This is a genomic window from Haliea sp. (assembly GCF_040221975.1).
Taxonomy (GTDB): Bacteria; Pseudomonadota; Gammaproteobacteria; order Pseudomonadales; family Halieaceae; genus Haliea.
In genome coordinates this window covers 1-191,939 of sequence record NZ_JAVJWR010000029.1, presented here as the reverse complement: position 1 = coordinate 191,939, position 191,939 = coordinate 1, and the positions used below count along the sequence as shown (strand labels likewise).

Annotated in this window: 166 protein-coding genes, 1 tRNA gene and 4 pseudogenes; 77 read left to right on the top strand and 94 right to left on the bottom strand. The window is 58.6% G+C overall.

Features of this window, described 5'->3' with window-relative positions; all coding sequences use genetic code 11:
- Positions 1 to 293: 293 nt before the first annotated feature.
- From rplS to ffh, 5 genes are all read right to left on the bottom strand, one after another.
- The gene (rplS, locus tag RLO07_RS12790; protein WP_462292516.1) at positions 294 to 653 is read right to left on the bottom strand and encodes a 50S ribosomal protein L19; all 360 of its coding nucleotides are present in this window, start codon (positions 651 to 653) and stop codon (positions 294 to 296) included.
- 45 nt (positions 654 to 698) lie between these two features.
- The gene (trmD, locus tag RLO07_RS12785; RefSeq protein ID WP_462292515.1) at positions 699 to 1,442 is read right to left on the bottom strand and encodes a tRNA (guanosine(37)-N1)-methyltransferase TrmD; all 744 of its coding nucleotides are present in this window, start codon (positions 1,440 to 1,442) and stop codon (positions 699 to 701) included.
- A gap of 5 nt (positions 1,443 to 1,447) precedes the next feature.
- Positions 1,448 to 1,990 carry a ribosome maturation factor RimM gene (gene rimM / locus RLO07_RS12780; protein WP_462292514.1) on the bottom strand — a complete coding sequence of 181 codons (543 nt, stop codon included), beginning with the start codon at positions 1,988 to 1,990 and terminating at the stop codon, positions 1,448 to 1,450.
- Between the two features lie 15 nt (positions 1,991 to 2,005).
- Positions 2,006 to 2,254, bottom strand: a complete 249-nt coding sequence (rpsP, locus tag RLO07_RS12775; protein WP_304705461.1) for a 30S ribosomal protein S16 — start codon at positions 2,252 to 2,254, stop codon at positions 2,006 to 2,008.
- 196 nt (positions 2,255 to 2,450) lie between these two features.
- Positions 2,451 to 3,830, bottom strand: a complete 1,380-nt coding sequence (ffh, locus tag RLO07_RS12770) for a signal recognition particle protein (RefSeq protein ID WP_462292513.1) — start codon at positions 3,828 to 3,830, stop codon at positions 2,451 to 2,453.
- Between the two features lie 98 nt (positions 3,831 to 3,928).
- Here ffh and RLO07_RS12765 point away from each other — a divergent pair, with 98 nt between their 5' ends.
- From RLO07_RS12765 to RLO07_RS12730, 8 genes are all read left to right on the top strand, one after another.
- The gene (locus RLO07_RS12765; RefSeq protein WP_462292512.1) at positions 3,929 to 4,732 is read left to right on the top strand and encodes a cytochrome C assembly family protein; all 804 of its coding nucleotides are present in this window, start codon (positions 3,929 to 3,931) and stop codon (positions 4,730 to 4,732) included.
- Between the two features lie 92 nt (positions 4,733 to 4,824).
- Positions 4,825 to 6,108: an HlyC/CorC family transporter gene (locus RLO07_RS12760; RefSeq protein WP_462292511.1), complete on the top strand. Its 1,284-nt coding sequence runs from the start codon at positions 4,825 to 4,827 to the stop codon at positions 6,106 to 6,108.
- Positions 6,109 to 6,403: 295 nt separating this feature from the next.
- Positions 6,404 to 8,740 carry a TonB-dependent receptor gene (locus RLO07_RS12755; protein ID WP_462292510.1) on the top strand — a complete coding sequence of 779 codons (2,337 nt, stop codon included), beginning with the start codon at positions 6,404 to 6,406 and terminating at the stop codon, positions 8,738 to 8,740.
- A gap of 117 nt (positions 8,741 to 8,857) precedes the next feature.
- Positions 8,858 to 10,390 (top strand): flavin-containing monooxygenase, encoded by a 1,533-nt coding sequence (locus RLO07_RS12750; protein ID WP_462292509.1) that lies wholly within the window; start codon positions 8,858 to 8,860, stop codon positions 10,388 to 10,390.
- The gene (locus RLO07_RS12745; RefSeq protein ID WP_462292508.1) at positions 10,284 to 11,987 is read left to right on the top strand and encodes a phytoene desaturase family protein; all 1,704 of its coding nucleotides are present in this window, start codon (positions 10,284 to 10,286) and stop codon (positions 11,985 to 11,987) included. Before RLO07_RS12750 ends, RLO07_RS12745 begins: the two co-directional genes overlap by 107 nt.
- Positions 11,988 to 11,996: 9 nt before the next feature.
- Complete coding sequence (locus RLO07_RS12740) at positions 11,997 to 12,557, top strand: carboxymuconolactone decarboxylase family protein (RefSeq protein ID WP_462292507.1); 561 nt, start codon at positions 11,997 to 11,999, stop codon at positions 12,555 to 12,557.
- Positions 12,558 to 12,605: 48 nt separating this feature from the next.
- Entirely contained in the window at positions 12,606 to 13,409 is an 804-nt protein-coding gene (locus RLO07_RS12735; RefSeq protein WP_462292506.1) for an SDR family oxidoreductase, read from the top strand.
- A 101-nt stretch (positions 13,410 to 13,510) separates the two neighbouring features.
- A complete protein-coding gene (locus RLO07_RS12730) occupies positions 13,511 to 14,515 on the top strand; it encodes an AraC family transcriptional regulator (protein WP_462292505.1) in 1,005 nt (334 codons plus the stop codon).
- Positions 14,516 to 14,556: 41 nt separating this feature from the next.
- Here RLO07_RS12730 and RLO07_RS12725 read toward each other — a convergent pair whose 3' ends face one another.
- The 8 genes from RLO07_RS12725 to RLO07_RS12690 form a co-directional block, all read right to left on the bottom strand.
- Positions 14,557 to 15,654, bottom strand: coding sequence for a histone deacetylase family protein (locus RLO07_RS12725; protein WP_462292504.1), 1,098 nt, complete (start codon positions 15,652 to 15,654; stop codon positions 14,557 to 14,559).
- A 14-nt stretch (positions 15,655 to 15,668) separates the two neighbouring features.
- Entirely contained in the window at positions 15,669 to 16,217 is a 549-nt protein-coding gene (locus tag RLO07_RS12720) for an N-acetyltransferase family protein (RefSeq protein WP_462292503.1), read from the bottom strand.
- Positions 16,218 to 16,287: 70 nt separating this feature from the next.
- On the bottom strand, positions 16,288 to 16,482 hold the full coding sequence (locus RLO07_RS12715; protein ID WP_462292502.1) for a DUF1289 domain-containing protein: 195 nt from the start codon (positions 16,480 to 16,482) through the stop codon (positions 16,288 to 16,290).
- On the bottom strand, positions 16,479 to 17,003 hold the full coding sequence (locus tag RLO07_RS12710; protein ID WP_462292501.1) for a gamma carbonic anhydrase family protein: 525 nt from the start codon (positions 17,001 to 17,003) through the stop codon (positions 16,479 to 16,481). The genes RLO07_RS12715 and RLO07_RS12710 overlap by 4 nt, the downstream gene beginning before the upstream one ends.
- The gene (locus RLO07_RS12705; RefSeq protein ID WP_462292500.1) at positions 17,003 to 17,608 is read right to left on the bottom strand and encodes an NUDIX hydrolase; all 606 of its coding nucleotides are present in this window, start codon (positions 17,606 to 17,608) and stop codon (positions 17,003 to 17,005) included. The genes RLO07_RS12710 and RLO07_RS12705 overlap by 1 nt, the downstream gene beginning before the upstream one ends.
- 2 nt (positions 17,609 to 17,610) lie before the next feature.
- A complete protein-coding gene (gene tgt, locus RLO07_RS12700; protein WP_462292499.1) occupies positions 17,611 to 18,732 on the bottom strand; it encodes a tRNA guanosine(34) transglycosylase Tgt in 1,122 nt (373 codons plus the stop codon).
- Positions 18,729 to 19,799 (bottom strand): tRNA preQ1(34) S-adenosylmethionine ribosyltransferase-isomerase QueA, encoded by a 1,071-nt coding sequence (gene queA, locus RLO07_RS12695; RefSeq protein WP_462292498.1) that lies wholly within the window; start codon positions 19,797 to 19,799, stop codon positions 18,729 to 18,731. The genes tgt and queA overlap by 4 nt, the downstream gene beginning before the upstream one ends.
- A 48-nt stretch (positions 19,800 to 19,847) precedes the next feature.
- Positions 19,848 to 20,111: a hypothetical protein gene (locus RLO07_RS12690; RefSeq protein ID WP_462292518.1), complete on the bottom strand. Its 264-nt coding sequence runs from the start codon at positions 20,109 to 20,111 to the stop codon at positions 19,848 to 19,850.
- Between the two features lie 196 nt (positions 20,112 to 20,307).
- Here RLO07_RS12690 and RLO07_RS12685 point away from each other — a divergent pair.
- A tRNA-Leu gene (locus RLO07_RS12685) sits at positions 20,308 to 20,394 on the top strand.
- A 165-nt stretch (positions 20,395 to 20,559) separates the two neighbouring features.
- On the opposite strand, the pseudogene RLO07_RS12680 reads toward RLO07_RS12685, so the two are convergent.
- Positions 20,560 to 20,676: pseudogene (locus tag RLO07_RS12680) on the bottom strand (transposase); the annotation flags it as partial.
- A gap of 111 nt (positions 20,677 to 20,787) precedes the next feature.
- Between RLO07_RS12680 and RLO07_RS12675 the strand changes: the two are divergent.
- Positions 20,788 to 20,970 (top strand): annotated as a pseudogene (locus RLO07_RS12675) (transposase domain-containing protein); the annotation flags it as partial.
- Here RLO07_RS12675 and RLO07_RS12670 read toward each other — a convergent pair.
- The 6 genes and pseudogenes from RLO07_RS12670 to RLO07_RS12645 form a co-directional block, all read right to left on the bottom strand.
- A complete protein-coding gene (locus RLO07_RS12670) occupies positions 20,906 to 21,346 on the bottom strand; it encodes a hypothetical protein (RefSeq protein WP_462292497.1) in 441 nt (146 codons plus the stop codon). The pseudogene RLO07_RS12675 and the gene RLO07_RS12670 overlap by 65 nt on opposite strands.
- A gap of 383 nt (positions 21,347 to 21,729) precedes the next feature.
- Positions 21,730 to 22,698, bottom strand: coding sequence for a tetratricopeptide repeat protein (locus RLO07_RS12665; RefSeq protein WP_462292496.1), 969 nt, complete (start codon positions 22,696 to 22,698; stop codon positions 21,730 to 21,732).
- 28 nt (positions 22,699 to 22,726) lie between these two features.
- The gene (locus RLO07_RS12660; protein WP_462292519.1) at positions 22,727 to 23,938 is read right to left on the bottom strand and encodes a glycosyltransferase; all 1,212 of its coding nucleotides are present in this window, start codon (positions 23,936 to 23,938) and stop codon (positions 22,727 to 22,729) included.
- 104 nt (positions 23,939 to 24,042) lie between these two features.
- Entirely contained in the window at positions 24,043 to 24,864 is an 822-nt protein-coding gene (locus RLO07_RS12655; protein WP_462292495.1) for a hypothetical protein, read from the bottom strand.
- Between the two features lie 334 nt (positions 24,865 to 25,198).
- A pseudogene (locus RLO07_RS12650) lies at positions 25,199 to 25,431 on the bottom strand (IS3 family transposase); the annotation flags it as partial.
- A gap of 5 nt (positions 25,432 to 25,436) precedes the next feature.
- Positions 25,437 to 26,409, bottom strand: a pseudogene (locus RLO07_RS12645) (IS3 family transposase); the annotation flags it as partial.
- A 154-nt stretch (positions 26,410 to 26,563) separates the two neighbouring features.
- Here RLO07_RS12645 and RLO07_RS12640 point away from each other — a divergent pair.
- From RLO07_RS12640 to RLO07_RS12630, 3 genes are all read left to right on the top strand, one after another.
- Positions 26,564 to 27,949 (top strand): NRAMP family divalent metal transporter, encoded by a 1,386-nt coding sequence (locus RLO07_RS12640; RefSeq protein WP_462292494.1) that lies wholly within the window; start codon positions 26,564 to 26,566, stop codon positions 27,947 to 27,949.
- 18 nt (positions 27,950 to 27,967) lie between these two features.
- A complete protein-coding gene (locus tag RLO07_RS12635) occupies positions 27,968 to 28,162 on the top strand; it encodes a hypothetical protein (RefSeq protein ID WP_462292493.1) in 195 nt (64 codons plus the stop codon).
- Between the two features lie 605 nt (positions 28,163 to 28,767).
- The gene (locus RLO07_RS12630; protein WP_462292492.1) at positions 28,768 to 30,759 is read left to right on the top strand and encodes a CocE/NonD family hydrolase; all 1,992 of its coding nucleotides are present in this window, start codon (positions 28,768 to 28,770) and stop codon (positions 30,757 to 30,759) included.
- 604 nt (positions 30,760 to 31,363) lie between these two features.
- Here RLO07_RS12630 and RLO07_RS12625 read toward each other — a convergent pair.
- The 6 genes from RLO07_RS12625 to RLO07_RS12600 form a co-directional block, all read right to left on the bottom strand.
- Positions 31,364 to 33,610, bottom strand: a complete 2,247-nt coding sequence (locus RLO07_RS12625) for a TonB-dependent receptor (RefSeq protein ID WP_462292491.1) — start codon at positions 33,608 to 33,610, stop codon at positions 31,364 to 31,366.
- A 616-nt stretch (positions 33,611 to 34,226) separates the two neighbouring features.
- The gene (locus tag RLO07_RS12620; protein WP_462292490.1) at positions 34,227 to 34,409 is read right to left on the bottom strand and encodes a hypothetical protein; all 183 of its coding nucleotides are present in this window, start codon (positions 34,407 to 34,409) and stop codon (positions 34,227 to 34,229) included.
- 960 nt (positions 34,410 to 35,369) lie between these two features.
- Positions 35,370 to 35,564, bottom strand: a complete 195-nt coding sequence (locus RLO07_RS12615; protein ID WP_462292489.1) for a hypothetical protein — start codon at positions 35,562 to 35,564, stop codon at positions 35,370 to 35,372.
- A gap of 138 nt (positions 35,565 to 35,702) precedes the next feature.
- Positions 35,703 to 36,974 (bottom strand): FAD-dependent oxidoreductase, encoded by a 1,272-nt coding sequence (locus tag RLO07_RS12610; RefSeq protein WP_462292488.1) that lies wholly within the window; start codon positions 36,972 to 36,974, stop codon positions 35,703 to 35,705.
- Between the two features lie 185 nt (positions 36,975 to 37,159).
- A complete protein-coding gene (locus tag RLO07_RS12605; RefSeq protein ID WP_462292487.1) occupies positions 37,160 to 38,278 on the bottom strand; it encodes a YkvI family membrane protein in 1,119 nt (372 codons plus the stop codon).
- 32 nt (positions 38,279 to 38,310) lie between these two features.
- Positions 38,311 to 40,458 carry a penicillin acylase family protein gene (locus RLO07_RS12600; RefSeq protein ID WP_350131708.1) on the bottom strand — a complete coding sequence of 716 codons (2,148 nt, stop codon included), beginning with the start codon at positions 40,456 to 40,458 and terminating at the stop codon, positions 38,311 to 38,313.
- A 595-nt stretch (positions 40,459 to 41,053) separates the two neighbouring features.
- Here RLO07_RS12600 and RLO07_RS12595 point away from each other — a divergent pair.
- A complete protein-coding gene (locus tag RLO07_RS12595; protein WP_462292486.1) occupies positions 41,054 to 41,881 on the top strand; it encodes a VOC family protein in 828 nt (275 codons plus the stop codon).
- Here the strand turns inward: RLO07_RS12595 and RLO07_RS12590 are convergent.
- A complete protein-coding gene (locus tag RLO07_RS12590) occupies positions 41,843 to 43,018 on the bottom strand; it encodes a helix-turn-helix domain-containing protein (protein WP_350131711.1) in 1,176 nt (391 codons plus the stop codon). The genes RLO07_RS12595 and RLO07_RS12590 overlap by 39 nt on opposite strands.
- Before the next feature lie 263 nt (positions 43,019 to 43,281).
- On the opposite strand from RLO07_RS12590, the gene RLO07_RS12585 reads away from it, so the two are divergent.
- On the top strand, positions 43,282 to 44,778 hold the full coding sequence (locus tag RLO07_RS12585; protein WP_462292485.1) for a class I adenylate-forming enzyme family protein: 1,497 nt from the start codon (positions 43,282 to 43,284) through the stop codon (positions 44,776 to 44,778).
- 214 nt (positions 44,779 to 44,992) lie between these two features.
- Here the strand turns inward: RLO07_RS12585 and RLO07_RS12580 are convergent, their stop codons facing one another.
- The 9 genes from RLO07_RS12580 to RLO07_RS12540 all read right to left on the bottom strand — a co-directional run bounded on the left by RLO07_RS12580 (position 44,993) and on the right by RLO07_RS12540 (position 56,062).
- Positions 44,993 to 45,463, bottom strand: a complete 471-nt coding sequence (locus tag RLO07_RS12580; RefSeq protein ID WP_350131717.1) for a PaaI family thioesterase — start codon at positions 45,461 to 45,463, stop codon at positions 44,993 to 44,995.
- Between the two features lie 11 nt (positions 45,464 to 45,474).
- Positions 45,475 to 46,485, bottom strand: coding sequence for a zinc-binding dehydrogenase (locus RLO07_RS12575; protein ID WP_350131720.1), 1,011 nt, complete (start codon positions 46,483 to 46,485; stop codon positions 45,475 to 45,477).
- Positions 46,486 to 46,822: 337 nt separating this feature from the next.
- The gene (locus RLO07_RS12570; RefSeq protein WP_462292484.1) at positions 46,823 to 48,355 is read right to left on the bottom strand and encodes an amidohydrolase family protein; all 1,533 of its coding nucleotides are present in this window, start codon (positions 48,353 to 48,355) and stop codon (positions 46,823 to 46,825) included.
- Positions 48,356 to 48,401: 46 nt separating this feature from the next.
- Complete coding sequence (locus tag RLO07_RS12565) at positions 48,402 to 50,357, bottom strand: serine hydrolase domain-containing protein (RefSeq protein WP_350131877.1); 1,956 nt, start codon at positions 50,355 to 50,357, stop codon at positions 48,402 to 48,404.
- 17 nt (positions 50,358 to 50,374) lie between these two features.
- The gene (locus RLO07_RS12560) at positions 50,375 to 52,039 is read right to left on the bottom strand and encodes an N-acyl-D-amino-acid deacylase family protein (protein ID WP_350131880.1); all 1,665 of its coding nucleotides are present in this window, start codon (positions 52,037 to 52,039) and stop codon (positions 50,375 to 50,377) included.
- Positions 52,040 to 52,202: 163 nt separating this feature from the next.
- Complete coding sequence (locus RLO07_RS12555) at positions 52,203 to 53,180, bottom strand: ABC transporter ATP-binding protein (RefSeq protein WP_350131883.1); 978 nt, start codon at positions 53,178 to 53,180, stop codon at positions 52,203 to 52,205.
- Positions 53,170 to 54,099: an ABC transporter ATP-binding protein gene (locus tag RLO07_RS12550; RefSeq protein ID WP_350131886.1), complete on the bottom strand. Its 930-nt coding sequence runs from the start codon at positions 54,097 to 54,099 to the stop codon at positions 53,170 to 53,172. The genes RLO07_RS12555 and RLO07_RS12550 overlap by 11 nt, the downstream gene beginning before the upstream one ends.
- Before the next feature lie 83 nt (positions 54,100 to 54,182).
- On the bottom strand, positions 54,183 to 55,061 hold the full coding sequence (locus RLO07_RS12545) for an ABC transporter permease (RefSeq protein ID WP_462292483.1): 879 nt from the start codon (positions 55,059 to 55,061) through the stop codon (positions 54,183 to 54,185).
- Positions 55,058 to 56,062 carry an ABC transporter permease gene (locus tag RLO07_RS12540; RefSeq protein WP_350131892.1) on the bottom strand — a complete coding sequence of 335 codons (1,005 nt, stop codon included), beginning with the start codon at positions 56,060 to 56,062 and terminating at the stop codon, positions 55,058 to 55,060. Before RLO07_RS12540 ends, RLO07_RS12545 begins: the two co-directional genes overlap by 4 nt.
- 188 nt (positions 56,063 to 56,250) lie before the next feature.
- On the opposite strand from RLO07_RS12540, the gene RLO07_RS12535 reads away from it, so the two are divergent.
- The 6 genes from RLO07_RS12535 to RLO07_RS12510 are packed head-to-tail and all read left to right on the top strand — an operon-like array spanning position 56,251 to position 62,305.
- Positions 56,251 to 57,867: an ABC transporter substrate-binding protein gene (locus RLO07_RS12535; protein WP_350131988.1), complete on the top strand. Its 1,617-nt coding sequence runs from the start codon at positions 56,251 to 56,253 to the stop codon at positions 57,865 to 57,867.
- Positions 57,868 to 59,343, top strand: coding sequence for a M81 family metallopeptidase (locus RLO07_RS12530; protein WP_350131985.1), 1,476 nt, complete (start codon positions 57,868 to 57,870; stop codon positions 59,341 to 59,343).
- Entirely contained in the window at positions 59,340 to 59,735 is a 396-nt protein-coding gene (locus tag RLO07_RS12525; protein WP_350131982.1) for a RidA family protein, read from the top strand. Before RLO07_RS12530 ends, RLO07_RS12525 begins: the two co-directional genes overlap by 4 nt.
- Complete coding sequence (locus RLO07_RS12520; protein WP_350131979.1) at positions 59,732 to 60,685, top strand: 3-hydroxyacyl-CoA dehydrogenase NAD-binding domain-containing protein; 954 nt, start codon at positions 59,732 to 59,734, stop codon at positions 60,683 to 60,685. The genes RLO07_RS12525 and RLO07_RS12520 overlap by 4 nt, the downstream gene beginning before the upstream one ends.
- A complete protein-coding gene (locus tag RLO07_RS12515; protein ID WP_462292482.1) occupies positions 60,682 to 61,458 on the top strand; it encodes an SDR family NAD(P)-dependent oxidoreductase in 777 nt (258 codons plus the stop codon). Before RLO07_RS12520 ends, RLO07_RS12515 begins: the two co-directional genes overlap by 4 nt.
- Before the next feature lie 19 nt (positions 61,459 to 61,477).
- A complete protein-coding gene (locus RLO07_RS12510; RefSeq protein ID WP_350131790.1) occupies positions 61,478 to 62,305 on the top strand; it encodes an acetoacetate decarboxylase family protein in 828 nt (275 codons plus the stop codon).
- Between the two features lie 73 nt (positions 62,306 to 62,378).
- Here RLO07_RS12510 and RLO07_RS12505 read toward each other — a convergent pair whose 3' ends face one another.
- The 8 genes from RLO07_RS12505 to RLO07_RS12470 form a co-directional block, all read right to left on the bottom strand.
- Positions 62,379 to 63,812 (bottom strand): aldehyde dehydrogenase family protein, encoded by a 1,434-nt coding sequence (locus RLO07_RS12505; protein ID WP_350131793.1) that lies wholly within the window; start codon positions 63,810 to 63,812, stop codon positions 62,379 to 62,381.
- Between the two features lie 98 nt (positions 63,813 to 63,910).
- The gene (locus RLO07_RS12500; RefSeq protein WP_350131795.1) at positions 63,911 to 66,724 is read right to left on the bottom strand and encodes a TonB-dependent receptor plug domain-containing protein; all 2,814 of its coding nucleotides are present in this window, start codon (positions 66,722 to 66,724) and stop codon (positions 63,911 to 63,913) included.
- Positions 66,725 to 66,853: 129 nt separating this feature from the next.
- Complete coding sequence (locus RLO07_RS12495) at positions 66,854 to 67,936, bottom strand: Gfo/Idh/MocA family protein (protein ID WP_350131798.1); 1,083 nt, start codon at positions 67,934 to 67,936, stop codon at positions 66,854 to 66,856.
- 12 nt (positions 67,937 to 67,948) lie between these two features.
- Entirely contained in the window at positions 67,949 to 68,836 is an 888-nt protein-coding gene (locus RLO07_RS12490) for a beta-keto acid cleavage family enzyme (protein ID WP_350131801.1), read from the bottom strand.
- 18 nt (positions 68,837 to 68,854) lie between these two features.
- The gene (locus RLO07_RS12485; protein WP_350131804.1) at positions 68,855 to 70,339 is read right to left on the bottom strand and encodes an APC family permease; all 1,485 of its coding nucleotides are present in this window, start codon (positions 70,337 to 70,339) and stop codon (positions 68,855 to 68,857) included.
- Positions 70,308 to 73,682, bottom strand: coding sequence for an amidohydrolase family protein (locus RLO07_RS12480; RefSeq protein WP_350131807.1), 3,375 nt, complete (start codon positions 73,680 to 73,682; stop codon positions 70,308 to 70,310). Before RLO07_RS12480 ends, RLO07_RS12485 begins: the two co-directional genes overlap by 32 nt.
- Positions 73,683 to 73,772: 90 nt before the next feature.
- Positions 73,773 to 75,995: a TonB-dependent receptor gene (locus RLO07_RS12475; RefSeq protein ID WP_350131810.1), complete on the bottom strand. Its 2,223-nt coding sequence runs from the start codon at positions 75,993 to 75,995 to the stop codon at positions 73,773 to 73,775.
- 72 nt (positions 75,996 to 76,067) lie between these two features.
- Complete coding sequence (locus tag RLO07_RS12470) at positions 76,068 to 77,462, bottom strand: spinster family MFS transporter (protein ID WP_462292481.1); 1,395 nt, start codon at positions 77,460 to 77,462, stop codon at positions 76,068 to 76,070.
- Positions 77,463 to 77,554: 92 nt separating this feature from the next.
- Here RLO07_RS12470 and RLO07_RS12465 point away from each other — a divergent pair, with 92 nt between their 5' ends.
- From RLO07_RS12465 to RLO07_RS12445, 5 genes are all read left to right on the top strand, one after another.
- Complete coding sequence (locus RLO07_RS12465) at positions 77,555 to 78,466, top strand: LysR family transcriptional regulator (RefSeq protein ID WP_350132499.1); 912 nt, start codon at positions 77,555 to 77,557, stop codon at positions 78,464 to 78,466.
- 85 nt (positions 78,467 to 78,551) lie between these two features.
- Positions 78,552 to 79,598 (top strand): succinylglutamate desuccinylase/aspartoacylase family protein, encoded by a 1,047-nt coding sequence (locus RLO07_RS12460; RefSeq protein WP_462292480.1) that lies wholly within the window; start codon positions 78,552 to 78,554, stop codon positions 79,596 to 79,598.
- A 54-nt stretch (positions 79,599 to 79,652) separates the two neighbouring features.
- On the top strand, positions 79,653 to 81,980 hold the full coding sequence (locus tag RLO07_RS12455) for a penicillin acylase family protein (RefSeq protein WP_350132493.1): 2,328 nt from the start codon (positions 79,653 to 79,655) through the stop codon (positions 81,978 to 81,980).
- A 51-nt stretch (positions 81,981 to 82,031) separates the two neighbouring features.
- A complete protein-coding gene (locus tag RLO07_RS12450; RefSeq protein ID WP_350132490.1) occupies positions 82,032 to 82,724 on the top strand; it encodes an aspartate/glutamate racemase family protein in 693 nt (230 codons plus the stop codon).
- Entirely contained in the window at positions 82,718 to 83,677 is a 960-nt protein-coding gene (locus RLO07_RS12445) for a threonine dehydratase (protein ID WP_350132487.1), read from the top strand. The genes RLO07_RS12450 and RLO07_RS12445 overlap by 7 nt, the downstream gene beginning before the upstream one ends.
- 71 nt (positions 83,678 to 83,748) lie before the next feature.
- On the opposite strand, the gene RLO07_RS12440 is transcribed toward RLO07_RS12445, so the two are convergent.
- Complete coding sequence (locus tag RLO07_RS12440) at positions 83,749 to 86,976, bottom strand: GH116 family glycosyl hydrolase (protein ID WP_462292479.1); 3,228 nt, start codon at positions 86,974 to 86,976, stop codon at positions 83,749 to 83,751.
- Positions 86,977 to 88,522: 1,546 nt separating this feature from the next.
- Here RLO07_RS12440 and RLO07_RS12435 point away from each other — a divergent pair.
- Complete coding sequence (locus RLO07_RS12435) at positions 88,523 to 88,828, top strand: MFS transporter (protein WP_462292478.1); 306 nt, start codon at positions 88,523 to 88,525, stop codon at positions 88,826 to 88,828.
- Positions 88,829 to 89,022: 194 nt separating this feature from the next.
- Here RLO07_RS12435 and RLO07_RS12430 read toward each other — a convergent pair whose 3' ends face one another.
- Genes RLO07_RS12430 through RLO07_RS12405 form a run of 6 tightly spaced genes read right to left on the bottom strand, consistent with a single transcriptional unit; the run spans position 89,023 to position 96,070 of the window.
- A complete protein-coding gene (locus RLO07_RS12430) occupies positions 89,023 to 90,171 on the bottom strand; it encodes an acyl-CoA dehydrogenase family protein (RefSeq protein ID WP_462292477.1) in 1,149 nt (382 codons plus the stop codon).
- Positions 90,172 to 90,174: 3 nt separating this feature from the next.
- Positions 90,175 to 91,092, bottom strand: a complete 918-nt coding sequence (locus RLO07_RS12425) for an aminotransferase class IV (RefSeq protein WP_462292476.1) — start codon at positions 91,090 to 91,092, stop codon at positions 90,175 to 90,177.
- Positions 91,093 to 91,103: 11 nt separating this feature from the next.
- Entirely contained in the window at positions 91,104 to 92,546 is a 1,443-nt protein-coding gene (gene lpdA / locus RLO07_RS12420; protein WP_462292475.1) for a dihydrolipoyl dehydrogenase, read from the bottom strand.
- Positions 92,512 to 93,819 carry a dihydrolipoamide acetyltransferase family protein gene (locus RLO07_RS12415; protein WP_462292474.1) on the bottom strand — a complete coding sequence of 436 codons (1,308 nt, stop codon included), beginning with the start codon at positions 93,817 to 93,819 and terminating at the stop codon, positions 92,512 to 92,514. Before RLO07_RS12415 ends, lpdA begins: the two co-directional genes overlap by 35 nt.
- A gap of 3 nt (positions 93,820 to 93,822) precedes the next feature.
- Positions 93,823 to 94,836: an alpha-ketoacid dehydrogenase subunit beta gene (locus RLO07_RS12410; RefSeq protein ID WP_462292473.1), complete on the bottom strand. Its 1,014-nt coding sequence runs from the start codon at positions 94,834 to 94,836 to the stop codon at positions 93,823 to 93,825.
- A gap of 1 nt (position 94,837) precedes the next feature.
- The gene (locus tag RLO07_RS12405) at positions 94,838 to 96,070 is read right to left on the bottom strand and encodes a thiamine pyrophosphate-dependent enzyme (RefSeq protein WP_462292472.1); all 1,233 of its coding nucleotides are present in this window, start codon (positions 96,068 to 96,070) and stop codon (positions 94,838 to 94,840) included.
- 204 nt (positions 96,071 to 96,274) lie between these two features.
- Here RLO07_RS12405 and RLO07_RS12400 point away from each other — a divergent pair, with 204 nt between their 5' ends.
- Complete coding sequence (locus tag RLO07_RS12400; protein WP_462292471.1) at positions 96,275 to 96,781, top strand: Lrp/AsnC family transcriptional regulator; 507 nt, start codon at positions 96,275 to 96,277, stop codon at positions 96,779 to 96,781.
- A 307-nt stretch (positions 96,782 to 97,088) separates the two neighbouring features.
- Here the strand turns inward: RLO07_RS12400 and RLO07_RS12395 are convergent, their stop codons facing one another.
- Positions 97,089 to 97,478, bottom strand: coding sequence for a tyrosine-type recombinase/integrase (locus RLO07_RS12395; RefSeq protein WP_462292470.1), 390 nt, complete (start codon positions 97,476 to 97,478; stop codon positions 97,089 to 97,091).
- Positions 97,360 to 97,809: a phage integrase central domain-containing protein gene (locus tag RLO07_RS12390; RefSeq protein ID WP_462292517.1), complete on the bottom strand. Its 450-nt coding sequence runs from the start codon at positions 97,807 to 97,809 to the stop codon at positions 97,360 to 97,362. The genes RLO07_RS12395 and RLO07_RS12390 overlap by 119 nt, the downstream gene beginning before the upstream one ends.
- Before the next feature lie 521 nt (positions 97,810 to 98,330).
- Here RLO07_RS12390 and RLO07_RS12385 point away from each other — a divergent pair.
- Together RLO07_RS12385 and RLO07_RS12380 are read left to right on the top strand one after the other, a co-directional pair.
- Positions 98,331 to 98,888, top strand: a complete 558-nt coding sequence (locus RLO07_RS12385; RefSeq protein ID WP_462292469.1) for a permease — start codon at positions 98,331 to 98,333, stop codon at positions 98,886 to 98,888.
- Between the two features lie 50 nt (positions 98,889 to 98,938).
- A complete protein-coding gene (locus RLO07_RS12380; RefSeq protein ID WP_462292468.1) occupies positions 98,939 to 100,459 on the top strand; it encodes an alanine/glycine:cation symporter family protein in 1,521 nt (506 codons plus the stop codon).
- Between the two features lie 6 nt (positions 100,460 to 100,465).
- Here the strand turns inward: RLO07_RS12380 and tauD are convergent, their stop codons facing one another.
- The 5 genes from tauD to RLO07_RS12355 form a co-directional block, all read right to left on the bottom strand.
- Entirely contained in the window at positions 100,466 to 101,290 is an 825-nt protein-coding gene (tauD, locus tag RLO07_RS12375) for a taurine dioxygenase (protein ID WP_462292467.1), read from the bottom strand.
- 140 nt (positions 101,291 to 101,430) lie between these two features.
- A complete protein-coding gene (locus tag RLO07_RS12370) occupies positions 101,431 to 102,348 on the bottom strand; it encodes an SDR family NAD(P)-dependent oxidoreductase (protein ID WP_462292466.1) in 918 nt (305 codons plus the stop codon).
- A gap of 119 nt (positions 102,349 to 102,467) precedes the next feature.
- Positions 102,468 to 102,734 (bottom strand): DksA/TraR family C4-type zinc finger protein, encoded by a 267-nt coding sequence (locus RLO07_RS12365; protein WP_462292465.1) that lies wholly within the window; start codon positions 102,732 to 102,734, stop codon positions 102,468 to 102,470.
- 2 nt (positions 102,735 to 102,736) lie between these two features.
- Positions 102,737 to 103,273 (bottom strand): methyltransferase, encoded by a 537-nt coding sequence (locus RLO07_RS12360; RefSeq protein ID WP_462292464.1) that lies wholly within the window; start codon positions 103,271 to 103,273, stop codon positions 102,737 to 102,739.
- Between the two features lie 70 nt (positions 103,274 to 103,343).
- Entirely contained in the window at positions 103,344 to 103,745 is a 402-nt protein-coding gene (locus RLO07_RS12355; protein ID WP_462292463.1) for an acyl-CoA thioesterase, read from the bottom strand.
- Between the two features lie 237 nt (positions 103,746 to 103,982).
- On the opposite strand from RLO07_RS12355, the gene RLO07_RS12350 reads away from it, so the two are divergent.
- On the top strand, positions 103,983 to 104,702 hold the full coding sequence (locus tag RLO07_RS12350; protein ID WP_462292462.1) for a glucosaminidase domain-containing protein: 720 nt from the start codon (positions 103,983 to 103,985) through the stop codon (positions 104,700 to 104,702).
- Positions 104,699 to 105,700, top strand: coding sequence for a polysaccharide deacetylase family protein (locus tag RLO07_RS12345; RefSeq protein ID WP_462292461.1), 1,002 nt, complete (start codon positions 104,699 to 104,701; stop codon positions 105,698 to 105,700). Before RLO07_RS12350 ends, RLO07_RS12345 begins: the two co-directional genes overlap by 4 nt.
- Before the next feature lie 2 nt (positions 105,701 to 105,702).
- On the opposite strand, the gene RLO07_RS12340 is transcribed toward RLO07_RS12345, so the two are convergent.
- Together RLO07_RS12340 and RLO07_RS12335 are read right to left on the bottom strand one after the other, a co-directional pair.
- Positions 105,703 to 106,179, bottom strand: a complete 477-nt coding sequence (locus RLO07_RS12340; protein ID WP_462292460.1) for a VOC family protein — start codon at positions 106,177 to 106,179, stop codon at positions 105,703 to 105,705.
- A 346-nt stretch (positions 106,180 to 106,525) separates the two neighbouring features.
- Positions 106,526 to 107,008, bottom strand: a complete 483-nt coding sequence (locus RLO07_RS12335; RefSeq protein ID WP_462292459.1) for a DUF4112 domain-containing protein — start codon at positions 107,006 to 107,008, stop codon at positions 106,526 to 106,528.
- A gap of 217 nt (positions 107,009 to 107,225) precedes the next feature.
- Here RLO07_RS12335 and RLO07_RS12330 point away from each other — a divergent pair, with 217 nt between their 5' ends.
- Entirely contained in the window at positions 107,226 to 107,459 is a 234-nt protein-coding gene (locus RLO07_RS12330; RefSeq protein ID WP_462292458.1) for a ChaB family protein, read from the top strand.
- Between the two features lie 104 nt (positions 107,460 to 107,563).
- Here RLO07_RS12330 and RLO07_RS12325 read toward each other — a convergent pair whose 3' ends face one another.
- Genes RLO07_RS12325 through RLO07_RS12315 form a run of 3 tightly spaced genes read right to left on the bottom strand, consistent with a single transcriptional unit; the run spans position 107,564 to position 111,019 of the window.
- Entirely contained in the window at positions 107,564 to 108,781 is a 1,218-nt protein-coding gene (locus RLO07_RS12325; protein WP_462292457.1) for a DegT/DnrJ/EryC1/StrS family aminotransferase, read from the bottom strand.
- A gap of 35 nt (positions 108,782 to 108,816) precedes the next feature.
- Entirely contained in the window at positions 108,817 to 109,587 is a 771-nt protein-coding gene (locus RLO07_RS12320; RefSeq protein WP_462292456.1) for an SDR family NAD(P)-dependent oxidoreductase, read from the bottom strand.
- Between the two features lie 37 nt (positions 109,588 to 109,624).
- Positions 109,625 to 111,019 carry a DUF1254 domain-containing protein gene (locus tag RLO07_RS12315; RefSeq protein WP_462292455.1) on the bottom strand — a complete coding sequence of 465 codons (1,395 nt, stop codon included), beginning with the start codon at positions 111,017 to 111,019 and terminating at the stop codon, positions 109,625 to 109,627.
- Between the two features lie 235 nt (positions 111,020 to 111,254).
- Here RLO07_RS12315 and RLO07_RS12310 point away from each other — a divergent pair, with 235 nt between their 5' ends.
- The 6 genes from RLO07_RS12310 (at position 111,255) to RLO07_RS12285 (ending at position 118,062) form a co-directional block, all read left to right on the top strand.
- Entirely contained in the window at positions 111,255 to 112,451 is a 1,197-nt protein-coding gene (locus tag RLO07_RS12310; RefSeq protein WP_462292454.1) for a DUF1214 domain-containing protein, read from the top strand.
- A 14-nt stretch (positions 112,452 to 112,465) separates the two neighbouring features.
- On the top strand, positions 112,466 to 113,299 hold the full coding sequence (locus RLO07_RS12305; RefSeq protein WP_462292453.1) for an SDR family NAD(P)-dependent oxidoreductase: 834 nt from the start codon (positions 112,466 to 112,468) through the stop codon (positions 113,297 to 113,299).
- Complete coding sequence (locus RLO07_RS12300) at positions 113,296 to 114,543, top strand: sulfotransferase family protein (protein WP_462292452.1); 1,248 nt, start codon at positions 113,296 to 113,298, stop codon at positions 114,541 to 114,543. The genes RLO07_RS12305 and RLO07_RS12300 overlap by 4 nt, the downstream gene beginning before the upstream one ends.
- 6 nt (positions 114,544 to 114,549) lie before the next feature.
- Positions 114,550 to 115,539 (top strand): LLM class flavin-dependent oxidoreductase, encoded by a 990-nt coding sequence (locus RLO07_RS12295; RefSeq protein ID WP_462292451.1) that lies wholly within the window; start codon positions 114,550 to 114,552, stop codon positions 115,537 to 115,539.
- Positions 115,540 to 115,554: 15 nt separating this feature from the next.
- Positions 115,555 to 116,316, top strand: a complete 762-nt coding sequence (locus RLO07_RS12290; protein ID WP_462292450.1) for an SDR family NAD(P)-dependent oxidoreductase — start codon at positions 115,555 to 115,557, stop codon at positions 116,314 to 116,316.
- A 156-nt stretch (positions 116,317 to 116,472) separates the two neighbouring features.
- Positions 116,473 to 118,062 (top strand): fatty acyl-CoA synthetase, encoded by a 1,590-nt coding sequence (locus tag RLO07_RS12285; protein WP_462292449.1) that lies wholly within the window; start codon positions 116,473 to 116,475, stop codon positions 118,060 to 118,062.
- 22 nt (positions 118,063 to 118,084) lie between these two features.
- Here RLO07_RS12285 and RLO07_RS12280 read toward each other — a convergent pair whose 3' ends face one another.
- On the bottom strand, positions 118,085 to 118,387 hold the full coding sequence (locus RLO07_RS12280) for a 4a-hydroxytetrahydrobiopterin dehydratase (protein ID WP_462292448.1): 303 nt from the start codon (positions 118,385 to 118,387) through the stop codon (positions 118,085 to 118,087).
- Between the two features lie 150 nt (positions 118,388 to 118,537).
- On the opposite strand from RLO07_RS12280, the gene RLO07_RS12275 reads away from it, so the two are divergent.
- Entirely contained in the window at positions 118,538 to 119,200 is a 663-nt protein-coding gene (locus tag RLO07_RS12275; RefSeq protein ID WP_462292447.1) for an EthD domain-containing protein, read from the top strand.
- 41 nt (positions 119,201 to 119,241) lie between these two features.
- On the opposite strand, the gene RLO07_RS12270 is transcribed toward RLO07_RS12275, so the two are convergent.
- A complete protein-coding gene (locus RLO07_RS12270; RefSeq protein WP_462292446.1) occupies positions 119,242 to 120,111 on the bottom strand; it encodes an LLM class F420-dependent oxidoreductase in 870 nt (289 codons plus the stop codon).
- Positions 120,112 to 120,284: 173 nt separating this feature from the next.
- Here RLO07_RS12270 and RLO07_RS12265 point away from each other — a divergent pair, with 173 nt between their 5' ends.
- The 5 genes from RLO07_RS12265 to RLO07_RS12245 all read left to right on the top strand — a co-directional run bounded on the left by RLO07_RS12265 (position 120,285) and on the right by RLO07_RS12245 (position 123,429).
- Positions 120,285 to 121,538, top strand: coding sequence for a sulfotransferase family protein (locus RLO07_RS12265; protein ID WP_462292445.1), 1,254 nt, complete (start codon positions 120,285 to 120,287; stop codon positions 121,536 to 121,538).
- 62 nt (positions 121,539 to 121,600) lie between these two features.
- A complete protein-coding gene (locus RLO07_RS12260; protein WP_462292444.1) occupies positions 121,601 to 121,957 on the top strand; it encodes an EthD domain-containing protein in 357 nt (118 codons plus the stop codon).
- Between the two features lie 60 nt (positions 121,958 to 122,017).
- A complete protein-coding gene (locus RLO07_RS12255) occupies positions 122,018 to 122,446 on the top strand; it encodes a lipocalin-like domain-containing protein (RefSeq protein ID WP_462292443.1) in 429 nt (142 codons plus the stop codon).
- 12 nt (positions 122,447 to 122,458) lie between these two features.
- Positions 122,459 to 122,803 (top strand): hypothetical protein, encoded by a 345-nt coding sequence (locus tag RLO07_RS12250; protein ID WP_462292442.1) that lies wholly within the window; start codon positions 122,459 to 122,461, stop codon positions 122,801 to 122,803.
- Positions 122,800 to 123,429 (top strand): Dabb family protein, encoded by a 630-nt coding sequence (locus RLO07_RS12245; protein ID WP_462292441.1) that lies wholly within the window; start codon positions 122,800 to 122,802, stop codon positions 123,427 to 123,429. Before RLO07_RS12250 ends, RLO07_RS12245 begins: the two co-directional genes overlap by 4 nt.
- A gap of 92 nt (positions 123,430 to 123,521) precedes the next feature.
- On the opposite strand, the gene RLO07_RS12240 is transcribed toward RLO07_RS12245, so the two are convergent.
- The gene (locus tag RLO07_RS12240; RefSeq protein WP_462292440.1) at positions 123,522 to 124,364 is read right to left on the bottom strand and encodes an SDR family NAD(P)-dependent oxidoreductase; all 843 of its coding nucleotides are present in this window, start codon (positions 124,362 to 124,364) and stop codon (positions 123,522 to 123,524) included.
- Positions 124,365 to 124,541: 177 nt separating this feature from the next.
- Here RLO07_RS12240 and RLO07_RS12235 point away from each other — a divergent pair, with 177 nt between their 5' ends.
- Positions 124,542 to 125,483: a zinc-dependent alcohol dehydrogenase gene (locus RLO07_RS12235; protein WP_462292439.1), complete on the top strand. Its 942-nt coding sequence runs from the start codon at positions 124,542 to 124,544 to the stop codon at positions 125,481 to 125,483.
- 18 nt (positions 125,484 to 125,501) lie between these two features.
- On the opposite strand, the gene RLO07_RS12230 is transcribed toward RLO07_RS12235, so the two are convergent.
- The gene (locus RLO07_RS12230) at positions 125,502 to 126,254 is read right to left on the bottom strand and encodes a glucose 1-dehydrogenase (RefSeq protein WP_462292438.1); all 753 of its coding nucleotides are present in this window, start codon (positions 126,252 to 126,254) and stop codon (positions 125,502 to 125,504) included.
- Positions 126,255 to 126,264: 10 nt separating this feature from the next.
- Complete coding sequence (locus tag RLO07_RS12225; RefSeq protein ID WP_462292437.1) at positions 126,265 to 127,029, bottom strand: SDR family NAD(P)-dependent oxidoreductase; 765 nt, start codon at positions 127,027 to 127,029, stop codon at positions 126,265 to 126,267.
- A gap of 145 nt (positions 127,030 to 127,174) precedes the next feature.
- Between RLO07_RS12225 and RLO07_RS12220 the strand changes: the two genes are divergently transcribed.
- From RLO07_RS12220 to RLO07_RS12195, 6 genes are all read left to right on the top strand, one after another.
- On the top strand, positions 127,175 to 128,428 hold the full coding sequence (locus RLO07_RS12220) for an HD-GYP domain-containing protein (protein ID WP_462292436.1): 1,254 nt from the start codon (positions 127,175 to 127,177) through the stop codon (positions 128,426 to 128,428).
- A gap of 106 nt (positions 128,429 to 128,534) precedes the next feature.
- The gene (locus tag RLO07_RS12215) at positions 128,535 to 128,792 is read left to right on the top strand and encodes a hypothetical protein (RefSeq protein WP_462292435.1); all 258 of its coding nucleotides are present in this window, start codon (positions 128,535 to 128,537) and stop codon (positions 128,790 to 128,792) included.
- Between the two features lie 129 nt (positions 128,793 to 128,921).
- Positions 128,922 to 130,175, top strand: a complete 1,254-nt coding sequence (locus tag RLO07_RS12210) for an HD-GYP domain-containing protein (RefSeq protein ID WP_462292434.1) — start codon at positions 128,922 to 128,924, stop codon at positions 130,173 to 130,175.
- On the top strand, positions 130,172 to 131,047 hold the full coding sequence (locus RLO07_RS12205; RefSeq protein ID WP_462292433.1) for a mitochondrial fission ELM1 family protein: 876 nt from the start codon (positions 130,172 to 130,174) through the stop codon (positions 131,045 to 131,047). The genes RLO07_RS12210 and RLO07_RS12205 overlap by 4 nt, the downstream gene beginning before the upstream one ends.
- Positions 131,016 to 131,699 carry a YrbL family protein gene (locus tag RLO07_RS12200; protein WP_462292432.1) on the top strand — a complete coding sequence of 228 codons (684 nt, stop codon included), beginning with the start codon at positions 131,016 to 131,018 and terminating at the stop codon, positions 131,697 to 131,699. The genes RLO07_RS12205 and RLO07_RS12200 overlap by 32 nt, the downstream gene beginning before the upstream one ends.
- A gap of 99 nt (positions 131,700 to 131,798) precedes the next feature.
- Complete coding sequence (locus RLO07_RS12195; protein WP_462292431.1) at positions 131,799 to 134,147, top strand: putative bifunctional diguanylate cyclase/phosphodiesterase; 2,349 nt, start codon at positions 131,799 to 131,801, stop codon at positions 134,145 to 134,147.
- Here the strand turns inward: RLO07_RS12195 and RLO07_RS12190 are convergent.
- From RLO07_RS12190 to RLO07_RS12175, 4 genes are read right to left on the bottom strand one after another with little or no spacing between them, the layout of a single operon-like run.
- Positions 134,132 to 134,410 carry a DUF3144 domain-containing protein gene (locus RLO07_RS12190; RefSeq protein ID WP_462292430.1) on the bottom strand — a complete coding sequence of 93 codons (279 nt, stop codon included), beginning with the start codon at positions 134,408 to 134,410 and terminating at the stop codon, positions 134,132 to 134,134. The genes RLO07_RS12195 and RLO07_RS12190 overlap by 16 nt on opposite strands.
- Positions 134,411 to 134,447: 37 nt before the next feature.
- Positions 134,448 to 135,134 (bottom strand): gamma-glutamyl-gamma-aminobutyrate hydrolase family protein, encoded by a 687-nt coding sequence (locus RLO07_RS12185; protein WP_462292429.1) that lies wholly within the window; start codon positions 135,132 to 135,134, stop codon positions 134,448 to 134,450.
- Complete coding sequence (locus RLO07_RS12180; RefSeq protein ID WP_462292428.1) at positions 135,131 to 136,150, bottom strand: amidoligase family protein; 1,020 nt, start codon at positions 136,148 to 136,150, stop codon at positions 135,131 to 135,133. Before RLO07_RS12180 ends, RLO07_RS12185 begins: the two co-directional genes overlap by 4 nt.
- A gap of 8 nt (positions 136,151 to 136,158) precedes the next feature.
- Complete coding sequence (locus RLO07_RS12175) at positions 136,159 to 136,506, bottom strand: efflux RND transporter permease subunit (protein WP_462292427.1); 348 nt, start codon at positions 136,504 to 136,506, stop codon at positions 136,159 to 136,161.
- Between the two features lie 191 nt (positions 136,507 to 136,697).
- On the opposite strand from RLO07_RS12175, the gene acnA reads away from it, so the two are divergent.
- Entirely contained in the window at positions 136,698 to 139,442 is a 2,745-nt protein-coding gene (acnA, locus tag RLO07_RS12170; RefSeq protein ID WP_462292426.1) for an aconitate hydratase AcnA, read from the top strand.
- A gap of 16 nt (positions 139,443 to 139,458) precedes the next feature.
- Here the strand turns inward: acnA and RLO07_RS12165 are convergent, their stop codons facing one another.
- On the bottom strand, positions 139,459 to 139,887 hold the full coding sequence (locus RLO07_RS12165) for a CBS domain-containing protein (RefSeq protein WP_462292425.1): 429 nt from the start codon (positions 139,885 to 139,887) through the stop codon (positions 139,459 to 139,461).
- Positions 139,888 to 140,068: 181 nt separating this feature from the next.
- On the opposite strand from RLO07_RS12165, the gene RLO07_RS12160 reads away from it, so the two are divergent.
- Positions 140,069 to 141,874, top strand: a complete 1,806-nt coding sequence (locus RLO07_RS12160; protein ID WP_462292424.1) for a DEAD/DEAH box helicase — start codon at positions 140,069 to 140,071, stop codon at positions 141,872 to 141,874.
- A gap of 2 nt (positions 141,875 to 141,876) precedes the next feature.
- Here RLO07_RS12160 and RLO07_RS12155 read toward each other — a convergent pair whose 3' ends face one another.
- Together RLO07_RS12155 and RLO07_RS12150 are read right to left on the bottom strand one after the other, a co-directional pair.
- Positions 141,877 to 142,674: a TSUP family transporter gene (locus tag RLO07_RS12155; protein ID WP_462292423.1), complete on the bottom strand. Its 798-nt coding sequence runs from the start codon at positions 142,672 to 142,674 to the stop codon at positions 141,877 to 141,879.
- Positions 142,671 to 143,549, bottom strand: coding sequence for a heme-dependent oxidative N-demethylase family protein (locus RLO07_RS12150; RefSeq protein WP_462292422.1), 879 nt, complete (start codon positions 143,547 to 143,549; stop codon positions 142,671 to 142,673). The genes RLO07_RS12155 and RLO07_RS12150 overlap by 4 nt, the downstream gene beginning before the upstream one ends.
- A gap of 166 nt (positions 143,550 to 143,715) precedes the next feature.
- Between RLO07_RS12150 and RLO07_RS12145 the strand changes: the two genes are divergently transcribed.
- On the top strand, positions 143,716 to 144,654 hold the full coding sequence (locus RLO07_RS12145; RefSeq protein ID WP_462292421.1) for a surface lipoprotein assembly modifier: 939 nt from the start codon (positions 143,716 to 143,718) through the stop codon (positions 144,652 to 144,654).
- Here RLO07_RS12145 and RLO07_RS12140 read toward each other — a convergent pair whose 3' ends face one another.
- The gene (locus RLO07_RS12140; RefSeq protein WP_462292420.1) at positions 144,655 to 146,289 is read right to left on the bottom strand and encodes a S8 family serine peptidase; all 1,635 of its coding nucleotides are present in this window, start codon (positions 146,287 to 146,289) and stop codon (positions 144,655 to 144,657) included.
- A gap of 119 nt (positions 146,290 to 146,408) precedes the next feature.
- On the opposite strand from RLO07_RS12140, the gene RLO07_RS12135 reads away from it, so the two are divergent.
- Together RLO07_RS12135 and RLO07_RS12130 are read left to right on the top strand one after the other, a co-directional pair.
- Positions 146,409 to 146,909, top strand: coding sequence for an RNA polymerase sigma factor (locus tag RLO07_RS12135; protein WP_462292419.1), 501 nt, complete (start codon positions 146,409 to 146,411; stop codon positions 146,907 to 146,909).
- 17 nt (positions 146,910 to 146,926) lie between these two features.
- Complete coding sequence (locus tag RLO07_RS12130; protein ID WP_462292418.1) at positions 146,927 to 147,661, top strand: anti-sigma factor family protein; 735 nt, start codon at positions 146,927 to 146,929, stop codon at positions 147,659 to 147,661.
- Positions 147,662 to 147,675: 14 nt separating this feature from the next.
- Here the strand turns inward: RLO07_RS12130 and RLO07_RS12125 are convergent, their stop codons facing one another.
- From RLO07_RS12125 to RLO07_RS12110, 4 genes are read right to left on the bottom strand one after another with little or no spacing between them, the layout of a single operon-like run.
- Positions 147,676 to 148,404, bottom strand: coding sequence for an SIMPL domain-containing protein (locus tag RLO07_RS12125; protein ID WP_462292417.1), 729 nt, complete (start codon positions 148,402 to 148,404; stop codon positions 147,676 to 147,678).
- Positions 148,405 to 148,457: 53 nt separating this feature from the next.
- The gene (locus tag RLO07_RS12120) at positions 148,458 to 149,792 is read right to left on the bottom strand and encodes an ATP-binding protein (protein WP_462292416.1); all 1,335 of its coding nucleotides are present in this window, start codon (positions 149,790 to 149,792) and stop codon (positions 148,458 to 148,460) included.
- On the bottom strand, positions 149,786 to 149,917 hold the full coding sequence (locus RLO07_RS12115; protein WP_462292415.1) for a response regulator: 132 nt from the start codon (positions 149,915 to 149,917) through the stop codon (positions 149,786 to 149,788). Before RLO07_RS12115 ends, RLO07_RS12120 begins: the two co-directional genes overlap by 7 nt.
- A 9-nt stretch (positions 149,918 to 149,926) precedes the next feature.
- Entirely contained in the window at positions 149,927 to 150,187 is a 261-nt protein-coding gene (locus RLO07_RS12110) for a PepSY domain-containing protein (protein ID WP_462292414.1), read from the bottom strand.
- A 273-nt stretch (positions 150,188 to 150,460) separates the two neighbouring features.
- Between RLO07_RS12110 and RLO07_RS12105 the strand changes: the two genes are divergently transcribed.
- Both RLO07_RS12105 and RLO07_RS12100 read left to right on the top strand, forming a co-directional pair.
- The gene (locus RLO07_RS12105) at positions 150,461 to 151,762 is read left to right on the top strand and encodes an amidohydrolase (protein WP_462292413.1); all 1,302 of its coding nucleotides are present in this window, start codon (positions 150,461 to 150,463) and stop codon (positions 151,760 to 151,762) included.
- Positions 151,763 to 151,780: 18 nt separating this feature from the next.
- Entirely contained in the window at positions 151,781 to 153,190 is a 1,410-nt protein-coding gene (locus RLO07_RS12100) for an FAD-binding oxidoreductase (RefSeq protein ID WP_462292412.1), read from the top strand.
- A 99-nt stretch (positions 153,191 to 153,289) separates the two neighbouring features.
- Here the strand turns inward: RLO07_RS12100 and RLO07_RS12095 are convergent, their stop codons facing one another.
- Complete coding sequence (locus tag RLO07_RS12095) at positions 153,290 to 154,153, bottom strand: LLM class F420-dependent oxidoreductase (protein ID WP_462292411.1); 864 nt, start codon at positions 154,151 to 154,153, stop codon at positions 153,290 to 153,292.
- A 76-nt stretch (positions 154,154 to 154,229) separates the two neighbouring features.
- Entirely contained in the window at positions 154,230 to 156,188 is a 1,959-nt protein-coding gene (locus RLO07_RS12090) for a flavin-containing monooxygenase (RefSeq protein WP_462292410.1), read from the bottom strand.
- Positions 156,189 to 156,375: 187 nt separating this feature from the next.
- On the opposite strand from RLO07_RS12090, the gene RLO07_RS12085 reads away from it, so the two are divergent.
- Entirely contained in the window at positions 156,376 to 158,373 is a 1,998-nt protein-coding gene (locus RLO07_RS12085) for a TonB-dependent receptor domain-containing protein (protein ID WP_462292409.1), read from the top strand.
- A gap of 17 nt (positions 158,374 to 158,390) precedes the next feature.
- On the opposite strand, the gene RLO07_RS12080 is transcribed toward RLO07_RS12085, so the two are convergent.
- Together RLO07_RS12080 and RLO07_RS12075 are read right to left on the bottom strand one after the other, a co-directional pair.
- Positions 158,391 to 159,266, bottom strand: coding sequence for a phytanoyl-CoA dioxygenase family protein (locus tag RLO07_RS12080; RefSeq protein ID WP_462292408.1), 876 nt, complete (start codon positions 159,264 to 159,266; stop codon positions 158,391 to 158,393).
- Positions 159,267 to 159,309: 43 nt separating this feature from the next.
- On the bottom strand, positions 159,310 to 161,208 hold the full coding sequence (locus tag RLO07_RS12075; RefSeq protein ID WP_462292407.1) for a DUF3604 domain-containing protein: 1,899 nt from the start codon (positions 161,206 to 161,208) through the stop codon (positions 159,310 to 159,312).
- Positions 161,209 to 161,403: 195 nt separating this feature from the next.
- On the opposite strand from RLO07_RS12075, the gene RLO07_RS12070 reads away from it, so the two are divergent.
- From RLO07_RS12070 to RLO07_RS12015, 12 genes are all read left to right on the top strand, one after another.
- Positions 161,404 to 162,414, top strand: a complete 1,011-nt coding sequence (locus tag RLO07_RS12070) for a zinc-dependent alcohol dehydrogenase (protein WP_462292406.1) — start codon at positions 161,404 to 161,406, stop codon at positions 162,412 to 162,414.
- Positions 162,415 to 162,600: 186 nt separating this feature from the next.
- A complete protein-coding gene (locus RLO07_RS12065; protein WP_462292405.1) occupies positions 162,601 to 164,907 on the top strand; it encodes a TonB-dependent receptor in 2,307 nt (768 codons plus the stop codon).
- A gap of 83 nt (positions 164,908 to 164,990) precedes the next feature.
- Positions 164,991 to 165,464 carry a Rid family detoxifying hydrolase gene (locus tag RLO07_RS12060; protein ID WP_462292404.1) on the top strand — a complete coding sequence of 158 codons (474 nt, stop codon included), beginning with the start codon at positions 164,991 to 164,993 and terminating at the stop codon, positions 165,462 to 165,464.
- Positions 165,461 to 166,510: a pectin acetylesterase-family hydrolase gene (locus tag RLO07_RS12055; RefSeq protein WP_462292403.1), complete on the top strand. Its 1,050-nt coding sequence runs from the start codon at positions 165,461 to 165,463 to the stop codon at positions 166,508 to 166,510. The genes RLO07_RS12060 and RLO07_RS12055 overlap by 4 nt, the downstream gene beginning before the upstream one ends.
- Before the next feature lie 99 nt (positions 166,511 to 166,609).
- Positions 166,610 to 169,015 (top strand): phosphoenolpyruvate synthase, encoded by a 2,406-nt coding sequence (gene ppsA / locus RLO07_RS12050; RefSeq protein WP_462292402.1) that lies wholly within the window; start codon positions 166,610 to 166,612, stop codon positions 169,013 to 169,015.
- Positions 169,016 to 169,078: 63 nt separating this feature from the next.
- Positions 169,079 to 170,242: an acyl-CoA dehydrogenase family protein gene (locus RLO07_RS12045; RefSeq protein ID WP_462292401.1), complete on the top strand. Its 1,164-nt coding sequence runs from the start codon at positions 169,079 to 169,081 to the stop codon at positions 170,240 to 170,242.
- 24 nt (positions 170,243 to 170,266) lie between these two features.
- Positions 170,267 to 170,689: a nuclear transport factor 2 family protein gene (locus RLO07_RS12040; protein ID WP_462292400.1), complete on the top strand. Its 423-nt coding sequence runs from the start codon at positions 170,267 to 170,269 to the stop codon at positions 170,687 to 170,689.
- A 66-nt stretch (positions 170,690 to 170,755) separates the two neighbouring features.
- Positions 170,756 to 171,043: a sll1863 family stress response protein gene (locus tag RLO07_RS12035; RefSeq protein ID WP_462292399.1), complete on the top strand. Its 288-nt coding sequence runs from the start codon at positions 170,756 to 170,758 to the stop codon at positions 171,041 to 171,043.
- Between the two features lie 96 nt (positions 171,044 to 171,139).
- Positions 171,140 to 171,424 carry a sll1863 family stress response protein gene (locus RLO07_RS12030; protein WP_462292398.1) on the top strand — a complete coding sequence of 95 codons (285 nt, stop codon included), beginning with the start codon at positions 171,140 to 171,142 and terminating at the stop codon, positions 171,422 to 171,424.
- 161 nt (positions 171,425 to 171,585) lie between these two features.
- Positions 171,586 to 172,608: an amidoligase family protein gene (locus RLO07_RS12025; protein WP_462292397.1), complete on the top strand. Its 1,023-nt coding sequence runs from the start codon at positions 171,586 to 171,588 to the stop codon at positions 172,606 to 172,608.
- A gap of 14 nt (positions 172,609 to 172,622) precedes the next feature.
- Entirely contained in the window at positions 172,623 to 174,035 is a 1,413-nt protein-coding gene (locus RLO07_RS12020) for a dihydrolipoyl dehydrogenase (RefSeq protein WP_462292396.1), read from the top strand.
- A 125-nt stretch (positions 174,036 to 174,160) separates the two neighbouring features.
- The gene (locus RLO07_RS12015) at positions 174,161 to 175,471 is read left to right on the top strand and encodes a malonyl-CoA decarboxylase (RefSeq protein ID WP_462292395.1); all 1,311 of its coding nucleotides are present in this window, start codon (positions 174,161 to 174,163) and stop codon (positions 175,469 to 175,471) included.
- A gap of 37 nt (positions 175,472 to 175,508) precedes the next feature.
- Here RLO07_RS12015 and ectB read toward each other — a convergent pair whose 3' ends face one another.
- Complete coding sequence (gene ectB / locus RLO07_RS12010) at positions 175,509 to 176,765, bottom strand: diaminobutyrate--2-oxoglutarate transaminase (RefSeq protein ID WP_462292394.1); 1,257 nt, start codon at positions 176,763 to 176,765, stop codon at positions 175,509 to 175,511.
- A 241-nt stretch (positions 176,766 to 177,006) separates the two neighbouring features.
- Between ectB and RLO07_RS12005 the strand changes: the two genes are divergently transcribed.
- Both RLO07_RS12005 and RLO07_RS12000 read left to right on the top strand, forming a co-directional pair.
- A complete protein-coding gene (locus RLO07_RS12005) occupies positions 177,007 to 177,486 on the top strand; it encodes a hypothetical protein (protein ID WP_462292393.1) in 480 nt (159 codons plus the stop codon).
- Positions 177,483 to 178,685: an esterase/lipase family protein gene (locus RLO07_RS12000; protein WP_462292392.1), complete on the top strand. Its 1,203-nt coding sequence runs from the start codon at positions 177,483 to 177,485 to the stop codon at positions 178,683 to 178,685. The genes RLO07_RS12005 and RLO07_RS12000 overlap by 4 nt, the downstream gene beginning before the upstream one ends.
- 14 nt (positions 178,686 to 178,699) lie before the next feature.
- Here RLO07_RS12000 and RLO07_RS11995 read toward each other — a convergent pair whose 3' ends face one another.
- Positions 178,700 to 180,007 carry an ATP-grasp domain-containing protein gene (locus tag RLO07_RS11995; protein WP_462292391.1) on the bottom strand — a complete coding sequence of 436 codons (1,308 nt, stop codon included), beginning with the start codon at positions 180,005 to 180,007 and terminating at the stop codon, positions 178,700 to 178,702.
- A gap of 261 nt (positions 180,008 to 180,268) precedes the next feature.
- Positions 180,269 to 181,234: a zinc-binding metallopeptidase family protein gene (locus RLO07_RS11990; RefSeq protein WP_462292390.1), complete on the bottom strand. Its 966-nt coding sequence runs from the start codon at positions 181,232 to 181,234 to the stop codon at positions 180,269 to 180,271.
- 227 nt (positions 181,235 to 181,461) lie between these two features.
- Here RLO07_RS11990 and RLO07_RS11985 point away from each other — a divergent pair, with 227 nt between their 5' ends.
- Positions 181,462 to 181,857, top strand: a complete 396-nt coding sequence (locus tag RLO07_RS11985) for an ectoine synthase (protein WP_462292389.1) — start codon at positions 181,462 to 181,464, stop codon at positions 181,855 to 181,857.
- Positions 181,858 to 181,883: 26 nt separating this feature from the next.
- Here the strand turns inward: RLO07_RS11985 and secF are convergent, their stop codons facing one another.
- Together secF and RLO07_RS11975 are read right to left on the bottom strand one after the other, a co-directional pair.
- Positions 181,884 to 182,798 carry a protein translocase subunit SecF gene (secF, locus tag RLO07_RS11980; protein WP_462292388.1) on the bottom strand — a complete coding sequence of 305 codons (915 nt, stop codon included), beginning with the start codon at positions 182,796 to 182,798 and terminating at the stop codon, positions 181,884 to 181,886.
- Between the two features lie 116 nt (positions 182,799 to 182,914).
- Positions 182,915 to 183,244, bottom strand: a complete 330-nt coding sequence (locus RLO07_RS11975) for a hypothetical protein (RefSeq protein WP_462292387.1) — start codon at positions 183,242 to 183,244, stop codon at positions 182,915 to 182,917.
- Positions 183,245 to 183,514: 270 nt separating this feature from the next.
- Between RLO07_RS11975 and RLO07_RS11970 the strand changes: the two genes are divergently transcribed.
- A complete protein-coding gene (locus RLO07_RS11970; protein ID WP_462292386.1) occupies positions 183,515 to 185,707 on the top strand; it encodes an APC family permease in 2,193 nt (730 codons plus the stop codon).
- Positions 185,708 to 186,167: 460 nt separating this feature from the next.
- Here RLO07_RS11970 and RLO07_RS11965 read toward each other — a convergent pair whose 3' ends face one another.
- From RLO07_RS11965 to RLO07_RS11945, 5 genes are all read right to left on the bottom strand, one after another.
- Entirely contained in the window at positions 186,168 to 186,452 is a 285-nt protein-coding gene (locus RLO07_RS11965; RefSeq protein ID WP_462292385.1) for a type II toxin-antitoxin system RelE/ParE family toxin, read from the bottom strand.
- Positions 186,449 to 186,706 carry a hypothetical protein gene (locus RLO07_RS11960; protein ID WP_462292384.1) on the bottom strand — a complete coding sequence of 86 codons (258 nt, stop codon included), beginning with the start codon at positions 186,704 to 186,706 and terminating at the stop codon, positions 186,449 to 186,451. Before RLO07_RS11960 ends, RLO07_RS11965 begins: the two co-directional genes overlap by 4 nt.
- Before the next feature lie 533 nt (positions 186,707 to 187,239).
- The gene (locus RLO07_RS11955; protein WP_462292383.1) at positions 187,240 to 187,530 is read right to left on the bottom strand and encodes a type II toxin-antitoxin system ParD family antitoxin; all 291 of its coding nucleotides are present in this window, start codon (positions 187,528 to 187,530) and stop codon (positions 187,240 to 187,242) included.
- A 751-nt stretch (positions 187,531 to 188,281) separates the two neighbouring features.
- Positions 188,282 to 189,388, bottom strand: a complete 1,107-nt coding sequence (locus tag RLO07_RS11950) for an IS110 family RNA-guided transposase (protein WP_462292382.1) — start codon at positions 189,386 to 189,388, stop codon at positions 188,282 to 188,284.
- A gap of 155 nt (positions 189,389 to 189,543) precedes the next feature.
- Positions 189,544 to 190,500, bottom strand: a complete 957-nt coding sequence (locus RLO07_RS11945) for a sensor domain-containing diguanylate cyclase (protein ID WP_462292381.1) — start codon at positions 190,498 to 190,500, stop codon at positions 189,544 to 189,546.
- A 272-nt stretch (positions 190,501 to 190,772) separates the two neighbouring features.
- Between RLO07_RS11945 and RLO07_RS11940 the strand changes: the two genes are divergently transcribed.
- Positions 190,773 to 191,852, top strand: coding sequence for an IS630 family transposase (locus tag RLO07_RS11940; RefSeq protein ID WP_462292380.1), 1,080 nt, complete (start codon positions 190,773 to 190,775; stop codon positions 191,850 to 191,852).
- Positions 191,853 to 191,939: the final 87 nt, after the last annotated feature.

Below are 191,939 nucleotides of genomic sequence, written 5' to 3'. Positions count from 1 at the left end.
GACCGCCCGTTGAGGCGCAGCATGTTCCTCAGAAAGCGGCTTCCGGGCCGCTTTTTTTGTGCCCGGGGTTCATTGATCCCGGTGCCAAGGTCCACGCCCGGAGGTCCAGGCAGGGGGCTGGCTGGACACGCCGTGAACCCGTCCTTGGGGGCTTGGTGACGGCATCCATGCCGTCAACAGTCCAGCCAGCCCCCTGCCTGGACCTCCGGGCGTGGACCTTGGCACCGGGATCAATGAACCCCGGGCACAAAAAAAGCGGCCCGGAAGCCGCTTTCTGAGGAACATGCTGCGCCTCAACGGGCGGTCAGCTTCTCCTTGATCCGCGCCGCCCTGCCGGACAGCTCGCGCAGGTAGTACAGCTTGGCCTGGCGCACGTCGCCACGACGCTTGACTGTGACGCTGTCGACCAGCGGGCTGTAGGCCTGGAAGGTACGCTCGACGCCAACACCGTGGGAGATCTTGCGCACGGTAAACGCAGAGTTGAGTCCGCGACTGCGCTTGGCGATACAGACGCCTTCGAAAGCCTGCAGACGCTCGCGGTTGCCTTCCTTGACCTTGACCTGAACGACCACGGTGTCACCGGGGCTGAACTCGGGCAGATCCTTTTGCATTTGTTCAGCATCTAGCTGAGAGATAATCTTGTTGGTGCTCATGGTGCGCTCCTGTCGTTTACCGTGCCTAGCTTCACAGCTAGCAAATTAAGCCAAATCCCGCTCCTGGCGATACAGTGCCAGCAACTCCTGTTCCTCGGGCGTCAACGCCCTGTCCCGCAGCAGATCCGGGCGCCGCTCCTGCGTGCGGCCCAGCGCCTGCTTCAGGCGCCAGCGGCGGATCTTGTCGTGATCGCCGCTGAGCAATACTTCCGGCACCGTCCTGCCCCGGTACTCTTCGGGGCGGGTGTAGTGCGGGCAATCCAGCAAGCCGTTGGCGAAGGAGTCCTCCTGCGCTGACAGCTCGTGCCCCAACACGCCCGGCAACTGGCGGATAACCGCATCCATCACTACCATCGCCGCCAGCTCGCCGCCGCTGAGGACGTAGTCGCCGAGGGAGAGCTCTTCGTCGATCTCGCTCTCGATCAGGCGCTCATCCACGCCCTCGTAGCGGCCCGCCACCAGCACCAGGGCCGGTTCCTGCGCCAGGCTCACCGCCCTGCGGTGATCAAACCGCTGCCCCTGCGGCGACAGGTAGATGACGCGGCTGCGCGCCCCGGCCTGCTCCCTGGCGGCCGCAATGGCCCGCTCCAGGGGAGCCACCTTCATCACCATGCCGGGGCCGCCACCGAAGGGGCGATCATCCACCGTGCGATGACGGTCCTGCGTAAACTCGCGGGGGTTGCTGAGGCTGAAGCCCAGCACTCCCTGCTGCACCGCGCGGCCGGTGATCCCGTGCTCGCTGACGGCGCTGAACATCTCCGGAAACAGGGTCACTACCGCTATATGCATGTGCCCTAGTCCTCCGGGAACCAATCCACCTCGATTCGCCCTGCCGTCTCGTCAACCTGCCTCACAGTGGTGCCGGGGAGCCAGGGAATCAGACGTTCCCGCTGGTCGATACTGCCCTCACAGGCCTTGATCACCAGCACATCGTTGGCTCCGGTTTCGAGCAGGTAGTCGACTTCGCCGAGCAGCACCTGGCCTTGTTCCGTGCCGCACCAGACCTGCATGCCCTGCAGCTGGTGCCAGTAATAATCGCCCTCTTCCAGCGCCGGCAGCATATCGCCTTCAACGCTGACCTCAAGCCCCTGGAAAGTTTCCGCCAGGTTGCGGTCGTCAATGCCGCGGATGTGGGCCACCAGGCCCTTGCCCTGTCGCCGGCCAGAGTCGAACTCAATGGCCTCCAGGCCGCCGCGGCGCTCTACCATCCAGCCACCGTAGTCGAGGAAGTTCTCCATCGGCTCGGTGTAGGAGTGAATCTTGACCCAGCCCTTGATCCCGTAGCAGCCGGTTATCCGGCCGATGACGAGACGGTCGCTGGCAACGGCTTCACTCATGCCACCCGTACCGGCTCAGGCGGCTGTGCCAGCTTCCCTGACCAGCTTGGCGACGCGCTCGGACAGCTGCGCGCCCTGGCCCTGCCAGAAAGCGACACGCTCGGCGTTAACTTGCAGACGCACTTCCTGGCCGCGGGCGACGGGATTGAAGAAACCCACGCGCTCGATGAAACGGCCATCACGCGACTTGCGGCTGTCAGTGACTGTCAGGTGATAGAACGGGCGCTTCTTGGCACCACCACGAGAAAGACGAATTGTTACCATATTCGGTTATTTCCTGAAAATGAGTCGGGATCTGCGGCCAAACTTCCGACATATCCACGCCAGTACCCGGCACTACGGCCGCAAAGGTGGCGTATCATACGGAACTTCACCGGGTTTTAAAAGCCCTCGCGGGCGGAAATTTTCAGCGCTGCCAGCGCCCCAATCACCTGATAATTCAGGTGGTTGAGGCACTGGCTTACCGAAACGGGAAGCCGCCGCCAGAGCCACCGCCGGGGGGCATCATGCCACCGAGGCCGCGCATCATCTTCTCCATGCCCCCGCCCTTCATCTTTTTCATCATTTTCTGCATCTGCTTGTGCTGCTTCAGCAGGCGATTCAGGTCCTGCACCTGGGTACCCGAACCCTGGGTGATACGGCGCTTGCGCGAGCCGACAATGAGGTCGGGGTTGCGGCGCTCCCGGGGCGTCATCGAGTTGATCATCGCCTCCATGCGCGCGAACATTTTCATGTCCACATTCTGCTGTGCCATCTGCGCCACGTTGCCCATGCCCGGCAGCTTGTCCAGCATGCCGGTGATGCCACCCATGTTGTTCATCTGCTGCAACTGGTCGCGGAAGTCCTCGAGGTCGAAGCGGCCGCCTTTCTTGACCTTGCGCGCCAGACGCTCGGCCTTGTCCTTGTCGACCTTCTGCTCCGCCTCCTCGATCAGCGAGAGCACATCGCCCATGCCCAGGATGCGCGAGGCCAGACGGTCCGGGTGGAACGGATCCAGGGCCTGGGTCTTTTCGCCTACCCCGAGGAACTTGATCGGCTTGCCGGTAATGGTGCGCACCGACAGGGCGGCGCCCCCGCGACTGTCTGCATCAACCTTGGTCAGGATAACCCCGGTCAGGGGCAGGGCTTCGCCAAAGGCCTTGGCTGTCGTCGCGGCATCCTGGCCGGTCATGGCGTCGACCACAAACAGGGTTTCCGCCGGCTTGCTGATCCGGTGCAGCTCCGCAATCTCGGCCATCATCGCCTCGTCGACCGCCAGGCGGCCGGCAGTGTCGATGATCAATACGTCGCTGAAGCGGATGCGGGCATGGTTCATCGCCGCGCGAACAATATCCACCGGCTTCTGCTCAGGCTCGCTGGGGAAGAAATCCGCCCCGACCTCGGCGGCGAGGGTCTCCAGCTGCTTGATGGCAGCGGGCCGGTAGACATCGGCGCTGACCACGGTGACCGACTTCTTGTCCCGCTCCTTCAACAGCCGCGCCAGCTTGGCCACCGATGTGGTCTTGCCCGCGCCCTGCAGGCCGGCCATGAGGATGACAGCCGGCGGCTGCACCGCGAGATTGAGACCCTCATTGGAGGACCCCATCACCGCTTCCAGCTCCGCCTGCACAATCCGCAGGAAGGCCTGGCCCGGGCTCAGGCTCTTCATGACCTCCTGACCCAGGGCACGCTGTTTTACCGCCTCGACGAAATCCTTGACCACGGGCAGTGCCACGTCCGCCTCCAGCAGCGCCATGCGCACTTCGCGCAGGGTGTCCTGGATATTGTCTTCGCTGAGGCGCGCCTTGCCGGTAATGGAGCGCAGACTCTGCGACAGGCGATCGGAAAGACTCTCAAACATCGGAATGACTCTCGGCAGCGGCCGGCGCTATTGATTCCGGCCGGACAAATCGGTACAAAGGAACGCAGTATACGCCACCCGGGTCCAACCCCCAAACCATGCCGCTGCCCCTGCTAGCCATTGTTGCCGCGCTGCTGTACTTCGCTGCCGCGGGCCTGCATCTGACGCATATCCTGCAGCGGCGACCGCGGCTCAGTGGCGCCGTGATCGGCATGGGTGCCGTGGCCCTCCTCTGCCACGCCCTGGTGGCGTGGTTCAGCATCTTCGACGAGCACGCTGTTCACCTCGGGTTCTACAAAATCGCGGCCCTGATCTTCCTGGTGATCAACGTCGCCTGCCTCGCCTGGCTGGTGCGGCGCCCGCTGCAGAATCTGCTGGTGGTCCTGATGCCACTGTCGGCGATCGCGACCCTGGTTTCTGCCTTTGCGCCGCACTCCGGTACCACCCCCGAAAGCCTGGGTCATGGCCTGCTGCTGCACATTGCGTCCTCTATCCTGGCGTACGCGGTACTGACCCTGGCAGCGGCTCAGGCGGCACTGCTGGCGGTACAGGACCGCCAGCTCAAGCACCACCACGCCGTGGGCATCGTCAGCTTCCTGCCACCGCTACAGCTGATGGAGACCATGCTGTTTGAACTGCTCTGGGCCGGCGTCGTGCTGCTGACCCTGGCCATCGTTTCCGGCTTCCTGTTCCTGGACGATATCTTCGCCCAGCACCTGGTGCACAAGACCGTGCTGACACTGATCGCCTGGGTGATCTACTCCACCCTGCTCTGGGGTCGATACCGCATGGGTTGGCGCAGCCAGACCGCGGTACGCTTTACCCTGGGTGGCTTTGCCCTGCTCATGCTGGCCTTCTTTGGCTCCAAACTGGTCCTGGAGCTGGTCCTGCAGCGCGGTTGAGCCGCCTGCAATTGATGATCCACGGCACTTGCTCCCGCCCTGCTTTTTCTTCAAGATAGCCGGTCCATTCATGTCATAGGTTCGCCCCCGCTTTGAACGAAGCACCGCTGGGTCTCTTATACTCAGTCCTGGTAATCCTCATTCTGCTGTCCGGCTTCTTCTCCAGCTCGGAAACCGGGATGATGTCCCTCAACCGCTACCGGCTGAAGCATCTCCGCAAGCAGAACCACAGGGGCGCCCGTCGCGCCAGCAAGCTGCTGGAGAGGCCGGACCGGCTGATCGGCCTGATCCTGATCGGCAACAATGCGGTCAACATCCTTGCCTCCGCCATCGCCACCGTGATCGCCATTCGCCTGTGGGGGGACGCCGGGATCGCGATCGCCACCATTGTCCTGACCCTGGTCATCCTGGTGTTCGCGGAAATCACCCCCAAGACCATTGCCGCGCTGCACCCGGAGCGCGTTGCCTTTCCGTTCAGTATCGTCCTGCTGCCGCTGATGAAACTGATGTACCCGGTGGTCTGGCTGGTCAACAGTGTCACCAACGGCCTGCTGCGCCTGCTGGGCGTGGACCCCGCCGCGGCCAAGGAGGAGCACGTCTCGTCCGAGGAGCTGCGCACCATCGTTACCGAGGCCGGCGCGCTGATTCCACCCCGCCATCGCGGCATGCTGCTGAACATCCTCGATCTCGAGGAAGTTTCAGTGGATGACGTGATGGTGCCGCGTAATGAGGTCTACGGCATCGACCTGGACGACAGTGACGAGGAGATCCTGCGCTGCGTCCAGGCCAGCAACCATACCCGCCTGCCGGTCTGGCGCGACGATATCAACAATATCGTCGGCGTCCTGCACATGCGCAATATCAGCCGCATCATCGACAAGCAGGGCCTGGACCGGGACGCGCTGGAACGGGAGATGGACAAACCCTACTTCATTCCCGAGAGCACGCCGCTGCACACCCAGCTGGTGCATTTCCAGAAGAACAAGCTGCGGCTGGCGATTGTGGTGGACGAGTACGGCGAGGTCATGGGGATTGTCGCTCTCGAGGATATTCTCGAGGAGATCGTGGGCGAGTTCACCTCGCGCATGGGGGACGACAACGAGACCATTTTTGCCCAGCGTGACGGCAGCTACATCATCGCCGGCAACGCCAACCTGCGGGAGGTCAACAAGTCCCTCGACTGGCAACTGCCGACAGACGGGCCGAAAACCCTCAGTGGGCTGATTCTGGAGTACCTGGAGTCGTTCCCGGACGGCAACGCCGGCCTGGCAATCGCCGGCTACCGCTTTGAAATTCTCGAGCTGCAGGGCAACGTGATCCAGGCGGTGCGGGCCTCCCCGGCCAAGGCCAAGGGCAAGCTGAAGGGCTGGCTGTAGCAACAGCCTGCAGCAACAGTTCAGCTTTACCTGGATCTCCGCGAGCCGCCGACCAAGGTGCCGCCGACGGCGGCGCGATAGATATCCTGCCTCAGCGACACCAAAAAAACTTCTCGCCTCGAAATTTCGCTCTCCCGAACACCGGGCAAGCAGAGACACGACCCACCGCACCGAAAAATCCGCAGCAACTGCACATTGCCTGCAGTAACTGAATAGTTATGTCGCTTTATTCCTGCCAATAATTGATCCAGGACAAAAACACGATGATAAAAACATAACTCATCCGGGAGCAATCATGGTCCACTGCAAAACACTGGCATTCGCGGCGCTGCCGCTATTTGTCTTCCCGCTCGCCTTGCCTGCCTATGCACAAAAGGACAGAACCTCAGCATTACTGGAAGAGGTGGTGGTCACCGCGCGCAAACGCGAAGAGGGCCTGCAGGACGCGCCCATCGCCATCTCGGCATTCTCGGGAGACACGCTCGAATATCGCGGCGTTACCAATATCGGGCAACTGGCCAGTTACACGCCCAACCTGACGTTTCAGAACAACCCCAGCTTCAGCGGCTCCAGTAATTCCGCGGCCGTCTACATCAGGGGCGTGGGCCAGAAAGAATTCCTGCCCACCACGGAGCCGGGGGTAGGCATCTATGTGGACGGGGTGTATATCGCCCGCTCCGTGGGTGCGATTCTGGACCTGATCGATGTCGAACAGGTAGAAGTCCTGCGCGGCCCGCAGGGGACCCTGTTCGGTCGAAACACGATAGGCGGCGCGATCAGCCTGACCACCCGCAAGCCGGGCCCCGAACTCGGCGGCAGCGCATCGGTGACCGTGGGAGATGACAACCGCGCTGATCTCTCGGCAAATGTCGATGTCCCTTTAGGCGATACACTGTTCTCCTCACTGAGCATGGCAAGTTTCAACCGCGACGGCTACGTGACCCGGGAAGACGGCATTGATCTGGGCGATGACGACACCCTGACAGGAAGAGTTGCTCTGCGTTGGTTGCCCACGACAAACCTGACGGTGGATCTGGCGCTGGACGCAACGCGGGATCGCGAGATCGGACCCGCCTTTACCCTGGCGGACATCAACCTGGGCAACCCGATAGACCCACAGACGCCGCCCATGGCCGTCATCCACAATGTCGGCGCCAACCTCGCTGCCGGTGGTCCGCCCGCGCCCTGCGCGGTACCCGGCATGGAGCTGAACCTGGCCGTCCCGGGTTGTTACGACAACCGTTATATTCAGGGCGATGACTTTAATGCCGGCACGGCCCCGGCATTTTCAGAACTGGATCTGTGGGGGGCGAGCGCGAACATAGGCTGGGCTGTCAGTGAAGGTCTTGAGTTGCGTTCCATCACGGCATTTCGTGACCTGGACAGCCAGTTTTCCCGCGACGGCGATCACTCTCCGCTGCTGATATCCCAGTTCTTCGACGATCTGCAACAGGAGCAGTTCAGCCAGGAGTTCCAGCTACTGGGTGAAGCGAATGCGCTGAGCTGGATTCTGGGTGCCTACTATTTCAAGGAAGAGGGCGACAACATCAATCTGCTCGATTTCGCCATCTCGAGCTTTCGCAGTGGTGGTGCCTTCGACAATGAAGCCCGGGCCGTTTACGGTCAGCTTACCTACGACTTTGCGCAAAAGTGGAGTCTCACCCTTGGCCTGCGCTATACCGAGGAAAACAAGAAGTTCCTGCCCGACCAGATAATCTTCAGCAACCCATTCTCTGGTACCGGAGACCCTCAACTCGATGCGCCTTTCATGCAGCCAGGCGAACGCGTCCTTCCCTTCGTGGAGAAGGAAATAGAGATCGAGGAGACGACACCGATGGTGACTCTCGCCTATCAGGTGAAAGACGCCCTGATGATCTACGGAAGTTACTCGGAGGGTTTCAAATCGGGTGGTTTTACCCAGCGGGTATTCCCTCCCATCGTCGCCGGTTTCACAGCGCCTGCCGGGACACCGGATATCGATCTTATTCCAACGTTTGACCCTGAGTTTGTCGAAGTCTACGAACTCGGTTTCAAGTACGCGTCCGCCGACAACCGCTTCACCGTGAACGGCGCGGTATTTCATACTGATTATGACGACCTGCAGATCCAGGTATTTACCAGTGTCGCTCCGGTTACCGAAAACGCCGGCAGCGCGAGTATCGATGGCTTTGAGCTTGAGGCCAAGCTGGTGCCCGGTGGAGGCTGGGTGTTCGACGCCGGGGTGGGTTATATCGACGCCTCCTATGATGAGCTGGATGAGGCCACCGCGCTGTTCCCCAAAAGCAATGATTTCGAACGGGTACCGGAGTGGACTCTCAATCTGGCCGCCTCCAAAGAGTTTGTCCTGGAGAGTGGCGCGGCCATTATCACCCGCGCCAACGCCGCTTATCAGTCACAGACCTTCAACGATACCTTCAACACAGCTGTGATCGCGCAAGACAGCTATACCGTGGTCGACGCCAGTATCAGTTGGCTGAGTCCCGCCGACACACACCGCCTGACACTCGGCGCAACCAACCTGACCGACAAGGATTACCTGGTCACAGGGGTTGCCGGCGATGCCTTCCAATCGCGAGAGGTTGTGATCGCCCGTCCGACGCAATGGTATCTGACGTACAAGTTTCAGTTCTGAGCAATAACGCCTGTGCAGCGCGCCAAATGACCGTGAATTCTGCTTGCGCGAGCAGACGTACCCTGAACGGGCCCGGTTGTCGCAACTTGAAATCATCGACTTGCGGAGAAGAACAAGATGTCGATTAAAACCATAGGTATCGTGGGCGCGGGATTCGGCGGGCTGAGTGCCGCCAGAGTCTTCGACGCCATGGGATACGATGTCACGGTCTACGAGAAGGAGGCCGAGGTCGGTGGTGTCTGGTCGGCGTCCCGACGCTACCCGGGTCTCACCACGCAGAATCCGCGTACGACCTACGCGTTGTCGGACTTTCCGATGCCATCGGATTATCCCGAATGGCCCAGCGGAGAACAGGTGCAGGCTTACATGCATGCCTACGCCGTACATTTCGGGTTTCTCGAGCGTATTCACCTGAACACCGAAGTTACTGATGCGAGGTTTGAAGAACAGGACATGCGCTGGGCAGTCACGGTGCGGTCAACGAAACCCGCAGGAGGCGAACAGTCGACAACCGCATATTTCGATTACCTGATCATCGCCAATGGCATCTTCTCCGTTCCGATGATTCCAGATTACCCCGGAACAAAAGATTTCGAGGCGCAGGGTGGACAGATTCTGCACACCAGTCAATTCAACGATAGAGCGGCGGCCAGGAGTAAACATGTTCTGGTCGTGGGCTACGGCAAGTCCTCCTGTGACGTTGCCAACGCGATCGCGGATTCGACGGCAAGTACAACTGTCGTCGCGCGCACCCTGATATGGAAGCTGCCAAAGCGCCTGGCCAACGTGCTCAACTTCAAGCACCTCTTCCTCACGCGCTTGAGCGAGGCACTTTTCCGCTATATTCGCCTGCGAGGATTCGAGCGCTTCCTGCACGGTATCGGGAACCCCTTGCGGCGCGCCATGCTGGGGTCCATGGAATGGGTTATCGAGCGGCAACTGCACCTCCGGCGCCTCGACCTGCATCCGAATAAACCCCTGGAAAGTATCGCGCGCTCAACCGTCAGCCTGGTCACCGATGGCTTCTACGAAAAGATAGAGTCAGGAGAGATCGGTATCAGGAAAAACGTGGAAATCAGCCGGCTGGAACCGGGCAAGGCCATCCTCGACAGCGGCGAGACGCTGCCTGCTGACATGGTGATCTGTGGCACCGGCTGGCGCCAGGTGTGCCCGTTTCTGGATAAGGCCGTCATGCAGAAAGTTACCGACGAAAAGGGCAATTTCCGACTCTATCGTTCCATTCTCCCCATCGGTGTTCCAAGATTGGCATTCAATGGTTACAACTCGTCCTTCTTCAGTCAGCTGAACTGCGAAATCGCTGCATTGTGGCTGGCGGACTATCTGGAGGGCGGCATCGAACTGCCCTCGCTGGAAGTACAGAACGACTATGCCGACCGCAAGCTCGCCTGGATGGAAGCGAGGACCGACGGCAAACATTCGAAAGGCACGAATATCATTCCATTCTCGATCCACCATATCGACGAACTCCTCGACGATATGAATATGAACCTGGCTGTATCAACGCGCATAAAACAGTGGCTCAGTGCGCTGGATCCCGGTGACTATGCACACCTCCTGCCAGCGCTTCAGCGAAAGTACGCCCGGCAGAATACCCCTACCGTCGAGTTCGGCCATGAAAAACGCGTATGACTATATCGTTGTCGGCAGCGGTATAAACTCCCTCTGCTGTGCTGCGCTTCTCGCAAAAGCCGGTCATTCCGTTTGCGTGCTCGAACGCAATGACTACCTTGGCGGGTGCATCAAGACAGCAGAGATCACCGAGAAAGGATTTCGCCACGATGTCCTGTCGGGCTGGCATCCCCTGTTCGTAACCTCGCCCGGCTATGCAGTCCTGGCTGCCGACCTGGAGCGTCATGGCCTTGTCTACCTCAACACCGACAAACCCACCGCGGTGGCCACCTCTCGCGGCGAGTCGCTGGTCCTGAGCACGTCGCGCGAAAAAAACATCTCCACCTTCAACTCTCTGTGCGATGGCGACGGCGACCGATATGCGGAAACCATGGCCGACATGGAACGGGATGCTGAACTTACCTTCAGTTTGCTGGGCAATGAAATCTTGAGTCTTGCAACGCTGCGATTGCTCTGGCGCGAGTGGCGCGCCCGGGGATCGGCCGGGCTCAGCCTGTTCGCCGGTGAGGCGATGGCTTCCAGCAGAGACTGGCTGGGCCAGCACTTCAGATCCGATCTGGCCAGGGCATTGCTGGCGCCCTGGATACTGCATACGGGACTTGGCCCCGAGGCGAATTTCTCCGGCGCCATGAGCCGGGTGATCGCGTTCAGCCTCGAATCTGCAGGCATGCCGGTGGTCAAGGGCGGCAGCGATAACCTGGTGAAGGCATTCCAGGGCCTGATCGAAGAACACGGCGGTGAATTGCATGTCAACTGTGAGGTTCAGCGGGTTGCGGTCGAGCGATCCCGGGCGCAGGGTGTCGACTGCCTGCAAGGACCGCGCAGTGCCATGGAGAGTCGCGAGAGCGTCAGGATAGAAGCCAGGAAGGCGGTTATATGTAACGTCACGCCGCAGCAGCTGTATCTTTCATTGCTGGAGCCTGACTGGGTACCGGAACCAGTGCGGAAACAGGCGGAGCATTTCCGCTTCGGCAATGCCTGCATGCAGATTCATCTGGCGCTTGATCGTCTCCCGCAATGGCGTGATTCGGAACTCGACGATGTGGCCATGGTACATTTGAGTGGCGGACTGGATGCGGTGTCTCTGGCCGTGAGCCAGGCCGAATGCGGCCTGCTACCGGCTGAGCCGACCATCGTGGTGGCGCAACCTACGGTTCTCGATCCCTCGCGTGCTCCCGAAGGCAAGGCCATTCTCTGGATACAGTTGCAGGAGCTCCCCTCGACCATCCGGGGAGATGCCGCCGGCCAGATTGAGGCGCCGGGGGACGGGCAATGGACACAGGAGATCGCGGAGCGTTATGCAGACAGAATCGTGGCGCGTATCAGCGAACATATCCCGGAGCTTGTGGGCAGCATACGCCACAGGGTTGTTCTGTCCCCGAAAGACCTCGAAAGCATCAATGTCAATCTGGTCGGCGGGGATCCCTACTCCGGGCACTGCGGCATGCAACAGTTTTTCCTCTGGCGTCCCCTGAAGGCACTGAAGAATCACGAGACGCCGGTGCGGAACCTGTATCACATCGGTGCTTCTACCCATCCCGGTCCAGGTCTGGCGGGAAATTCGGGTTATATGGTTGCCCGAGGATTGTTGTCCTGAGGAGTTTGTATGGCACTTTTGAAACTGCATGAACAGAGCTCGATTTCGGATCCCGAAATCCTCGGGATATTTGAATGGGTGACGGAAATGGAAGGGAAAGTACCCAACCATTTCCTGCTGGAATTGAATTTCCCGGAATTCATGAAGGCCAAGCTCGGAGCTACCAAAGTCCTGTGGGAGTCCGGTGAGTTATCGCAGGAGACCATTCAACACGTCGGTATTCTGGTCTCGCGCGCCAACGGCTGCGCTTACTGTACCGGGGCCTTCTGCACAATACTCGGCCACGGCCTCAAAGCATCGGACGCCTACGTGCAAGAGCTCGCGGCTGAAGGCATATCTGCGGTTGAGGAAGCGGAACTCAAGGTAGTGCTGGACTTCGCGCTAAAGGTCAATGATGAGCCGCGCGCCATCGACCAGAGTGATATTGATGCCTTGAAAGGGACCGGTCTGACCGACAAGGGCGTACTGCAGTTGGTGCATCTGGTCAGCGATTTTGCTTCTTACAACCGTCTCAATCTGGCACTGAAGACAGACTACGATTACGCGAATTTTGGGCCGGCAACTGACTGAATACTCAGGTGGCTGGCATTTGACTGAAGGAATATCGAGGGAGGCATTATGGCCAGGCTGGAAAACAAGGTAGCGATTATCACCGGTGGTGCTGCATCCATCGGCAAGGCGATAGCATGCAGGCTGCACGCGGATGGTGCCAGCGTCGTGATCGCGGCACGCAGTGTGGACAAGGGCGAAGCTCTGGCGGTACAGCTGGGAGAAAGAGCCCTGTACGTTCAAACAGACATCACCCAGGATGAAGACCTGCGCAATCTCGTGGCACGGACCATTGAGCACTTCGGCGCCCTGCATATTCTGGTGAACAATGCCTGCGTCTATGGCGATGATGGCGCGGCGACAACGCGTGAAACCTGGCTCTCCACACTTAACACCAATGCGGTGTCCGCTGCGATACTGGGAGAGACCGCAATTGAGCACCTCGCTGCCGTAGGTGGCAATATCGTGAATATCGGCTCCATCTCCGGGCAGTTCCCCCATATTGGTCGCTGGGCCTACCCCATATCGAAAGCGGCCCTGCGACATCTTTCCAAGACGCAAGCCGTGGAATACGCAGCACGCGGGGTAAGGGTCAACTCAGTGACGATCGGGCATTGTTGGTCGGACCCGTTTGAAGGTTTGACCGGCGACAACCGCAGCCACGCCGACAAGGTTTCCACCCCCTACAATCTGATGGGCCGGGTGTCGGACGCAGAAGAAATCGCCGCCGTGGTCTCCTTCGTTGCCTCAGATGAAGCTTCCTACATGACGGGAGGGGAAGTCCCGGTGGACGGTGGCTACGGCGCCATGGGGCCGGAGCAGCATTATCCCCTCATGCCACTGCTGATGGAGGGGAACAGCGGTCAGCAGTAGCAGAGAGAACGGCGACATTGAGGCACAAACACTTTAAACTTGAAATGATTATGCATCTGTGATAACACTGCCAACAGTTGATAAATAAGAAGGGTGCAGCGGTGGAAGAGCTTGCAGGCCAGACACAGTTGATCCAACGGCCAGAATACAGGCTCTTTCAGACCTCTGACCTGGATGAAGCCCGTTGCCGGGTCAGCCAGGTGTATTGCGACCATCGGCTTTCCTCGCGAACCGGGCGGGTGGATGCCTTTCACTACCACATGCCCTTTCGCGGTATCAGCTTCAACTACATGCAGTACGGCACCGAGAGCCATATCGAGCCAGGCTACCTGAAGGATTTCTATCTGATTCAGTTGCCGTTACAAGGACGGGCGCATGTCGAGAGTGGCGGTCAGGTCATAGAATCCGACCCCGCCCGGGCATCGGTCATCAACCCGTCGGCTTTCACCAAAATGGTTTGGAGTCACGACTGCCGACAGTTCACCGTGCAGATTACCAAGGACAGGGTTGAGAGAATCGCCGCCTCCTGTCTCGGTTTACCCGTGCAAGGTTCCCTTGTATTCGACACAGCGATGGAGAACGGCAACGCGCAACACGCCTCCTGGTGGCGGCACCTGTTCTCGTTTATCCGCGAATACAGTCAGGAATGCAGTTTCTATCGCAATTCCGAAATCCTGGAAGCCGAACTGGACAATATCATCAAGGCGCTGCTCTACTCCTTGAACCACAATTACACCTCCCCTCTGTTAAACGATACTCAGCTGGTGCGACCGCGGCATGTCAGACTGGCAATGGATTACATCCGTGACCACATTTCGGAAAACCTGTCCATGAATACGCTGGCGGAGCTCACGGGCGTCAGCGAGCGTCGCCTCTACGAGGGGTTCAGGCGATTCCAGAATATTTCCCCAATGCGCTATGTGCAGCAAACGCGGCTGAAAGCAGTGCGTAGTGCACTGCAGACCAGTCGCGATACCAGCGTCACACAAATTGCGACCGAATACGGTTTTACCCAACTGGGGCGTTTCGCCGCACTATACCGCCAGGTGTATGGCGAATTGCCGTCTGAGACGGTTGCGCGCAGGCCGGGTCTAAAGCGGGGCTAAATCGGCGCCCCAGTGTACACGCGGCGCGATTGCGGGCCTGCCTAGTCATCTTCCGCCTCTTCATCATCCGTGAAGGCATCCCGATGAAATTCCGCGGCCTGCACCACCTCAGGCAAACCACACTCCGCCAGTTCCGGCACATCCCCACCGGCCAATACTTCCAGCACCGTATGCACCCCCCGTGCCAGGGAGGTCAGGTTATAGCCACCTTCCAGCACCAGCGCCAGCCTGCCATCACAGTGCCTGTCGGCGATATCCTGGAGCATGCGGGTGAGCACGGCGAAACCATCATAGGTTAAGTTCAGTGCCATGTCGTTGCGGTGCGGATCGAAGCCCGCCGAGACCAGCACCAGGTCTGGCTCAAAACGCTCGGCGGCGGGGACAAGAATTTCCCGGAAGGCTTTTTCGAAAGCGATATCGCCGGCATCCTCCGGGACAGGCACATTGACAGTGTAGCCCTCGCCGAGCCCGGCCCCCACCTCCTCCAGGTGTCCGGACCCGGGATAGAACGGGGCGGCGCAGTGGATATCAAAGAAAAGTACATCGGGATCGGCCCAGAAAATATCCTGGGTACCGTTACCATGATGGGCATCCCAATCGACAATCAGGATACGCTCACAACCCAGCTTCGCCTGGGCATGGGCGGCCGCAACGGCGACGTTATTGAACAGACAAAAGCCCCGCGCCCTGACGGGCTCGGCATGATGACCCGGAGGCCGCACCAGGGCGAAAGCGCTCCGGGTTTCACCCCTCACCACCGCTTCCACCGCGGCAATGGCGTTGCCCGCCGCCGAGGTTGCCGCCTTGATACTGTCCGGGGACACGGCGGTGGTATCCCGGTCCAGCCAGGCCCGCTTTCCCTCCAGGGAAAAGATGTGATCGAGGTGAGTGGTGGTGTGCACGCGGCCGAGCTGCTCGTAGGTGGCGTGGGCACCGGCCTTGAACTGCACCCCTGCAATGGGCTCCTTCTCGAGCAGATCCATGATGGCGCTCAACCGTCCCGGGTGCTCAGGATAGCTCCACTTGAAATCCAGCCCCTTGAGCAGCGTTCTTACCCGTTTTTCCACCCGGCTGGGGAGATAGGGCACATCGACTTCGGGATGGTGTCCAAGCATGACTTCATCGTAAAAAACGGTCACACTGCGATCACCTATCACTTGTCACCCCCTCGAGACAGACGGCTCTTTACCAGATGGGTGAAGGCTGCCGCGCGGACCCCGGTGGGCTTGAACCCCAACCTGCTCCAGGTCACTTCGGCCTCCTTGTTGGCGACAGAGTATTCGAGGATCAGCTCGTGGGCACCCCGGGATTCGGCAAATGCCACCAGTTCCCTGAGCATGGCGCTGAAGATTCCCCGTTTTCGATACTCCGGTTCCACCCAGATGTCATCAATGATACCGGACTTGAATTCCAGATCCCCGGCCTGTTCCCAGATGCCCTGGCTGCGCCAGATATAGATGTAGCCCATTCCAACAAGCCCAGTGCCCGGGGCCTCGGCCACCACCACAAGCTTTTCAGTATTGGTCAAGGCAGAGGCAAGAATTTCCATGAGCCGCTGTTTTTCTTTCCGCTTCAGTGTTTGCGGCTCGCCTCCGGCGACATGCAGGGCAAGCTTGGCCATAAAACCGACCAGCATCGGAATATCTCCCTGCTCCGCCGGCCTTACGAGAATCTGATCTTTTTTGGAGCGTTTTTCAGCCATGGCCGGTTCCGCCGGAACCTTTCCCCCTGCAGCCCTTTCCCGGAAGATAACGCAGATGGCGAGTGCATTGCTAGCTCAACCAGACCTTGTCATCCGCAAGCCGCCGGTCTCGGGCGCGAGAGAGGATATCCTGCTTCTCGGCAGGATCTGCCATGAACCAGTCGGTGATCTCCGCCGCGCTGCGGTAGCAGCCCAGGCAAATATCATCTTCATTCAGCAGGCACACCGAGATACAGGGTGACGCCAGCTCTTGCTCCACACTCATTGCTGCACCTCCAGGCCGCGGTTGTAACGAGCGGCATTCTGCACATAGTGGTCGGCGTTCTGACCCAGCGCCGTCTGCTCTTCCCGCGTGAACTGGCGCCTGACCTTGGCTGGCGCACCCAGCACCAGGCTGCCATCGGCAATCTCCATACCCTCGGTCACCAGGGCACCGGCGCCAATCAGGCAGTTCCTGCCGACTTTGGCACCATTGAGGACGATCGCGCCAATACCGACCAGGGAGCCATCACCAATGCTGCAGCCGTGCAACATGGCCTTGTGGCCCACGGTCACGTTGCTGCCCACCACGGTGGGGAAACCCGGGTCCGCGTGCAGCACCGCGCCGTCCTGGATATTACTGCCGGCGCCAACCTCGATGTACTCCGCGTCACCGCGCAGTACGCAGCTGAACCAGACGCTGCTGCGCTCGTGCAGGGTGACATTGCCGATCACCGCGGCATTGGGCGCGATGAACTGGCCACTGCCGACCAGAGTGACTTCCTGCCCATCGAGGCTGTATTTCATCAGTCTTCCTCCGTAAACGTCAGCGGATCCAGCTCCGCCTGCAGGCCCAGGTTCGCCAACAACAGCAGCACCCGGGCGGTCGTGCCCCATACGGTATCACGGTGCAGGCGAAAATGGGGCACCCGCACCGGGCGGCCGTCCACCGGATCGGGCAGATTGCAGACATGCCAACCGGAAGCGTCGGCAAACTGCTGCAGTGGCAGCAGCAGCAACTCGGCCACTTCACCCGGATCCGCCCGCAGCGGCAGATTCGCGGGAATAACGGCCACACAGGGGTGGATGGTGAAACCGCTGCGGGTGCACAGCGGCGCAAGTTCACCCAGGGGGCGAACCCGGTCCGGCAGGCAGCACACTTCCTCTTCCGCCTCCCGCATTGCGGTATCCCAGGGGCCGCGGTCGCCCGGCTCGCGCTTGCCGCCGGGAAAGGCCACTTCACCAGGGTGCAGGGTCAGGTGCAGGGCACGGCGCGCCAGCAGTACATGTGGCTGTGGTTCATCCGTCAATGCCACCAGAACGCCGGCCTGACGCCCACTGCCGTGCCAGGCCGGACGCTCCAGGGGCAGCGCCGCCTGCAGGCGCTGCAGCAGTCGCGCCGGCATCGTCATCGTCAGCTGCCCTCGGCCTGCAGTGCATAAAAGCGCTCAGCGAAAGCATCGAGCTGACCCTGCTCAATCGCTGCGCGAATGCCCGCCATGTGGTTCTGGTAGAACCGCAGGTTATGGAGGGTGTTGAGCTGAGAGCCTAGGATTTCGTTGCATTTATCGAGGTGGTGCAGGTAGGCGCGACTGAAGTGCTCGCAGGTGTAGCAATCGCAGTCGGCGTCCAGTGGCAGGGTACTGGTCTTGTGACGGGCATTGCGCAGCTTGAGTATCCCACGGGAGGTAAAAATGAAGCCGTTGCGGGCATTGCGGGTGGGCATCACGCAGTCGAACATGTCGATGCCGCGGCGCACGCCCTCCAGCAGATCGGCGGGCGTACCCACACCCATCAGGTAACGGGGGCGCTCCGCGGGCAGTCGGGGCTGCAGATGGTCGAGCACCTTGAGCATCTCGTCCTTGGGCTCACCCACTGACAGGCCGCCAATGGCATAACCGTCGAAACCAATGGCTTCCAGTCCGGCCAGGGACTCAGTGCGCAAATCCTCATGCATGCCCCCCTGCACGATGCCGAACAGGGCCGCCGGGCTGTCGCCGTGGGCCGCACGGCTGCGGGCCGCCCAGCGCAGGGACAGTTCCATGGAGGCACGCGCCTCCGGCTCCGTGGCCGGGTATGGCGTGCATTCATCAAAAATCATCACGATATCTGACCCCAGCTTGTGCTGGATGGCGATCGACGTCTCCGGGTCCAGGAATACCCGGGCGCCGTCCACCGGTGACTGGAACTTCACCCCGGCTTCGGAAATCTTGCGCATGGCGCCCAGGCTGAATACCTGGAAGCCGCCGGAATCGGTGAGGATGGGGCCATCCCAGCCCATGAAATCGTGCAGGTCCCCGTGCATCCGGATGATGTCGGTACCGGGGCGCAGCCAGAGGTGAAAGGTATTGCCGAGGATGATCTCCGCGCCGATGCCACGGATATCCCGGGGCAACATGCCCTTCACCGTACCGTAGGTTCCCACGGGCATGAAAGCTGGCGTTTCCACGCTGCCGCGAGGGAACGTGAGCCGGCCGCGGCGGGCGTGACCGTCACTGGCGAAGCGTTCAAATTGCAGGTGGCACGTGCGGCTCATCGCGACTCCAGGGCAGCGGGCTCAGGGGTGATGAACATCGCGTCACCATAGCTGAAAAAGCGGTAGCGCCGGGCAATCGCCTCGCGATAGGCAGCGGCAATACTCTCGCGGCCGGCAAAGGCGCTGACCAGCATCAACAGCGTGGACTCCGGCAAGTGGAAGTTGGTGATCATCGCGTCAACCACCCGGAAACGGTAGCCCGGATAAATGAAGATATCGGTATCCCCGCGCAGCGGCGCCACCAGGCCCCGGCCACTGGCGGCGGACTCCAGCGAACGTACCGCGGTCGTTCCCACCGCCACCACCCGCCCGCCCCGGGCCCTCGTTGCGGCGACGGCGGCACAGAGAGCCTCGTCCACCTCCAGGTACTCAGCGTGCATGTGATGGTCTTCGACAGAGTCCACCCGTACCGGCTGGAAGGTGCCGGCGCCGACATGCAGGGTGACGGCGGCCCGTTCCACGCCGGCACCCGCAACCTGCTGCAGCAGGGCTTGCGTGAAGTGCAGGCCCGCCGTAGGCGCCGCCACGGCGCCGTCGCGCTCGGCAAAGACCGTCTGGTAGCGTTCCCTGTCCGCTGCTTCGTCCGCGCGCTCAATGTAGGGCGGCAGCGGCATGTGGCCAATGTCCAGCAGGATTTCGTGCAAGGCGACATCTTCTGGCGCCTGCAACTGGAACAGGGCGCCCTCGCGCCCGGTTACCGTGACCTGCCAGGGGCCTGGCTCCGCACCCTCTACAGACGAAAGGTGGATAACCATACCCGGCTTCGGTGACTTGCTGGCGCGAATATGGGCCAGTGCCGTCCCCGTGCCGGTCATCCGCTCAATCAGGATCTCCACCTGCCCACCGGTGGTCTTGCGGCCCCACAGGCGTGCCGGGATTACCCGGGTATTGTTGAACACCAGCAGGTCACCGGGACGCAGGCAGGCAGGCAGGTCGGTAAATTGCAGTTGCTGCAGCGCACCGCTGGCGCCATCCAGCGCCAGCAGACGACTGGCGCTGCGCTCGGACAGGGGCCGCTGGGCAATCAGTTCCGGCGGCAATTCATAGTGGAAATCGCTGACTTTCATCGCAAAAAAAGCCGGCCCGAAGCCGGCTTTGGCATCGATACGCCGGGCTCAGGCCTCGGGCGTGTCTTCAGCTGCGTCGGCATCGGGAGCGGCTTCTGCCTCGGCAGCAACTTCTTCAGCCGCGGACTCCTCGGCGGGGGCTTCTTCAACCGGGGCCGGCTTCGGCGCGGGAGCCTTCAACAGGCCTTCTGCGGCCAGAATACTGACTTTCTCGTCGCCATTCACAGGCTTGCGCTTGGCGTCCTGCACCGCATAGCGCTCATCGCCACGCTGGAATATGCTGTATTCGGGGGTTTTCTTGACCAGTTTCATCGGCACGATCTTTTCTCCTGCGATACTCAGAATTTGGCCCCGGAGGGCATCCAGCGCCCCGCACAGTCACTGGCGGGGCGGCGCGCATTCTACAACCAAATGGATGCCAGGTTAAGGAAAATCATTGCAGTCAGTGCCGCGATTGCTATAATCGCGCGCTCTCCACGGGCATGTCGTCAACGCCCGCCGCCCTTCTGCCGGAGTGGTGAAATTGGTAGACACAGGGGATTCAAAATCCCCCGCCGTAAAAAGCGTGCCGGTTCGAGTCCGGCCTCCGGTACCATTACACTCTTAAATTCAAACACTTCCGAGTACGTAACAACAAAAACAACAACTTTCAGAACAACATTGATAGAGTCAGACGAACTGCATGGGCTCTACCCCATAATCGGGAAACGGGCATCCATCTGTACTCGATTGATAAAGCCATCCCATCCGCATTGGTCAAGACTCTCAGTCGGTAATTCTCAAAATTCCTGAGCCCATAGGCCCTTCGGGTCATCATCTCCATCTTGTTGTGGAACCCCTCAGTGATACCATTACTTTTGCTGAAGCGCCACATCGCGCTGATGCGCTGTTAGCCCCAAGCAGTAATGTCCCCTTCGTCCAATTCTAAAATGTCCCCTTTGGATTTTCGGAGGGGTCATGACGAGAGAGCGTATTACTTTGAGTCGCAAAAAATTGGATGTTCTCGGATTCGGTGCACAGCGTCAAAGCCAGTGCCAACCTGTACTCTCTGGTGGAGTCGGCAAAAGCCAGCGGACTGGAGCCCTACGGATACCTCCACCAGGTCTTTACGGCACTGCCGCAAGCTGAATCCGTGGAGGACATTGAGGATCTTCTATCGTGGTCTTTGAAAAAAAATCCGCGGAGACGCGATAGGCAACTCCGCGGTTCTCGTACCGCTCACCCCGCAGGGGCGTATCGTCACCGGGTCCGTCGATCAGTATCCCGCCGAACATGTCGGACGGGAGTTCCCGCAGCCAGGGCAACAGATCGAGGTTTGACGGTTGCAGAAACCCGGGTGGTGTGCCGCCGCGTGAACGTGGGATATGGTAGGACCTGCCCAGCCTGTAATCGCCACTATCCGCCAGTCTGGCCACGACAGGCTTCAGGTGCAGGCCCTGGTCATCCAGATGCAGCTGGTAGAGCAGAACGTGCCGCGAGCGCCGTTCCCTCTCAACTCCCGCCCGCAGTGCGATGCCCGGGCCGGGCGCGCAGACGGAGTGATCCACCCCGGCCGCTTGCGGCGGGCCAGCTAGGAAAAGCGCATTATTCGAAGGATAAAGGTATCAATAGATCCAACGGTTGCGCGGCGTCACGGTCAGTCCAGATCGCGGTCGACCATAAGCCATGCGCCGTGCAGAATGGGAACAATGCCAGACTCGCTGTACCATCCGCGCCGGTCACCCTCGAAATGATCGTCGCGGCACAATTGTCTCCTCCCGGCCCGACTGCGCTTGTGTACCCCAGGTAGATCCGTATCGTCTCCATGCGTTCCGGCGTTTCCGAATTCGTCGGAAGTGTATGAAGTGCTACACCATCACCAGCGGTATACCACGGCGCGCGCCCGTGTCACGGCCCAGGAGTGGATCGCCTGGTATTGCCTTGCGGTGAGCTAGTTTTTCGGCGCAGCAAGGTAGCGCCGCGCGCGCAGACCGATCGCGGTGTCTGAGGCGGCGAGTGTATTCATGATCGTATTCGCCTCCGCGGCCTCGCCCGTTGCAAACAACGCTACAGCATATTCGTAGGCTATCTCGGGGTCACGAGGCCGCGCCTTCCGGGCGTCGGACAATACCGCCAGTGCGTCTTCTGCCTCGCCAAATGCCAGCAGCGCCCTACCCAGCGTTACCATAATCTCGGGGACTTTCGGTGCCAGTTCACAGGCAGTCCGTGCGTGGGAAACAGCACGTTTGTCACCCTGCTCAATCAGCATGTCTGCAAGATTTTTCCAGGGCACCGGGTTTTCAGGTTCCGCTCGCACAAGTGCATCGTAATCGGCGCGCGCATCTTCGAACTGGTGCTGACTCTGGTACAGCTTGGCTCTTACGAGGCGAACGTGGGACTCTTCAGGATATTTTTCAAGGTGCGCGGTGAGAAACGCGAACGTCGCGTCGGTGCCTTCAACATTAAGATAGGCGCGCGTTATGGTGTTTATGGAATACTTGTCATGCCCGTAGGGGTATGCCTGTTTGTAATAGACCAGTGCATTTTCCCAGTCATTCCTGCGGCTGTAGATGAGGCCCTGCATATACAGTGTTACCGCCGCGACCGGCTGGTCCTGCATCAGCGGGTCGATGATCGACTGTGCTTCATCAAGCTTGCCCGTGGTCGCCAGCAGCTTCACCTTCAGGTGCAGCGCACGCCGGTGGGTCGGATAGTCTTCAAGTACGTCATCAAGCATCCGCATGGCGTGCCGGCCATCGCGAGCATCCATCAGCGCTTCTGCCCTGTCCAGTGCGGGCGCGGCCGGGTCATGTATCGTCTGTTCCGCGCTGCCGATTGGCGTGGCCAAGACCATTACACCCTGGGATAAAAACAGTGCACAGAGAACCGGGAGCCCCCCCAGGAACAGCATGCGTTTCATGATCCCTCCCGGCACGGTCATTGTGAGTTTACGCGCGGTACAACAGTGCACGACAGCGTTCGACAATGTGATCGTTCGCCGCATCCTGCGAGTAATCCTTGTAACGCTCCGCGAATGCCTGCGCTTCTCTGGTGAAACCCGGCTCCTGCAAGAGATACTCGAGCAATTTTTTCGTCGGGTAGCGGTCCTTGTCATCGCGCAGTGCAAGACCGGCCTTCATCGTTTCCACGTTGCGGCAGGTGATCACCTGCTCAGGGTGTGTCGGTGCCAGCAGCAGCGGACGGCCCGCCGTCAGCATGGCAGACACGGTGGCCGCCCCACCGTGGCAAACCGCAAAATCACACTGTCGCCGCACCGTCTCAATCTGCTGCAGCTCCGAGGTAACTCGCACATTACCTGCACTATAGCTGGCCGCCTGTGCCGCTGTCAGCGCGGGAACATGCGCCAGAACACAGATTGGCAGGGATCTAAAGGTGTCGAGCATATCGGCGAGGCCGGGCCAGTCGGCGTTGAGGTAGGCAAATATCCTGGGCCCGGGTGCCTGCGGCCATTCGGGCACTTTGCCTTGATCCAGCATCATGGTCGGCCCGAGATAATCCGGCGCGCGTGCCTGCTGTAAAGCACGCTGCGGGTAATGGTCGAGTTCAGCGAAGGTGCGAAGGAATATTTCGTCCACGTCAAACAGGTCGCTGAGCCTGTGCAGCGGTTTGGCGCTGAACGATTCAAGCACATTATTGACGTTATCGAGTACATCGCGTTCGGTGGTTCGCAGCCGCTCCTCGTCTTCGTCCAGCCACCAGCAGGATGCCGGCAGGCTTGCGCTCAGCGGTGGAGAGACAAAACCGCTTCCCATTGTGACGCTGGGAAGTCCCCGTATGCGCGCAGCCAGAAGTGCCGTCGGTGAATGATCCGCAACCACCAGGGTACTGTGGTTAAGATCCAGGAGCGCGAGCCAGGCTGAAACGAGAGAGCGCAAACCCGACACATCGCCGTAGCCCACGGCGAGGAGAAGGTCTGCATAACTTTGTGGGGGCGGCAGATGCAGAAGTTTGGGAAGCCAGATGGGCGCCTGGAAGGAACGCGGAGGCGCCTCTCCAGCCACCCTATGCAGGCGTGACAAATCCTTGAGCACCAAGTGGGAGCCATGCCCTTTTTCTCGCAGGCGCCGCACCAGGGGCATGATACGCGACAGGTGTCCGTAGTTCTGACCCAGTTCCCATGCAAAGCAAATGTCGCTCATCGACGAACCTGACAACGGTGAAGCGGGGTTAGCAAAAAAGGATGGGAGTATATTCTCATCCGTCCGCTTGAGGCCCGACTATAGCGTCGTTCAGCAACGACCTCTCAGCGGCGCCGCCGCAGGCGTAGAAGCAGAGTACCCATCACGCCAAGGACCACCAGTGGTAGTGTGCCGGGGGTGGGAACCCTGGATACCGGTGGCTGAGTTGGCTCTCCCAACGCCAGGGGAGATGCAGGAACTCCACCGTCGCCCAGCGGGAACGCCGGGTCACCGGAACGCACCGGCAGCTCTGCCCATGAGGCCTGATAGGGCGCATCAGTCGCTGCAAACACCGAGTCGAAGGAAAACCCGGTCTGAACTTCTCCAGGCCCAATGCCTAGATCCAGGCAATCGCTCGTAACATCGTCCTGGGCCCAGCAAGTAAGATACCAGTGGGCTACCGTTGTAACCGTCGTAAAAGGCGAATCGTCGCCAAAGTAGAACGGGTCGCCCGGTGTCTGCCAATCTGCGAACCCCTCCCAGCCGGTGCTGGGGTTGGCTGTACCCACGGTTTCCAGCGCAAAGCTCCAGTTGGTGGGCGACTGAATATTCGAGATCTGCCCATCGGGAAACCACGGCAACTCCCAATCCACGATGATGGGCCCGTTATCCGCGCCGCCATAGGCGACACACTCGTCGGCAGCCGTGCCGAGGCCGAATACATCACAAGTGCTGGTATTCGTGACGGTATAATCGTAATTGTAGGGGTCAAGGGGGCTAGGACGCGTGACCTCACCGACGACCGTGGAAGCGCGCTCCCAGATTGGGCCAATAGCGACTTGCGCCTGAGCGCCAGGCGCTGCGGCGACTCCCGCCAGAATACCAAGGGCGGTCACCAGGTGTGCGCCGTGTGGCGGCATCAGCGCGTTGAATTTCTTTTTCTGCATATCGATCACCATTTTTTTCAATAGCTGACCACTGAATTTCGGGGTTACTACCCGCAACCTAACCGCGACTTCGTTAAATCGCTGTGACGCCGCGATGCATTAACGTTTGAAGCAAATTATATGCCATAAAAAAACTTGAATAAAATCAGTGGAATGGCAGATACTCCGTGATGAGCTGTAAAAAATCCTGACAAACTGTAGACCCAAGTCGCTAAAAATAGTGGCCGGTCGTTAGCGGAGGCGGGTCGTAAGCGGTGATTGAACCACCGTGTTGGTTGCCGTTTAAAACCAACCCAGGAGGGATGCGGGGATGCGGCTAATTTCTTGGACTGATTTACGTCACTAACCCCAAGCGTTCACGGTTCTCGGTTGGACTGAGATAACCATGGGATATCTTTATCCGCCTTTCGTTGTACCAGCGAATGTAGGCGTCAAGCTCTTCGATGAATAGCGCAGTGGTCGTCGAACGCCAGTCCCGCGGATAGAACATCTCGGTCTTTAGCCTTCCGAAGAACCGTTCACAGGCCGCATTGCTGGCGAGCATGCTTTGCGCGACATGGATCGGATGGGTTCTACCCCACTTCCACGGACGGTTCTAAAACGGCTGAATACTCAAGATCACGCTTGGCCACTCTCCGTCGCTTCCGCAGGTTATGAAAGCGCTCAATGTAATCGAACAGATCCGATTCGGCGATATCCCTTGTCCGGTACTTGCTCCGGTTTACACGCTCACGCTTGCGCACACCGAAGAAGCCTTCACAGGCGGCATTGTCACCGCAGTGACCGACGGCGCTCATCGAACAGATCAAGGCGTTCAGCTTCAGTAAGCGCTGGTAGTCTCCGCTGCGAGACTGGGTGGATTCAACCAGGCCATCGTCCTGGCGCTGCCACACAGCCATTTGAACAGCGCGTATCACCATATGTCGATCTTGCCGATGATGTATTGACCAGCCAACCACCAAGTTACTGAAGAGATCAACGACCACGCACAGGTAAAGCTTGTTTTTGCCCGTAGAGATCTCCGTGATATCGGTGACACATTTGGTCTCAGGCTCCAGCGCACTAAAGTCACGCTCTAACCGGTACTCAACACCTGGTGGTGAAAGTGTCGGTTGCGCTCGCTGACCTCGATTCTTTTTCCGTGGCCAGCCCTGAAGCCCTGCGGCAACCATCAAGCGAGCAATACGTTTCTTACTCGGCGTTTCACTCTCATGCGCCAGATCTTCGTGCATGCGTGGCACGCGGATCGTGCCGCGGCTATCCTCATGGATCTGGTGAATACGCGACAATAAACGCTCATTGTCCGCCTCCCGGTTGCTGGGGCGTCTTGCCTCCCAGTCGTAATACCCGCTCGGAGAGACCTTGAAGCAACGACACATCATGCGGATGGGAAACTCACTGCGACAACGTTGAATCGCCTGGTACCTCAGGACGATTCCTTTGCAAAGGAGGCGGCGGCCATCCGCTTGCCGCTTCGCGAAAAAAATCACGTTCCTTCTTCACACGCGCGAGTTCCCGCTTAAGCTGGGTAGAACCCTGCGACCGTATTCAGCAGTTGCGTACAGCCGGGTGCGTAAAATGGTGTTACGCAGCAGTAATTCAACTAATCGCAATACCCCTGAATATTGGCTGCGCTGCAAGTATCCGATACGCTGTAGTGCCACGCGTGACTATAAAATTGGCATGGAGCTGATCCTTGATGACTGACGTGGAATCAAGCCCGCTCGGCTCGGAACGAGAGCGCATAGCCGCCTACCCCCTGGCCGAAGCTATTCCGGAAGATCGCCTCAATGCCGAGCTAGCGGCCCTGGAGCGGATGGATGAGAAGCCACTGCCCCTGCGCATCCCCGGTTATTTCAGGTTGGGCGGACCCGGCTTTATGGGCGCTGCGGCGACCCTAGGCGCGGGGACCCTCACTGCTGCAATGCTCTCGGGTGCTCAATTCGGCTACAAGACCTTGTGGGTCTCCCTCGTGGCCATGGGCTCCGGGATATTCATGATGCTGGCCATGGCGCGCTTCACCGCAAAAGGGCAGACTCCGGTCATTCAACTGCAACAGCGGGAACACGGCTGGTTCATGGCCAAGGTGCTCACCGCGTTCCTGGGGCTGGTATGCGTCGCAACCGTGTTCAATTTCGGGCAGGTAGCGCTGGGGACCGAACTGGTGGAAAGTATCAGCGCGGGGCTGGGTGTTGACTGGCCCCGGGAATGGAACTGGCCGATTTATGGTCTTATAACCAGCTGGGTGGCGCTCAGTTACGGTCGCGGTGGGCGCGGCGTCTACTACGTAGAATGCTTCATGAAGCTATGTCTGCTGGCAATGCTGCTGTGCTTCGCCGCATGCCTTATCGTGGTAGGTATTGACTGGGGCGCGGCCCTGAAAGGTCTCTTTGTGCCCTGGCTTCCCCGGGGCGCTCAAGGTATCGACCTGTTCATCGCCTCCTCGGCGGCGGCAATCGGGGTGATGGACTGGGTGTTTTTCAACTACGCAGGTCTTTCCAAGGGCTGGGGTCCACGACACGAGCGCCTGGCTCGGGCAGATGTGTACATCGGCTTTGCCTTGCCGTTCCTGTTGATATCCTTCATGGTGATCTGCGTTTTTGCCGGCACGTTGCACAGCGCAGGCGATGTGCCCACCACCGCCATCGGTCTCTCCAAGGCATTGGTACCCCTGCTGGGTGAGACAGGCGCCAAGTATGCCTTCCTGTTTGGCTTCCTGATGGTACCACTGACCACAACGGTAGCGATGAGCATTGTCTGCGCCATCGGCCTGCACGAAATATTTGGCTGGCGCCCGGATGTGCGCTCCTGGCGCTGGAAGACCTGCATCCTTTTGCCTCAGATTGCCCTGCTAGGTGCCTGGCTGCCGAGCCCAGTCCTGATTATCATCGTGATCGCAGCGATGTTGTCATTGACTAACAATATCGTGGGCTGGTCCTTCTTCCTGTTGCTCAACGATAAAAAGGTCATGGGAGAAAATCGCAGCAAATCATGGGGATGGAACGTGGGTATTCTTGTACAGGTGACAATGTTGAACAGTGTAGCTCTGATGTGGGTGTTAAACCGCATGGGGCTTTGGGGCTAGGTTCAGAGGAGGTAGATAATGGAATTTCTCGATAGAGAACTCGGCCCAATGCGCTACCGCGCTTGGGGTCTCGTGTTAAATATGGGTTTCAATGCGTTGGCTCTGTATGGACTTTCCCGAGTCATGGGGTATGGCGACGGGCAGGGCATCCTCGCGGGTGGTGTTATCGGTACGGTGGCCTGCATCGCGGTGGTGGCGATCCCATACCGCTGAGGAGACTAAAGTCATACCGAGGCATATCTCACCCATGCCAGGAAAGCACGCCGTTTACTGTATTTCTTAGGTAAATTTCCCATAAAAGGCTGCGGACCAACAGAACTTCACCCAACTTCCTATGGGACAACGCCCTTACAGTAACATCTCCGCAGTCATATTTTCATCGTCTAATAGACGACACTCGAATTTTGTCACAAAGCAGATTACATAGATTGAATATTGCGTACCAGACAAGTTAGACATTAACAATTAAGATATCGTTTCGGAACTCGAAATAGAGCGAACAGCCCTCATAGCATGCAAAAAACACGATGCAAGGCAGCGTGTCACGTTCACAACAATCGAGGCTTTGTCCGCGCCAGACTATCGCCGCTTTCCGACCTGCCTGCTCGCGTCGGTCGAGACCACCGCCAGAAGTATCGCTTTCGGCGGGGCCAATGTGGAACGGAAACGGATGGATCAGACCATCCTAGTCAAGCGAAGCATGATCGTGTCCATGGGCGACAGCCTCACTAAGCCACCACCGAACCGGAGGCGGGTGAAGCGACCAGGGTTCTGCTTACAGAAAATAGTTTCAAGTATAACCAGGTACCGGGAGAAGCATGGTGAAAAATATATTTCTATTCGCAGTAGTGGTTTCTCTTTTGCTGATCGTTTTTGAACAGACGCTAGAGCAAGTCAAAGTGGTGACGACCACGGGAAAAGCAACTGCAGCTGTCGCGGTTAACTCCGAACACGACTTTAAGAACCCAATGGATCGCCAGTACGCCTCGATTAACAATACGTACTGGGCTACGGGGCGAATCGATCGAGATGGCGGCCCCGACTTCACCAAGGTTTTATCTAGGGAAGTCGCGCGCCTTCCCATGCGTGACGGCGTGGAATTACATACAGAAATCTACCGCCCGCACAATCAACAAGAAGACTTACCTATTATTCTCTATCGCACGCCCTACCTGCTGAACCACACTCCAGATGGGTACACCGCACATCTCCGTCAGTTCCCGGAACTGGTGGCAGAGGGCTACATTTTCGTGTTCCAGGATACACGGGGCAGGGGCCAGTCCGACGGGGAGTACGTAACCCTCGGTCCTGTGCGCGACAGGTCAATACCGAATTCTACAGATGAATCCACCGATGCCTACGACACCATCGAGTGGCTGATAAACAACCTAGAAAACCACAATGGCAGGGTCGGCACCTTAGGTATTTCCTACGGCGGATTTCTCACCACTCGCGCCCTGATCGATCCCCACCCCGCGCTCAGGGCAGCCTCTCCTCAAGCGACCTGTGCCGACATGTTTGTCGGCGATGACTGGCATCACAATGGCGCTTTTCGTCTCGAGTACGCATTCGGCTGGATTTCCGGCATGGAAGCGGGCTTGATGAAAGGGGGCGGCCTGCCTGAGTTCTACGATCACTACGAATCCTTCCTGGCGTTAGGTGCACTATCCAACGTCAACAAAACCATTTTCCAGGGCAAGGCGAAGACCTGGAATGCATTTTCCAGGTACCCGAACCAGCACGACTTCTGGCTGAAGAAAATGTGCGGAGTACTACCGTATATCCAGCCGGTGACCGTTCCGACTTTGAATGTACTGGGATGGTACGATGCAGAGGACTTTTATGGACCGATGCAGGTGTACCACAAATACGAGTCAATGGATGAGCACGGCCTTAACTACCTGGTGGTCGGACCGTGGTACCACGGAGGATGGACCTTCGATCCCACCGGGCGCGGGATCGGAGCGATCGATTTTGACAGTAATACCGCCCAGTACTTTCGTAACGAAATCCACGCGCCGTGGTTTGCATACTGGCTTAAAGAGAAGGGCACCATTGACCTACCGGAAGCAAAAATATTTCGTACCGGCGCAAATCAGTGGGAATCCTACGACCAGTGGCCGCCGGACACTATCATCAGGCGGAACCTCTATCTACAAGCGGATGGTCACCTGTCCTTCCAAGCTCCCACTGAGTCCGGCAACGAGGCCAAGGATGATTACATTTCCGACCCAGCAAATCCGGTACCCTACCGCAACCGCCCAATCAAGTACGCTGGTTGGGCAGAATGGCAATTAGAGGACCAACGCCTCGCCAATGGTCGACCCGATGTATTAACCTACATCAGTGAGGATCTGACGGGGGACATCACCATCACCGGTGACCCGGTAGCTCACTTGTTCGCCGCCACCACCGGTACCGCTGCAGATTGGGTGGTGAAACTGATCGACGTCTATCCGCAAGAGTATGAAGCGGAACCCTATATGGGAGGATTTCAGTTCATGGTTGCCGGCGAGGTCTTCCGGGCACGCTACCGGAACAGTTTCTGGGAACCCGAGCCCCTGATTGAGGGGGAGATCACGCCCTACGAAATCAGCTTGCGGGACCGTCATCACACCTTCCGCAAGGGACACCGCATCATGGTACAGGTGCAAAGCACCTGGTTCCCGTTGATCGACCGCAACCCTCAATCCTACGTGGACAACATTTATAAAGCCGAAGAGGGAGATTTCATTTCCACTACCCACAGCGTTTTTCGCAACGAAACATTTCCGTCCCACATTAGCCTACCGGTAGATACCAGCAAATAGCTGCCATGCCCAGGGGCTAGAAAAGCCCCGTATGCGCGATGAGTGAGAAACGGAGGCTCCTAGCCGTCTGCCCCACCGTCCCGGCCGGCCACAGAAAGACTTGGCTAACCGGTGCGATTGGCGGATCGACCTACCAGTGGATTTTTTGATCTGTTACCTGCGCCGGACGCGGCTATTCGAAGCGCTACGTATTGACCTCGACCCAAAGAACCTTTTTCATTTACTGAAGACAGAATGGCTGATTCTTTATGACTGGGGGGCATACAGAATACCAAAGCAGACCGGCGCAACGACTTGATGGAAAAGATCGTGAATCGCTTCGGTGAGTAGTCGATCCTGATCTCCAGCCGCATACTCTATCGGTGCTGGTAGGAGTACAACGGTGACGCGAAGATCACTGACACTGTACTTTACGAACTACTGTAGGATGCGAGCATTGGCATTGGTGTGCAATTCAGCCGCGATCGCGGAAGTGGATACTCCTGTTTGCCAACATACAAACGCGAAAAAATGGGGCTCCTTCACCCCGATTGACTCCAGATCACACAAGTGCCTGAGAAAGCGTATAAACCCACGAGATCAGGTAAAATCAGAACAGGAAATTCTAAAATCTGAGACTCGCTTTGATTCCATATGTGCGAGGGGCAGCAGTCCACAGAAAAGGTGGCCCGCCAGCCTCTAGAACCCCAAACGTATGGTATCCCTCGTCAAATACATTATCGGCGTAGAAACCAAGCTCCAATGATTCCCGTTCTACACCCATATAGAGATTAACCAAATTGTAACTGTCCTGGGGCAGCGCACCTGATGCATGGAAGTTGCGATCACCCGTATAGCGGGCATCCGCACGAGTTTTCATGTTCCAGCCATCAACCAGATCAAGGGTATACTGGCCCGACATCGCAAGTACTATATTCGGTGTCATTAAAATATCATTGCCTGAGTAATCTGGATCCAGACCAAAATAGTCAGGCACAGACGTCGAATCCAGATATTCGTCGAATTCGGCGTCAAGATATGCTGCTGACGCAGTAAATTCGAGACCATCCATCGGTTTCACAGAAATCGCCGCTTCAAAGCCACTAATTGTGCTCTTCGCTGCGTTATCTACATAATTCTCAAGCTGGGTCGTTCTATTGATCTGCTGATCTGACCACTGCATATAAAAAACCGCGGTCTCGAGCCGGGCCAGACCGCCCCACAGAAGCCCCTTAAATCCCAGCTCGTAGTTTTCCAAATATTCTGGACTATATTCATCTATCGGTGCCGAAGGCGTGTTGAATCCCCCCGCCTTGTATCCGCTACTCACCGTCAAGTACCAGTTGACGGCGTCCGAAGGTTTATATGACATTGTAAATTTTGGGAGCCATTCATCTACGGTCTTCGACTGTTGAATACCACCAATGACATCGTTTCTCTCTTTGGTTTCTCGATCATAGCGGAGACCGAATCCAATCGTCCATTTCTCATTTAAATCGTAGGACCCATCGAAGAACAAAGCGACATTTTCGGTATCCGAACTGGCGTTGGAGAAATTTGGTTGGCCGAGTTGTGCATCTTGTGGTGGCGTCAACAAGACATCCAGGGACCGTGTGCTTTCATCCTGGAAATAGTACCCACCCAGCAGCCACTCAAAGCGGGTATTGCCAGCTGAGGCTAAACGTAGCTCCTGACTGAACACTTTGAGGTCGATCACCAGATCGAAGGCTTCGACTGACAGAGGCCCGAAAATGGATGGGCCTGGTAACCGGTTGATGTCAGCAACCAAGTTAGAATCCATATAGCCGTAACCGCTGATGCTCGTGAGAATCGCATTTTCCATTTCGTATTCTGCTGTCACGACTGCCTGAGCTACGTCCCGCTTGAATAACCCGAGAGAATCCTGGTTGACCGTTTGGACGTACTCATTAGTATCCACAGTGCCGGCACCCAAACCCATTGGATTATCCGCGTCAAATGTGTTGGCAAAATTAGGACAATCACCACAATTATCATCACTTTCAGAATAATCGAGGCTGAGATCAACTGAAAAGCGTTCGTTAGGAGTATAAAACAGGTTGAGTCGGACATTCGCATCCTGCTCATCGTTTACATTTTTCTCGCCGGTAAGTCGATTGTCCCAGTACCCTTCGTGTTGCTGGTAACCAACAGTCAGGCGGTAGCCCAGTCGGTCCTCTACCAGTGGGCCAGTAAGGGATACGGCCAGATCGGTGTCATCGTAGTTGCCATAACTAGCCTCGAGGAATCCCTCGAATTCACTGCTGGGCTTCCTGGTTATGTAGTGGATAACGCCGCCAAGTGAATTTCGCCCATAGAGTGTAGCCTGAGGCCCTTTCAACACCTCGATACGCTCCAGATCGAACAAGGTACTATTGTTCTTGATCCGTGTATCTCCCATTGTGAAGCCATCCTGGTAGACAAGGACAGTGGGTGAGCCAAAAAGTCCGGGGTTTACACCCCGCATCGAGACGATGCTGGTCTGGCGCCCAATGGAGTTTCCGATTTCCAAATTGGGCGTTAGCATCGCGACGTCGCTGAGATCTTCTATCCGCGCATCCCTGATAAGGCGATCGCTCAACACACTTATTGCTATCGGCACGTCTAGAAGCCGTTGCTCTCGTTTCTGCGCTGTTACGATGACCTCCTCCAGGGTCATCTCCGATTTCTGTTCCTGCGCATGGCCATCACCTACCATCACAGACAACGTGAGTAGCAACATGGAAATTGAGCCGACTTTATCCAGACTCCTGTCGTGGCAATTACCTCTATTATCTATCATAAAGCTCCCCAAAAAATGCACACAAGCAGATGCAAAAACACGAATGCCCGCTCTACCCGCCATCAAAGGCATAGGTATCGTGCACATCGTAAGATCTAAACCCTGATTATTTTTGGTGGAAAAATATTGAGCGTCAGTAATATTCTCTGCGTCTCGGTCTCAATGATCAAGTGGACACAGAGCAGCATGATGCTGACTGGAGTCAAACGCGTCGGGTGTAAGGAATTTCACAGGATATCAAAAATCCTGCCGATCTGCGTGATTATGTCCGTCTTCCAGACGATGGAGTGTTGCTCGTGGTGGGTAAATCTACTCGTTTCGTTATTCTTTGGAAAATACTTCCGCAACAAACCGATAGTATTTTCCCTTGATCCTTCATCACCAAGAAATATGAGGCTCGTCAAAGTAAAGCCTGATGCCGGTGAAAGCGCTCAGCTACGCCCGCAGGTAGAGATTCAACGAAAGGGGAACACTGTAAGCCCAGCACATTGAAAATGTGCGCTTGAACGTAGGAGTGGAAATCCAGCCCAGAGACAGTGGCGACTATCAAGCCCGCCAGTGCAGTGGCCCAGTTAAAGTACGCAACGTGCTTGCCCGTCTGATTAGCCCGTTCCGGTTGGTAGCATTTCATTGAGTCCGCTAGCGGGATGATTCGCTCGACATCGTTAATGATGAGATACCCCAGGCCTCAGTCCTGAAAGCCCTTGGTCTGGGTGAGGATGTGACAAAGGGTAGCCGGCCGACCGGGCCAACTATCTTCAATATAAAAGTTCTCCAGATATTGGTAGACGTCCACATTCAGATCCAGCTGGCCCCACTCCAACTGCTGCATCACCGCCACCACTCCCGACGGATTGTGATGCCGGTCCATCTACAGTTTCACCGCTCCATCTACTAAGGCTTCCACCACCGCCGTGTTGTTAATATCCGATACCAATACCCCCAGAGGTGCGATGGCCAGTAACACAGTTTCCAGCACACACAGACCCTTCGGCTAGACTTTTCATTGCTCTTTCATTCACGCGATCCCGTCCTGCTTTTCTCGTTGTCAAGATACAGAGTTGCAGCATGCTAGCCTGCCAGATCTTTCCCAACAAATGATGGATATTGCCAACATGTAATAGTGCTTCATTCAGATAATATTAATACATGAAGCTGTTACGCACATATGAAACCGCCGGACAATGCGTTGATACATTTTTTCGATGGGAAATCCATAATTCACATACTCGATCGCATCCAGCCCAACCTCTCGCTTGCGGTGGCGCGCACAAGGGCGTCGCACATACGATTGAAGACGTAACGGACCAGCTGAGTTTTGTGCGGCCTTTATTACTCTGACGGATGAGATCTTTAGTCGACTGGTGCAGAGATGACGATCGAAGGCTTATCTGACCTCTCTAAAGCGCCTCAGCCAGCATAGGCCCAAGCACCAGAAGCTGCATTTTTTGTTTGACAATCTCAGTCCCTACCAGACCAAACAGATCTCCGCGTGAGTGGCTAGCCGGCCGTGCATCCACACTCACTTCAAGCCGACCAGCACCTCCTGGTTTAACGCTGTCCCAGTCTGGCTTACCGAACTCGAGCACCGGGCGCTATATCGAGATATATTCCGCTGTGTCGCGAGCTTATGAACGAACTACAACGGTCTGTTCGAGTTATCAACCGTGATATCGAAGTTGTCCGTTTTGCGCTTGTCTCAAGATGGCATGGCTGCCCCTACAGAAAACCTTGCGCTTGTCGTAGGCAGGCTTGTAGATGCTATAGTGGCAGTCCATTCCCATCTCAGAGCCAGTACCGATGAGGTTGCCTCTGTTGTCTGTGAGTTGACCTACCCACCACCCTCTTTCAGTATGTTCTGGCAATCCAAGGTGTCGATCCGGCGCAGCGGTTGTGAGCACTGCGCCTCAAGAGTATTGAACCAAGCGGTATTGTCCACCACCCCATCCACCTGCAGACCTATCGCCTCGTTGAGAAGATCGATAACGAAGGACAACACGGTCTGCAGATTGTCATCAATTATCACGAGGCTATCTTGCCGTTGGGAATGACCGAAGATTCCCACATCAGAGTCTGCCCGAAGTGTATCTGACTGGCCAGCATGTCGAATACTGAAGAAGAACCAAGAAAATCTAGTGCCTTTAAAAGAAAGCGGGGGAACTCACTACGAGATACGTCTGGGGCTAAAGGGCATGACGTCTACACGTGGCCTTTCACAGGACATAAGATCAACGAGAAGCGCTGCGGATCCGACGGCCATCGTCCATCCCAAATGACCGTGACCGGCATTAATCCAAAGTCCCTCTATCCGGCTTTCACCGATAAATGCCTTGCCGTCAGCACTGATCGGGCGCAAGCCTGCCCAGCCTTGCATTTGGTTGCGGTCGACCTTGACGGCAAGGTCCGGGTACAAGCGCTCAAACAGACCAAACAAATTGTCCACACGGTCCTGCCGAATCTGCGTGTCATAACCAGTAAATTCCGCCGTTCCTGCAAAACGCAAGCGGGTACCCAGAGGCACCACCGCTGCATGCATGGCATCGTCAATGATCGGAACTTTAGGAACTTCTTTGAAACCCGTCATATCCAATGTTGCGGAATATCCCTTCGCTGGCTTGATAGGTAATCTGACACCCACGGACAAAGCCAATTGTGGAGCGAAAACCCCGTTAGCAAGGATGACTCTACTACCCTGGATCGGCCCCTCAGCGGTCTCGACACCGGTGATTCTGGCTCCATCTGCAAGAAGACGGCGGACGCTGACTCCCGTCCGGATTTCCCCTCCGGCCGCCACTGCCTGTTGAGCAATGGCGAGCGCAAATAGGTGGGCGTCTCCGCTCCCATCATCAGGAAACCTTAACGCGCCCGCGATTTTTTCCTTTACATTTCCCAACTGCGGTTCCACCTTAATAGTCTCCTCCCGGTCCAGAATTTCGAATCGCAGCCCGAGTGACTTCAGCATCTCCGCAATAGCGATAGGCCTTCCCATAGCTTCCTCGGTCGGAAATACTTTCATGGTTCCCAGAGAGGACGAGTCATAGTCAAGATCGAGACGACCCCGCAATTCGTCCATCAGATACTTTGAATATGCCGACAACAGGTAGTTGGCCTGTGTCGCCGCCCGGTGTCTGTCCTTCGATGCATTCCGCAGGAACTGTAACCCCCAAATACTGAGTCCCGGGATAGCATGGAGTCGAAGCTTCATCGCCGAGTGGGGATCAAAAACCGAGGAGAGTAAATGACCGAGCACCCCGGGACCATTCCATGGATCTGGCATGGAGGGGGTAAGCATTCCACCATTGGCGAAGCTCGTTTCCTCTGCAAGACCATTTCGCCCCTCAAGTAGCACTGCGGGGATATTCCGACTTACCAATTCATAAAGTGTGGTGACGCCGATCAGGCCGCCCCCAACAACGATCACGGGTTTTTCATTCATAAAACCAGTTTCCGGTACTTGTTCTCGATCATCAGTACGATGCGTAGGTTGATATAGCGACTACAAGATTGCGAAATGTCCCACCAGGGTTTGACGTCAGTGACAGCTGTTGCTTCACCACGCCCAACATCTCTCCCAGGACGCGCATCAGAGTACAATAAACCGTCGCATCCCCTTACGCCCAATCAGGGTTTGCGGAGTTGCGGCGCGTGAATATCCTCGCCTGTAGAGCGATAGACGCGCGATAGCCCTAAGGTAAGAACGGGGAGGACGAAAACAGCGATAAATCCAAAAGTCAGCATGCCGTACCCTTTTGCGATCAGATGGATCAAGCCAAAGACATCAGCCGCGAGCAGGGCGGTCAAAAGTAGAAGTGAGGCTACCACGGGCCGTATAAGCGGAGGCATGTCCTTCCCGCTGTCCTTGAGTGTGGTTGCAATCCGTTCGTTGACGCCGTGAATCATACCCACTCCGGTCTGCACCAAAGTGCCCAACAGGACCAGCTGAAAAAGAACTTCGAACCAGCGGGCATCAAGGCGCTCAAGCAACAAAGCAGAGGGAATAAGCGCCTTCGCCATTTGATCAGGAATTGACATCATAGCGATATAGAGAAAAACAGCCGGCAACACGCCGATCACGCCCGCTATCAGCCCAGCGGTTATCGCGACCTGTCGTCTTTGAATGTGGTTTAGGCAAAAGAATACCATAGGGACCAGAGCCACATTGTAGCCAGCGTAGCGCACGCCATCCATGAACCAGTTGCCGTCCATTGGCGCCCGAGAAAAGGTTTCTTTGATCTCAGGTCCAAAGCTGATCAAGCTCCATATTACAAGCGTGATATAGCAGCCGTAGAGAAGAAGTGACCAGAAGCCCATGAAGCGTTCGATCAGGCTGCTTCCAAAAAAAACCAGAACACCTATAGCCAGGAGCAGGATCCCTGTCCCGACGTACGGCGAGAATCCAATAATATTGTTGGCTATCTCTCCGGAAGCCGCCGCTACAACGGAAAGAACCACGATCATCAAAAGAACGAGCAGAATCTCGTAGACGAACCAACCTCTTCCCAAGAGGCGCTGGAAGAAGTGACGATAATCATAGCTCCCACTCATGCGGCAGAGCTCGAAAGACACCGCCATCACCGCACCCCAGATAAGGGCGGTAACGCCCAACCCCAGGAGCCCGCCTATGGGCCCATTAGGGAGAAAGAACTCAGCGAGTTCACGGCCTGTCGCGTAACCTCCTCCGATGACAATCCCTTGAAACACAAATCCCGGCAATAAGTAGCGCCTGAAAAATGACCTCACTTTTTAACCCCTTCTTCTAGTTGTTTCCGACGTCAGCGCAACTCATAATCGAGAGAAATACGCCGTACTGTATGGGCATCCACGTCATCGCGGTAGAACCAGATGTCCCGAAAGTCTCCGACGGAAAAAAGCTCCAGCTGCTTGCCAACAGAAAGGTCTGCGGGATCGTCATTATTGCCAGGCGCCAGAAGCCCGCGCGCGCGCACTCTGTCACCAAACTCCACGGCAGCGACAAAGCTTTCGCCTCCAACAATGTTGAGCTTGCCACTATCGTCGCGCGCTGGAAAACCAACCCGAAAAGCCCCAAAAGGGCCAATGCCAGCATTGGTCGGCAAGTCTATGCCTGCATATCGGATCCTGACCACATCGCCCCACGGCACATCAATCTGCCCGAAAAGCTGTTTCAAGGTTTTTGCCGCCCGTCCAAGAGCGGCTACCGCGCCTTCGATATCCGCCAACCCCTTTGGCGTATCAAAAGGTCGCTGTGGGTCCCATTTCTCCCTGAATATCTCTTCTGCATAGACAGCCCGGACGCCACCGATCATGTTAATCCAATAGGAAAAAAGGGCTGCGCCACGGCTATCATGGTTCGCCGCGCCATCCCATTCGGCAAGAATTTCAACCGCATCGCGAATGTCTGGATCATCTGACTTCGCGCCTGCCGCGAATAAGTCAGGCCCAATAGCATCGATCATGATCATCCGATTGGACCGCCGGTACTCAACCATCTCTTCATAGCTAATGCTCTCGTCACTCATCAGCAATTTCGCCGAATGCTGCGGACGAAAAGGCATCGTCTGTGTCACGAAATCGGCCGGGAAGTCACTGTGATGGAGAACCTGAGGAAAGGTGCTGGTCCACGGCGGATCATTGGCATTCTGAATAAAATTCGAAGGAGGATTTCTATACTTGGGAAGCTCCCCATAGGTCCGATAGTCGGTCCAGATCAGGTCCGATTTTGTTCCGTCCACGATGCCTCGCCAGAACGCAACATCGCCCGTGTCCCGCTTTGGCTGCAACGCGTTAAAGGCGAAGAAAATATCACCATGCCGGTCTGCGTAGACGACGTTAAACATGGGCATCTGCAATTCGGAAAGAGCCACCTCGAACTCGTCAAGCGTCTGCGCACCACCCATTCTCCAGTACTGCCGGAAAATCTGAGCCGTGTCCCCCTCCTGAATACCCGCCACCCTTAATGCGAGTGCTTTCGACCCGTTCATACGTACTACAGGTCCATGGATAGACGTCAATATAGTAACGTCACGAGTTTCGAGAGTACCGTCTTGCTGGCGAATCTTGAGCGTGTCTACCCGTTGCTCAAACTCCCTGACGACGTTATCCAGGACGTAACCACCATCCCTCAGATCAAGCTCGTAGACATCGGCACCGTCATAAAGGTTGACCGTGTGAGCCCAGCCCAAGTACTCATTGAATCCGAGTGCCATGAAAGGCCAACCCAATAGCGCGGCCCCATACATGTTGTAGCCAGGAACGGTGATCTGCGCTTCGTAGAACAAGAACATATCCTGCCAATGGAGGTGCGGATTGATCAGAAGCATGGCATTTCCACTTTCAGAACGTCCCGGCCCGATTGCCCACGCATTGGACCCGGCCTCACCAGCATCCGCAGTCCAGCTTCGGGCTACAGCCTGGTTGTCACGAAGAACAAACGAAAGATGCAATGATCGCTGTAGATGAGCCAGCACATCCACAGCCGTCACCCGCAGCACTTGCCTCATCTCAGCATCGATGTCCTCTGGATGGACTTCAGCGTAAGCGTTCATGCCGGCAGCAAAGGCCTCTAGTCTCCTCGCATACACCGGCCCTTGCGCCGCCAGCATGCGTTGTGCCCGTTCGTACACACCCATGGTGCGGATAAAAACATCGCTCTCCACATGCTCAGGGCCCCAGTATTCCGCCGCGCGCCCTCGCGCCTCACCATAGAGTCGAAGAATTGTATTTGCGCGCCCCGCCATCTGTGACCACCCGAAGGCAAAATCGGCAGCTTCTACATTGTCCGTACTTATATGCGGCACACCCCACTGATCCCAGGCGACCTCTACTTCCGCGAAGTTACTGGAATTATCGTTGACGCCTGGAAGTAAACCGCATCCGGTCAAAGGGATGAGTATTGATACGACAACAAACATAACCTTGAGCGAGCAAAGACATTCTTTCATGTGTTTTTTCCACTGTTGTGCCATACGAGTCCAGCCGGGTCTGTTATGCCTGGCTTTTGCACTTACTGGCCAGACCAACTGATTCCCTTGTCGATCGAGACAACGGCGATTGATGTCTGAGTCACGAAACAACGAAGGGCTCCGCCCTACCGTTCAGATCTCTTATCGCTGTATCGTTATGTCCGTTACTCAAATTGGCACGAACTGGAACCGGAGTACCAGCTATTACCGGCCGATGACCAAGAATGGAGAGTTTGTGATGAGACCGGACGCGGCCACCACTGGCGGTCATGCGCTCCGTCATTAGTCCCGCACACGCAGAGCGTCTGTGATCCGAGAAACGCTAAAACCAAAACCGAATAACGCAATAACTAAAACATAGAGAGATGTATCTGTTTCACGTTTTACCCTAAACACTACCGGTCCTCTGTTTTTTCAATACCAAGCAATGACGCGATACTATAAGAGGTAAAGGACTTACAAATTAATCCAAAGTCACGAAACAGCGATGCCAGAGCGTGAAAAGCATTCTGCCTGATCGACAAATCGCCCCGAGCCGATATTCTCTTATAGAGCCCTTAAGCAATTTCAGAAGATGTCCAGAACTGCACCACTTGATCACATCATGTTTGTTGTAAACAATCTGCAGGCAACCCAGGCCTCCTATACCCGGCTAGGGTTCACGGTGATGCCTCGGATGACTCACAGCGAACTCGGCACATCGAATCAGATCATCGTACTACAGAGTACCTATATCGAGTTCATCGGTGACCTTGCCAACGCTCGAAAGAGAATAGCGGACAGACTTTCGCCGCGGCTGCGATTCGGTGACGGAATTACTATGATGTGTCTGGGAACAAACTCCATTCACGACGAGTTATCGCGCCTTACATGCGAAGGAATAAACCCGGATAAGGTGCAGAGCGCACGAAGGACCGTAAGCCTCCCGTCAGGTTCTATTGATCAAACTGATAGCCATTTCTTCTACACAAGAAACCCAGTTCACCCATTTTTATCTTTCTTTTTCTGTCAGCACAATCGTCCTGACCTGATTTGGATCCAGGACTTTCAGACACATCCCAACACTGCCGAGGAAATCACCGGCGTGGTCATTGTTTCAGATGATCTTGAGGCAGATCGCGCCTACTTCGAAGCCTGCCTTACAATATACTCCACTTCACAAAAACAGGTCAGCGACTTCGAGTTTTATGACTGGGCAGAATTTCCGTCGATATACACTTCGCTTCTAACTCTTACTGACCGGCCCGCGGGATTCACCTGTGGTGTCAAAGTCAGGGTCGCATCTATCCACGCTTGTCGGTCCAGACTGCTTAAAAATGCAGTCACATTCATCGATGGCAATGACCACATATTAGTCTCGGCTTCAGTGGCGCATGGAGCCTTCATTCTGTTCCACGAGTGAAGCATCCCTGGACAACATGTGCTGTTTACGGAGCACCTTGGGGGCGTACCCGAAATGGCGTTTGAAGGCCTGCGTAAAATTTGTTGGGTGTTCGTATCCGACCTCATAGGCGATGTCGGAAATGGAAATGTCCGACGAGGTGAGCATCTTCACAGCCTTGCTCATTCTGCAGTTTTGGATGAAGGCATGAACAGTGCAGCCGAACATTTCCTTGAAGCCGCCTCTCAACTTGGTTTCGTTAAGGCCTGCCATCCGTGCTAGACGACTAATCTTTGGCGGGTCAACAAAACTGGTCTGAAGGATATCCCTGACCTCTACCAGTCTCAACATATTGTCAGATGTGATACGGTTCCTTCCTACATAAGTCAGCGTGGGCGTGGTCAATTGGTGGATCACAGAGCAGACAATCTCAACGGACTTTGCCTCAAGGAAACATCGCCTGACTGGGGCGCTATATCGATGCCGTGAATCCAGGATGTCCGTGGCCGCACTTAGAATGCCTGGCCCAAGTGAGAGTTTCACATTGTTTGGTATTCTTCCAGGACCTTCCAGTGAGGTATTCCACTTTTCAAGAATTCTCGGGTCGAAGCCGAAAGAGCGCAAAAAATCTGTTTTGCAGTGAAGTATGACAAGCCTGCATCGCTCCCCCCGTGAGAAATAGAACCCGTCGTCGGTATTTTCCGGATACGTCGCAAGCATGGCATCGGGACCCTCCATAAACCGACCCTTATGAGGGGCCTGGAGCGTGCCTTCAACAAGGATTCGGATCTTGAACAATCCTTCAGCCTGTGCAGCGCACCATTTATCCGTCGTGTAGGTAGTATCACTGATCGATACGAAAAGATCTGAAGTGATCTTGCAAAAATCCCAATATCCTTCGCCCTCGGCTGGATTGAGATAAGCACGAACGCAATTACGACCAGCAGATGTCTCAGAGAGAAAATAGCGGCGATCAAGGTCGTCCATATGCCAGCGAGGCGATGAAAGATTATCGAACTGCTTTTCAGAGTGCTTGCCAGGCGAGAAACAATCGACAGACAACTGACCAAGCAATCTTGATATTTCTCGGACTGGAAGACATACATCAATGTCTTCCTGAGACACTTCGATATCCAGGCCAAGCTCATTATGGATCATTGCGACACCCACTTATCCAGACGAATAATTCAGCTTCTCTATAAGTATGCTCCAGAGTGCCATTTTCACTGAAATGAATTATTTTTCTTTGCCATATGAATATTTACGATAGCCGCCGATGGTCCGCCGCATCCTCAAGCTATACCTTCGTAAATATTCGGTCATGTGAATCAGTTTTTCACCGCCCGAGTCCACTTAATGTCTGTTGGTTGTGGTAGAGTTTGAAATCCACCCTCTCTCCTTGGCAACCTGTGGAAGGCATTGTGCTGGTACGAAACCTCGGCAACATCCTGGGTACTGACTGCATGTCCGACAGACCTGCCGTTATAGATTTATCCGACCTCGCATGCCCGGTTACCTATCGGTATCAGGACCTTCACCAGGCCGCCTCAGCATACGCGCGTCTTTTGCGAGCAAGACACTTTCCCCCAAAGACCACGATCGGTATCTTTGCCCTGAACTCATTCCACAACCTGGCGGCATACATGGGCATCATGCAAAGTGGTTTGGTAGCAGTCCCTGTCAATACCAAATTACCTGCGCATACGATCAAGTTCGTTTGCAAGGACGCACGGATTGAGCTGGCCTTCGCCGACAAGAAGTGCCGCAAAATTGTTCCACAGGGCATCGAACTGATCACTCTTCCACTGTCCGGTTACCAGGGTGATAGCCCGATATCTCTCGAAGACATCCATCGTCCGGAAACTGGGGAAACGGCTGTTATTCTCTACACATCCGGGTCGACAGGACGCCCCAAGGGCGTAGTACTCAGCCATAACAGTCAGTGGGCAATGATCAAGGGCACACAGCAGGCAAGTAATCAGTCACTCTTCTCCGGCCGCCGCGGAATTGTAGCCGCACCCATGTTCCATATGAATGCATTGATATTCATTACCTCTTTCCTGTCACAAGGCGGATCGATCGTCCTGCTGCCGAAATTCGACGCGGCTACATTTATCGAAGCCATTAGCCGCCACGAGGTCAACATGATCACCGGTGTGCCGACCATGATCGCTCTGATGGCTCGGGAGCGTAACCTACTGGCGCAGACGGACCTATCCACTGTCTCCCACATTTTTATCGGATCTTCTCCTGTCACGGACACGGTGATCTCACAAGCCCTTCAAATGATGCCCGATTCGGTCATTTTGAACAGCTATGGAACGACAGAAACGGGCGGGGGTCTGTTCGGCGCACATCCCGATGGTCTTCCTCGGCCAACACGCTCTGTTGGCTACCCTCTTCCACATATAGAGATTAGGCTGAGAGGTGAGTCTGAAAACACCGGTGTTCTAGAGATCAAGACCCCATCTGCGATGACAGAGTACCTGAACCTGCCTGAGCTTACTCAGGATAGAATACGAGATGGCTGGATTACAACCGGCGATGTGTTTGAAAGAGACTCGGACGGCTTTCTCTTTTTCATTGGCCGGGACGATGACATGTTCGTTTGCAATGGTGAGAATATCTATCCTAGTGAAATCGAGAAAGTGATTGAGCACCATACCGGGGTCGTTCAGACCTGTGTCGTACCCCTGGAACATGACATCCACGGAAGCATCCCTGTCGCATTTGTCGTTCTTAAAGATACTTCCAAACTCAATGAAAAAGATATCACGCAATATGTGCTTGAGAATGCTCCAGCATATATGCATCCACGCCATGTGTTCATCCTGGACACGCTCCCGCTCGCTGGCACGAACAAAATTGACCGGAACAGTCTTCTTCAGACGGCGCGAGACAGAGTCAAAAAATCATAGGCTTCGACCAGGGCTCTGACAAGGACTTCTTCCTCCTTCGCTATGTATCAATAACACCCTGTTATCTTCTACTACACTTGGTTCCGCAATATAGGAACCTTGTAGTCTGCATAAAATATGCGAAATTATAGAGGCCCGGCTCCGGGCAAAGCGAACAGTCGCGCATTGGCAACCCTGAAGACCATTGGACCTAATCTCATTCTCCATCTTCCATCTAACGCATGACTTTCTCCTTCTGCTCAACTGACCCTTGCCTTACAGACAAGGAGCTAGTGGAGCTATATGTCCCTCGCCCAATGGCGACCAGTTTTTCACATTCATTCACCACGTCCACATCGACAACACCCACTGATCGCCCGGCCTTGCGCACAGTCGCTACTGCACGGAGTGCGGTATTTTTTGCGGGCCGAAGATAGTCAGTGCGGAACGTTATTGTCGCCACAATGCTTCCCGTGACCGCCATCAACGCATAACAACCAGCGGTATCTATCAAGGAGGCGATTGGACCCCCGTGGATCTGTCCACTTCCAGGTAGGCGCTCGAATTCTGCACGTAGCGGCATAGTCAGAGTCAAAACCTGTTCTTCGTCGTTCCAACTCTCAATTTGAAAGCCCGAGAACGCGTTGAAAGGGCATTCATCTATGCTTGCCTGAAGAGTCTGTACCGTTCGTGATTCGTCTTTCATCAAAGTTTCCTTCAGAGCGTGACTACGATTTTTCCGAATACTTCACGGTCTTCCATTAAACGTTCCGCTTCCTGGATCTCTTCAAGTGGTAGAACTCTGTCGATTACCGGCACCAGCTTGCCCGCACTCGCATATTGAAGGAGATCCTCGAGATCCTTGCGCAGCCAGCCATCGCTTCCGATAATTTCATGTTCAAACGTCCAGATATAACGGACATCTACTTCTTCTTCATAACCTGCCGTGGCGCCGCAGGTAACCATGCGCCCTCCTTTGGTAATACAACGAATGGTTTCTTTCCAGGTCTTGCCTCCCGTGTAATTTACGGCAAGATCTACGCCACCACCGCCAAGGAATCCGGGTTTATCGACTATCGCCCAAACAGCCTTGCGCAAGTCTTCCGTCTTATAGTTGATCAAATGGTCCGCTCCGATTCCCTTCAGGCGGTCGAGCTTTTCGTTAGAACTGGCGCAGGCGATGACGTTGGCTCCCAGCATCTTTGCCAAGAGCACACAGCCGGTTCCTACGCCACCGCTGGCGCCAAGCACCAATACAGTCTCTCCTGCCGTGACTCGTCCCCTGGTAATCATCATACGATGTGCCGTTGCATAGGCAAGAGGCAGGGATGCGGCCACTTCGTAGCTAACCGTGTTCGGTAACCTGACCAACTGGGACGCATGAACGACACAATACTCCGCGCGTCCACCATCAAATTGCTCGCCGACAAACTTCCAATCCGTGCCCTCGCACGGATTGGGATCGACGAGAACACGGTCGCCTTGTTTCCATTGCTCGACACCCTCACCGACTTCGGCAATTTCACCCGCAATATCGGACCCGATGACTATGGGAAAGGGCAGCGAGATCCCGGGCATTCCGCGCCGACTGAATATATCGTGAAAATTAATAGACGTTGCCCGTACCCGAATTTTTACCCAGCCCGCTCTGGGCTGTGGTTCAGGATAGTTGGGTTCCAATTTGATCGCCTCGCGGCCACCATGGGAGTATACAACTGCAGCGCGCATTACATCATCCAGATTTTGTTGGAGGTCACGCAACAACAATATAGGAGTTGCGATTACTCGAATCTTCCAAGTCGATGAAAGATCTATGGGTAAATGAAAATCGTTTTTCGCCCTTTAGGCTAACCGGTAAAGCCGACCCGCCCAGTTCGCTAAAACTTCACATGACCGAGAGGCTCTTGTCTCTTCCAAGCCTTCGCTGGCAGACTGCACCCACGAGACACACTCAAAGGAGGCTCAGCTCAGCGCACCACCCCGCCTAAGGTCTCGGCACCCGAAACGGTGGCATCCCATCCGTCATATGAACCGGTTATCTCACGTCACTCGCAATTGGAAAGCCCTACTGGGCGAGGACGGCTAACCCCTTGCCTTTGATTGCCTTACCCGGAAAGACGCCTTCTTGAAGCGTTCCGTTCTCTACTACGACTACGCCGTTGACCAGTACATAGGGAAAGCCATCCGAGGGGACCATCGGATCTTTGTAAGTGGCGCGATCAATCACTCGCTTGGGGTCAATCAGGGTCAGATCCGCGTCTGCGCCCACTTTTACCCTACCCTTGTTTCTCATGGCGGGAGCATAGGACTCAAGGCGCTGCGCCGGGAGAATGGTCATCTTTCGCAAGGCAGCCATCATGGACATGGCCCCTTCCTCACGCACAAAGCGACCAAGCACGCGTGCATACGTGCCGGTTCCTCTGGGATGCTCATTGTTATTGCGGATGGTCATCCCGTCAGAGGCAATTATGACATCGGGATGATTAATCGCCATGCGCATCGCATCCTCCGGGACGAAATGAATAATGACGTTGGCAGGATCATCCGTCTCCATGGCGTGCTTGCGGTAGGCATGGAAGGTTTTTTCGGTGAGACGCTCACCCGTCGCCGTCCAGACTACATCACTGTAATCCACACCACCAAGGCGCTCCCTCCATCCTGCATCGAAAAGTGCGGAAATCAGAATCGTGCTACCAGCAGTATAGGGATAGGCTTCTGTGGTTACATCAACACCATGCGCCCGGGCTTCGTCAATCAGTTCCAGCGTAATGGCCGTATCTTGAATCGCGGAGCTTGGGAGATGGCAGATATGCAAACCCACTCCTGTCGCCGCTGCATTGGCAATCACTTCCTGCATCTGTTGAAGGTTCGATCCAGAAGCTGGATCACCCTCACGCCCGCGACGGGGGTGAACGAACACCGGAGCACCGTGCTTGGCCGCAAGCTGAAAGATTCTGTAGACCTCTTCCCTTCCGACAGCTGGCGTATACTCTATACCAAAACCAATGCCTATGGCGCCCTGCGCCAGCGAGGATTCCATGCTGGAAAGAATATTCTGACGATCGTCCTCCTCCGCCGAATGGTGGGCGGCCCTCACAAGAATGGGGCCAGGATTTTCCAGCATGTGCTCATCGGGATATAGAGCGTCCGCACGCCCCCAAATGTGAGAAACGGAATGGCCATAGTTGATCAAGGCCTTCCCTTCCCGTACATCATAGAAATGATCAACGGGATATTTTCCAATTTCAAGCTCAAGCGCCGTAGTGACCCCATCCTGGACCTGAAGGCTATTCTCCAGGTTGGTCTGGCCGTGGGCATGAAGGTCGATAAATCCAGGCGCTACAACAAGCCCTCTCGCATCGATCACCTTGCGACCCTTTAGGTCACTCTCTGTGATGGCGAGGATTGTCTGACCAGAAATGCCCACATTCGCAATCTTGTCAAAACCGGTTTCAGGATCCATCACCCGACCTCCACGGACCACGATGTCATAGGTCTGCGCGGTCGCGCCGTCTGTTCCAATAATCAAAATAACAAATGGCAGCAAGAAGGTACGAAGGAAGTAACCTGGTTTCATGGCATGGAATCGTGTAGTCATGTGAAGAACATCTCTCAAAGGTTTTCGTTTCGCGATGAGTTTCCGGTCAGCCGAATACGGGACCCATCAGGTTCCAGTAGTACAGCGACCAGGACACGGCAGCAACGGCGGCGACGGAAGCTGCGTATATCAGTTCTGCCAATGCTCCGGCGCTTCTGGCTCCTTGCGACCGCAGCCTCAACACAATCGAAAGTGCACCAAGCATGATCGCCAGGTAGGGCAGCCAGGCCACAAGTTTCAGTGAGGCTGGAATTCTTGAAGCAAGGAAGCCCACATCAAATCCTGAGAAGATCACAATGAAGCTAACCGCATAGAGAGCCTCCAATCCCAGGGCCGTCTGCAGAATCCCATAGGACCAGCGATGAGCAAGCGAGCTACTGCGATATCTCCCGGCAAGCCAGGGCGTTGCCAAAAGGCCCATGGCGATGACGAAACCGCCCACACTTAACATCAAACGATGGAAGGCCGTGGTCTCATACCACTTCAGTTTGTAGGCGGCGAAAATCGGCACTCCCTGATACATCCAGACAGTTCCCAGGTCTTCATCAGGCTCGAAAACCAGTGGGTCGCCATCGTCCACCCTTCTGAAATAGTCTGTGTCCTGTGCCTTATAGGCAGATATTTTCCCAGCACTTGAAACCGTTGCCTCTCCACTCTCAGCTACATTCACCTTTATGTCAGTACCGAACTTCAGAAACTTTTCAAACGTCGTCGCGTTATATTGGTTCAGGCGGTAAGTCCCACTATAGGTCTCCGCAAGTGCCAGGGGAACAGGTACCGCTTCTGCGGTGGGAACGTAGTCTTGAGCAAAGAACTCATTCACGACCGCCACAAGTAGTTGATCGCGCGGACCTGCCCCACCTGGCGTGTTGTAGGACACGAAAAGACCGAACTGCTCTTGTGGGATTAGTAGCATATCTGATTTGTAGAAGCTGGTAGTACCCTTGTGCTCAAGTGCCCTGACGCCCTTTATCCAGCGCTCGTAAATGCCGTGAGCCAACCCCGGCACACGAGGGTCATGACCAAAAATGCGAGACAGCATCTGATCGCCGGCATCTCCCGGCAGTATATCCACCTCTTCGAACTCGCCATCGTTCAAAAGTGCAATCATGAAGCGCGCCAGCTCATTAGCGGTGGTGGTCAACGCTCCTGCGGGTGCGACATTGTGAATGTATTCCATGGGAGCAATATGAAACTTTCCGCCAGCCTGATAGTAGGGCTTCATTAAGTGGTCACCAGCGCCAACCGGGACCGGTTCTTTGAAGGTTGCCTTGGGCATGCCCAGCGGATCGAGGATATTGCGACGGATATAAGTGTCGAAGGGCACTCCGGTAGCCCGTTCAACAATATATCCAGCAAGCGCAGAGCCATAGTTCGAGTACGCAGATACTTTGCCGGGTTTGTAAAGACGCTTGGGAATGTTGTTCTTCAGCGCTACCTCGAGACTGGTAAAGTCATCTGGCGAACCAACGACAATGAACTCGATAATTTCGTCTTCGAATCCCGGCGAATGAGTCATCAGGTGGCGTAGGGTTACAGGCTTGTCAAATGCTTTGGGTATTTTGAAAACCTCAAGATACCTGTTGACGTCAGCGTCGAGATCAACCATGCCCGCCTCAGCCAGCTGCAGCAGTGACACCCAGGTAAAAAGCTTCGAGATAGAACCCGGTCTAATCAGACTATGCTCCGGATCGGCAGAAATATTTTGCTCGAGGTCCGCGTGTCCGTATGCCCTTGCAAGAACGACGTTCCCCCTGTGAACGATCGAAATGACGGCGCCTACAAGAGGATTGCCCGCAAACTGTTGCGCCATCGCTCCATCGATAAAGTCGCCCAGCCTTTTCTCAATTGCGCTATCGGTCGGCGGCTCTATTCCTGGCGCTTGAACCTCCTCAGCCGATAAGGCTTCGAGAATCTTTAGCTCCGCGGCCACAGGAGGAAACGATGCCGTGGCGGCAACAATCAGGATAACCATGGCTGTAAGCGAAGCGAAGCGGTGCATACGTCATCCCCTTGGAGCTATTGATGTGATTGTTGTGCTGCCGCCGGCCCTTTGAGGATCTGCCCAGCAAGAACACCTGTATGGACACCACCCTCAGCCACGATCCGACCGTTGACGAGAACGTAATCGATACCTGTAGGATATGCCGTGGGGTGTTCCCAGCTAGCATTGTCCTTGATATCCTCATAGTCAAAGATGACCACATCGGCCCACAAGCCCTCTCGGATCACACCCCTATCGTGAAGGCCCATCCGCGACGCAGGCCAGGATGTCATCTTGCGGATCGCGTCTGGCAAGGTCAGCACACCGCGCTCCCTCACATACTCCGCAATAATGCGCGGAAATGTGCCATAGCTACGCGGGTGCGGGAGACCGAGCGCATCAACCCCGTTTGCATCAGCAGCCGCTGCGGCGTCGCTGCCGATGCTCACCCATGGAAATTGGAGACCGGTTTCGATATCCTCCTCACTCATCATGAAAAAGAGGGCGAGTGCTCGTTTGGGTAGTGCTTCAAGCGCGATATTCCAAGCGACATCGGCTGGATGTTCGCCAAGCTCCTCGGCGATATAAGCGATGGATTTGAAACGGAACCTGTCATACTTGGAATTGTAAGCGTTGGCCAGCATAACATTGTCCCAACCACCTGATGCGTGAACCAAATTTGACCAGTTGGCTTGCGGACCCGCCTCTATTTCCTTCTTGAGCTGCGTGCGAATCTCCGGATCCTTGAGACGCTCCAGTGCCTTTTCCAGGCCCTCGGCAAAGACCCAGGTTGGCGCAGTCACCTCGAGGCCGGTGCCCCCGGCCCTGTAGGGGTAAAGGTCAGCGGCGATATTGACACTTTGCCTCCGCGCCTCCTCGATCAGCTCTCCAGCCCGGGGCATTAGCTGGCCCCAGCCGGGCTTGTAGGCAGCTTTCAAGTGGAAGATCTCAACCGGAAGTTCGGCACGTTCACCAATCTCGATCGCCTCCTGGATGGCCTCCAGTAGGCTGCCACTTTCGTCCCTGATATGGCTCGCGTAGATCCCGCCATACTGAGCCGCAATTTTCGCAAGCTCAACGATTTCGTCCGTGCTCTGGAATGTCGCGGGCGGATAGATGAGAGCCGTGGTAATACCAAGCGCGCCCTGCTCCATAGCGGTGGCGACAAGGGCTTTCATCTGTTCCATCTGCTCCTCTGTAGGGGTCCCGGCAGCATCCCCCATCACGGCACGGCGCGCTTGTGTTGCGCTGTAATAGGTACCGAAATTCAGCGCAATGCCGTGGCTGGTCAGCTGATCGAAATATTGGTCAATCTCGCCTGCAGGAACGGGTGTCCCACCCTCCCCGGCAATAACGGTCGTGACCCCCATGAGGATCTTGTTTTCAGCGCGCCCGTTCTGACGAAGAACCCGGCCCGACTGATCCATCATGTCGATCCAGCCTGGGGAAACATACTTTCCCGTTGCATCGATTTCGTTGGTATTCGCCGCTTCAATCCTGCCAATTTTGGCGAATTTTCCATCCTTGATGCCAATGTCAGCCTCAACCCATGGGTTCCCGGCACCGTCGAGCACACGACCATTGCGAATGACCAGATCGTATTGGCTTTCCACCACCTTGGGCGTGTCTGCACGAGCCGAGTGAAGGACCACTACCGATAGTAACGCGGTAGTCATTGCAAAAAATCTGATGAGTTGCATGAACGAGGTGACTCCACTGTATTTGATGTTCTGGATAGCGCTCTTGTCTAGTGGTCGAAGGGGCAGCCGAGTGGGATCAGCGTATCCGGTAAAGTGTAAGGGAGGACAAGCAGTGTCGGATATTTTAGTTCAGTGAAAAACGTGCTTTATCTGAAGAATTCAGTCACGCCACTGGATGATAACAGGCAGAAAAGTGTCGCTCTTGAATCTCGGTCAGGGCGGGACGCATTACTCGGCATTCTTTTGTAACTCGACCGCAGCGGCCGGCGAAGGCACAACCGTGGGGAAGGTTCATGGGGCTCGGTAACTCTCCCGCTTCCTCCAGGGCTCTACGATGGCGTCCGGGTTCCATCTGCGGCACAGACCGAAGCAGTAATTCCGTGTACGGATGAGCGGGCGCGCTAAAGATACTCTTGACTGGACCCTTTTCCACAATCCGCCCAAGGTACATGACAGCCACTTCATCACTGATGTGCTCGACAACGCCCAGATCGTGCGCGATAAAGACATAAGTGAGACCGAGATCCTTTTGCAGATCGGAAAGTAGGTTCAGGACCTGCGCCTGTACCGATACGTCAAGGGCCGAGACCGCCTCATCGGCGACAATTATTTCAGGGTCGAGCGCCAAAGCGCGCGCAATACTGAGACGCTGGCGCTGCCCACCAGAGAACTCATGCGGGTAACGGGTAGCGGCTGACGATGGCAGCCCGACCCTGTCAAGAAGTTCCTTAATCCGGCGTTCAAGGACCGCACGTGTGGCAGGATTAAAGTTACGGATAGGTTCGGCCAGAATATTGCCAGCCTTCATCTTCGGGTTCAGCGACGCGTAAGGGTCCTGAAAAACCATCTGGAAATTCTTCCTCAAGGGCCGAAGGCTGGCTTCTGGCAGAGCGGAAATGTTCTTTCCACTAATCCATACTTCACCAACAGTAGGCTTCATGAGGCCGACCAACAAACGCCCGAGCGTACTTTTCCCACAGCCACTCTCGCCAACGATTCCCAAGGTCTCGCCCTTGCGAACCTCGAGGCTGACTTCGCTGACAGCATGTAGCCTCTGTGCTGCCCGGCCGAGAAAGCCAGGTTTCACAACGAAATTTTTGCTCAGGCCACGGGTTTTCAGAATAACCGGTTTAGGTGTCAAATCTGGCCTCCCAGCAAGCCACATGTCGTGTGGCTGACGAATCACTTGTAATCTCGGGCTCCTTGATCCTGCACCGATCAGTCATTAGGGGGCAGCGGTCTGCAAAGGCACAACCGGAGACGACCTGACCTATCGACGGTACCATACCCGGAATTTCCGTTAAACGCTGGCTACCTCGCTTGTCAAGCGCGCCCCGTAATCGCGGCGCCGCTTTGAGCAAAGCCGATGTATAGGGGTGGCGAGGCGAGTCGAATATCTCCTCAGCCGGCGCTTCTTCAACAATCCGGCCGGCATACATGACCGCCACCCGATCACACGTCTCCGCAACCACAGCCAGGTCATGGGTAATTATGATGATGGACATTCCCATGCGTTCCCTGAGCTCAACCAACAGATCAAGAATTTGGGCCTGGATGGTTACATCCAGCGCAGTCGTAGGTTCATCCGCAATCAGGAGATCCGGCGAACAGGATAGGGCCATGGCGATCATCACGCGCTGCCGCATACCGCCTGAGAGCTGATGCGGATATTCACGGAAGCGCCTTTGTGGATCCGGAATCCGTACCTGTGCCAACAGGTCCGTCGCCTCAGACCGCGCCGCCTTGCGTGAAATCCGTTTATGCTCCCTCAACACCTCAACAATCTGCGACCCAATTGTAAGCACGGGATTCAGCGAAGTCATAGGCTCTTGGAAGACAACAGCTATTCGGTTGCCCCGAACCTTGCGAAGCTGCTGCTCGCTGAGAGTCAGAAGGTCTGTGCCCTTGAAAATAGCCTGGCCACCGGTGACCCGGGCACCTCGCCCAAGCAGACCGAGCGTACTCATGGCCGTAATACTTTTGCCACAGCCGCTTTCCCCCACGACACCGAGAATTTCGCCCGGATGTACTTTGTAAGAAACGCCCCTTATGGCAGGCACAATCTCTCCATCTGTCGTTTCAAAACCGGCAACAAGGTCGCGGATATCAAGTATGGGGGTGGTGGATATATGCGCGTCGATCTCTACTTCCTCCCAGTCATTCTAGGGTCCAGCACATCTCGCAGGAAGTCACCCAGAACATTGATGGACAGTACCACCGCAGCCAGCAACAGGCTTGGATAAAGCACAAGGCCAAACGAGACTTGAACGAACGTCCGTCCCTGCGCAATCATGTTGCCCCAACTGGGGACTTCCGGCGGAATACCCGCCCCGAGGAAACCCAGGTAGGCCTCGAGAAGAATCGCCGATGCTGCAACGAAAGTCGCCTGAACGAGGAGCGGCGCCGCGATATTGGGCAATATATGCCGCCATAGCAAAGGAAAGAAGCGGGTGCCAACAGTCACCGCTGCCTCGATATATAGCATGTTCCGCACACCCAGGGTCGCGGCACGCGCAAGGCGCGTCATCCGGGGAATTTCGGTTATGGTGATGGCAAAGACGACTGTCAGCAGGCTCGCTTCCATCACCGTCATCAGCGCTATGGCAAGCAGGATGCCCGGTATCGCCATAAGACCATCCATGATCCGCATCAATACCCCATCCAGCCAGCGCACATAGCCGGCCATCACGCCAAGAAAGATTCCTAGCAGAGAGGTCGCGATGGCCACCAGAAACGCAACAGACAGTGAGACACGACCACCATGCAGGATCCGCGAAAACGTATCGCGACCGAAATTGTCGGTTCCGAGAAGATAGTGTTCGGAAGGGTGCATGAAACGGTCCAAAGGATGCATTTCAAGTGGGTCAAAGGGTGCAATACAGCCAGAAAGCAGGGTCAGGACCGCCGTAATTAGCAGAACCAGAGCCGCGCAACTGGGCACGGCCCACCGAAAATAGCGACGCAGTCTGGGGCGTTTCCGCTGCACGTCAAATAGATGCGTGTTTTGAACAGCACCGGTCATTTACGAATCCTCGGATCCAGCAGGACGTATCCGATGTCAATCGCGAGATTGATCATCAGATAAAGCACTGAAAAGAAAAGAATCGTGCCCTGAATTACTGGATAGTCGCGCTGCAACATGCTGTCCACAACAAGCCGACCCAGGCCCGGGATAGCAAACACGCTCTCTGTCACAACAACACCGCCAAGAAGAAGTGTCAGACCAACGCCAATCGTTGTAATGATAGGACCGCCGGCATTTCTCAAGGCATGCACGAAAAGTACCCGCGCACCGCTGAGCCCCTTTGCACGAGCAGTGCGAATATAATCCTGGTCAAGCACTTCCAGCATGGTTGACCGGGTCATACGTGCCAATAACGCCACATAAACAAGCCCCAGAGATACTGCAGGTAAAACAAGGTGATGCAGGAAGGGGCCAATACCTTCGGACAAAGCGCGATAGCCGTGAACCGGAAAGAGCTCTGTCTTCACAGAAAATTCATAAATCAGAAAGTACCCGATAAGGAATACAGGGACCGAGAACGCGAGAACCGCGAATACAGACAGGAGCCGATCAATGATCGATCCTGCATACCAGGCAGCGGCAACACCGAGTGGGACGGCGGTCATGACCGAAAACACGACCACTGTCAGCGCAAGGGCTATTGTCGGCTCAAGTCGCTGAGCTATTAGAGTAGTCACCTGTTCACCGGAAAACACCGAGCGCCCAAGGTCGCCTGCCATCACCCGCTCGGACCAGAGCAAGAATTGCGACCATATCGGCCGATCCAGACCAAGGCTTGCACGGATACGCTCCAAATCCTCTCCGGTCGCCATATCCCCGCCGATCAAGAGCGCGGGATCCCCCGGCGTCAACCTCAGCAGCAGAAACACAAATAACGCAACAAAGCCTATGACCGGAATGGTCGCGAGGATCCGATAAAAAACGGAAGATAAAATACCTCCAGTCATAATTATATAATCACTACTTGGATGAATTTCCCATGAATCGGCGATGAACATATTTCACATATTCATCGCTGTCAATTCAGTTTTCCCCTTTCTATAAACTTAAATCCAGCAATCATTATTTCAACGTTTTAAGTATTCTTAACGCCATACACTTCGATTAAGTTAACTGAATCTCTAGATGTATTTCAATCACACAAGAGGTTAGATATTCCAAATTATATTGATACGAAGTCGCCCAAATGATCCGAAGCATATTATTTCCTAAAGACACTCTAAAACCGTGTATTGCCTCCATTTGGTTCGTTGCCACTGCTATCGGTCTTGCTGTTGCATCAGGCACAGCCCAAGGACAAACACTGTACGCAGCGCTGTCCACAGAACTGAAGATTCTGGACCCGGTCTACACGACTGCAAGTATCACCCGTAACCACGGGTTCATGATCTACGACCAGTTGTTCGGTATCGACCTTGACGGACAACCGCGCCCCCAGATGGTCGAGACCCATACGGTGCGAGATGATGGGTTGGTCCACAGCTTTACTCTTCGTGATGGGTTGCGCTTCCATGACGGGCAACCAGTGCGCGCTACGGATGTCATAGCCTCCATTAGACGTTGGGGCGAGCGGGATTCGACGGGGAAGTTGCTTTTGCGTGTAACAGAAAAGTTAGAAGCGGTTGCGCCCAATGCCTTCCGGATCAAGCTGTCCGAGCCTTTCGGTATGCTTAGATTTGCTTTGGGCAAACCAAGTGGCAGCGCCCTCTTCATCATGCCTGAAAGAGTAGCAAATACGCCTGCATCTGAACCCATCACCGACATGACGGGTTCCGGACCGTTCATTTTCAAGCGTGATGAGTGGCGCCAGGGATACAAGGTCGTCTACGAGAAAAACAGGCACTATATCCCTCGCGATGAGCCAGCCGATGGCCTCGCCGGTGGCAAAGTAGTGAAAGTGGATCGCGTGGAATGGGTCACCATCCCGGATCCAAACATAACCGTTGCTGCCCTAGCCAATGGCGAAGTGGATTTTGTTGAATCTCCAAGCGTGGATCTTATCCCGGTTCTTGAACGCAGCCCCAATGTGGAGCTGTATGTGATAAACGTTAGAGGCCAGAGCGGTTGGCTGCGCCCCAATCACCTGGCAGAGCCATTTGATCACCCTGCCGCGCGCCAGGCCCTTCTATATATCATTGATCAGGAAGAAATTCTGCGCGCCCTTGGCATCCCAAAAGAAGATGCGTGGCCACATTGTGCAAGCTATTTCATATGCCCACTCCCCGTACGACACGAGCACGGAGCGCATCTGGGCTTCACACCGGACCTCAACAAAGCACGTGCCCTCCTTGAAGAGGCCGGTTACAACGGCGGGCCGGTCAACATCCTGCAGCCAACAGATATTCTGACCACCAGCCAGGCCAGTCTGGTAATTGTTCACCAGTTGCGAAAGGCAGGGATCAACGCACGAGCTGTTCCTATGGATTGGGGCACTCTGGTCGCGCGGCGAGCCAAGAAACCCTCCGAGGATAGTGAGCCCTGGCATCTTTTCCCGACGATCGCGACATCGCTTGATGCGGGTAACCCTCTTACCAATTTCTATATTTCAACGCCTTGTCCGAATTCCATACCCGGATGGCCCTGTGACGAGAAACTCGAATCCCTGCGCCAGGAATGGATACGGATTACAGACCCCGCCAGGAAACATCTGTTGGAAGAACACATCACATCCAGAGCAAGACTTGTCGTCCCTTATGTGAACTGGGGGCAGTGGCAGGCCAGAACCGCCTATAACAAGGTTCTCAAGGGCGTTCAGCCGTCGCTGGTGCCTGTATTCTGGAACATAGAAAAGAAGGAGTCATAATTGCGTATTTTCATAGCAGGATTATCGGTAGAGACGATAACGTTTTCCACATTTCCAACTAGCCTGCATAGCTTTGAGGTCAATGGACTGCATCGTGGAGATGGGACCATCGTATCAAATCACACAAGTCTCTCCGCGCCAAGGCAATGGCGGGACCTTGCTGAAGAAGCGGGGCATGAGGTGATCGAGAGTATCATGGCGTTCGCTCAGAGCGCGGGCACAGTTGTCCGACCAGCCTATGAAGACTTGCGTGAACGAATTCTTGAAGACCTCAAGAACGCAGGTCCGGTGGACGTAGTTCTCTATTATATGCACGGTGCCATGGCCGCTGATGGTTATCAGGATTGTGAAGGTGACCTTGCAACACGGACGAGAGACCTTGTGGGCAACGATGTAGTTATTGGTATGGAGCTGGATCTTCACGCCCATCTGACGCGGCAGATGATCGACAATCTCACAGCTATCGTCACCTACAAGGAATACCCGCATATCGATCAGGTACCGCGGGCGCTGGAGTTATACAAAATCTGCCTCGATGCCGCAGCCGGACTGATCCGCCCGATCAGTGCCGCCTATGACCTGCGCATGATAGGTCTATGGCGGACAAGCCAGCAGCCTATGCGCGACTTCGTCGATAACCTTCAGTCCCTTGAGGGCAAAGACGGCATCATTTCCCTGTCGCTTGTGCACGCCAATCCATGGCTTGACGTTGAGAATATCGGTGCGCGCATGCTTGTTATCGCTGACGGTGATCGGGACCTTGCTGAGAAGACAGCCCGCACGCTCGGCGAAAAATTCTGGGAGATGCGCAACGCCACCGGGACGAGCTATCTCGATATCGACCAGGCGTTTGATGCCGGTCTGTCGGAAGACCACGGGCCCGTGATTCTTGCCGATGTGGCGGATAACCCGGGAGGGGGAGCGCCCTGCGATTCAACCTTTGTCCTGGAGCGAGCACTGGAACGGGGAATCACCGGCATTGCGATTGGCTGCCTGTGGGATCCGGTCGCTGTTGAAATAGTAATGGATGCGGGTGTTGGCGCCACAGTCCCTATCAGAATAGGTGGGAAGTGCGGTCCCACCTCAGGCCGACCGGTGGACATGCGCGTCACGGTCAGGGCCATCATGAAAGATCATTGGCAGACCGGCCTGTCCGGTCCGGAGACTATGGCACCGCTCGGGAACGCTGTCTGGGTGACTGAAAACGGTATTGATCTGGTACTCATTTCACGACGCTCACAGACAGTCGACACGAATGCGTTCGAACGGCTCGGTCTCGAACTTTCCAAATGCCGTATGGTTGTCGTGAAATCAACGCAACATTTTCATGCATCATTCTCAAAAATAAGTGACAAAATTATCTACGTGACCACCCCAGGCACCATCCAGCCTGACTTTGAGAACATCCCTTACCAAAATAACAGAGCGCCATTTTGGCCCAAGGTCGATAAACCTGTTCGGAGTATTCTGCAATGAGTCATCCACAGCACCAAGTCTATGGACTCCACAAGAACTTCCCAATTTGTCGGGCCGCAAAGGCCGGAAACTTCCTTTTCTGCTCCGGCCAGGTTCCCATGTCTGACGATGGAGAGTTGCTCCAGGGCGACATCCAAAGCGAAACGCGCTTCGTACTCGATGCATTGGGGCAGACTCTACGCGAGGCTGGGATGTCCTATGGCAACGTGGTCAAGGCCAATATTTTTATAGCAAACGTAAGCGACTTCGCGGCGTTCAACGCGGTTTATTCTGAATATTTCCCACATAGTCCGCCGGCCCGGTCTGCGATTCGAAGCGATCTTTTGGTGGACGCTCGCATAGAAATCGAGCTTACCGCGTACTCGGAGGCTGGAGGTGAGTCAGATATATGAGGACTGTCGGAATCGTAGGCACAGGCGTTATTGGGAGCAGTTGGGCGTCCTGGTTTCTTGCCAGGGGACTCAACGTTCGAGCGACTGATCCGGCGCCGGGAGCCGAGGAAGCTTTTATCAATCGGGCCATGACTACGCTTCAGTGGCTGGAGGACGCGGGACTGGCCGAGCCTCGAACCGGAACTGCTACCTTTCACGACTCTCTTGAAGACTGCCTGGATGGAGTTGATTTCGTTCAGGAAAACGCACTCGAGGACGAGGCCTTCAAGATTGATCTCTTGAAGCGGATTGACGCTCTATTGGCTCCTGAGGTGATCATCGCCACCAGCACCTCGGCCTTGATGCCGTCGCGGCTTCAGTCGGGCTGCGAGCATCCGGGACGGGTCATAGTTGCTCACCCCTTTAACCCTCCACACCTGTTGCCGCTAGTGGAAATAGTCGGCGGTGCGCAGACCGACAAGATAACAATCGAAACAGCCATGGATTTCTACAAATCCATCGGCAAACGTCCTGTACACGTACGTAAGGAGGTCCCGGGACATATCGCAAATCGCCTCACGTCCGCGCTTTGGCGTGAAGCTCTCGATCTCGTCATAACTGGTGTTGCCATGCCCGAGGACATCGACGAAGCCGTCAGGAGCGGCCCGGGGCCGCGCATGGCCTGTATGGGGCCCTTCACTATTTATCATCTGGCAGGAGGTCCGGGCGGTTTCCGACACTACCTTGCGCATCTCGGCAAGGGCCAGGAGTACCGCTGGAGCAACTTGGCAGATCGCACCAGTCTTACGGAGAGAGACCGGCAAATGTTGATTCCCATGGTCGATTCCATGGTCGCTCAATATGGCGACGACCTGGAGGTAAATCGGGATAAGGTGTTGAAAGCGATATTGGATATCGCGGAGACGCTGAGACCCCAACCATCAATTACAGGGAGTTCAAACCAGTCATGAGTAGTTTAGATCAAGGTCTCCTGTCTGCAGATCTCAACGGTATGACCGCGATCATTACCGGCGGCGCTTCGGGAATCGGATTGGCAACCGTCGAACGATTTGCATCCCTTGGGGCTCGGGTGGCACTCAATCACCTGCCTGATGATCCAACAGCGGTTGAGGAAATCGAAAGGCTACGTACTGAAGGATTAGATGTGATCGGCGCTCCAGGCGATGTCAGCAAGGCCGGTCTTGCGGAGGAGATGGTCTGCACTGCCATCGCTGAACTCGGCCGACTGGATATACTGGTCAACAACGCCGGGACGCCGGCAACCCAGCGACCCATACCTTTTCATGATCTCGATAGTCTTGATGAAGATCGGTGGGAGAAAATTCTCCAGACCAATCTGATGGGCACCTTTCGCTGCGCCCATGCGGCCGCCAATGCGCTTAGAACAAGCAATGGAGCCATCGTCAATGTCGCGTCTATTGCAGGCATTGGTGGAAGTGCCAGCAGTATCGCCTATGCCGCCAGCAAGGCAGGGATCGTCAACATGACGCGAAATCTGGCAAAAGGTCTTGCACCCATGGTTCGCGTCAACGCAGTAGCACCAGGGTTCGTGCTTTCTCCATGGAGTGCCGACTGGTCTGATGAGCAACGTAGAAATACCATCGCAGCGACCTGGCTTGGGCGCGGGGCGGCGCCATCCGAAATCGCCGAAGCCATACTATTTCTCTCTGCAGGGCCGAAATTCGTGAATGCACACACCCTCGTCATAGACGGCGGGCGCTAACGTAAATACAGGAGTCAAAATGTCTATCAAGAAGACTGACAAATCGTTGTTCAGGATGCCAACCGCATTCGGTCCAATGCCAGGCCCCCGCCAAACGCCAGATGGGCAACGCCATGACTGGTCCAACTCGACGCGTACTGTTGTAACCCTTCCCATGCTAGTAGAGCCCGATCTACTTGTGAAGCTTCTGCCAGCGCCCTTCGAACTCGCGGGGAACCCGCTTCTAGTGGTCGAATGGCAGTTTCTGCGCAATCTTCCCTGGCTGGCGGGGCGCGGTTATAACATAGTCGCAGTGAAACTGCCTGCACGGCACAAAGGCAAGGAAAAAGTAACTTATGGTTACTTCATGGCCGTGCTTTGGGAAAACATGGCAGATCCCATAATCAGTGGGCGGGAGGAACTCGGTTTCGCCAAACTTTACGCCGACATTCCGGACACCGATCTGACCCTGCCCAATATCTCCCTCTATGCCGCCTGGGACGGTTTCAGCTTCGCACACATGCAACTGACTGGACTGAAGACGGAAAACGTACCCGCAATACCGGACGGACTTCCCCGAAACGAAGGAACAATGCATCTCAAATCGTTCCCGCGGACCGGCGAATGGGGGGAATTGGACGTGGCCTATCCCACTCTAACGCCGCCGGCACCGGATCCGGGCAGGGTTGAGGAGGCAAAGATCGGATCGGGAAAACTCAGTTTCCACTGTGCCTCATTTCAGGAACTACCGACGCTATTTCACATCGTAAATGGTTTAGCCGGTATTACGATCCGTGAATTTCTTCCTGCAACTCTTATTCGTAGCAAAGGTGGATATGACCTATATGGCCAGCGTCGGCTGGACTGACCTACTCGTATGAAACAACGCCTTGAGAGAGGGAGCAAACCCTCCCTCCAATTTTTTATCCGCTCCTCTGCTTCTATTCCGCAGGGGCGTAGCCTACAAGTCCCTTGACTTCCAGATACTCGGCCAGACCGAACTCGGCATATTCTCTACCGTTTCCAGATTGTTTGTAACCGCCAAAAGGAGACCCCGCGTCAAAAGGCGGATAGTTGATCTGCACACTGCCCGCACGCATCCGGCGGGCCACGTTGCGCGCGCGCTTCAGGTTGCTCGACTGCACATATGCTGCAAGACCATAGTTCGAGCTATTGGCCAGGCTGATGACCTCCTCCTCATTGTCGTAGCTCAGGATCGAGAGTACCGGGCCAAAGATTTCCTCTTGTGCTATGGTCATGTCCGACGTTACTCTGGCAAATATGGTGGGCTGTGCGAAATATCCTTGCTCAAGGCCCTCGGGCCGTCCTGGACCACCGCTAACCAACTCGGCCCCTTCATCGCAACCACGTTTAATCATGGCCTGAACCTTTTGGTAATGGACGTCGCTAACAAGCGGGCCCAACTCCACCATTTCATTTGTCGGATCGCCTACCGTGATCTGCTCCGCCGCCTTTTGGGCGATCTTTATGACATCCGATAGCTGCGAGCGGTGAACATACATACGGGTTGGAGCAGTACAGGTCTGGCCAGCATTCCGGTAGCAGCCATGCAGACCTCTTGTAACCGCAGTCTTGAGGTCTGCATCCGGCAAAATAATGTTGGCGGACTTGCCGCCAAGCTCCTGATGCACCCGTTTGACGGTATTGGCGGCGGACTTCGCAATGAGAACTCCCGCTCGAGTGGACCCGGTAAAGGACACCATGTCAATATCGGGATGCGATGAGATTGCCTCACCAACGATTGCGCCCTCGCCCTGCACCATATTGAAAACGCCTTCGGGAACTCCGGCCTGGTCGAATATTCGGGCAAGTATTATGGCATTCAAGGGAGCAACCTCGCTGGGCTTCAATACCATTGTGCATCCTGCTGCCAGGGCCGGAACCACCTTGCACATGATCTGGTTGATTGGCCAGTTCCACGGCGTGATCAACCCACATACGCCAATCGCCTCCTCAACGATCAGGCTCGAACCCTTGGCATACTCAAATTCATAACTGCGCAGAACCTCTATCATTTTACGAAGATGCGCCATGCCAAGAGGCACCTGGGCTTGTCGTGCAAAGGAAATCGGGGCCCCCATTTCACTTGTCAGTGTCTGTGCCAGCTCCTCGACATGTTCCTGGTATGCTTCCAGAATTCGCTCCAGAAGTCGCACTCTCTGCTCAGGAGACGTTGCAGAGTAATTACTGAATGCACGACGCGCGGCCTTGACTGCCCTATCGATATCTTCTTCTGCCCCCAGCGCAACATCCGCTATAGAATTCTCGGTTGCAGGGTTTACAACCTGTATCTGTGTCGTACCGACCGGATCAACCCACTTTCCGTCAATATAAAACAACTTAGTAAAGTCCACTTAGCTCTCCCTACAAAAAAATGATCCACCGAAGGGTTCTGAACCCCTACGGTGGATCAATCTCAGAGCACACCCCCTGAGAACAAGTTCTGTCCTGCCTAGAAATTGAACCTGATACCTGCTGTAAAGCGGCGACCGATTACGTCATAAAGTATGCCGTTGGTCGCGCGCGGCACGAAGAACGATGTCGGGACAAGGGGCGGATCTTCATCAAGCAGATTGTTGACGGTTGCGAAAACCTGTAGCCGTGATTCGCCATCGTCATTCTGAAGAATATCGTAGGCCAGGGTAGTATCGAGATAGACCACGCTTGGAACATCATTGTCGTCAATGTCTGTCTCATCGAAGGTACTGTCGTATTTCCCGCCGCCGATATACCTTCCCTGCAGGAAATAGGTAAGTGGACCGTTCGAGTACGTCACGCTCGCCGTTCCACGCCATTGAGGCAGTCCCCCGCCTATTTCCTGGGAAAGGCTCCCAACTCGATCCTCAACTACATTGCCATCGTCGAAAATCAGTTCGTCGACATAGGTAGTTACCAAACGAAACGAGATGCTACCATTGCCTGCACCACCAATCAGATCCGACATCTGGACCGTGTATCCCAATTCCAGATCAAAGCCCGACGTCTTCTGGCTCGCGAGATTGTAGTTCGTTTGGAGCAATGACACGAGTGAACCGCTCTCGTCACGGGTCAGGAACTGACAGAGGTCCGTCGCCCCCTCGAAACAACGGTTGATAGTCGACTGAATTCCGAGCTGGGCAATAGCTCCTCCGAGATCTATGTCATAGTAGTCGAATGATGCCTGGAAACCTTCGAGCCACCGAGGCTCGTATACCACGCCCAGGGTGTGGGTGTCGGCCTCCTCGGGATCAAGGTCGACGTTACCCTGGGTAAATCGGCGGATAGTGACGCTTTCCTGATTGAATGGATCAAACACCGTCGCAAACAGCATACCACCGGGACTGAAAAGCTCGTTCATATTGGGCGCACGGATATCCCGCGACACCGTGCCGCGGAAGCGCAGTTCGTCATTTAATTGGTAGTTCAGGCCTGCCTTCCAAGTCGTTGCGGTGCCGCTAAGACTATAGTCGGTCACCCGCCCTGCAAGGTTGAGGTCAATGCCTTTCGCAAAAGGCTTGTCTGCGAGAAGCGGCACTATCGTCTCAACAAAAACCTCCTTGACATCACGGGAGCCGGTAAGACCCTTGTAATTTCCGATCAAGAACGCATTCTCAAGGGACAACTCATCCGCGGTCGCCACGATATCCTCTTCCCGATACTCTATACCGGCTGCAACGCTGACCGCGCCAGCCCAGTTATCGAACGCTTCGCCTTGGACGCTCAAAGCTGCCACATGCTGCTCAAATCGCACAGCGCGGCTTGCCGTTCCGAGAATGTAATCACGCGCCGCGTCGGTTGCGGCGTTGGGACCGAAAACGTTCAGAGGCACACAGCCATTGCTGGGGTCGATCAGCGTCGACCGGCAGACGACCTGCCCATTGTTCGGATCTATCACAGAATCCTGCGCCAAGGACCATCTGGCCACGTTCGGGTTATTGAAGAGATCCGTGTTGTTCTTGGTCTTGCCATACTCATAATAGGCATCCCATGACCAATTGTCTCCGATCTTACCGCGTACCCCGCCAGCAATCCGGTAGGTTTCTGCCCAGGTGTCAGTGGCCATCGCCCCGAGATCGGTGTAAAGACGCCCCATCGTAAAGGACGGGATACCTTGATCCATCATCGTTTGCCGGATGCTGTCTGGCAGGTACGCATTGTCAGCGGTGATCACAAGAGATCCAAAGTTCCATGGCTCCAGGATGGCGTTCTCGCTACCACTCTTGCCCCAGGACCCTTCAACGAAACCCGTGACGTTTTGTGTAATATCATATTCGAATCGGGAGAAGGCCGCATGCTGTTCGACCGGCTGATAGGTCGAGGTATCAGCACCAAGATTGACGCCATCGCCACCAATCATGAACAAGCCAGACGGGGTACCAAGTTCACGCGACATGGGAACGCCGCCCTCACCAAACTGAGTGCCAGCCAACGGGCCACTGGTGATGAAACCACCGCGCGTCGAAGGCAGAATTTTGACATTTGATGCGGTAATGAACTGGGGTTCCCCCTCCATCCCGAAGTTCGGATTCTGAACCAACTGCCATTCATCTCGTGCCCAGGATCTTGATTTCTGATCAACCACCCCCTTGGTCTCAAAGAGTTCAGCCCCTACCATGATACGGGCGCGATCATTTGCAAACGAGCCACCCCACCCAAGAGAGGCCTTGTACTCTTCAGCATCTCCAACCTCTGATTGCCCGGTCTGAATCGATCCCTCGAACCCGTCCATGTCGGATTTAAGAATCACGTTTACGACACCTGTCACGGCATCAGAGCCCCATGCGGCAGAAGCACCGCCGGTTACCACTTCAACGCGTTCGACCAGGGCAGACGGAAAGAGATTCAAATCCACCAGGTTTCCGTCCGTGGTTGGCACCACGCGGCGACCATCAAGCAGAACCAGGGTGCGGTTCGGTCCAAAACCTCGCAGATCCATAAAATTCGCGCCAACGATGTTGGCGTTCAGTGTATTAGCTGCGGGCGAGCGTGAAGCAAAAAACTGAGGAGATTCGTTCAACACGTCTCCGAGTGAAGTCTCCGCGCGCGCATCGAGGAAATCTCGGTTAAACACCGTGGTGGGTGTCGGGGCCGAGAACCCGCTACGTTGAATACGGCTGGCGGTGATGGAGATTTCCTCAAGAACATTCTTTTCCGCCTGTTTCTCCGCTGCTATGGTCGGCAGAGAAGATGTTGCTGCAGCCACTGCGGCGGAGAGCGCGATTACGCTCGTAGACAACCCAGAGGTGTTTTCCAGTCGTGATTTTTTTACGTGACCGTATCGACGCATTGTGTGCCCCCATTTCTGTAGTAAGGATTATGGTGGAGGCAGTATTCTCTATTTATTTCTATGTTGTCTTATGCGTAGTATTGAATAAATAACCCTAGACTTTGAAACGCAGGCGACCCCCTTCATACCTCACCTTGGGGGATACGTGCAGGGACCGCTTTGATAGATTGCAAGGATGGCCCCGAGCGCGTTTAATCCAGCTTCGCCAGTCACTGGAGGATCCTGATCGTGAAGCAGTGCGGCGACACATGCCTCAATCTGTGTCGCAAAATGACCAAAAGCCGGCCGGCCTTCCAGGGAAATCTGCCGTGGCCCATTTTCATCATTCAGAAATAGGGCATTCGTGTACTGGAATATCCTGAGCGAGCCGGCGTCACCATATACGGAAATTGATCCAGGCTCGTTCTGCCAGTGTCCTGCTTCGCCAATACTTCCATCGGCAAGCCATCCCTGTCCGTTACTGAACATTCCCTCATTTGGAACTGCAGTACTGAACGTTGCAGCGCAATAGACAAGATGGCCGACGGCCCCACAAGGAAAGACCATGGTCATATACTCCGGTATCGGGGCTGCTCCAGAAATTTGCCCCTGACCCTCAACTTTCTCAATCTCCTCACCGACAAACCAGGAAAATATATCGACAAGATGGATTCCGTGATCCATCAATCCCATACCTGCGCCGCCTGGCCCACCCAACGGATAATGTGCAGGACTAAGTTGTCGATAACCCGGAAGACCGTTACCACCCGCCAGCTGTTCCGTTAGCAACTGAACGTTCCCGATTGCACCCGATCTTATAAGGTCATAGGCCTTGCGTATTGCCGGTAGATACCTATAGGAAGAACCGTAGAAAAACTTCACATCTTCCTTCCGGCAAGTCTCCAACATAGCCACGGCATCGTCCAGAGTCGTGGCAAGCGGTTTTTCGCACAACACGTTCACGCCCTGCCTTGCCGACTCCTCAACTATTTCGCGATGGGTAGCAGCCGGGGTTAAAACAAGCACGAGATCAATGCCACCTGCTTGTAGCAGGTCTTGATAACTGGCATAAGGTTTGGCTCGAAAACTCGTTGAGACCTCCTCGAGAACAGATTGGTCCCTATCGCAAACTGATACCAGCTTTACACACCCCAAAGAAGCGATCGCCTGCAGGTGGAGTTGCCCTACTCCCCCGAGTCCAATCACGCCAACAGTAATTCTGTGCCCCGTCACGATCAGTCCGGCCTATGGACCGATACCCAGCATCCGCCGCGCTTCCGCGGGGGTCGCAACCTCATGACCGAGGTACTCTATGATCGTTTTCGCACGCTCTACAAGTTGACCGTTGGTGGCAAACACGCCCCGACTCAGATACAGATTATCTTCCAGCCCGACACGCACATTACCACCCAGCAGCACAGATTGAGCGACCATCGGCATCTGCATGCGCGCAATACCAAATGCAGCCCAGATGGCATCCGGGGGCAGCAGGCCTTTCATATAGAGCAGAGTTTCCGGCGTCGCTGGCAGCCCCCAGAGGGTCCCCATTACAATCTGGTACATGGGGGGCGACTCGAACAGACCCTCCTTGAACATCTGATTGGCCAAGAGAACGTCACCTGGGGCAAAAACCTCGATCTCCGGCTTTACACCAAGCTCTTGGAAACGGCGGGCCATCTTGCGAAGCGTAAACTCGGTATTTAGATAAACATACTGCGTATCGCCGTCCTGCTGGTTCTGTGTTGTCACATCTAGTGAGCAGATGTCAGGTCGGATCAATTCAATGTGTCTTACCCGCTCATCCGCACTGGCTATATCCGACCCCGGACCCGCGCGACTCTCATCTTCCGGGTCAGGACGCAGGATCCCTCCCCCTCCGCATGTTACGTTCATGACCGCCTTTACGCCGTTTTCGCGAACGCGGGTGGCCATGTCGTAGAACAAATCCGGATCCCGACTACCATCACCTGTCACAGGATCTCGCACATGGAGGTGAACACAGGATGCCCCTGCCTCCTCTGCCTCCAGAGCAGCGTCTGCGATCTCCTGCGGTGTTACAGGAAAATTGGGATGCGCTCTGTTGTACTTGTTCTCGCCAACAACGGCACATGTAAGAATAACTTTACGACTCATGTTTCCTCACTTCTTGACTTACTTGTAGGCGCCAAGGATCAGGTAATTTTGTTCCCGGATGCTGAGATCTCGGTGGCGACGTCGGAGATAGTTGAAGAGCACGCCAGTGGAAGCCCAGATCACGATGACCGCAAATTCGGTAGGGCCAAGCTGGCCAGGGCTTCCGGGGACCACCATCAGAAGGACCAGAAAGACCCCAACCAAAAGCGCCAGCCACATCGTTGGGAGACCGATCCGGTAAGGACGTTTCATTTCCGGGCAGGTGCGGCGCAGGCGTAAAGCCGCCGCAACGGTTATAACTAGTGCCATTGTAAACACCGTGGCGCCGCTGCTTACAATGACGGAAAGACCAGTTTTGCCGATAAAAGGGCCGATAATCGCAATGCTGCCGACAAACAATATGGCGTTCATGGGTGTATGATGAACAGGGTGTACGGCCGCGAACCAGTGGGGCAATAATCCGCCGCGTCCCTGGGCAAACAACAGCCGCGTTGCAGCCATGAAAAGACCGTTGAGCGTAGTCAGGAGCCCAAAAAGTGCTGCCACAAGAACCAGCTTTGCCGCCCATTCGTAGCCGAAACTGACGCGGAACACCTCGGCCATGGGAAGCATGGCTTTCTGGGCAAGGATCTCGCTCAATTTCGTGCTATCTGTGCTAAGGCCAAGTGCCAGGATGATGATTACATAGAACGCAGTACCCACCAGAAGCACCGACACAATGGCTGTACCGAGTTTGCGTGGCTGCACTTTAAGCCCAGCCTCCTCCGCTGCTTGCGGGATGCAGTCAAACCCCGAGAGAAAAAAGGGAACCACCACGATGACCGAGGCAATAGAAGCCGGGACTGTGACCCATAAGCTGCCCGTACCGGCAAACAGGGGCTTCAGGTTTCCCACATCGCCTTTGAGGAAAGCCGCGGCACAAAATAACAGGGTGCAGATCAACAGGCCTGCCGTCACCAGTGTCTGAAACCGGGCCATGTCCTTGGCCCCCCGCCAGTTTATCCAGACCACCCAGCATCCGGCGGCAACACCTGGCAAGATTGTTGACCATGCAACGGGGTAGCCCCCCAAGGTGTAGAGAGCCTCCCTTGCCAGAGCGGGGAAAATCGCCTCAAACAGCGCACCTATGGCGATAGTCTCAAATGGCGCTACGGCGACATAATTCAACGATAAAAGCCAGGCTGTCATGAACGACACTGCAGGACCAAACGCCTTGTAGGTAAACGCCACCTCACCACCCGCCAGCGGCAGGGCGGATGTCAACTCCGCATAGCATTTTCCGATGGGAACGAGCAGCAGGCCTCCCAGCACGAAGGCGAGAGCGGCCCCCAGCACGCCGCCCTGTTCCAGCCATTTTCCGGCATACATCACCCAGCCGACGCCAATCATCGCTCCGAAGCCGATAGCGATATAGTCCTGGAAGGAGATGACGCGCTCCAGCTGCTCCCGTTTTATGCTTGTTCTGCCCGGATCAATTTTCACGGTCGAAGACATCGGCTTCATACCAGGGGGGTACTCCATATTTGCGCTCAGTCGGCCAGACCCTGTCCAGCGTGGGCGCGTCATAGAGCACGCCGGACTTCATCACATAAGCCAGGCGGATGGTATTACGGATATCGTCAAGCGGATTTCCCTCAAGCACCATAAGGTCGGCAACCTTGCCCTTTTCGAGGGAGCCGATCTCGTCTTCAAGACCGAGCATATAGGCCCCGTCATAGGTCGCCATGGTCAGGACTTCAATCGGTGCCGCGGCTGACGCATAGGTCCAGACGTCCCAATGGGAATCACGACCCCAGAGCTCTCCATGCCCACCGATGGCAGCAAGTCCGCCTTTGTCACGAATGGCTTTCACACCATCGGCAATAAAAGGGAAGCTGTACTCCTTCAAGGAGTGAACACCTGTCTCACGGTGCAGGGCCAGCTGTTGCCAGGGCAGGAAACGCCGCATGATCGGATCATTCCATAGGTCCGCCCGACTCTTATGATATTCCTCGGCCCAGCGCCCGGCGCCAGCAACGATCAGTGTGGGTGAATAGACAGCCTTTGCTCTACCAAAGAACTCCGTCGCATCTCTATAGAGCGTCAGATAATGCATGGGATGCTCAAAGCCAGTGTGGCCGTCAAGGATGGATCCCACGTTGTAATAAAGATCGGCGCCCTCATTGGTCGCGGATAAACCGTGCTTGCGGGCCCATTCTCCAAGCATCTGGCGTTGATCACGCCGCGGCGTCAGGAAAATCTTGATTGACCGCGCCCCATAGCCTGCCAGCCGATCCACCAAAGCCTGAGCCTCCCTGCTATTCGCGGGCCCCGTCCTGGGGGATTGCGGCATCAAGGCTTCCCCGGTGGCATAACTTCTGGGGCCCAGGATCCGCCCTGCCGCAATGAGTTCGGCGACGGGAAAGAATTGGTCACTTGGAACCGATGGATCCAGGGTCGTTGTCACCCCATGGGCGAGGTAGAGGGCCTGAGGGCTCAAGTGCTGGGGGAAAAGGTCCTTGTCCCGGAATCCGCCATGCCCGTGCACATCAACAAAGCCCGGAATGATGGTCTTTCCCTCTGCTTCGATAACGCGGACCACGCCATCAGTATTGCATGTTCCCACACAAGTAATTCGAGCACCTTCAACAACGACTGTGCCCCGGTTAATCACCTTCTCCCCGGTGATCGGAATGACGCGTGCATTGACAAAAGCGATAGAGGTATTCTCGTCAGGCACAGGTTTCGCAATTTCGGCTTTGATTTCCGTAGTTGTCAGCTTTCCACTCGCAACATTGAAGATCTGTACCCGATTGCCTGACGCATACACGATCCTGTTGCGATCGATCCACCTCGGGTGAATTCCGCCCCCAAAGCTGACGGGAGTTACGCCATGTTCTGCTTTTTCCTTGATCACGGGTTGAGGCAGTTCTTCGCCGACCCAATGCATGGCTTCGCCACGTTTATATGCTGCCTGACTGCGCAACAGCGGCCCCACATGAATTTCATAGTCCTCGGCAAACGCCACGTGCGTACCGTCCGGGGATGGATGGGCGACTGTTGCCGATGGGAAAGCGGCATGGCGACGCAAGTCGCCGATTTCAGGGTTCGTTGATGCGAGAATGCTGCGTCCCGCCGTGATCTTCTGACCCGTCGCCAGGCGTTTCTGGACTGGTACGTCCCCTTCGCGGATGGTAAGGAAAATACGACCGCTGGGGCCACGCGACAAGGGGGACGGACGGATACCGGGTGCGATGACCCTTTCTTTACCGTGCTTCATTTCCACCAGATCAAATATCGTGGCGTCGCCTGACGCCACACGAACCGGATCAGACAATCGCGACCGGAAGGCATAAAGTGTTGAGCCATCCTGGGCCCAGACGGGATAAAGATAGACCGCTTTTTCGCTACTCCTCACCTGCGGTGTGCACCGAGCAAGGTCACAGGTCAGAATGGTTGCCAGCTTCTGGTCATTCCAGCCGACGAAGGTAACCTTCCGCCCATCAGGCGAGAGATCGGGCATGAAATACGCCTGCTCTGGAGTCCAGCGAACAAGAGGCTCGGCCTCAACGGTGGAGCGATCTAGAGGAGCTGTCCAGATTTCTCCCACAGCCTCGAAGACGATTCGCTGTTCAGACTGACTGACGCCTGGCCACCGGATATTACGACTTGCGACTGTTTTCTCATCAAGTCCCCCATCGGCACGGATTTTTTCGCTGGCCACACGCAGTACCCGCGCTTCGAACGGGATGGTCTGACGCTCTCCGTCAATCGTGACACGCTGAATTTTGCCACCTGCCCAGAAAATCAGCGACCTCGAGTCTCCGGCCCAGGAATAGCCCGGGAGAATGCGCAAATTCTTCATACCATGGGCACCCTGCATATCAAGGGCTATGGGTGACGTCAGAATCCGCTCTTCACCGGTCTTCAGATCGCGCAACCAGAGCGCATTATGTTCATTCAGGGTATGACCGCGTAACGATATACTCGCCCCGGGAACCCGCTTCGCGTAGACCAGCCAACGGCCATCGGGCGAGACTTCGGGAGCAAGTTCATTGTTGGTGCCGAGCCGGTATTCACGCTCGGCGGTAGGCTGAGTGACGATTGAAACCGCCCCTGACTTCAGTTCCAGACGTCGAATGTGCTGGTTCCGCTGCAATCCGTGGAGCGGCTCTGCAAAGGTGCTCGACATAAAATAGACATGTTGGCCATCAGATGACGGCGAAGGCCAATAGGCCTGAGTCCCCGACGGCATGCCAACGAGCTCTTCGGGAGCATCGGCGCCGTCATCCACAGGAAAGCGCCATATACGTGCGGAACGGCGATGCATGGAATAAGTCGGGAACTCCCTCACCGCGACGACAGACGAGCCATCAGGCAACCAGGCTGGACTTGTGATTCGGCTAACCGGATCGATAAATAACGGCCGTTGATTGCCTCCATCGGCATCCATCAGCCAGAGATTGGCCTGACCAGCCCGGTCAGAGATGAAGGCGATGGTCTCTCCATCAGGCGAATACCGGGGATGATAATTGAGGGCGACACCGCTTGACTGTGTGAGGGCCTTTGCTTTCCCGCCATGCGAAGGCATCTGGTAGATGTGGCCCAACAAGTCAAAAACAATAGACTTCCCATCTGGCGAGATGTCCACCGACATCCAAGTGCCCTCGTCAGTGGTGAAGTCGATCGTGCGGGTTTTTCCGCGCGCCCTGGTAACGTCCCATTCAGGATCAGCTTTGTGTGCGAGGAACTCAGCGACACTTTCAAGATCCGATGCGTGAACCACGCCAAAGTAGGAAAGTGCAACACATGCAGTGAGAGCAAGAAGTGTCCGCGAAGCGATATTTCGAAAAAGGCACTTTACCATATCCACTCCCAGTCGCGTCCGCACAAAGCCTATGCCAAAAAAGAGGTGTGAGGGAGGCTCCCTCTCATACAGTTTGAAAACCTATGGAAATCAGAAATTATATCCAGCCGCAATACCGATGGTGCGGGGACGAATGGTTGTAATACGATCCTGCGTACGGGACACGGGGGTCCAGGCGGAACGCTGCACGACCGGATGGCTGTTGAACGCATTGTTCACAAACAGCGATAAGGTCCATTTTTCCTTTTCAAGACCCGTCCGCAGGTTCAGATACTCATAGGAGTCTGAATAGGGCGTAATCGTCGAGACAAACCCCGGTTGAACTGACCCAAGAGCGGCCTTGTCCCGGTACACGAGGTCAAAACGTGCGAACCCGGTCATGTCCGAGACTTCAAATTCATACTGGCCGCCCACCGCCGCCGTCCAGTCCGGAACGTTCGGCAGCGGATCTCCGTCAACGAATCCGGTAGATGCCTCCGTCGTCGCATACTCTGCATTCGAATGAGAAAGATTTGCTGTTAATGTCACGCTATTGGTGAGGGCAAATTGCGCTTCGATTTCAACGCCCTGAATCTTCGCCTTGCCCACATTGGCAAAAATCCTGAAGCCGCAAGTGAGTAACGAGATCGATTCGGGCTTGTCTGTCCAATCTGTGTAATAAGCGGAAGCATTTATCCGGGCCCGATTGTCGGCCACCGAGACCTTCGCACCCGCTTCGTAGGTCCAAAGCTTGTCGGGACCTATTCCCGCCTGAGGCCTCAGCCCGCGATCAGCAAGTTCGGCATCACAGGTATTTGGGGTGATTCCGGATGGCAGACCGGGTCGGAAACCGCGCGCCGCCTGGAGATAGACGAGGCTGTCATCATTGATCTCATAGGAAATATTGAACTTGGGAGCGACCGGCTTGTCGGTCCGCGAGATATCAAGGGGCGGTGGTGGCGGATTACCTGCCGCCACACCTGCAGAACTTCTCAGAAAGCGTGAGTCGATATCCGTTACGCGGATACCCGCAGTGAGTGTCAACTTATCGACTGGTCGAAAATAGATTTCACCGAAACCGGCGACCTGGTCTTCCTGGGATTCGTTATCGGCAGTAAAGAATTCCTGGCCTCCCAGACCAAAAGCTTCCACAGGCTGAACGCCACGGAGTTTGCTGTCCGAATAGTAAATACCGATCAACCAGTCGAACATGGAGTCTTCGTTCAGCGACTGAAGTCGGACTTCCTGTGTAAAAATCTCATAATCCTGAATAGCATTATTCCTGAACGGTCCAAGCGCTGCCGGAAAGCCGGAGTCAATCAGGGACCGGCTGGTATCCTGAACACGTCTGTAAGTACGGTCCGAATAGGATGTGATCGAGGTCAATTCAATGGAACCGAAGCTGATCGATGCATCAAGCGATGCAAGCACCATGCGATCACGCATGGTCTCGTCATAAATGGTGTCCGTATTCGGAAACCCCAGACTGCTGTTGAACAGGGACAAACCATCACCCTCCACCTTCTGATAGAAAATGGAGGGGGTGATATCGATATTCTCAGCTGGAGCAAAACGAAGGGCAGCACGGGCCGTCATGGTCTCAAAATCATCAATGTCCTTTTCGATGAGCTGGGGCGGGCTCTGTTGATCAAAAAGATCCACAAATCCGCCCTGCTGCCGGTAGGCAACACTCGCACGGGCAGCCAGCCTATTCTGAACAATCGGAATACTCACGGCGCCTGCAGCTTCGTAACTCTCTGACCCATTCTTTGTGGCTGAAAGTTCCGTACGCACTTTGCCTTCAATCTCGTTTAGATTGGGTTCGGCCATTATGTAGCGGATGGCACCGCCCATGGAGCTGCCACCATAAAGAGTGCCCTGAGGACCCCGGAGCACTTCAACCCGCTCTATATCTATGAGCCGGATGTCAAAGGTTCCCCCGGATCCGCCGAACATCTGGCGAATCTGGATTGGCGCCTCGTCCAGGTAGACGGCAACGGTCGGCGTGCCGAGAAAGGAGCTCACACCCCGGACCACCGGCCGGATCCCGTCACCACCGCCGTCAATATAGGAGAGACCGGGGATGGAATTGGCCATATCAACGAAGGTTTTGGCACCAATCTTTTCAAGATCATCTCCGGTGAGAGCGGAAATCGAAAGCGGCACCGATTGCAGTGACTCCGACCTCTTCTGGGCAGTTACCACAATCTCGTCCAGGACGGCGTCCTGTGCACTTGCAGCCGAGCCAAGGACTCCTTGTGCGAGTAGCGCCACCAAGAAGGTAGACGCCACCGATATCACTTGCTGCTTTTCCGACTTGTCATTTTTCTTCATAGATCGGTCCTCCCGAACAAGATGGGCTAGCTGCCCATGCATCTGCAATCTGCAGGCCCCAACAATCTGACTTCAGGTGCTGGACAGGCGCTCAGCCGCCACGGCGTTGCCCCGCTGTTCTAATTTAAGACGACGCGCCGTTGCCAGGAAAATGACGGCAAGCACGATCGAAACGCTGCCGACAATCGCCATCGCTTCACCAATGCGTGCCTCGTCCAGCAGAATTTTGTCCGAAACCAGTGCTATCGCCGTCCCTCCAAAACCGATCCCGGATATATTGACAACAAACAGGTAAAGCGCAGAAAGCTGAGCCCGCAACCGAACTGGCGTAGTCATCTGCAAGGCAACGATCGCCGGGCCAAAGCAAAAGCAGGAGAAAAAGACAATAGGGGCGATCAGCATGGCGCTCAACTCTGCACTATCAACAAGTGTCGCCATCGGCGGCCAGGGTAACAGGGCAACAGCACCCCACATTGCAACGTGGAGAGAAGCCGTTGTAGGGCGCTCACGCGCCAGCCAGTCCGTCGCCCAACCGCCAGCCGCCATGCCAAGCGGGCCGCAGACCAGCATGATGATGCCCAGCCAGAAACCGGTGTATGCCTTGCTCCAATCGTGCGTACGCAGAAAATACTCGGCCATCCAGGCTACATAGCCATTGAAGAGCAGAGAGACAAAAGCAAAGCCCGCGAACAGGCTGGCGATAAACTGCCAGTTGTCCCGGAGATATTGGGTCAGCCGGGGTGCATCGAGTGCTGGACCTTGCCCAGTGGTGGCTATCCCCTTCCTGGGCTCAGGCAACAAAAGGAAAATGGCAACTGCAAGGATCAGCCCGGGCAAGCCGACAAGTATCATGATCTGCTGCCAGGGTAACAATGATGCCAGCCACCACCAGGTTAAGCCGCCGGAGGCCACAAGCTTGTCTACCAGCCAACCCCCGAAAATAAAGGTGGCGCCGATTCCAATATAGACACCGGCGCCGTAGGCCCCGAGAGCTCGCCCGACCTGACGACGCGGAACAAGATCAGTAATGAGGGAATATGCGGCAGGAGAAAGCGCGGCCTCGCCGACACCAACGCCTACTCGAGCGGCAAAGAATTGCCAGAAATTTCTTGCCAGCCCACAAGCGACAGTCATGGCGCTCCAGGCAGCCAGACCGGCTGTAATGATAAGCCGTCGGTCGCCCCTGTCCGCGAGATATCCAATGGGAATTCCTGCAAGCGTATAAAAAATAGCGAAAGCGAAGCCGTGCAGGAGGCTGAACTGCGTATCACTGATTCCAAGGTCCTCGCGGATCGGGCCAACCAATAGCAGAATAATTGTGCGATCCAAGTAGGAGAGGATATAGGCCGCTGTAAGCAGCCCCACCGCTAAAAACGGGGCGCGACGCAAGACATCCGACATTCTGTTCTGAGCTTGGCCTTTCAACAACCCGGATATCCTCCAGCGGCTTGTCAACTGCGTTGTCATCCCGTTTCCCTGCAGCTTTGGATCAACGCCGATTACACTGAAGCATCTAGCTCAACTTGCCATATGTCAAATTTATATAGATAATACTAAATATGAAACTTTCTCATATTACTCTGGCGCAACTCAGAGCGCTCATAGCCGTAGATGACACCGGAAGCTTCACTCTTGCCTCGGAACGTTTGAGCCGGACACAGTCGGCCGTAAGCCATTCCATCATGCAGTTGGAGCAAGAATTTGGGACGCCGCTTTTCGAGCGTCAACGCGAAGGAGCGGTTCCCACTGCTGCAGGCAAGCTCGCCATAAAAGAGGCCAGGATCGCGTTAGTTCATCTGGAGCGTTTGGAGCATGCCGTGCGAGGTGAAGCTGCACTTATGTCTGGTCGCCTGCGATTGGCGTGCTTTTCCAGCGCGGTCAACTGGATCTTGGGTGATGCTCTCGCAGAATTCTCACGAAGATACCCCGCCATCGATCTTGAGATCCTCGAACTCGCCGATGAAACTTCGCTCTCTGCGCTGCGAGAACGCAAGGTGGATCTGGGGATGGTCAACCTTCCCTGTGCGTCTATTGCGACATTTCCGCTTTTCGAAGACGAGCTCTGTATCATTATCTCGGAGGAAATAGCGCCGGATACGGACAGTGAGACCAATCTCGCACAGTTTGCCAACATACCATTTATCTATCCCAGCGGAGCGTGCAGCCCACTCATTGAGGCCGCTTTTCAGTCCGCAGGTATCCAGCCCAGAATAGCGGCCCGTATGACTACCCACGGGGCTCATCTCGTACTGTCGCTTGTTCATCAAAAAGCCGGCTTCTCGATTATGCCGGCCTATGCCTTGGCCAGTGAAGCCACATCTGATCTAAGAGTACTGCCTATAAGGCCTGCGATCCTGCGCCGTGTAGCCTTTGCAATGGAATCCGAACAGTCACTTTCACCTGCCGCAAGAGCCTTTCTCGACCTGGTCGACGAAATCAGAAGGCAATCTCCCAAAGCCATGGGAATGTAACACCCCATCTGATCTGACATTAAATTTATTCATATAAGGAATAAGCTCTAATCATTTGACCAATATGCAAGTCGGAGTACGCTAGTTGAAATTGCTCGACGTGTGCGGTATCGCGATTGGCAATACTCAATGTCAGGTAATTTGGAGCTTGCTTGCAGTGATCACCGATTTCACCGCCAGTCCGCGCGAAGGACTTCGCTTTGGAACCATTGGTTTCGATCATCCTGTCCTCAGGGGCCACACTTGCCCGTTAATTGAAATCGGCAGCCTCCGGCCCGGCCCGCATTTGTGCATTATGGCCGGTGTCCACATCAATGAAGCCTCCAGTATTCAGGCGGCCACGGTCTTGGCAAACCTGATAGAGACTGATCATCTCAGGGGATCGATCTCTATAATCCCGGCCGTTAGTACCCACAACCTTTATAAATACACCCTGGTGACCCCGCCATCAGAAGGCCGTGATCTTCACTGGTCCTATCCTGGGGCGCCCAATGGAAGCTTCAACGATGCACTGGCCTATTCCCTTGTCTGCGAATGGGCGGAGAATGCGAATGTTCTTTTGGACCTGCATGGCGGGGACATGGATGAGCAAATGACCCGGTATGTAGTAGTGCAACACACCGGCGACGAGGCACTGGATAAACGGATCATGGATGTCGCGGCCTGTTTTGAGACTGAGCTTGTAGTGGCATTGGCGCACGAAAGCATGGGCAAGCCGGGCCGTTGTTGCACAGCTCTCGGGAGTATTGGAAAGGTGGGGCTGGTTGCGGAAGCCGGAGATTTCGGCATGACGGATCAGGCCTCTGTCAAATGGCACCAGAATGGAATTCTGGCAGTAGCCAGGCTCCTTGGCATGCTGGACGGCGAGAGTAAACGCCCTGCAAGACAGATTAGTCTGGACAGCTATGAATGGATTGAGGCACCCGCGTCTGGAATCATCGAAAAAGACTTTGCTCCCGGAGACTGGGTCGAGGCTGGAATGAATATTGGTACAGTCAGAGACTTCTATGGCCGCAAGAAGGCGGACATCAAGGCGCCACAGAGCGGCTATATCATGATGCGAAAATCTTCCCATGTTGCACGTGAGGGTTATTGGATTGGGTCAATTGCCTTCTCAAAGAGCAGGCCTTGAGACCGACCCAGGTTCGAAGTTTATTCCTGTGGCGCACAAAAGGAGAACGGGACCATGACAGTTTTGGATCGAGGTTGGATAAGAACAGCAATGGCTCGCACGCGGGCGTTTCTCTCCGCGCCATTCTTTATCGTCCTGTTGGGGGCCAATGGTTCTTCGATCAAGGCCGAGGATATGTTAACGGCGCAATCGGTATCTCCACCGGCCGGCTCTGTACGCCTGATGCGGGATGAATGGGGCTTGGCACACATCTATGCCAATACCGAGCGCGACGGATATTTCGGTCTGGGTTATGCGCTGGGGGAGGACCGACTTACACAGGTTCTTCTGACTTACGTGATAGTTCAGGGGCGATCCGCAGAAGTCTTCGGCCGCAGTCCATCCTCGACTGATGAATCAGACTTAAGCGACGAACTTCAGGCCGGGCTTCAGGACCCGGTCGCGTCCGACCTCAGAATGATGCAGGGGCGTTACCTCGAGGACGCCCGTAACAACTTGCCCAAACTATCTGGCGCCTATCGAACCAATGTGGAGGCTTTCACGGCGGGGATCTGGCAATATATGAAGGATAACCCGGAGACAGTACCGGCGTGGGCACCAAAGCTTGAGGCCGCCATGCCGTTGGCGGTTTATGCCGCGTTAACCAGTGGCGACCCCGCCGCAGCCTGCTCTGCCAAGCTATCTGTTGACGATAAGACCACTCTGGCAATGACGGCGGAGGAAAATGCCGATATGGCGTCAAACGCCTGGGCCGTGTCTCCAGAGCGATCCGCCACTGGCGATGTTATATTTTCTTCCGACTCCCACGGGGGCATCATGGCCAATGGTCCCATGTTCTATACATGGCGCATGAAGGCTGGAGATCTTGACGTCCTCGCCCATGATTTTACCGGCGCGATCTCCATGGTTCTTGGCCACTCCGATTCCTTTGGTTGGGGCTGGACAGAAGGCCCCCGCCATACCGGTGACTGTTACGCTGTAAAGACTGAAAGCGACAATCCGGCAACATACAGATTTGATGGCGAGAACAATGAGATTATCAGCACCCCTTATACCATTAACGTAAAAGATGACGAGCCGGTTACAGGTGCTTTCGAATACACCGGTCACAATGGTGTTCGCTCCCTGGTTGTCAAGCGCGATGGAACAGAGGCATATGTGGCCAGTTCCGCCTATAGCGGCCGTGCCGGATTTGCTGATCAACAGTATTATCAAATGGCAAAGGCGCGCACCGGTGACGAGTTCATGGATGCCCTGGCAGCAAGGGAAATCTATCCTGCCAACATGCTAGCGGGCGGGCGCGATGGCACGATCCTCTATATTCGACCTGGCAGGGTTCCCATTCGAAAAGACGATGCTTTCGTTCATCAACTGCTGGATGGCAACAGTTCTGCTACCGCATGGGCGGGAATTCATCCCGTCGAAGATCTGGTTAGGCTTCGTAACCCAGCGCCCGGCTATATTGCGAATACCAACGTCAGCCCCGACATGATGTACCCGGCACCCCTCCTTCATGCACGGGATTTCCCGGAATATTTCGCCTTTCGGGAGGGGCAGATCAATGGACGGCAACAGCGACTCATAGAGCTCCTGGACCAGGATCGTAAACTAACTTTCAACGACGCCATTGATATTGCGCTCGACACTAAGATCATCGGCACCGATCTTTGGGGCGCAACCCTCACCAATGCTCTCCATATGTATATGCCAGAGTTCCGACATCAGTCACCAGCGCATGGACAATTCGTGGCCGCGCTTGGTAACTTCAATGGCCGTTTTGATACAAACAGCCAGGGCGCGCTTTATCATGTCTATTTCCGTGAAGCACTGATCGAAACGGCACCTGACCAAGTGGACGAGATCGTATTGACTGTGGAGGGTGGGGAAAAACTGACACCGGAACGCTCGCTTGCCGTGGCCAACGCCATTGATTCTGCCTATCACGCTCTGATCACCGATTTCGGCACAACAGATCTCGTCTTTGGTGACGCTCACAGGGTCATACGTGGCAATCATAGCGAGAAATCGGGGGGCGCGGTGATTGCCGTCGGCAAAGATCTTATCAATCATCGCCCTCTGGTGCTGAATGGCCACACCGTCAGCGTCAGGGCCGCACTACATGCGAACATATATCAGAGACCTGAAGGATCTACGAAACGTGTCCTGAATGCAGGTGCGCGCGTACCCTTCGTTGTTGGTTTTTCGGAACCAGTTAAGTCTTATGGCTTGCTTGCCTTCGGCCACAGCAATGATCCGACGTCAACCCATTATGCCGATCAGCTACAATTGTTTACCAATACAAGAATGAAATCCAACAGGTTCGACTTCTCTGATTTAAAGGGCCACATTAAAGAGATGAAAGTTCTGCAAACTCTACCCTGACACAAGAGAGCCGGATCGTTATTTCTTCAGTCCGATAACGGAGTTAAACGAATGAAAACTATCGGTCTTCTCGGTGGCATGACCTGGGAATCGTCAGCTCTGTATTACCGCCTGATCAATGAAGCTGTCCGAGAAATTAAAGGCAGTCTGCATTCGGCTGAATTGCTTCTCTACTCCGTAGATTTCTCGGAGATCGAGGAAATGCAGCGCACAGGAGACTGGGCCGGCGCAGGCTACCGTCTTGCTGAACGAGCCGTCGCCCTTGAACGTGCAGGCGCTGATATGTTGCTACTGTGCACAAACACGATGCACAAGGTCGCCGATACTATCAGCTCTGCGATATCCATCCCGTTTTTGCACATTGCCGAGCCAACCGGAAACGCTATTGCTGAAGCGGGGCTAACCCGTATTGCCCTGCTTGGCACAGTTTTCACAATGGAGCAGGAATTCTACAAAGGTTATCTGCAAAAGCTGTATGGTCTTGATGTCATGGTTCCCGATCTGGAGGAACGGGAAACCATTCACCGGATCATCTATGAAGAGCTCTCTCAGGGCACCGTGAGTCCATCTTCTAGAGACGCCTACCTCTCCATTATCACGCACATGGCCGATAATGGGGCGCAGGGAGTAATTCTTGGATGCACGGAGATCGGCCTCCTCGTCACTCAAAAAGATACCGCTATCCCGCTTTTCGATACAACCCGGCTTCATGCACAATTCGCCGTAAAGATGGCCTTATGTTAACCCTGAAACAGATTGAAGACGCTTCAGAACTTGTTTATCAGCATCTGGGACCAACTCCCTTATACAGTTGGCCACTACTTGCCGAAGCTGTCGGAACCGATGTTTGGATCAAGCATGAAAACCATACACCCATCGGCTGTTTCAAGCTCCGCGGTGGTTTAACCTACATTGATCAGCTCAAGCGTGCACATCCCGGTATAAAGGGCGTGATCGCACCCACCCGCGGAAATCACGGGCAGAGCATAGCTTACGCGTCGCGCGTATTCGATATTCCTGCTTTTATTATCGTTCCACATAACAACAGTGCAGAAAAGAATGAAGCCATGCGCGCCCATGGCGGTACCATTATCGAACATGGAAATGATTATCAGGAGGCGCGTGAGTTCGCCATCGCCAAAGCTGAGAATGAGGGGTTGCACATGGTGCGCTCCTTCACCCCGCAGCTGTTGATGGGGGTTGCATCCTATCCACTTGAAATCCTGCGGCAGAAACCGGACCTTGACGCTATCTACGTACCCATAGGCATGGGGTCCGGGATCAGCGCCACTCTTCTTGTCCGGGACCTGCTGAACAGCCGGACAAAGGTTATTGGAGTCGTCGCTGCAACTGCAGCCAGTTATGCCTTGTCTTTCGACGCAGGCAAAGTGGTGCCAACTGAAACCGCAAACACAGTCGCGGATGGGCTAGCCTGCCGAACGCCAGATCCTGGAGTGCTTGACCTGATCTGCAGCCGAGCGGAACGGATCGTACGTGTCACTGACGACGAGATCCTTGATGCGACAGCCCTTTTCCTCAAGACAACCCATAACCTGGCCGAGTTTTCAGGTGCCGCAGCCCTTGCAGCACTATGGCAGGAACGAAACCGGATGCGCGGGAAAAAGATTGCTGTAGTCTTGAGCGGCGGAAACCTGGACAGCTCATTGCTATCACAGCTGGCTAACCGACTGTGCTGAAAAATCATTACAGCCGGCGCGAGCCAAACACACGCCAGCCGTCACCGACAGGACAGGTTTTTGCTGTACGGCTAGGACAGATACATGTCCAGAACTTGCCCTGCCGCTAGTTCAAACTCCTGTTCAAACTTGACAACAGCACCCCGCTCGTCAACGGAAAGCGCAACCGCCTGATCGCCCTGGCTCGAAGAAACTGATACTTGAACAGCAGTTTGACCGGGTAATAGCATCAGCCGCACAGTCCTTAGTTTGAGTCGCCCCCAATGAATCTCGAATCTGGCATGCTGAACACTACCTTCCTGCTTCTGGATGAAGTTCCCCCATCCTTCAGCTGCCGAGAAAAAGGTACTGAAGCTTTCCGGCTTCAACTTGGGAGCAAAGCCGATTTCGCGACGGGGACCATCATAGTTGAATCCAGAAAGACCCAGAAGGCAGCCCCAAGCCGCCATGGATCTTGCATAATGGTCCCCGCATTCAATTTCGTTCCATGGATTATGGTGGGTGCCTTCGTAGCGCTCATCAACAGCACGCACAATGGCCAGCCCTTTCTCGACCATCCCCTCATAGAACATGTGGGCAGCTACCTGATACTCGACACCGGTCCAGACTTCATTGCGATAACGAACCGCGTTTTCACCCAGATGCTTGCTCTGGGGCCACGTACAGTTTATCAAGCCACTTTCGTCATCTCTGGCAAAGACACGTGCGGGTTCGTGAACCCTGTTCTGGCTTATCACGTTCGGTGCCCAGTTATATCGCCAAATGGCCTCAAGTGTTTTGAGTACCTGTTTACGCGGTAACAAGTGCCCGAGCCCCACCTGATGCGCCCAGTTCTGACCAAAGAGCTGGTCAGCCAAGCAACCCAAGCCCTGCTGGTTCGGATGTTTGTTGACATCCACATCTTGAATAAAGAATTCGCCATTCCATAAACGATTCACAAGGGCCCTGGAGCCCTGCTCGAATAGCCTGCGCAGTTTAATGGCATACGCATCTTCGTCCATAACCAGGGCCATTTCCTCACCCGCACGCAGTGCAGAAAGATATAGCACTCCGACAAGCGCATTCGCTCCGAAATAACTGGTGTCGTAGGTATTCTCCTGCTCTCCCTCCAGTACACCGTCGGCGTTCACGTCTTCCAGCAGCAGCCATTGCAGTGCGCGCCTTACATTGGACCAGTTGCGAGACAGGAACGCACCATCATCTGATACCAGATGTTCTCGGTAGGCCTTTAAAATCGTCCCTGCCTGACCATCCATCGCGTTTTGATTTGGGAGCCCTGACGGTACACTGGCGCGGGAAAGGATTTTTCCCGTCTCAGGGTCCATCGTCTCGCCAAAGTCCTGAAACTCGCGGACTGACCGCTCAAGCTCAGGGAATAACCGCCCCATACTCTGGGCATAATTCCATACGTGATTGCATGTCCCAGGACAACAGCCGACGCCTTCCCAACCCCAGAAACGGCCATTCCGCCACCACTGAGTTGTCTCTGTCGCGAGAACGCTATTGGTCATCGAAATCCGCTGCAACAGCCAGTATGGTAACGAAGAGTTAAAATAGCTGTCCCGGAATTTGAAGGTATCATCGTTGAGGCGGTCAAAATTCTTCGCCACATAGGCGGCTACGTCCTCGGCGCTTTCAAACCAGTTCGCATACGCATTGCCAACACGCTTACCGCCGCCAATGGGATCACCCGGTTTAGAATACCCGCCCGCATCAAGTTCACGATTTGGAAAGTACCAGGTTACCAGGAAAACCAACTCCTTCGTCTCACCGGGTTCAATTCGGGCACGGGAATGCACCGCACCGAGAGGTGCCTCATGAAGCGGCGCTGCAGCCTCGGAAATACCGCTGACACACCCGTCTCGAGACAAATGATCCAGAAGCTGCTCCAAAGTCTGTCCTCCGGCGATCGACGTGCTGGACGGCTCAAGAGCGGTCAAGGCAACGGTACCAAAGTGCCTATGCTCGGAATCAAAAGCCACCTCTTCAAGCGGAGGCACATTGGTGAAGACAATCTCATCTATATTGATCTGTCCCTTGTAGGGAACTTCACTCTGGTCGACGATTTCAATATGCGCCTGATGACCTATGTATTCTTCTACATGCCAGTACCGGGTTAGCATCCCTAGTCCAAAGCTGACACCAGCCTCGCGGCGGACCACCTTGCCATCAACCACAAGACGGATCCCCAAATGGCGGGCATCCATGCCACCGCTGACGCGCATCGTGATAAATCGTTCAGAAACCGTGAAAGACCTGGAAATCAGCCGGCCTGTCGCCCCTGCGCCACCATGGTGTGAGTTGGCAAGGTACTCGCCCTCCCAATCCGACAGGGAGAAATCAAAATCGACGCCCTCAAACAGAAAATCGGACTCCGGGTTCTGGTTTGGAAGCTCCCCTGTTGCGGGCTTGCTCCCAAATGCAGTGCCTTCCACCTTCCAGTTGTCGAAAGATCCGCCTTCAAAATTCTCGAACACAGTCTCGCGCTTCAGGGGTATGACTCTGTCCGCAGTGGCAACCGCATCCATAAGAACTGAGGGACCCGCTTCGGTTTCTTGGGTCCGGTTGCGTGCCAGTGCATTCATGATCCGCCGGTGATCCATGAAAACCGGATTCTCAAGCCATCCGGTCAGGCTGGCCTCAACCGACTTGTTCGTCCGGTTAGTGAGCTTATAGCGCAGAACTGTAACAGGGAGGGCAGAATCTTTGGTATTGAGCGGTATGAATGGAGAAAATACTTCAGCCTCTACATCAACAGGGAAGTCGTCTACGTCTTTTCGCTGGTAATCGATGGTTGCAACGGGATATTCGCCGAGGAAGCGAATGTCGTCATACCCGGTCCGGTCCAGCCTTCGCACGTCAAAGTCCCCGTTCACACCAGCCACAGATAGCGCGAAGCCTTGCGAGACTGGAGAATACGGCTCATAGGTATGATAGTTCTGCGGATAGGAACCCATCGGCGTTGCAGTCATGGGTCGCCGACCATAACCAGTGTTGTAAGTGTTGTTGGCGATAAGCCAGCTAGCAAGCGTACCGTCACCCCTGACATAGAGCTGGCCTGCGCAGATACCGCCGCAAGGCATGCCTATTGTATTCAGCGCGTCCCCACGGAAAACGCGGCGGGTCCCCTTCTCAAAAAGCGATGACACCCAGGCGGGATCGAGGTTCTTTTCTGCGGGGACGAAATGATCCACTATCGAGGGGCCTTCAGCACCGAGAGCGGAGTTCGCCATGGTCCATCCCAGCCCGCCTGCCGACATCATCGCCGCGCTCGAAGCCGTCAGCGCGGCTGACTTCATAAATGTCCGGCGACTTGCTGACGGTGCGCAGCCACACTCTGTGTCAACAATCTCCTCATTTTTGTCTTTGGATGAATCTCGTGAGTCTGTCATTTTCTCTCCATAGATTTCTTCTGAGTTGATTCCTTGAACCTCATTAACTTCAAAATCAGACCCGCGCTCAATCTTCCAAACGGTTTGATTTTCACTGTCCCGCCCACAGTACTACGGACCTATAGAATACCCCGCGACCCGAAACACGCTTCTACGGGATCAACATTAAGGAACTCGTCGACAGTTGCACTCCACTGTGTCATGTAGTATTCGTGCATATACAATGTAAAAGTCGGATCTGCTGCACTCCTGACGATGGATCTCCCAACGCCACGAACCGCTATAGTCCCTGGCCCGTTCATTTCTTTAGTCGCAACGTAGGCTGCAAAGAACTGTGGATCGATAGTACTCGTGATGTTGGGGGCGGCCGTGGTAGCTGCTGTTACAGCGGAGATAGGAAGCGGTGCAGTCTACACGCCTACACTCCTGTGTCTCAGTGGTCACAGCAATCTACTCCAAACCACCAGCCGACAGTTCTATCACTTCGGCGCCCGATACAAGCGCAATAACCTGCAAGACGATCGACACCAGGAGCGTCGAAACCAATCCACTTTTCACTACTTCTTCTGCATTTTTATCTTAAGGCGTTTTCAGCTGCGATTGTTTCGCTAGGCATCCGAAGCAGCATAATATCCAGAGCTGCTCGACCATTCTCCAGCGAAAAAAACGTGTTTCGACATTTGGATCTCTCTGTAGGCACGTATTGTCGGCCTACACAGCTGCTTCCCTCCACAGCCCCATTTCGATCAAACGTTATCAAGTGTGAAGCATATTTCATTCATCTCGACCCCAACCTATCCCATCAGGTGAAAGAACATTTGCAGTCTGTGAATTTCCTGTATTGAGAATCACATGAGTCATCGCACTTTGCGTTTTATCCTCTGGACATCGTCCAGCCTTCAAGAAGTAGCGAGAATTATGCTAATAAAATATTATGGCAGTTTGCGCGATTACATGTGCCAATCCATATAAATGTTTCTGCAACTGCGTATTAGAGCCGCCAGGTTTCTTCCTAGGCAATAGCAGTAGCTTAAGCGCCAGGGAAATGCGAATCGGCGGTTCTGCTGTATCCGTCGGGCGGTGGAAATGAATGCTTCTCGACAGCCAGATTGTCGTATATTACTGCAAGTAGTCTGGTTCGAGCAGGGGCCGGCTGTGTCCTGCACAAGGCTAGAAATGCTGGACAGTTGACGCGCCTTCGGCAACTCATAGAGCATTGAGAACGTTACGGTTCAAACGCCCAGGATAGTCAGCGCGGCATCCCCTCGACGGACAGCCTCCAAAGGAGTCCTAGTCCTTGCGAACACCATGGAATCCTCATATTCAGGGTACCAGGTGACAGGCATGACCACTCCCTCATCATGCCGAGCTATACCCACTGCGGGCTACCGGGTGCGCATAGGAGACTGCTAGTGTGGCATAGCTTATTGGTGTGCCTGGCAAAGTAGGGAGGATGGCGGTAGGCGTGCTTACGGATCATGTGTTTGCGCCTCACGTGCTCATCTTCGTTGGTCTTATCGCAACAACTGGTTGTACAGCGCTAGTTCTTTACGATCCTCAATTCTCTGCTATTGCAGCTGTTGCAATTGGATTCTCTCCTGGTGCTGAGGCTGATTCGGCGGGACTCCTCGTCGCAAAGTACTTGGGCCCAGAGTCATATGGCCGTGTCTTTGGCTGGCAATACACGGCTTTTATTATAGGCGTGGGTATAGGGCCAATCTTTATGGGAGCGTTATACGATGTTAAATGGAAAATATAATTCGGCGATTGTCATTACTATAGGTCTACTAGTCTCCGCAACTCTTTTTTTTTCAAGACTACCAAGGTGCAAGGATTAACAGTGTTTCTTTATCCGGGTGGGGTCCGTTTTTGTCGACACTCGGTGTCCGGACTGAACTGACATAATCTGCCAAGCATATTAGTTCGCTCCCAGCTTGCACCGCTGGCCCGGTGTTAGTTCAGCAGGTGCCGAGCAATGATGATGCGCTGTATCTCGCTGGTTCCCTCATAGATTGCAGTGATCCGTGCGTCTCGCGCCATGCGTTCCAGCGGGTAATCCCGCGTGTAGCCAGCGCCGCCCATCAGCTGCAGAGCACGGTAGCAGGCGCTGTTGGCTTTCTCCGAAGCAAACAGCTTTGCCATCGATGCCGCATTGCCGAATTCCTGGCCCGCATCCTTCTGCCAGGCGGCGTGTAGCAGCAGCAAGCGCGCCGCTTCCAGTTCTGTGCAGGTCTCGGCTACCTGCCACTGGATCCCCTGGAAATCGGCTATCGCCTGGCCGAATTGCTGCCGCTCGCGGATGTAATTGCGCGCGATATCCATCGCCGCCTCTGCGACTCCGAGGGCAAGTGAGCCGATACCAATCCGCCCGCCAGCGAGCTCGCCTACCGCAATGCGAAATCCCTGGTTCTCCCTGCCGAGGAGGGCGCTGGTGGGAATACGGCAGCTGTCGAAGTGGACGCTGCAGGTTGCCGAGGCTATCTGGCCCATCTTGTCCTCCGCTGTGCCGATGGTCAGGCCCGGCGTGCCGGCGTCGACCAGAAAGCAGGAAATACCTTTGCCGCGCGGACGGCTTGGATCAGTTACTGCCCATACCACGAACACGCCTGCGTAGGGCGCGCTGGTGATCCAGGCCTTTGCGCCGTCAATGACCCAGTCGTCGCCATCGCGCACGGCGCGAGTGGTCATGGCCGCCGGGTCCGAGCCGGCGCCTGTTTCAGACAGGCAGAAAGCGCCGGCTCTGAATTCACCGCTGCACAGCGGCGGGAGGTAGCGGGCGCGCTGCTCTTCATTGCCAATTGCCTGGATCACCTCCGCGACCATGTTGGTTACCGACACTGTCACCGCGGTGGCAGCGCAGGCGCGCGCCAGCTCTGTGATTGCGAGGCTGAAGCTCACTGTGCCCGCGGCTGTGCCGCCGTACGCGCTGTCAATGTTGAGGCCCATAAAGCCGAGACTGGCGAGTTCGCGCAGGTTTTCGAGAAAGACATCCTGTTGTTCGCCGCGGTCTAGTGCCGCCGCGATCGGCGCGAGCCGCTCGCCGGCAAAACGGCTGGCGGTATCTTTGATCGCCTGTTGTTCTTCGGAAAATGTAAAATCCATGGACTACTCCACTTCGAGGGTCAGGGTCCAGGCCCGCTGATCGCGACGGGCGCCGTACTGAATGCCTGTCAGGGCATCCTGCAGGGCGCTGGCAACGGGGCCAGCGCGTTCGTCGTTGATGACATGTCTTCGCCAAGATAGCCAAGTCGGCCAACCGGCGCGATTACCGCAGCCGAGCCGCATTCGAACACCTCCGTGATGGCGCCGCTGTCGATATCTACCAGCACCTGCGTGATGTCGATCTCGGTTTCGGTTACATCGAAGCCGAGCTCCGGCGAGCTCCAGAACCGGGTCCCGAGTGATGCCCGCGAGAATGCTGCCGCTCAGCGCGGGTGTGATGCTGAGCTTGCCGTTATAGACGAAGCAGATGTTCGTGGCCCCGGCTTGCTCCACGTAGTGTCCGTGAATCGCATCTAGCCAGAGGATCTGGTTGTAGCCACTGTGCGAGGGGGTTTCAATCATGGACAAAATGGCGGCGTAAGTGCCGCCGGTTTCCGCCTCGCCCACACCGCCGCGCACGGCGCGACGCTTGCTTTCGGAAACGAGCACTGCGATTGGCTCGAAACCGGGATTAAAGTAAGAGCCCACCGGGCTCGTGATAATGAAATGCAGGCATTCGGCACTCGCCCCCAGCCCGAGCTTCGGACTGCTGGCAATCATCGCCGGTCGTATATACAGCGAGCTCCCCCGCGTCGCCGGTACCCAGCGTGCGTCCAGCGTCACCAGGCGGCGTAACACTTCCAGGTGCAGGTTCTCATCGGCGGTCGGCATGACCATGCGCCCATCCGACGCGTTGAAGCGGCGGTAGTTTTCAAGAGGGCGAAACATATGATCCGCGACAGCGGCACCAAATACCGGCACCTCTGGCAGCCTGCCCCGATCGGATTCAGGCAGTGGAATGGTAGTAACCTCGCCGTGCATGATCCTGCTTCCTAGGCGTGAAGCGCGCGGCCAAGACCGCCAAGTGCGGCCTCAGCGATGCCTTCGCCCAGAGACGGGTGGGTGTGGATTGTACCCGCGAGATCTTCGAGGCGGGTACCCATCTCGAGGGCGAGGCCGAACTCTCCTGCCAGCTCCGCGATATGGGTGCCGACGGCTTGTATGCCGAGCACCAGATGATTGTCCTTGCGGGCGACGATACGCACGAACCCTCCGTCGTCGCCGGCGCCCATGGCCAGCGCCCGGCCAATGGCGAGAAAGGGATGTTTTGCGACGATGATGTCGTGACCCGTTGCTTGAGCGGCCTCCGGCGAGAGTCCGACGCTGACGATCTCAGGTTCCGTGAAGCAGATGGCGGGAATGCAGGCGGGCTCGAAGCGACCACGCTGCCCCGCAATGATCTCGGCGACCAGGCTGCCCTGGGCTGAGGCCCGATGTGCCAGCTGCGGCTCCCCCGTGATGTCGCCGACAGCCCAGACGTTGTGCATGGAGGTGTGGCAGCGCGCATCGATGCGGACGAAATCTCCCTCGCGGTCCACGCAGAGGTTCTCGAACCCCCAGCCGTCGTAGCGCGGCTTGCGGCCTATGTTGACCAGTGTGTAGTCGGCTGTCAGATCGATGTCCTCGCCGCCCACAGCAGTGTGCAGGGTGACGCCATCGGTCGTCTCGGTGCAGCCGCGCAGCGTCGCGCCGACGTGTGATGTTACGCCGTGGCGGTCCAGCCATGCAGCCACCGGCCGTGTCAGCTCTTCATCATAGCCCGGCAGTATTCGCTCCTGGGCTTCTAGTAAGATGACTTCGCTGCCAAGTTTGCGAAAGGCGATACCGAGCTCAAGCCCGATGTAGCCCGCCCCCACGATCGCCAGACGGCGGGGCACCTCGGTCAACCCCAGAGCTGCGGTGGAGTCCAGTATACGGCTCGAAAAGGGCAGCTCCGGTAGCTCGCGCGGCTCGGCACCGGTGGCCAGGATCACATGTTCAGCATGCACCTGCAGTGGTTCTCCATCGCCTGTGACTTCGCAGGTCTTGCCATCGAGAAAGCGAGCCCAGCCATGCAGTCGGCGCACATGGCTCTTCTTCAGCAGCCCTTCGACCCCGCGGCCAAGCCGGTTAACGACCCCGTCTTTCCAGTCCTGGAAGGTGGACATGTCCATTTGGGGTGCGCTGGGCAGGCGAATCCCGAAGCGCACAGCCGCGTGCGCAGAGCTGGCGGCGGCGAACTCCCCGGCCGCGTGGATCAGCGCCTTGGAGGGGATACAGCCGCGTGTCAGGCAGGTTCCGCCGGCGCTGCCGGCGTCGACAATCACCGTGTCCAAACCCAGCTGTCCGGCGCGGATGGCCGCGACGTAGCCACCGGGCCCGGCACCGACGACAAGTACCTGGCAATTGATCGTGTGCATGTCAGTCCTCCAGGAATAGCTCGGCGGGGTTCTCAAGCAGGTCTTTCAGGAAGTGAATGAATTGCGTCGCCTCCCAGCCATCAATGATGCGGTGATCGAACGACGATGACAGGTTCATCATGTCCCTCGGCGTAAACTCGTGTCCGGACCAGACCGGACGTTTTTCGACTTTGTTGATGCCGACGATAGCGACCTCCGGTGCATTGATTACCGGTGTCGTGGCAATGCCGCCGTAGGGTCCCAGGCTCGACAGGGTCAAGGTGGAACCGGTCAGCTCCTCCCGCGTGGCGCGTCCGGCGCGCGCGGCATCCGAGAGGCGTCGGAGTTCGCCGGCGAGTTCGCGGAGAGAACGCATTTCGGCGTGCTGTACAACCGTGACCATGAGCCCACGGTCTGTCTGGGTTGCGATGCCAGCGTGCAGTGCGGCGTAGCGGCGCACCACGTTTGCCTCGTCGTCAAAACGCGCATTGATTGCCGGAAATGCCTCGATGGCCCTGACCAGCCCGCGAATGATGAAGGGGAGCAGAGTGAGTCGCGGTTCACCTTCGCGACAACGCTTGTTCAGGCGTTCGCGCAGGCGCTGCAGCTCGGTCACGTCCACGGCCTCGACATAGCTGTAATGTGGGATACGCTGCATCGTGCTCTGCATGCGTCGGGCGATTTCCGCGCGCAAACCGGTCACAGGAATTTCTTCGACGCGCGAATCCGGCTGGCGAGTTTGACCGACAACCGCCGTGCTGCTGCCGCCGGCGAAGTGCCGGTCGAGGTCTTCGTGGAGAATCCGGCCCGCGGCTCCAGAACCGGAGATGCGGCGCAGATCAATACCCGCCTCTCTGCCTCGCTGGCGTACGGCCGGGGATGCCAATGGCCGTTCGCCTTCCGGGCGCAGCTGTGGGTGCCGGCTTGCCGGCTCGGCCGCGATCGCTGGCGATGCAGTCAAAGAGAGCGACTCCGCTGGGCTCCCGTGGTTCACTGGTGCCACTGCGGGCTCGGTCTCTGGTTCTCCCGCGCTCGCCACTGCGCTTTCGGCTGTAGCGGTACGCTCGGTCACGGCAGTATTTCCGTCTCCGTCGACCTCAAGAATAATGAGATCGGCCCCGACCGCCATGATCGTCCCGGCACTTGCGCCCAGCCAGGTAATTGTGCCATCAACAGGGGACGGAATTTCCACGGCCGCTTTATCGGTCATGACGACGCAGAGCACGTCATCCTCGGCGACGCTGTCGCCCTCGCTGACCTGCCACTCGGTGATCTCGACTTCGGCGATACCTTCGCCGACATCAGGCATCTTGATCAGGTGCTGACCCACGACTTAATCCTCCATGGCCCGGCGGAGTCCGGCAGCTACGCGCTCCGCACCGGGGAAATAGGCCCATTCCTGGGCGTGGGGGTAGGGGGTGTCCCAGCCGGTAATGCGCAGTATCGGCGCCTCCAGGTGGAAGAAGCAGCGCTCCTGGACAATGGAGACCAGCTCAGCGCCAAAGCCGCAGGTGCGAGTGGCTTCGTGAAGCACCATACAGCGGCCTGTCTTGGCCACCGACTGGCTGATCGCCTCCTCGTCCAGGGGCAGCAGCGTGCGCAGGTCGACGACCTCTGCGTCGATGCCGGTAGCCTCGGCCGCGGCGATCGCGACATGGACCATGGTGCCATAGGTGAGCACTGTGATCTCGGCGCCAGCTCTAGCGATCGCGGCCTTGCCCAGTTCCACGCGGTAGTGTCCCTCCGGGACCTCGCTGGCGGGGTGTTTTGACCAGGGTGTTACCGGGCGGTCGTGATAGCCCTCAAACGGACCGTTGTAGAGGCGCTTGGGTTCCAGAAAGATAACCGGGTCATCGTCTTCGATGGCGGCGATGAGCAATCCCTTGGCATCCCGTGGCGTCGACGGCATGACCGTCTTCAGGCCAGCAACATGCGTGAACAGGGCTTCCGGGCTCTGGCTGTGCGTCTGACCGCCATAAATACCGCCGCCGCAGGGCGCGCGCACGGTGAGCGGCGCATTGAATTCTCCCGAAGAGCGGTAGCGCAGGCGCGCCGCTTCAGAGGCAATCTGGTCAAAGGCGGGCAGTATATAGTCGGCAAACTGAATCTCTGGTACCGGGCGCAGGCCATAGGCGCCCATACCCACAGCAGCACCGATGATGCCGAGCTCGCAAATGGGCGCGTCGAAGACACGATTGCTGCCGTACTTCTTCTGCAGGCCATCGGTGGCCCGAAAGACGCCGCCGAAGTAGCCGACGTCCTCACCGAAAACCACAACGTTGTCGTCGTCCCCGAGTTTGATGTCGAGAGCGTCGCGAATGGCTTCGATCATGTTCATGGTTGCCATATCAGATACCCAACTCCTGCCGCTGCCGTCGCAGGTGCTGCGGCATATCTTTATAGACGTGATTAAACATTTCGGCTGTGCTCGGTGCAGGCCCCTTGCCCAGGGTGCCCTTCACCTCGGCGGCTTTTGCCGCGGCCTTCACTTCTGCGGTCAGCTCAACACGGAGCGTCGCGTGTCGCTCGTCGTCCCAGCATCCCCGTCGGATCAGGTGTTGTTTCAGACGCTCAATCGGGTCGCCCAACGGCCAGGCGGCGAGCTCGTCCAATGGCCGGTAGCGACTGGGATCATCGGACGTGGAGTGGGCGGCGGCGCGGTAGGTAACCCATTCAATCAACGTCGGCCCCAAATTGGCCCGGGCGCGGTCAATGGCCCATCGAGAGGCGGCGTACACAGCCAGGAAGTCATTCCCGTCGACACGCAATGAGGGGATGTTGAAGCCGTGACCACGGCAGGCAAAGTTCGCCGCCTCGCCGCCCGCGAGACCCTGGAATGAGGAGATTGCCCATTGGTTATTGACCACGTTGAGCACCACCGGGGGCCGGTAGACCGAAGCGAAGACCAATCCCGCGTGAAAATCGCTTTCTGCCGTTGATCCATCACCAATCCAGCCCGAGGCGATGCGGTCGTTACCTTTGATAGCAGAAGCCATGGCCCAGCCAACGGCCTGGATAAACTGTGTGGCAAGGTTGCCGGAAATGGAAAAGAAGCCGTGTTCCCGCTCGGAGTAGAAAAAGGGGAGAGAACGTCCACCGAGCTTGTCGCCCGCGTTGCTGTAGATCTGGCAGATCATCTCCTCCATAGGGAAATCCTGTGCAATGAGCAGTCCCTGCTGACGATAGGTTGGGAAACACATATCACCCGCTTCCAGGGCCAGACGCTGGGCACAGGCGATCGCCTCTTCTCCTCGACACTGCACGTAGATGGAGGTTTTCCCCTGCCGCTGAGCCATGAGCATGCGTTCGTCGAAAATCCGGGTCTTTTCCATTGCCCGCAAGCCGCGGAGCAGGATGTCGTCGCTAAGCGAAGGCATCCAGTCGCCCTGCGGATCGCCGACATCATCCAGCACGCGGACCAGGCCGAAAGCGAGATCTCGCATATCCTCAGGCTGGCAGTCGATTGGTGGCCGACGCACCTCGCCGGGTTGAGAGACCGCCAGATAGTCGAAGTCCGGGGCCTGACCGGGGCGAGCTTTCGGCTCCGGCACATGCAGACTGAGGGGTGTGGGTTGGGACATACGTCGGCGGACCTTCTGATACTGATTCAGGCGCTAAAGTAGCACCGGTCACGCAGGCATGTCCTACCATATTATCGTGCCAATGTGGTTATTATTGGCACAATAGGTAACTATTTAGTGTTATATTGGTGATCTATGTTAATAATTAGCGATCGGGTGTTCTTGTGACCCGAATAAGGTTGGGCGCGACCGGGAGCCGAGGCGATGACCGTACACAAACTGGATAACATTGACCGGAAGATACTTGAGGCGCTGCAGCATGATGCAAGCCTCAGCAATGCAGAGCTTGCTGAACGGATTTGTCTGTCGCCCTCGCCCTGTTCCCGGCGCGTACGCATTCTGGAGGAGCAGGGTTTTTTTCGCGGCAGGGTGACTCTCGTCGACCCGGCGCGCGTTGGCCTTCCGGTAAGCGTATTCCTGCATGTCACGCTGGACCAGCCGGTGAAGAAAAACCTGAAACATTTTGAGACCAAAGTCAGCGCCTGGCCCGAGGTGATGGAGTGCTACCTGATGACCGGAGATTTCGATTACCTTTTGCGGGTTGCCGTGCCGGATCTGGCCGCCTACCAACGATTCCTCGAAGACAAACTAACGGGTGTAAAGGGCGTTAGCAGTATTCGCAGCAGCTTCTCCTTGAAGCAGGTTCAGTACCGTACGGCACTGCCCTTGGGTCATCTGGGGGAAGAAGCACTGGACACAGAACAGCTATGAACTCGGTTGCCAATCCGCACCAGATTGAGTCGCCAGACTTTTGCTCATCGACACACCCATGTGGGACACATCGTCCGCTGGATGCGGAACTGGGCAGATAGATCCAACAGAAGGTGAACTTTGGCTATGCCCATCACTTCCGTCCTCTGCCGCTGAAAGCCTTTTCACCCCGCTCATTATGGCCGTGCAGAATGAAGTATGCCCAGTCCTCCATCAGCCGACGCCTCTTGTCAATCAGCTCCCTTCGAGCGTAAGCGGCACGAGTACGGTTGCTGTGGACGTGAGCCAGGGCAAGCTCCAGCACTTCCTAGACGTAGCCAATGTGCTCCTGGGCCCTTGTCCGGAATGTAGCGCGGAACCCATGGGCCGTCACATAATGCCCCATCGCTTTGGGTACCTTGCTTACTGCAAAGTCAGAGACCGGCTTGCCGGTACGGGGACCGGGAAAGGCGTATTCATTTAAACGGGGTTGGGATTTCAGCAGCTTTATCGTCACCGAGGTCAATGGCACCGTGTGGGTTTTGCCGCCCTTCATCCGCTCGCCCGGAAAGATCCACAGCAGGGCTTTCAAGTCGATCTCATCCCAAGTTGCGCCCCTGGCCTCCCCGGGGCGGGCCGCTGTCAGGATAAGGAACTGTAGGACGCTGCCCCACTGTGAACTGCGAGGCCAATCTGCGCCAGAAGTCGGGCATGTCATCCACGGGGAGCGCGCTGTGGTGCTTCCGCTTGGCCACCTTGTGTCCGGCAGAGAAGATCAGGTCGAGATTGCCTTTCAATCGGGCCGGGTTATCGCCGGTCCTCAGCCCCTTGACCCCGGCGAGGTCTAACACGCGCTCTGTGTGCAAGCGGACCCGGCTAGCCGTTTCATGCTTGGTGGTCCAGATGGGTTCCAACCGCTTGACGATATGAGCCCGCTCATTATCCGTCACCACCATGCGACCGATGGTTGGGTAGGCATAGGTCTCAATTTGCTGAGTGAGTTTGTAGACTTGCTTTGCGCTTTTGAATTCGCCAGATTTCTTGGCTATGTACTACTTCGCCACGTCGCTGAAAGTGACGGCCTTGGCCTGTTCGGCAATCAGGGCAGATTTTAGGACCCTGCGCTCTGCCACGGACCTATCCATTTCCAGACCCAAACACCTGATTATTACTATAATAACAACATAAAAGGTGAGATACGGTGATAAAGCGTGAAACAGGCCATGACATCGGAATTCGTTTTTCTCCTGTTTTTATCAGGTTTTTGAGACAAATTGCGATTGCATGATATTGCGCCGGGGCTGTGGCCTCCGGTACCAAACACTCTCACGCGGCAGCCCAGCGCGTGCCGGCCCATATGCGCAAGATTGCGGAACGTCGGGTGGCCGGTTGCGAGTTGGTTCCAGCCTGTCTACCCTTGTACATTCTGTCACAGTCAGATCAATGGTCAGGAGGTACGCTCGCGCCTGACCGAGAATTGATCGTTTTCCGCTACAGTCATTAATAGAACCAACTGCCGCTCTCTACAGCCAGGATCGTCAACGACTACCGAACGCACAGGAGAAAGGATTTGCAAGAATTCGCAACTCTCTGGCATGAAGCAGCCATCACCAGCCTGGGCTTTTTCTGGATGGCCCTGTGGGCTTTCGTTCTCGGCTATATCATCAGCAGCCTTATTCAGGTCCTGATCACTCGCAGCCGAATGCAGCAGGCGATGGGCAAGGATGGAGTCCGCAGCATCGCCCTGGGCACCTTTTTTGGCTTCCTCTCCAGTTCCTGCAGTTTTTCCGCCCTGGCGACCACCCGCGCTATTTTCAACAAGGGTGCGGGCCTGGCGCCCTCCCTTGCATTCATGCTGGCCTCAACCAATCTGGTCATTGAACTGGGCATGGTGATAACCATCTTTCTTGGCTGGCAATTCGTGGTAGGGGAATACGTTGGCGGCATCCTGCTGATCCTGGTGACCTGGCTGCTGGTTCGAATAACGCGGCCTCGTCGACTGGAAGCCCATGCACGCAGAAAAATGGATGATGGTGACGCGGAAGCCGACGGCGGCGATAAAAGCTGGAAGGAGAAAATCACCAGCAGGGAGGGCTGGCAGGGGGGGCTAGCCATACCGCTGCTCTAGAGCAGTAGTTAAAACCTGCCGATGGAGAACCAACGGTACAAGGGGACCAAATGAAACTTTTCTGCCTGGGCTTGTCAGCTCTGCTCCTGTCGTCATGTGCCCGCTCTGCTCAGTCAGCTACATTCGATCAGCAGGTTGAAGCTCTTCTCAGGCCACTGGCCAATGGGCTGGCAGATGTTGTGTTCTACCCTGTTGAGCTGTTCGGTCAACCCTTCCCGCTGATCGTGCTGTGGCTTGCCACAGCAGCGATTTTCTTTACGTTCTATATGGGTTTCATCAACATTCGCGGGTTCGGTCTCGCATTGCGCCACGTGCGCGGGCACTTCCACAATCCGAAGGCGCGCGGTGAGATATCGCATTTCCAGGCGGTGGCCACTGCAGTATCGGGCACTGTCGGTATCGGCAACATCGGAGGTGTGGCGGTCGCGATTGTGATCGGCGGTCCGGGGGCGGCATTCTGGCTGATCGTGGCCGGTTTTCTATCGATGTCGACCAAACTGGTGGAGTGCACTCTGGGGGTCAAATACCGCCGGCACAATCCTGACGGCTCCGTATCCGGCGGACCGATGTATTACCTCGAGCGCTATCTTGCGGATCGCCAGCTCCCGCGCCTGGGGAAATGTCTGGGGAGCTTTTACGCGCTGTCCCTGGTAATCGGCTGCCTGGGGATTGGGAACATGTTTCAATCCAACCAGGCCTATGTACAGTTTGTTGTCATCACCGGTGGGGAGCAAAGTTTTTTTGCAGACAAGGGCTGGCTTTTTGGGCTCGCGATCGCCGCCGCTGTAGGGCTGGTGATTGTGGGTGGAATTCGCTCCATTGCCAGGGTGGCGGCACATATTGTGCCTTTTATGGGCGTTCTCTATGTAGTGTCTGCCGTCATTATTATTGCAATGAGCTACCAACAGGTGCCCGGGGCAATCCAATTGATCCTGAGTAGTGCCTTCAATATGGAAAGCGTAACGGGCGGCATGGTAGGTGCAATCATTGTAGGTTTTCAGCGCGCTCTGTTCTCGAATGAGGCAGGCATTGGTTCCGCCTCTATCGCCCACTCTGCAGTGCAGACGAACAACCCGGCTTCCGAAGGCCTGGTCTCCCTGTTGGAACCATTCATCGATACAGTCGTTATCTGCACCCTCAGCTCACTGGTCATTGTGACCACCGCCTATCCCTTCGGCATCATGGACAGCGGGCTGGAGGGCATCGCACTGACCTCCGCTGCCTTTGAACATCACGTCAGCTGGGCGCCCTACCCCCTCGCACTGGCGGCCCTGCTGTTCGCTTTCTCCACGAGTATTTCGTGGTCGTATTACGGACTGAAAGGCTGGACCTATCTGTTCGGTGAGGGGGCTCTTACACAGATGATCTTCAAGGGCGTGTTCTGCGCCTTCATCGCCCTGGGTTGCATGATCCAGCTGGCAGCCGTACTGGATTTCTCCGACGCTATGATATTCCTGATCGCCATTCCCAACATTCTTGGTCTCTATCTGTTCGCGCCTGAGGTCAAGCGGGACGTAAACGACTACATACGCCGCATTCGCGCAGGAGAAGTGCATCTCAACGGCAACTGAGCTGCCCTAGTAGGGCTTATCGCCATCAATCGTAATCCGCTGCATGCGTCGATGGTGGGGAAAGTAGTCATTGACCGGCTTGTGCTGAGTGCTGCGATTATCCCAGATTGCAATGCTGTGCGGTTCCCAGCTGAAGCGCACCGTGTACTCCGGTGTCTTGATGTGCTCGTACAGAAATTCGAGGATCGCGCGACTCTCTGCCGGGCGCATGCCCTCGATATGTGTCGTAAACAGGGAGTTCACAAAAATCACTTTCTTGCCGGTTTCCGGGTGAGTGCGAATCACGGGATGCCTTACTGGCGGATTGGCAGTCACCGCATCCGCCAGCCGCTCCCGACCGCCGGGCTCCGCCAGGCTTTCCTTGAAACCGTACGCGAAGTCGTGCACGGCACTCAGGCCCTCAAGAAACTTCTGCATGTGCAGTGACAGGCCTTCATAAGCTGCAGTCATGCTCGCCCACAGGGTGTCGCCACCCTTGGGTGGCACGATAACCGACCTCAGTACCGTACCCAGCGGCGGGTGCTGCCGGAACGTCATGTCAGAATGCCATGCCTCGATCCTGGTGGGCTTGTCCGGCGTGCTCTCGAGGATGGTGATTTCCGGAAATCCGTCAATGGTGGCGTAGGCCGGGTGTGTCTGCAGGGGACCAAAGGTGAGCGCCAGGGCTTTCTGGCGGGCCGGGCTGATATCCTGGTTACGGAAGAAAACGACCTCGTATTCGTTGAGTACATTGCGCAAGCGCAATATGTCCTCATTGCCCAGGTCCTGCGAAAGGTCCATTCCCCTGATCTCTGCGCCGAGCGAGCCGGCCATCGGCTTGATGTCTAGCATTGCCATATCCCCCAGAATTGCGCCGTCGATTCTAGCACCGGCGCGCGCGACTGGCGATTCACTTTGCGCGTTTCGGACCTACCTGCTGGAACCGAGGGGGCTGCTGGATACGTTCCCAGCGGCACCATCTTTAAAGGAGCTTATGCCGCTGTAAGGTAACTCGTCGCCATGCTTTCAGCTTCGGCCCACAGAAGTCGCGCCATGTCGCCATTGAACATGTGATGCTCGCCACTCACCCGCACCGGGTTGCAGTCTTCAAAATACGCTCCACTGACACCCTCCAGTGCCGGATGAGTGGCCACGTACACCTGCGTGGCAGCGCCCAGCTCCGGCGTCTTGGCGACAAAACCGCCCAGCAGATCAAAGCCGGTGCGGATCCAGCCCGGTGCCGTGCGCGCAATATTGGTTTGCACCAGACCCGGGTGAATGACATTGGAAGTGACGCCGGAACCCTCCAGGCGCCGCGCCAGTTCCAGGGAAAACAACGCATTGGCGAGCTTCGAGCGGCCGTAAGCCTCCTGCGGGTCAAAGCTGCCCTCGCCACGAAGGTTGTCGAAATCAATGCCCACTGTTGGTGCCTGGGTATAGCCTGAGCGGCTGCCCACATGCACGATGCGGCCGTCACCCGCGGTGCGCATCCCGGGCAAAAGATGGTTTGCCAGTACAAAATGCCCGAGAAAATTCACCGCGAACATCCTTTCGATACCGTTTACAAGTTCCAGCTCGCCAAAGGTGTTGATACCGGCGTTGAGAATCAGCATGTCTAGATTGATATTCATTTCACGCACGGCCCCGACGCAGGCCAGCACAGACTCAAACTCTGACAGCTCCAGCGCCACAGGCACAGTATCGCCAGTCACACTGGCGCAGGCGGCTTCAGCTTTCTCCAGTGTTCGCCCGGTACCAATCACGCGGGCACCGCGCAACGCCAACACACGCATGGTTTCATACCCCAGGCCGGAAGTGCAGCCTGTGACCAGTGCCGTCTGGCCACTCAGATCCAGCCCCTGAGTTACTGCCTCGGCGGTAGAATCCGGGCCGAAGAGCCCGTTCGGCAAAGAAGTGTCTATAGTGACTTCCGACCCGCCACCGCATCCGCTAGCGAGTGGTGCCGCCGCGGCGATTGCACCGAGCTGCAGAAGTTGCCTGCGTCGAAGATGCATAAGTGGCCCCTGAACTATCTAAGTTGACTACCCTTGCTGCCGCGTCGATTCATGCCTGCGCTCTGCACCTCGTCCCCTTCAAGCTCCGACTGACAATTGATGCACAGCTGCACTCCGGGGATGGCCTTGCGCCGAGCCTCTGGAATCGCCAGCCCACACTCTGCACAAACTTTGGCGCTGTCTCCGCTGACCAGTCGTTGCCGGGCGCGTTCGACAGCCTCCTGCAGGCTCGCATCAATCTGGTCCTGTACGGCACCGTCTCGTGACCAGCCGCCTGCCATGATCAGCGTTCCAGCCGCATGGCGAGCAGCAGGTAGAGCGTCTGGACCAGGGGCACGACAATCCAGTCAGGGTGGGGGTAGCGCATGATGAGGAAGATGCCCCAGATTGAGATCATGGTACCGACGTACTGGGGATGAGGCACCACTGAGAAAGGAAATCCGGTCACCCATGGCAGCTGATGGCCGAGCCGGTTGCCGTAGAAAACGCCTGTTTTACCCAGGCGCCAGAACACGCCGAAGTTGAGAATCTGCCCGATCACGAACAGCCCGGAACCGATGACAAACCAGTGCATCGGCGCGCTCGGCAAAGGTGGAAAGCGTCCGTCGAACAGCGACCACCAGGCAACGAATACGCCGATCTGAATGCACTTGAAAACGAGGAACAACCGGTACAACGCCTCTACCGGATCGCGCTTGCCGAAAATCCACCCCCGGCTGCACAGCTGGGTGAAGCCTGCCGGATTACGCCAGATCAGAACGTAGCCGACGCGTTCGATGGCCAATAGCGTTGCGGCAACCAGGGTGGCTATCCAGAGCATGCGAACCTGCCAGTCATGATGAACTATAGTCCGGTTGCAGCGATGAGTTCAAGGGCAAACCCATGCGCGTCTAACCGCCATCAGCCGCCAACCCCTCATCCTCCGGCCCGGGCCAGGCATAATCGTGAGGCGTCGGTCGCCCTTCCGCATCCAGATTGACGAAGACAATGCGATCGATGGAAATGATTGTCTGCAGGGTAATCTTGTTGCGTACCTCTGCGCGCAAGGTCACCGAAGTACGGCCGCAGGCAGTCACTTCGACACCCATCTCGATAATATCTCCCTGGTGCGCCGAACTGACGAAGTTGATCTCGGACATGAACTTGGTCACCAGGTGACGACTGCCGCCTAATTGGCACATGGCGAAGATCACCGCTTCCTCGTCGATCCAGCCAAGCAACTGGCCGCCGAACAGACTGCCATGGGGATTGAGATTTTCCGGTTTGATCCATTTGCGAGAATAAAACTTCATTGATTGGCCTCTCTGGCTTGGTGGTGGCAACCGTCATCTTCGAGCGACGCAGGCTGGTAGACTTGACCGAATCGCGCACCAGTTATGCTATGTTACCCAAAAATGTGCATGAATCAGATAAACTGGGCTACGCGGCAAACACCCGGCAGCGGCAAGGCAATGAAGCAAGCAGCGAGCACACAAGACAATCACTTCCGATGGCAACGCTGGACCCTCATTGCCGCTGGGGCTATTACCGTGCTGGCTTCCCTCTGGTACATCTTTCAGGAGGATCCCGCAAGCCTCCCTGATTTTTCCCGGTTTGACCAGACCAATGAGCTGAAAGAGGCATTTTTTTCCTATCTGGAACCCATTATCAAGAGCCAGAATGACGCTGTGCGCAAGCAGCGGGTCAAGCTTCTGGCAATCACCCGGGCTTTCGAGTCGCACGGTGACATCGGCTTCTACCGGCGTTGGCAGCTCAACCAACTCGCTGAGGCCTACGACGTGCCGGAGGACCTCGACACAGAGACGACGATCAAGACCCTGCTCCGGCGCATAGACATTGTGCCTTTGGAACTGGCAGCGGTGCAGGCCGCCAAGGAATCCGCCTGGGGGCGCTCCCGGTTTGCGACCAGGGCCAACAACCTGTTCGGTCACTGGTGCTTTGATCCCGGTTGCGGCCTGATACCCCGAAACCGGATTGCGGGGCGAAGCCATGAGCTGAAAGCCTATGATTCGGTGAGTGAGGCCATCGCCGGTTACATGCACAATCTCAATACTCACCCCAAATACCTGCAATTTCGCCAACTTCGGGCGCAACTGCGGGAAGCCGAGGAGCGGCTTTCCGGCATCGCCCTGGCCGATGGCCTGCTCTATTACTCGGAGCGCCGGGAGGCCTATGTCCGGGAAGTCAAGGCAATGATCAGACAGTATCGGGAATTTACCAGTGAATTGGAGGACAACGCACAGACATGATGCTTCGGCTTTTGGTTTTCCTGCTGGCCCTCTCCGCTTTCCCGGTCGCGCCTGGTGCCAGCGATCACGGCGTTATACTGCTCTACCACCACGTCAGCGAGTCCACGCCCCCCAGCACCAGCGTGACGCCCGACCGTTTCCGGCAGCACCTGGACTATCTTGCGGATAACGGCTTCAATGTCATCGCTCTCAATGAACTGTTGTCCAGGGGGTTGTCGGGCCAACCCCTGCCCGAGAATGCCGTCGCCATCACCTTCGACGACGCCTATCTGTCGGTGTATACCGAGGCGGCGCCGATGCTTGCCAGCCGCGGCTGGCCCTTCACCCTGTTTCTGGCCAGCCAGCCTCTTGATGACGAGGTGCAAGGCTACATGTCCTGGCGGCAAGCGCAGCAACTGCTGGAGATGGGGGGCGACATCGGCAGCCACTCCCACAGTCATGATTACCTGGCGCGACGACGGGATGGGGAGAACGACGGGCAGTGGCGCCACCGCGTGGAGACGGAAATCGACCAGAACCTGCAGCGGATAGCAGCGGAGCTGAAGGTGGAGGTTTCCGCCTTTGCCTACCCTTTCGGAGAGTATACTCAGGCGCTCAAAAGCATGGTGGAAAGGCGCGGGCTTTACGGCGTCGCCCAGCAGTCAGGTGCGGTCGGCCGCCACACGAATCCGCAACAGATTCCGCGCTTCCCCATGGCCACCGGTCATGGTGATGTTGATCGCCTCAAGCTGGCAGTCAACAGCCAGCCTCTGCCGGTCGTGGCTGAGCACCGCGACAAAACGTCGCTAATGCTCGAACTGGTGGATCCCGGCATCCCCTCTATCAGTTGCTTTTCCGCCGCTGGTGAGAGCATTGCCGTAACGAAGGACAACGAGACCCGCTACCGGGTCGAGTTGCCAGCAACCGAGGCCGGGCGCAACCGGGTCAACTGCACAGCACCTACCGGGACCAATGCGGGAGAATTCTACTGGCATTCCTACCTGTGGCTGGGTGATTGAGGTCAGGGACCTGGTTTGCCAGCGCCAGATTCCGGCATCTGCAACAGCTCCAGGTAAAGCGGAAACTCCGGATGTTCCAGGTAGGCAAACACAGTGTCGGCATTCCAGCGCTTGTACCAGTACGGGGTGTAACCGACGGTCGCAAGCTTTTCAATCCAGGCATCCGTGTCCGTTACCCGGTAACGCAGGTGATGCAGCCCTTCACGGCCGGACTGGATGAACTCGCTGTGAGGACTGGTGCCGTCAAGCCACTGGATCAACTCAATCTCGAGGTCGCCACTGCTGCCGAACGCAATCTTCAGCCTGACATCCTCGCTGTGGCCGCGAAAGTCGGCGGCCTGTACCGAACCGTCCATATAGGTGAACGGGCCGAACACCGGACCAAACTGGCGCGCCCACGTGTCCAGGTCCTTTACCACAAAGCCGATCTGGTCGATGGGCGGCAGGCCCAGGGCCTCAAGCGCGGGATCTTGCGTCATTGTCAGCTCCTTTTGCGACAGTTTCTTGCCGTAGTCTGATCGCATTATGCGCGATTTTCACGCCTATGCCGACCCGCTTTCGCCGCGAGCTGCGCAACCATGTCCTCTGCCGATTCCCGGGTCGCGGATTCAGCGCTGACCTTGTGACAATGCTGCGCTCGTACTGCGGGAATTTTTCAGCGCTTCCTGGTCGACTTCCATGTGAACTCCTTCACTGTGGCAATTGGTGTACGTAGTCGTTGCGATGGTTCCGAGCGGCAGCATTTGTTGCTCTGTGCGGCTTGGAGTTGATGACAGCCTCTACGTTAAATCAGTGGAATTCTTTGCGAGCGCAAACAATCAGCGGTTAGTGGCTTGCCAGCAGTTGCGCCAGGGCGACACCAAGAAAGGCGACCCCGGTGACCGAGATCGCCAGGAGCAGGATGATAACGATCCCGGTCACGGCAAGTACCCACCGACTCTGCTGCTGGACTGAGCGATTGTCACGTTCAAAGCGCTGCAACAACTGGACATTGCGCTGATTGGCCTTGAATACGAAATCAAATAGATCGCCAATAACGGGAACGGCTCCAATAACCGTTTCAATGGCAACATTGCCAGACATCCGCAACAGGATTGCGCCCGGTACGCCCATGCGCCAGGCGCTGAATATCACTACCGAAGACAGGATAGCGCCAAGGGCATCGCCGATTCCCGGAATCAGCCCAATGATGCCATCCAGTCCGATACTGCGGCCGAAGGGGAGACGTATACTACTGTCCAGCAGCCACGCGTAGCGGGCCAAAAGACGGCTCTTGTCACTCTTGCTGCCACTGTGGTTGGTCGTCATGATGTTATCCAAGAGAGCTTCGCAGACACTGGCGCCCACGTCATCGCCGCATGGTTGCCGGGCTCGCACAACTCCATTTCCGTACCCGCTCTGGGCCTTGCGCTGAAAGACCGCTGCGTTACCATCGGGACTGGAAATCCAATGTCAAAGCGTAACCGCGGGCCCACGCGGCAACCATGCGTCGCAGTGGCTGGCAGGCCTGACCGAGGAGACCCCCATGCCCTATGACAAGATCACTGAACTTCCAGATGCGGTCCGGGACCACGTTCCGAAACACGGCCAGAAGATCTATCAGAAGGCCTTCAACAGCGCCTGGGACGAATACAGGGATCCGGACGATCGACGTGGCAGCAGCAGTCGGGAGGAAGCGGCGCACAAAGTTGCCTGGGCTGCGGTGAAGGAGGTCTATACCAAGGGCGATGATGGAAACTGGCACCGCAAGTCGGAGTGACATCGCCCAATGTCGAGCCCGGACCAGGAAGGTCGCCGCCTGGTATTGAAAGGCACAAGCCCGGGCATGGATGGCAGCGCCCCTCCCCGATCCAACTCTCCCCTTCACCGAGACTGTAGCTCGATGAAGTCATCCAGCACCTGATACAGGTACTGGCAGTCCTCGGTGGTCATGGTCGGATGGCAGGGCAGCATGAGCCCATGGCGCATGACCCGCTCCGCGTTGGCATAACCGGCCGGGTCCAGGCGGTAGTTCACCTCCTTCATCATCGGCTGCAGGGCCACGTGGCCAGAGAAGATCACCCGGGTGAAAATGCCCGCTTCTTCGAGATGCACCTGCAGCTTGCGGCGGCTCCAGCCCAGTTCCGGGCGCAGCATCACCGGGTAGCAGATCCAGGTGGTGAAGACATCCCCGGACACGCGCGGCTTGATGAAGTACTCGCTGCGACTGTCCATGTACTCGTCGTGCCGGCGGAAGCGCTCCTGGCGCAGCCGGGTAAACTCGTCCAGCTTGTTCAGCTGCTCGTGGCCGAAAGCGGCGCCGGCCTCGTTCGGAATGAAGCCATAGCCCAGCTCCTCGAAGATGAACATGCCGTCGTACTCGATGTCGCCCAGGTCCTCCAGAAAGCGGCCATCGCTGTCCTGCTGCCGGGAGCCGTACAGGTATTTCTCCGAGGAGCGGCCCCATGCCCGCAGCATCAGGGCCCGGTCCCACAGCGCCGGGTCATTGACCGCCACCAGGCCGCCATTGCCGAGGCAGGTAATGATATGAAAGATCGAAAAGCTGGTGATGCTGATGTCACTGCGAGTGCCAGCGGGGGTACCGCGAAAGGTACCGCCCAGGGTATCGGCGCTGTCTTCGATGATTTTCAGGCCGTGCTTGTCGGCGATGGCCCGCAGCCGGTCCCAGTCGGGCATGCCGCCAACCAGATTCGGTACCAGCATGGCTTTGGTGTTTGCCGTGATCAGCGGCTCAATGCGGTCGATGTTGATCTGGTAGGTGTCGGGCTCCACGTCCACCAGCACCGGAATATGGCCGTTATGCACGATGCTGGAGATGTCGGTGCCAAAGGTCAGGGTCGGGGTCAGGATTTCGGAACCGGGCGGCAGGTCCAGCAGGCGTACTGCCAGCAGCAGCGCCGAGCTGCCCGAGTTGACCATCACCCCGTACTCCTTGCCCAGCAGCCTGGCGCAGCGACTCTCGAAAGTGGAGGTCTGGCCGGCGACCACCATGCTGGTCTCCATCACTTTTACCACCGCGTCGATTTCCTTCTGGTCGAGCATGGCGCCGCCGTAGCGGATCTCTCTCGGGGGTAGTCTCATGTTTTATCCTCTCGACAGTTTGGTGGCAACGCAGATCAGCGCATCAGCGCTCCGCCGTTGATGTTGTAGACCTGACCATTGATCCAGCGCCCCTGCTCCGACAGCAGCAAGGCAACGACCCCCGCAATATCCTCGACCTGCCCGAGACGGGTTCCGGGTATGCGCGCCAGCATGCCGTCCAGCAGAGCCTGCGGCACCTGGCCACTGGCCTGCAATTCCGGCGTGAATACAAACCCTGGCGCCACGCAGTTGGCGGTAATTCCCTCGCGGCCCCAGCGGGAGGCGACGTGACGCATCAGGGCATTGAGGCCACTTTTGGCAGCAGCGTAGGCGGGGCGGGTGTTCTCCCCCACATCCGCGGCACTGGAGCTGGTGTAGACAATCGCCCCCTGGCCACGCTGCAGGAGATGTGGCAATACAGCCCGGGTACACAGCAGATGGCCGCGCAGATTCACCTGCAGGGTACGGTCGAACACCGCCAGGTCTTCCGCCAGGGCATCACTGTCTTCGAAGATGACACGGAGATCCGCAGCGTTGACATGGGCGCCGTCCAGGCCACCCAGGCGGGCAACTGCGAGGCCGACAGCTTCATTGACCGAAGCTTCATCCGCAATATCAACGGGCAGGGCAAAGGCGCTCCCACCCGCCGCGGTGACTTCCTCCGCGACGCTGTTCGCAGCATTGATATTGATGTCCGCCGCGCAGACCTGGGCACCTTCGGCCGCGAGTTGCTTGACGGTCGCGGCACCAATGCCGGTGCCGGAACCGATGACGATGATGGCCTTGTTATTGAGTCGTTCACGCATGGGCCTGATTCTCCAGTGTGGCGGCAGGAATGGGCACTCAGGGCAAACGCCTGATCGCGGGAGGTGAATAATCGCCAGCGAGTACTTCCGGCGCCGGTTCGAAGAAACGCAGGGTCACAAACAACGGCCCGTCGTTCACCGGTAGCCAATTGACATCGCCGGCAACGGGTTGATCCTGCTGCAGCCGCACCACCACCGAGCCGTCAGGGCGTCGCTTCAGGTCGGGCATGCGATCCGTCACCGCATAGCGTCGTTGTGCATTGGGGATCAGGTCAACGGTTCGTGCATCATAGACATTGAGTGCCCAGAAAGCATTGGCTGGCGGCAACCCGGTGGCAGGGAACACGATTTCGTAGCGGTTGCTGCCTACCAACGGCGCACCCGCGGCGTCGGTGAGGGCCGACAAGTAGATCGTCTCCTCGGCTCGATTGCCGAGAAAACCGTGAAACTCGACCATGGCGCGGCGCAGGTAATCGTGACCATAGACGCCATAGGTCTCCTGACCCGGCGTACTCCAGCCAGTCACCGGCGGCGCCGCCAGTGGCGAATCTGCCAGGATGCGATGACCATCCTCGATTGCCCGTTCCAGTCCGCGTCGTATCCCTGCGGGAAGATTCCGCGCCGAAAACTCCGCACCGGGTCCGATGCCGATTTGGTCCAGCTGCGCCATCAGCAGCTCCTCGCCACCGATGCGGGGAGTCTCGCGCAGAAAACGGTTGAGCACCTCGAAAAAGGCCAGCGATGTCAGTGCCGCCCGGTCTGGCAGTGCGAAGTCCGCGGGAGAGCGCTCGGTACCCGTCATGCGGAAGCCGTACATCACCTGTCGCGCCGCTGCCAGGTCATCGGGGCCGTCCACCAGCACCCGTCCCAGCAGATAGGCGTAACGGGTGCGCATGGGCATGATCCTTACGCCCTCAGGCGCTTCGCCACGCCAGTCCGGCCCGACCACGAGAATTTTCTGTGCGCCGGTACCGGTAGTCCGGCGCCCACTGTGCTCTACCTCGGAGTACATGTCCGCGTAGGTCAGCACATAGTAGCGACCGGCCGTATCCGGCGTTTCAATCAATACCGGCTCATCGCTCAGGTCCAGCCAGGCGGTAAAATACAGGGTACTGGTATTCGGCCCCCGTCCCGCATAGAGCCCACCCGGCTCGGCGAGGTTGTCCTGGAAGGCTATCTGGTTGACCGGGGCATAGACACCACCCGGATCCCGATCCGGCGTGATCTGATCGCGCATCACGCGCAGGTAGTCGACCACAGGGTAGCCGTAGAAATAGGCCTGCAGGCCAGACACATAGGCCAGGGCCTGCTGCCGATGCTCGACAATGGCTGCGGGGTCCACCCTGGATGCAGAGGACTCCGCGGCTACCACTGCGCGGCCGCCAGCCCCGGCCAGAACGGCGCAGAGTGCGATGGCACAGAGGTAGCGCATTCGTTTGCCAAATCCAGACCCGGGGGCTGGCTTCAGTTGGCTCACAGGATATCCTCGTCAACGTATTGAGGCGAAACCGTAATCCAGCGGGCCGGTTTACAACAGTGCTGTAGCCGGCAAGTGGTGATCTGGACTAAAGATATAGACCAACACCGGGGCATTTGCAGGTGGCCTTCTTGCCAGCGGCGATCACACGGCCCACGATGGCCACTCAATAAAAAACAGGAGTGAGCGCATGAGCAATCCGGACCACCGCTCTCGGGACCAGCAGCTGGTTAAGGCCTGGGACCAGTTCTGCGACCAGCTCAAGGCCGCCGGGCGCATTCCCTTCCGCGACGGTGTGCCAGCGGGCGATCTCAGCCGCAGCGCCGGCTTCCGCTGCCTGGCCCAGAACATTGGCCTCGGCATGCAATTCTTCCTGGAGAATGATGACCCCCTGCACCCGGAGCTACTCCACTACTTCGACCCGATTCGCAAGCAGGGCGGCGACAATCCCGACGCCGTTTATGTCGGCGCCCCGATCAACGGCACCGACACCTATCGCATACACGGCAACCGGGGCAGCGCCCGCTATTTTGCCGTCACCGCCGTGGAAACCGGCAACACGCCCTGGGGCGGTGGTGTGGCCCACGCCCTGTTTGGCCAGGATCTGCAGGTGGAGCCGGATGGCCGTTTCGAGCTGATCTGCAGTCCCGACCCGCACCCCGGCAACTGGCTGCAGACCTCGCCGGACACCTTTCGCATCACCTTCCGCCAGTTCTTCGCCGACTGGGAAAACGAACGCCCCATGCACGCCAGCATCGACCGTATCAGCGGCGCACCGGCCCCGAAGCCGGTGATGGACCAGGAGCGCCTGGCGCGCGGCCTGGACGCCGTATCCCGCTGGGTCGGCGATTCCCTTACCTATTGGGCAGACATGATCGAGCGCTGGAAGGTGCGCCCGAACACCTTCCTCTCCTACCGCCAACTCGATGACAATGCCATCGACGCCACCCCCGGTGGCGAGCCCCTGATTGCCTACTGGCAGCTGCCCGCGGACGAGGCCATCATCGTCCGCGTGACGCCACCGCAAGCGCACTACTGGGCAGTGGAATTCGGCAACTACTGGTGGTGCTCGATGGACTACCGCAGCATCCTCAGCAATACCAATTGCCACTACGCCCGGATTGAGGACGACGGGGAGCTGATCCTGGTGATTGCCCACGTGGATACCGGCCACGCCAACTGGCTGGATCCCGCCGGATTCCACGAAGGCTATGTCACCGTGCGCTGGATGCAGGCCGACCACTACCCATTGCCCCAGGCTACCCAGGTCAAGCTGGCGGAGCTCGACCGGCACCTGCCCGCCAACGCAAAGAAAGTGACCCCCGCGGAGCGCTGTGAGCAAATCGCCGCCCGCCGCCGCGGCGTGATTCAGCGCTTCGGCGTCTAGCAGGAGGACACAACATGGATCTGCAACTGCAAGGCAAGACCGCCGTCATCACCGGCGGCAGCGGCGGCATCGGCCGCGGCCTGGTACTGGAATTTGCCCGCGAAGGGCTGAATGTGGTCAGCGCGTCACGGGACGTCGCCACCGGTGCAAAGCTCACCGCGGAAGCCGCGGCAATGGGCCTGCCCGGGGAGGTGCTGGCGGTACAGACCGACGTCACCGACCGCGCCAGCGTGGACGCCATGGTGGCACGCGCCAATGCCGAGTTCGGGCCGGTCGATGTGCTGGTCAACAATGCCGGCGGCGTCGCCCACCCCTCCGACTTCGAAAATCTCGACGCCGAAGCGCGGCGCTGGGAAATCGCCCTCAACGTGGACGGAGTGGTGAACTGCTGCCAGGCGGTGGCCGGGAACATGCTCTCGCGCCAGACCGGCAGCATCATCAACATCTCCTCCAACTCCTCCCTGCTCGGCGAGGCGGCGGCCAACGTCGTGCACTACGGTGGCGTCAAGGGTTTCGTCAACAGTTTCAGCAAGGGCCTGGCCTGGGAGTGGGCGGGCAAGGGTGTGCGAGTGAACAATATCTGCCCGGGCTGGATCGTGCCCCATGACGAGCAGGATGTGGGTGAGGGCAGTTTCTGGAACCGTTTTGGCTTCGACACCATGGGCAAGCCCGAGGATATGGAAAAGGCCCTGCGGGAAGGCACGCTCTACAACATGAGCGGCCTGCCCATCCCGCGCCTGGGGCGCCCGGAAGACATCGCCTGGCTGGCCCTGTTCCTGGCCTCGGAACGTTCCGGCTACATCACCGGCCAGCTGATCTCGGTCAGCGGCGGCGCCTGGATGCCATGAACAGCAGCTGGACACCACCACCGCGACCCGCCTGGGTGCAGCAGGTGATCGACGAGGGCCGGCACATGGACATCCGCAGCCTCGTGCCCCTGCAGGCCGGGGAACTGATGGCCACGGCGCGGCGCAACACCGGCTTCCACGACTTCGGCAGCGACGAGTGGCTGGAAGGTTTTCACATCTTCCTCAAGGCCCTGGACGAGGAAGCCAACCTGCACCTGCTGGGCCGCCTGATGACCCGCTCCGATATCCTGCGCTGGCTGGAGGCACGGCTGGGCATTGAGGCCGCCTACGCCGAACACCCGGAAATCGACGACGAGGTCATCCAGCAGCCGGTCATCGTCACCGGCCTGCCCCGCGCCGGCACCTCCATCCTGTTCGAGCTGCTGGCACAGGACCGCCAGTTCGGCTCGCCGCGCAACTGGGAAATGATGTTTCCCTGTCCGCCTCCGGAAACCGCGAGCTACCACAGTGACCCCCACATCGAACGCTGCCAGCACCTGGTGACCCAGTGGAGCCGGGTAGTGCCGACCTACGCCGCCATGCACGAGATGGGGGCCGAGATCCCCAACGAGTGCATCGTCGCCATGAGCTGCACCTTCCTGACCGAGAACCTGCCCGGCCAGTACCAGATTCCCAGCTACAATGCCTGGTACTACCAGCAGGACCTGGGCTATGCGTACCGCTACTACAAGCGCATGCTCAAGCTGCTGCAGTGGCGTAACCCGCGCCGGCACTGGCTGCTCAAGGCGCCCTCCCACCTGGGCAACCTGCCGGTGCTGTTCGATACCTTCCCCGATGCCCGGGTGGTCATCACCCACCGCGACCCCATCGTCGCCCAGGCTTCAGTCACCAACCTGCTGGGGACACTGTACTGGATGCGCAGCAGCCAGCCCTTCGACGCTGGCGCCTTTGAAAACCTGATGACGCCAGAAGCGGGGGCCGCGCGGCTCAACGGTGTCGTTGACCTGCTGCAGACAGGCGCAGTGCCAGGGACACAGATACACAATTTTCTCTACGCACAGCTTGTGGAGCAGCCGCTGGAGGCGCTGCAGGCGCTGTATCGGGAGATGGGGCTCACACTGGAGCCTGCCACTCTGAAGGCCATGCAGGACTACCTGCAGCAAAAGCCCCAGGGCAAGTTCGGTCGGCACCAGTACAGCATCGGTGAGCGGGAAGAGAACGCTCGCAAGCGCCTGCTGTTCCAGCGCTACCAGAATTACTTTCAGGTCCCCGACGAGGTGTAGAAAACCATGGCTTTTGTCTGCGTCAAGTACGAATGCCGCGCCCCCGCGGAAACCACGAAGCTGTCCATGGCCGACATGTACGACCTGGCCCTGGAGCAGATCGCCTGGATCGATGCCCAGGGTTATCCGGTCACCATCAACTTCTGCGAGCACCACGGCAGTGACGACGGCTATCTGCCCAGCCCCAGCGTGCTCGCCGCCGCCGCGGCCCGGATTACCCGCAATGTGCGCCTGCAGGTGAATGTGCTGGTGCCCTTCAGCGATCCCCTGCGGGTAGCAGAAGATGTGGCGGTACTGGATCACCTGAGTCGCGGCCGCGCCGAGGTGCTGCTGCTCGGCGGTTACGTCAGCTCGGAGATGGCGATGTTCGGCGTCGACCCGAAGCAGCGCGGCGCCCTGATGGACGAGGGGGTCCAGACCCTGAAGCAGGCCTGGAGCGGGCAGACCTTCGAATTCCGCGGGCGCAGCGCGCGCATAACCCCGCGGCCACTGCAAACTCCGCATCCGCCCATCTTTATGGGGGGCAGCGCGGCACCGGCGGCACGCCGCGCCGCCCGTGAAGGCGACGGCTTTATTGCCGGCATGCCGCATCTCAATGAAATCTATGTGGCCGAGTGCGGGAAGCTGGGCAAGACTCCGCGTTTCCAGGCGGAGATGGCGCACTCATTTCTCTACGTCTCCGAGACCCCGGAACAGGACTGGCGGCGCCTGGCGCCCTGCGCCCTGTATGAAACCAACTGCTATGCCCGCTGGCAGAGCAGCACCGACCTGGACATGCTGTTCAGCAGTGCGATGGATGCAGACGCACTCAAGGCCCTGGGCACCTACCAGGTGGTGCGCCCGGAAACTGTACTGGAAAAGGCGCCATCACTGGCACCGAACGACGCCTATGTCCTGCACCCATTGGTGGGCGGGCTGGACCCGGACACCAGCTGGCGCACCCTGCGCAATTTTTTCGACAAGGTGGCACCGAAGGTGGCGATCAACCCGCTATAACAAGGATAACTGGTCATGCACACAATTGATCTGACAGGAAAAGTGGCACTGGTCACTGGCGGCAGCCGCGGGCTGGGCAAGGCCATGAGCCTGGGGCTTGCGGACGCCGGCGCCGACGTCATTGTCGTCAGCCGCCGGCTGGAAAGTTGCGAGGCGGTGGCGCAGGAGATCCGCGGCAAGGGTCGCAAGGCACTGGCGCTCTCTGCCCATATGGGGCGCACCGATGATCTGGACGCAGTCATCAACAATGCTTACGACACTTTCGGCCATGTCGACATACTGATCAACAACGCCGGCATGAATCCAGTGATCGGGGAACTGTCCGAACTGGAGGTGGATCTGTTCCAGAAACTGTTCGACGTCAACACCAAGGGCCCCTGGTACCTGGCCTCACGGATGGCGCCACGAATGGCGGAACACGGCGGTGGCTCGGTCATCAATGTCATCTCCGTGGGCGGACTCAAGCCTTCGGCGCTGACGGGGTTCTACGCCGCCACCAAGGCCGCACTGGATGCCCTGACCAAAGTCATGGCAGCCGAATGGGCCGACAAGGGCATTCGCGTCAACAGCCTGGCACCTGGCAGTTACCACTCCGACCTGTTTGACAGCGCAGCCACTATTCCCGGCTACCTGGAGGGCGCCATCAACGCCAGTCTGCAGAAGCGGGTGGCGGAGACAGACGAGATCATCGGCCCGGTACTGTATCTGGCGAGTGACCTGTCGAGCTATACCACAGGCCATACACTGGTCAGCGACGGCGGCTATATGGTGCTCTGACAGCGGAGCTTGTCCTGTCCGGGTTCGACTGCCGCTACCGCTCTCTCCACTGCCTGCCGCAACAGGCTCCCGATTCAATCCGTCGCTATGGTGCATGCCGCCAGCTGCCTGCTAAACTCATGCGCTGGTTTCACAACGCCGCGGGGCACACCACGAATGAACACGCACACCCTGTCGCGTCAGACTCTTTTTGACACGCTCCACCGCAGCGCCCGCCGCCACCCCGAGAAACTCGCTCTGCGCCAGGGTGCACGCGACCTGAGCTATCGCGAATTCCGGGACCTGTGTCTGAGCGTTGCCGGCAGCCTTGCGCACATGGGAATACAACCCGGGGACCGGGTGGCCATTCTCTCCCGCAACTCCATCGACTTCGCCGCGGTGCGTTACGCTGTCGCCGCCGTCGGTGCCATTCTGGTGCCGGTCAACTTCATGCTCAATGTGCGCGAGACTGCCTACATTCTCGGACACTCCGGTGCTCGCCTGCTGTGCGTCGGTGCAACCGAAGGTGACAAGGCAGTGGCGGCCGCAGCAGAATGTCCGGACATCGAGCAACTGGTTTGGCTGGCAGGCGGAAATGCCAGCGACACCCCTGCGGGCATGATTCCGTTCGGCGATCTGTGCAGCGGCGGCCACTACACCGACAATCCCGGCATTGATGCCAATGCCCCCGCACAGATCATCTACACCAGCGGCACCGAATCGGCTCCCAAGGGTGCGGTTCTGAGCCACGCCGCCATCCTCTGGCAATACAGCGCCTGCCTGATCGACGCGGAGATCGCCGAAGAGGACACCACCCTGCACGCCCTGCCCCTGTTCCACTGCGCCCAGCTCGATTGTTTCCTCGGGCCTGCGATCAAGGCCGGCGGCCGCAACATCATCACCGATGACAACACACCGGCCAACCTGCTGCGCCTGCTGGCGGACGAGCAGGTGAGTTCATTCTTCGCCCCGCCCACGGTGTGGATCTCGCTGCTGCGCAGTGAACACTTTGACCAGTTCGACCTCAGCGCCCTGAGCAAGGGCTACTACGGCGCCTCCATCATGCCGGTCGAGGTCATGAAAGAGATTCACAGCCGTCTGCCCGATATCCGCCTCTGGAACCTGTACGGGCAGACCGAGATGGCGCCCATGGCCACCATCCTCAAGCCCGCCGATCAGCTGCGCAAGGCTGGATCCGCGGGCCGCCCGGCGCTGAATACGGAGACCCGGGTGGTCGACGACGAGGGCCGCGAGGTAGCCGTGGGCGAGATCGGTGAAGTCGTGCACCGCTCCCCCCAACTGCTCACCGAATATTATCGCGACCCGGAGCGCACAGCAGCCGCTTTTGAGGGCGGCTGGTTCCACAGCGGCGACCTCGGGGTCATGGATAGTGAAGGCTATCTGACCATCGTTGATCGCAAAAAGGACATGATCAAGACCGGCGGTGAAAACGTTTCCAGCCGCGAAGTGGAAGAAGTGATCTACCAGCTCCCGGAAGTGTCGGAGGTAGCGGTTATCGGCCTGCCCCACCCGCGCTGGATGGAGGCCATGACTGCGGTGATAGTCGCCAGGGACGGCTGTGAGGTAAATCCTGACTCCGTCATGGAATACTGTGCGGCGCAGCTGGGCGGCTTCAAGGTGCCCAAGGCCGTGCTGGTGGTCGACAACCTGCCACGCAATCCCTCAGGCAAGATCCTCAAGCGCAATCTGCGAGAAGCCTTCGCTGACACCTTCGCGACAGCGACGAGCCAGCGCGGCGACAACTGACGACAGCAGTATTCAGCAAAAGCTAACTGCCCGCACTGACAGCTGCGTAGTCCTGCATCGCCGCCGCGAGCATAAAGTCCCGGTCAGTGATGCCACCCGCGTCGTGAGTGGTCAGCTCCACCTTGACACGGTTGTAGACATTGCACCACTCGGGATGATGGTCCAGTTGCTCTGCCCGCAGGGCGCAGCGGGTCATGAAGGCAAAAGCGGCGTTGAAATCCGGAAAACGGAACTCGCGCGCCAGCTTGTCGGCCCGCAGTTCCCAGCCGGGCAGCTCTCCAAGGCGCTCGCGAACCTCCGCACTGGTCATGGCTGTCAGTGGCATACTTGTCTCTCCCATGAATGGTCACATTGACAAGCTGTTTCCGGTCCAGAAAAGCTGCGCCGGACTCCAGCCAATGGCACAATAAACGCTGCGCACCCGGAAGTAAAAAGTTGCCACTTCGCAAACCGCGCCAGAATATAAGGAATCGCCATGAAATCTGTCTGCCTGCTCTCTCGCCGCCCCGACTCGACCCGACAGGCTTTCCGCGACTACTATGAAACCGGCCATTCGCGACTGGGCAGTCGCTATTTTCCGTTCAGCAAATATGTGCGCAACCACGTGCTGGCATCCGCCCCCGAGGTGGATTTTGATGTCATCACCGAATTTTTCTTCGACGAAGGGGTGGATATCGCCGGCGTGCACAGTGGTCGCGTGCGCGAGATTCTGGACGAGGATGAGCGCCGGTTCATGGACCAGAGCCTGATTCGTCCCGCGGGCGCCGAGGAAATACTGCTCTCGGGCAGCCCGCGTGATATTGCCCCGACGGGAACACGGCGGCAAATGCTGATGCTGAGCGGCAGCGGAGATGCCACCGCATTTCGTGACGCCGTGAACAGCTGGGGCGAGGAACTGGCGGCTGCTCACGACCGTCTGCTCCGTGTCACTGTCGACTACGCCCAGTCCTTCGCGCCGGAGGGCGAGGGCCGGTTTCCCTGCGACGCGGTACTGAGCCTCTGGTTGCCGGAAAGCGGCAGTGCACTGAGCGGGCTGACGCCGCCGGCGGCGGTCGAGATGCGGGCCGACGTGCTGACCGAAGTCTGCGAAAGCACGCCGGAATTGCTGCAGGAACTGTACGACCCCGACACTTTCTAGCAAGGAACGCCGCTGCCGGATGCTTGGGCCAGCCTGACTTCTCAACCCAGCGGCTGCACAAACTTCGCGGCAAAGCTTTCCATGAACCGCTTCTTGGCATCCAGTGAGGAGCGAGTACCGAGGGCAAAGGAGAAAGGCAGATTGACGCCGGCGGTCATGCCCTGCTCGCGCAGCCGCTTGAAGGTATCCAGGTCGGGACTGGTGGTAAGACCAACGATGGTCTCGAAAGGCTCTGACTCACGCCCCGCCTCGCGGCGATACTGCTGCAGCCTGGCCATGATGGCGGGCACCTCGTCCGGCGCGTTGCCCGCACCCAGCCAGCCCTCACCGCGAAACGCGGCGCGCCTGAGCGCTGCGTCGTTGGCGCCACCCACATAGATCGGTAGCTGCCGCGATGGCGCCGGCTCGATGCACAGGCGGGGAAAGGTGTAGTGCGGCCCCTGGTGCTCAACCATGCCGCCTTGCCACAGTTTGCGCAGCACCGCGATCATCTCGTCCATGCGCTTGCCACGGCCGCTGAATTCCACGCCGTAAATATCGAACTCGTCCTTCATCCAGCCCGCGCCAATGCCCAGCGCAAAGCGGTTGTCACTGAAGATCGCCAGTGAACCGGCCGCCTTGGCGACCTCAAACGGATTACGCAGCGGCAGCACATACACCGATGTCGACAGGCGCAGCCGGGTCGTCGCGGCCGCCATGAAGGCGATGCTGACCCAGCAATCCGGGTAAGGTGAATCCGCGGTCATCGGCGGTTTGCCGTCCCCGGAATAGGGATAAGGTGCGTTGACGGTCTCGGGAAATACCGCATGGTCGGCATTCAGAACGCCTTCGAAACCCAGCTCCTCGGCGAATTGCGCTACCGCTACCAGTTGCTCTGGCTCGCACCAGGCCAGGGATTGCCAGAATTTCATCAGTTCAACTCCTTGAATCGTGCCGGGAACTTTCGCGGGCCGGGTGCTTTGCAATAGCCTGCCATCTGTTCAACGCTTGCATTACACTGCAAGCTGCAGCGCAATGCCAGTTGCACACTGTCCGCGGACAGGAACTGCAGGCTCGAAATCAATAACTTGAACTGAAGCAGCCCATGTCCAACGCCATCCGTATTGACGACCTCGCCCATCCCCGGCTGACAGATGTCCAGCGTGCCGCAATGGCCTACGGGGAACAGCAGCAGATCGATTTCAGCGAGGCGGCAGTGCTGGCCGCCGCCCGCCAGCGCACCGGGCTGACGGATTTCGGCCCGGAAGACTTTCGTGAACGTCTGCGACTGCTGTTGGGCGAGTGGGGGAATGACCCGGACATGACCGGCAGTCAGCGAGCGAACCTGTTTGGCTACCTGGTCCGCTATGCCAGCAACCGCCTGTTGATTCAGGACCAGTGGCAGCGGCATCCCGGCATTCTCGAGCAGGAAATCCGCCAACCCCTTATCGTCGCCGGCCTGCCGCGCTCCGGTACTACCCATCTGCTCAATCTGCTGGCCGCCGACACCCGGTTCCGGTCCCTGCCGCTGTGGGAATCCTACGAGCCGGTGCCCCTGCCCGGCGAAACGCTGGCGCCCGATGGCGTGGATCCGCGCTACCGGCGCTGCGAGGAAGCGTGGCAGGGCATGCAGCAGGTCACTCCGCTGCTGGCGGCGATGCACCCGATGCATCCGGATCACATCCACGAAGAGCTGGAACTGATGGGACCGGACTTTGCGTCCTACAACTTCGAGTGGCTCGCCCCCAGCCCGCGCTGGCGCGACCACTACTACCAGCACGACCAGACACCCCACTACCAGTACATGCGCGATGTTCTCAAACTGCTGCAGTGGAGTCGGGGGCCGGACCGCTGGGTGCTGAAGTGCCCGCAGCACCTGGAGCAGTTGCCGGTACTGCGGACCGTGTTCCCGGATGCCACCTGTGTCATCACCCACCGCGACCCGGTGGCGGTCATCCAGTCCGCGGTGACCATGCTCGCCTATGGCTACCGCATGAGCCGCAAGCGCATTGATACCCGGGCCATTGTCGAGTACTGGAGTGATCGCGTGGAGCACCTGCTGCGCGCCTGCGTACGCGACCGGCAGTGTTTTCCGGCACAACAGAGCATCGACATACTGTTCCACGAATTCATGGCGGACGACATGGCCACGGTGGAACTGATCTACGCGACTGCGGGCGTCGAACTGACGGCAACTACCCGGGCGCAGATGCAGGCTTTCGTCGACGCGCACCCCCGCGGCAAGGAGGGCAAGATGGTCTACGACCTGAAGGGCGACTTCGGGGTCGATCCGGCGGCGCTGCGGGAACGTTTCAGCTTCTATTTTGAACAGTTCCCGATACGCGCGGAGCACAGTTGAGTACGAGTATTCTCTGGCCCATCACACCAACCCAGATATCCTGCAAACAAGGAAACCCGCCTGTGTATAAGTCCATCGCCCTGCTGAAGTGCAAGCCGGGCCTCTCTCGCGAGGCCTTCATCGACTACTATGAAAGCCGTCACGTGCCGTTGATCCGCAGCCTGCTGCCGCAGGTCTGTGGCTATCGGCGCAACTTTATTCGTCCCGAGGGCGCCTTTATCAACGAGGCTGCTGCGGAACGGGACTTCGACGTCATCACTGAAATCTGGTTTGCCAACCGGGCCGCCTACGACGCCGCCATGGCACTGAGTGCGCAACCGGACATCGGTGGGCGCATTGCCGAGGACGAGGAAAACTTCCTGGATCGCTCGCACACCCGCATGTTCGTAGTCGATGAGCACATCTCGGACTGCAACTGAACACACGGACCGCGCCGTCCTGCGCAGGCCGTGGTTACATCCACAGGGAGGCAGGCAAACGTGACTGCAGAGGAACCGCTACAGGGCTGCTGGCTGTTGCACGCCTATGAGCTGCAGCAATCCGACGGCAGCGTCGTACACCCCATGGGCGAGCAACCCGACGGCCTGCTCTTCTATAGCCCGGGTGGCCACATGTCCGTGCATCTCATGCAACCCGGGGCGAAGCCACCGGCGCCGGAGCAACTGCCCCCCGGCTTGAGCGCCGATCTCGCCGTGTCCTATGCCTGCTACAGCAGCTATTTCGGCCGCTACACTGTAGACAGTAAACAGGCCATCATCACCCACCGCCTCCGCGGCGCCTCCATGCTGGCCTGGGCCGGCAGCGAGTTCCCCCGCCACTACCAGCTGGAGGGCGAGCGACTGACTCTGTCCGCGGCCGTGAATGAGCAGGGCAGCCGCGCGGTGTTGGTATGGCAGCGGGAAAAATGAGGTGAGGTACCTGTGAGCGAAGTCCACATCCTGGACGAGATCGTCCTGCAGCCCGATAACATCGCTACGGTGTTGCAGATGCTGGAGGACCAGTACCTCCCCGGACTCCCTTCCCGCCACACGCTGTCGCTGTCCCGGCGCTGGGTTTCCCCGCCGGTGCAGCTTGAGGGACAGGCCAATACCCTGTGGCTGCTCTGGGAGGTCGTCGATGTGATGGGCTACTACACGATGCGGGGCACCGCCGGACCCGAGGTGGCCGCCTTCTGGGAAGCGGTTGACAAACTCTGCCTGCAACGCCGGCGCCATGTCATGACTGATGCGGGAAAGCCGTTGGCCAGACCGCTGGAGGCCCCATGAGCACAGTTGCAACAGCACAGATAAGCGTGCGACCGGAAGCAGACATGGAAGCCACCGAACAGGCCCTGCGCCAGCAACTGGACAATACGCCCGGGCTTGCGGACTGGCATTGTGGCCGCAATCTTGAAGGATGCTGGGGCGCGGGAGAATTCACCGTGGATATGATCTGGCGGGAATCCGTTCCAGCTGTGGCACCCGGCTTCACCGAGCTGCCGGGTATTGCTGGTGCCGATGTTGCGCACTATGAACCTGTCGCCTGCGGCCTGAGGGAAGCGGGACTGCGCCGCGGCATCTGGCGCACTCTGATGCTGACCCTTCGTGAAGGCACGGCTGCGGCGGAGGTGGCGGCATTCGAGCAAGAGCTGCTGGGCATGCCCGGCTACATGGGTGGCATCCGCAATTGGCGCCTGGGGCGGGTAGTCAGCCCGGGATCACGCTGGACCCATGTCTGGCAGCAGGAATACACGGCCATCGATGACCTGATGGGCGAGTACCTGCTGCATCCCTACCACTGGGGCTGGGTTGATCGGCGCTTTGACCCGGAATTCCCCGAGGTGTGGGTCGTGGAAACCCACCTGTGCCACGCTTTCTGCCCGCTGCAGAGCAGCATCATCGGCCGCAGCTGAACAGGCGTGCAACATGGACGCAGCTGCCCCACCGGACACAACCTGATACTTGGCCCCGGCAGGCATCCCGCCGCAACAAACAACAAATTGCGTCAGCCCACGCCCAGTCCTGTCAGTACCTCGGGAGGCAGCGCCGGATCGGCGAGTGCCGCCAGGTGACGGGCCCGGTTACTGGCAAACTCCAGGGTCGTTTCCGGGTGGGTCGAGACCCAGAACTTGCCCGCTGCGATCTGCGGCAGGATCCGCTCTGCAGCTTCGTAGCCGGTAATGCCATCCGACTTCAGCATGTTGCGCATGATCTCGCGATGCCGGGCGTTGACCGGATCCTGGCCTGTTTTCGAGTCCTCGAAGATCCGTGTCGCCACCGGCCCGGGCAGGATGGCCGAGACATGGATGGGCGCCTGCTTCACCTGCATCTCCAGAAACAGACACTCGCTGAAAGAGAGAATGGCGTGTTTGCTGAGCACGTAGGAAGTCTGGATGGGCATGATGCCCAGGCCGCCGATAGAGGACGTGTTGGCAATCCAGGCGCGCTTGCCGGCCTCCAGCATGCGTGGCACAAACGCCCGCACCCCATGAATGGCACCGTGAATATTGATGTTGAGGGTCTTTTCCCACAGGGCCGCGGGCAGCTCCCAGACATAGCCCAGCGTTTCAATACCGGCATTGTTGACCAGCAGGGTGACATCGCCAAAAGATTCATGGGTCACAGCGGCGAGGCGATCCAGGGCTTCCGGGTCGGAAACGTCAGTGTGCACCGCCAGTGCCTCGGCGCCACCGGCGCGGATTTCCTCCGCCACCTGCTCGGCGCGATCCAGCGCCACATCCGCCAACACCACCCGCATACCCTGCCGGGCCGCGAGCCGGGCGAGCCCTTCCCCTATGCCGGAACCGGCACCGGTAATGACCGCGACACCACCCCTGAAAACCGCCATCTCCTGCCCCATACGGGATCCTCCCTGGTTAAAATTCACCACAGTATCCCATGGATAACGGGCGCGTGCGGCAACTCCACGGGCGCGGATCCAGCGCCTGCTGCGGCTCTTGTCCCCAACTGGCATTCAGGACACACTGCCAGCAACAGGCTCCCCACACCATGAGCGGAAACTACAATGAAAGCTGTTCGCTGCCACAATCACGAAATCCATGTACACGATGTACCCGCCCCCAGCGGGGAAGGCGTGCGGGTGAGGGTCGCCTCGGCCGGCATCTGTGGCAGTGACCTGCACTTCTGGCAGGACGGCTGGCCCATACCGTTCACCCTGGGCCACGAAATCGCCGGCGTGACCCTGGACGGCACCGCCGTCGCCATAGAACCCACGGACTACTGTGGCCACTGCGAGCGCTGTGTGCGCGGCGACTACAATCTCTGCGTTCGTGGCTCCGGGGCTGTTCTGGGGGTCGGTCGCGACGGCGGCATGACCGAGGAGATCATTGTGCCGGAGAAATGCCTGGTACGGCTGCCCGGCGGGACCCGCAAAGAGGATGCCTGCCTGGTGGAACCCCTCTCGGTAGCCGTGCGTGGCATCGCCCTGGCGGGCATCAGCGACAAGCACAAGGTGGCCATTATCGGTGGCGGCAGCATTGGCCTGTGCGCGGTAGCCATTGCCCGCCAGGCGACGTCGACAGTCCACCTGTTCGCGCGCCACGACGCCCAGAAGCGAGCCGGAGAGATCCTCGGGGCGACCCTGGGCGGCGAGACCGACGACTACGACCTGGTCATTGACTGCGCCGGCACGGATTCGGCCATGGAACAGGCTGCAAACCTGTGCCGCCCGGGCGCCACCATTCTCATGCTGGCCTCCTACTGGGGCGGCCTCACCATGCCGGCGATGCAGATGATGATGAAGGAGCTGCGTACCGTCACGTCGATGGCACAGGCCCGGCAGGGGCTGGTCCGGGATGTGGACATCGCCGCGGCCGCACTGGCCCGCAACCCGCTGATCGCCCCCACCCTGATTACCCACCGCCTGCCCCTGGAAGCGGCGGCGGAAGCCTTTGCCATCGCCGCGGACCGCAAGCAGGGCGCCATCAAGGTCGCGTTCAACCCCTGACGACACCGCAACGAGCAGCTATTGAACGGTCAGCCCGCCGTCCACAACCAAGGCGTGGCCAACCACATAGCCGGCATCTTCGGAGCACAGCCAGAGCACCGCCCTGGCAATCTCCTCGGGGGACGCGAGCCGGCCGATGGGGTGGTTGGCACCGACCAGCGCCTTGTCCACCCCGCTGCCCAGGTTCTCCTGCAGCATCCGGGTATCCACCGCACCGGGGCAAACCGCATTGATGCGGATACCGCGACTGGCGTACTGCAGGGCGGAGGCCTTGGTGAGGCCCACCACGGCGTGCTTGCTGGCAGTGTAGGCGGGTTTGTTGGCGACGCCGACCACGCCGGCCGCCGACGCCAGGTTGACGATGGCACCGCCACCCTGGGTCAGCATCTGGGCAATTTCATGCTTGAGGCAGAGAAATACCCCCTGCACGTTGACCCCCAGGATGCGCGCCATGGCGGCCTCGTCCCACTCGGCTTCCGGGGCCACCTCGGGATCAATGCCGGCATTGTTGATCGCGATGTCGAGGCGACCGTAGCGGGCTACCGCCTCCCGCACCATGGCCGCGGTGTCGGCGCTGCTCTGCACATCCGTGCGCACAAACACGGCGCTGCCGCCCGCCGCCTCAATGAGTGCCACGGTTTCACGGCCTGCCTCCACAATATCGGCGACCACCACACTCACACCCGCACCTGCCAGCGCGCAGGCGACCGCACGACCGATACCCGCACCCGCGCCCGTTACCAGCGCCACTTTTCCTTCGAAAGTCTGCATTGTCAGTTCCTCAACGCTGGGCTGAAATATTGCCGCCATCCACCACCAGTTCCGCGGCGGTAATATAGCTGGCCTGGTCCGAGAGCAGGAATGCTACCGCAGTCGCCACCTCCCGGGGCTCTCCCAGACGCCCCAGCAGGATGCGGCGCTCAAACGTCCCCTCGGGCAGGGCGTCCACCGCCGGCTGCAGCATCGGCGTACGGATCTGCCCGGGGGATACGACATTGATTCGCACACCCCGTGGCCCCAGGTCATCGGCCAGGGAGCGCACCAGGGAAATCATGCCGCCCTTGGAGGCACTGTAGGCGGGAATCAGGCCGTTGCCCAGAGTGGCATTGATGGAGCCGATACCCACCACCGCGCCATGGCCGCTCTGCTCCAGGTCCGGCAGCAGCGCCTGTACCGACAGCAGCAGCGCCCGGAGGTTGACGTTCAGGAGCCGGTCCCAGGCCTCCGCCACGGTGTCAGCAACCGGCATCTGCACGACCATGCCTGCGGCATGCACCAACCCCCCGATGTTGCCGATAGCTTCCCGGGTGGACTGGGCAGCCTCATGGATGGCAGCCGGATCCGCCACATCCACCTGCAGTCCAACAGCGGCGACGCCGTGTTCTGCGCCGAGCGCGTTGGCCAGCGTGCAAACCGCGTCATGATTCAGGTCCCACAATGCCAGCGGCCGCCCCGCCGCCGCCAGCACCTCGGCGCAGGCACGGCCGATACCCGAAGCTGCACCCGTGACCACCACGCCACTGGCGGGTACGCTACTCTGTTGCATGTGAAACCTCCCTGTCAGGTTCATTTCGATTCTATCAACGCCACCGCAAGGACTATACCAAAAACAGCGGATACCGATGTCGACACCTGCAATCTGAAAGACTTGCGCGTTACAATCCCACTTTTGCTCAATCGTGAACCTGTTCATGCTGGATACCCGAAAAGTCCCCACCGAAGACCTGCAGGTTGGCATGTTCGTCAGCCAGCTGGATCGGCCGTGGCTGGGCACGCCCTTTCCATTGCAGGGTTTTCGCATTGCCAGCAGGGACGAGATCCTGCAGCTCCAGAAATTCTGCAAGTACGTGCTGGTGGACACGGAGCAGGCGGCACCGGCCCCGGAGCTGGAGCTACCCAAAACCCGCGGCAGTCGCAAGCACTTGCCCATAGAGACGATTTTCTTCGACCGCAGCATCAAGTCCTACAGGGACAAGACCGACTTCATCGAGGAACACAGCAAGGCCAGTGCGGTGGTCACAGCGCTGACTGAGGATGTGGAGGACATGTACCTCAAGGTCACCCGCAGCAACAAGGTCAACGTGGTACGCCTGAAACAGTCCATTGACCCAATGGTTGGCAGCATCAGTCGCAACCCGGATGCCTGCGTCTGGGTTGCGCGATTGAAGCGCCACGACCAGTATACCTATGACCGGGCCCTGAGCTCCGGCATCTGGGCCGTTGCTCTCGGGCGGGAGCTGGGTCTGCCGAAGCAGGATCTCCGCGCCCTGGGTGTCGGCGGCATGCTGATGGATGTCGGCATGCTGCGGGTCAACCCGGACCTGCTGGGGGCGCAAAGATCGCTCTCGGCGGAGGAGATGGTGGCCGTCAGGAAGCACATCGACTATAGCCTGGACATCATCCAGACCAGCGGCATCATGAATCGCGACATACTGGACATGGCCGCACATCATCACGAGCGCTACAACGGCTCTGGCTACCCGAGGGGCCTGGCGGAGGATCGCATCCCCACCTTCGCCCGCATCGCCGGACTGGTGGACACCTATGGTGCGCTGACCACTGATCGCGGCCATGCGCCCGCTGTCTCCCCGGCGGAGGCGATGCGCATTCTTTACGATGAGCGGGATATCGGCTTCCAGGCGGAACTGGTCGAGGCTTTTATCCGCGCGGTCGGGATCTATCCCGCCGGCACACTGCTGGAGCTGTCTGACGGCTCCGTTGCCGTCGTGGTGGCGGAATACCGCGCCCACCGGCTGCGCCCCACGGTGCTGCTGATTCTGGACCAGAAGAAACGTCCGCTGGAAAAACCCCAGTTACTGAAGCTGCAGGCGTCCACATCAGGCTGGCTGCGCAAGCCCATGCCGACCGTCAAGCGCGCGCTGGAACCAGGGGCCTTTGGCGTTGATCTGAAGTCCCTTGATCTCCACCGCCAATTCGGTATCTGATTGCGGCCTTCGGGGCATTTTCGATCCAGTCAGGCCACAACGCTGCGCAACGGCGAATTGCGGCCTATCATTGGCGCACTATCACCGTATCAGGGAGGATCGACAGATGCTTGCGGGACAGAAAATGGCCGTCGCACTGGTGGCGACTGCTTTGGCAATGGTCAGCACCGGCGCAATTTCCCAGGAGGCAGACGCCAGCCTTGACACCTGTCGCCAGCTTCGGGACAGGATTGAACGGCTGGACGCCAGGCGCAAGGGTGGCGGCTCAGCGCAGAAAATGGATCAGTGGAAACGCCAGCGGCAGGTCTACAAGGACCAGTTTGATGCGCTGAGATGCCGCCACTGGGGCAGTCAGTTGCGCTGAGCAGGGAAAAACACCAATTTCTCCAGATTTCTCGGCTTTTCTACAGAAAATTCGCTACAAATAATGCTTCCGGGGCTAACCTACGCCTTAAAGAGGTAACGGGCTGCTGTCCGGGGGGCGTGTTGCGGCATGCTTGAGACAATCAAGATAGCCACTGCTGATCTGGAAGTAGGCATGTTTGTCAGTGCCCTGGACCGGCCGTGGCTGGAAACGCCATTCATGATCCAGGGGTTCAGGATCGAAAACCGGACCCAGATTGCCCGCTTGCAGGAGTTCTGCCACTACGTATTCGTGGATACCCGTCAGAGCAAGCAAGCCCCGGAGAAAGTAAAGCGCAAAGGCACAGTTTCGCACAAGCGCGCTCCTGTTACCCACATCTTCCACGACCGGCACCTGGAAACCTATGGCGACCAAACGGCCTTCAGCGAAGAGCGCCCCCGCGCCGAAGAGGCTCTGGACCTGCTGATCAGCGACCTCTGCGAGATTTTCGAGGATGTCGGCAGAGGGGGCAAGATCAACATCATCCACCTGCGGAAATCGGTGGAACCACTCATCGGAAGCATCAGTCGCAATCCCGACGCCTGTCTGTGGGTGGCGCGCCTGAAGCAACACGACCATTACAGCTACGAGCACGCCCTCAGTTCCGCCATCTGGGCGGTTGCGCTGGGCAGGGAGGTCGGTTTTGCGCGCCAGGACCTGCGCTCGCTGGCCATGGGCGGAATGCTGATGGACATCGGCAAGCTGCGCGTGGATCCGGAATTGCTGCGGGCTCAACGCCCCTTGACCGCCAAGGAGTCGGCACATGTGCAGGATCACGTTTCCCACGGCCTGAAGATCATTGAAGAAAGCGGCATCATAAATCCTGACATTATCAACATGGTCGCACATCACCATGAGCGCCACGACGGCTCCGGTTACCCGCTTGGGACCAAAGGTGACAGGATCCCCGCAGTCGCCCGCATCGCTGCCATCGTTGATACCTACGGCGCCCTCACCAGCAACAGGGAGTACGCGGCCGCCATATCCCCCTCCCATGCCATCAGGGTTCTCTACGATGCCCGCGACACAGATTTCCAGGCCGAACTGGTCGAAGCCTTCATCAGGGCTATCGGTGTCTATCCCGCGGGCTCTCTTGTCGAGCTGAGTTCCGGCGAAGTCGGGGTGGTGGTTGCCGAGTACCGTACCCGGCGCCTGCACCCGAAGATCCTGGTGCTTCTGGATTCGCACAAGCAGCAGCTGGCCACACCGATGCCCAGGGAGTTACAGGAGCAAAGCGACAGGGCTGCCCGACCGCCTGTCAACATTGTGCGCAGCCTTGAGCCGGGGGCTTACGGCATCGACCTTGCACGCATTGAGCGACCCGACGTCCACGTCACAGCGTGACCGACGGCGCGACCAAGCGGGTTATCTGGTGCCTGGAGGACGACCGACAGGGCCACCGGCGTCAACTGGCCGGCCTGGCGCAGGCCCTGTGGTCGCTCAGGCCAGCGCAAATTTGCCCGGTCGGCAGGGGCACTTCCGTCGCGGACCTGCCGCCCCCGGACCTGATCCTGACCGCCGGCCGTCGCAGCCACTGGCGGGGCCTGTACCTCCGCTGGCGCCACGGTGGCAAGCTGGTGGCGCTGATGAACCCCGGACTGCCCCGTCCACTGTTCGACCTGTGCATTGTTCCCGAACACGACCGGCTCAGCCCCTCCAGGAAAGTACTGCTCAGCCTTGGGCCCCTGAATCCGGTGGTCCCTGCCACCGCAGCAAGGGCGGATTGCGGCCTGATCCTGGTGGGGGGACCCTCCAGACACTACCGCTGGAACAACGCCCAGCTGGCAGAACAATTACGGCGGTTGCAGGTCGCTCTACCGCAGGTCACCTGGGTACTGACAACCTCACGCCGCACCCCCGCAAGCTTTCTCTCCATGATCCGCCAACAGCCAATTCCCGGGCTCCAGGTGGTCCCTGTGGAGGAGACCGAGCCGGACTGGTTGCTGCAACACTATGCCCGCAGCGGCGTGATCTGGGTGACCGAGGACAGTGCCTCAATGGTCTACGAGAGCTTGAGTTGCGGCGCTGCAGTGGGGATATTGACGGTGCCAGCGCGACGCGCCGGGCGTGTTGGCCTGGGCATCCGGAATCTTCTGCAACAGGGCCGGTTGCAGCGACTGGAGGACCTGGAAGCTCGGGGTAGAATGTCTGCCCCGCAGGCACCATTGCAAGAGGCGACACGCATTGCGCGAGAGATCGATCACTGGCTCAAGTAAAACGCCTCCCAACGCTGGTCCGACAGAACGTCAGCTGGGCGACGCTGGCAATGCGTTCGCGGGTGGCGACAGTCGCCTCTGCTTCGTCGACCCGATGGATCCGGCCTGGTGTATCAAGATACTGCGCCCTGATCGCACGCCGCCACACAAGCGCCGCGAGCAGTGGTGGCTGAAACGACTTAAACCGATGCAACATTTCGATGACAATCTGCAGGAAATTCGCGTCTATCGGCGGCTGGAACGCTGTATCGGAGAGGCCGCGTACCGACTGGTACCCAGGATTGATGGCATGGTGCCCACCAACCTCGGGCCTGGCCTGCGCAGCGAGCTGATCCGGGACGATGACGGCAATATCTCCCAGACGCTACAGGCATACCTGACCCGCAACGGGCTGGATGCCAGTCTGCAGACCACACTCGCCGATTTCAACCGTGAATGGCAGGCGCTGGGAATGCCGTCGCGGCGACTGTTGCTGCACAATATTGTCGTCCAGCAACGGGCCCAAAGACCCGTCCGGCTTGTCGTTGTGGACAGTATTGGCTGGGCCGATCTGATACCGGCCGGCTACTGGGTCGCTCCCTGGGCAAGATACCGTGCTCGCCGGAAATTGCGCTATCTTGCTGCGCTGATCGAGGCGCAAGCCCGAAAATAGGGCCCCTGGGCGTTTCCTTATTGCCGCAACCCCGCGAAATAACGTACCTTTGGGTACAGTATCAACCCGATTCGAACTTCCCCAGTGGAGACCAGGCACTTGACCGTTGCCGGCCGCATCAACCTGTTTGTATTCTCGACCACATTCGGCATTGCCGTGGCGGTACTGTTGGCCCTGGGAATGCGGGAATTCGATCTGCAGCGGGACGATCTGTTGCAGAAGGCGGCCACAGGGGTGGCCAGCGAAATACAGCTGCCCGCCAACATGTACCTGCGTGATTCCGCGGAATTGGACGCCGCCCTCGACCGTCTCGTCAGGATCTCGCCGGCCGTCAGTTTTGTCCGTCTCAATGATGCCGAAGGCACCCTGCTGGCGGCGCAGGAGCGGTTCCCTGGCGCCATGGACGGAGCGCCGGCGTTCAAGACGTTGCGTGGGATCGGGACCTCGAGCCTGGACACAAGCCAGACATCCCATGCCGGCGAGGTCAGTCCACCGGCCAGTGCAGCACTGGCAACCCTGCTCGGCGGTGAGCGGGTGATCGACCTGTCCCTGCCGGTGTTTTCCGCGGTCAACCCAACTCGCAAAAACCTGATCCGGCAGGATTTCGGGTCAGCCCTGGCCATGCCCCAGGGCAGCCGCTTCGTTGTGGGCTACCTCCACATCGGTATAAGCCGCAGCATGCTGTTGCTGCAGATACTGCCTGTGCTCGGGATCATGGCGATCATCGCACTGCTCATCGTTGTCACTGCCAGCTGGATGATCAGCCGCTATACCCGTCGTCTCACGGCACCGCTGGCGCAACTGGCGCAAATGGCCGACAAGATCGCCGGCGGCAATGTCGACCAGCCGCTCACTATTGACGGCGAAGGTGAAGTCAAGGAAATCGCTGCCGTACTCAATGCAATCATCGGTGGCCTCAACAGTTACAAGACCCGCATCGGGGTCGATCACCAGTTGCTCAGCATGAAAGTGGAGGAGCGCACAGCGCAACTCTCCCAGCGCAACGAAGAGCTCAACCAGGCAGTAAAGCAGGTCACGGAAACCAAGGACAGACTGCGCCAGATGGCGTACTTTGACAGCCTCACCTCCCTGCCCAACCGGCGCCTTTTCACCGAGCAGCTCGACCTGCTGCTGCGCCTGACCAAGCGCAACAATGAAATGCTCGCGCTACTGTTTCTCGATCTCGACAATTTCAAACGGGTCAACGACTCCCTGGGACACAGCGCTGGCGACACTTTGCTGCGGGAAGTCGCGGACCGGCTCGCCAGCTGTGTCCGCGAAAGTGACGTGGTGGCTCACTTTGTCGATTCGGAGTCGCGTATTGATGTCTCGCGACTCGGCGGTGACGAGTTCACCGTGGTGCTCAACCAGGTCGAGAATGCGGAGGCGGTCAGCAGGGTCGCACAGCGTTTGCTGACTGCATTACTGGAGCCGGTGGAGATCGATGGCCACGAACTGGTGATCACCCCCAGCATCGGTATTGCCCTGGCTCCGAATGATGCCGACGACCTTGAGGGGCTGCTGAAAGCGGCCGACACCGCCATGTTCCACGCCAAGGCGAGGGGCAAGAATACTTTCGTATTCTATACCAGCGACATGGACGCAGCAGGGGTGGAACGACTGCAGCTGGAAACGGATTTGCGCAAGGCCCTGGAGCGGAATGAACTGCTGTTCCATTATCAGCCCCAGGTGGACACACGCACCGGCACGGTAGTTGGCGTGGAAGCACTGCTGCGCTGGCAGCATCCGGAGCAGGGCATGATTCCACCGTTCCGGTTTATCCCGGTCGCCGAGGAAATCGGACTCATCGGCGAGATGGGTAACTGGGGCATTCGGGAGGCTTGTCGCGAGCTGGTCGAGCTGCGGAAGGAGGGGCTGGAGCTACCGAAAATTGCGGTGAATGTCTCGGCACTGCAGTTCAACAAGAACTTCTGCCCGACCGTAAAGGAGATTCTGGAGACCAGTGGCGTACCACCTTCAGCGCTGGAGCTGGAGCTCACCGAAAGCATTCTGATGGAAGACAGCCACAGCACGGTCAAGGCCCTGCAGGAACTGAAGGCAATGGGGCTGCGCCTCTCCATCGACGATTTCGGAACCGGCTATTCCTCGCTCAGTTATCTGAGCCGGTTCCCGCTCGACGAACTGAAGATAGATCGCAGCTTCGTGATCGACTTCGACAAAAGCGCCAATGACGCCAGCCTGGTGCGGGCCATCATCGCCATGGGCCAATCCATGCAACTGGAACTGGTCGCTGAGGGCGTGGAAACCAGCGAACAGTTTCACTTTCTTTCCCGCCATGGCGCCGACGTGATCCAGGGCTACCTGTTCAGCCGCCCGGTGACCGCGGCTGAGCTGCGACCAATGCTCGCGCCCGGATACTTCCTCGACCAGATCCGGGAGATCCGCGCCGAAGAGCGCCTCCCGGCCAGCACTCAGGTGTCGGACTGAGACCCTGCGGCGTTCGCCTGCTCGCGCTTGGCGCGCTGAACATTCTCGAGGTTTTGCTTGTACGCCGCTGTGACCTTGTCGACGCCGGAGGCATTCAAGCCGCCTTCATTGCCGGCAACGGAATAGGTTGCGTAAACCCCCGAGGCCGTCATCAGGGCCGCTGATACGACCCGGGTCGGCACACCGTCGTTTTTCATGGTATTGGCCAGCTCGATAAAACGCTCCATGCATTGCGAGTGCTTCTCGGCATCAGATTCGCTCATAAAAATACCCCTTTCCCTGACAAATAGGCCTAGTCTATCACTTGAGCGCAAAGCGTTCATCGCCTGCGGCGGCTTGCACCAGGGCCCGGAACAGCGCCCGCTGCGGTGCCCGCAAGGGCAGGTACTCCGGGTGCCACTGCACGCCATAGAGAAATGGCTCCGCCGGATGCTCGACAGCCTGTATGAAGCCGTCCAGATCCCGTCCGCTGACCACCAGCCCCTCACCGAGGTCCTTGACGGCCTGCTGGTGAAGACTGTTGATTCGTATCCGCCCCTCTCCCAGGATGGCTTCCAGTCCGGAGGCTGACTCCACCAGCAGGGTCTTGCGCGCCAGTGGTGTGCGGCGGTTGGAGGTTTTCCGACGCAGGTTGCGCAGGTCGGGGTAGAGGGTCCCACCGCGCACCACATTCATCAACTGGGCGCCACGACAGATCCCCAGCACCGGCAGGCGACTGCCCATAAGATGTTCGAGGACACGGATTTCAAAGCGGTCCCGCTCAGGATCGGCTGGCCCGGGTGCATCGTCTTCGTCAAGGTATAGAGCGCGGTCTATGTCGTCTCCACCGCTGATCACGATGCCATCGAGGGTCGCGAGGTCGCCCGGGCGGGAATGGGTCAGATAGACGGCTCTGGCACCGGATCGCCACAGCGCCCAGCGGATGAACCACCAGGCGAGTGGCAACCCCTGGTCGCTTCCAGTGACACCGATCAGCGGCCGCTTCATGCCAGTTCGGGCAACAGGTATTCGGCGCTGACTTCTGCCCAGTCGCCAAACAGCCCTCCGGCGAGACCGGACAGGTGCTTTTGATAATGGCGGGTAATGCGCTGCAGCCGCGGAGGATCACAGGCCAGCGCCTCCACCTGCAGCCAGGCGCGCCAGGGCTGCACCAGCGACCAGTTCGGATCATCAATCTCGCAATTCGGCAGCCGGTAGTGCAGGGTTGGGCGGGATTTGATGCGGTCGTCGGCGACCGCCTTGCGCACCCGCTTCTCATCAAGGTGTGCAAGCAGAGGCAGCATGTCCAGCGCCCGGTTGCGGGTGGGGTTGTGGCGCAGATAATCCTCTATCAGCTGGGTCTGCTCAGGGGCATAGTCCGCCTGCAACAGCAGCTTGATGTAGGGCCGCTCGAAAGGATCAATGTAGGGTGTAATCCTGCGACTGAGATTGACCTTGCTACGCTCCCGCAACCAGTCGAACAGGCAGACAAAGGCCCGCAGATAGGCGAGGATCGTGGCGACCTCCAGGTCGGGCATCTCCGGATTCAGGTGCAGGCCGTAGGCATAATGGGGGGCAACGCTGGTGCCCTCGGCACCAGCCTGCCGCAGGACCTGGAACAGGCCTCCCAGGCGCCACAGCTGCGCCATGGCAATCGGCGGACTGACAATCTCGAACGGTACCACCTGCTCCGCTGCCAGTTTCAGTACGCTTTCGCCAAACTGGCCCAATTCATCGGGGCTATCCTCCAGCGCGCGAGCGCGCCCGCGGCGCTTGAGCCAGGCGAAATCGAGCTCCACGGCGAAATCACCCAGGCTGCTGTCGCACAGGAACAATTCATAGGGCGACACCGTTTGCACCTCACCACCGAGATGCTTCCGCATCAGGTCGACCACGCGGTCCAGCGGGATGCCGGAGAATTCCAGCTCCACTCCAAGCCGACGTGGCTGCCCATCCTGGTTTTCGGTGCGTGGCGGCATGGGCCACTGACTCTCGCGGTAGTCATCGGACAATGCTGTGGTCACGGCATCCCTCATATAGCGGTATCCCGGCGGCGCGCCAGACGATACTGCTGCCACTGCAGGACGAAAACCGTCAGTGCCGGCAACAGGGTCAGAGTTACAATCGCCGCCCCAAGGATACCAAACATGACTATGACGCCCACCCCCCGGTAGAGTTCGGTACCGGCGCCCGGGATCAGCACCAGAGGCGCCAGACCGCAGAGGGTAGTAATGGTGGACATGGCGATGGGGCGGAGGCGCGCCTCTACCGCTTCCTGCACGGCATCGTCCGCGTATGCCGGGGACAGTGCTGTCAGCAGTGCCAGCAACGCCAGCCGGCACAGGGCCGTTCCAGGGAGCGCCAACGGGTGTGGTCGCACTTCACGCCTCCTTCGTGCCTGCCTGCGCCATAGTGCAGACTGCCCTGATCCGGGCGGAAAATGCTGCCTGTGGGGATCAATACGGCCGCCATCAGTATTCGTATCAACGCGGGGCCGCCCGGCTGCTATAGTAGGGTAACCGATTGGGGCCACTGCGTCCCGAAACACCTTTGTACCCGAGAGGACCAGGCATGAGCACACGCTACCGCAAGGAACAGTCCATAACCGTCGACGGCAAGGACTACACAATTTTTCCCTTCGACTCACTGGACGCTGCCGGCGACACCGCCACCCTGCCCTACTCGCTGAAACTGCTGCTGGAAAACCTGCTGCGCCACGGCGAGGAGGATTTTGTCAGCGACGGCGATATCGAGGCACTGGCCAACTGGGACCCCGCTGCAGCACCCAGCCAGGAGATCGCCTTCGTGCCCGCCCGGGTTCTGCTCCAGGACTTCACCGGCGTTCCCGCAATCGTCGACCTGGCCGTCATGCGCGACGCCATGGTCGAGCTGGGCGGCGAGCCGGGCAAGATCAATCCGCTGTCGCCGGTGGAGCTGGTCATCGACCACTCGGTCATGGTGGACCACTTCGGCAAGGAGGACTCTCTCGCCCGCAACACGCAGATTGAAATAGAACGCAACCTGGAGCGCTATCAGTTCCTGCGCTGGGGCCAGGAAGCCTTCGACAACTTCAAGGTAGTCCCCCCCGGCACCGGCATTGTGCACCAGGTAAACCTGGAGTTTCTCGCCCGCGGTGTCTTCACGCGCGAACAGGACGGCAAGCGCCTGGCCTATCCGGATACCCTGGTGGGTACCGACTCCCACACCACCATGATCAACGGCCTCGGCGTGCTGGGCTGGGGCGTGGGCGGCATTGAGGCCGAGGCGGCGATGCTGGGACAGCCCGTGACCATGCTGATTCCCGAGGTCGTGGGATTCCGGCTCGACGGCCGGTTACCCGAGGGTGCCACCGCCACCGATCTGGTGCTCACGGTCACCGAGCAGCTGCGCAGCTTCGGCGTGGTGGGCAAGTTCGTCGAGTTTTTCGGTCCGGGCCTGGCTCACCTGAGCCTCGCCGACCGCGCCACCATCGCCAACATGGCACCGGAATATGGTGCCACCTGCGGTATCTTCCCGGTAGATGCGGAGACTATCAACTACCTGCGTCTTACCGGGCGCAGCGAGGAACAGCTGGAGCTGGTCGAAGCCTACATGAAAACCATGGGTCTCTGGCACGACAAGGACAGCGCGGAAGCGCGCTACAGCGCCACTCTGAAGCTGGACCTGGCAGAAGTCGTACCCTGCCTCGCCGGCCCCAAGCGACCCCAGGACAGGGTACCACTCGCCGAAAGCAAGGCCAGCTTTACCAAGGTGTTGTCGGAGTTCCAGGAACTGATTCTGGTATCCGGTGAAGAGGGAGACTGGGAGGAAGAAGGCGGCACCGTCACCGAGTCGGAGGCGACCGCTCTCAACGGCGTCACCATCAAGCGTGGCAGCAACGAACCGTTCCAGCTGCAACACGGTGCCGTGGTGATAGCCGCGATTACCAGCTGCACCAATACCTCGAACCCCGCAGTACTGGTGGCCGCCGGACTGCTGGCGCGCAAGGCCCGGGAGCGCGGGCTGAAAACCAGACCCTGGGTCAAGACCAGCCTTGCTCCCGGCTCCAAGGTGGTCACCGAATACCTGGAGCAGACCGGGTTGATGGCGGACCTGGAGGCGCTGGGCTTTTACCTGGTGGGCTACGGCTGCACTACCTGCATCGGCAATTCCGGCCCGCTGCCCGAGGATATCACCACGGCCATCCACAAGGGCAATCTGCTGGTGACATCGGTCTTGTCCGGCAACCGCAATTTCGAGGGCCGGATCCACCAGGATGTACGCGCCAATTACCTGGCCTCGCCACCACTGGTGGTGGCTTATGCTCTCGCCGGCAACATGGGTATCGACCTCCACCGGGAACCATTGGGCACGGATGCAGACGGCAAGCCCGTAACCCTCGCTGACCTGTGGCCCAGCAACGAGGAGATCAGCGCCATCGTCGCCAGCGCCGTCAATGCAAACATGTTCCGCAGCAAGTATGCCGATGTCTACAGCGGCAACGACACCTGGAACAAGCTGCCGGTGGCGGACAGCGAGCGCTATCCCTGGCCGGAATCCACCTATGTGCGCAAACCGACCTTCTTCGAGGGCATGACCGCGCAGGCCCCTGCAATAGCCGACCTCGAGGGCGCACGCTGTCTGGTCAAGGTCGGCGACAGTGTGACCACCGACCACATCTCCCCCGCGGGTGCGATTGCCGCTGACAGTCCCGCCGGCGAGTACCTGCTGGAGCACGGTGTGGACGAAGAAGATTTCAACTCCTATGGCTCGCGCCGCGGCAACCACGAAGTCATGATGCGCGGCACCTTCGCCAATATCCGTCTGCGCAATCAACTGGCCCCGGGTACCGAGGGCAGCTGGACCACCTGTTTCCTGGACGGTTCAACAACCTCCATCTTTGCCGCCGCGGAGGCCTATCGCGAGCAGGGAGTGCCGCTGGTAGTGTTGGCAGGCAAGGAATACGGCACCGGCTCCTCGCGGGACTGGGCGGCCAAGGGACCCTCGCTGCTGGGGGTGCGTGCGGTGATAGCGGAAAGCTTCGAGCGTATCCATCGCTCCAACCTCGTCGGCATGGGCATCCTGCCACTGCAGTACAGCGAGGGCGACAGCGCAGACTCACTGGGCCTGACCGGCGCGGAAACCTTCGCCATTCCCGCCATCGGCCCCGACCAGAAAACGGTCACCGTAACCGTGTCCGACGCGGAGGGGGAAGCGCGCAGCTTTGAAGCGCGCATCCGCATTGATACACCCAACGAGTTCAGCTATTACCGCCACGGCGGCATCCTGCACTATGTGCTGCGCCGCCTCGCCGGCACCGCCGACAGCGGGGACTGAGGTGTCGCACCCGGGTCTACTTGCGCTGCTCCTGCAGTTTGCGCCGGGAGTGCTCCATCAGGGCCCAGAGGATGTTGCGACAGCTCACCTGCCCCACCAGCCTGCCGTCCTCGACGACCGGGCGGCGGCGCTGGCGGGTGTCCAGCATCGCCTGCGCCACCTCGACAATACTGTCACTGGCGCTGCAGTAATTGACCGCACGGGTCATGACCTCGCTGACCAGGGCATGCTCGGGGTCGCCGTCATTGTAAATCGACGCCAGTATGCCCCGCAGACAGTCGATTTCCGACAATACCCCCTGCACCTGCCCGGCTTCATCGGTGACGGAGAGGCCCGTAAGCCGGTGCTGCACGATCAACTCGACCGCCTCTACCAGGTTCGCTTCCGGTCGAATGGTCAGGGGCTGGCGGTACATGCAGTCGTTGACGGTTGTGGGCTGGGGCATGGTGCGGTCTCCGCTAGTCAGGTGTGTCACCGCAGTATAGCCCAAGGCCCTGGCAGCAGTGCGGGAGCGGAGTCATGAACCTCCACGCTGGCATATTTACCCTGGTTCGCCGTTGTTCTGACTCCGGGAGCCTGTATACTGTCGCTCCATTTATAGCACCACCCCTCAAGGTACTTTCCCCATGACCGCCGAGTCTCCCGACGCGACCAGTTTCGCGGACCTGAACCTGCCTGATTTTCTCCTCCGTGCCCTGACCGATGTTGGCTACGAAACCCCTTCCGCGATTCAGGCCCGTACCATTCCACCGCTGCTGGCAGGCTCCGACCTGGTAGGCCAGGCACAGACCGGAACCGGCAAGACCGCGGCGTTCGCCCTGCCGCTGCTGGCGCGCTTGAAAGCCGCCAGCAAGCTGCCCCAGGTCATGGTATTGACACCGACCCGGGAGCTGGCCATCCAGGTGTCGGAGGCGTTCCAGAAGTACGCCAGTCACCTGCCGGGCTTCCACGTTGTACCGATCTACGGCGGTTCCGACTACCGCGGCCAGCTGCGGCAGCTGCAGCGTGGCGTGCATGTCATCGTCGGCACTCCCGGCCGGGTCATGGACCACATGCGCCGGGGCTCGCTGGACCTGTCGCAGCTGCAGGCCCTGGTACTGGATGAGGCGGACGAAATGCTGCGCATGGGTTTCATTGATGATGTTGAATGGATTCTGGAACAGACCCCGAAACAGCGCCAGATCGCCCTGTTCTCCGCCACCATGCCCCAGGCGATCCGGCGCATCGCCCAGCACCACCTCAAGGATCCACAGGAAGTGACCATCCAGGTCAAATCCATGGCCAATGAATCCATCCATCAGCGTGTGTGGATGATCGCCGGCATGCAGAAACTGGATGCCCTGACCCGGATCCTGGAAATGGAGGATTTCGACGCCATCATCATGTTCGTGCGTACCCGCATTGCCACCACAGAGCTGGCGGAAAAGCTGTCGGCCCGCGGCTATTCGGCAGCGCCCCTGAACGGCGATATTCCCCAGCAGCAGCGGGAAAAAACTGTCGAGCGCCTGAAAAACGGCCAGCTGGACATCCTGGTTGCGACCGATGTGGCCGCCCGGGGCCTGGATGTGGAGCGGATCAGCCATGTCATCAACTACGACATTCCCACCGATGTCGAAGCCTACGTACACCGTATCGGCCGCACCGGCCGCGCCGGCCGCACCGGCCAGGCCATCCTGTTCGCCGCCAACCGTGAAAGGCGCCTGCTCAAGGCGATTGAACGTGCGACCGGCAACACCATTGTGCCGATGCAACTGCCCACCGCACAGGACGTGAGCAACCGCCGCAGTGATCGCTTCAAGCAGCAGATTACGGCCACCCTGGACACCCGGGATCTCGACGCCGCGCGGCAACGGGTCGACGACTATCAGCGCGAGTTCGGCATTCCCGTGGTAGACATCGCCGCGGCACTGATGCTGCTGGCGCAGGGGGATGGCAAAGGGCAGGGAAACACCGCCGCGGCGGCGGCAACGGACTCCAGCACCAGAGAGGCTCCCCGCGACCGCGAGGAGCGGCCACGCCGCGAGCGCGAGCGCAGCGAACGGCCAGCCCGTGCAGCAACAGCACAAAGGGACACCGCCCCCGGCAAGGGCATGGAACGCTTCCGGATCGAGGTAGGCCACAATCACGGGGTCAAGCCGGGCAATATAGTCGGCGCCATCGCCAACGAGGCCGACATCGACAGCGAACACATCGGTCGCATTGTGATTCACGACGACTACAGCACGGTGGACCTGCCCGAGGGCATGCCGCCGGAAATCTTCGACCACCTGCGTGGCGTGTGGGTAAGCGGACAGCGGCTGAATATCGGCCGCCTCGACGACAGGACCACCGGTGCCGACAGCATGGCACGCCTCGGCAAGGCCAGTGAAGGCAAACCGTCCGGGCCGAAAAAACCCGGCAAGCCCAAGCCTCGCTTCAAGCCCCGGACCTGAAGTCAGGACAGGGTCTGAGCCAACATCCGTGCCAGACCCGCCATGCTCACCGCCAGCAGGCCGACTCCAAGAATCCGAAAGAACAGGCCGGTATCCGCCCGCAGCGTGTAGTCGTGAAAGCGCAGGCCCAGCACATGCCCCACCGCGGCACAGGGCAACAGCCACAGGTGGTGCTGCCACTGCAGGTCAATGCCGGTCCAGGCAAATGCAATCAGCTTGATCGCGACCAGTACGAACCAGAGCACGAACAGGGTGTCGCGCAGTTCGTGTCGCGCCACGCGACTGGCAGCCACCGGCACGACCAGTGGCGCGGCGATCAGTGACGTACCGCTGACGTAACCGCCAAGGATCATGAAGAACGCATCCAGCCTGCGACTGCTGCTCTTGAAGGGGCGCTGCAGGATGTAGCTGACGGCGTACACCGCCACCACCACAAAGATAAAACTGCTGACCACCGTCGCTGGTAGCGTAATAACTCCCGCCACACCTATCAGCTTGGGAATCAGCATCAGTGGCAACGCGTAGCGCAGAAATGCCCAGTTGACGGTTGTCTGCACCGGGCCGGCAGCGGCGCTTCCCGCATGTCGGGCCCTGAGGTGTGCCTGGGCTATGGTCAGAAAAGAGAACAGCAGCAGATGTACCGAAATGATCGGCAGGTACACCAGCGGCGCATTGTGCACCATCAACAGGAACGGCAGGGTCAATACGGCACCGCCGAAGCCGAGGCCTGAACGCACGAAGCCTCCCCAGACAAACAACAGCGCGATGGTCAGGTACTGCCACAGAGCGAGATCAGTCATCTGCTGTCGCTGTCGCTGTCGCCACGCCAGGCTGCGAGAGCATCCTCCACAGCCGCAAATCCCTTGTATTCGTAGAGCGCCGGTGAACAGGCATCAATCGCGGCCAGCAGCTGGACAATTGCTCCCGGCACAGACGCCAGCGCTGCCAGGGGGTGCAGGTAGACCCGAATGGTAAAAACAATGGCGCCGGTCTTCGGCAGCCGTCGCAGGGACTGCCGTTCGCTGCGGTAATAGAGTTCGCCAGCGGCATCTCCGCTCTCCTCGCCGGGGCGTGCGCACAGTGCATTGCCTTTCTGTAGGCTCCAATTGTGGCGCACAACCGGGTGCTCAACCCGGAGATGCGCAAAGAACCGCTCAATTCTGGGCTGCAGGGCAGTATCGAATCCGGGAATAACCTCATGGATTGCGCTCATGCTGCGGTCAAACTTGTCTTCCAGCCGCCAGTGGCTGGGACTGCAGAGACTGGCTGCGGTGAGGACATATTCCCTGTCCCGCGGCTCCATGAGCACCAGATCGTCGGCGATCCACAGAGAGCTGTTCCAGAGTGGCTCGCTACTCTCAAGGGGAACTGTGAATTCGCCGTCAGCACATCGCAACATCTGGCCCCGGGTTGAATAGAGCGCAGGATAATCCCGTTGCAGATGCGCAGCCAGCAAGCGAGTGGTTTCCACCTGTGCGGGCATCGATTCCGGCAGTGCCTGCCAGACCCGCTGGCCCAGTCGCTGCCGCTGCTGCAGCTTGTGCCGATAAAACAGGAGGGCATCCGCATCCGGCTCTATCCACGCGGTTGTGGGCATCGGCGACAGCCCCATGTGCAACAGTTCGGGTGACTGCATGTGTGGCAGGTAGCGCAGCGGGGATTGCAGGTCGGTCACGGTGTCTCGCAGGCTTCGTCAAGCCGCATATTTTGCGCCGATTCGTCCTCTCCGGCAAATATCGCCCGGAGCAACCATAGCTCCAGGCACGGCACAAGCCCTTGTGGCAGCCGGCGCCATTGGTTAGTCTCCGGTTTCCGTTTCGACTGCCATCAGGAAGCTTGGCATGCCATGGCCCCGCTCCATCCTTTCCAGGCTAGCTGTCCTGCCGCTGGGCCTTGCGCCACTCTATGTGAACGCAGAAGAGGCGCCACCGCCAACCACCTACTCGGCAGAACTCGCCATTGGCGGAGAGTACGACACCAACGTCACCATTGACGAACTCGATACCAGTATTCGTCAGGGCGACCATGCACTGACGCTGGACGGCAAAGTGGGCCTGCGCAAGCACTTCACCGGGGACACCGACCTGCGGCTCAGCTACGACTTCAGCCAGGACATGTTCCAGGAGTTCTCGCGGCTGGACCGGCAGACTCACATCCTGGGTGCCAATCTGGGCGTGAAGATGCAACCGTTGGACACTGGACTGTCGCTGTTCTATGTCAACTCGCTGCTGGACGGCAAGGGCTTCCTGGAGTTGTATCGGGTATCACCTTCGCTATCAGGCTTCATCAACCGCAAAGTGTTCACCCGGGCCGCCTATATCTTCGCTGACAAACGCATCAATGATCGATCTGAACGAGATGCCCGGACCCACACCGGCGAGCTGGATCTATACTATTTTGCCCGCGGTCTGCGCAGCTATTTCAACATCGGTTACCGATTCAGGACCGAGCACGCAAATCTGGAACGCCTGGACTACCAGGCCCATGCCGCAAAACTGCGTTACATACGCCGTATTGATTTCAAGAACCGGGTTTTGAAACTGGAATTGGCCTATCGCTACGAGGAGCGGGACTACAGCGGCATCACTCCAGGTATCGGCACTGGCGCTGGTGAAGAGCGAGGTGATGAACGCCATCGCTGGCAGGCAGATCTCGAATATCCACTGTCCACTCACAGCGCACTGCAGGTATACGCCGGCTACAGCGACTACAAATCCAATTTCCCGGTCAGCGATTACGAACAGGGGGTCGTTGGAACCCGTTTTATCTACCGCTGGTAATCACCCCGCAAAGCGGAGTATGCCATAGCCGTAGGTATCGTCCCTGCCGGGAGAGCCTTCGTCCTGCACACTCCGGATCAAGGCCGCCCGGATATCTTCCAGCGGCGTCAACAGCCGCATGCGGGCGGCGGCAGTGGCCACGAAAGGCACAGCAAACGACGTGCCCGATGAAGTCGCATAACCCCCGCCGGAGCGCGCATGCAGCAGACCTACGCCGGGAGCAGCCAGATCAACATAGTCCCCGCGATTGGCCAGCCGGAAGATGCGGCCGTTGGCGTCAACGGCCGTGACGGCGATCACCGAGGGATAGGCCGCGGGGTACATCGGCTTGGCCATGGGGCCGCCATTGCCGGCCGCCGCCAGGGTGACCACCCCGCGCAGTGCCGCACGATCCAGCGCCTTCTCCAGTAACCGGTTGGGCGGCCCGGCCAGGGAAATGTTGACGACATTGACACCGGACGACATCAGCCAGTCCAGAGCCCGGACGAGACTGACCGTGCTGGCGATTTCCCCGCGACCGGGGTCCTGCTCAAACACGGCGGCGGCATACAACTCCGCCTTCGGTGCGAGACCCAGGTAACTCTGGTCCTGACCAACGAAGATGGAAGCGATCGCGGTGCCATGGGCGGATGGCAGGGTAGCACCGTCGCCGGCGAACGCTTCACTGTGGATATTGCCGCCACTGAGTGCCGGGTGTGCGGTATCCACCAGGCTGTCGATCATGCCCAGGCGCAGGGGCATGTCATCAGTGTCAGATGGAAAGCGCAGGACCGAGCGCGGAGTGCTGCCTTCTACCGAGTGTCGCACCGGGGCACCGGCAGTGTAGACATGATTGAGGTCCACCTCGGCGCGCCCGCGGCCGACAACATCGATCACACCCTCGCGGACATCGTAGATCTCGAAACTGGATGGGGCTTCCACCTCCGCCAGCACCAGCCCCATACCGGGCAGATCGGTGACGCGGTCGAACAGATAACCCTTGACCGCCAGTTCGTCGAACACCTCCGGTTCGGCCATGACCAGCCATTGCCGGGTATTGATACGCGCCTCATCGATCTCCAGCTGGCTTTCAAGCTCATCGACCACACTGTCTATCTCGGCTTCAAGCCGCTCTTCGATTGCATCGACGACGGTGAACTCGACCGATTCTTCCACGGTATCGGCAACCGACTCCTCGACCGACTCTTCCACGGTATCGGCAACCGACTCCTCGACCGATTCTTCCACGGTATCGGCAACCGACTCCTCCACCGACTCTTCCACGGTATCGGCAACCGACTCCTCGACCGACTCTTCCACGGTATCGGCAACCGACTCCTCGACCGTCGCTTCCACAGACTCGTCTATCGTGTCCTGGATCGATTCCTCGATCGAATCTTCGATGGTTTCACCAACAGCCTGGTCTACGCGACCCTCGACCTCCTCCGCCACATCCTCTTCTATGTCTTCTTCAATCTGCTCATCAATCTCGGAGTCGTCCAGACAGCATGGCACCTGGCCATGGGCGATTTGCACGGGCAGCGACAGGGTCAGGAGCAGGACGGCAGCAAGGCCTGCCGCCAACAGCGCAAGGCGCTGGCGCAGGGAGGACTTCCCAGGTATGAAGTGGAATGCAAATCCGGTTGACTGTGGCACGCTATTCACCCCCGGCGTCAGCAACGCCTTTTACAGTTAAGACGAATCATAGCGCGAATAATTCCAGCAAATGGAATAGAATCCCGCAGTTAACCGTCATCTCCAGTAACAGGATCATTATGCCATCGCTGAGCACCTTACAGCGAGAACTTCTACTGGCAGAACTTGGCAGCTTGCGCCGGTTCTGCAGGTCGCTGAGCGGGTCAGCTGCGGATGCCGATGACCTGCTGCAGGTCACGGTGGAGCGGGTCCTGGAGAAGGGCATGCCTGCTGATGCAGACGCGGTCAAGTGGGCCTACCGGGTCTGCAAAAATGCCTGGATCGACGAACTCCGGTCGCGGGATGTCCGCCAGCGTTACCCCCAGCAGATGGCCTGGGACAGCAACGAGGCACCGTCGGCCGAAGAGAGCGCAGGGCACGAACGCGCTCTGGAGATGGTAGCCGCGGCGCTGGAGGAATTGCCGCCGGAACAGCGCCTGGCACTGACCCTGGTGGCGGTGGAAGGCAAGAGCTACGCTGAAGCTGCGGACATCCTGGAGGTGCCTGTCGGCACGATCATGAGCCGCATCGCCCGTGCCCGGGCGCAGCTGCTGAAGAACAGGGAGGAGCCGGAATGGTAATGCACGTGGATGGGACTATGAACGATCGGGATCTGGCACTGTTGTCCGCCTACATTGACGGCGAGCTCGACGCTGCCGTGGCGACGGTTCTGGAGCAGCGGCTGGCACAGGAGCCCGATCTGCGGGCACGACTGGCGGCCCTGCAGGCCCTGCAGACACAGCTGCAGGAGGTCGCCCGGGCCGCGGCGGACGGCAAACCCGTACCGGCAAGAATCCGCGAACTGCTGCAGCCCCAGCCCTCCGGTATTCGCTCCGTACCGCACCGCCTGGCAAGGCTCCCGGGCACTGCTGCCCGCCAGGGCCTCGCCATAGCAGCCTCCCTGGCAGTGATCGCGGGCCTGCTACTGGCGCCCCAGTGGCAGCGCCAACTACCGCAACAGAGCGGGGATGCCCTGCTGACCGCGGCGCTCGAAGCCCATCCCTCCCGCGCCGAAGGCTGGGATAGCCTGGCCGATGGTCGCCAGCTGCGCGCGGTGCTCAGTTTCCCTGGCCGCGACGGTAGCTGGTGCCGGGAATACATCCTGACAGCCGAAAGCCGCACTGTGCGCGGGGTCGCCTGTCGCGACAACGGCGTCTGGGAGACCCGTGTCGCGGTCACCCAGACACTACTTCCGGGCGCCGAAGAGGTGGCCTACAGGCCGGCCAGCACCGACGACAGCAATCGCATCGCCAACTTCATAGAACAGCATGCAGCAGGCGATGCGGCAGGCGCCGGCGAGGAAGCAGGGCTTATCAGCAACAACTGGCAATAAGCCTGCCCTCATCGTTACTGCTCCAGTGCCAGGGTCACGGTGACCGTCACACTGTAGGTGTTCTCGCCACCGGCGACGGGCACGGCACCGGCATCCGCCGACATCATCATTTCTGCCCGCGCCATCGGCATCGGTCGCGGCTGGGAGGACTGTTCGGCAATTTCCAGGATACGCCCGCTCTTTACCCCCGCCGCCGCGGTCAGGGTGGCAGCCCGCTGCAGGGCATCCTTTACAGCCGCAACCCGCGCCTGCTCCAGGGCGGCCGCTGGGTCGTCGTTCAGAAACTGGATATTGCCGCCCTGATTCACGCCCAGGGATACCGACCGGTCCAGAATCGCGCCCACTTCCTCCAACTCGCGAACCCGCACCACCAGACTGTTGCTCACGGTATAGCCCACGATCTCCGGCGGCTCCTGCTGGCCCGAGGCGTCTGGCCGATGGTGGCGATAGCGGGGCTGGATGGAGAATTGGGCCGTTTGCAGATCGCGCTCGCCGATACCGGCATTGCGCATGGCGGCCAGCACTTCCTGCATGGCCGTAGAGTTGGCATCCAGCGCCTCGCGGGCAGTTGCACCCTCCCGGGTAACGGTCAGGTTCAGCATCGCCATGTCGGGCACCAGCATCGCCCGCCCCTCGCCGGTCACCCGGATCTGCGGCTGCGGGCTGCCGTCACTGGCATGCACGGCTGCGCCCAACAACAGCAGGACGCACAAGCCCAGGGTCTTCGGTATGGTTGTCTTCATTGCAGGTACTCCTTGGTGGGTCTGCGGGTCAGGGCCCGTGGTGGGATAAACCGTCAGGCAAAGCGCAGGCGAACCCTGGCGCCGGCGAGCCCGTCACTGTCGATACTCAGGCTGCCACAATAGCTGGCGGCGATGTCCACTGCCACCGACAGGCCAAGGCCCTGTCCTTCGCCCCGGCTGTCGGCGCGGAAGCCGCGCTGGAGGATAGCGGCGCGCAGGGCCGGGGCCACGCCTGGACCGTCGTCCTCGACAATGATATCCAGCGGGTGATCGCCCCCACCTGCGGCACTGATGCGAATGCGGTGAGCCGCGTACTTGCAGGCATTGTCCATGAGGTTGCCCATGATCTCCATGAGATCGCGCTCATCGCCGCGAAAGCGGCAGCCGGGCTCTACCAGTAGCTGGATGTCGAGGTTGCGCGTGGCATAGACCTTCAGCAGGCTGCGGCGCAGGCGCTGCAATACCGGCTCCACCGCAACCAGCTGCAACAAGCGGTTGCCGCCTTCCACGGCTCTCTGCAACTGGTAGGAAACTATCTCTTCCATGCGGTCGGTCTGCTCCGCAATCAAATCGGGATAGTCGTGCGAGGTGGGGTCCGCCGCCCGAATCACCGCCAGCGGTGTCTTCAGGCTGTGGGCCAGGTCGTCCATGGTACGCCGGACCCGCTCGCGACGCTGCAGTTCTCCCTGCAGCAATGTGTTCAGATTGCGGGTGAGGGTCTGAATCTCGCGGGGATAAGGCCGCTGCAGCAACAGCGCCTCACCCGCTTCAATCCTGGCAATCTCCGCCGCCAGTTCCCGCAGTGGCCGCAACCCCCAGGCCATAATCACGACCTGGCAACCCAGCAGCAACAAGGCGGAGCCACCCAGCCACAGCAACAGGCTGCGCCTATATTGCGCCACCTCCACCTCTATGGGGGCGGTGGTTTCCAGCACTGTAAACCTGAGAGGTACATCTTCACCCTCCCCGGTTTCCCACAATACCTGCAGGGATACCCGTACCTGCCCGTTGAAGCGTGCGCTGTCGCGGGTGCCGGGGGTCAGGGCCGGGATGGCAGCCAGCACCGCCGCTGGATTCAGGGTCAGAGCCGAGGCTGACGCCCACAACAGATCGCCATCTCCACTACTGATCAGAGCGTAGAGACCGGAATTGGGCTGGCTGAGACGAGGTTCCAGTAGTCGCTCCGGCATCTTCAAACCGTCTTCAAACTCAGCCTGGGCCAACAGCGCCAGCAGCTGCAGATGCAGGCGCTCCGCCTGGGCGGCTTCTATGCTGAGCCGATGACTGCGCTCCAGGTACCAGCCGGTTGTACCCAGGAACACTGGCAGCAGCACGGCGCTGGCCAGCAGCAGGCGCGCGGCGAGAGAGTGGACACCGGGCGTCACCATGCCTGCGGGCTCAGCACGAAGCGATAGCCCGCACCGCGGCCTGCCTCCTCTGCCACCCAACCCACTGCGCGAAAATGGCGCGCCAACTGCGAACACAGGCGGGCATCATCGTCCACGATCAGCATGCGCAAGGCTCAGCCCTTTATCGTCACGGTGATCACGCGGCCTGAATCCAGCAACAGTTTCACCCGGTAAACCTCACCCTTGCGGGAGACAGCCAATACCCTGCCGCCGTGCTTGGCCTGGGCCCGGGCCGCGGCCTCTCTGGGCGTCAGCCCTCCCTGCTGTGCCGCGGGCTTGCCCTGTTGTGCCAATGCCAATTGCGACGCGACCAGACCGGCGCCGGCTGTCAGCAACAATGCGAGAAGGGAAACAACCAGAATCCTGTGATGCATGGCGGTCCTCGGGATATCAATCCGGTGGCGGCAGTTCGACCAGAACCCGGGCAGTGGCCACAGTGGCCTCTGCTGCAAGTATGGCAGATAGTACCGCCTTGGGCAGGGCCTGGGCGAGAGCCGGCAATGTCACCGAAAAATCCAAGCATAAGCGCCGTTGGCTGAACGGAGGCTGAACACGGCGGGCGCCCCTGGCCGGGCGCCCCTAGCCGGGCGCCCCTAGGCGCGGCGGCAGGCTCGCGCTACACTCGAATTCCACACAGGAGATCGAGCATGCGCAATAAACTTACCCAACTGCTGTCGGCTCTCGTCGTCGTCAGCGCCGGCGCCGTCGCCGACGGTCAAGCCGAGCTGGAATCGGCCTTCGCGGCAGTCGAACCCCGCGTCATTGAGTGGCGCCGGGATCTGCACGCCAATCCCGAACTATCAAACCGGGAGTTCCGAACCGCGGACAAGGTCGCGGCGCACCTCAATGGTCTCGGCTTCGACGAGGTAGAAACCGGCATCGCCCATACCGGTGTCGTGGGCACCCTGCGCGGCGGCAAGCCGGGCCCGGTGATTGCCCTGCGCGCCGACATGGATGGTTTGCCGGTACTGGAGCAGACCGGCCTGCCCTTCGCTTCCCGGGCGCGAGGGGAATACATGGGCCGGGAAGTCCCGGTGATGCATGCCTGCGGCCACGATACCCATGTCGCCATGCTGATGGGCGCCGCAGAAGTGTTGGCCCAGAACCGTGAGCTGCTTGCCGGCACGGTAAAGTTCATTTTCCAGCCTGCCGAGGAGGGCGCGCCACCCGGGGAAGAGGGCGGCGCCGAGCTGATGATGCGCGAGGGCGTTCTGGACGGACCGGATGCCCCGGAGGCCATTCTCGGACTGCATGTGTGGCCCGACGATGCCGGTTCGCTGGGCTATCGCAGCGGCAGCTTCATGGCCGCCGCGGATGGCATCGAGATCAAGGTCACCGGGCGCCAGACCCACGGCTCCTCTCCCTGGCTGGGAGTAGACCCGATCTACGTGTCGGGGCAAATCCTGGCCGCACTGCAGGGAATTCCCGGCCGCCATGTCGATATCACCCGGGGTCCTGCGGTGGTTACCATTGGCAGCATCCAGGGCGGCGTCCGCGGCAACATCATTCCCGACGACGTGACCATGCTGGGCACGGTGAGGACGTTCGACATGGAGGAGCGCGAGCGCCTGCTGCAGCGGCTGGAAGCCACGGTGACCGGCATCGCCGAAGCCAATGGTGCCAGCGCCACGCTGACCGTCACGGGCTCGACGCCGGTTACCGGCAATCATCCCGAACTGCTGCAAACCATGATGCCAACCCTGGTGCGGGCCGCCGGGGAAGATCGTGTCCTGGAACGCAACCTGATCACCGGCGCCGAGGATTTTTCCTACTACCAGGAGAAAATTCCCGGCCTGTTCCTGATGCTGGGGGTCGGTGACCCTTCGGTGCCCCGGGAAGAACGCCCCTCCAATCACTCGCCCTTCTTCACCGCCCAGGAAGAAGCCCTCATCGTCGGCGTGCGCACGCTGGTGGGTTTTGCCCTGGATTACCCGGGACAGAGGCTCTAGCAAGGGAGGTCAGTCGCGATGAACGTGCGTGACGGCAATGCGGCCGCCGGGAATGTGGTCGCCGCACTGAGAACCCTGCTGGATCCGGCCGCGGTACTGGACGCTGCGGAAACTGCAACCCGGCCGGCCGGCATCTGGCGGGGCGACACCCTGCAGGCCGCTGCACTGGTGCGCCCGCGCAGCACCGAGGAGGTCGCTGCGGTGCTGCGCTGGTGTCACCAGAATGCTGTCACCGTGGTGCCTCAGGGGGGCCTCACCGGACTGGTGCACGGCGCGGATGCGGGCCCGGACCAGGTCATCCTGTCCCTGGAACGCCTGCGTGCCATTGAAGACATCAACCCGCAACAACGCACGGCCACCGTCCAGGCCGGCGTGGCACTGCAGAGACTGCAGGAAGCCGCCGAGGCCCACCAGCTCATGTTTCCGCTGGATCTCGGTGCCCGTGGTAGCGCAACCCTGGGCGGTGCAGCGGCCACCAACGCCGGCGGCAACCGGGTCATCCGCTACGGCATGATGCGGGACATGGTACTGGGGCTGGAAGTGGTACTCGCGGACGGCACCGTGGTATCGGCGCTGAATCCCCTGCTCAAGAACAATACCGGCTATGACCTGAAGCAGCTTTTCATTGGCTCCGAGGGTACGCTGGGGATCATTACCCGGCTGGTATTGCGCCTGCGCGAGCAACCCCTGACCCACTCCATGGCGCTTGTCGGCCTGGACAGTTTCAGCCATGTCAGCCAGTTCCTGCGCCACATGGACCGCAGCCTGGGCGGCACCCTCTCTGCCTTCGAAGTGATGTGGCAGGACTTCTACACGCTGGTCACCAGTCCACCCGCCGCCGGCAAGCCGCCTATTCCACAGGACTACCCCTTCTACGTGCTGGTGGAAAGCCAGGGAGCCGATCCGGAACTGGACCCGGCGCGCTTTGAGCGCTGTCTGGCCGGTGCCTGGGAGGCGGGCCTGCTGGCAGATGCGGTGATCGCCAAATCCGAGGCGGATTGCGAGGCCTTCTGGGCCCTGCGTGACGATGTCGGCCAGGTTCTCAACGGCGGCGCCCCGATCATTTTTGACATATCCCTGCCGATCACGGAAATGGAACAGTACACCCGGGCTCTGACCGCCAGCCTGGCGGCGCAGCTGGAGCAGCACAGGTTGTGGATCTTCGGCCATCTGGGCGACGGCAACCTCCACCTCAGCGTGCAGGTGCCACTGGCGGACTACGAACGACTGCGGCCGGTGGTGGAGCAGGCCGTGTATCAGCCCCTCGCCCCCTTCCGCGGCTCGGTGTCGGCGGAGCACGGCATCGGCCTGGAGAAGAAGCCCTACCTCGGCATCAGCCGCTCGGAAACCGAGCTGGACCTGATGCGCACCCTCAAACAGGCACTGGACCCGCAAGGGATCCTGAACCCGGGCAAGATCCTGTCATGAGTTACCGTGAGATTGTTATGCGTCACGTTCTTCTTTTGCTGCTCATGCTATCCGCGGACTGAAGCTTGCTGCGGCCGCTCCGCGCGCGAGCGGCCGTATTCAGGTAGCCAGCTGCGGTATCAGCTCCGCGAAGCGGTCGATCATCGGCATGATCTTCTCCGGCTGGTCCCACATATCCACCGCCACACCGATGACAACCCGCTCAATGCCCATGTCGCGATAGCGCTTCAGGGTATCCAGGTCCGGGGTGATCAGGGTCTGCAGGGTAATCGGCACCGCCGCCGGATCGCGCCCGTTACCGGCAACCTGCTCGCGGAAGGCGGTGATCGAGGTGGCGACATCGCCCATGGCCACATCCACTGGCATCCAGCCGTCGGCCCACTGGGCTGCGTGTTTTACACCGAGCGGCCCCATGGCGCCAAAAATGACCGGCGGACCTCCTGCCTGGGCCGGCTTCGGGTTGCACCAGACCGGATCAAAATCAATGTAGTCACCGTGGTATTCGGCCTCATCGTCGCGCCACAGGGCACGGGTGGCAGCGACAGTCTCGCGCATCACGCCGTAGCGCTTTTCCCAGGGCTGGCGGGTACAGTTGACGAACTCCTCCTCGTTCCAGCCCACGCCGGTGCCAATCATTAGGCGGCCTCCGCTCAGGCGATCAAGGCTGGCAATGGTCTTGGCCTGGGAAAACAGCTCCCGCTCCATCAACAGGGCGATACCGGTGCCCAGTTTCAGGGTTGTGGTCACCGCGGCCGCGGCCATCAGGGTAACGTAGGGATCTCCCATCAACTTGTACGCTTCCGGCAGCTCGTCCCCGGCCGGATACGGCGTCTTGCGGGAAACCGGAATGTGGCTGTGCTCACCGGTCCAGAGTGACTCGAAACCGCGTTCTTCCAGGGCCCGGGCGAGCTCGCGCGGGTCCGGGTCGTGGGGAGTGTTCATGAAACTGAAGCCCAGATGCATGGCCTTGTTCTCCTTTCCTGTTTTTCGTTATTGTGGCACCGGAAACCACTCCATGGCACTGCTTGCAGCGGCGGTATCAGCGAATCAGAAAATCCCCGGGTTCAACCCGATGGGTCATTTTCCAGTAGTCAATGATCCTGAACGGCAGATTCGCGGTCACCCTCCCCGCTTCGTTCTTGTACCAGTTATCCACCAGCGGTGAACCCCAGGCAGTGGCCGCATTCACCGCATCGACCCGGGCATTGTAGTCGTCATGCACCTCCTGCCGGCACTCCAGGGTGCGCTGATTGTGCTCCAGCAGCAGCCCGATGCACTCGAGAATGTAGTGCACCTGGGACTCGGCGTTGTGGGCGATACTCCCCGCCACCACCAGATTCGTGTTGGGCCCGTAAATGCAGAACAGGTTGGGGAAGTTCGGGACCGTGATCCCGAGATAGGCGCGACCATTGGTTCCGGACCACTGCCCGTTGAGGCTGACACCATCGCGGCCGGTAATATGCATCGGAAACAGGAAACGGTCGGCGTAAAAGCCGGTGGCGCAGACGATGGCGTCTACCGCGTGGTGGGTACCATCCGCCGTGACCAGTCCGGTGGCGTCTGCCGACGTTATCCCCGCAGTGATCACCTCGACATTGTCCTGCTGCAGCGCAGCCAGATAAGTGCCGTTGTCCTGCAGGATACGCTTGCCGAAAGGAGGATAGGAAGGCAACACCTTTGCAAGCAATTCCGGGTCCCTGACCTGTGACTCGATCCAGGCACTGAGCAACTCGCGCATGCCATCATTGGCTGCGCTCACGGAGCGGGTGCTGTGCCAGTCCGGGTCCACCAGGGTCTTGTCGTAGACACCCTCCACCGAAGTGAAGAACAGCCAGAACCGGTACCACTTGGAGTAGTAGGGCAACTTCTCCAGTGCCCAGCGCTGGCCTTCGCCAACCGCCGAGTGGTACGCCGGGTTGGGAAACATCCATACCGGCGAACGCTGAAACACGCAGAGCCCCTGCGCCGTCTGCGCCAGTTCCGGGATGATCTGGAAGGCGCTGGCCCCGGAGCCGATCACCGCCACCCGCTTGCCGGCAAGGTCGAGACCCCGCGGCCAGGCACCCGAGTGCACCAGCGGCCCCTGAAACTGCTCCAGGCCGACGATTTCCGGCATTTTCGGCCGGTTCAGCTGCCCCACGGCACTGATCACGGCCCGCGCTTCCAGAACGTCCTCGTGGCCATCTGCGCCCCTGACCCGCACCTCCCAGTCATCGCTGGCATCCCTGAATGCCGCCGCCACGACCTCGGTCTGGAAGCGGATGTGCGGTTTCACCCCAAAGCGTTCGGCGCAGCTGTCGAAGTAGGCCCGGATCTCGTCGGCCAGGGGAAAGTGACTGCTCCAGTCGTGGTTGGGGGCAAAGGAATAACTGTAGCTGTGGCCGGGAACATCGACCCGGCAGCCGGGGTAGCGGTTCTCGTACCAGGTGCCGCCAACCCCCGGATTTTTCTCGATAATGGTGTAGGGGATGCCGGCCTCGCCAAGGCGTATACCCGCCAGGATACCACCCATCCCGGCACCGATGATGACCACCGGGAACTCCGCCGCGCGCGCCCTCAGCGCCGGGTCCTGAAGCTGCAGGCCGCGGCGATCGACGCCGTCCAGAGCCACTTCCTCATTGATGAATTCCAGGTATTCCGCGTCCACGTCGGGACCGCACATGAAGCGGTACAGCGCGTCCATGGTCGCCGGGGTCAGCGGCGGCAACTGACCATCGCGGGCCTGCCAGTCGGCTATGGCTGCCAGCGCCTGCTCGCGCACAAACTCTACCTGGGCAGCGGTATAGCCGCCTTCGAGCAATTCCTCACCGGCCTCGGCTCCCGCAGCCACCACATCCAGGGTACGCGGACCGGGCAGTTGCTGGAGGATACCGGTGTCCCCGGTCATGTGCACGATGGACATGATGAGGGCGGCGGTGTTCAGTTCCTGCAGGTAACCTGCAATAGTGTCGCGACTTTCGGTAATCGGGGACAGCTGGGGCGCGAGAGGCAACACCATTGGCAAACACTCCATTATTATCGTCCGCTTATAGTGCCTGCCCGGCGCAGGACTGTCCTCCCTCATTTGGGTGAGAGGTGCGCCAATTTGTCACATCCCGGCTCGCTCGTGGCTCCCTATAATGCGCAGCCTGTCAGCGCAAAGAGAGAGCGATCCTGTGGAGCGAAGCAAACGGATACCCGGAGCCATGGCGGCAGCGATTCTTGCCGTCGTCAGTCCCCTGAGCACAGGCCATGACCTCGCCATCGAACTGGTGGAAGTCACCGCCCGCGCGGAACCGCGCTCGGGCCAGCTGCTGAGCGAGGCGCCGGTAACACGCCCCACCCACGATGCCGGTGAACTGCTGCGCTCGGTGACCGGCATGACCGCACTGCGCCGGGGCGGCCGCGGCTTCGACCCGATCATCCGCGGCCAGAGCCAGAGCAATCTCAACGTGATTGCGAACGGTGCCTTCAGTTACGGTGCCTGTCCCGGGCGCATGGATCCGCCCAGCACCTATGTCGGGGTCGACAGCTTCGATTCGGTTTCGGTGATCAAGGGCCACCGCTCAGTGATCTACGGCGCCGGTGGCAGCGGCGGCACCCTCCTGTTCGAACACCTGCGTCCGGAGTTGAACGACAGCGGCCTGGCCGGCTCGGTCACCAGCGGCTATACCGGCAACTCGGATCTGAAAAGCCTGGCGGCGGATGTCGCGGCCGGTAATGAGCGCGGCTACGTACGCCTGTTTGGCGCCAGCAAGCACTCCGACAACTACGAAGACGGCAACGGCGACCAGGTCGCCTCGGCCTTCGATTCCACAACCCTGGGCATCGTTGCCGGCATCGATCTGCTGCCCGGCAGCTACCTTGAATTCAGCCATGAGCGCGCGGATGAAGAGGATGTCTGGTATGCCGGCAATGGCATGGACGCAGTTTTCGCCGAGTCCGCCAGCACCAGCGTGAAGTGGGTGCAGCAGGCCCTGGGGGCCGCGGACGAGGTGGAGCTGACCCTGTACTACAGCGATGTAGACCACCTGATGGACAACTATACCGTACGCGAGCGCAATACCCAGCCCGCCGGCATGGCGGCACCCTCCTCCTCCACGACCTGGGGCGGTCGCCTGCTGGCCACCTTTCTCACCGGGAACAGCGAGTGGCGAGCAGGCGTCGACTACCGCGCCAACGACCGCAACGCCGACCTGTACATGGACCAGGGCAAGGACGGCGACTACGACATGCTGGTGGCACGCATGTGGCCCGATGCCCAACAGCGTCAGGCCGGCCTGTTTGCGGAGCTGGATCACCGCCTCAATGCGCGGGATACACTGCGCCTGGGCCTCCGCCTCGACCAGCATGACTCCCGGGCAGAGGATGCAAACCTGAGCGCCGGCATGATGGGCAGCGCCACACCGGCGCGACTCTATCAGCAGTTCTACAACACCAATGACACTCGCAAAGATGACCTGGGGCTCAGCGCGGTGCTGGGCTGGGACCGGCAGATCGACCCGTTAACCCTGTTCAGCGCCAACCTCAGCCGCTCGGTGCGCACGCCGGACAGTTCCGAACAGTGGATTGCCCGCAGCGCCGGCGGCAATTTCTGGGTCGGCAATCCCGACCTGGATCCGGAGATCCACCAACAGCTGGACCTGACCCTGGTGCGAGACCATGGTCGCCTGGAATGGAGCGCCACCGTATTCGTCGATGCGGTGGACGACCATATCGAACGCTATCGGGCCGGCAGCGCAGACCTGTACCGCAACAGCGATGCCACCCTGTTTGGCAGCGAGATCGACGCCAGCCTGGTGGTCAGCGACCACCTGCGCACCCGCCTGGGCCTCGCCTGGACCCGCGGCCATGGCGACAACGGCGACCTGGCCCAGATCGCCCCGCTGGAAGCGCGCCTGAACCTGGACTACCAGCGCGGCAACTGGGCACTGGGAGCCGAGTGGGTGGCCTCGGCCAGCCAGAGCAATTTCAACCCGGCGGTGGATGTCGATGCTCCGACTCCAGGCTTCGGTGTCCTGCACCTGTACGGGCACTGGAATCTCGGCGCCAGCCTTATCCTGGAGGCCGGGATTGAGAACCTGTTCGACCGCGCCTATGCCTATCACGTCAATGCCGGTAACGCCGATCCTTTCAACCCGGAGGCCGTCCGGGTCAATGAGCCGGGCCGGCAGGGCTGGCTGAAACTGCGCTACCAGCTCTGATACCGGGACAGGGACCCTCAGGCGCGCCAGACCACCGGGCAGTCGGCACTGTCGAGTATATCGCCCTCGCGAACGAATTCATGGTGGGGTTTGCGGGGCGCGCCCGGGCGGAAGTGATAGACCACATCATCACCGCAATAACGCAAGCTGATGGCGCGGCGCCTGCGGTCAGAACTCAGGTTGCCGCCGGCGGCGTGCAGGGTGCGGGCGTGATGTACCGTCATGTCACCGGGGCCGAGGTCAAACTGTAACAGTTGCACCTCTCCGGCGGCCGCCAGAGCCTCGATGTCCGGAATCACCTCACCTTCCGTGCCCGGCATCGGCAAATTGGAGACGAACCAGTTGGGCCGGTACTGGCCCTGCCAGCGATGGGAGCCCCGCACAAAGCTCATGGCCCCGGTCTCGGCATCGGCGACATCGAGCGGAATCCAGGTGGTGCAGACCTGCTCGCCGCTGACATGGAAATAGGACAGGTCCTGGTGCCACGCAGTGCGCTCCGCCGTATCCGGCTCCTTCACCAGCACACTGTCCTCCCACAGGTTGACCTTGTGCGAGCGCAACAGGCGCGCAACGATCTCGCCGATCGAGGGATTCAGGGCAAAAGCCCGACAGTCCGCATCGACGCGCCAGTGATCAGTGCCGGAAACGAAGCGGCCCCGACCCTGACGCCCGTCGGTGAGCACATCGCCGCCTGTGCTGGCGATCTCCGCTCCCATCGCAGACATGTCATACATGGTGCCGCCGATTGACTCCTGTACCAGACGGTCGACCGCGGGGGCCATTTCCAGAACAAAACCCGGGTCCAGTACACCGCGCAGGCAGACTACCCCGTCCTCCCAGAAGGCGGTGACCTCCTCTTCGGAGGGCAGTCGCAACAGTGCCATAGCATTCATGTTCGCCCCCGCCTATTGCCACAGATGGTGCCGCGCAATGCCTTCATCCCTGCGGCCGATACCAGATCGGAGAAGTATAGGCTCGCTCCTGCAAGGTCGGTGGCACCGACTCCGAAAGCGGCAAGTCGTTCCGCAGACTGTCCCAGGTACTCCAGCGGCAGGTCGGGTTCTCCAGCACGCGCACGTAGTAGAACGCCGCCAGTGCAGCGTTGAAATCAGGGTCATGCCACAGGGTCTGCAGCTGCGTGGCGCCCTTGTCGCGAGAAATGTCACAGGTAGTCAGCGACACCTGGGCACCGTTGTCCGGACAGCGATGGGAGGCGGCATCCGGCTCCAGACCATCGGAGCAGGCGACGTCATACACCCGCTCCCGCTTTTCGCCTGCTTCAACCCAGCCCTTGACCACCTGTACTCTCTGCAACCAGGCACTGGCCGCGTCCTTCATCGCCCAGACCAGAAACTGCGGTGCCGTATTCGCGCCAGCGCGATCGGGCAGGTCCGCGCCCATCGGCACGCCCTTGGCATAGGCCAGGCTGACGGCATCGTGTCGCTCGAGGATATTCTCCGGCCACCCCCAGCCACCAAAGAACCGCACCTTGATCCTGGGGCCACTGGTTCCGAATACCTCGCGCCGCGCCAGGGCGTCGAAGATCGCCTCGCGGGTATTGCTTTCGGCCCAGACACCCGCCAGTCCCGAGGCGCTGTACTTGACGTGCTCCACATTTATGAAACTGCCGCCGCGGCGCTGTTCCGGGGTGCCGTCGGCCACACCAATCTTGCCATGATAGTTGTCTTCCTCCACGGGCGAGGTGGCGTTGTGGCCATCGCTGGCGGCGATGACACCGAAGCGGTAGGGATTGAAGCCGGCGGCGGCCTCCAGCTGCAGCCCTGTCAGCCAGGCATCGCGGATATAGCTCCCCTGGACCTTGCCTTCGGTGCCGCGCCCGCCCAGCAGATCCCCCAGGATCTCGAAACCGGACCACTCGTCGTTGGGAGACAGCAGTGGATGGGTTTCGGAGCTGCCCTTGATCTGTGTGATCTCCGCCAGCGGCTCGTTGCGCTGGCGCAGTTCGGCATACGCGGCATCGAGCGGCTCACCGTCAAAGGCGACGGCATCCGGGAACATCAGGCCATTGCTGAGGTTGGAATTGTGCGAGATCGCCAGTCCCTCGATCCCCAGTGAGCGCTGCTCGTCCAGCCACTGCCACAAGTCCCGGGGATCTACACTGTCAAAGCTGGAGAAGGGCTTGTCGGGCACCTTGCTGCTGCGGAAGATCACGTTGCGATGCAGGTTGACCTCGTCCATACCGCCGGCGGAGGTCCACTCGTAACCTACCAGCGTACTGAACTCACCAGGACGGTAGAAGCGGTCCGCCAGCTCTACGTACTGCTGCCAGATGTCGTACCGCAATTCAGGTTCGACCAGGTCCGGAATCGGCTTGCCCTCGCCCATGGTCATCAATACACCCAGCAGCGCTTCGTGACGCCGGGCGCCATCGCCCGAGGTGAGGGCCTGTGCCACCTCAAGGGAGGCCAGCTCGCTGTCCGGGTCAAACAGCTGCGGCAGGATACCCATGTACTCGGAGTGATCGGTGATGGCAATAAAGTCCAGCGGTTGGCCCAGCTGGACTTTGCCGCCACCAACATGCGCTATGGCCTCCCCGCGGGCATAGCGATAGGCCTCCTCGGGCCCGACGCGCACATTCATCATGAAGGCATCGGGCGAGTTCATGGTGTGTATGTGCAGTTCGCCGAACAGCGCAATGTGCTCGGGATAACGGGGAGCCGGTGGGTCATTGGGCACCACTTGCACCTCATCTGCAGGAGCAGGCTCCGCCAGCCCCCCAGGCGCCGAAGTGCCCGGCTGCCCGCAGCCCGCCAGAATCAGCACTGCCAACACGGCAGCCAATATGCGGTGACTTTGTCGCTCAGGTTCTTGCAACGTTTTTGACTCCGTTAGTGTTCCCTGAACATACTCTCGCAAGCGCTGCGGCCCAAAGTGTCCGGGGCTGAAACGTTGAACCGGCTGCGAAAAAGGTTGCCGGGGTTCGGTCCCGGCCGCAGCAGCCGGTGGTATTTGCCCTGCGACCAACACATATTGGCTCACATGCCCCCAGGGAGCTCATGAGGAACAGTTATGAAAGCCATCATGCTGCACGGACCCGACGATCTCCGCATCGACGACGTTCCCGACCCTGTGCCCGGCCCCAATGACGTCGTGATCCGTCTGGCCGCCTGTGGCATTTGCGGCACGGATCTCAGCTTCGCTGCGGTCGGCGGCATGCTGGGCCCCTCGGATACACCCATGGCGCTGGGACATGAGCTGTCCGGCACCATCGCTGCCATCGGCAACAACGTGACCCACCTGGAGCTGGAGCAACGGGTCGTGGTCAACCCCACCTCTGAATCCAACATGATCGGCTCCGGTGGTGCCGGAGGCTTTGCCGACTTCCTGCTGGTCAGGGACGCTGCCCCGGGCGAGCATGTGTTTCCCATCCCCGATTCCCTGTCCTTCGAAGAAGCTGCCCTGACCGAACCGCTCTCGGTGGCCCTGCACGGCGTCAACCGCGCCGGGGTCGGACCCGGCAGTCGCGTAGCCGTGTTCGGCGCCGGCCCCATCGGTCTCGGCGTGATACTGTTCCTGCGCCAGCGCGGGGTTGAGGATATCGTGGTTTTCGACATGTCCGAACAGCGCCTGGAGCGGGCACGCACCCTGGGTGCGAAGGCCGCGCTGAATCCCGCCAATGTGGATGTGCGCCAGAGCCTGGGCGAGGCACATGGCGCGGGCACCCTCTACGGATGGCCCGTGGTACATACCGATACGTTCATCGAAGTCTCCGGCGCCGCGCGGGTCATCCCCGATGCCATCGCCATGGCGCCGCTGCACTCGAAGCTGGTGGTGATCGCGGTACATCATGAACCGGTGCCCGTCGACTTCCAGACCGCACTGGCCAAGGAAATGACCTTCACCACCTCGCTGGCCTACCCGACCGAATTCAACGACGTGCTGGAGTCGCTGATCGCCCGCAAACTCGCTGTGGAACCGATGATCAGCCACCGCTACACCTTCGACCGGTTCATGGAGGCCTTCGCCACCGCCCGGGACAAGGAGCGCTCCGCCAAGGTGATGATCACGTTTCCCAACTAGCCCGGAGCCGAAAGGCGGCGCTGGACCGCCTTGCCCGCCTCCATCAGCAGCAACATGGCGACCCCCACGGCGAGTACCTGCGCTGACTGCACCGGCGTAGCCAGATTAGACAAGCCAGCGCCTCCCCTGCTGAGGTAACATCTTGCTACCCGCATGAGCAAAAAAAACCAATACAAGGGGAATCCCATGAAAACACCGCTGCACACATTCCGTCTGACACTCGCAGCCCTGCTGGTGGTATCGGTCAATGCAACCGCCCAGGACCGCGCCGGCGGCATGCTCGAGGAAGTGGTGGTCACCGCCCAGAAACGTACCGAGAGCCTGACTGATGTGCCCATATCCATCGCCGTGATGGGCAGCGAAGCGATCATGAAGACCGGTGTCCGACAGATGCGCGAAGTCGCCGAATTCATCCCCAACATGAGCATTTCCGGCGGCAACGACAGCACCACCGCGGTGCGCATTCGCGGGGTCGGAGCCAATACCCGCAACATCGGCTTCGACACCCGCGCCGGTGTCTACGTCGATGGTGTCTACATGGGCCAGTCACCCGCCCAGAATGTCGATATCCTCGACCTGGAACGGATTGAGGTCGCCCGCGGCCCCCAGGGCACCCTGTTCGGCAAGAACACGGTTGCCGGCGCGATCAACATGATCACCAGGAAGCCCTCGCAGGAGCAGGAACTGCTGGTCACCGGGGAGGTGGGCAACTATGACTCCTACCGCGTGTCGGCGATCGCCAACCTGCCGCTGGGCGACAACGCCGCTGCGCGCTTCTCCATCGTTGACCACAACCGCGAGGGCTATATCAAGAACGTCACCACCGGCACCCGCCACAATGAGCGCGACGGCACCTCCATGCGCGGCCAGTTCGCCTTTGGTGGCGAGTACTACGACGTCAACATCGCCGGCGATTACCTGGAATCCGAGCGCGTCTCCTTTTTCGGGGCTGCAATTTCGGACTGGTCCGGCAGCGTCCCCAACACCGCGTCGCCCGGCCGCTTCAACATCGACAACAACTTTGACAACAACGAGGAGCGGGAGATCTGGGGTTTGTCCGCTACGGTCAATGTCGACCTGGGCAGCGACTACAACCTGACGTCGATCACCGCCTACCGTGACACTTCCATCGAGCGCCAGCAGGACACCGATCACTCCTTCAACGACATGCTGTTCCTGAATTATCCCGATGCCTATGAGCAGACCACCCAGGAGTTCCAGCTGTTCTCGCCGGACAGCGGGCGCCTGAAGTATGTCGCAGGCCTGTTTATCTACGACGAAAAGGCAGTTTCCAGCCGCCAGGTGACCATTGGCTCGGATATCGGCATTGTGTTCCAGGGGCTGGCACCGCCGCTGGCGCCCTTCGGTGCCGCCTTCGCGGGCGCCGGGGTAGGCACCTTCGCCGATGTCGACACCCGCAGCTACGCGGCCTACATCAACGGCACCTACGACCTCACCGAGCGCCTGACCCTGGGCTTTGGCCTGCGCTATACCGACGAGGAGCGCGAGGTCGACTTCGACCTGGTCGGTGACATTGTCGACCTCTCCCCCGTTCCCCTGCAGGTACCGGGTGCCGCCATCTTCGGGGTGGCTGTGGGTCCGGTCGTCAATGGCCAGACCGTGGCCACTTTCCAGGAAAAGAACGACTACGACGACCTCTCCCCCATGATCAGCCTGAGCTATGCGCTGGGTGAGGATACGAACCTGTATGTAAAATATTCCGAGGCCTTCAAGAGCGGCGGCTTCAACGTCGACTTCGTATCCGAAAGTGCGCTCAGCGATGGCATTGCTTTCGACCAGGAAACAGTGGAGGCCTGGGAGATAGGCCTCAAGGGCACCGCCCTCGATAATCGCCTGCGCTATAACCTGGTGGCCTTCCAGATGGACTTCGAGGACTACCAGCTCAACCAGTTCGTGCAGCTGGCCAACAACACCTCTGCCATCACCATCCGCAACGCGGCTGAAGTGAGTTCCCGCGGGCTGGAGGCGGAAATCACCTACTACCCGACCAACAACCTGATGCTGCAGGCCGCGATCGGCTACAACGACGCCGAGTTCGACTCCTTCCCCGGCGGCGCCAGCGTGCGCAACCCGGCGGGGCTGGGAGCCGACCTGGCCGGCAACAAGCTTCCCGACGCACCGGAGTGGACTTCGGCGCTGGCGGTGCAGCACAACCTGCCGCTGGCAGCACTGAATGCGGAGCTGGTCACCCGGGTCGACTGGACTTACAGCGACAGCTTCTATTCCAGCGAGGACAACGTGTCCTTCGCCCGTCCGGGCAGCAGCCTGGTCTGGGGCGAAGTGGACAGCTACTCGCTGCTGAACGGGCGTATCGGTCTGGAAGCAGAATCCTGGTCGATCTACCTGTGGGGGCGCAATATCCTCGACAAGGAGTATGACCAGACCTGGACCTCCGATTTCCTCGGTACCGTCGCCAACTTCCCCGGCGACCCGCGCACCTACGGTGTCGAGGTCTCCTACAGGTTCCTTTGAGGAAGCGCCCAGCCACTCCAGGCCGATGCCCGCAGCGCCGCGCGGGCATCGGCACTCTTGCCATCGACTACAGGAATAACACAATGTCCCTTTCTTCGAGCCGTCTGTGCACCGCCGTATTTGCCGCCGTCCTCACCGCGACAGCGGCACTGGCATCCGCCAGCGAAGTGGAATACCTGGGAGGCAGCGGCGTGCTGCCCGCAAGCCTGCCCTTCTCCGAAGCCGTGCGGGTCGACAATACCTACTATCTCTCGGGACAGCTGGGAGTCAAACCCGGCACGATGGAGCTGGTACAGGGGGGGATCCGCGAGGAAGCCCGCCAGACCATGGAGAATATCGCCGCGGTATTGGCGACACAGGGGCTGGACATGAGTGATGTCGTGAAGTGCACCGTGATGCTGGCAGACATGTCGGAGTGGGGTATTTTCAACGAGGTCTACCGCAGCTTCTTCACCCCACCCTACCCCGCCCGCAGCGCCTTCGGCAGTACCGGCCTCGGCCTCGGCGCCAGGGCAGAGGTGGAATGCATCGCGGTCGACAGCAGCAGCGACCAATGAGTCGACTCAAGGGGCTGAGTGTACTGATCCTGTCGGGCCTGGCATTTGCCACCACGGCGGCAGGCCAGGATTGGGAGACCATAACACCGGGCGGCGAGACCCTGTGCGCAACCGGGACCCCCTACAAGTTCCACGTGCGCAGGGCCGATCCGGACAAGGTCATGCTGTTCTTCAACGGCGGCGGCGCCTGCTGGTCGGCAGCAACCTGTGATGCTGCGGGCCAACCCAGTTACCGCCCCTTCGCCAGTACCGAGGCCGGCAACGACCCCCGCCACTACGATGGCGCCTTTGCCCTGGACAACCCCGAAAACCCCTTCCTCGGCTGGTCCCAGATATTTGTCTCCTACTGTACCGGTGACGTCCACCTCGGCGCCGCCGAGGCCAGCTACACCCGCCCTGATGGCAGCGAATTCACCATCCACCACCGCGGCTGGGCCAACAGTATGGCGGCGCTGGACTACCTGTTTACCCACTTCAGCGCGCCGGAGCGCGTCGTGGTGGCCGGGGGCAGTGCCGGCGCCCTGTCGTCGCCGGTGTTTGCCGCCATCGTCGCCCGCCAGTACCCGGATGCCGCCGTGGTACAGTTTGCCGGCGGCGGCGCCGGCTACCGGCTGCCTCCCCCCACCCTGCTGTGGCAGCGCTGGAACGTGCTGGCCTCGCTGCCCGGCTGGTACAACGCCGACAATCAGACGGCTGCGACCCTGACCATACCCGACCTCTATCGCCTCGCCTTCCGGGCCGCACCAGCACTGCGTTTCCACCAGTTCGACCACGCCTATGACGCGGTCCAGGAGGACTTCCACCGGATGCTCGGGCAGCCGGTGGAACTGCTGCCGGGGCTCGATGCCAATCGCGCCGAGCTACAGACGGATATCCCTTCCCTGCGTACCTATGTCGCGGCCGGTGAATTCCATACCCTGCTCCGTTACAGCGAACTCTACAGCCGGGAAACCGCCGGCGTCAGGGCCGTGGACTGGGTGCGGGCACTGATCGCCGGCGAGGACGTCGCAGACGTCCACTGCGGCGAGCCCGCGGCCTGTCGCTGATCCGACAGCGCGGAAGCGCAATCGCTTGATCCCGGACAATGTCGGCGACGCCGGTTGGGCTATGCTTGAGGCACAAGCCCATAACGCCGGAGGTTATCCGTGTCCGTCAGCAACTGCATCCTGTGGTTCAACGAAGTCGGCCTGCAACATCTCGCCGAGGTCGGCGGCAAAAACGCCAGTCTGGGGGAAATGTACCAGCAACTCGCAGAGCAGGGAGTCACCGTGCCCTATGGTTTTGCAACCACCGCCCAGGCCTTCCACGACTATCTCACCGCAAATGAACTGCAGCAACCCATCAGTGACGCCCTCGGGGAGCTGGCTGCGGGCCGGCAGTCGCTGGCCGCTAGCGGGCACAGGATCCGCGACCTGATCCGCGCCGGCGCCTTCTCCCCCGAACAGCGCGAGCAGATCACCGGCGCCTACCTGGCGCTGTGTGAGCAACTGCAGCACCCGGATATGCCGGTGGCGGTGCGCAGCTCCGCCACCGCCGAGGACCTGCCCCAGGCCAGCTTTGCCGGTCAGCAGGAGAGCTTCCTCAATGTCCGCGGCGCCGATGCCCTGCTGGAAGCCTGTCGCGAGTGCTATGCCTCGCTCTACACCGACCGCGCCATCGCCTATCGCGAGGAACAGGGTTTCGCCCACGACCAGGTGGCCCTGTCGGTCGGGGTGCAGCAGATGGTGGAATCCGCGGCTGCAGGAGTGATGTTCACCCTCGATACCGAGAGCGGCTTCCCGGATATCGTGCTGATCAGCGCGGCCTGGGGGCTGGGGGAAACCGTGGTCAAGGGCTCCGTGAACCCCGACCGCTACATGGCCTACAAGCCCTTCCTGGAGCGGCCGGAGTTGAACCCGGTGATCGAGAGCACCGTCGGCAGCAAGCTCTGCAAGATGCGCTATGCGCTGCCCGCAGACGAGGGTGTGGGGGAACACGGGCGCGCCGAGGCAACGGTGACTGTCCCCACCAGCGCTGACGAGCAACGCCGCCGGGTACTGTCGGACAGCGATGTCCTGCAGCTCGCGCGCTGGGCGCAGCTCATCGAGCGCCACTATCAGCGCCCCATGGATATCGAGTGGGCGCAGGACACTAGCGGCCAGCTGTTCATCGTCCAGGCACGACCGGAAACCATCGAATCACAGAAAGACCGCAGCGTCCTGGTGAGCTACAAGCTGACCGAGCAAGGCAAGGTGCTGCTGGAGGGCTCCAGCGTGGGCAGCGCCATAGCCTGCGGTCCCGTCTGTGTGGTCGAAACCCCGAATGATGTCGAACATTTTCCCGAGGGCGCTATCCTGGTCACCGAGCGCACCGACCCGGACTGGGTACCCATCATGCGCAGGGCCGCCGGCATTGTCACCAACAGCGGTGGCACCACCAGCCACGCAGCCATCGTCAGTCGCGAACTGAAAAAGCCGGCCATTGTCGGCTGCGGCAATGCCACGGATCTGCTGCACGACGGCATGGAGATCACCATCAGCGGCGCCGACGGCGCAACCGGCAAAGTATATGAGGGCAGCCTCGCCTTCGAGTGCGAGACCATCAGCCTGGCGGACCTGCCGGCGACAACAACCGCACTGATGATCAACGCGGCACTGCCGGACGGCGCCCTGCAGTGGTGGCAACTGCCCGTCGCCGGGATCGGCCTGACCCGGATCGAATTCATCATTTCCAGCCAGATCCGGGTCCATCCCATGGCCCTGGTACACCCGGACAAGGTCAAGGATCCGGAGGTAGCAAAGCGCATTGTCGACCTCCATCACGGCTTTGCGCAACCGACCGACTACTTTGTGGACACACTGGCCCGCTCCGTCGCCAAGATCGCCGCTTCCCAGTACCCGCGACCGGTCATCGTGCGCATGTCGGACTTCAAGTCCAACGAGTACCGCGGCCTGCTGGGAGGCGAATTCTTCGAACTTGAAGAAGAGAATCCGATGCTCGGCTTCCGCGGCGCCTCCCGCTACTACCACCCGTTGTACCGGGAGGGTTTTCAGCTGGAGTGCCAGGCGATTCGTCGCGCCCGCGAGGACATGGGCTTTGACAACATCATTGTCATGATCCCCTTCTGCCGGACCCCGGGGGAAGCGGACCAGGTACTGGAGGCGATGGCGGAGGCGGGCCTCGAGCGCGGCAGCGCCGGCCTCAAGGTCTATGTCATGTGCGAGATTCCCTCCAATGTGATTCTCGCCGACCAGTTCGCCCGGCGCTTCGATGGCTTCTCCATCGGCAGCAATGACCTGACCCAGTTGGTACTGGGCATCGACCGCGACTCTGCGGTACTCAAGAGCCTGTTCGATGCCCGCGACGAGGCGGTGAAACGGATGATCGAACAGGTGATCCGGGTGGCCCACGAGCACGGCTGCAAGGTCGGCATCTGCGGCCAGGCGCCCTCCGACCATCCGGAGTTTGCCGAATTCCTGGTGCACTGCGGCATCGACTCCATCTCCCTGAATCCCGATTCCGTGGCTCGGGCCAGCGTGCATGTGGCAGCGGCGGAGTCCGGCGACGGGTAGATTTTTGAACATTGCTCAAATACTATCGGGCTTCACTGATAATCAGCCCTGGAACGACACCGCATGAGCATGGACCTGTCGGAAGAAGACCAGTTATTTGTCGATGTCACCCGCAAGTGGGTGGACAAGGAGTGCCCCAAGGACTGGTGCCGCCAGCTCGAACAGCAGGAACATGTCTTCCCGCACGAACTGTGGGACAAACTGGTGGAGTTCGGCGCCCATGGTATCGGTGTCCCCGAGGAATACGGCGGCCAGGGTGGCACCATTCTCAACCAGACCCTGTTTGCGCGGGAGTTTTCCCGCACCGCGGCGGGGCTGAGCTGGGTCTGGGGGGTCACTTCCTTTTCCGGTACCAAGGCGGTCAACTTCTGCGGCTCCGAGGCCCAGAAGCAGGCGTTCCTGCCCCGTATCGCCAGTGGTGAACTCAAGACCGCAATGAGCTTTACCGAGGCCGGCGGCGGCACCGACCTGCTCGGCGGCATGAAAACCCGGGGCGACAAGGTCGACGGCGGCTGGGTCCTGAACGGCGAGAAGATCTGGAGCACCGGCGCCGATGTCGCCGACTACCTGCTGGTCATGGCGCGCACGGACATGAAAGCCGCAAAACGCAGCGACGGTATCTCCATCTTTTTTGTACCTCGCAGCAGCAAGGGGATCACGGTAACGCCGCTTGCAAAACTCGGTATGCGCGCCATGAGCTCCTGTACCGTGCTGATGGAAGATGTGTTCGTCCCCGACGAACTCCTGCTGGGCGAGCCCAACCGGGGCTGGTACCAGTCCACCAGGACCCTGAACAACGAGCGCCTGGTCAATGCCGCCACCTGCCTCGGCATGCTGGATGGCGTGATCGAGGACGCCGTGGCCCACATGCAGTCCCGCCGCGCCTTCGGCCAGCCCATCGGCCAGTTCCAGATCCTGCAGCACTACCTCGCCGACATGGCCATGTGGCAGAAGCAGGGTGAGCTCATGGTCCTGCATACCGCCCGCCTGCAGGCGGAAGACAGGCCCAGCGCGATCGAATCGGGCATGGCCAAGGTGCTGTGCTCGGACTACGTCAGCAAGGCCGCCGACCTGGGCATACAGATTCTCGGTGGCATGGGCTACTCCGCGGAAACCGACATGCAGCGCTACTGGCGTGACTCCAGACTGCTGCGCCTGGGGCCGATCAGCAACGAGATGGCCAAGAACATGATCGCCGAGAGCTACGGGATGCCGAGGTCATTCTGAGTACCCGCACAGGCAGGAGCCGACATGACTGACAGCAGCAAGGACATCGTCCGCACCTTCCTGGGCGCCGCCCGGGAGGGAGACAGGGCAACCGTGGCCAGCCTGCTCCACCCGGAGGTACAGGTTATCGAGGCCGGCTCGCTCCCCTTCGGCGGTGTGGTCTCCGGCGTCGAGGGTTTCAACCAGCTGGTGCGCAGGGTATTCACGACCTTCGCCAATACCGCCGTCACCATCGACGAGTATATTGGCGACGGCGACACCGTCGTGGTGCTGGCGACCATGAGCGGACAAAGCAAGGCCAGTGGCGAGGCTTTCAGCATGCCCATCTGCGAAATCTGGCGCCTTCGCGACGGTTTGATTACCGAGATCAGACCCTTCTACCACGACACCCAGAAAATCAACGCCCTCGCGGCAGGGACGGTGGAACTGGCAAATGATCTTGTGTAGCACTGGTGGCTAGGCGTACATTCAACATATTGGCTCCATCACACTGAATCTGGAGAGGAAACTTACATGAGCATGAAAGAGGCCTACGAAAAGAAACTGCAAAGTCAGCTGGATGAATGGCGTGCAGACATCGACAAACTCAAAGCCAAGGCTGACTCAGCCGAAGCCGATGTGCAGTTGGATTATTACAAGCAGATTGAAGAGCTGCGTTCGATGCAGGATGCGGCAAGTGAAAAGCTTGTCGAACTGAAGGACGCCAGCGATGATGCCTGGGAAGATCTAAAGGCCGGTTTGGACAATGCCTGGCACTCACTCAGCATCTCTGTAAAATCGGCTTCCTCCCGCTTCAAGTAATGTCAGGGTTGTATTGCGCCGTTCATACCCGGTCTAACCTGAAAGCCCCGCAGGGCCGCACCCGCCCTGTTTCATGTCCCTTAGAGGAGATACGCAATGTCGAAACGAGATGAGTACGCTGAGCGGATGAAGCAGCAAATTGACGAGATGAACCACGAGATCGATCAACTGGAGCGCAAGGCGAAAAATGCCAGCGACGCTGCCGAAAAAAAATACGACGAACAGGTTGTCAGACTGCGCAAGGAAGTCAAGCAGGCAAGAGCAAAGCTCGATGAGCTCAGGTCAGCTTCCGAGAGCGCCTGGGAATCCATGGTCGACGAGGTCGAGCACGTCGCCAAGACCCTCAAGCAGTCGTTCAATTACTTCAAGTCGCAGCTCTGACCTATCTCCCAAGCGTAACGGCCCTCGACAGGTCCGTTACGCATCTCTTGATCGTCAGCCAAACAGGCAAACTCGGCATTGACCCGTTTGCACAGCTTGGCTGCAAATGCGGGCGCAGCTGCAGGCAGCCCCAACTGACACATTCAGGAGCGATATAGAACATGCCGCCAACAGGCGAGGAATTGAAACAGCCGCCCTGGCAGGAAAACGCCGAAGGCAAACCCCGTCATATCGGGATCGAGCTGGAAATGAGCGGCCTTGATCTCGACGCGCTAGCCGCGGAGGTAGCCGGCTTTTTCAATCTCGATGTTACCTCCAGCGGACGCTACGAGCGTCAGTTGCAAGGTGACCCGGCGGGTGACTGGGTGGTTGAACTGGACTATGACCTGCTCAAACAGCTTGGCCGCGAAGAGCGCGGGGATAAAACTCTCTCGGACAAGATCGGTCAATCGGCAGAAGAGGTGCTTGCCTGGGCCGCGGAGGCACTGGTACCGCTGGAGATTGTCAGTCCGCCGCTGCCTCTGGAGCGGCTGGGCGAAGTCGAGACGCTGATCGTGCACCTGCGCGACGCCGGAGCCAAGGGCACTGCGGACAGCGCCATCAATGCCTTCGGCATGCAGCTGAACCCGGAGCTGCCCAGCCACGAACCCGGGCTGATTGCCGCCAGCCTCAAGGCCTTTTTGTGTCTATACGACTGGCTTTACGAGCGCGCCGATGTCGACCTCTCGCGGCGGGTGACCAGCTACGTTGACCCGTTTCCAACTGACTATGTGAAGAAACTTCTCGCTGCGGACTATTGGCCTGACCTTGCGACCTTGATTGACGACTATCTCATCGACAACCCGACACGCAACCGGGCGCTGGACATGTTGCCGCTGTTCATGTTTCTCGATGAAAACCGTGTCCGCGCCAAGACCGGAGACGCGCTGATCAAAGCCCGCCCCACCTTTCATTATCGTCTCCCGGATTGCCAAATCGACAAGCCGGGGTGGGGGCTGTATGTGGCCTGGAACGACTGGGTGGAAGTCGAGCGCCTGGCTGCGGATGAGGAGCGACTGCAAGCTTGCTGCGAAGCGTACTCGGAGTTTCTGGGCAGTCCGGTGAAGCGCCTGTTCAGCAGTTGGGCAAAAACAGTCGAAGCCGAATGGCTGGTGAAGGCTGCCGGCAACGGATCGCAGAGCTGAACAGGGGAAACTCGATGAATACCCAAGTCGATGTCGTCGTTATCGGCGCTGGTTCAGCCGGGCTGGCCGCGCTCCGTCAAGTCAAGAAGAAGACCGACAGCTTCGTGCTGGTTAATGAAAAGCCCTACGGCACAACCTGTGCCCGGGTTGGCTGCATGCCTTCCAAGACCCTTATTGAGGCTGCCAATGCCTATCACGCACGGCACCGGGCTGACGCCTTCGGTATTCGCGGCAGCGCCGCTTTATCGATCGACATACCCGCAGTGCTGCAGCGAGTCCGCAGCTTGCGTGATCGCTTTGTGTCGGGAGTGCTCAAGTCCACCGAGTCGCTGGGAGAGCGGAGTATCGAGGGAAAAGCCCGCCTTGTCGGGCCCAATACGGTCCAGGTTCACGAGCAGCGATTCGAGGCGCAGAGCATTATTATCGCAACCGGATCCCATCCGGTCGTGCCTGATGCCTGGCGCACCCTGGGTGATCGGCTCCTGACCACCGATACATTTTTCGAGCAACAGACACTGCCATCATCCATGGCAGTGATTGGCCTGGGACCCCTGGGCGTGGAAATGGCCCAGGCACTTGCTCGCCTCGGGGTGGAAATACACGCATTCAGCAATAGTTCTCGACTGGCGGGCATTTCCGATCCCGTGGTCAGCGATTGCCTGCGGACTGCGCTGGGCAGGGAAATGACCTTGAATACAGGCCATGATGTCGAACTCAGTGCCACGCGCAATGGCGTGCGAGTACAGGCTGGCCCCATCGACCTGGAGGTGGAAAAGGTCCTGGTTGCCATAGGTCGGCAACCCAATCTCGATGGCATCGGCCTGTCGGCGCTGGGGCTCGAACTCGACAAGCGCGGCCTGCCAGCGTTTGATGCGACAACCATGCAAATTGCGGATCTGCCAATTTTTATTGCCGGCGATGTCAACGCCGATCGCGGCTTGCTGCATGAAGCCGCGGATGAAGGCTTTATTGCCGGCATCAACGCCGTCAGCGCCGAGGTAACCTGCTTTGAACGTCGCACGCCACTCGCCGTGGTCTTTTCGTCTCCCGGTGTGGCAATCATTGGTCAGCGCCATGCCGATCTTCACCCAGGAAAATTCACCACCGGCTGTGTGGATTTCTCGTCGCAAGGGCGTGCACTGACTGCACAGCGCAACGAGGGCATTCTGCGGGTCTATGCGGCACGGGACAGCGGCCGTATCCTTGGTGCCGAAATGTGCGCCCCCGCAGCCGAGCACCTGGCCCACCTGGTCGCTCTGGCAATTCATCGCGGATTGACTGCATCCGATCTCCTGGCAATGCCGTTCTATCATCCCGTGCTGGAAGAAGGCCTGCGTACCGCCTTGCGTGAAATCACCCGGGAATCCGGGTTTGAACACTCCGACCTCGCCGCGTGCGAAGGTTTCCAGATCGAAGCGCTGGACTGATGCCGGGCTGACAACCGACGGCCGCTTGCCGCAGCCGACGGCCCGGATTCCACCCCCAGAGTGGTATGGTCATGGCCATTTTGTCCAAGTAACATCTTGGGCCAGTTTTCCCGGATGGATAGATCATGGTCATCAATCGCTGGCTCAACTCCGTAGCCAACGCCGGCAAGAACCTGCTGCGCCGCTCCGCCCGCGACAGGAACACCATCACTGCGCTGTGCAGCCAGCTTTACTCCAACAAGGGCGAGGCGCTGGGCATTGCCCTGGCAGATGAGGTCGCAGTCACCTATGCCGCGCTTAACCAGGAACAGAAAGCAGACTTCTTCCACACCCTGGCTGCGGACTACAACCCGGACCCCGAGCTGATCAATCGCTGTGCGGAGGACTACCGCGACACCCTGAGCCTGGAAGCCTACCGGGCGCTGGCCCGAGCCGTGGAGTCACCGCGACAGACGCTGTTCCGGCGCATCAACATGGCGCCCAAGGGAACCCGCACCATGGTCAACATGCGCGAAGACCTGTTGGCTCTGGTGCCCGCTGACGATTCACTGCGGGCCGTCGACGACGACCTGCAGCACCTGCTCAGCTCCTGGTTCAACCCCGGCTTCCTCAAGCTCAGAACCCTGGATTGGGAATCTCCGGCCGCTGTGCTGGAGAAGCTGATCGAATACGAGGCTGTGCACGAAATGCAGGGCTGGGACGACCTGCGCCGGCGCCTGGATGCCCAGGACCGGCGCTGCTTTGGTTTCTTCCACCCTGCTCTGCCGGATGAACCACTCATTTTTGTCGAAGTGGCGCTGGTGGGCTCGGTCTCCAGTTCAGTGCAGAGCATTCTCGCGCCTCAGAAAGGCGCGGTTGACCAGGAGCGCCTGAAAACCGCGATTTTCTACTCCATCAGCAACTGCCAGCCGGGCCTCCGGGGCATCAGTTTCGGGAATTTCCTGATCAAGCAGGTCGTCATGCGCCTGCAAGAGGAAATGCCGCAGCTGGCTGAATTTGCCACCCTCTCGCCGATACCGGGCTTCAGGAAATGGCTGAACGGGCTACTGGTGGATGAACAGCAAACCCTGCTTGCGGCCAGTGAAGCCGCACTGCTCACCGCGCTGGACTCGCCGGACTGGCACCGGGACAGCAGCCTGAGCGCGAAACTGCAGCCGCTGCTCATGCGCCTCTGCGCCCGTTATCTGCTGCAGGAAAAGCGCGGCAGCTCACCGCTGGATCCGGTGGCACGTTTTCACCTGGGCAACGGCGCCAGCATCGCCCGCATCAACTGGCTCGGAGACGTATCACCAAAGGGCCTGCAGCAATCGGCGGGGCTGTTGGTGAATTATGAATACGACCTGGAAGAAGTGGAAGAACACCACGAGGCATTCCTCAATCGCGGCGAGATCGCCGCAGCCCCCGCAGTCCGCAAATTGCTCACCAGCCAAAGCTGATACCCGCCGCGGCTGCACCGCGGCGACGGCCGGAGACCTACACCGTCTCCCGCGCCACTTCCCTGAAGGCCTCGCGGAATATCTCCAGGCCCTCACGCAACATCTCATCTTCGATATTGAGCGCCACAAAGAGCTTGTTGACCTGACTATCGGCACCGCAGGTCTCACACACCAGTTTCTTTTCAAACGCGCAGGCAGCCACTTTGTCCGAAAAGCCGGCGACGGGGGTTTCTATGCCCAGCACCAGACCGCGGCCACGCACCTTGCAATTCAGTGCGGGAAACTCATCGCGCAAACCGTTCAAGGCCTCCATCATGATGCTGGATTTGCGTGCCACCTCGGCAGTCAGGCTGTCATCGGCCCAGTACTGCTGAATAAGCTCGGTAGCCGCCACAAACGCCAGGGAGTTGCCGCGGAAGGTGCCGGTGTGCTCACCCGGTGACCAGACGTCCGCTTCCGGTTTCATCAGCAATACCGCCATCGGATTGCCGCCGCCAATGGACTTGGACAGGCATACCATATCCGGCTCTATCCCGGCCTCCTCGAAACTGAAGAACTTGCCGGTGCGACCGTTACCGACCTGGATATCGTCGATAATCAGCAGGATATCGAATTCCTTGCACAGGGCGGCGAGCTTCTGCAGCCATTCCGTGGAGGCGACGTTGATCCCGCCCTCTCCCTGCACCGTTTCCACAATCACCGCAGCCGGTGTTTCCATACCGGAACCGTGATCCTCGAGATAGCGGCGGAAAACATGGATGGTATCGATATCAGCGCCCAGGAAGCCGTCAAAGGGCATGAACGAGACTGCGCCCCGTGACCCGTAGGAGGCGTCGCGATAGGCCTCGTTACCCGTCACCGCAAGGGCGCCCATGGTGTGCCCATGGTAACCATTGGTAAACGCGACGATATTGGCGCGCCCCTTGACCTGGCGTGCGAGCTTCATGGCGGCTTCGGTACAGTTGGTACCGGTGGGGCCGGTAAACTGCATTTTGTAATCGTAGCCCCGCGGCTCAAGGATGTACTTGACGAACACCTCGATGAACTTTTGCTTGGCGACCGTAGCCTTGTCGAGGCCGTGGGCAATACGCCGGTCCTGCAGGTACTTGATGCTGGCCTCGACGGCAGCGTCCGGATTATGGCCGTAATTCAGGGTGCCTGCGCCGGCGAAGAAATCGATATAGCGGTTACCGTCTTCATCAAACAGTTCCGCGCCGATGGCCTTGTCAAAGACCACCGGAAAGGATCGAATGTAGCCGCGAACTTCCGACTCATGCTTCTCAAACACTTTCATATCTGTTCTCCCTCAACTGCGCTACCGCCGGACAATCCACAATCTTAGCGCAATAGCGGCACAGATTTCAGGCTTGACAGGGCTGTATGTCAATTTGTTGTCCAGAAGCGCTGCTCTGTACCTGATTGCCGGCAACGCCAGCGGCGGAAAGCCGCCGGCTTGCAACAGTCGCCGCGCTTGCTTTTGTATTACATTTGAACTACGTTTGCACATTATGTAATACACTAGAGCAGGAAAAGCCATGGCAACAACACACAAGCCGGCGGGCAACAAGCGCAAACAGCGCAAGCCGAAAGTCCTGCAGGCGCGCATACCCGAGCACCTTGATGAAGAGTTGCGCGGGCGCGCTGAGCAGCTGGGTCTCTCCGTATCCACTGTTGTGCGCAATGTACTGCTGAATACCTTTAATCTGGTGGAGGACGTAGTCAGCGACAGCGCCCGGATCGCCCGTGCCGTCCAGGGCCGCACGCCAGCGCCTCAGGCTCCCGGACCCGAGGGAGTAGCGCCACCAGATCCGGTCGAGCCCGAGGCGATCATCGGCTGGCAGGAAATCACGCTCAACCGCAACGGGGTTTGCGAGTACTGCAATGCCATTCTGGCCCGGGGCGGCCGCGCCGCCATCGGCGTACCTGCCGGCCCCCGCCCCGCTCTCCTGTGTGTTGCCTGCCTCGGCGAGTTGGCGGGCCCAACTCCCGGCCCAGACAGCGAGGACGACGCGTGAGCCCACAGCCGATAAAGCGGGGCGCGCCCTCCGTTCGCACTGTTCGCGGCGGCCTGCGGCTGGCATTCGACTCCGTGGCGGGCGTCACCAACGCGGTGGAGGGAGTGCACAAGGCTATTGCGCGAGGCCCCATTGCCGCTTCGGTGTACGCGATCATCCGCGGGGTGAATGCGACTCTGCGCCAGGGTGTGGACCGCTCCCTGGCACTGCTGCCCGCCCCGACTCTGGCCGACCACCCCGTCTCGGCCAATGAATTGCGGGCAATAGCGGCACTGAACGGCGCCTTTGGCGACCATCTCGAAGCAACCGCAAATCCGCTCGCCCTCCCCATGACCGTGCTGAGTGACGGGGCCGCACTGTGCCTGGAACCAGAGGCGCTGGCGACGGCCATCCCAGGCCACGGCAATCACGTTGTGCTTATGGTGCACGGTCTCGGCATGTCCGAGCTTGGCTGGACGCGCGCGGGAGCACCTGCGCTCGGCAGCAGCCTGCAGCAAGCGACCGGCTGCACCCCGCTGTATCTGCGCTACAACAGCGGCCGTCATATTTCCTGCAATGGTCGCGAACTGGCTGCAGTGCTGGACACCCTGTTCCGGGCCTGGCCGGTCGCAATAAAGTCGCTGTCCCTGGTCGGGCACAGCATGGGAGGACTGGTTATCCGCAGCGCCTGCTGGTACGCGGAGCAGGCCGGTTTGCCCTGGTTGGCACAGCTGCGGCGGGTCGCCTGCCTCGGAACGCCGCATCACGGCGCTCCGCTGGAACGGGCGGGTCATGCCCTCGATATGGCGCTACAGCAAACACCTTTCACGCGACCACTGGCTCTGGGAAAATATCGAAGCGCCGGCATCAAGGACCTGCGCTATGGCAATCTCCTTGAGGAAGACTGGCGCGGTCGGCACCCCGACCGACCGGGCGGGGACCGACGCAGGCTGGTACCCCTGCTGAAAGACGTTGACTACTATTTTATTGCCGCCACACTGGGCGCCCACCAGCGCCATCCACTGGGGGTCCTGCTCGGGGACATGCTGGTGCGCACCGACAGCGCAGTGGGCTATCACAGGGACACGTCCAGATGCCTGAGCGTCAACCCTGAACACTGCCGCGTGTTTCACGAACGCAATCACTTTGACCTGTTGAGTGACCCGCGGGTGCACCAGCAACTCGCCCAATGGTGGACTGCTGGCGCTGAGTTGTGCTGACCGCCGGGATGTCTCTAGACGTAGAAGTCCAGATCCTCCTGGGCCTTCAGCAGATCCCGCATCTTGATGGGATCGTCACCAAAGAAAAACACCAGCCCCCAGTGTGTACCGAAGGCTGACCGGTCAGGAACGGTCTCCTCCGCCGGAGCGACCAGTTCGTGTGACTCGAAATACGGGTGCTCAACACACTCCTTGGGCATTTCCAGTTTGCTGACCACACGACGGCGTGGATAGACACCGAAGCAGCCGGCGTAACCCTTGGCGTCGACCACTTCACGCGGGAAGAAATTGTCTACCTCCTCCTTGCTGCTCTTGGGATCGAACACCAACATGGACGCCTGGTAGGCATTGAACCCATAGGCCCGCTCAATCAACTCGAAGGCCTTGAACCCGGGTGGCCGATAGGCAACCTCCCCAAAGTACATCTCCCCGTCAGCGGTGACGAAGTACTCCGGATGAATCAATCCGAAATGGATATCAAACGTCTTGATCAGCAACTCAATCTGCTTGGTGATTGCGTTGCGCCAGCTTTCCAGCTGTTCGGTGGCGGGCACGAACACCGAATAGCCCAGGGTCACGTACTCGGAAATGTTGAGGAACTTGATCTTGCCGTCGTGGATCCAGGCCTCAACGGCAAACTCCCAGCCATCCAGGTGGCTCTCCATCAACAGCGGATATTCCTCGGCCGGAATGGCGTCGATCTCTTCTATCTTGCGGATCATTCGGTGACCGAGGCAGCCGGCCTTGTCGAAGGCCTTGACGTGAATCGGGTCATCCGGGTCACCATCAAGCTTGAGCAAGGTCTGGTTAACGCGTTTCATGAAACGCACGATGTCTTCCTTCTCGTGCGCTTCTTCGAAAATACCGACTCTGATACCACCGAGCTGCGCACGGCGCTTCATCAGGGCCTTGTCGCGAAACAGGATGGACTGCCCGTACATGCGAGGGTTGTTGAGGAGAACGGAATTGATGGCGCCAGACCATTCGACAGTTTCTTCAAAAAGCGGTATGGCGACATCGACACCTTCCGCCTTCAGCCTTTCGGCAATCTCCAGAGACCTGTCATTCAGGCGGACAAAATCCCATGAAATGAAAGGTATGTTGTTTGCGGTACAGAAATCCGCAGCCCACTCCGGTGCAACGACCACGTAGCGGCGGTCAAACTTCTGCGCCGCCTTGATTGCGTTGACGCTCCAGCCAAGCAAGGCAATATAGCCCTTGTTCGGATCCTTGGGGGCCTCGGTTCCCTTTACCGAGTCAAAGTCCGGGTCGCGCCAGGACAGTACTTCCTGCGACAGCTTGTTTTCACCCATATTGGACATTAAAGATTCTCCTGATTGATCCCCTTGCGACAACCGCCAATCAAGCCAGAATACTAAGTGGATCCGGCTGCAGACAGAGTCGCTCAGAGACGACTGAGAAAGCTGGGAATCCGGCTACTTTAAATGCACCAAAATCACAACCACTAGAAACGTGAGTATATCACAAAAATGCAGTGGCTTTTTTTTGCCATAGATCAGCGCGGGATTGCAGCAAGACAAACCTGTACGCGATCGCACCAAAACTGCGGAGAAAGCAGCCAATCAGAATCCGAGAGCGCCGCGACGCAACCAGCCGTGGACGAAGGCAAGTTTGCGATGGGCTGCTTCTGAAAGCGCGCAGAGATAAACGTCTGACAATCCCATGGAACGATTGATGTGATTGATGCGTGTCGCCAGTGCAGCAGCTACGCCGATCAACAACCCACAATCCGGTTCTGAGTAAGGGTCCCAATTGTGCCGGGGCAGCTCTGGAGAGGTCAGGCCTGTCGCTACAAAACTGTCGGTGATATCTGTCAGGTGCAACAAGTGCGCAGCGGTCTCAGCCCAGTCCTCGTGTGGATGCGCCGAGGCGTAGCTGGTCAGGTAAAACAGTTTCCAGTCTCTGGGGGGCCCCTGATCATAATGCCTCAGGAGCGCCGCCGTGTAGTCGGATCGCTCGTCTCCAAACATCTCCCGGAATGCAACCAGAAAGTCCTCGCGCAGGCTCAGCCGCCACCAGAGCATGTGCGCAATCTCGTGGCGCATGTGCCCGATCATGGTTCGGTAAGGCTCGTCCAGAGCCTCTCTGCGGGTAACGCGCACCACCGGGTCGGCCTCGGATACGCTCATGGTTACGACGCCGTCGCCATGCCCCATGGCAGCCAACGTGTGGCCATCGGCGAGCATGTGAAAAACGGGGCGTGTGCCTGGATCTTCCGGTCTGAACCAGTGCCAGCGGCCAAAATTATCCAGAACCCAGCGTTTCGCCGCTTCAGTATCGGCCCAATTGGAGATGGCGTTGGGAAGGCCCGGATCCGGCGCCAGCGCCGTCATGGCACAGGCGCGACAAAAGGCACCACCCTCGGGCGCGATCCAGTTGCAACCAATGATATCGCGGTTTGCGCAGAATGGCGGCGTGGGCAGGAAAGCCCGAGCCTGGGGATCATAGGCTACCGGTGTACCGTCAGCAGTGGTCAGGTTGTGGAACCAGAGGGTTCCAGAGCCAACCGGATTGGAAAAAGTCAGCATATACAAAGAGCTCCGGCGTGCTTGACACGCTTGGCTTGGGAGTTTTCGCGGGACCAGGATGATATGCAGAAGCTGGCCCGCCAGTTTGCAGGTACAGCATCAGAGGCTGCTATCAGAGCAGTGACTGTGTCCACGACAGGAAATAATGCTACCCTGCTTCCAGTCGTTTCAGTTGACGCTGATGTTACCACTAAAAGACCTGTTCTGTTATTACACGAGGTATACCGATGAAAATTGTGCGAGTACAAGACATTATTGGCACCGAGCGCGAAGTGCACGGCCCCGGCTGGACCAGCCGCCGGATGCTGCTGAAGAAGGACGGCATGGGATTCTCATTTCACGAGACTATTATCCCGGCCGGTGCCGAACTCAACCTCTGGTACAAGCACCACCTGGAAGCGGTGTACTGTGTTGCCGGTAACGGCACCATTACCGACAAGGCAACCGGCGAGACCCACGAAATTTCCGACGGCACACTCTACGCACTCGACAAGCATGATCAGCACACGCTTCGCGGTGGCAGCGAAGACATGCGCCTGATCTGTGCCTTCAATCCGCCGGTCACCGGCCGTGAAGTACACGACGAAGATGGCGCCTACCTGCCAGACACCAGCCAAGACTGATGAACGCCACAACATAAACCACTTTGTCAGGGTAGCAGGTCCTCATGCTCCGTACCGTCCTTGGCAGGCAGCATGAGGTCTTCCTTGCTGACACCCATGAGCAGCAGAATGTTGGACGCCATGTAGATCGACGAGTATGTGCCCACCGTAATGCCTACCAGCAGGGCAATCGCAAAACCGAGAATCATGTCACCCCCAAAAACCGCGAGTGAGACGAGCACCATGACAGTAGTCAGCGAAGTGATCGTGGTTCTGCCCAGTGTTTCGGTCAGTGAAATATTGACCACTTCCAACGGGCTCACTCCTCGCAGCTTGCGAAAATTCTCGCGAATCCGGTCGTAGACCACGATGGTGTCATTGAGTGAATAGCCAATGACTGCCAGCACTGCAGCCAACACGGTCAGGTCGAACTCCAGGCCGATGACCGAGAAGAAGCCCAGGGTGATGATCACATCGTGTACCAGCGCTATCACCGCGCTTACTGCAAACTTGAACTGGAAGCGGAGCGCGATGTAGACCATGATCAGACCCAGTGCCAGCAACATCGCCAGCCCCCCCTGCTCCCGCAACTCATCACCCACCTGGGGTCCAACGAACTCGACCCGACGCAACTCGACCGCACCATCGACCTTGTCCTGCAGGGTCTCCAGCAGCGCTTGCCCGGCTGACTCTGAATGCCCCTGGGGCAGACGTATCAGGACATCGCGATCCGTCCCGAAGGCCACCACGATGGCGCCCGGATATCCCTCAGCATCCAGATCCGCACGAATCTGCTTGAGGTCGGCAGTGTCACTATAGTGCACCTCCACCAGCGTACCGCCGGTGAAGTCCAGTCCCCAGTTTAGCTGGCGGGTAACAAGAGAGCCGACTGACACGAACAGCAGCAGCAGTGAAATTGCGAGGGCCGTTTTGCGCCAGCCCATGAAATTGATGGTCTTCATGAAACTCTCACCTGTGAAATCCTGTGTAACCATGAAGCCACCATCGGTACCTGCCTCCCCACCGCAAGGCTCAGGAGTCAGGGGCCGCTCACGGTGCTACATGGGCGAAAAACAGTTCAGGTGAATACGGGAGGGGCCTGGGGAAGAACGGGGTAGCGGCTGATGCGGATGCGGGTGGCAACGGCAGCACGGACAGCACCGTCCATGGAAGATGCAGCCAGTCCGGTCCGGGACCTTGCCGTGTGGGAGTCAGCACAGGTATCGTCGCCTGAAGAGCCGTCACCGGCCCCCACCAGAAACGGCGGCGAACAATCGCCCAGCTGCTCGAACTGGCCACCGTGGAACGCAGGCGCATTCCAGGAAGCAGGCCAAAGCAGCAGATTGCCGATCAACAGCAGGCACAGCCCCAGCTGGGAGAGGGTCTTGCCTGGAATGGAGGGTGCCATGGTGGGGGCCTGGATGGACAAGCTACGCCGAGAGGCTATTAATAACATGGTTCCCCGGACAGGCGATAGCCGGAAAAGTGCCAGGAGTAATCTGGGTAGAGCTATCCATAGTGGTTGCGATGGCATCCTCAACAGAAATTTTTCTCGCAGGCGGCCCATAGAATGTCGGTTCTTACAGGTTTAGTATGATCCTTGTTCAAATGATCTGGCAGTTAGCTTCGTGAGCGCGCCCTGCGCCAGCGGCATACCGAACGGCCAGCATGGGGTGATATGAGCGACGGGCAGGTAGGCGCGCGCCTGGGTACATTCCTTGGGGTTTTTTTACCCTGTCTACTTACGATTCTCGGGGTAATTCTGTTTCTTCGTCTCGGCTGGATCGTCGGTCACCTCGGCCTGATCGAGACCTGGGTGCTGATCACGCTCGCCACCTCGATTACCTTCCTCACCGGGCTTTCTGTATCCGCTATCGCGACCAACATGAAGGTCGGGGGTGGCGGTAGTTATTACATGATCAGCCGCTCCCTGGGACTGGAGGTGGGTGGAGCCGTTGGTTTGCCCCTCTATCTTGGCAAAACGCTTGGGGTGGCATTTTACTTGCTGGGCTTCGCGGAATCCCTGCAGATGCTGCTGCCGGGTTATTCCGCTCCGCTGATCGCTTCAATCAGCCTGGTTGTGCTGGCCGCGCTATCGTTGTACTCCACCAGGCTCGCGGCCCGGAGCCAGCTTCCGGTGTTCGGCATGATATTGCTGAGCCTTGGCGCCCTGGCGTTGGGCGGCCCACCAGAGGACGGATTTGTCACGCCCACTGAATCTTCCACCGAGGTGACGTTTTTTATTGCGTTCGCTGTATTCTTTCCGGCAGTTACCGGTATTGAGGCCGGAGTCGGTCTTTCCGGAAGCTTGCGCAATCCGGAGCACGCCATACCCATTGGCTCTCTTGGCGCGATTGCAGTCTCCTACTTGATATATATGGCGGTGCCTTTGTTGTTGATTGCCTGGGTACCCCCGTCCGTCCTGGTTGATGATGAGCTTGTCATGCAGCGACTGATGCCCCACGAGGGATTTTTTTACTGCGGAATCTGGGGCGCAGCCCTGTCGAGCGCACTGGTCAACCTTCTCGCCGGCCCCCACATGCTTCAGCAGTTGGCGCGAGACAGAGTGCTGCCCGCATTCCTCGGGCGGGGCAAGCCCGGTGATGATACCCCCCGAGTCGCCACGCTGCTCACCCTGGCAATCATCCTCGTTGCGCTCTGGTCGGGCGGCCTCAACTCCATTGCAAAAGCGCTCAGCGTCTTCTTCCTCGCAACCTACGGTATCCTCAACTTTGCCGCCGCAGTTGAAGCCTGGCTGGACAACCCCAGCTGGCGACCGACCTTCAATGTGCGTTGGTGGGTCAGCGCTCTGGGTGCTGTGGGAAGCTTTACAGTAATGTTCGTTCTGACACCGTCGGCCAGCGCCGCCGCACTGCTGGTCTGCCTGTCTATCTATCTCTGGTTGTCGCACCGGCATCTGGGCCGACGGTGGACCGATGTCAGGACCGGTGCATGGCTGTTCCTTCTCCGCACGTTGCTCTATCGGCTGCGGGACTATCAGCCGGATGTACGCAACTGGCGACCCAACATGCTGGTATTCACGGGAGCGCCAACCCGGCGCTGGTATTTGGTAGAACTGGCCAATGCCCTCAGTCAGAACCGCGGGCTATTGACTCTGGCGACACTGCTGCGGCATGACCAGGCTGATGAGCAGGTAGAACTCCTGCGCGAGGGCCTGGGGCAGTTGTTTGAGAAAAGGAAGATCGCGGCGCTTTCTCGAGTTCATCGCACCCACAACCTGCGCGCAGGTATGGGTGAGATGATACGTTATTACGGTTTCGGTCCCTTGCGGCCCAACACCGTCATGTTCGCGCACGACTACCAGTTTGACGAGGCACATGATCTGGTAGCACTTATACAGGACAGCTATAGCGATGGGTTGAATGTAATCGTCGTGCGTGAAGGTAGTAGTGGGGAGATGCAGGGGCCACCACGCAGAGCGCTACATCTGTGGTGGGGAGGGCACAAGAGCAATCTCGGGTTCATGCTTGCGATAGCGCACCTGATACGCCACTCGGAAGTTTGGGGTGGACTCTCAATCGAGATTCAGTGTGACGGACCCACCTTGCGGGAAGGAGATAATCCGTCCGCGTTCTCTGATAACCTCCGTGAAATGCTGGCCCATGCGCGCATCCACGCGACGATTCACTTTGTCCATCGGGAGGCCGGGGAATCGTTGGGTCAACTGATGCAACGTGTCTCCGGGGACGCGGAAATTGTACTTCTGGGTATGCGCGCGCCCGAGCCGGGAGAGAGTCTCGATGTCTATACCAGTTATTATCGTACCCTGGAGAGCCAGTTGCCGAATGCGTCCCTGGTTATACAGGCCATGGCAGCGGAAGATCTGCCTTTTTTCGACTTGTTCCGTTAGCTGTCGTTGGTTACCGAGGCTGCGTGGAAATGTGCGGCGCAAGGTGCAACCCTGGTCTCGGGATCGATGGGTGTTTCTTTCAACCTATATACATTAATAATATATGGCGGGGCTTTAGTGGAACTTGCGGGTGGTGTTGGATGGGAAATTGGTCGGGGCGGCAGGATTTGCATAGCAGGCCTACCTCTTTGATTTCTCGACATATTCCAAACGTAAAACCCGTCAGATACCGTCACTGGTACCGTCGCGTTCTGAGCCCTGGATGGTGGTCCGGGGTTCAAATACAGTTTCCCAGAAAGTGGCTCTCAGCGGAAGAGTCTGACATCGATTCAGGCAGGCAACAATCGCCTTTGCAACGAGGACTGCATGTCCCGGCGCCCGTCGGCGATCACCATGGCAGTATTTTACGCTGTCGTTGTGTACTCAAGAGATTGCACGGTGTTACCTGAAATGTACAAGGCTATTCACTAATCGGAGGCCACAGCCGAGCGGAATGTACCAGGGCCAGCACCCATACCCTGTCGCCATCAATTTCGTACACAAGGTGATAGTTTGCGTGAGGAATAAGCTCGAGGGTCCCGGCGATCGCCCCCGCTCGCCCGATCATCGGATGTGCTTCCAGTCTCGCCGCCGCGTTGCTAAATAGCGAATCCATTTCGACTGCAGCAACGGGATTGTCGGCGGCAATGTAATCCCATATAGCTGCACGATCCTGTTGCGCTTCCGCTGACCAAACGACTATCACGCTTGATCTGCCATCACCCTGTCACGCCGTGCGGCGAACGCAGCTTCAACCTCATCATTTGATTCACCTCGACCAGCCCGCATTGAGGCGCGGCCAGCCTCGACCTTACGCCGAAGATATTCGTTGTACTCGCGGATTTGTTGCTGCTGCTCGATATAGCCACGCATCAACTCACGCATAACCTGAGAAGCGGGTCTATCCTCAATCGCAGCGGCCGCCATGAACTCGGCCCGTAGTTCGGGCTCCAGCTTCATGGTAAAAACAGCTTCCTTTCGCATACTCAAGCTCCGATACTTGCGCAAAAGATACTGACAAAGTATATACATCATCAGTACCAAGTGAAACACCCCGGCGAGCCTCAGCCCACCGGGATACCTGGTTTCGATTTGCCACAAACGACAGCGCGCACTTGGGCAAAGACACCCGGTGGCAGGTCGTCATCCTCAGCGTCCAGCGGAGCTCGCAGCGTGGTCGCCGGCGACGGCGGAGCTGACGGTTCTCCCGCCCGCGGATTCAACGGCACTGCCGCAACACCCCGCTCCGGTGCCTCCGGTTGCGTATTCCAGACCAAGCCTGCCACTGATTTCAGACGAAGTCTGCCCGAGGCAATGAATCTGGAGACCGGAATTACACCAGTTGACGGGACACTACCGTGCCCTGGCGGTGAAGCGACTGTTTCCACTTAAGCAACGTGCACAGGAAGTGCACTGGGAGTCACCATGGTCACGACAGGCCAGAATGTCGACAATATCCGCTTGGGCGGCGGCGGATAAACGGTACTGCACCATCAAACAGCTGACTGCGCCCGAGCGGCGGCACTCAGGCCCAGTTGGCCAATGAAGTCGTCGAGCTGGTCATCACCAGCATCCGTGTAGCGACCGGCAGCGATATCCGCCCAGCCTAAGTTCGCCGCGTCCTGGAGGGGCTGCAACTTGGCGGCCTCCAGATGCTCGCGCTGCTCGATCAGACGCAGCCCCTCCCGTAAAACCTCACTCGCGCTCTGGTACCGCCCGGATTTCACCAGGCTCTCAACCAGGTCCTGTTGATGGTCGCTGAGGACTACGTTGCGTGTTGGCATGGGGTACAACTCCTCTGTGTTACAGGCCTAGATCGGTGCCCGGATCCAGATCACGGTACGCAAGGTCTGGCTCTCGTTCTCCGAGGCGTATCCCTACGCCAGCGACATTGCCGAGATCCTCGCCAACCTGCGCCGCTGCCCTGCGTGGGCGCCACCGGGATAAACGCCCTCCACCAAACTGGTCTCACCCGTCACCGGCAACCTGCCGGAGATATCGTTCGTCCGGCTATCGGACTTGGCATGATCTGAGGGCGTGGAGCCGCCGAAATCGTCGCCTACAGAGTACTGCAGGCAGGCGCAATGGCGCCTCCGTCAGCCCCGCGCGCTACGATCGCCGAACCTGCCATTCGAATTGCCGTGAAAAAGGCAAAAATGGGCCCATCAAAAAAACGGTGAGTGAAGCGGGCTGATATGGCCCACCCCTGTCAACCGGCAAAACCAGTTTCTGTGCGATTAAACGCACTGCCGGCGGCATTGACAGAAACAGTTTCACACCGAATCAGGAACGCGACGCGCGGAGCGTTCAACGACGATGGATCACGCTGATATTCGCGGGTTGGTTACCGCATGACAGAGATACGTCGCGGGGCTGCCTCGCTCTAGAGTCGGGGATCGTCGCGGTCGATTACTACGACGCCCACATAGCCCGATCGAGGATTCCCCTCATCGTGTCCGCGCATCGCGTTTCCGATTCAGTGTGTTGTTGCGCTTCAATTCATCTTGGTTTACCTCCTGTTGCCAGGCTCAATGCTCATGCTTCCGGAGAGACGTGCTGCCCAATGTCCCAGACGAATCCCAACAGTTCTCTGGCGATGGCGACGCAAACCTTGTTGTGTTGCAAGCCGCGGGCGCTGAGTCGGCAATAGCGATGACATAGACGCAACTGAGCCCGCCAAGCGATATCCCTCACAGTGGCTGGCTGACCTTCCTGCCGCACTTGCAGGGCGCGACTGATGCGGGCCGGGAAGCGGTAGTTCCAGGCCGCTTCGACCAGTACGCGCCGAGCGTGGCCATTGCCGGACTTCGTGATTGACCCGAGCCGGCGTTTGGTCCCACTGGAGTGCTCGCTGGGGACTAATCCCAGATATCCCATCAGGTCGCGCGGCCGAGCAAAGCGACGCAGGTCACCCAGCTCCGCTACCAGTGTCGTGGCCGCTACAAGATCGTGTCCACGCAAGGTCATCAGCGCATGCACCACGGGCCGCATCCGCCACCCCTCGACCTGCTCTGCCAGGGCCTGAGTCAGTCGCTCGACTCGCGCCTGACAGACCGCCACTGCTTGACGGTACTCTACGAAGGCGATGTCCTGGGCAGGATGGTCAAACGTGACTGCCGCCAGATACCGCTCGCGGGCCGCGGTCCAGGAGGTCTTGCCAGAATAGCGTCGACCGTGACGCAACATCAGCGCCTTCATCTGCTGGCGGGCCTTCAGGCGTGCCCGCACGGCGTCCTCCCGGGCGCGTGACAGATCCCGGATGGCCTCGTCGCGAGCATCCGGAATCACCACCGGCACCAAGGCGCCCGCACGTGCCAGATTGGCCAACTGTAAAGCATCACGCCGATCCGTCTTGACCCGGTCTCCCGGTCCACGTGGGACCTTTGCCGGGGCAATAACGTCGCAGTGGTACCCTTGTTCGGCGAGTTCCCGGGCCAGTGTGTAGCCGCAAGGACCGGCCTCATAAACGACCTGTAACGAGGTCGGGTCACCAAGCTGTGCGAGTGCCTTGCTCAACTGAGCGCGTTTTACACCGACTGTACCAACGAAGCGTGGCTTTGATCGTCCAGTGGCTGCAAAGCTGATCGCGATGGACGTCGCGTGCACATCTAATCCAACAAAACCCATGATAGGATTGTCCACGGTCTGCCTCCTGTACTTGTTGTAGATATCGCCCTCGGGCGTTCTACATGTGGATAGGCGCACAGCAGTGCGCAACCCACGATACCGTAGGAGGCAGGCCTCTTCAGCAACTTGACCTGTGAAGGTCCGCCCCCGCTAAAGGCGGGCCATTATGTCTAGGGAGCTACCTTACTGTTGTTCCGACCAGAAGATTTGGCTTCGTAAAGAGCTTTGTCTGCGCGACTGAGTAACAGGCTGAGATCATCACCTGGCCTGAGTTCGGATCCGCCACAGCTCACAGTTACCTTATGACCGACAATAGCTGCAGGGGACTCCGCCCGTTCCACAGCTATACGGACACGCTCGGCCAAGGCCAATGGGTCCTCAGTCTTGGTGACATTCCCCAGCACGACGAACTCCTCACCGCCAATCCGCGCCAGTAGGTCAGATTCCCGCAAGCTTGACTTCACGGCATCGACGACTGCTTGAAGGACCTTGTCACCCACAGCGTGACCGAAAGAATCATTGACCGACTTGAAGTGGTCAATATCCAGCATGACAAGCGCCAGCGATGACTTTGAGCGCTGTGCAGCACTGATAAGGTTGTGTCCAATCTCAGTAAACACGCGGCGGTTAAAGGTACCAGTCAGAGCATCGTGGGATGCTTCGTACTGGTACTTCGAGCTTAGGTCTATCAGTCGGAGATGGTCCTCAACCCCATGCGCGAAGCGCTTGATAAATCGCTGCTCCATCGACGTGGTTTTCTTAGGTTTTTTGTCTAGAATACAAAAGGTTCCGAAGTTCTCTCCCGACGGCCAATTCACAGGCACGCCAAAGTACGACATCAAGCCAAGTTCATTGTCGGGGTTGCCGCGCCACACTGGGTCTTCATCTGCATTGACTACCTCTAGCGGTCTCTGCGTCTTGATTACTGTCTCGCAGTAGAGCTGGTTATTCCGGGGAGCTGTTTCTCCGGCAACATAGGGCTCATCAGGCCGACGGGCACTGACCATGACTTCCATCGTAGCCGAGTTTCCCCGCATTACAAGGCACGCCGGCACGCGACAAAAGTCGGCAACCAGGTCAGCAATCTCCTGCCAATCAGAGAGCAAATAATCAGGAACTGCGAGCATGATCTCCTCTCTCGAGAATGGTTACGAGGGCTGTCCCATAATTTCCAAATTCGATCAAATTATCCGGAAGGACACTTCAACAGAAAATGCGGCCGGATTGCGTACACGGTCACCGTCGTTTTCTAGCATCATAACGCCTTCTTCCTTCTGCTGCCTTGTTGCGCAGGAGCGGCTTCATGAGAGCCGCGTTGTATAACTGAAGGATCTTTAACATTCTAGTGGGCCATGCGGAAAGTAAGGTTAGATAGGTTTGTTTTTGGTATACTCTCGCCATGGTTACTCATGGCAATTTCAAAGTTAGTGAAGAGAACACGGCGACGTTGGAAGGCTGGATTCGTAGCACATCGCTTCCTCAGGGGCAGGTCAGCAGAGCGAAGATGATTCTCGCTTTGTCTGACGGGGCCAAGGTGGCGGATGTGGCAGCGGCTCAACGGGTGTCGTGTAAAACGGTCCATAAGTGGAAGAGGCGGTTTATCGAATCCGGTCCAGAGGGGCTGCTTGACCAACCGAGACCAGGACGCCCATCGGTCATTGATGCTGATACGGTTGACCGGGTTCTGACATTGACGACGCGCTATATTCCTCAGGAAGCCACACACTGGAGCGTTTCCTTGATGGCCAAGTATGCGGGTGTAACCACTTGGCAAGTGCGTCAGATCTGGCAGGCGGCAGATCTGAAGCCGCACCGACTGAGAACCTTCAAGATCAGCAATGATCCGGATTTCTCTGAAAAAGTGGTGGATATCGTCGGCCTTTACATGGACCCACCGGAGAATGCTCTGGTGCTTTGTGTAGACGAGAAAACCCAAATTCAGGCTCTGGATCGTACCCAGCCTGGATTGCCGCTGTCCGAGGGACGAATTGGGAGTCGCACACATGACTACAAGCGCAATGGTACCGCCGCGCTCTATGCGGCTTTTAATGTCCTCCCTGGTGAAGTGATTGGCAGAGTCGAGAAGCGATCGCGATCGAAAGAATTTCTGGCTTTCCTGAAGCAGGTGGAAAGACAAACACCGAAGGACAAGGACCTGCATATCGTGCTGGATAATCTCAGTGCTCACAAAACGAAGGAGGTCAGGGAATGGGTCGCGGGACAACCGAGAATCCACTTTCATTTCACGCCGACCAGCGCATCGTGGTTGAATGCCGTCGAAGGCTGGTTTTCTCAACTTGAACGCCGAGCGCTGTACCGCGGAGTTTTCACCAGCGTGCCGGAATTGAAGTCTGAATTGAAGCGATTCATTCATGTGCATAACCGTGATCTTGCCAAGCCATTCAAATGGACGAAGAACGCCGAGGGGTCTTCCCTTTTTCCGGTGGGTCAGTGTTTCAGATTGAGTCCCCCTAAATAGAACCAGATCGTATTCTGGAAACGAACGTTGCTTCTAAATCCCTTGGCTCTCACCTTGATCAGTTTGAGCTTCGCATTGATGCTCTCC

Coding starts and splice junctions, on each gene's coding strand:
- rimM (WP_462292514.1), bottom strand. CDS start 1,990: ATGAGTGAAGCCGTTGCCAGCGACCGTCTCGTCATCGGCCGGATAACC.
- RLO07_RS12720 (WP_462292503.1), bottom strand. CDS start 16,217: ATGGCTGAAAAACGCTCCAAAAAAGATCAGATTCTCGTAAGGCCGGCG.
- RLO07_RS12160 (WP_462292424.1), top strand. CDS start 140,069: ATGACCGCCGAGTCTCCCGACGCGACCAGTTTCGCGGACCTGAACCTG.
- RLO07_RS12320 (WP_462292456.1), bottom strand. CDS start 109,587: ATGCGTGAACGACTCAATAACAAGGCCATCATCGTCATCGGTTCCGGC.
- RLO07_RS12520 (WP_350131979.1), top strand. CDS start 59,732: ATGAGGACTGTCGGAATCGTAGGCACAGGCGTTATTGGGAGCAGTTGG.
- trmD (WP_462292515.1), bottom strand. CDS start 1,442: ATGCATATAGCGGTAGTGACCCTGTTTCCGGAGATGTTCAGCGCCGTC.
- RLO07_RS12450 (WP_350132490.1), top strand. CDS start 82,032: ATGAAAACTATCGGTCTTCTCGGTGGCATGACCTGGGAATCGTCAGCT.
- RLO07_RS12115 (WP_462292415.1), bottom strand. CDS start 149,917: ATGCTGATCGTGGACGATGATGCCCGCCTGTGTTCGCAGTTGGCGCGC.
- RLO07_RS12595 (WP_462292486.1), top strand. CDS start 41,054: ATGTCCAGAACTGCACCACTTGATCACATCATGTTTGTTGTAAACAAT.
- RLO07_RS12525 (WP_350131982.1), top strand. CDS start 59,340: ATGAGTCATCCACAGCACCAAGTCTATGGACTCCACAAGAACTTCCCA.
- RLO07_RS12265 (WP_462292445.1), top strand. CDS start 120,285: ATGTCCAACGCCATCCGTATTGACGACCTCGCCCATCCCCGGCTGACA.
- RLO07_RS12735 (WP_462292506.1), top strand. CDS start 12,606: ATGGCCAGGCTGGAAAACAAGGTAGCGATTATCACCGGTGGTGCTGCA.
- RLO07_RS12070 (WP_462292406.1), top strand. CDS start 161,404: ATGAAAGCCATCATGCTGCACGGACCCGACGATCTCCGCATCGACGAC.
- RLO07_RS12060 (WP_462292404.1), top strand. CDS start 164,991: ATGTCCCTTTCTTCGAGCCGTCTGTGCACCGCCGTATTTGCCGCCGTC.
- RLO07_RS12065 (WP_462292405.1), top strand. CDS start 162,601: ATGAAAACACCGCTGCACACATTCCGTCTGACACTCGCAGCCCTGCTG.
- RLO07_RS12315 (WP_462292455.1), bottom strand. CDS start 111,019: ATGCGCTACCTCTGTGCCATCGCACTCTGCGCCGTTCTGGCCGGGGCT.
- RLO07_RS12310 (WP_462292454.1), top strand. CDS start 111,255: ATGAGCAATCCGGACCACCGCTCTCGGGACCAGCAGCTGGTTAAGGCC.
- rpsP (WP_304705461.1), bottom strand. CDS start 2,254: ATGGTAACAATTCGTCTTTCTCGTGGTGGTGCCAAGAAGCGCCCGTTC.
- RLO07_RS12020 (WP_462292396.1), top strand. CDS start 172,623: ATGAATACCCAAGTCGATGTCGTCGTTATCGGCGCTGGTTCAGCCGGG.
- RLO07_RS12490 (WP_350131801.1), bottom strand. CDS start 68,836: ATGAGTCGTAAAGTTATTCTTACATGTGCCGTTGTTGGCGAGAACAAG.
- RLO07_RS12545 (WP_462292483.1), bottom strand. CDS start 55,061: ATGACCGGTGCTGTTCAAAACACGCATCTATTTGACGTGCAGCGGAAA.
- RLO07_RS11945 (WP_462292381.1), bottom strand. CDS start 190,500: ATGCTCGCAGTTCCTGATTATTTGCTCTCTGATTGGCAGGAGATTGCT.
- RLO07_RS11990 (WP_462292390.1), bottom strand. CDS start 181,234: ATGCTGACTTTTTCCAATCCGGTTGGCTCTGGAACCCTCTGGTTCCAC.
- RLO07_RS12620 (WP_462292490.1), bottom strand. CDS start 34,409: ATGGACCGGCATCACAATCCGTCGGGAGTGGTGGCGGTGATGCAGCAG.
- RLO07_RS12105 (WP_462292413.1), top strand. CDS start 150,461: ATGCGCAATAAACTTACCCAACTGCTGTCGGCTCTCGTCGTCGTCAGC.
- RLO07_RS12120 (WP_462292416.1), bottom strand. CDS start 149,792: ATGGTGACGCCCGGTGTCCACTCTCTCGCCGCGCGCCTGCTGCTGGCC.
- RLO07_RS12440 (WP_462292479.1), bottom strand. CDS start 86,976: ATGAAGTCAGCCGCGCTGACGGCTTCGAGCGCGGCGATGATGTCGGCA.
- RLO07_RS12470 (WP_462292481.1), bottom strand. CDS start 77,462: ATGACAACGCAGTTGACAAGCCGCTGGAGGATATCCGGGTTGTTGAAA.
- RLO07_RS12430 (WP_462292477.1), bottom strand. CDS start 90,171: ATGGATTTTACATTTTCCGAAGAACAACAGGCGATCAAAGATACCGCC.
- RLO07_RS12030 (WP_462292398.1), top strand. CDS start 171,140: ATGTCGAAACGAGATGAGTACGCTGAGCGGATGAAGCAGCAAATTGAC.
- RLO07_RS12590 (WP_350131711.1), bottom strand. CDS start 43,018: ATGATCCATAATGAGCTTGGCCTGGATATCGAAGTGTCTCAGGAAGAC.
- RLO07_RS12600 (WP_350131708.1), bottom strand. CDS start 40,458: ATGAAAGAATGTCTTTGCTCGCTCAAGGTTATGTTTGTTGTCGTATCA.
- RLO07_RS12765 (WP_462292512.1), top strand. CDS start 3,929: ATGCCGCTGCCCCTGCTAGCCATTGTTGCCGCGCTGCTGTACTTCGCT.
- RLO07_RS12435 (WP_462292478.1), top strand. CDS start 88,523: ATGGCGGTAGGCGTGCTTACGGATCATGTGTTTGCGCCTCACGTGCTC.
- RLO07_RS12230 (WP_462292438.1), bottom strand. CDS start 126,254: ATGCAGACTTTCGAAGGAAAAGTGGCGCTGGTAACGGGCGCGGGTGCG.
- RLO07_RS12110 (WP_462292414.1), bottom strand. CDS start 150,187: ATGCATCACAGGATTCTGGTTGTTTCCCTTCTCGCATTGTTGCTGACA.
- RLO07_RS12125 (WP_462292417.1), bottom strand. CDS start 148,404: ATGAAGACAACCATACCGAAGACCCTGGGCTTGTGCGTCCTGCTGTTG.
- RLO07_RS12380 (WP_462292468.1), top strand. CDS start 98,939: ATGAAACTTTTCTGCCTGGGCTTGTCAGCTCTGCTCCTGTCGTCATGT.
- RLO07_RS12445 (WP_350132487.1), top strand. CDS start 82,718: ATGTTAACCCTGAAACAGATTGAAGACGCTTCAGAACTTGTTTATCAG.
- RLO07_RS12355 (WP_462292463.1), bottom strand. CDS start 103,745: ATGAAGTTTTATTCTCGCAAATGGATCAAACCGGAAAATCTCAATCCC.
- RLO07_RS12325 (WP_462292457.1), bottom strand. CDS start 108,781: ATGAGACTACCCCCGAGAGAGATCCGCTACGGCGGCGCCATGCTCGAC.
- RLO07_RS12275 (WP_462292447.1), top strand. CDS start 118,538: ATGAAATCTGTCTGCCTGCTCTCTCGCCGCCCCGACTCGACCCGACAG.
- RLO07_RS12740 (WP_462292507.1), top strand. CDS start 11,997: ATGGCACTTTTGAAACTGCATGAACAGAGCTCGATTTCGGATCCCGAA.
- RLO07_RS12190 (WP_462292430.1), bottom strand. CDS start 134,410: ATGAGCGAATCTGATGCCGAGAAGCACTCGCAATGCATGGAGCGTTTT.
- RLO07_RS12080 (WP_462292408.1), bottom strand. CDS start 159,266: ATGAATGCTATGGCACTGTTGCGACTGCCCTCCGAAGAGGAGGTCACC.
- RLO07_RS12535 (WP_350131988.1), top strand. CDS start 56,251: ATGATCCGAAGCATATTATTTCCTAAAGACACTCTAAAACCGTGTATT.
- secF (WP_462292388.1), bottom strand. CDS start 182,798: ATGAAGACCATCAATTTCATGGGCTGGCGCAAAACGGCCCTCGCAATT.
- RLO07_RS12015 (WP_462292395.1), top strand. CDS start 174,161: ATGGTCATCAATCGCTGGCTCAACTCCGTAGCCAACGCCGGCAAGAAC.
- RLO07_RS12285 (WP_462292449.1), top strand. CDS start 116,473: ATGAACACGCACACCCTGTCGCGTCAGACTCTTTTTGACACGCTCCAC.
- RLO07_RS12755 (WP_462292510.1), top strand. CDS start 6,404: ATGGTCCACTGCAAAACACTGGCATTCGCGGCGCTGCCGCTATTTGTC.
- RLO07_RS12300 (WP_462292452.1), top strand. CDS start 113,296: ATGAACAGCAGCTGGACACCACCACCGCGACCCGCCTGGGTGCAGCAG.
- RLO07_RS11970 (WP_462292386.1), top strand. CDS start 183,515: ATGAGCGACGGGCAGGTAGGCGCGCGCCTGGGTACATTCCTTGGGGTT.
- RLO07_RS12630 (WP_462292492.1), top strand. CDS start 28,768: ATGGTGAAAAATATATTTCTATTCGCAGTAGTGGTTTCTCTTTTGCTG.
- RLO07_RS12295 (WP_462292451.1), top strand. CDS start 114,550: ATGGCTTTTGTCTGCGTCAAGTACGAATGCCGCGCCCCCGCGGAAACC.
- RLO07_RS12235 (WP_462292439.1), top strand. CDS start 124,542: ATGAAAGCTGTTCGCTGCCACAATCACGAAATCCATGTACACGATGTA.
- RLO07_RS12335 (WP_462292459.1), bottom strand. CDS start 107,008: ATGACGACCAACCACAGTGGCAGCAAGAGTGACAAGAGCCGTCTTTTG.
- RLO07_RS12225 (WP_462292437.1), bottom strand. CDS start 127,029: ATGCAACAGAGTAGCGTACCCGCCAGTGGCGTGGTGGTCACGGGTGCA.
- RLO07_RS12500 (WP_350131795.1), bottom strand. CDS start 66,724: ATGCGTCGATACGGTCACGTAAAAAAATCACGACTGGAAAACACCTCT.
- RLO07_RS12330 (WP_462292458.1), top strand. CDS start 107,226: ATGCCCTATGACAAGATCACTGAACTTCCAGATGCGGTCCGGGACCAC.
- RLO07_RS12570 (WP_462292484.1), bottom strand. CDS start 48,355: ATGACTACACGATTCCATGCCATGAAACCAGGTTACTTCCTTCGTACC.
- RLO07_RS12290 (WP_462292450.1), top strand. CDS start 115,555: ATGCACACAATTGATCTGACAGGAAAAGTGGCACTGGTCACTGGCGGC.
- RLO07_RS12085 (WP_462292409.1), top strand. CDS start 156,376: ATGGCGGCAGCGATTCTTGCCGTCGTCAGTCCCCTGAGCACAGGCCAT.
- RLO07_RS12465 (WP_350132499.1), top strand. CDS start 77,555: ATGAAACTTTCTCATATTACTCTGGCGCAACTCAGAGCGCTCATAGCC.
- RLO07_RS12045 (WP_462292401.1), top strand. CDS start 169,079: ATGAGCATGGACCTGTCGGAAGAAGACCAGTTATTTGTCGATGTCACC.
- RLO07_RS12405 (WP_462292472.1), bottom strand. CDS start 96,070: ATGTCCCAACCCACACCCCTCAGTCTGCATGTGCCGGAGCCGAAAGCT.
- RLO07_RS12565 (WP_350131877.1), bottom strand. CDS start 50,357: ATGCACCGCTTCGCTTCGCTTACAGCCATGGTTATCCTGATTGTTGCC.
- RLO07_RS12665 (WP_462292496.1), bottom strand. CDS start 22,698: ATGAAACGCATGCTGTTCCTGGGGGGGCTCCCGGTTCTCTGTGCACTG.
- RLO07_RS12340 (WP_462292460.1), bottom strand. CDS start 106,179: ATGACGCAAGATCCCGCGCTTGAGGCCCTGGGCCTGCCGCCCATCGAC.
- RLO07_RS12660 (WP_462292519.1), bottom strand. CDS start 23,938: ATGAGCGACATTTGCTTTGCATGGGAACTGGGTCAGAACTACGGACAC.
- RLO07_RS12360 (WP_462292464.1), bottom strand. CDS start 103,273: ATGCTCTGGATAGCCACCCTGGTTGCCGCAACGCTATTGGCCATCGAA.
- RLO07_RS11955 (WP_462292383.1), bottom strand. CDS start 187,530: ATGCCAACACGCAACGTAGTCCTCAGCGACCATCAACAGGACCTGGTT.
- RLO07_RS12655 (WP_462292495.1), bottom strand. CDS start 24,864: ATGCAGAAAAAGAAATTCAACGCGCTGATGCCGCCACACGGCGCACAC.
- RLO07_RS12580 (WP_350131717.1), bottom strand. CDS start 45,463: ATGAAAGACGAATCACGAACGGTACAGACTCTTCAGGCAAGCATAGAT.
- RLO07_RS12610 (WP_462292488.1), bottom strand. CDS start 36,974: ATGAATGAAAAACCCGTGATCGTTGTTGGGGGCGGCCTGATCGGCGTC.
- RLO07_RS12365 (WP_462292465.1), bottom strand. CDS start 102,734: ATGGCAGGCGGCTGGTCACGAGACGGTGCCGTACAGGACCAGATTGAT.
- RLO07_RS12425 (WP_462292476.1), bottom strand. CDS start 91,092: ATGCACGGCGAGGTTACTACCATTCCACTGCCTGAATCCGATCGGGGC.
- RLO07_RS12625 (WP_462292491.1), bottom strand. CDS start 33,610: ATGCCTTTGATGGCGGGTAGAGCGGGCATTCGTGTTTTTGCATCTGCT.
- RLO07_RS12130 (WP_462292418.1), top strand. CDS start 146,927: ATGAACGATCGGGATCTGGCACTGTTGTCCGCCTACATTGACGGCGAG.
- RLO07_RS12025 (WP_462292397.1), top strand. CDS start 171,586: ATGCCGCCAACAGGCGAGGAATTGAAACAGCCGCCCTGGCAGGAAAAC.
- RLO07_RS12480 (WP_350131807.1), bottom strand. CDS start 73,682: ATGGTAAAGTGCCTTTTTCGAAATATCGCTTCGCGGACACTTCTTGCT.
- rplS (WP_462292516.1), bottom strand. CDS start 653: ATGAGCACCAACAAGATTATCTCTCAGCTAGATGCTGAACAAATGCAA.
- RLO07_RS12395 (WP_462292470.1), bottom strand. CDS start 97,478: ATGACATGCCCGACTTCTGGCGCAGATTGGCCTCGCAGTTCACAGTGG.
- RLO07_RS12635 (WP_462292493.1), top strand. CDS start 27,968: ATGGAATTTCTCGATAGAGAACTCGGCCCAATGCGCTACCGCGCTTGG.
- RLO07_RS12560 (WP_350131880.1), bottom strand. CDS start 52,039: ATGCAACTCATCAGATTTTTTGCAATGACTACCGCGTTACTATCGGTA.
- RLO07_RS12100 (WP_462292412.1), top strand. CDS start 151,781: ATGAACGTGCGTGACGGCAATGCGGCCGCCGGGAATGTGGTCGCCGCA.
- RLO07_RS12515 (WP_462292482.1), top strand. CDS start 60,682: ATGAGTAGTTTAGATCAAGGTCTCCTGTCTGCAGATCTCAACGGTATG.
- RLO07_RS12750 (WP_462292509.1), top strand. CDS start 8,858: ATGTCGATTAAAACCATAGGTATCGTGGGCGCGGGATTCGGCGGGCTG.
- RLO07_RS11995 (WP_462292391.1), bottom strand. CDS start 180,007: ATGTCCAATATGGGTGAAAACAAGCTGTCGCAGGAAGTACTGTCCTGG.
- ffh (WP_462292513.1), bottom strand. CDS start 3,830: ATGTTTGAGAGTCTTTCCGATCGCCTGTCGCAGAGTCTGCGCTCCATT.
- RLO07_RS12345 (WP_462292461.1), top strand. CDS start 104,699: ATGATGCTTCGGCTTTTGGTTTTCCTGCTGGCCCTCTCCGCTTTCCCG.
- RLO07_RS12690 (WP_462292518.1), bottom strand. CDS start 20,111: ATGAAACTGGTCAAGAAAACCCCCGAATACAGCATATTCCAGCGTGGC.
- queA (WP_462292498.1), bottom strand. CDS start 19,799: ATGAAAGTCAGCGATTTCCACTATGAATTGCCGCCGGAACTGATTGCC.
- RLO07_RS12410 (WP_462292473.1), bottom strand. CDS start 94,836: ATGGCAACCATGAACATGATCGAAGCCATTCGCGACGCTCTCGACATC.
- RLO07_RS12090 (WP_462292410.1), bottom strand. CDS start 156,188: ATGGTGTTGCCTCTCGCGCCCCAGCTGTCCCCGATTACCGAAAGTCGC.
- RLO07_RS11940 (WP_462292380.1), top strand. CDS start 190,773: ATGGTTACTCATGGCAATTTCAAAGTTAGTGAAGAGAACACGGCGACG.
- RLO07_RS12400 (WP_462292471.1), top strand. CDS start 96,275: ATGACCGTACACAAACTGGATAACATTGACCGGAAGATACTTGAGGCG.
- RLO07_RS12055 (WP_462292403.1), top strand. CDS start 165,461: ATGAGTCGACTCAAGGGGCTGAGTGTACTGATCCTGTCGGGCCTGGCA.
- RLO07_RS12185 (WP_462292429.1), bottom strand. CDS start 135,134: ATGAAGCGGCCGCTGATCGGTGTCACTGGAAGCGACCAGGGGTTGCCA.
- RLO07_RS12135 (WP_462292419.1), top strand. CDS start 146,409: ATGCCATCGCTGAGCACCTTACAGCGAGAACTTCTACTGGCAGAACTT.
- RLO07_RS12540 (WP_350131892.1), bottom strand. CDS start 56,062: ATGTTCATCGCCGATTCATGGGAAATTCATCCAAGTAGTGATTATATA.
- RLO07_RS12165 (WP_462292425.1), bottom strand. CDS start 139,887: ATGCCCCAGCCCACAACCGTCAACGACTGCATGTACCGCCAGCCCCTG.
- RLO07_RS12455 (WP_350132493.1), top strand. CDS start 79,653: ATGACAGTTTTGGATCGAGGTTGGATAAGAACAGCAATGGCTCGCACG.
- ectB (WP_462292394.1), bottom strand. CDS start 176,765: ATGAAAGTGTTTGAGAAGCATGAGTCGGAAGTTCGCGGCTACATTCGA.
- RLO07_RS12305 (WP_462292453.1), top strand. CDS start 112,466: ATGGATCTGCAACTGCAAGGCAAGACCGCCGTCATCACCGGCGGCAGC.
- RLO07_RS12270 (WP_462292446.1), bottom strand. CDS start 120,111: ATGAAATTCTGGCAATCCCTGGCCTGGTGCGAGCCAGAGCAACTGGTA.
- RLO07_RS12240 (WP_462292440.1), bottom strand. CDS start 124,364: ATGGCGGTTTTCAGGGGTGGTGTCGCGGTCATTACCGGTGCCGGTTCC.
- RLO07_RS12040 (WP_462292400.1), top strand. CDS start 170,267: ATGACTGACAGCAGCAAGGACATCGTCCGCACCTTCCTGGGCGCCGCC.
- RLO07_RS12155 (WP_462292423.1), bottom strand. CDS start 142,674: ATGACTGATCTCGCTCTGTGGCAGTACCTGACCATCGCGCTGTTGTTT.
- RLO07_RS12640 (WP_462292494.1), top strand. CDS start 26,564: ATGACTGACGTGGAATCAAGCCCGCTCGGCTCGGAACGAGAGCGCATA.
- RLO07_RS12035 (WP_462292399.1), top strand. CDS start 170,756: ATGAGCATGAAAGAGGCCTACGAAAAGAAACTGCAAAGTCAGCTGGAT.
- RLO07_RS12710 (WP_462292501.1), bottom strand. CDS start 17,003: ATGAAATACAGCCTCGATGGGCAGGAAGTCACTCTGGTCGGCAGTGGC.
- RLO07_RS12005 (WP_462292393.1), top strand. CDS start 177,007: ATGGCAACAACACACAAGCCGGCGGGCAACAAGCGCAAACAGCGCAAG.
- acnA (WP_462292426.1), top strand. CDS start 136,698: ATGAGCACACGCTACCGCAAGGAACAGTCCATAACCGTCGACGGCAAG.
- RLO07_RS12510 (WP_350131790.1), top strand. CDS start 61,478: ATGTCTATCAAGAAGACTGACAAATCGTTGTTCAGGATGCCAACCGCA.
- RLO07_RS11975 (WP_462292387.1), bottom strand. CDS start 183,244: ATGGCACCCTCCATTCCAGGCAAGACCCTCTCCCAGCTGGGGCTGTGC.
- RLO07_RS11960 (WP_462292384.1), bottom strand. CDS start 186,706: ATGAAGCTGGAGCCCGAACTACGGGCCGAGTTCATGGCGGCCGCTGCG.
- RLO07_RS12575 (WP_350131720.1), bottom strand. CDS start 46,485: ATGCGCGCTGCAGTTGTATACTCCCATGGTGGCCGCGAGGCGATCAAA.
- RLO07_RS12705 (WP_462292500.1), bottom strand. CDS start 17,608: ATGACGATGCCGGCGCGACTGCTGCAGCGCCTGCAGGCGGCGCTGCCC.
- RLO07_RS12475 (WP_350131810.1), bottom strand. CDS start 75,995: ATGAAGAAAAATGACAAGTCGGAAAAGCAGCAAGTGATATCGGTGGCG.
- tgt (WP_462292499.1), bottom strand. CDS start 18,732: ATGAGCCGCACGTGCCACCTGCAATTTGAACGCTTCGCCAGTGACGGT.
- RLO07_RS12245 (WP_462292441.1), top strand. CDS start 122,800: ATGAGCACAGTTGCAACAGCACAGATAAGCGTGCGACCGGAAGCAGAC.
- RLO07_RS12715 (WP_462292502.1), bottom strand. CDS start 16,482: ATGAGTGTGGAGCAAGAGCTGGCGTCACCCTGTATCTCGGTGTGCCTG.
- RLO07_RS12280 (WP_462292448.1), bottom strand. CDS start 118,387: ATGCCACTGACAGCCATGACCAGTGCGGAGGTTCGCGAGCGCCTTGGA.
- RLO07_RS12220 (WP_462292436.1), top strand. CDS start 127,175: ATGCTGGATACCCGAAAAGTCCCCACCGAAGACCTGCAGGTTGGCATG.
- RLO07_RS12095 (WP_462292411.1), bottom strand. CDS start 154,153: ATGCATCTGGGCTTCAGTTTCATGAACACTCCCCACGACCCGGACCCG.
- RLO07_RS12210 (WP_462292434.1), top strand. CDS start 128,922: ATGCTTGAGACAATCAAGATAGCCACTGCTGATCTGGAAGTAGGCATG.
- tauD (WP_462292467.1), bottom strand. CDS start 101,290: ATGCTAGACATCAAGCCGATGGCCGGCTCGCTCGGCGCAGAGATCAGG.
- RLO07_RS12145 (WP_462292421.1), top strand. CDS start 143,716: ATGCCATGGCCCCGCTCCATCCTTTCCAGGCTAGCTGTCCTGCCGCTG.
- RLO07_RS12215 (WP_462292435.1), top strand. CDS start 128,535: ATGCTTGCGGGACAGAAAATGGCCGTCGCACTGGTGGCGACTGCTTTG.
- RLO07_RS12485 (WP_350131804.1), bottom strand. CDS start 70,339: ATGAAGCCGATGTCTTCGACCGTGAAAATTGATCCGGGCAGAACAAGC.
- RLO07_RS11985 (WP_462292389.1), top strand. CDS start 181,462: ATGAAAATTGTGCGAGTACAAGACATTATTGGCACCGAGCGCGAAGTG.